The following is a 230,686-nucleotide window of genomic DNA, read 5'->3' as shown; positions in this document are numbered from 1 at the left end:
GCGCAACGGCTCGTGACGTTGCCGGACGCGTTGTTCGGCCAGTTGTCGAACGTCGTGCATGGGGTCGGCATTCTGCTGCTCGTCGAGAAGCTCGACGCGCCGTTGCCCGACCGTATCGCTCAGAACTGCCTCGTGCTCGACGGCGTGCAGGATGCGGGCAATGTCGGTTCGATTCTGCGCAGCGCAGCCGCCGCGGGCATCGAGCAGGTGTTCTGCGCGCCGGGCACCGCATACGCGTGGTCGTCGAAAGTATTGCGCTCGGGCATGGGCGCGCATTTTTTGTTGCAGATCCACGAGGACTGCGATTCGAGCGCGTTGATCGAACGCCTCGCGGTGCCGATCGTCATCACCGATTCGCATGGCGCCGAGGCCATCTACGACTGCGACCTGAGCAGGCCGCTCGCGTGGGTATTCGGCAATGAGGGAGCAGGGGTGTCGCAGCTCTGGCGCGACGCGGTGTCGTTGCGGGTGACGATTCCGCAGCCGGGCGGCATGGAGTCGCTGAACGTGGCGGCCGCCGCGGCTGTCTGCGTGTTCGAGCAGTGCCGGCAGCAGCGCGGCCGAAAGTAACGTAGGCGGGCGGTGGCGCGGGCAATCTTGTCAGTTGCCCCCGCGTCGCGCCACCCACCTCAACCGGCGCTCAATACGATGGCCGGTCCAGCCTGATTTCCTGCAGGATCGTCGTCGCGATCTCTTCGATCGACTTGTGCGTCGACGACAGCCACTTGATCCCCTCGCGTCGCATCATCGCTTCCGCTTCGTTGATCTCATAGCGGCAGTTTTCCGGCGCCGCGTACTTGCTGCCCGGGCGCCGCTCGTTGCGGATCTCCGACAGGCGCTGCGGATCGATCGACAGACCGAACATCTTCTGCCGATGCTCGAGCAGCGGCGTGGGCAGCTTGCCGCGTTCGAAATCTTCGGGAATCAGCGGATAGTTCGCTGCCTTCACGCCGTACTGCATCGCCAGATACAGGCTCGTCGGCGTCTTGCCGCTACGCGATACGCCGACGAGGATCACGTCGGCGTCCGCGAGATTGCGGTTCGACTGACCATCGTCGTGCGCGAGCGAGAAATTGATCGCCTCGATCCGGTTCTTGTATTCCTCGGTATCCGCATTCTGGTGGCCGCGGCCCATCGCATGGCTCGACTTCAGCTCGAGCTCCTGTTCGAGCGGCTCGACGAAGGTTTGGAACATATCAAGCACGAGCGCGTTCGAGCCCTTGACGATCTGATTCGATGCGCTGTCGACGAGCGTCGTGAAGACGATCGGGCGACGGCCATCCTGCACGACCGCCTCATTGATTTTTTCGAGCGTAGCGTAGGCCTTTTCGGTCGAATCGACGAAGGGCACGCGAACCAGACGGAATTTCTGGTCGAACTGGGAGAGGATCGAATGCGCGAAGGTTTCGGCAGTAATCCCGGTACCGTCGGAGACGATGAATACGGTGGGCGGCATTAGCGGGGCAGTGAACTGAGGCTGTGAAAATGGTGCGTTGAAGTGCGGCTACGAAATGGGCGCTGTGACGCGCAATTGTGAGCCTGGCCGACGTGCTATGTAACCAAACAAACGCCCGGCACGGCTCGCATCAGGCAGCGCGGTGATGGCTCGCCGCTCCAGCCGCTGACCGGGAGGGCGGTCACATCGGCGCGGCGCGTCATGGACGTCACGATCGTACCCGTAAAACCGGCCACGCGTCGTAAAAGCCCGCTGGCTGGGTCTGGGCGCGCTTCGGTGTGCAATTCCGACGCGCAATTCTTGTACGACTGCCACATTTCAGGAGTCGGCACGGTAGAATAGCGGCAACCTGTTGGATAAGCAATTGCAGGCGATCGGCGTCTAACTTGCCGCGAATGATCGGTCAACATCGCGTTATCGGTGGCCAAGCTGCGGTGAACGTGTGCAATCGAACGGTAAGTGCGGCCAATCGCGTTCTTCGCCCTCATTCGGTTGTTGTGCCGATGCAGCGCGTCTGCTTTACGGCGATTGCTTATCTAACAGGTTGTGCAAGACACGGGGTCGAGCTTCCAATAGGCCGCCCGTGTTCGAGCCCACTTGCACAGCCGTGAATTTCTTTCACACTTAGGGGCTTGTATGACTAACGCAGTTAACGTCGCAAAGGACACCGCGTATGTAGTTCCGTTCGAGCAGTTGCGGATGACCGACGTAGAAATCGTCGGCGGCAAGAACGCATCGTTGGGCGAGATGATTAGCCAGCTCGCCGAAGCCGGCGTGCGCGTGCCGACCGGGTTCGCCACCACGGCGCTCGCGTTCCGCGACTTCCTGCAGCACAACAATCTGACCGAACGTATCGCCAAACGTCTGGAGGCGCTCGACGTCGACGACGTGAAGGCGCTCGCCGAAGCGGGCAAGGAGATCCGTCAATGGATCGTCGACGCGCCGATGCAGCCGCGGCTCGAGGCTGATATCCGCGCGGGCTTCGAGACGCTGCAAAAGAGCTCGCCCGAAGAGCTGTCGTTTGCCGTGCGTTCGTCCGCGACCGCGGAAGATCTGCCCGACGCATCGTTTGCCGGTCAGCAGGAAAGCTATCTGAACGTGGTCGGCATCGACGACGTGCTCGATCGTATGAAGCACGTGTTCGCGTCGCTATATAACGACCGCGCGATCTCCTATCGCGTCCACAAGGGTTTCACGCACGCTGAAGTCGCGTTGTCGGCGGGTGTGCAGCGCATGGTGCGCTCGGACGTCGGCGCTGCCGGCGTGATGTTCACGCTCGACACCGAGTCGGGCTTCAAGGACGCCGTGTTCATCACGTCGAGCTATGGCTTGGGCGAGACCGTCGTGCAGGGCGCGGTGAATCCGGACGAGTTCTACGTCTTCAAGACCACGCTCGCGCAGGGCAAGTACCCGATCATCCGTCGCTCGATCGGCTCGAAGCTGATCAAGATGGAATTCACGAAGCCGGGCGAACCGGGTCGCGTGAAGACGGTCGACGTCGCGCACGAGCAGCGCAACCGCTTCTCGATCACCGACGAAGACGTGATCGAACTCGCGAAGTACGCGGTCATCATCGAAAAGCACTACCAGCGTCCGATGGACATCGAGTGGGGCAAGGACGGCCGCGACGGCAAGATCTTCATCCTGCAGGCGCGTCCGGAAACTGTGAAGAGCCAGGGCGCCGGCAAGGCCGAGCAGCGCTTCAAGCTGAAGGGGCAGTCGAACGTGCTGGCCACCGGCCGAGCGATCGGCCAGAAGATCGGCGCGGGTCCGGTGCGCGTGATTCACGATCCGTCGGAAATGGACCGTGTGCAGCCGGGCGACGTGCTGGTCGCCGACATGACCGACCCGAACTGGGAACCGGTGATGAAGCGCGCGGCGGCGATCGTCACGAATCGCGGCGGGCGTACCTGCCACGCCGCGATCATCGCGCGTGAGCTGGGCGTGCCGGCGGTGGTCGGCTGCGGTGACGCGACCGACGTGCTGAAGGACGGCGCGCTCGTCACCGTGTCGTGCGCGGAAGGCGACGAAGGCAAGATTTACGACGGTCTGCTCGAAACCGAAATCACCGAAGTGCAGCGCGGCGAACTGCCGCCGATTCCGGTGAAGATCATGATGAACGTCGGCAATCCGCAACTGGCTTTCGACTTCTCGCAACTGCCGAACGCTGGCGTGGGTCTCGCGCGTCTCGAATTCATCATCAACAACAACATCGGCGTTCACCCGAAGGCGATTCTCGAGTATCCGAACATCGACCAGGACCTGAAGAAGGCGGTCGAAAGCGTTGCGCGCGGTCACGCGTCGCCGCGCGCGTTCTACGTCGACAAGCTGACCGAAGGTATCGCGACGATCGCCGCGGCGTTCTATCCGAAGCCCGTCATCGTGCGTATGTCGGACTTCAAGTCGAACGAGTACAAGAAGCTGATCGGCGGTTCGCGCTACGAGCCGGACGAGGAAAACCCGATGCTCGGCTTCCGCGGCGCGTCGCGCTATATCGCGGAAGACTTCGCCGAGGCGTTCCAGATGGAATGCGTCGCGCTGAAGAAGGTGCGTGAAGAGATGGGCCTCGACAACGTCGAGATCATGGTGCCGTTCGTGCGTACGCTGAAGCAGGCGGAGCGCGTGGTCGGGCTTCTCGCGAAGTTCGGCCTGAAGCGCGGCGAGAAGGGCCTGCGCCTGATCATGATGTGCGAAGTGCCGTCGAACGCGATTCTCGCCGAAGAGTTCCTGCAGTACTTCGACGGCTTCTCGATCGGCTCGAACGACCTGACGCAGCTCACGCTCGGCCTCGACCGCGACTCGGGCATGGAACTGCTCGCCGTCGATTTCGACGAGCGCGATCCGGCGGTCAAGTTCATGTTGAAGCGCGCGATCGAAACGTGCCTGCGCCTGAACAAGTACGTCGGTATCTGCGGCCAGGGCCCGTCGGATCATCCGGATTTCGCGCAATGGCTGACCGACGAAGGCATCGCATCGATCTCGCTGAACCCCGACACGATCATCGAGACGTGGCAGCAACTGGCGAAGGCGAAGCAGTAACACACTGTGCCCGCATGCCGCTGTTCAGGCGGCATGCATAAGGTGCGGTCAGCGAGGCTGGAAACGCGTCGATGCTTGCCGTCTCTCGCCATAAATGCACGCTCGCTTCGTGCTATAAACACCCCGGTAGATCCGGGGTGTTTTGCTTTGTGGAGGTCGACGTGGCGCCTGGTGGACTGTTCTGGTGGATCGGGGCGGGTGTGCTTGTCGTGCTGGAGCTGATGAGCGGCACTTTCTATCTGTTGACGATCGCAATCGGCTGCGTGGCCGCCGCGTTTGCGCATATCGCCGGGGCTTCCGCCGACGTGCAGTTCGCGGTCGCCGCCGTGGTCGCGCTGGCCGCGGTCGTCGTGCTGCGGCGCTCGCACTTTGGACGCCGCAAGCGCGAACGCGCATCGCGCAATCCGGACGTCAATATGGATATCGGCCAGACGCTGGATGTGGCGGCGTGGCAGGGCCGCAAAGCGCGCGTCAGCTATCGTGGCGCGGCATGGGATGTCGAGTTGGCCGCGGGCGAGCCGGAAGACGCACTGGTCTACGAGATCCGGGAGTTGCGCGGCAGTTGCCTCGTCGTCGTTGCAAGCCGGCACCCGAAGACCAATGCGAGCGCGGTTTGAGCGGTAACGCGGGATTCGCCACATTGGCTCGTCGATGTCCATTCACAAACCGAAGCTCAGCCGCCTAAGCTGCAAAAAAAGCGCGGGTCAGCAGGCTGATACAACTATTCGAATCACGGACCGGAGGGTCGTCATATGGATTCAACCATCGTCGGGGCAGTGCTGCTGATCGTCGTGATCGTGCTCGCGTCGCAGACCATCAAGATCGTGCCGCAGCAGCATGCGTGGGTGCTCGAGCGTCTCGGCCGCTATCACGCGACGCTGACACCGGGCCTGAGTTTCGTGTTTCCGTTCGTCGACCGGATCGCGTACAAGCACGTGCTGAAGGAGATTCCGCTCGATGTGCCGAGCCAGGTCTGTATCACGCGCGACAACACGCAACTGCAGGTCGACGGCGTGCTGTATTTCCAGGTCACCGATCCGATGAAGGCGTCGTACGGATCGAGCAATTTCGTGTTCGCGATCACGCAACTGTCGCAGACCACGCTGCGCTCGGTGATCGGCAAGCTCGAACTCGACCGGACTTTCGAGGAGCGCGATTTCATCAATCACAGCATCGTGTCCGCGCTCGACGAAGCCGCGTCGAACTGGGGCGTGAAGGTGCTGCGCTACGAGATCAAGGACCTGACGCCGCCGAAGGAAATCCTGCACGCGATGCAGGCGCAGATCACCGCCGAGCGCGAGAAGCGCGCGTTGATCGCGGCGTCGGAAGGGCGCAAGCAGGAGCAGATCAATATCGCGTCGGGCGGCCGCGAGGCGGCGATCCAGAAGTCCGAGGGTGAGCGCCAGGCGGCGATCAATCAGGCGCAGGGTCAGGCCGCCGCGATTCTTGCCGTGGCCGAGGCGAACTCGCAGGCGATCCAGAAGATCGCGGCGGCTATTCAATCGAACGGCGGCATGGAAGCGGTGAATCTGAAGGTGGCCGAGCAGTACGTGAATGCGTTTTCGAATCTCGCGAAGCAGGGCACCACGCTGATCGTGCCGGGCGATATGTCGAATATGAGTTCGATGATCGCGTCGGCTCTGACGATCGTGAACAAGGGCAAGGCGGCAGGCGAGCCGGCTCGAAGCGACGCGCGATAAAGCAGCGTTAGCTGGCATCCACGCTCACGCGTCATACCAATAAAAAGGCCCGCACATCAGGTGCGGGCCTTTGCACTTGAGTCTCGTTAAAAGACGGCGCCGCGAAGCTCAGGTCGGCGAACGCATCAAACGCGCTTTCTCGCGTTCCCAGTCGCGCTTCTTCTCGGTCTCGCGTTTGTCGTGCTGCTTCTTGCCCTTCGCGAGGCCGATCTCGCATTTGACGCGGCCGTTCTTGTAGTGAAAGTTCAGCGGCACGAGCGTATAGCCGCTGCGCTCGACCTTGCCGATCAGCTTGCTGATCTGCTCGCTATGCAGCAGCAGCTTGCGCGTGCGCACCGGATCGGGCTTGATATGCGTCGACGCCTCGGGCAACGGGCTGATGTGCGTGCCGATCAGGAACAGCTCGGCATTGCGGATCACCACGTAGCCTTCCTTGATCTGGCCGCGCCCCGCGCGCAATGCCTTGACCTCCCATCCTTCGAGCACGAGTCCGGCTTCGTAGCGTTCCTCGACCGCGTAGTCGAAGAACGCTTTTCTGTTGTCGATAATGCTCATGAATGGAAAACGCCCAACTCGTTTAAAATCACGATTTTAGCAAAGCGGGACAAGGAAAGCCCGCGGCGCCCGTCCACCCTTGCCACGCGCTGTTCAATTTATGGCAGATGTCCAGAAAACCGTGTTGATCCGTCATTCGGCGGAACAGATGTTCGACCTCGTCACCGACGTCGCCGATTACCCCAATTTTCTGCCCTGGTGCGGCGGCGTCGAAATTCGCCGCCAGGACGAAAACGGCATGGAGGCGAAGATCGATATCAACTTCAAGGGCATCAAGCAGCATTTCGCCACGCGCAATTCGATGCAGCGGCCTACGCGCATCGACATGGAATTCGCCGACGGCCCGTTTCGCAAGTTCACCGGTTTCTGGCGCTTCACGCCGCTGCGCGCCGATGCCTGCAAGATCGAGTTCGCGCTGCACTACGAGTTCACCAATATTCTGCTCGAAAAGATCATCGGGCCGGTGTTCAGTCACATCGCCAATACATTCGTCGAATCTTTTGTGAAGCGCGCCAACCAGCGCTATGGTCAGGCATGAGCGCGCGTTTGTCGGTTGAAGTCTGCTACGCGTTGCCGGATGCGCAAACGCTGATCGAGGTCGAACTGCCCGCCGGCGCGACGCTGCAACAGGCGCTCGACGCGAGCGGCATCCTGACGCGCTTTCCATCGATCGATCTGAAGACGCAGAAGGTCGGCGTGTTCGGCAAACTCAAACCGCTCGATACCGTGCTTGCCGACCATGATCGCGTCGAAATCTACCGGCCGTTGCTGGTCGATCCGAAGGTGTCGCGCCAGCGCCGCGTCGAAAAGACGCGCAAGGCGGGGTCGATCGAAGGGCGTCGCTGGCTGAACAAGGATTCCCGCTAGGCACCGCCACCAGGGCAGGCCGGGCCGGGCCTCCGCGCGCGAGGCCGCCGGGTTCCCGCTCGCAGCCGGTCTCACCTCAAGGCGCCGACGTCTGTGCCTTTTCCTCGATACGCACCGCGCCCGACGAATCGTCGTCCGAATGCTGGCGTACCGACCAGCACACCCCCGCGACCAATAGCAGGATCGCCGCGATTTCGAGCGGGCGGGGCAGGCGCTGGTCGTAAATGAAGCCATAAAGCAGCGCAAACAGCGTTTCGAACACGATCATCTGGCCGGACAGCGTGAGCGGCAGCCGTTTCGACGCGGCATTCCACAGCCCGTTGCCGAGCCACGACGCGCCGACCGCGAGCAGCAGATTGAACATCCAGAACGTATGCCAGCGCGCGCTGGCCAGTTCGCCCTGCGGGCCGCCCGCCGGCAGCACCGCGATCACGAGCCACAGCACCCCGCCGAGAGCGCCCGTCACGACACCCCACAGCACCGACCACTCATTGCCACTGAAATGCGTCTGACGTTGCAGATAGCGGGCATTTTCGACCGCGAACCACGTCCAGCAGCCGAGCGCACCGAGCGCGCAGGCGAGCCCGATCAGCCGCGTCGCGATGCTCACCGGCGTCGCGCCCGTCACGGTGAACACGTCGATATTGATGCAGACGATGCCCGCCATCACGACCGCGAGCGGCCAGGCGAGGCGCGCGAGCGGCACCGCGCCGTGATCGCGCCGGCCGGCCAGCGTGACGGTGACCGGCAGCACGCCGACGATCAGCGATGCCGGTGCGATCCCGATCAGATGCACGGCGGCCGTCAGCAGCAGGTAGTAGATGATGTTGCCGACGAGTGCGAGCTTCACGAGCGCGATCAGATCGTCGCGGGTGAGGCGCCTGAGAAGGGAGCGCGCAATCGGCAGCGCCGCGACCAGCGACACGACGCCATACATCACGTATCGGCCGGCGCTCAGCAGCAGCGGGGAGAAGTCGGACATCACGCGCGGTATCAGAAACACCATGCCCCACAAGGCTCCGGCCATTACCCCATATGCGACACCGCGCTGCATCGACTGCCCCTGCCGGAAAAACTGGAATGGCCCGCAGAATAGCGGTTTTGCGCGTGACACGTCTTGTTTGATCCTGCATTCGGGCGATGGCGGCGGGTTTGTGGTCGGGCCGGACAGCGGTCGATGTAATGCTTACCAAATGCTTTCATTTGGCATTTCTGATGGCTTCTGGCCGCGAACGCGCAAACGAAACCGGATCGAACCTGGCGCGAACCGCCAAGCGAAATCGGCGCTGCATGAAACGCGAAAAAAATCGCCGGAAATTCGCTAAGCTGCTGTTCGCGCAGTGAAAACCGGGGAGGTATCGCGTATAATTCGCTTTTGCGCCTATAGGATTTGCCATGCGTCTGATCCAAACAGCACTCACGTTCGATGACGTGCTCCTCGTCCCCGCCTTCTCCGATGTTCTCCCGCGCGACACCAGCCTCAAGACCAAGCTGACCCGCAACATCTCCCTGAATATGCCGCTAGTGTCCGCCGCGATGGACACAGTTACTGAAGCACGTCTGGCGATCGCCATGGCGCAAATGGGCGGTGTCGGCATCATCCACAAAAACCTCACGCCGGCCGAGCAGGCGCGTGAAGTCGCGAAGGTCAAGCGTTTCGAGTCGGGCGTGGTACGTGATCCGATCACGGTGCCGCCGCAAATGAAGGTTCGCGACGTGATCGCGCTGTCGCGTCAGCATGGCATTTCGGGTTTCCCGGTCGTCGAGGGCGCGCAGCTGGTCGGTATCGTGACGAACCGCGACCTGCGCTTCGAAGAACGTCTGGACGAGCCGGTGCGCAACATCATGACGCCGCGCGAGCGCCTCGTCACCGTCAAGGAAGGCACACCGCTCGCCGAAGCGAAGGCGCTGATGCACAGCCACCGCCTCGAGCGCGTGCTGGTCGTCAACGACGCATTCGAATTGCGCGGCTTGATGACCGTCAAGGACATCACCAAGCAGACCGAGCACCCGGACGCGTGCAAGGACGAGCACGGCAAGCTGCGCGCGGGCGCGGCGGTCGGCGTCGGCGCGGATAACGAAGAACGCGTCGAGTTGCTGGTGCAGGCGGGTGTGGACGTGATCGTCGTCGATACCGCACATGGTCATAGCAAGGGCGTGCTCGAGCGCGTCAAGTGGGTCAAGCAGAACTTCCCGCACGTCGAGGTGATCGGCGGCAATATCGCGACGGCAGCCGCCGCCAAGGCGCTGGTCGAATACGGCGCGGACGGCGTCAAGGTCGGTATCGGCCCGGGCTCGATCTGCACGACGCGGATCGTCGCCGGTGTCGGCGTGCCGCAGGTCACGGCGATCTCGAACGTGTCCGAAGCGCTGAAGGGCTCCGGCGTGCCGGTCGTCGGCGACGGCGGCGTGCGCTTCTCGGGCGACATCAGCAAGGCGCTCGCCGCGGGCGCGAACGCGGTGATGATGGGCAGCATGTTCGCCGGCACCGAAGAGGCACCGGGCGAAGTGTTCCTGTACCAGGGCCGTCAGTACAAGTCGTACCGCGGTATGGGTTCGGTCGGCGCGATGAAGGACGGCGCCGCGGACCGCTACTTCCAGGACAACTCCGCGAACATCGACAAGCTGGTGCCGGAAGGCATCGAAGGCCGCGTCGCCTACAAGGGTTCGGTCAACGCGATCCTGTTCCAGCTGATCGGTGGCGTGCGCGCGAGCATGGGTTACTGCGGCTGCCGCACGATCGCCGAAATGAACGAGAAGGCCGAGTTCGTGCAGATCACCGGCGCGGGCCTGCGCGAGTCGCACGTGCATGACGTGCAGATCACCAAGGAAGCGCCCAACTACCACGTGGACTAAACGCCGATGAAGCCGCTGCTGCGCGTTGTACTGATCCTCGATGCGTTGGTGCTGCTGGCGTTCGGCCTGCTGTTCCTGCTGACGCCGTGGACTTCGTTGTACAACGACCTGCAGCTGGTGCAAACGCAGCCGGCGCTGGTCGGCCAGGCATTCGGCGTCGCGTTGATCGGGCTCGCGTGGCTTGCGGTGCATGCGTCGTTCGATGGCGCGTTGACGTCGAAGGTCGCGAAGGTCGTCGGTCACGTGCACTGGCTGAGCGGCGTGCTGATGCTGGTGTGGCTGCTGGGCTTGCATACGCCGTCGCTGACTGGCTTCGGGCAGATCGTCTCGGTGCTGGCCGGCGTCGTGCTGGTGGTGATCGGGCTGGGTGGCGTCAGGTTGTCGGGCGCGGTGCGGCGGCGCGAGAAGGGGGGCGTGGTCAAGTCTTCTTCGAGCAAGGCCGATCAACGTGTCGACAAGCGTGCTGCCAAACGGGCGGAGAAAGAGGCCGAAAGGGAAGCCGCGCGGCGACGCGAACTGGAACGCGAGCGTGAGCACGATGTGCCGCGCGAGCCGCATGTCACCGCGGGCTTTCCGGTCTATCACGCTGAACCGGTGGCCGAGCCGGTCGTGCCGGTCACGCGGCCGGTCAACGCGGCTGCCGCAGCAACTGCGGCTACGCCGTCCACTGCCAGTTCCGCCGCATCGCTTCATCCCTCCGCAAGCGAGCCCGGTCTGAGCGAGTCCGAACGCGCTGCCCGCGCGGCGGCCGCCGCCGGCGACACCCGCAGCGACGCGCCCGGCACGCCCCGGCCGCCGTTTCATGGCTGACGCGTCGCGCGCCACATCGTTCGCGGCAGCTATCGGGTTTCGTTCGCGCGCGCGACAAACGCGACAAACGGCTCGCACGGGTGTTGGCCGCAGCCGTGCGCTTCATCGACATGTTTCAGGTTCACACGGCGCTGTATGCGGCGCCGCCTGTACCGCTTTGAATTCAACGCCGCGCGTCGTGCGCGGCATTCCGTATACGCTCACTTCTGATTCCGTCCGCTGCCATGCATGACAAGATCCTGATCCTCGACTTCGGTTCGCAAGTCACCCAACTGATTGCACGTCGCGTTCGCGAAGCCAACGTGTATTCGGAAATCCACCCGTACGACGTCGATGCGTCGTTCATCCGCGACTTCGCGCCGAAGGGCGTGATCCTCTCCGGCGGCCCGAGCTCGGTCACCGAGGAAGATACGCCGCGCGTGCCGCAAGCGGTGTTCGAACTCGGCGTGCCGGTGCTCGGCATCTGCTACGGCATGCAGGCGATGGCCCAGCAGCTCGGCGGCAAGGTCGACATCGGCCATCTGCGCGAATTCGGCTACGCCGAAGTGCGTGCGCGCAACCATACGAGCCTGCTCGAAGGCATCAACGATTTCACGACGCCTGAAGGCCACGGCATGCTGAAGGTGTGGATGAGCCACGGCGACAAGGTGCTCGACATGCCGCCGGGCTTCGTGCTGATGGCATCCACCGACTCGTGCCCGATCGCGGCGATGGCCGACGAACAGCGCCGCTTCTACGGCCTGCAATGGCACCCGGAAGTCACGCACACGGTGCAGGGCCGCGCGATGCTCGAGCGCTTCGTGCTGCAGATCTGCGGCGCGAAGGCCGACTGGGAAATGGGCCACTACATCGACGAGGCCGTCGCGAAGATTCGCGAGCAGGTCGGCAGTGAACACGTGATCCTGGGGCTGTCGGGCGGCGTGGATTCGTCGGTGGCGGCGGCGCTGCTGCATCGCGCGATCGGCGACCAACTGACCTGCGTGTTCGTCGACCACGGTCTGCTGCGTCTGAACGAAGCCGAGCAGGTGATGGCACTGTTCGCCGATAACCTCGGCGTGAAGGTGATCCACGTCGACGCGAGCGAGGCGTTCCTCGGCAAGCTGGCCGGCGTGACCGATCCGGAAGCGAAGCGCAAGATCATCGGTGCGGAATTCGTCGAAGTGTTCCAGGCCGAAGCAGCCAAGCTGACCGACGCGAAATGGCTTGCGCAGGGCACGATCTATCCGGACGTGATCGAATCGGCGGGCAAGGGCAAGAAGGCCGCGCAGACGATCAAGAGCCACCACAACGTCGGCGGCCTGCCGGAGACGCTGAACCTGAAGCTGCTCGAACCGCTGCGCGAACTGTTCAAGGACGAAGTGCGCGAACTCGGCGTGAAGCTGGGGCTGCCGCATTCGATGGTGTATCGCCATCCGTTCCCGGGCCCGGGTCTGGGCGTGCGGATTCTCGGCGAAGTGAAGCGCGATTTCGCGGATTTGCTGCGCCGCGCGGATGCGATTTTCATCGAGACACTGCGCAACACGATCGACAAGGAGACCGGCAAGTCCTGGTACGACCTGACGAGCCAGGCGTTCGCGGTGTTCCTGCCGGTGAAGAGCGTCGGTGTGATGGGCGACGGGCGGACTTATGAATACGTCGTTGCGCTGCGCGCGGTGCAAACGCTCGACTTCATGACCGCGCATTGGGCGCATCTGCCGCATGAGTTGCTGGGGCAGGTGTCGAACCGGATCATCAATGAAGTGCGCGGGATTAACCGGGTCGTGTATGACATCTCGGGGAAGCCGCCGGCGACGATTGAGTGGGAGTGATCTAGCATCGCCTCACACCGTTTCGGGCAGTATCAGCATCCTCATGAAGCCCTGGCGGGATAAGGGCTTAGCGACTGACGCAATATCAGCCGCTATCACTTGATCCTGATCAATTTGACGGTAGTTGTGACGGTATCTTGAGAAGCGGTTGAAATGGCCGCTTCTCGTACCGTCAGGCGATCACATAGATCGGATTGAAATCGTGATTGCCGTGAGTACAACGGGCTCGATAGATTTGATCTGTCAGCGCAACCGCCCACCCGCATCAAACATGAAAGCCCCGCAATACCGCATCGAGTTCCCTGAACGTGAACGGCTTGCGCAAAGCCGCCCACCGGAATGGCAACGGCGGCAGGTCGGGCATGTCGTAGCCGGACGAAAACACCACGCACAGAGAAGGCCGCGCCACAACGGCCTCGCGCGCGAGTTCGATGCCGTCCATTTCCGGCATCGTCAGATCAGTAATCAACACATCGAACGGTTGTTGTTTCAACCGTTTGAGCGCTTCTGACGGCGACGTCGTCGACTCGGGCAGATGTTCGAGCAGGGTCAGCTGCTCCTTGACCGCGTCGGACAGATTCGGATCGTCGTCGACGAACAGGATGCGCAGCGTAGGCCCGGCTTGTGCCGCGGTAATGGGCTCATGAGGTTCCGTGGCAAGCATGCTGCGTCCGCCCAGCATCTGTCTGATCCTGTGCGCGAGCTGCTCGCGACTGTACGGTTTGCCGAGCAATTCGACGCCGGGGTCGAGCCGGCCGCCGTGGATGATCGCATCACGCGTATAGCCGGACGTGAATAGCACTTTCAGTTTCGGCAGCAGTTGCGAAGCCTCGACAACCATCTCCGTGCTGCGCAGCGGCCCAGGCATCACGACGTCGGAAAAAAGCAGGTCGACGTGCACACCGCTTTGCAGCACGGCCAGCGCCTGCTGCGCGGTATCCGCTTTCAGCACGCGGTAGCCGAGCCCGGAGAGCGTATCGATGACGGTCGATTGCACCTTCGGATCGTCCTCGACGACCAGAATGGTTTCCGTGCCGCCGGTCACCGTGACGCGCTCGCGCCGCGCCAGCTCGGTCGCCGGCTGCATCGAACGCGGCAGGTAAATCTTGACGGTGGTGCCGTGATCCGGCTCGCTGTGGATTTCGATGTGACCGCCGCTTTGCTTCACGAAGCCATACGCCATGCTCAGCCCGAGCCCGGTGCCTTTGCCTTCCGGTTTGGTCGTGAAAAATGGATCGAAGGCACGTTCGAGGACTTCTTTCGACATGCCCGTGCCCGTGTCGGTGACGGCCAGCAGCACATACTGTCCGGCCGTGACATCCGCGAGCGGCGCGACGTCGTCGTCGTCGAGCACCGCGTTGGATAGCTCGATCGTCAGCTCGCCGCCCTGAGGCATCGCATCGCGCGCATTGATCGCCAGATTGAGGATCACGTTTTCGAGCAGATGAAAGTCGATCAGCGTATTCCACAGATCGGCGGCGAAGACTGTTTTCACACGAATCGTTTCGTCCAGCGCCCGGCGCAGCAGATCGTCCACGCCCTGCAGGGTCGCCGCCAGACTGATGACCACCGGCTGCAACGGCTGCTGGCGGCCAAATGCGAGCAGTTGCGATGCCAGCGTCGAGCCGCGGTCCACCGCGTCGAGCGCCTTGTTGAGCCGCTCGCGTGTCCACGCATCGCGATGGTGGCGGTCGTCGAGCAGTTCGAGATTGCCGCGCAAAATCTGCAGCACGTTGTTGAAATCGTGCGCGACGCCGCCCGTCAGTTTGCCGACTGCTTCCATCTTCTGCGAATGCACGAGGGCTTTGCGGGTTTCCTCCAGCAGCCGGTTCGCTTCCATCCGCTCGGTGATATCGCGGGTGATCTTCGCAAAGCCGGCGAGTTCGCCGTTGTCCGAACGGATCGCATCGATCACGACATGAGCCCAGAACCGCTTGCCGTCCTTGCGCACGCGCCATCCTTCGGCTTCGAAGCGTCCTTCGCGCGCGGCGATCGACAGACCGCGCTGCGGCAGCCCCGCCTGTGCATCTTCGGGGGTGTAGAAGCGCGAGAAATGCGAGCCGATGATTTCGTCGGCGTTGTATCCCTTGATGCGGCGAGCGCCGGCGTTCCAATTCGTGATGATGCCTTCCGGCGACAACATGAAAATCGCGTAGTCGGTCACACCATTGACGAGCATCCGGAAGCGCCGCTCACTTTCGACGACTGCTTCATGCGCGCGCCGCTTATCGGTCATATCGCGCACGATCTTGCCGAAGCCGAGCACCTGATCGTTCTCGTCGCGCAGCACGGTGATCACGACATTGGCCCAGAACAGCGAGCCGTCCTTGCGCAGCCGCCATCCCTCGTTTTCCGCATGACCCATGCGGCGCGCGCGTTCGAGCGCCGCGGCGGCGCTGCCCTGGTCGCGATCTTCAGGCGTATGAAAAATTTCGAAGGAGCGGCCGATCACCTCTTCGCCGCTGAAGCCGTGAATATATTCGCCGCCGGCGTTCCACGTCCGTATCGTGCCATCGGGTGCGAGGCCGATGACCGCATAGTCGCGCACGGTGCTGACCCAACGGCGGCACCAGTCTTCGGAAATCGTCGCGTCGCGTTGGTTCGCCGTCGCCATCGTCCACTCCCCGTTGCCATGTACGCCGTATGGCCTGGCTAACCAGAATGGAAGCGGGGCAGCAATCGCCGTGCCTGGTCGGCACGCGAGTCGTTACGCGGGCAGAACGGGCACGATAGCTATGGCGGCAGAGTCGGCCGATCGTCAAACCTCAACGTCGGTACCGCGCGCGCAGAGCCGCCTCTGTCGACAAGTACTGAAGCAGATTCGCGACGCTATCAACGAGTTGGTTGTACAGGCGCTCGGATTCTTCGGTGTCCAGTCCGCCTCTGCGCAATTGCCCGATCCTTGCGGCCTGAGCATGCATCAGTTCGATGCCGCGACAAATGCGCGCCGCGCAGGCGGTGCCGGCGGGTGGCGCAAGCGACGCGGCGGCCCGCTCCCGGTCCCATCCCGCGTCGTCAGCGGTACCGGGAGTGGGGCGTGGGGCCGGCGATGGCGACGGCGGTGCCTTGCCAGCGGCCGGTCGCGCGACGCGTTCGACCAGCGCGACGAGCCGTTCGACGCTCACCGGTTTGCGCAGCGTGGCCTCCGCAAGACCGGTGGGTGGCAGTTCGGCGCCGGACATGAACACGACCGGCACGTCCCGGAATTGTGGCAATGCCTTCAGAATCCTCACTGCATCGGGGCCCTCCAGATACGGCATGTTCACATCGGACACGATCACTTCCGGCCGCTGGTCGATCGCCGCGCGCAGCGCCGCCAGCCCGTCCTGCGCGCTGGCTACTTCGTGTCCATGCGAGGCGAGGGCGGCTTCCAGCGCCGCTCGCAACCCCGCGTCGTCGTCGATCAGCAAGACCTTGCGCATGTCCGGTTCCACCATATCGCTGTGTGCGCGGCCGGTACGTATCGCTAATACCGACCGCTAGTACCTGCTGGATATGCAGCAGCCCGGATTCCTACTACCTGACAATTTCGCGAGCGCTGTTCATTGCGCTACGCAACGCCGATGCCCGGTGCTCTTATGCCCGTATGCCTGCACGCGAACGCCAGGAATGGCAGGCGCGCGCGTCGACGAATGCGCACACGATGGCGAGCCGCGAGTGGTATTTGCCGGTCTTTCCATATAACGGTGTCGGCCCGGCCGACGCTGCTCCGCGTTTCAAGTTGGTCGTAACCCAACACAAACGGGCTTCTTTTTCATCGAAGGAAATCTCTCGGTAGTAGCGCGTGCTCCGCCCAGTGGGGAAGCCAACATTTTTCTGTTACGTCGGCATAGATGTTGCAGCGTCAAGGTGCGTGACGGGAGAACACCATGACACGCCTCTTTTCCACTGCAGCCTGCGGTAAATCGTTGGGAACATATGCAATCGCCGGGATTGCCGGGCTCGCGCTCGTCGTGCTCTGCGCGACCGGGATTGCCGCATTCGCCGGGTTGCTGCCGGAGTCGGAGCATGTCGCCGCCGCGATGACCGCGGCACCGATCATCGACGTACAGGTCGATGACCGGCATAACGACTCGAATGCGGAGCCGAATGCGCGCGTTGAACCGCGCCTCAATGCGCAGGCCTGGGGGCCTCGCCGGATGAGCCGCGAACGGCTGCGGCGCGCGGTGATCGTCGCGTGATCGGCGCCATCGGCGCGATGCGCCGCGCGTCAGCACGCGTATGCTGTCAGTTGTGTCGAGACCGCACGCTGGCCGTGTCGGGCGGGCGCGGGCGCAAGCGCGACACAAGCCGGCCGCTCAGGTGGAGCGTTTTCCGCCGTAATGGAGGCACAACATGAAATTCGCGATGCAGATGCCGTCCATCCTCGCTGCAACGGTACTCACGCTAGCCGGCTGCGCGGCGGGCGGCATGCAAGGCGGGCAAGCAGGGCAAACGCATTTGAGCGCCGCCCAATGCAGCGATCTGACCGACCTCAGAAACAAGGCGCCCGCCACGCGCGAGCGCAATCGCAGCGAACTGGCGGCACTGGAAGCCGCGGGCTACCGTCCTGATTTGCGCTTTGATCCTTACTATCCAGACGACCTAAGGGCGGCGCAGCGTCAGGTCGATATCTGGTATCAGACTGAATGCCCACAGGCGCACGCGGGCTGAACCGACAGCGGAATCAATGTTCCAGCGAGGCGCCGGCAAGCGCCTCGCGAACCGGTACGACACCGCGTGACGCGAAGCGTGCTTGCGGTTTTGCCTGCGCCGGTTTCCGGCGGTTATTCCGAGCCGATACTGACCGACGCCTCGGCCGTCAATAACAGGAACGTCAGCGACTCCTGCAGATACAGATTGACGACCTCATCGGTATGGCTGGAATAGCCGATCGATACATCCTGACCCACGTGCAGTTCGAAGTCGCCGCCACGCGTCGACAGCACGCTGCCGCCCGCGAGAGCCGGCGCCCAGATGATCTCGCCGCTGATCAGCCGGCGCAGGTGCTCGAGAACCGGATAGCCGCGGTCGCTCGCTTCGGCGACCGCGGTGTATGCATCCGCGCCGAGCAGAATCGAATACGGACCTTCGACACCCGCGAGCCGCAGCTGCGCGAGCGCTTTAGCCACCACGTCCGGATAATCGCGCACCTCGGCCGGCAGCGACAGCGCCTGGTTCGACGAGCCCTCGCGCACGCCGAGGATGCCGGCTGCGGCGTAGCCGTCGAAAATCGCGTTGTCCTCGGCATATGCGAGACGTTGCGCGGCATCCTTGGCGGGCTGCCAGTCCGAATCGTTCGAGCCGCGTTCGACGTCGTCGATGGCCTCGCGCGACAGCGCAAACGGCACGCGCAGTTCGACCAGCGCCTTCACCTCACGCTGACGCGCGCGGATGCCCTGGCCGGGCGCCGTGATCGACACCTGATGCCCGGTGCCCACCGCCGACAGCTCGACGCCGCCCGGGCCCTTCACGTCGACGACGCGACGGCCCGCGAGCGAGCGCTTGAACGTTCTCGCCACCTCTTCCTCGATCTGCGACCACGCGGCCGCCGAGACGGGTGCCAGTTCCCGATGGAGATTATTCATGTGAGGGGGTTCCTTTCAGTGAGCCAATCTGCAGTGAACCGTCGCGCTGCGGCGAGGTTGCGTCGCCGTCCTGATCCGCCGGCGCGCTGGCGGCCGCGGGTGACGCGCGTTCGGCGAGCGCTTCGAGCGCCGCTTGCGACGGTGCGAAAAAAAGTCCGCCGGTAGCGGCGGTGCTGAAATCCAGCAGCCGGTCGTAGTTGCCCGGCGGCTTGCCGACGAACATGTTCTCGAGCATCTTCTCGATCGCGTCGGGCGTGCGGGCGTAGCCGATGAAATACGTGCCGAATTCGCCGAAGCCGGGACGGCCGAACGGCATGTTGTCGCGCAGGATCTTGATCTCCTGGCCGTCTTCGGTGAGCGTGGTGAGCGCGCTGTGCGAGTTCGACGGCTTCACGCCGTCGGCGAGTTCGACGTCGGACAGCTTGGTGCGCCCGATGATGCGCTCCTGCGTCTCGACGGACAGCGCATTCCAGCCGTTCATATCGTGCGTGTACTTTTGCACCAGCACATAGCTGCCGCCCGCGAACGCCGCATCTTCATCGCCGACGACGGTGTACGTGAGCGCGTCGTTACCGACCGGGTTCTCGGTGCCGTCGACGAAGCCGACGATGCTGCGCTGATCGAAATAGCGAAAGCCGTGAATCTCGTCGACGGTGACGACGGCATCGGCGAGCGGCGCCATCAATAGCGTGGCCAGCTCGAAGCACAGGTCCATCTGGTCGGCGCGAATATGCAGCAGGATGTCGCCGGGCGTGGCGATCGCCATGCGCCCGGGTACGCCGAATTCGCGGAACGGATGCAGGCGGGCAGGGCGCGGCGCGCCGAACAGCGTATCCCAGGCATCGGACGCAAACGCCGTCACGCAGGAAAGCCCGGCTTGCGGGGCGCGCTTGCCGACCGCGCGGACGAGGCCGGCGATATCGGCGCACCATTCGCGCACGCTCTGCTGGCTTTGCGGATCGGGGTTGACCGTCGCGACGATGAAGATCGCGCTGCGCATCGCCTGCTGCGCGACTGCTTGCGGCTCGTTGATATCTTCGGTGTAGATCGGATTCGTCATTGTTATTGCGAAGTGGTGGGGGCGCGGCGTGCCGACAATCATACATGCTGGGCGGTTCGCCCGATGTGTCAGTGTCCTGACGACGCGTCGATGTCGTCGCTGCTGTGCAGCCGCCGCGCAGCCACCTTGCCTGACCTGAGCGCCCGGCGCCCGGCGCTCAGGTCCTCAGGCTCTCAACGCCCGGCCGCGAACGACACGTTCGCGCCATTGCCCGCCATTGCCGTCAGATCCGGCGCGAGCGTGCGTTGCGCGCGCCCCTGGCGTTTCGCGATGTACATCGCTTCGTCGGCGGCGCGCAATACGCTGTCGATCTCGCTGCCCTCGGCCGGCACGATCGCGATGCCGACACTGACGCCGACGCGAATCGATGCCGCGGTGCCGAGTTCGAAAGGCTTGCCCAGCTCGTCGATGATGTGCCCGGCGAGTTCGCGCGGTGGCTTCAGCGGCGTGGGCGCGGTCACGATCGCGAACTCGTCGCCGCCCAGCCGCGCGACCAGCGCGGCCGGCCCGGCGACCACGCGCAGGCGTCTTGCCACGCGCACCAGCAACTGGTCGCCGACGTCATGGCCATAGGCATCGTTGACCGGCTTGAAGCCGTCGAGATCGAGAAACAGCAACGCCATGCCGGGCTGCAGACGCGAAAAGTCGCCGTCGCCATGCTTCGCCGCATGAAACAGGCCGTCGCGATTCAGCAATCCGGTCAGCCCGTCATGACGCGCGCGCCGGTCGTTCTCGCGCTCGGCTTTCATCGTCGCGACCATCAGTCCGTTCAGACGCCAGGCCGCGGCGCTCATCGCGAACAGATAGAACGGAATCTGCACGAGCGTGAGCAGCATGACCCGCTCGCCCGCGAATAGCGCGCCGAGGCAGCATGGTCCGAGCGACAGGAAGATCATCACCGCGACGAGCCGTGGCGCGCCGAAATTGCGAAAGCAGATGCCGCCGACCATCGCCGCGGCCGACAGAAACGACAGCGTGGCCGCTACCCAGTCGCCGCTCAGCACGCTGACGAAGGCGCCGTATCCGACCGTCGCGCCCCACACGGGCGCAAGCAGAACGTAGAGGTCGGTCAATGTCGATTGCCCGCGCCGGGCCCGTCGGCGCGCGGTGACGAGTACGAACATCCGCGTGATGCACACGACGAGTTCCACCAGCAGCCAGATCCTGAACAGCATTTCCGGATGCCGGCGTTCGAGCACCCAGGCAACGGCCACCGTATTCAGTACGCCGCCGAGGAAAATCGGCAGGGTACCGAACAGACTGCCGGCCAGCGCGACGCGCACTTCCAGCGGCACGTCCTTGCCCGCATGCAACAACCACGATGCCAGCTTGCCCCGGGGCAACGTGTACACCTCGACGCTTTGGTCCATTTTTAGTATCCGACTCACGCCCCAATGGCAACGGATTGCCCGTTGGCAGGATCGTCACGGGCTCGGGAGAGAGTGTCTGTCGAGCAACGGCATTGATGAGGCACGTAATCTAACATGCCCCCCGTGATTTTTTCCCGCAGGATCAGTCGTCTACCGAAGGCCCGGATTTATCCGCCGCGGTGACGCTCCGAGCATTGACGCAGTCAATATTCGATCGCGCGACGGCGTGTTTTTAGTAAGGGTCCTGACAGCTAGCTAGCGGGGTAATGACCAGGGTAACGACCGGCTTCACGATCGGGTTAACGGCCGGTTCGCAATCTTCTTGAGGGTGGCGGAGGGGGGCTGAGGGTGGCGGCAAAGCCGGGGGGCGCCGTCTTCGTTGTGCCGGGCGGACGATTGCCCGCCCGTCCGGATCAGTGCTTCTCCTTCACCACATAACCCGCCGCATCCGCGCCATATTTGCGCTCGATATCCTCCGGCAGCAGAAATTCCGTTTCGAGCCGATCGATCATCGGATAGCCCATCAGGTCCGTGATGTCCTCGATACCGACCAGCAGGTCCGGCCGGTTATGCACGGTGCCGCTCTGCGCGGCATCGCGGAACAGTTCGAGCGCGCGCTGCATGCCCATGATCGCGGCGGCCGGCAGCATCCGCGCGACGGTCACGCGCCTGACGCCGAGTTCCTGCAGCCGCCGCACCGGAATCAGCGGCGTAGTGGGTCGCGTGCGGATGCCGAAGCCCATGTTAATGCTGACCGGTGCGTTCACTGCATCGACGAAGCGTTTGATCTGTTCCTCCGACGCGATCGCATCCGGATAGACCATGTCCGCGCCGGCCTCGACGTATAGCTTCGCGCGCGCGATCGCGGCATCGATGCCTTCCACCGCGATCGCATCGGTACGCGCGTTGATCACGAAGCCGGGATCGGATTTCGCCTTGACCGCCGCTTCGATTTTCTTCGCCATCTCGCGCGCGTCGATCACTTCCTTGCCGCGCATATGTCCGCAACGTTTCGGGCTGACCTGATCCTCGATATTCACGCCGACCACGCCGGCTTCCTCGAACAACTGCACCGTGTGATACACGGACACCGGATTGCCGTAGCCGGTGTCCGCGTCGGCCATCAGCGGCAGCGACACCGAGCGCGCGAGCCAATGACAGGCGTCGACGTTTTCGGTCAGCGTCATGATGCCGATGTCGGGTTGACTGAGCCGCGAGTTCGCGAGTCCCGCGCCGGTCGTCGACGCTGCCTTGAAGCCCATCTTCTCGATGACTCGCGCGCTGTAGCCGTCGTACACGCCGGGGGAAATGATGATCTCCGGCGCATTCATCAGTGCTCGCATCTGCTGGATTTTCGTGCTGCCCATATGCCACTCTCCATGTGGGAAAAACGCGCGGTGATTCAAGGCCCGATTTGACGTCTACTCGAAGCCATATAACCGCGCGGGATTGCTGCCGAGAATCATGTCGCGGATGCCGGCATCAGGCGCCCACTTGCCGACGAGGCCGAGCAGTACGCCCATGTTCGGCATCACGCCGTGAAACGACGAATGCGGCCAGTCGCTGCCCCAGATCAGGCGGTCGGGCCGCGCGGCGACGAGCGCTCGCGCGAACGGCAGCACGCCGGCATAGGGCGACACTTCATCGCCGAGCCGGAACGGCGCCGATAGCTTGACCCAGCAGCGGCCGCTTTCGAGCAGCGTCAATAGCATTCGGAAACCCGGCTGATCGACGCCTTGCTGAATCACGATACGCGCGAAATGATCGATCACGACCGGCACCGGCAAACGCGCGAGGCGAGCTCCGATATCGGGCAGCGTGTGCGCATCGAGATGCAATTGCACGTGCCAGCCGAATTGCGCGACGCGCCTGGCGATCAGTTCGAGATCGTCGAGGCCGCTGCGCGTATGCATGCGCACGCCGCGGAAACCGGCCGCGTCGAGCAACTGCAATTGCGCGTCGCTCACATCCGTTTTCAGTTGCGCGATGCCACACCACTGGCCGCCCGATGCGGCGAGCGCGTCGAGCGTGATCTGGTTGTCGTCATAGATGGTCGGTTGCACGATCACCGCGCGCGTCAACCCAAGCGCGGCGAGTGCCGCGCGATACTCGGCGAGGCCGACCGGCGCCGGCGTGTAGCGCCGCCCCGCGCGGTACGGATAGCGTTCGGGCGGCCCGTAGATATGCGCGTGGCAATCGCAGGCGCCGGGCGGCAACGCAAAAGGCAGCGCGACCGGCGACGCGTCGGGTGTTTGACACACGGGCGGTTCGCCACCGCTCGCGGCGTGGCGATCTTTTTCGGCGTCGCTCATATCATCTCCGGCACCAGAGACCGCGATCACGGCCGCTTTTCATAACTGGCGCCCTCGTACTTCTGCTGATATTGCTCAGGCGTCAGATAGCGCTGTTCGATGCGTTCGAGTTCCTCGATGCCCACCAGGGCGTTGAGTTCCTCGAACGACACGACCTGGTCCGGACGCTCGATTACGTTGCCGCTCGCGACCGATTCCTGCAATGTCGCGATCGCGTTCTTCATCCCCTGAATCGCGGCCGAGGTCAGCAGGCGCGGATAGACGACGACAGCGACACCCAGCTCCTGCAACTGCCGCGCGGAGATCAACGGCGTGGTGGAGCGCTGGCGAATGCCGAACCCCATGTTCACGCACACCGGTCTCGATACATTCTTGACGACCGTCGTGATGTGATCGGTGGCGAGCAACGCATCGGCGAACAGCAGATCGGCGCCGGCCTCCGCATACATGTTCAGACGCTTGATGACTTCGGCGAGCCCGTGCGTCGCGAGCGAATCGGTTCGCGACATGATCAGCAGTTCCGGATCGAGCCGGGCTTCGGCGGCGGCGCGGATTTTTTCCGCGCCTTCCTCCGCGGAGATCACCTGCTTGCCCTTCATATGACCGCAGCGTTTCGGCCATACCTGGTCTTCGATCATCACGCCGGCGAGCCCGGCATTCTCGAACGCGCGAATCGTGAAATGCACGTTGACCGCGTTACCGTAACCGGTGTCGGCGTCGGCAATCAACGGCACGTCCGCGCATGCCGCGAGCGAGCGCGATACACGCAGGTTCTCTTCGAGTCCCATGATGCCCTGATCGGCCCAGCCGAGACTCGCCTCGCTGATGCCGGCGCCGGTGATGAAGCCCGCCGCGAATCCCGACGCGCGCAGCAGTCTCGTGCTGTATCCGTCGAATACGCCAGGCATCACGAGGATGTCGGGCGCCTTGATCAAATCACGCAACTGCTTTCTCTTGCTCATCGAGTTCTCCAGAAAGTACGAACCGGCAAACGCTGGGGGTGCGCCAAGTTTCGCGCTGATGTTCTCCGCGCGCCGCACGCGTCACTTCGTGATGAACAGCTCCTTGCGCCAGCGGTCTTTGTGAATGGCGATCACGTCCATCTGGTCGACGTAATAGAGAATCTTGCCTTCCAGCGTGGCGGGGAATTTCGGTGCCTGAGGCGAGTGGGTCAGCAGCACGTGCACGACTTCGTCGGGAATGCCGTTGCGCAATGCCAGATGCGCGGCCCAGAACGCGTGCGGATACTGCTTGCCGATATCGGTCGCGACGACTTTGCCTTCGGCATTCGGCGCGAACTCGACGACCTTGCTCGCATCCTGCAGCACGGCCCCCGCGATCAGATAATCGCGATTGACCTTCACACCGTGGTGATGCTCGAACAGATCGGCGATCGCCATCGCCATGTCCAGCACGCACTGGTTATGCGGCAATGTCGGATACGGAATTTCGGTCGACGTCGGCACTTCCGCGATGCGCTTCCATGGGCTCATCTCCCACAGCGTCTGCCACGTGGCGATAACCGCATCACGCAACGTTGCATCGCTGATATCGGTGACCTGCGGGAACATCGCGACGACATCGATGGGTTCTTTCGCCGAGCTTGTGGTGTGTTCCATAGTGTCCTCTTCGGTTTGATTCCCCCGCACCGGCGCACCTGCGCAAGCGGTACGGCAGATCGTTTCAATGCTTGACTTCCAGATCTTCCAGACTGATGTTGGTCGTATCGACGGCGACGATCGCGGCCACCAGCGCGCAGCCGAACCATGCGGCCGCGCCAATCGCGATCAGCCATGTATGGCCCGCGCCGATGCTGAGTAGCAGTGCCGCAACGAGCGGCGCAAAAAAGCCGCCGAGCCGGCTCAGCGCGAAGCTGATGCCGGCGCCGCGCGCACGGATACCGGTCGGATAGATTTCGGCTTCGTACGTATGCAGTAGTGGTCCGTTGATAAAGATCATCGCTTCGGTCAGGAAGCCGAACAGCACGATCAGAAAGGTCGTATTCGCCAGCAGAAAGCCGAGACCGAATAGCGTATTGAGCACGTACGCAAAGGCCATGCCCCATTTGCGCTGGATCTTCTCGGTCACGTAGATCGATACGAGACTGCCGACCGGGTAAGCAATCTGGATTACCGCCGTGTAGGTCAGCGCGTGAACGATCGAATAGCCGCGCGAATAGAGAAAAAACGGCACGAAGGTCGCGAAACCGTATGCGCCGAATCCTTGCAGCAGTTCGATGCCCCACGCGCTCATCGTGCGGCGAAGATACGCGCTCGACAGCAGCAGACTGAGCGGCGACACACCGCTTTCGATCTGGTATTCGGTCCTCGGCGGAGGCGGCAGCATCACCAGGTTCTTTTCTTTCATCACGCGGCGCTCGATGCGGTTCATCACGTCGTCGGCTTCGGCGCTTCGGCCCACGCGTTCGAGCCAGCGCGGCGACTCGGGCAAACCCATACGCAGCAGCAGCGAAGAAAATCCGCCCACCGCGGCGAGCAGCAATGCGATGCGAAATCCCGGCAACGGCAAATCATTTAGCGGCACCAGCAACATCGACGCAAAGCCGCCGACGGTGCCGCCGCAAAAGCCGATCGTCAGTGCGAAGCTCGACAGCCTGCCGCGCACGCGCGCGGGTGCAAGCTCCTGCACATAGGTCGTCGATAGCGGCAATTCGGCGCCAGTGCCGACACCGGCGATAAACAGCGCGACCAGCAGCACCGGCGCATTCGGCGAAAACGCGGCGATCAGCGCGCCGGTCGCGAGAATGCACAGGTCGAGCGTGAATGCGCCGCGCCGGCCGATCCGGTCGGCCACCGTGCTCAAACCGACCGCGCCGACGAACGTGCCGAAGAACAGCGCGAGCGGCAACGCGGTGGCGAAATGCGGTTGGCCGAGATAAGCGAAGTAGTGCGCGGAGATCGGACCCACCGAGAACAGCATGTACGAGTCCCAGAACGTGCCGAGCGAGATCAGCAAAATCGACCACAGCAGATGTTTCGACACCGGCAGACGCTCGATGCGCGCCGCGATCGGAATGTGCAGATTAGTTGTCATAGTGTTGGTCTGTTCGTCGGAGCTTTGATAAACGCGGACCGGATAGACATCGGTTCGCTTCGACGGCAACGAGTCGAAGCGAGGCGTGCGCTGCTGATCTTGCGCGGCGGCTTCGTCATTTACCGAAGCGCCGCGCGGACAGTGGTATTCGAGCCCCGGTAGAGGGCTTGCAAAGCAGGTACTTGAGACGGCCTTCGACATTCGCGGCCGGTGATGCGGTACTGCTCGTACGTTTTTCGACAGGCTGGCATCGCGAAAGCGTAAGGCTCCCCGCGCGCAACTGTCAGCTCAGCGAGACTTTCAACGCGCCTCATCGGATCAGGACGCCGGCGATTTGACGTGCTTGTGATTCGTATCCCGCTCCATGCCGGCGAGAATTTCGCGCTCGACATCTTCGAGCGTTTTACGCCGCGTTTCCGGTCCGACCGCGAGCACCAGCAGACACAAACTCAGCAGCACGCACGCGAGCATCACGAATACCGCGAACGAGCCGAAGCCATTCAGTACGAACAGCACGAAGTACGGCATGATCGCGGCGGACACTCGGCCGACGGCCGTCGATGCGCCGAAGCCGGTGCCGCGAATATCGGTCGGGAAGAGTTCCGGCAGATACACGGCGAGCACCGTATTCGCGGTGATCTGGATAAACATCACTTCGAGAAAACCGGTCGACACGAGCACCCAGGCCGGCGCATCGAGCGCGAGCGCATAGCCGATACCGACCGCGGCGGCGAGAAACGATGCGCTGGCAACCACGGTGCGGCGCCCGAGCCGGTCGACGAAAAAGATCGGCAGCAACATGCCGATCGGCGCGCCCATTGCCATCACCGCGGAGTAGGTCAGCGAATGAACGATCGATTGACCGCGATGCAGCAGCAACGTCGGCACCCACGCAATAAAGCCGTATTGGCTCGCGAGGATCAGCGACACGATCGCAAAACAGAACAACGTACGCGCCAGGCGTTGGCGGCTGAATAGCGCGGTCCACGGCAACTCGTCGGGCAGCGGCGCGGAATTCGTCGGCACGACGCGCGGCGCTTGTGCAGCACCGGTGTTTTCGCGCCATAGCGCGTCGAGTACTTCGTGCATCTCAGCGATACGCCCCTGGCGTTCGAGCCAGCGCGGCGATTCGGGCAACGCGCGGCGCAGGTACCAGACCACCAGCGCCGGTATCGCGCCGACCACGAACATCACGCGCCAGCCGACCACCGGCAGGAACCACGCGCCGACGAAAGCCGACAGCGGTTGCGCGCAGTTCACCAGCAGACCGAGCGTTACGCCCCAGCGTCCGCGGCAATACGCGGGCGTCATTTCCGCCATGATCGCGTAGCCGACCACCAGTTCGCCGCCCAGCCCGATGCCGGCGATAAAGCGCAACAGCACGACCGGCATGAACGATGGCGCCGCGGCGGTCGCCAGCGTCGCGAGACTGAATAGCAGCAGGTTGAACTGGTACAGCGATTTGCGCCCGAAGCGATCGGCGAGCGTGCCGCTCATCACCGAGCCGATTGCGAGCCCGAGAAACGTCGCGAAGATGAACTGCGCGACACCGCGGGTACCGGTGAAGTTCGTATGCACCATCGAAGCGACGACTCCCGCCTGCATGAACAGTTCGAACGCGTCGATCAGCATGCCCGCGCCGAGCAGCCAGAACATCCGCCGATGCGCCGCGCCAACGGGCATCCGCTCGATAGTTGCCTCCGCGATCGACATGGTGTGCTCCTCCAGTGATGCCCGTCGGGTTGCCGTACCTCGTTGTTATCGTGCGATGCGCTGTCGCTTCATTACCGTTCAAACAGGCCGCGTGCCGCGTATCTGCACGCGATGCATCAGACGCCGCTGGCCGGGATAGTCGTCGAGTGCGAGATGCTGGCAGCAGCGGTTGTCCCAGAACGCGACCGAGCCCGGCTCCCAGCGGAAGCGGCAGGTGAATTCGGGGCGCGTCGAATGTTCGAACAGGAAGCGCAACAGCGGCGTGCTTTCGGCTACCGTCATGTTCTCGAATCGTTCGGTATGCAGCGAGTTGACGAAAAGGGCCTTTTTTCCGGTGTCCGGATGGGTTCTGACGACCGGATGCACGGCGGACATCGTCGTGTGGCTGCCGTAGCCCGCGCCTTGCATCAGCACGTCCTCGGCTTCGAGCGACGCGAGAATATGGCCGTTCGCATGCACTGCGCGCAGACCAGTGAGCATCGCCTTCATGCCGTCGGACAACGTGTCGTAAGCCATGTACTGATTCGCGAACAACGTGTCGCCACCGACCGTCGGCAGAACGCGCGCGGCCAGCACTGAACCGAGCGGCGGAATCTCCAGATGCGTGGTGTCCGAATGCCATTCCCAGCCGAACACGAGCGCGTCTTCCGGCTTCTTGTCGATGATCAGCAACTCGGGCAGCGAGCCCGGATGCTGGCGGTGCGGCGGCAATACCGCCAGCTCGCCGAAATAGCGCGCGAAACGCGCGAGGTCATGATCGGACGCATCCTGATCGCGGAAAAAGATCACCTGGTATTCCTGATACGCGCGCCGGATCTGCGACACGGTGTCCGGCTCCAACTCGGCGGACAGATTGACGCCGAACACTTCGGCACCCAGCGAACCGGCGAGTGGCCTGACGATGATGCTCGATGCCATACGAGTGTCCTCCGCGACGGGCGTGACGGCGTTTGCGAGAGCCGCCGTCGCGTGTATTCATAGGGGCTGCGTGGTCCTGTCTGAAAGCCGCTTGCGTTCACATACATGAACGACTATTCTTATTCATGAACTCAGAATAGGTGATGAATACACGCGGTTCAAGCACGCGTGTCGCCCGTATTTGCGGGAATGCGGGTTTTCCTTAGGCTTTTTTCAGGGGCGCTATGGCAGTGGCGAACGATCCGGATGTCAAGAGCGCACGGCGCGTCGTCGAAATCTTCCAGCTGTTCGCGGAGCTTCGGCAGGCGGTGCCGCTTGCGTTGATCAGCAAGCGTCTGGAGTTTCCGAAGTCGAGTTGCCTCGCGCTGCTGAAAACGCTCGAATCGAACGGCTATCTGTATCGCGTGCACGATTCGGCGGATTACTATCCGACGCGCCGGATCTTCGACGAGGCGCGCATCATCGTCGATAACGACCCGCTGTTGTCACACGTGCGGCCGATCTTGCAGGAACTGTGTAACGAAACCGGCGAGACGGTGTTTCTCGCCAAGCGCGTCGGCCATCAGTCGCATTACCTCGAAGTCGTGCAGTCCGGTCAAACGCTGCGCTATGCGGCCACCGTCGGCGAAAAGCGGCCGTTGCATATCGGCGCGGCGGGGCAGGCATTGCTCGGTGCGATGGACGACCCCGCGCGCGACGCACTAATCGAAGAACTGCATTTCGAGCAATACGCACCGAATACGGTGACCAGCAAGACGCGCTACAAACGGATGATCGAGCAGGGCAAGGAGCGCGGCTGGTTCGTATCGATCGGCGGCTATCAATCGGAAGTCGCGTCAGTCGGACACTATGCGTGGATTCACGGCGAAGCGTATGCGATCGTCGTCGGCGCACCGACTCGTCGCGTGAAGGGTAATGAAACGTCGATCGGCCGGGCGGTCGCGAAGTACTGCCAGAAGATTTCGGATCGCGCGTAGCGTGGCATAGCGTGGCGCTTGCGCGCGAACCTCGCGCGCGGCACCGCGCGGTGCCGATGTATCAGCCAGCGCGCAGCACGGCCCACAACTCGGCGGCGCTCATTTCGTCGAGCGACAGCACCGCGTTGCGGATCTGTTCGGCGCGGGCCCGGCTCACGCTCCAGCACGCATTGTCGAAGTACTTCGCGACGATCTCTTCATTGCTCAGCGCCCGTTCGCCGGCACCTTTGTTGATCCGGTAATAGCGCCGGTGCTGCCGCCCATCGTCGGTATCGACGATGATTCCGCCCGAGTAGAAAGCGGGGAACGCGCTGTCCGTGTCCGCTACACACTCGACGCGCGCCGATAACGCGAGGATGCGCGGATCGGCAAGCGCATCGGGTTCCAGTTCGGCGAGTCCGAAGCGCCCGCGCACGAGCGAGGCCGCCGCCACATACTGCGCGCTGAACTTCGCTTCGTAGTTGGTACGCGGGCATCTTTTCGCGTCGAGCGGTTCGGTGACGATCGGCATTACCGGTTGCGGCAGCAGCGCGCGAATCCGGCTGATCCGCTGCGGGTCGATGCTGGCGTCGCGTGCGAGAGCCGCGCCGGCTTCCGCGATCGAATGCAGGAAATGGCACACCGGGTAGGGCTTGATCGCCATCTGCTCGGTTTCCCAGATCTCGCCGAGGCCCGCGCGTGCCATTAAGTAATCGACGTCGCCCGCATGTTGCTGCAGGTGCGAATCGAACAGACCATAGCGGCCTTCGTAAGGGCGCGACGGCGCGACGAAGCCAGCCTGCGCGAGGCGCGCCGCGGTGATGCCACCTACGCCGCCCCAGCCCGGATGCAGCCGCTTGGACCATGTGCCTTCTTCGAGAAACACCTGCACGCCGGATGCGGTGCTCGCGGCGATGCCTTGCGCCGCGGCAAGTTGCGCGGTGTCGAGCCGATACAGGCGGCCCGCGATCAACGCGGCCGAGAAGTGCGACAGCACGCCGGTCGGGTGATAACCGGCGCGATGAAAACCACCCTTGGCCGCCGCGCCGAGCCGCGTGGCGACTTCCATCCCGACCACATACGCGGCCAGCGCCGCGCGTCCGCTCGCGCCGGTTTCGTGCGCAACCGCGAGCGCGGTCGGCGCGCAGAACGCGCTGGCGTGCACGATGCCTTTCATATGCGTGTCGTCGTAATCGAGTCCGTGCATCAGCGCTGCGTTGAGCAGCACGGCATTACGCACCGTATGGGTGTCGCCGCAACCGATCACCGGAGTCGTGCCGCTTTCGCCGAGCGCATTGATGCCGCGCAATATCACGCTCGCGAATTCATTGCGATGCGACGCCAGCGCGATGCCGATCGTGTCGAGAATCAGATGCTTCGCGCGCACGCGAACGCGGTGCGGAATATCGTCGGGTTCGAGCGAGTGCGCGAACGCGGCGAGCGTTTGCGAAAGCGTGCGGCTGCTGGACGCGGTACTGGCCGCGCTGGCTGGCGTGCTCATTGTGCTGATCATCGTGAACTCCATCGTGCGCCGCGCCGTTCACGTTCAGTAAAAACGCGGCGCGCGAAAGCGTGGATCGACAGGATTCACGTTATAGGTCGCGACGCATCACAAGCCAAGCAGGATTTTTCGCGCAATACGTTGCAGGCATCCGCGATAACCCGAGTCTTTGCTGTCGCTTAAATCGACGTTCAGCACATCAGAATTCCGGATGACGCGAATATCGACGATGCTCAACAAAGCGTGTGACGCGATGTTTTCATGCGGCACTCTGATGCGGGACTCTCATGCGGCACTTCACGCGGCGCGAAACATAACATACGAAGATTGGAGACAGACATGCTCGAAGCTCCGCTACGAAACTGGATCGGCGTACTGGCATTGCTGCTCGCGCTGTTGCCGATCGCGTCGCGCGATGCGTGGGCTAGCGACCCCGCATTGGTCGCCGCGGCGAAGAAGGAAGGCGCACTCGTCGTGTACGGATGCGATCCGCCGCAAACCCCGGTGTACCTCGAAGCATTCAAGAAGCTTTACCCGGAAATCAAGGTGAGTTCCTACGTGGCGGGTTGCTGGCAGATCTATAACCGCCACATTGCCGAACGTAAGGCAGGCAAGCAGGCCGCCGATGCATTCTTCTCACTCGAAGACGTGTTCACGCGAATGCAGAACGAGCATCTGCTCGATCCTTATCATTCGCCGGAACTGAAGAACTTTCCCGCCGATGCCGCGCCACCCGGAAAAGATTTCCAGCGCGTAAAGACGCTGATTCTCGGCATCGCCGCAAACAAGGCCTATCTGAATGGGATGAAGCCGCCGCAGGACTGGATGGATTTCGCCGCTCCGGATAAGGCATGGCAAAACCAGATTACGTTTTACGATCCGCGCACATCGTCGGCGGCGTTCTCGCTATTGGCCACGCTGTACCAGAACTTCGGCGAACAACGGACCGTCGCGATCTACCAGGGGCTCATCAAGTCAGGCGCGGAACTGACGCCGACCACACCGGCCGGTCTCGCGAAAATGCTCTCTGGCGAAAAGCCGCTGATGTTCTATGTGGTCAACAACCACTATAGCGGCGCGGTCGCGAAGGGCGCGCCGCTCGAATTCATCGTGCCGAAATCCGGCACCGTGTCGACGCCGTTTTCGGTCGCGGTACTTGCAGGCGCGCCGCATCCGGCCGCGGCGAAACTGTTCGTCGATTTCATGATGAGCGACGCGCAGACGATCATCCAGAAGGCGAATGAATACGCACTGCGCAACGGCTCACCGCCGCCGCGCGGCATGCCCGATCTCGCGACGGTGAAGGTACTGCCGCTCGATATCGACGCGGCGTTGAAGCAGCAGACGCAATTGATCGAGCTGTGGCAGAAGGCCACCGGCATTCAGTGATTAAGTGATTCAGTGGGTAGATGAGTGATTAGAGGCCGACCATGTCGATCGTCGTTCGCCGGTTGCAAAAGTCCTATGGCGCGCAGCCGGTGCTGAAATCGATCAGCGAGAGTTTCGCCGACGGGCAGATCTCGGTGCTGCTCGGCGCGAGCGGTTGCGGCAAGACCACCACGCTGCGCTGTATCGCCGGACTGGAGCGGCCTTCCGGCGGCGAGATCGTGATCGCGGGCAAGACCGTGTACCAGGCGATGCCCGCCGTGTGGGTCGCGCCTGAACGCCGTCACGTGTCGATGGTGTTCCAGTCGTACGCGATCTGGCCGCATATGACGGTGTTCGAAAACGTCGCACTGCCGCTGCGCGCGGCGGGTGTCAAAGGTGAGCGGGCGCGCGACGCGGTGATGGAGACGCTGCGGCTCGTCGGGCTCGATACGTTCGCGTCGCGCGGTGCGACGCAATTATCCGGCGGCCAGCAGCAACGCGTGGCTCTCGCGCGCGCGATCGTCTCCGAGGCGCCGGTGATCCTGATGGATGAACCGCTGAGCAATCTGGACGCGAAACTGCGCGTGGAAATGCGTGTCGAGATTCGCGCACTGCAACGGCGCCTTGGCCGCACGATCCTGTTCGTCACGCACGACCAGGAAGAGGCGATGTCGATCGCCGATACCGTGTACCTGTATCACGCGGGCGCGGTGATTCAGCGGGGCGCGCCGAAGGATCTGTACGATTTTCCCGCCACGCGTCATGCAGCGGAGTTTCTGGGCCGCGCGAACATCATCGCGGATTACCAATGGCAAATGGGTGCGAGCGGCGCGGTGTTCGCGCTGCCCGGCGGCGTGACGTTGCCCGCGTCGCTCGCGCAGCCGCCGCGCGCGGGTGAGCTGCTGTGCATCCGCCCGGAGAAGTGGCGCGTGCGTGAAGCCGGCGCGCCTCGCTCGATTGCCGGATACATCACGGAGGCGAGCTTCGTCGGCAATCGCACCGAGTATCGGATCGATACGCCGTTCGGCCCGATGAGCGCCGTGCAGCTCGACGCGGGTCCGCGCCAGCCGGGCGATCTCGTCGGCATCGAGGTGGCCGCCGACGATATCCGCGTGATAGGAGCGTGACGTTGGCCGACCTGCCTCTTGCCGAGCGTCACGAGATGCAACGCGACCGGTTCATGCGGCGCTTGCCGGCGCTCGTCGCGATCGTACTGATCTGCTGCGGCGTCGTGGTGCTCGTGATCGCGCCGCTGTGCGCGGTGCTGTATCGCGCGGTGTTCGATGCCGACGCGGCGACACCTTCGCTGACGAGCCGTTACCTCGTCGAAGTACTCGGCAAACGGATCTACTGGGACGCACTCGCGAACACGCTGCTGGTGTCCGGCGGGGCGGCACTGCTTGCGACGCTGCTCGGCGTGTCGTTCGCGTGGATCTTCGAGCGCACCGACACATGGATGCGCGGCGTGCTGCAATGGATCAGCCAGTTGCCGATCTTTATTCCGCCATTCGTCGGCGCGGTCGCGTGGGCGTTGCTCGCCGCGCCGCGCAGCGGCGTGATGAATCATCTGCTCGTGGCGCTCGGTTTGCCCGGCGCATTGAATGTCTATAGCCGCTGGGGGATGCTGATCGTGATCGGCCTGTACCTCGCGCCCTACGTGATGATGATCGTCGCGGCCGCGCTGCGCGGCATGGACCCGAGCCTCGAAGAAGCCGCGCAGGTCTGCGGACTCACGCCGTTGCAGACGATGCGCCGCATCACGATTCCGCTGCTTACACCCGCCGTGCTATCGGGCGCCGTGCTGTCGTTCACGATCGCGATCGGCCTGTTCGGCACACCGGTCGTACTCGGCTGGTCGCGGCAGATCCTGATGCTGACGTCGCGCATCTGGATCGGCTCGCAGGAAGTGCCGCCGAACTACGGCGTGATGGCCGTGCTGTCGATCTATCTGCTCGCGTTGTCGAGCTTTACTACGTGGCTGCAACGCGTGCTGATCGGGCGGCGCGTATATACGACCGTCAGCGGCAAGGGCTTTCGTCCGCGCGTCGTCGAATTGCGCGGTTGGCGCTGGGCCACCTGCGCGCTCGCGGCGCTCTATGTGCTGGCAACGATCCTCGCGCCGATCGCGATCCTGATCGCCGCGGCGTTGTCGCGCTATACGTGGTCCGGATCGTATTCGCTCGGCACCGCGCTCGGCTATCTGCAATCGGACGACGTGTGGTTCACGCTGCAAAACAGTGTGTTGATCTCGGTGGTGTCCGCGAGCGTCGCGACGCTGATCGGCATCGTGATCGCGTGGATCGTAGTGCGCACGCGTTTGCGCGGCAGAGGGCTGCTCGAATACGTGGTGCTGCTGCCGATTTCGATGCCGGGCATCGCGTTCGGTGTCGGCATGCTGCTGTTCTGGATCAACATGCCGCTGTCCGTGTACGGCACCACGCTGATCATCGTGTTTGCGTTCGTCGGCCGCTTTACCGCGTATGCGGTGCGTTCGGTATCGGCGAGCCTGATTCAGGTGCATCCCGAACTGGAAGAAAGCGCGCGCGTATGCGGCTATGGACCGCTGCGCACGTTCACACGCATCACGTTGCCGTTGATTCGCGCCAGCGTGGTCGCCGCGTGGCTGCTGCTGTTCAGTTTTTTCATGACCGAGCTGTCGATGGTCGTGATTCTCTACACCGCGCAGGACCGCACGTTCTCGGTACTCGCATTCGAAGCATGGAACGTCGGCGACTTCTCGCGGCTCGCCAGCTATTCGCTGCTGCAGATGGCGGTCGGCATCGTTTTCATGGCGATTCTGAAGACCTGTTTTCGTAGCTGGAGTGCGCCGCGTTCGATGCAGCCGGTTACGCCGAATTGAAGTGCCGAGCACTGAACCGAAGCACTGAACCGAAGCAGACAGCCGTCTGCGCAAACCTGCCCGCCAACGGGCGTCTGGAGGAGCGGATATGAAACCGAAGAACATGCTGATGGACACGATGAAGTCGGGCCGCACCGCGCTCGGCGTGTGGGCGAACGATCCCGAAACCGCCGAGCTGTGCGCGCATCTCGGCTTCGACTGGATCATGATCGACATGATGTTTACCGGTATGGATTTCCATGACGTGCAAAACATGATCCGCACCTGCGAGGCGGCCGGCATCACGCCGGTTGTGCGGATGCAGACCAATCCGTGGCATGGCTACGATGCGCGCATCGGTGTCGATCTGTCGCGTCTGCAAGGCATGGGTGCCGAATACGTGCTGATTTCGCATTCGGGATTGCAGGAGATCGACGAGGCGCTCGAGATCGCGCGCGACTGGCACCGCCGCGCGTTGTGGATTCATCCGTTCAATAGCCGCGAATGGGAGCAGCGCACCGACGAGATGGCGCAGGCCACCTACATCATTCCGCACGTCGAGAGCCAGGGCGGCATCGACGATTTCGACAAGGTACTCGATCACCCCGATCTGAAGATGTTCTTCTTCGCAATGACCGATCTGTCGAAAGTACTCGGCGGCAATGCGAAGAAGCCGGACTTCAATAGTCCGGAGTTATGGAAGCTGGTGGACCGTGGTGTGAAGAAAGCGCACGAGCGCGGCATCATGGTCGGCGCGAATACCAGCTACGCGTACACGCTCGATGAAATGCGCCAGCGGGTCAAACGGCTGCACGATGCGGGCATGAACTTCATCATGATTCAGGGCGCGCAGTTTCTGTTCCAGGTCGCGATGATGGAGTTCCTGCCGAATGTGCGCAAGGATCTCGGCCTCGTCTGAATGCGTCGGCAACGGTGTCGCGATGAACCGGCACGCCGGAAGGCGTAACATAAGTCACGCGCATGTCGTGACGGGTTGCGACATTCCCGCGCCCCGGTTTGCCGCTGAGGAGACATTCGACGCTATGGCGACGCATTTCGATCTGACCGATATGCAGTTGATGGTGAATATCGGCGATTCACTGAGCCTCACGCGGGCCGCCGAAAAATCTCATCTGTCGGCGCCGGCCGCCAGCATGCGGATCAAGAATCTCGAGGACTATTTCCGCACGCCGCTGCTGTATCGCACCAATCAGGGCGTGACGCTCACGCGTTCCGGCGAGGAGTTGATGCGGCACGCGCGCATCCTGATCGCGCAGGTCGAGCAGTTGCATGGCGACATGCAGGAGTTTGCGCGCGGCGTCAAAGGGCGCTTGCGCGTGCTCGGCAATACGACCGCGATGATGGAAGTGATGCCGGACATCCTGTGCCGTTTTCTCGCTTCACATCCGGACGTCGATCTCGAACTGCGCGAAAGCGGCAGCCAGGCGATCGCGAAAGCGGTATCCGATGGCGCCGCCGACGTCGGCATCGTCGCCGGTTGCCCGCCCGCGGAAAACCTTCACTATCTGCCGTGCCGCGACGATCGTCTGGTGCTGATCGTGCCGCAAGGTCATGTGCTGGATGGCCGCGACGCGGTGGCTTTTATCGAAACGCTCGCATTCGATTACGTCGGCCTGTCCGAATGGAGCGCGATTCACGCGTTCCTCGTGCGGGCCGCCGCCGAAGCCGGACGGCCGTTTCGCTTTCGCGCGGAGATGGGCAATTTCGACGCGGTGTGCCGGATGATCGAGGCAACGGTCGGCATCGGCGTGATTCCCGATTCAGTGGCGCGCCGGCTCGTGCCGACCATGCGCATCAGCGCGATTGCGTTGACCGATAGCTGGGCGTTGCGGCGCCTGCATGTCTGCGTGCGCGACTTCGATGCACTGCCTTTGTTCGCGCGCGATCTGGTCGAGATGTTCGCGGCCGAGGCGACGGTGGGGAAGGTGAAGGAATCCGAAGCGCAGTTGTAGCGCGCGCAAGCCGCTACGACGCCGCCTTGAGCCGGGTACGTTTCGTATTCGGCAACGGCTCGTGTTGCATCGGCCCCTTGATCAGTTCGCTCATCGCATCGCGCACCCAGCGGTTGGCCGGCTCGTGATGAAAGCGCGGATGCCAGTGCAGATAGAAGTCGTACTTCGGCGCGGGGAAGGGCAGCGGCAGCAGCTTGACGTTGACGAACTCCGCGAAGCGTCGCCCGACGGCCTGCGGCACCGCCGCGATCATGTCCGAGCCGGCGACGACGAACGGCACGCCGATAAAGCGCGGCACGCTGAACCGCACGTTGACGTGAATCCCGAGCCGTTCATGCGCGCGCACGAGCACGTCCTGCTCGCGGCCTTCCGGATGCACCAGCACATGCGCGGCCGCCCGGTACTGATCGAGCGATAGCGTGTCGCCGATGTGCGGATGATCGTCGCGCGCGATGCACACATACGAATGCCGGTACAGCGCCTTGCGCTTCAGCGATTCGCTGTGCAAACCCGGAAAGTAGCCGATCGCCAGATCGACGTCGCCGCTCGCCAGACCTTCTTCGAGCTCCGGCATGCTGAGCGCGACCGTCTTGATGCTCACATGCGGCGCGGCCTTGTCGAGAAAACTCTGCAACCTCGGCAGAAACACCATCTCCCCGATATCCGACATGCACAGCACGAAGCTGCGCGACGACTCGGCCGGGCGGAACTCGGGCGCCGGCAGGATTTCGGTCTGCACCAGATCCAGTAAGCGCGCGACCGGGTCGCCGAGCGCCTGCGCGCGCGGCGTCGGCTGCATACCGCGCGCGGTGCGCACGAACAGCGGATCCTCGAACAGCTCGCGCAGCTTCGACAGCGCGTAGCTCATCGCCGGCTGGCTGAGCCCAATGCTTACACCGGCCTGCGTCACATGGCGTTTTTTCAGCAACGCATCGAACACTTTCAGCAGATTCAGGTCGACCTGACGAATATCCATGGTTTGGATGATGCCTATCGATGTCACATAATTGACGGATTTTATCGCGGTTCCTAACATCGTTTCCACAACAAAGGAGTGAGACGCCATGTCCGATGGACGCAAGCCGCAACGCCCGTTGCGCAGCAATTTCCCGCGTGGTTCCTACCTTGGCGCGGTGCGCGCCGCTCAATGGCGCAATCTCGGCATCAGCGAGGAAGACCTCGACAAGCCGAAGATCGCGATCGTCAACTCGTCTTCCGAACTCGCTACCTGTTTTAGCCATCTCGACGGCATTGCCGCGCAGTTGAAGGACGCGATCCGCGCGGCCGGCGCGCTGCCGTTCGAGATTCGCACCGCGGCGCCGAGCGACTTCATTACCGGCGCGGGCGCGCGTGGCGCGTACATGCTGGCGGCGCGCGATCTCGTCACCAACGACATCGAAGTCGCTGTCGAAGGCGCGCAGCTCGACGGCATGGTGTGCCTCGCATCGTGCGACAAGACGGTGCCCGGTCAATTGATGGCTGCCGCGCGGCTGAATATCCCGACCATCGTCGTCGCGTGCGGCTATCAGCCGAGCGGGGAATATCGCGGCGAGCACGTCGATATCGAGGACGTGTTCGTCGGCGCGATGCATACGCTGACCGGCAAGCTGCCGGTCGAGGACCTGATCGGCATGAGCCAGAACGCGATTCGGGGCCCGGGCGTGTGCTCGGGTCTCGGCACCGCGAACTCGATGCATATGGTTAGCGAAGCACTCGGCATGTCGTTGCCGGGCAGCACGCCCGTAGCCGCGAACAGCGCGCGGATGTTCTCGTTCGTGCGCGAAGCGGGCGCGCGCATCGTCGAGATGGTGCGCGACGATCTGAAGCCGCGCGACATCCTGACGCCTGGTGCGTTTGCGAATGCGGTGAAGACGGTGCTCGCGGTCGGCGGCTCGATCAACACGGTCAAACATTTGCAGGCGGTCGCGGCAGAAGGGCAGCTCGACGTCGACGTATATGCGCTGTTCGAACAATTCGCCGCGCAGATTCCAGTGCTGACCGGCGTGCGTCCGGTCGGCTCGCACACGATCGAACAACTGGAAGCGGCCGGCGGCGGACGCGGCGTGATGAAGCGGCTCGAAGCATGGCTCGATACCGGCGCATTGACGGTCACGGGTCGCACGGTGAAAGACAACCTGAGCGACGTACAGATCGCCGACGACGACGTGATCCGCGCACCTGAGCGCGCGTTCGCGAATCATCCGGCGATCGTGCTGGTGCGCGGCAACCTCGCGCCGCAGGCCGGCATCGTCAAGTTCGGCATCTCGCCGACCAAGCAGCGCAAGTTCATCGGCGAGGCGATCTGCTTCTCGACCTCCGACGACGCGATCGCGGCAATCAAGGACGGCCGCGTGCAGCCGGGCAAGGTCGTCGTGATGCGCGGCGCCGGTGTGTGCGGCGGCCCAGCGATGGGCGGCGGCGCGTCGCGCGTGGTGTTTGCGATCGATGGCGCCGGCTTGTCCGAGCAGGTCGCGATGCTGACCGACGGCCATCTGTCCGGTCTCGTCTGCAAGGGGCTGGTAGTCGCGGAGGTGGCACCGGAGGCCGCGACCGGCGGCCCGCTCGCATTCGTCGAAGACGGCGACACGATCGACATCGATCTCGATCGGCGCGTGTGCGATCTGAAGGTCGATGCGGCCGTGCTGGAGCAACGCCGTGCCGCGTGGCAGCGCCCCGCGCCGGTCAACGACACCGGCTGGCTGAAGATCTATCGCGCGACGGTCGGCACGATGCCGCAAGGCGCGGTGCTCGGCGCGGACCGCCCGGCGCGGGAGCGTTGACATGAGCGGCGAAACCGTAATCGACATCGGCACGGTGATCGAGCGGCAGCAGACCCGCCGCTTCGGCGTGCTGCTGATCGTCGCGATGGGCGTGATGATGATGACCGAGGGCTACGACCTCGCCGCGATGGCGTTCGCGGCACCGGCGTTGACCCGCGCGTGGCATCTCGAACACGGCGTGCTGGGTCCGGTGTTCGGCGCGTTCGTATTCGGCACGATGGTCGGCGCGTTCGCGCTCGGCTATCTCGGCGACGTGATCGGCCGCAAGCGCACGATCGTGATCGGCAGCGTCGTACTCGCGGCGTTCACGTTTGCCGCGTCGCGCGCGAGCGGGCTCGAACAGTTGCTGGTGCTGCGCTTTCTCGCCGGCATCGGCATCGGCGGCGTGGTGCCGAATGCGATCGCATACACGACCGAGTTCGCGCCGAAGCGCTGGCGCGCGACCTGGGTCACGCTGATGTACACCGGCTACACGATCGGCAGCAGCGTCGGCGGCTTCGTCGCCGCATGGCTCGTGCCGAAGTTCGGCTGGCAGGTGGTGTTCGTGATCGGCGGCATCGCGCCGATCGTCACGAGCGTGATGCTGTGGTTCGCGGTGCCGGAGTCGATCCGCTTCCTGACGCTCAAAGGGCGTCATGCCGAAGTCGCGCGGATCGTCGCGCGCATCGCGCCGGGTTTGGCGATTGCGCCGCATGCGCGCTTCGTGACCGGTGGCGACTCGCATAGCGACACGCACGGCCATAAGCAAGACGGCTCGCTGCGGCTGCTGTTCGCGGGCCGGTTGCGCGCGCTGACGCCGGTGCTGTGGGCCGTCTATATCGCGAACTCGATGGCGCTGTTCTTCCTCAGTAGCTGGCTGCCGGTGCTGATCGAAAGCGTTGGACTCGCAGCGCGCCAGGCGGCGCTGGTGTCGGCGATGTTCCAGCTCGGCGGCACACTCGGCGGCCTCGCGCTGATGCGCTTCGTCGATACGCGCGGCGCGATCATCATCACCGTGCTGCCGCTCGTCGGCACACCGCTCGTCGCGTTGCTCGGCACCGGACTGCCCGGTCCGATGCTGGTCGCCGCGGTGTTCCTCACCGGCTTCACGGTAGTCGGCACGCAATTTGGCCTGAACGCGGTCGCCGCGCTCGTCTATCCGACCGCGTTGCGTGCGAAAGGCACCGGCGCGGCGGTCGGTATCCAGAAGATCGGCGCGATCGCCGGGCCGGTGATCGGCGGCATGTTGATGTCCGCGCATCTGCCGGTCGAGCAACTGTTCTTCCTCGGCGCGGTGCCGGTTGCGTGCGTCGCGCTGCTCGCCTTCGCACTCGGCCGCCTGCATCGTCGTCGCGACGATGCCGCGCCGGATAACTCTCAAACAGGAGCAGCCCATGTCGCTTGAAGTCGTTCCCATCGATGCCGCGCATCCGGATTTCGTTGGCCTCGCCAGCGGCATCGATCTGACCGCGCCGGTCTCCGAAGCACTCGCCTGTGCGATCGACGCGGCGATGAACCAATACGCGGTGCTGGTATTTCGCGGCCAGCCGCTGACGCAGGATCAGCAGCTCGCGTTCGCGCGTTCACTCGGCCCGCTCGATCTCGGCTTCAAACGCGTTGCGCGTCCGCATGCGCGGCTCGCGTATCAGGAGCTGGCGGATATCTCGAACATCGACGAGTCCGGACAGATCGCGGATCGCGCGCATCGGCGCATCGTCGGCAATCTCGCGAACCAGTTGTGGCACAGCGACAGTTCGTTCCAGCAGCCGGCCGCGCGCTATTCGATGTTGCATGCGGTGGTCGTGCCCGAGTCCGGCGGCGAGACCGAATACGCGGACATGCGCGCCGCGTGGGACGCGCTCCCCGAGCACGAGCAACGCGAACTCGAAGGCGTCGAAGCGGAGCACTACGCGCTCTATTCGCGCTTTCTGCTCGGCGACACCGATTACACCGAAGAGCAACGCAATGCGCTGCCGCCGGTGCGCTGGCCTCTGGTGCGCGAGCATGCCGGCTCGGGCCGCAAGCATCTGTTCATCGGCGCGCATACGACGCATGTCACCGATCGCACGATCGCCGAAGGGCGCGTGCTGCTGATGGATCTGCTCGAACACGCGACCGCGCGAGCGTTCGTGTACTCGCATCGCTGGCAGCCCGGCGATCTGGTGATCTGGGACAACCGCTGCACGCTGCATCGCGGACGTCGTCACGATCTGTCGGTACGCCGCGAATTGCGGCGCGCGACCACCGTCGACGTCGACCGTCACGCCATGCCGCAAATGGCGGAACTCGAACCCACTGACGGAGCGCATTAAATGCAGCTGAACGACGACGAACAGGCGATGCTCGGCGGCCGCGACGGTCCGGCCGTGCAGCGCGCGATGGATCTGCTGGTGCGCTACGGCGAAGCGCTCGGCGCATCGCGGCTGGTCGACACCAACAACGTGTGCGGCACGGTCGGCGCAACGATGCCGTTCCTGCGCGATTACGCGGTGAAGCACGGCGGCCTCGACGCGGTGTTTTCCGAATTCAACCTCGATAGCCCCGAAGTGGTCGAGGTGCCGAAGGCGAAGGTATTCAGCAGCCATCTGCAGCAAGGGCTCGATCTGCTACACGCGGAGCGTCAAGGCATCGACGGCGAGATCGTGAAGCTCTACCGGCAGGGCGAAGCGTTCACCGGGCGCCTGGGCATCCAGCCGCTCAATACCTGCGCGCCGTATCTGACCGGCAATGTGCCGGTGCGCGGCGAGCATTGCGCGTGGATGGAATCGTCGGCGGTGATCTATATCAACGCGGTGCTCGGCGCGCGCACGAACGCGGAAGGGCGCGAGAGCACCGGCGCCGCGATGCTGACCGGCAAGATTCCGTACTGGGGCCTGCACCTCGATGAAAACCGTGGCGGCACGCATCTGATCGAACTCGATATCGACGTGAAGACGGTGCAGGACTGGGGTCTGCTCGGCTATTACGTCGGCGAGATCGTGCAGGACCGCATTCCGGTGATCGACGGGCTGCGCGATGTGCCGAACCTGCCGAAGCTCAAGCACTTCGGCGCGGCCGCGGCTTCGTCGGGCGGCGTCGAGATGTATCACATCGTCGGTCAGACGCCGGAGGCACGCACGCGCGACGAAGCGTTTCGCGGCTGCAAGCCGATCGAGACGATCCGCTACGGCGCGGCCGAACGGCGCCTCGCGTACGAACGCGTGAACACCACCGCGAAAGACGCGCAGGTCGACTTCGTGATGCTCGGCTGCCCGCACTATTCGATCGAGCAGATCTGGGAGGTGTGCCAGTTGCTCGAAGGCCGGCGCCTCAGCGCGAATACCGAACTGTGGATCTTCACCGCGCGCGCGACGCGCCAACTCGCGGACCAGGCCGGCTACACGAAACTGATCGAGGACGCCGGTGGCGTGCTGATGACCGACACCTGCTCGGCGATCGGCCGCGTGATGCCGAAGGGCACGCGCGTGGTCGCGCTCGACTCGGCGAAGCAGGCGCACTACCTGCCCGCGATCATGGGTGTGCAGGCGTGGTTCGGCACGACGGCGGACTGTATCGAGGCCGCGGTGAATGGCCGCTGGAGTGGAGGGCTCGCCGCATGAGCACGCAGGACAACACAACTAACACGGTAGTGCGCACGGCAACCAGCGCGACAGCCGATGCGTTCGATGAACCGATCGTACTGCGCGGCCGCAAGGTGGTCGGCGGCTATATCGAGGGCGAGGCGCTGGTCACGCGCGATCGTATCTCAGGCTGGGGCGGCATCGACCCGCGCACCGGCACGATTATCGAGACGCGCCACGAACTGCGCGGCCAGAGCTTCGCGAACAAGGTGCTGGTGTTTCCCGGCGCAAAGGGTTCGTCGGGCTGGTCGAGCCAGTTCCATATCGCGCGGATCGCGGGCACCGCGCCGGCCGCGATGCTGTTCAACGAAATGACCACGAAGATCGCGCTCGGCGCGGTGGTGAGTCACGCGCCGTCGCTGACCGACTTCGATACCGATCCGCTCGACGTGATCGAAACGGGCGACTGGGTGCGTGTCGATGCCGAGCGTGGTGTCGTCGAAGTGCTCAAGCGTCGTCGTGCGTGACCTGGTGACCCACTGACCGGCTGACTCACTACGCAGCCGACTGCTCCCCCGATTCCGCCGCCCGGGCCAGCCCGCGCGCACCCGCCATCTGCTTTTCAAGGAGAAAACGTTTTGAAGACTGGTACTCGCATCGTCCGCCGCAACGGCCAACCGACGGGCTGGAAGCTCGACGCCGACGTGTGCATCGTCGGCGCCGGCATTGCCGGCACGTCGGCCGCGCTCGAAGCCGCCGCGCTCGGCCGCAAGGTCGTGCTGGTGGACAGCCTGCCCGCGCTCGGCGGTCAGGCGGTCAATTCGATCATCGGCACGTTCTGCGGGCTGTTTTCGAACGGACCGAAGCGCTTCCAGGTCACGCACGGCATCGCGGACGGCATCCTGCGCGATCTCGGCGACAAGGGCGCGCTGCACTATAAGGAAGGACCGTTGACGACGGTGGTGCTGTACGACGAAGTCGCGCTCGCGCGCTGGATCGAACAGAAGATTCTCGACGCCGGCATCACGGTGGTGCTCGGCGCGGTGCTGCGCGACGTCGTGCGCGAAGGCCGGCGCGTGCGCGAACTCGAAGTCGCGACGCGTTACGGCGACGTGCGCATCGCCGCGAACGGCTTCGTCGATGCGAGCGGCGACGCGGCGCTTACGTGGCTTGCCGGCTTCGACTGCCAGGAGCCGGAAACGCCGATTCGCGGCACGCAGATGATCGTGCTGGAAAACCTCGACGAAACCGATCTGCCGACACCGCCCGTATTTCGCGAGCGTGTCGAAGAAAAGGCCCACCAATATGGGCTCGAACGCAAGGACGGCCTCGTGTTCTATTTCCGCGGCCGCAATATCGGCATCGCCAACATGACGCACATCGAGACGCCGCTCGAACCGATGGCGGCCTCGCGTACCGCGCTGGTCGGGCGCGACCAGGCGGACCGTGCGTTCGAATTCCTGCGTGGCGAGTATCCGCATATCTATCGCAACGCGCACATCCGCAGCTACGGATTGCCAGGCATCCGGCAAACGCGCTGGATCGTCGGCGCGCAGCAGTTGAGTTCCGAAGACGTGATTGCCGCGCGACAGTTTCCCGATGCGGTCGCACGCACGTCGTGGCCGATCGAACTGCACGATCGCGCCGAAGGCTACGAATGGAAGCCGTTCGGCGACGACCATCTGCATACCGTGCCGTTCGGCAGCCTTGTCGTGAAGGACGCGGACAACCTGATCGCGGCCGGCCGCTGTATCGACGCCGACGCGACCGCGCTGTCGAGCGTGCGCGTGATGGGGCCGTGTATCGCGATGGGCGCGGCGGCCGCGCATGCGTTCGATCTCGCGGACGGCGGCAGTGTTCATAACATCGATCGCGCGCTGCTGCGCGAGCGGCTCGCCGACAACGTCGATCGCATCGATCCGCCGCATCTGAAGGACTGACGCACGACTTGGCACGACAGGCAGCGGGAATCAGATAGAGGTGCGCAATAGCTTCAACACAAGCACCCGTTCCCGCGCCGTCCGATACGAATGATGGAACCGCGCGCCACGCCGGGGTTTTCCTGGCGGCCGACGCGGCACCTCTGGAGGAGACGATGATTCAAACCCTGCCCGATGCGCGCACGGTGGACGTGTCGCGCCTGATCGACGAACAGAGAATCGGCCGCTTCGCGATTCTGCTGATCGCGTCGACGTGGCTCGTGATGCTGACCGACGGCTACGAGCTGAGTGCGCTGGCGTTCGCCGCGCCTTCACTGATTCGCGCGTGGCATATCGAGCGTAGCGTGCTCGGTCCAGTGTTCGGCGCGAATATCTTCGGCATCATGGTCGGCTCGATCCTGTTCGGCTATGTCGGCGACCGGATCGGCCGCAAGCGCGCGATTCTGTTTGGCGCGTGCTGGTACGGCCTCATCACGCTCGCGACCGCGTGGGCGGGAAGCGTCGATCAACTGCTATGGCTGCGCTTTGCCGCGGGCATCGGCATCGGCGGCGCGGTGCCGAACGCGTTCGTGCTGGTGTCGGAGTTCGCGCCGAAACGGTTGCGCGCCACGTGGGTCACGCTGATGTTCACCGGCTATACGCTCGGCGCGGGCTTCGGCGGTGGCGTCGCCGTGTGGCTGGTTCCGCTTTATGGCTGGTCCGCGGTGTTCGTGGTCGGTGGGCTTGCGCCGCTGGTCGTCGCGGCCGGACTGTCGTTCGTGATGCCGGAGTCGCTGCGCTATCAGGTGCTGAAGGGCTGGCCGCGCGACGGCATCGCGGCGACCGCCGCGCGCGTGCGCCCCGAACTCGCGCTGCCGCTCGACGCGAATTTCATCGTCACCGACGAGCGTCGTGTCGGGAAGTTTTCGCCGCGCATGCTGTTCGCCGGCCGTCTGCGCTATGTGACCACCGCGCTGTGGCTCGCGTATATCGCCAATTCGATGGCGCTGTTCTTCCTGCAGAACTGGCTGCCGGTGCTGATCGAGGCGACCGGTGTCGCCGCGCATCGCGCCGCGCTGATGACGACGCTGTTCTCGGTCGGCGGCACGCTCGGCGGTCTGGTGCTGATGCGCTTTATCGATCGGCATGGCGTGCGGCTCGTCACCTGTTTGCCGCTCGTCGGCTTTCCGCTGGTCGCCGTGCTCGGCATGGACCTGAATAGCGCACTGCTGACCGCCGCGGTGTTCGGCGTCGGCTTCTGCGTCGCGGGGACCCAGGCGGGGCTCAACGCGGTCGCGTCGATCGTCTATCCGACCAGCTTCCGCTCGAAAGGCACTGGTACCGCGATCGGCGTCGCGAAGATCGGTTCGATCTCGGGGCCGATGATCGGCGGGATGCTGCTCGCCGGGCATCTGCCGGTGCGCGAGCTGTTCCAGGTGGCAGCGCTGCCAGTGGTCACCGTCGCCGCGTTGATGTTCGTGCTGGGCCGTATGTACCGGCCGGGCGATACGCATGACGACGGCTTCACCGACCACGATTTCGCGGACGACAGCGCAAGCGTGGATGCAACGCTGCGCGCGGCCGAGCGATAGAGCAGGCAGCAGTCAGCAGGTACCAGGTAGCGGGTACCAGGACTAGCGACAGCAACGAAAGGACCGGCGATGCGCGGCTGCGCATCGCGAAGCACGGCGTTGAGCCTGGCACGTTCGCGCGCAGGGCTCGCTTGCGCCGGCTTTGATTCGCAACACCCCATTACATTGAAACCGGAGACAGATAATGAAAACAGCAGTCTGCACTGCTGCGGTGGTTTGCGCCTGCGCGGCGCCGCTTGCGGCCGAGGCACAAAGCTCGGTCACGCTGTACGGCATCATCGATACGGGCATCGCGTGGACGAATACGGTTGCGTCGTCGATCAAGACGCAGGGCGCGTCGCGCTGGTCGATGGCGACCGGCTGGGGCAGCGGCGACCGCTTCGGCTTCCTCGGACGCGAGGAGCTGGGCGGCGGCCTTGCCGCGGTGTTCCAGCTCGAAGCGGGCTTTAGCGGACTGAACGGTACGTCGTCGCAAGGCGGCCGTCTGTTCGGACGGCAGGCGTATGTCGGGTTGTCGAGCGAGCAGTACGGCAAGCTGACACTCGGCCGGCAATACGATTACACGTTCGACTATGTCGCGCCGTTGATGGCGTGGCTGCAGTTCGGCAGCATCTATGGCGCGCACATCGGCGACGTCGACGACAGCTTCCAGACGTTTCGGCTGAATAACAGCGTCAAGTACGAGGTAAGTCCGCTCGCGGGATTGAAGCTCGGCGCGCTGTACGCGTTCAGCAACCAGGCGGGCGGCGACGCGGGCCAGGGCTTCGCCAACAATCGCGCGTATGGCTTCGGGCTCGACTACGTGCGCGGGCCGCTGCATGTGGTGGCGAGCTATCTGCAGCTGAACAATCCGTCGTCAGGGCTCGCCGCGGGCAACAATCCGAACGGCGCGATCGGCGACGAGTACAGCGGCTCGACCAGCATGTTCTATAACGCGGGCTTCGTCGAGCGTCAGCGGATTTCAGCGCTGGGCGCCGGCTACAAGTTCGGCGCGGCGGCGGTGAACTTCATCGCGACCGATACGCGGCTCGACTATCGCGGCGGCCACAGCCTGCGCGTCGACAACTACGAGTTGAATGGACGCTACAACTTCACCCCGGCGCTGATGGCAGGGGGCGGCTACATCTTCACCGATGGTCATGGTTATACCGGCACCGGCGCGACGTCGTTCGCGACCGGCGACCGGCCGCGATGGCATCAGGTGGATGCGGGCATCAGCTATCTGCTGTCGAAGCGCACCGACCTGCATATGTCGATGGTGTATCAGCGCCTCGCGGGTGATGCGAGCGTCGTTGCGATCAACTTCTTTGGTCCGGCGGGAGCGGGGCGTAACAGTCAGATCGCGTTGCTGGCGGGAATTCGGCATCGGTTCTGAGTGGAGCCGCGTTGCGGAGGCTGCTCGTGAGTACGCCCCCGCAACGCTTAAGCAGACAGCGGAGCCGACTGAGCGTGCCGGGGCGCGCTCACCGGCCCGCGCTTTCGCGTTCCGGCTTCCGCGCAGTTCACTCCACGAGGCTGCCGGGCTCAGCGCAATGCCACGAAGCTCCAAGACGATGGCGAATCTCGGCGAGCGTCGTCGTCACCAGCAATTCCCCATTGCGAAACACCGGCTTCAATTCGCCGCCGCCGAACTGATCGAGCGTCTGCTGCTCGTACAACACGTAGTTGTCGCCTTCCTTTTCTACACGCGGCAAGCCGCGGGCTGACTTCTTCGTGCCGTCGTCGGTGGCGGGATCCTTGTAGATATCGACCCGTTCGTCGCCGACTTCGGCGTAGATCGCTTTCATGGCCCAACCGAAGGTGTCGCGCGAGAGCATGTTGTAGGTGTAGGAGCCAACGCCGAACACGACGTTGTTCGACGCGAAGCCTTTTTCTGCCAGACGGGTCAGGATGTCCCAGGCGCGCGGCAGAGAGATCGAGTCGCCGTATATGAGGCCGACCTTATCGTCGATCGTCCTGTAGCCCTTGTCCGTCGACGTGCCTCCGTAGATGTCCCACAGGCACTGGACCGAGCCTTGACGCTCGGCTTCGGTGATATGCAGACCGTTGGCCGCCACGATGTACTTGTCGCCGGACCTGCGCAATGAACCGTCGGCGTCGCGCGAAAGCTCGCTGTCGCGGTAGCCCGCGAGAATGCGCACGGGGTCGCCGGAATCCGGACGGAACACGACGCGGCTCTGCCCGAGCGCGTTCGGCCGGCGAGCCAGAATTTCTCGTTTCAACTCTTTCGCGATGACCGTGATGACGTTCCAGTAGTCAAACGAATCGCTCACCAGCGACACCATGCCGGCCGGGTAGTCCTGTGTAACGAATTCGCGGACGACCTCGAGTTCGGCGAGTCGGCGCAGACCTTGCTCGCCCAGGCCGGAATTCGCCGGATCGCGCTGCAGTCGTTTGAGCGTCGCCAGAATGCGCAATGTCATGACGCTGTGCTCGGACGCTGGAATGGAGCCGCCGACCAGTTCCTTGTCAGCATCGGCGCCATAGTAGTCTTCGGCGTAGTCAATCGCCGGGATCGTATCGGTACCCGTAAAGGAGAGCAGGTGACCGACGCCGCAGCGCATGGCGTCATGTACACCGCTCATGCCGCGCATGGAAAAGTCGTGAGCTTGCCAGTTGACGAAGTCTTCCGGCGCACCCGTCAATCTCGCGAAATAAGTCAGCAGCTTTCGGAACTCGAACGCGATGGTCGCGACCGTCGAGGGCTTCCAGATTTCCGTGCTGAACAACGTCTCGAAGTAAGTCGCCACCCAGGGGAACCCGGGATGCGTGTTGATGAAGATCACGGGCGGCACCTTGATATTGACGCGCACCCCTTCCGGCAACGCGCGAAGTTCGAGTGGAAGGTAGCCGAGGTCGTGGAGTGCCTCGAGACGGTCGACCGGTACCGCGTCCGGACCGAGGGCGGTGTCCATGCGGCGTTTGTACTTGCGGATGGCGGCGGCCTTCGAGGTGTCGAAGAACTCACGCTGAAATACGCCGAGAAAGAACTCCTTGATGAAACCTTGCAGACCGAACCAGACCACCTTGTCGTCGAACAGCTGCTTGAGCACCGGCGCGTACCTGGACGAACGTGGCGTGAAATTGGCGACGAGTCTGGTCGTGGCTGCCGGATACATCGACGGGTGGCCGGTTTTGTAGAAGTCGGCGAGATTGAAGGGAATCAGTCCATTCATGGTCGTGCTCCTATAGATATATATGGTGCGGGCTCAGACGTGAATCGCCCGTGTATCGCTGGTCCAGTTGTTGCGCGTGAAGACTGCCGTGTAGCCGTCGAGCAGCGCATCGAGGCCCTTGCTGAAAATGCCATGCGTAACGTACAGGTAGAGCGGGCGCCGAGCGGACGCGTAGTCCTGTTTTGCATGGAGCACGCGTGCGAGTTCGGTGAAGGTTCGGCCGCCATCGCAGATATCGTCGATGACCAGCAGCGCGCCATCGGGTAACGCGTCGTGAATCTCCGTGCCCTTGATGGCGCCTGTCCGCGTATCACGGACCTTGTCGGCGAATACGGCAGGCAGGTCGAGCTGTGACGCTAACTTCAGCACACGTTTGCGAGCGCCGGCATCTGGCGCGACGAGCGCCACGTCCGGATGTCTGTCGAGAATGTGCTCGACGACGCGCCGCAGCGCCGGCAGAGGATCGTCGATCACGACGCGGTCGAGCAGCGCGGGCGTGACGTCGCTGTGCGGATCCTGAATGACGACCCGACGATAGCCCTGCGCGTTGATGAGTTCGCAGAACACTTTGGCACTCAGTGATTCGCCCGGATTCGCAACGCGGTCCTGGCGTGCGTACGGCACGTAGGGCAGATGCAGGTCGATCGGTGTATCCGGATAGGCCCGGCGCAGTGCATCGGTTGCCATCAGCAGCGTCATCACGGCATCCCCGTTCGGCAGATGTGCACTCAGTTCGAGGTTCTCGGCCGGCACATCGGTTTGAACTGTCACGTGCATTTCGCCGCCGGGAAATTTGAGGACCTTCATGCCAACAGGATTGATTGTGCTGTCTGGCAACTCGAGAGATTTCCGGACTCTGGTTGTTGCGTTGATCTTCAACATGGCTCATCCCTACATAGTTGTAAAAGACGACTAAGTTGGCTCAGTATATCCAGTGTTAGTAGGATTTCGCAACTATCTTTGGTAAAATTTGACATTTGCGAGGGAGGCAGGATGAGCAGGCACTACCGAAAACCGGACGTGAGCGTCGACGTGGTGCTGCTGACGTTATCGCAGGAAGGGCTGATGGTGGCGCTGCACGAGCGCGGTAACGAGCCGTGCCGAGGCTCGCTGGCACTGCCTGGTGGCTACATTCATACCAACGAGGATGAGTCGCTCGAAGACTCGGTGCGCCGTATGCTCCGCGAAAAAACCACGGTGGAACCGCGTTATGTCGAGCAGCTCCAGACCTTCGCGGGCCCGGACCGGGACCCACGCGGGTGGTCGGTCGCGATCAGCTATGTCGCGCTCGTGCCGATGGCGGATCTGATCGAGGCCGAACCGGCGGCGTTCAGTTTCTATCCGGTGGACCGGCTTCCCGAACTGGCCTTTGACCACGCGGATCAGGTCGACGTAGCCGTTCAGCGCGTACGAAACAAGTCGAGCTATTCGACGCTGCCGTGCTGGCTGCTTCCCGAGAAGTTCACGCTCACGCAACTGCAACGTACCTATGAAGCGGTGTTTGGTGAAACGGTGACGCGTGCAACGTTCCGTTCCCGGCTGGGAATCAAGGTCGGGGATGTCCGCGCCGGCGAGGCGGTCGACGAAGCAGGTGTCCTGATCGCGACCGACGACTATCAGCTTGGTAATCAGCGGCCAGCCAGGTTGTTCCGCGTCGACCAGCTTGGGTTATTCCGGCGAGCAAGCTGGTGATGGTATCTGCGTCATAGCGCTTGCCATTCGCATTAATCTGACGAAATCGCCTGATCAGAGCATCGACATAAAAACGCAATGGAATCCGAATAGACGCGTTTACCCCTCCAATCCTGGCATTTTTCCAACGCTGTTGCGCACGAACGTCCTAAAACCCGCAACGCATTGTTTCCCTGCTAACATCGCGCACAAAGTTCAAGACACAACCACGCGGTAATCGGCTACGGGGAGCTGAAGATGGGCGCGAAAGGGCCGTTAGACGTTGTCAACGCGCAGGAATGGATCCGCCGCACGGCGATCACACTCAAGTCGCGCAGCACAAGCACGCGCCGGGTCGATGCCGCTTACGCCGCCTGGTGTACCGCACGTTTCGATCAACTGAAGGCCGCAACGCTGCGCGATGCGCTCGACGACTACGTCGCGGAGAAGGGCGGCAGTTGGGCGCGCGTCAGCCGCAACGTGGAAAGCGGCGGCCTGATGGAATACATCTTCCGCGAGGTCAGCGCCGTTGCTCCGGCACGGCCGTCGGCCGCGGCCGCGCGTCGTCAGATCCAGAACTTCGATATCCCGCACTCGCGCTATGGCGTGCTGTATCTGCTGGGCAATATCGACATCGACATGAACTACTTCACGATCGCGATGGAAGGCATAGCCACCGTCGGCGGCGCGGTCGGTGCTGGGTTCGCGACGGACATGCACCATCTGAATAGCGCGACGCAGGCTGTCCGCCATGTCGATATCGGCGGGCACTCGGTGTCGGAGCAGGCGCTGGTGCGTGGCGCCGGCACGCTCATCAAGCAGGCACCCAAAATCGGCAAGCAGGCCGACTCGCTGTTCGGCATCACCGCACCCGTGAACCGCGAACGGCGCTGGGCCGCGACCGGCACCGTGCGCCCCACGATGGATAACGCCGAAAGCACGGTCGTCAAATCGAAGGTCACGTGGACTTATCCGGTGAGCAAGGCCGGCTTCGAAATGATCAAGGAAGATCCGGCGCTGTTCCTGAACCCGTGGGTGCTGCCGGCTACCGTCGCCGCGACCGCGCTGATCACCGTCACCGAAACGCTGAACAACCTGCGCCGCGAAGTCGAAGCCGCGGTCACGTGGGCGTTCGACAAGATCAAGAATGCATTGCTCGGCATGTCGGCCAGCACCTTCAACGTCGCCGGCGGACTGGTGCGCTCGCTGATCAAGATCGTCGTCACGCAGTGCCTCGCGAGCGCTGCGCCGTTCGTCGGCGCCGCCATCGATCTCGGCTCGGGCATCGTCAAGACCTTGCGTGCCGCGGTCGAAAAAGTCGGTGCATGGCTGCAGCGTCGTCGCATCGAAATCACGCCCGGCCACCCGGAGCTGATCGCTTCCGCGCTCGAAGGCGAAATGGAAACCGGCATTTTCCAGGGACTGTGGACTGCGCTGAAAGGCGCGGTTTCACTGGCGCTGAGTTCGTTTCTGCCGGGCGCGGGCAGCCTCGTGTCGGCGATCGTCACTGGTGTCGAATGGCTGGTGAAGTTCACCTTCCGCCTGTGGGAGCAGAGCAAGATTCACGCATTCCTGAGCAAGGCACGCGAGCATTATCTGGCCGAGCGTGAACTCGCCACGCGCGATCCGGGCGCGAACGGCCTCGAATTCCAGCCGAACATGGACGCGAGCAAAGGCGGGATCATTCACGATCTCGACAGGTTCAAGGCGTTCTTCCAGGAAGGTTGCGACGCGAGTCCGCTGATTCCGATGCTGACGCTCAATACCGGCATCTGCGGCAGCCTGATGACGCTCGTGAATCTGTTCAGGGAACCGAACGAAACGGGCCGTGAAGTGGTGGATCGCGGCACCTATGACAGCGGCGTCGCTTATTTCGCGCGGCTCAAGAACTTCGGCGCGCAGTATATGCAGACGTCGGGCTTCAAGTTCCTGCCGCGGCAGACGGATATGCGCGCGAATATTCAGGGCTTGCTCGATCACGCGGTGAACCATCACGGGCAATCGAGTGGGCTCGACAAGGCCGCTGCGTTTCTTGCCGCGACCTGAGTTCAGTAGTTCTGGTGCGCTGAATGCCCTGAATGTCCCGATTGCCTCGAGTGCGGCGTTGTACGCACGGCGGCGCTCGGGGCTAATGCATTGAACCGGAGCATTGAACCGGCGCATTGCTTTATCGATAAAGCCAATACGCCGCCGCGCTTATTCCCGCGAGATGTTCAATGACCTCGCCAATGACCTCGCCAATGACCTCGCCATTGGCGCAATCATAAAAATCCCACCGATTGAACGAACGTGCGTTTCTTATTGGCGCAAATAGAAATCGAATATGCCGGTTTTTCACGCGCAAACGTTTGGCTAACCTTCATTTAGATCCGCGCGCTTGCGGCATTCCGCTAAAATCGAATCATGGTTCATGCATTGCCGTAATTGGCCGTGTTGCGTCACGCATAGCGTTTGTCGAAAATTTTATTCGCGTCCCTTACATTTTATTCATGCCCCTTACGTACTCCCACCTATTGTAAATAGGCTCGCAAATCGTTTGCATTGGCGGGGGTGCCGTTGCGTTCGCGGCGCAAGCGCGTGTTGACGGTATCGATAAAGACAATAGCAGGCTGCCGTATTCGGCATTGACTGGCAATACCTCGAAATGGGGATGAAAATTCATGCGAAATCGGGGCAAAATTCCGCCCGCTTGGCAGGCGCGCTTTTCCATGCGCGGAGTCATGAAAATTCGTGGAGTCAGTGAGCGTTCGTCATCGTCCGTCAATAAAACGATGGCATGCTGCGCGTGCACAACGCGGGCGCTTTGTCGCGAAGGTGCGGAAACACTTCGTACACCGTGCAAACCCGTCACGCATGCGGTTTGAAAAGGGCACTGAATTTATTTCGTAGCACTCTTGATAGGTACTAACCCGAAACTGGAGGAAAAAGCCTAAAGATTCCACCGTGCATGCCGATACGTGTATGACGGTGTTCGTTCGCGCCTGGGTGAGCCAGGCGCGTCCTACCCGGAATGACCTGATTCGCTGGCCGATAGTCGGCTTGAGCGGGGCGGGACGGTTTTCTAAATGCTTGCGAGCTTTCGCGGGAGACACGTATGTCCAATAGTTTGCAGAAGTGGGTCGGGCGTAATCGCCCGCCGCGCGTCCAGATCACTTATGACGTCGAAATCGGCGATGCGCTCGAAAAGCGCGAGCTGCCGATGGTCGTTGGTCTGCTGGCCGATTTGTCGGGTCATCCGGCTGAGCCGCTGCCGAAGCTGAAAGAGCGCCGGCTCGTCGAGATCGATCGCGACAACTTCGACGAGATCATGAGCAAGATCGCCCCCCGTCTCGATCTGTCGGTGCCCGACACGATGAAAGGCGAAGGCAACCTGAAAGTCGAACTGAAGTTCGACAAGTTCGGCGACTTCCATCCGGAAGCGATCGTGCAACAGGTGCCGCGTCTGGCGAAGCTGCTCGAAGCGCGTCAGCAATTGCGCGATCTGCTGGCCAAGCTCGACGGCAACGACGAACTCGATCACATCCTCGAGCGCATCGTGCAGAACTCGGAAGAACTGAAGAAGGTTCAAAGCCAGGCGAGCGCCGGTGACAAGCCGGCAGCCGCCGCGTCTGAAGCCGCGGCAGAACCCGCAGCCGACGCACCCGCTGCCTGAACGGCATAGCGTGCCTCGATTTACAGGCAAAACGAACATCTATAGGTGATCCAGATGGAAAGCAACAACGCAGCGGGCAGCGCGGCAAGCGATACCCAGACACTCGCAGCAGCGGCGCCGGGCGCCGAACTGAGCCTGCTTGAACAGATCGTTCACGAAGGCAACATGGCAGTCGAAGAATCGCAAAGCGTCTACGCGAAAAAGCTGATCGGTCAGCTCGCGTCGCAGATTCTCGACGAAGGTATGCGCACGAGCCCGGACAAGACCGTGGTCGCGATGATCAACGAGCGCGTCGCCGAAATCGACAAGCTGTTGACCGACCAGTTGAACGCAATCATGCACGACCAGGCATTCCAGGCGCTCGAAGCGTCGTGGACCGGTCTGCACGACATGGTGTACGGCACGGAGACGAGCTCGAAGCTGAAGCTGCGTCTGTTGAACGTGACGAAAAAGGAACTGCTGAAAGACCTCGAAACGGCCGTCGATCACGACATGAGCGTGCTGTTCAAGAAGGTCTATGAAGAAGAATACGGCACGTTCGGCGGCTATCCGTACTCGCTGCTGATCGGCGATTACAGCTTCGGCCGTCATCCGCAGGATCTCGCGCTGCTCGAGCGCATCTCGAAGGTGGCTGCCGCCGCGCACGCACCGTTCATCACATCGGCTGCACCGAGCCTGTTCGACATCAAGTCGTACACCGAACTCGGCGTTGCACGCGATCTGTCGAAGACGTTCGAAAGCGCCGAACTCGCCGCATGGCGCAGCTTCCGCGATTCGGAAGATTCGCGCTACGTGTCGCTGGTGCTGCCGTCGTACGCCGCGCGTCTGCCGTACGGCGCGAAGACCAAGCCGGTCGACACCTTCAACTTTGAAGAAGACGTCGACGGTACCGACCACAGCAAGTACCTGTGGGCGAACTCGGCTTATCAGCTCGGCCTGCGCATCACCGGTGCGTTCGCGAACTACGGCTGGTCGACCGCGATTCGCGGCGTGGAAGGCGGCGGCAAGGTCGAAGGCATGGTCGCTCACACGTTCAAGACCGACGAAGGCGACGTGGCACTGAAGTGCCCGACCGAAGTGACGATCACCGATCGCCGCGAGAAGGAACTGAACGATCTGGGCTTCATCGCGATCGTCAATTCGAAGGGCTCGAACTACGCGACGTTCTTCGGCAGCCAGACGACCAACCGTCCGAAGGTCTACAACAAGGATGCGGCCAACGCGAACGCGCAACTGTCGTCGCGTCTGCCGTACGTGCTCGCGGCGTCGCGCTTCGCGCACTACCTGAAGGTCATCATCCGCGACAAGATCGGCAGCTTCCAGACCCGTGCCGACGTCGAGAGCTATCTGAACAACTGGATCGCGGACTACGTGCTGATCAACCCGTCGGCATCGCAGGAATCGAAGGCACGCTACCCGCTCGGCGAAGCGCGTGTCGACGTGACCGAAGTGCCGGGCAAGCCGGGTGCGTATCGCGCTACCTGCTTCCTGCGCCCGCACTTCCAGATGGAAGAACTGACCGCGTCGATTCGCCTCGTCGCGGAACTGCCGGCCGCGGCAGCCTGATGCATCGCGTGCGGCCCAGCCGCACGCGCATCTGCTCAACTACTTATTTGAAACAGGACTGTCATGGATACGATTCTTCTCCTGATCAAGGACATCAAGGGTAACGCGCTGATCGACGGCTACACCGATCAGATCGTGATCCACTCGTTCTCGCACGCGATCTCGCTGCCGATGGGCATGGACGCAACCAACACCGAGCGTACGCTCGGCCGTCCGAACTTCCAGGAGTTCACGCTCTCGAAGAGCACCGACCAGTCGACGCCGGGTCTGTACGCCGCTTGCGCGGCCGGCACGAAGCTCGGCGACGCGACGCTGTCGATCGGCCGTAACGAAAACGGCAAGTTCATGCTGCACATGAAATACGTGCTGACGAACGCAATGATCTCGTCGATCTCGACGAGCGGCGGCGGCGGAATGGGCGACACGGTGTCGATCAACTTCACGCAGATGACCTCCGAGTACACGCAGCAGAACACCGACTCGACGAAGAAGGGTACCGCTTCGTTCGGCTGGGATCTGACCAAGAACATCGCGGTCTCGCCGGCTGCCTGATCCCGCTCGTTCACGGTGGGCCGCGTCAGCCAGCAACGTTTCACCCTTCGCGCACCAGGAGTATTCGCTTCATGTCGGCATTATCAAGGGGTTCCGCCGTGCCCTTGTTCGACCGTCTCGCCGCTGGCGGCGAGACGCAACTCGTCGGCGCGAGCGCGCTGCGCGAGTCGGTGGCGCGCGATCTGGGCAGGTTGCTGAATACGCGCTCGCGGCTCACCGTCGCGGCTTTTTCCGCAAGTGACGGCACGGTCATCGATTACGGCGTGCCGGATTTCTCCGAACGTTCGCTGCGCTCGGGCGCCGATCGCGATGCGATCGCCGCGGCGGTGCGGCGCGCGATCGAGCTGTTCGAGCCGCGTCTGGCGAACGTCACCGTGACGTTCGCTTTTCCGGCCGATCGCAGCGATCCGCTGCTGTTGATCGACGGGCGGTTGCGCGAAGCAACCGGTGTCGGTCACGTGGCATTCCAGCTGGCCGCCACGGGCGACGGCTATATCGATTCGCGTTGGGTGGAACATGCCTGAACTCGCCCCCGACGATATCCTCCAGTACTACAAGCGCGAGCTGTCGTATCTGCGCACGCAAGGCGCCGATTTCGCGCAGCGCTACCCGAAGGTCGCCGCGCGGCTCGCTCTGCACGGCACCGAATCGCTGGACCCCCACACCGAGCGTCTGATCGAAGCGACGGCCTTTCTTGCCGCGCGCGTGCATCGCGACCTCGATCAGGAATTTCCGCAAGTCGCCTCGGCGCTGCTCGATAACGTGTGCCCGACGCTGGTTCAGCCGACGCCGTCGGTCAGCGTCGCGCAATTCGAACTCGATCCGAGCCAGGGCAAGGTGACCGCGGGCTTCAAGGTGCCGCGTCACACCGGCCTGCAGGTACTGACCGAAGGCGGCGACGCGTGCCGGTTTCGCACCTCGTGGGACACGATGCTGTGGCCGCTGTCGATCACCCAGGCGGGTTTCGGCGACGACTCGACGCTGCGTCTGACGCTCGAATGCGAGCCGGGCGTCGATTTTTCGGAACTCGAACTAAAACAGTTGCGCATCCATCTGCATGGCGACTGGATGGTGACGATGCCGCTCTACGAGCTGCTGGTGTCCGGCGTGACCGATGTGTCGCTACGTCCGGAAGGCGGCCGCGCGGTGATGCTGCCGGCGTCGGCCTGGCGCGAGGTCGGCTACGCACCGGAAGACAACGTGCTGCCGCAGCCTTCGCATGCGCAGCCGGCGTATGGACTGATGCAGGAATATTTCGCGTTCCCGCGCAAGTTTCATTTCTTCGATCTGCATCATCTGGCCGGCCGCATGGGCACCGGCCGCAAATGCGAAATCGTGCTGCATCTCGAACGGATGCCGCGCGGGCTCGGCATGCTCGGCGCACAGCATTTCAAGCTCGGCTGCACGCCGGTCGTGAATCTGTTCTCGCAGACGAGCGAGCCGATCGCGATCGACCATCGCCAATACGAATATCGTCTGGTCGCGGATCAGCGCCGCGATTCGATGACGGAAATCCATTCGATCGTGTCGGTGATCGCATCCGACCCGTCGACCGAACGCTCGGCGAGCGTGCCGGGTTTCTCCGCGATCGATCATGTCGAGGGCAACGGCGCGACGGTGTTCTGGTCCGCGCGCCGCGAGCATAGTCTGCGCGAAAACGTGCAGGGCACCGATGTATTCCTCAGCTTCGTCGACGCGAGCAACGCGCTCAGCCAGCCGAGCGAGCCGGTCGTCTACGCGAACGTGCTGTGCACGAACCGGCATCTGGCCGAACAGGTGCCGGTCGGCGCGCGCATGCTGGTCGAGAAGGTGTCGCAGAACGCGCGCGTGCGCTGCCTTTACGAGCCGACGCTGCAACGCAGTCCGCCGCTCGGCAGCGAAACGCTGTGGCGGCTGATTTCGTTGCTGACGCTGAACTATCAGTCGCTGGTCAGCGGCGCGACCGGGCAGAAGCAGTTGCAGGAGATGCTGCGGCTGTTCGCATCGGAAAGCACGCGCGAGCAGGACCAGATTCGCGGCATCAAGAGCATTCAGGCGCGCAACGTCACGGCGCATGTCGGCGCCGACGCATGGCGCGGCTACTGCCGCGGCACCGAAGTGAGCATCGAGTTCGACGCGCATGCGTTCGTCGGCGGTTCGCCGTTGCTGATGGGCGCGGTGCTCGCGCGCTTCTTCGCGATGTACACGTCGGTCAATTCATTTGTGCGGTTGGTGGTGCGCCGCGGAGACGAGATATGGAAGCAATGGGAACCGATGACCGGTTGCCAGCAGCTGCTCTGATCGCCCGGCTCATCGCGAATCCGCAAGGCTTCGATCTGTTCCAGGCGATCAGTCTGCTCGAACGTGCCGTGCCGCATGCGCGCGCGCTCGGCCGCGGCAATGGCGCGGGCGAAGCGGTGCGTCTGACGGGTTCCGTGTCGCTCGCGTTCGAACCGAGCGACGTGCGCAGCGTGCGGCGTGGCGGATTGCGCGACGAACCGCGCAACCCGGCGCTCGATCTGCTGCTCGATCAGGTACTCGCTCAGGCGCGCATCGAGGTGGGCATCGAAGCGCGCGAAGATTCGCACAAAGACCCGCACGACAGTCGCACCGTGCCGCCGGCCAATGAAGAACACGAGCCGCACGAACTGCGCGAGCGGCATCGTCCGCGCCCGGGCCGGCGTCCCGCGTTCACGTTGTCGACCGCCGCGCTGACGCTCGCCGGCGCGAACGGTCCGCTGCCGATGCCGTTTACCGAGCTGGTGCTCGAAGCCATGACGAAGCGTGACTTCGCGATGGCCGACCTGCTCGACATCTTCAATCATCGCTTCCTGTCGTTCCTGTATCGCAGCCGCAAGAAGCACGCGCCGGGTCTGAACTGGCGCTCGCCGCATTCGTCGGCGATCGCCGCGTGCCTCGACACGTTGAGCAATCTCGGCCTGAACGGCGACCAGCGCGGCCCGCACGACGAACGGCTGTGGCTGCGTCACGCGGGGCTGCTGAGCGCCGCGCCGCGTTCGATGACGGGCCTGCTCGCGCTGCTGTCCGACCGCCTCGGCGTTCCGGTGCGCGGCGCGCAGTTCGTCGGCGGTTGGCGCGATATCGATGCCAGCGATTCGCTGCGGCTCGCGCGCGTCGGTTCGCGCGCGCCGCGGCTCGGCGGCCAGAGCGTGCTGGGCCGTCGCGCATGGGATCAGGCGGCCGGCATTCGCATCGAATTCGCGGATCTGTCGCGCGAACGTTTCACCGCGCTGCTGCCGGGCGGGCGCGATCATGCGCTCGCGCAATGGCTGATCCGCTGCTATCTGCAACAGGATTTCGACGTCGAATTCGTGCTGAAGCTGGCGCCGCAGCGCGTCAGTTGCGCGCTCGGCGGCCCGCGCGCGGCGCGGCTCGGCTGGACCTCGTGGGTGGCCGGCGGCGCGCGCCGTTCGAACGATGCCGGCGATACGAGCAATACCCCTCAAACCATTTCCACGACCCACGCGCGCGGCACGGCTGCCGCCGCGCGGTCGACGGCACTTGAACCAGCACCGGCACCGGCACCGGTTCGGCTCGCGCTGCGCGCGGCCACCGCTGCCGGACGTCATCAAGAAGGATTGCGCGCATGAACATCGATATCCGTACGCTGCTGGCCCAGCTCAATCCCGAGTGCAAACACGCGATGGAGCAGGCCGCGCAATTGTGCGTGCGGCAGACCCACTACAACGTCGACGTCGAACATCTGTTGCTGACGCTGCTGGAGTCCGATGCGCCCGATCTGCAGGCGATCCTCAAGCATTTCCAGATCAAGCCGGACACACTGATCGCGCAGTTGCAGAAAGCGATCGACCAGTTCAAGCGCGGCAATGGCCGCACGCCCGCGCTGTCGCCGAATTTCGCGGCGCTGTTTCAGGAAGCGTGGCTGCTCAGCTCGATGCTGCTCGGCGAGCAGCAGATCCGTTCGGGCACGCTGGTGCTCGCGCTGCTCGAAATCGACAGCCTGCGCGGTCTGCTGCTCGAATCGGCGCCGGCATTGCTGAACATTCCGCGCGCGAGCCTGCGCGATCAACTGGCGACGGTGCTGGCGGGCTCGGCGGAAGATGCGGGCGGCGGAGCGTCGTCCGCCGGCAAAGCGGCTGGCAAGTCGGCTGGTAGCGCCGCCGGCGGCTCGCCCGATGCGGCGGGCAAGAGCACGACGGACGCCGCCGCGCCGCAGCAACCGCAAATGCCGTCGATGTCGCGCGCGGCCGGCGGTGGCGCGCACAGCGCGCTTGATCAATACACGGTCGATATGACCGCGCTCGCCCGCGAAGGCGCGATCGATCCGATTCGCGGCCGCGATGCCGAGATCCGTCAACTGATCGACGTGCTGCTGCGGCGCCGCCAGAACAACCCGATCCTGACCGGCGAGGCCGGCGTCGGCAAGACGGCGGTGGTCGAAGGTTTCGCGCAACGTATCGTGCAGCGCGACGTGCCGCCGGCGTTGCAGAACGTGTCGGTGCGCTCGCTCGATCTCGCGTTGCTGCAAGCCGGCGCGGGCGTGAAGGGCGAATTCGAGAACCGCCTGAAGTCGGTGATCGCCGAGGTGAAGGCGTCACCGGTGCCGGTGATCCTGTTCATCGACGAAGCGCATCAGCTGATCGGCGCGGGCGGCAGCGAAGGTCAGGGCGACGCGGCCAATCTGTTGAAGCCGGCGCTCGCGCGCGGCGAGTTGCGCACGATCGCCGCGACCACGTGGGCCGAGTACAAGAAATACGTCGAACGCGACCCGGCGCTCGCGCGGCGCTTCCAGGTCGTCAAGGTCGAAGAGCCGAGCGAAGCGGTTGCGATCGACATGCTGCGCGGCATGGTCGCGAAGCTCGCCGAACATCATGGCGTCGAAATTCTCGACGACGCGGTGCGCGACGCGGTGCGGCTGTCGCATCGCTATATCACCGGGCGCCAGTTGCCGGACAAGGCGATCAGCGTGCTCGACACCGCTTGCGCGCGCGTCGCGATCGGTCAGAACGGCGTGCCGGAAGAGATCGAAGCGCTCGGCCGCTCGATCGAAAGCAACGAGAACCAGTTGCGCATCCTGCGCCACGAAGCGGCCACCGGCAGCGACCGCGCCGATGCCATTGCAACGATCACGAAGCAGCTCGAAACCGACCGCGCGCAGCATGCGCGTCTGTCGGACAAGCTCGTCACCGAAAAGCATGCGGTCGGCGAGATCATCGCGTGGCGCAAGAAGATCGCCGAGCATCTGGCCGACGAACGCAACACCGCGGACGGCGACGACGCCGACGATGCCGCGTCGCTGACGGCCAACCTCGGCCGCCTCGAAAAAGGCCTCGAAGCGGTGCAGAGCGACGAGCCGATGGTGCCGGTGTGCGTCGATTCGTCGGTGGTCGCGAAAGTGATTTCCGGCTGGACCGGCATTCCAGTCGGCCGCATGCTTGCCGACGAGTTGCACACGGTGCTGTATCTGCAGGACAAACTCGCCGAACGCGTGGTCGGCCAGGATCAGGCACTCGATGCGATCGCGCGCCGTGTGCGCACGTTCCGCGCCGATCTCGACGATCCGGGCAAGCCGGTCGGCGTGTTCCTGCTGGTCGGCCCGAGCGGCGTCGGCAAGACCGAGACCGCGTGCGCGCTGGCCGATACGCTGTACGGCGGCGAGCGCAACATGATCACCGTCAATATGTCGGAGTTCCAGGAAGCGCACAGCGTGTCGGGGCTGAAGGGTGCGCCGCCCGGATATGTCGGCTATGGACGCGGCGGCGTGCTGACCGAAGCGGTGCGGCGCCGTCCCTATAGCGTCGTGCTGCTCGACGAGATGGAAAAGGCCCATCCGGATGTGCTCGAACTGTTTTTCCAGGTGTTCGACAAGGGCGTGATGGAAGACGGCGAAGGCGTGCCGATCGACTTCAAGAACACGCTGATCCTGCTGACCTCGAACGCGGCGCAAGACATCATCACCGATGCATGCGCGGGCGGCCGCCGCCCGGAACCGGAAGCGCTGACCGAACGTCTGCGCCCGGCGCTGTTGCGCCAGTTCAGCCCGGCGTTCCTCGGCCGTCTGGTGCTGGTGCCGTATTACCCGCTCGGCGACGCGCAGATTCACTCGATCGTCAATCTGAAGCTGACGCGGCTCGCGCAGCGTTTCGAGAGCAATCACCATGCGCGCCTGACGTGGGACGAACCGCTGGCCGCGCTGATCACCGAGCGCTGCAAGGAAGTGGATAGTGGCGCGCGCAATGTCGATCACATCCTGACGCAATCGATCCTGCCCGAACTCGCGCGTCAGGTACTCGAACGCATCTCGATTTCGGAACCGTTCGGCGGCGTGCATCTGGTCGTGAGCGAGAACGGCGGCATCGATTTCCGCTTCCTGTCCGTCGAGGAGGCCTAGCAGCATGTCGAGCGTGCCTAGCCAGGACAACTGGTTCATCTCCGTGACGACGCCGTTCGGCACGGACGTGCTGCTGCTCGATGGTTTCGCGGGCCGCGAGGCGATTTCCGCGCCGTTTCACTTCGATCTGCGGATGCGCTCGACCAACAAGGCGCTCGATGCGCAGACGATCATCGGCAAGGTCGTGACGGTCACGGTCAAGGATCAGGTCGGCACCGCGCGTTACTTCAGCGGCATCGTCAAGCGCTTCGCGCATGCGGGCGCGAACTCGCAGTACGCATTCTATTCGGCCGAAGTCGCGCCGCGCCTGTGGCTGCTGACGCTCGGCCGCGACCGGATGATCTACCAGAACCAGAGCGCGCTCGACATCATCCAGGCCGTGCTCGGCAACTTCCAGGTCACGTTCCAGCTCAGCATCAGCGGCACCTATACCGCGCGCGAATACTGCGTGCAGTACGACGAAAGCGCCTTCGATTTCATCTCGCGGCTGATGGAGGAAGAGGGCATCTTCTACTTCTTCACGTTCGCGAACGGCACCCATACGATGGTGCTCGCCGACAGCGCGTCCGCGCATCAGACGGGCGCCGCCGCGACACTGTATTTCGCGCCCGACAGCAGCATCGCGCCGCGCGCCGAGCGGCTCGCCGAATTCACGATGACGCAGGACATCGTGTCCGGCGAGCACGTGCTGGCCGACTACGACTATCTGACGGCGGCCGGTTCGAGCGCGACGTCGAGCGGCAGCGCGTCGGTGCCGACCGGGCGCAGCTATGTGTTTCCCGGCAAGTACGCGACCGCCGCCGAAGGCACGCGCAAGGCCGCGGTGCGGCTCGCCGCGCAAACCGTGCAGCAGCAGACTGGCCACGGCAACGGCTACTGCTATTCGTTGACGGCCGGCACGTCGTTCACGCTGAGCGGCCATGTGAATAGCGCACTGAATGTCGCGTACGTGGTGCGCGCGGTCGTGCATACCGCGTCGAACGACACCTACAGCAACGAGTTCGACGTGTTTCCGGAATCGGTGCCGTTTCGCGCGCCGCTCGTCACACCGCGTCCGCTGGTGGCCGGCACGCACACCGCAAAGGTGGTCGGTTCGTCGGGCGAGGAAATCTGGACCGATGCAAACGGTCGAGTGAAGCTGAAGTTCTACTGGGACGGCAGCGCGGGCGCCGACGAAAACAGCTCGTGCTGGGTGCGCGTCTCGCAGGCATCGGCGGGCCAGGGATGGGGGCATCTGGTGCTGCCGCGCATCGGCCAGGAAGTGGTGGTCAGCTATGTCGACGGCGACCCGGACCGGCCGCTCGTGACGGGCTGCGTGTACAACGGCACCAACACGCCACCGGTTGCGCTGCCGTCGCTGCAGACGCAAAGCGTGATGCTGTCGCGCTCGTCGAAAAGCGGCACCGCCGGCAACGAAATCCGCATGGAAGACAAGATCAATTCCGAAGAGTTGTACTTCCACGCGCAGAAAGACATGAACGTGTCGATCGAAAACGCGCTGACCACGACGGTGATCGCCGGCGCCGAATCGCATGTGATCCAGAAGGGCGACCGCACGGTCGACGTGCAGACCGGCAAGGAGACGCACAACGTCAAGGGCACCCGCACGCTGTCCATCACCGGCGACGAAACGCATACGAACAGCGCGGCGTTTTCGCAGACCGTCAGCGGCAATTACACGCTGAAGGTCAGCGGCAATCTGACGATCGACGTCAGCGGTTCGGTCAGCATCAAGGCCGGTACGTCGCTCGCGAGCGAAGCGGGCACCACGCATTCGAGCAAGGCCGGCACCACGCTGAGCAGCGAAGGGCTGACGGTGTCGCACAAGGCGTCGACCACGCAGACCGTCGACGGTGGCGGCATGCTCGCGCTGAAAGGCGGCATCGTCAAACTGAACTGAGGCCAGCGATCGAAACGTTACTGTCACCGCCGGCCGATTCACCCGCTTCCGCGAAAGCAGCGGAAGCGGATGGCATTGCGCACATCGTCGAAGAGCATGACAAGGCCGGCCATCTGGTCGGCCGCGCGTCGCTCGTGAATGGCGTGCCGCACGGCGAGACCACGCGCTATGCGCCCGACGGCACCGTGCTGCAGCAGGCGCACTTCGCGCACGGCGCGCTGAGCGGTCCGTTGCGCACGTTCGACGCGCAGGGCACGCCGCTCACGCACGCGCACTACCTGAACGGCAAGCTGCACGGCGCGAGCACGTTGTATCTGGACGGCAATCCGGCCGCACGTCAGCACTACGTGCAGGGCGTATTGCACGGCGAGAGCGTGTCCTACGCGCCGTCGGGGCTCGTCACGTCGAAGCTCCATTACGAGGCTGGCAAGCTCGAACGCGAAGCGCTCTATATGAACGACGGCGTGGTCGTGCGGCGCATGAACTATCGCCACGGGATGCTCGAAGGCGAGGCACGCGACTATGCGCGTGACGGCACGCTGGTGCAGTCGTCGCCTTATCGCGCGAATCTGCTCGACGGCACTGTGCGCCGTTTCGCGCCGGACGGCAGCGTGATGGAAGAGCGCGTGTACGTGAAGGGCAAGCCGCAAGGCGAATGGCGCAGCGTCGCGGCGGCATCGGCGCCCGGCACGCCAGGCGGTCCGCGCATCGTCAACAAGTTTGAGAAATGGGTGAGGGGCTAGCCGTGGGCATGCAGATCACTTCCGGCACCACCGTGCAATGCAGCTTCGGCGCCGCGCCCGGCACGCTCAACGTTTTGCCGCTGAACGCGGTGCTCTCGGGCGCGCCGGCCGCGACGATCATGGACCACATTCCGATGGTCAACGTGATGCCGTTCGGCACCTGCAGCTGCATGGGCAATCCGATGGTCGCCGCCGCAACGGCTGCCGCGCTCGGCGCGCTGACGCCGATGCCGTGTCTGCCCGTGACCGCCGCGCCGTGGGTGCCGGGTTCGCCGACCGTGCTGATCGGCGGACAGCCGGCGCTGAACGATTCGTCGAAGCTGATGTGCTCGTGGGGCGGCGTGATCCAGATCACCGCGCCCGCGCAGTTCACCACCATGATTCCGTGAGGACCAGGACCCATGCAGCAATACGTTTTTTCGATGACTTCGCGGATGGTGACGATCGCCGCGACCTGCGCGCTGCTGCTATGCGTGCTGTTGTTCCTGCTCGGGGTCGAGATCGGTTCGCGCTTTGCCGCGCCGGACACGCCCCCGGCTTCGGCCGCGCCCGCGTCGGTCTCGACCGGCAGTGTGGCACCGCAGAATTCGCCGGACGCCGGCAGCGCGTCCGCGGCGGCTCCTGCTTCTTCGACTCTCTAGGACTGGTACTTGTCATGTCGTCTCTGTTTCTGAATGTTGCCCGGACCCTTAGCCGCGTTTTTGGCCGCGCTTTTAGCCGCACACGTGGCACCGCGATGCTCGCGGCGGCGCTCGCGCTGGGTTCGTTGATCGCGCTGCCCGCCGGCGCGGCCGGTAATGCGCCCGCGCATCACGCGCCGGCCACGGCCGCCGCTGTCGACAGTGCCGCTTCGGCACCGGCGCCGTCGCTGACCATGACGTCGACCGGTCTGGTGCAGATGCCGGACGGACGTCTGCTCGCACCCGAGTTTGCGCGCATCGTCGCGCGTGGCGAGCTGATCGTCGCGGTGCTCGGCGTCGACCAGCCGCCGTTCTTCGAAGAGCACGACGGCAAGCTGACGGGCCTCGACATCACGCTCGCAGAAGACATCGCGAAGAAGCTCGGTGTGAAGGTGCGCTTTAACCGCGACGCGAAGAGCTTCGACGACGTGGTGAGCCTGCTCGCCAAAGGCCAGGCCGATATCGCGGTCAGCAAGCTGTCGCGCACGCTCGCGCGCGCGCAGGTGATCAGCTTCAGCACGCCGTATCTGAGCCTGAAGCGCGCGCTGCTGCTCAACCGCGTGAAGTTCGCGCAACTCGCGCATGGCCGGCCGGTGCCGGAAGTGATCCGCACTTATGACGGCTCGATCGGCGTGGTTGCCAATTCGTCGTATGCGACCTATGTCGAGAGCAATTTCCCGAAGGCGCAGGTGCACAGCTACCCGACCTGGGAAGCGGTGCTCGCCGCGCTGAACTCGGGTGAAGTGACGGCCGCGTATCGCGACGAATTCGAAGTGAAGCGCGTGCTGAAAGTCGACCCGACCGCATCGCTTCGGCTGCGTGTCGTCACGCTGCAGGATCTGGAAGACACGCTCGCAATCGGCGTGAACGTGTCGACGCCGACGCTGCTCGCGTTCGTCAACCAGTTCCTCGCGGAGCGCAATACGAAGTACGACGTGAATACGGTTCTGCAGGCGACCAATCATTAACAGGCCATGAATCAGCCACAAAGAACGCGCGTACACGCATACGCGCATCGGTACACGGCACACACGCAAGAGAGCACATCATGAATTCCAGCAGGATCTATGCATTCGTTCTGAACCCGTGGGTGGTGATCGGCAGTCTCGCGATCGGCGGCACGATCGGTTTGTTGTTGCCCGCCGAGGCGCAGAAGCTCGGCTTTATCGGCGACATCTACGTCGATCTGCTGAAGATGACGACGCTGCCGTTCATGATCTCGGCGGTCATTTTCAGCTTGCAGCGGCTGTTTCGCGACGGCGGCACGTCGCGTCTGCTGATGCGCGTGATCACGGTGTTTCTCGGCGCGTCGGCGACCGTTGCGGTGGTCGGCGCGATCGTCGTGATGGCGCTGCATCCCGGCAAGAACCTGTCGACCGCGACGATGCAGACCTTCGGCCTGATGGTCGGCAGCGACTCGTCGTCGAGCGACACGGTGATGAACCTGTACGGCGCCGATCTGCCGCAGCAGTCGCTGAGCCTGTCCGACGTGCTGACGAGCCTCGTGCCGACCAACATCTTCGCCGCGCTGGCGAACGGCGATGCGCTGAAGGCGCTGGTGTTCGCGCTGCTGTTCGGCCTCGCGGTCGGCCGCGTGCCGGAGCGTATTTCGGCGGGCCTGAGCCAGTCGCTGGAAACCATCTATCACGCGTGCCAGAAGCTGATGCACTGGCTCAGCTATCCGCTGCCGCTGATCCTGATCTGCATGAGCGCCGCGCAGCTCGGCAAGTCGGGCGTCGGGCCGCTGCACGCGATGCTGCAATTCGTGATCGCGTTCTTCGTGGTCTCCGTGCTGTTGCTGGCGCTGGCCGCCGCGATCATCTGGAAGCGTTCGAACCACAGTCTCGGCAAGACGCTCGACGCGCTGCGCGCGCCGTTCGCGTTGGCGCTCGCCACGCGTAACAGCGCGGCCTGCATGCCGAGCATGATCGAAAGCCTCGTCGACGGGCTCGGCTTCGCGCGCTCGCGCGTCGAACTGCTGGTGCCGCTGACGATCTCGCTGCTGCGCGTCGGCCCGATGGTCTATTACGTCAGCGCGACGCTCTTTATCGCGCAACTGTACGGACGCTCGCTCGGCGTCGTCGAAATCGTCACGGTGCTGCTCGCGTCGGTGCTCGCGGGTTTCGCTTCGGCCGGCATGACCGGGCTCGTCACGGTGTCGCTTGTCGGCATGACCTGCGCGTATCTGCGCCTGCCGTTCGAAGCGGCATTCATTCTGTTTCTCGCGGTCGACCCGCTGTGCGACATGCTGCGCACGCTGATCCTCGTGATCGGCAATGCCGCGGCAGTCACGCTGATCTGCCCGCGTCCGTTGAAGATCTAGGAGCCCTGCTATGGCACTTATCGGAGTCCTCGGCGGCATGGGGCCGCTTGCGACGGTCGACTTCATGGGCAAGGTCGTGCAGCTGACCGACGCCAGTTGCGACCAGCAGCATCTGCCGATGCTGGTCGCCAATCTGCCGCATATCGCCGACCGCTCGCGCGCGATTCTCGGCGAAGGCGAGGATTGCCTCGACGGTCTGCTCGCCGGTATCGATTTGCTGAACCGCAACGACGTCGGGCTCATCACGGTGCCATGCAATTCCGCGCATCACTGGTATGCGCAGATGCGCGCGCATAGCCGCGCGCCGGTGCTGCATATTGCCGAAGCCTGCGTGGCCGCGATACCCGCCGGCGCGCGCCGCGTCGCGGTGCTCGGCACCGGCGGCACGATGGTGTCGGGCTTCTATCAGGCGGCGCTCACCGAGCGCGATATCGAGCCGCTGGTGCCGGACGCGGACATGCAGCAGCGCATCGCCGCGAGCATCCACGAGGTGAAGGCGGGTGCGCTCGACGCGGCCGGCGCGCATCTGGCCGTGGTGCTCGACGCGCTCGCCGCGCGCGGTGTGACCGCGGCGGTGATGGGCTGCACCGAGATTCCGCTCGCCGCGCAGCAATTGCGCGATCCGCCGCTGAAGCTGATCGACAGTTCGCTGGAACTCGCGCGCGCGACCGTGTCGTTCGCGATCGAACGGGGCTGGAACAGGCCGCAATGAAAGCGCTGCAAACTTTTTCGCAGAGTCCTCTCGGTTTGCTGCTGTGTCTGGCGGTAGGCGGGCTGGCCGGCGTGTTCGCCGCGCCGGCCGGTGCGTTTGCGTATTTCATCGGGCAGCTGTATCTGTCGGTCGTCAACATGGCGGCGGTGCCGCTGCTGGTGGTCGCGACGTTTTTCGGCTTGCGCCAGGTGCTGGCGTTGCCGCGCCCGGGCGTGCGTGTCGCGACGATCGCCGGTCTCGCTGTCGGGCTGGTCGCGCTGTGCGCGCTCGGCGGCACGCTGGCCGGCGTGCTGATGATGCCGGGGCAGAACCTGTCCGCCGCCGCGCATGCGCAACTCGGCGAACTGGTGCTGAAAAGCGCGAGCGATGCCGAGGAAATGCGTATCACGCTGTTCGGTCCGCTGTCGCACGCGGCCGCGAGTGTCAGCCCGTACGGCGTGCAGGATCTGTTTCCGGACAACTTCTACCGGGTGCTCGCGCAAGGCCGCTCGCTCGGCATCCTGACCGGCACGATCCTGTTCGGTCTGGCTTTCGCGACGCTGTCGAGCGAGCGCTCGCAGATGCTCAACAACGTGTTCGAAGGCGTGTACCGCGCGCTCGAAGTCGTGATCGCGCACGCGAACCTGCTGATTCCGGTGCTCGCGTTCGGCATGTCCGCGCATCTGACCGCGCATACCGAACGCGCGACGTTGAGCGCGATGGGCGGCTTTCTGCTGGCTTTCGTCGCGGCCACCGCGCTGGTCGGCGGCGCCGCGCTGATCGCGATCGCCGCGCGCAGCACCGCGCCGTTCGGACGCGTGCTGCAGGGCCTGAAGGCGCCATTGGTGGTTGCACTGAGTTCGGGCAGCGCGACCGCGCCGATCCCGCACACGATCGAATCGATGAGCGCGACGCTCGGCTTCAGCCGCGGTGTCGCCGAACTGGTGGTGCCGTTCGGTTCGGTGTTTTTGCGGGCCGGCTCCGCGCTGTATTTCGCACTCGCGACCGTGTTCGTCGCAAATCTGTACGACCGTCCGTTGGATGCGGGCGACATTGCGTTGATCGGAGCCGCGTCCGCACTGGCCGCATTCGTCTCCGCCGGGCAGAATGGCGTCGCCACGGTTGGCTACATGGGCGTCGTGCTGTCGTTTCTGCATTTGCCGGTCGAAGCGGCGGGCGTGCTGTTCGTGTCGATCGACCTGATCTGCGAAGGGCCGCGCAACGTGCTGAGCCTGTTGACCGTGTGCGCGGTGATCGCGCTGGTGTCGGCGGGGTTGCCGTCGGAGTGGCTGCAGTCGAGCGCCGATCCTCATGGCGAGCAGGGCGGTGCGCAGGTGCTGAGCTTCACGTTCACGCGCGCGCAACTGGTGCTCGCGGCGGGCTGCGTGGTCGTGGCGGCGTCACTGATCGTATTGATGGGCATTGGAGTTGGAGCGAGATGACGAACTGGTTGCCTGGCGGGAGCGCGCGCCGTGGGTTGCGCCGCGGCGCGAACCTCATCGTGATGCTAACGATGACGATGAGCTGCGCGTGCCTGCTCGCGAGCTGCGGCATGCTCGGCCTGAGCGGCGAGAAAGCGAAGTGGTCGCAGGTGACGCTGATGGCGAGCGACGAAGCGAACAACGACAGCCCGGTGGCGGTCGACGTCGTGCTCGTCGGCGACGATGCGATGCTCGCGCGCGTCGCCGAGATGACCTCGGCGAAATGGTTCGCGGGGCGCGCCGATCTGCTCGCGACGTTCCCGAAAAGCATCCGCTTTCGTAGCTGGGAGCTGGTGCCGGGCCAGCGGCTCGATCTGCCGGCTGATACCTTCGCGGGTCCGCGCTTTGCCGGCGCGTTCGTGTTTGCCAATTACCCGGATCCGGGCGCGCATCGCGTGCGGATCCAGCAGTTCAGCGGGCACCTTGTCGTGCAGCTGGACAGCAACGGTTTTACCGTCACGGATACCAAATGACAGCGTGTAAGCGTCGAGTGATAAATGGCCCCGGTTGCGATGTAGGTGTTGCGGGCATGGCAAGGAGCGAGCATGTTTAATCCGGGCAATGCGGCACTGAATGCCGTGACGAATGCGGTCACCGATCGCGTCGAATGGTTCGAGGGCATGCTGCTGTCGCCGCAGCATTTCCAGTTGATGTCCGCGCGCGTCGATTCGCTGGTCGCCTGGCAGACGTTGGCCGCCGCGCCGTTCAGTTGGGGCGTGCGGCGCCTCGTACTCGACAATGGCCTGCTGCCGACCGGGCTCGTGCGCATTCTCGCGCTCGACGCGATCATGCCGGACGGCACCGCGGTGTCTTATGCGGCCGAAGCGGCCGAGCACGGGCGGCTCGAACTGTCGCTGGAGCCGTTTGCCGAGCAGCTCGCTAAAGGGCCACTCGATTTCTATCTGGTGCTGCCGGTCACGGCGACGATGCGCCGCGACGCGCAGGTCAAACGCTTCCGCTCGGCGGCGGGCGCGCCGGTCGAAGACGAAGTGTCCGATGCGCCGGCCGCCGAGATTGCGCGCCTGCTGCCGAATCTGTCGCTGGCCGCGGGCGAATTGCCGTCAGCGATGCACGTGCATCTGCGGCTCGGCTCGGTGTATCGCGACAACGAAGTGGTGCGCCTTGGCGATACGCTGCCGCCGCTGCTCGAAATCGCTCGCGACAATCCGCTATGGAGCGCGGTCGCGTCGCTGCTCGGGCAACTGCGCGGCAAGGCCGCGTTCGTCGCGCGGCAGACCGCCAATCCGTCGTCGAAAGTCGACGACCGGCTCACTCAGCTCGAATTGAAAGACCGCCTGCGCAGCTTGCTGTCCGCGTTGCCGCTCGCTGAAGCGACGCTGCGCACGCCGCATCTGCATCCGCTCGCGCTGTTCTGGTCGCTCGCGTCGCTGAGCGGCGCGCTCGCGACGATCAAGCCGGGCGGCCTGCCGCCGGTGCCGCCCGATTACGACCATGCGGATCCGCTCGCGGTGTTCACACCGATGTTGCGCTCGCTGCGCGAAGCGGTGTCCGAAGTCAGCGAAGACTATCGCGAGCACAAGTTCGAGTTCCGTCACGGCGCGTTCGAAATCACGCTGCTGCCGGACTGGATCGGCGAGCGTCTGATCGTCGGTCTGCGCGGTCAGTCCGAACGCGATCTGCTCGCGTGGATGGACGGCGCGGTGATCGGTTCGCAGTCCGTCTATGCCTCGCTGCGCGCGCGCCGCGTGCTGGGTGCGACGCGCCGCGGTGTCGATTACGCGGAAGAACTCGGGCTTCGTTCGGGCTCCGGCTATCTGCTGTTCGAAATCGCCGCCGAAGCGGCGCTCGTGCATGCAAGCGAACCGCTGGTCATTGGCAACCCGAACGAAGGCGCGAGTGCGCAACGGCCGCAGGAAATGCTGCTGTTCGTGAAGGGCTAAAGAACGAGTTGCAGGGTTGAAAGGCTGAGTTGAAAGGCTGAAAAGCGCCCGCGCAGGCGGGCCCACACGGTGACGCAGTGAAGATGAAAGCAACGACGAAGGTACGCTGAGCATGGCACGCAATCGACCCCCCGAATCCGAGGAAGACGACCTCATCACCGAGCAGTTCCGGATCTTTCTCGATGAGCTCGTGAAGGCGCAGTCGCGCTATGCCGACGAGACCGCCACGGACCCGGACGTCGCCGCGCAGGGCATGAGCCGTCATCTGCTGAACCTGATCGAAGTGCAGACGCTCGAATCGCGCCGCGACAGCACGCGCTTCGAAATGGAAAACGTCGCCGACGCGCGCTACCTGAAAACCGTGCTCGCCGATGAAATCCTGCTGAACACGCCGTGGTGCGGCCGCGAGCGCTGGACCGCGTATCTGCTCGAATCGACGCTGTTTCGCACCAACGTCGCCGGTGACCTCGTCTTTACGCGCATCGAGCAGTTGCTGTCGGATCGCGAACCGTCGCGCCGCAATGTCGCGCGGTTGTATCTGTTCGCGCTGGCGATGGGCTTTCAGGGCCGTTTTCGCGGCGCCGACGCGGAAACGCGGCTGCGCGGCTATCGCGAAGAACTGTACGAGTTCGTCTATCAGCGCCGCCCGGACCTCGGCGGGCGCGACCGCGTGCTGGCCGATGCCGCGTACGCGAACACGCTGTCGCACGTCGCGCCGCGCAAGCTGCCGACCGTCAGCCGCTGGACGATGATTTTCCTGCTCGCGGCGGTCTCGCTGCTGGCGATTTCCGAGGTGCTATGGCTGTGGCAATCGTGGCCGGTGCGCGAGGCGTTGTCCGCCGATCCCGTCACGGGGGTGAGCCGGTGAACGCACGCATCGTGAAGAAGATGAGCGCCGCCTGCGGCGCGCGGTTTGAAGCGCACATGCGAACGCAAGCGAAAATGCAAGCGCAAACGCGGGCAGAGGGAGCGCGGGTATGTTGACGAGCAATCTGTTCCTGCTGTCGATCGCGGTGCTGACGCTGGTCGTTTGCGTCGTGCTCGGCGCCGTGCTGTATTTCGCGCTGCATGGCGCGAACAAGCCGGCCGCCGGCGCCGATCGCAAGATCGTGCGGTTGCGCTCCGATTCGCTGCGCAGCGCGTTTCGCGAGGCGGTCGAGCTGATCGAAGGCAACATCGCGTCGCGCGGCGAGCGCTACAACATTCCGTGGATCATGGTGCTCGGCGAAGGAGAGGACCCGCGTCCGCTGCCGATCGCGCAGGCCGGCGTCGCGAGCGTGCTGAGCGCCGAGGCGGCGAGCCCGGCGGCCACTCAGGGCATCTCGTGGAATTTCTTCGATCGCGGCATCGTCGTCGATATCAAGGCGGCCTATCTGGGTTCGCCGGAAGACGACGGTGACGAGAAGCCATGGGACGAGTTTCTGGGCCTGTGCCGCAACTACCGTCCGCAGCGGCCGTTCGACTCGGTCGTGATCACGGTGCCGGCCGCGATGTTGCTCGCCGACGACACCGATGCGCAACTCGAACTGGTGCGGCACGCGAAGCTCGCGCACCGGCGCCTGTGGCTCGCGCAGAACCGCTTCGCGATGCGCTTCGCCGTGTATGTGGTCGTGACCGGCTGCGAGTCGCTGACGGGCTTCGCGCCGTTCGCGCGCGCATTGCCGGAGACGTTGCGTTCGAGCATGCTCGGCTGGTCGTCGCCGTACGATCTGTCGACCACGTATTCGTCCGATTGGGTCGACACCGCGATGCGCGGCATCATGCGTTCGGTGTCCGATGCGAGCGCCGAGCTGTTCGCACTCGACGCGGGCCAGGTCGACGCGCGCGAGTTGCTGCTGTTGCCGTCGCGCATCGAGGCGATGGGCGCGCAACTGCAACGCTATGTCGACGAACTGCTGCGCGCGAGCGCGTATCACGAGCCGTTTTTCTTCCGCGGCATCTATCTGACCGGCGACAGCAGCGAGTTCGCGCAATGGAGCGCGGCGCAGGGCAATGGGGCGATGCACGACCCGTTCGCCGTGCCGGGCGCTGACGTGGGCGCGGCGGCGGACCCGCTCGCGGCCGATGCCGCGTGGCCGGCGCCCGCTGGCAATGACCCGGACGGCCGGCGCGAGCCGGGCGGCTCGGTCAATGAACTGATGCTGCAGCCGGCCTTCCTGCGCGATCTGTTCGAAAAGAAGATCTTCTCCGAATACGGTCTGACGCGGCCGTCGCGCTCGCAATATCTGGCGCGCCCGATGATGAGCCGCGCGCTGCGCTGGGGCGGCATCGCGCTGCTGGGCGGCTGGGGCATCGGGCTCGTCGTCGCAACGGTGCAGTTGAGTCATCGCAACGGCGAACTGGTCGCAGCGCTCGGCACGCTGCACCGTAACGCGCAGGATCGCGCGATGGCCGCGCAGCAGGGCCAGGATTTGCCGGCGGAATGGTATCGCCGCAATGCGCTGTCGCTGATCGCGATGAATCAGAACCTGAAAACGGGCAGCGGCTGGGCGGTGTTCATGCCGGGTTCGTGGAGCGTGTTCGACGATCTGAACGTGCGCGTGAAGGAGCGCTTCGAGCGCGAATTCGGCGAGATCGCGGTGGCCGCGCTGACGCGCGAGATGTATGCGCGCGTCAGTCAGCTAAGCGGCGAAAGCCGCGACCCGAGCACCGGCCAGCTGATCATCGGCGACGATTGCACCGCGCCGGCGATGGCGCGTGGCGATGCGCCAGGCGCCGCGAGTCTGTCGATCGACGATCTGCCGCAGATGCGCGCGTTGCAGCAATACGTCGGTTCGGTCGATCAGCTCGATGCCGCGCTGCAGGCGCTGCAGCGTCTGCAAACGCCGTCGCGCGACAACGCCGACGCGCTGCGGCTGGTCGTGCGTTACGCGCTCGGTGCCGAATTGCAGGGCAACGTGGCGGGCACCTTGCCGTACTTCTATCGCAATCAGGATGTGCGCGGCATGCTGGCGGCCAACGCCGCCGGCAGCGTCAATTTGCCGGTGATCCAGCAGGCGCTGCGCTGCACGTTCGACAAGGGCGCGCAGCAGGTGAATAGCGCGTTGTTCGTGAACAACCCGCTGCTCGCGGCCGAGCGCTCGATCATCGGGCATCTGAACGATCTGTCGACCGGCAACGGCAGCGCGGCGAATTTCTCGCAACTGAGTGGCAACTCGCGCGCGATCGTCGCGGGTATCGATGCGCAGCGCGATCTGCTCGCGTCGGGCAAGGGCGGCTGGCTGCGTCAGGCGCAGTTCACGCCGGGGCCGGTGTATGAGCGCACGCTGACGCGCGCCGCGCAGAACCGGCTGCTCGGGCCCGATCTCGCGTCGCAGGTGCGCGAGCGCGACGACACCGCATTCCGCGCGTTCCGCACCGAGTTCGCGCTGCATGTCGACGCGCCGGATAGCGGCCTCGTGTGGCTCGACAAGGACGCCCGCTATGCGGTGTCGCCGGGCCGTCAGGCGCTGCGCGACGGACTGTCAAATCTGCTCGGCCAGCCGTTCATGACCGCACCGCGCGACCGCTCGCTGCCGGCGCTGACGCAAGGCTCGACGATCGTCTGGGATCGCGCGCAACTCGATGCGGCGCTCGCGCTCGGCGACGTGCGCAAGCGCTTCATCACCGAAGGGCTGACGAACATGCCGGCAACCGTGCGGCCGTCGATCGAACAGGCGCTCAACGTGCAGTTCGCGCAGCTGATCCTCGATCAGACCGCGGCGGCCGCGGCCGTCACGCCGTCCTCGGGCGATACCGACAGCGCCGCGTTCGACGCATCGCGCGCGCGGCTCGTCAGGATTCAGGCGCTGCTGACGGAAATGAACGCGAGCGCGCAAGTGGAGGAGCTGAACGGCCTGATGTCGCGCGACGCGCTCGCGCATCTGCGCTTCGTCGACGATGCGCTCACGCAGTCCGAGCTGTATGCGACACGCGAAAGCGTGTCGTACGACGGCGCGCGCGGTGCGCGCTCGCCGGTGCTGGCCGCATTCGGCGTCGCCGATGCCGGCGCGCTCGCGGCTTATCTCGACCAGCAGTCGGCACGCGCGCTGTCGCTCGGCAAGGACGCGTCGGTGTTTCTGAGCGCGCTCGACGCGACCGACGCCGCGTCGCCGCTCGCGCAGCGCTGGCAGGCGATCACGCGCGATCTCGAACGCTATCGGCTGAAAAATCCGAACAGCAGCCTGCTGCGGCTCGAACAGTTCGTGATGACGGTGTCGGGCGATCCGGGCGTCGGCAACTGCATGGCGAAGTTTGGCGGCCGGCCCGCATCGAACGGCGCCGACGACTTCTTCGCGGCCTTGCATGCGCGGCTGTACGACCGTCTGCTGTCGCGTTGCAGCCAGAGCTATGTGTCCGACCTGCGCCAGCAGTGGGACGGCTTCGCGGCGGCGTTCAACCAGAACCTCGCGGGACGCAGCCCGTTTAGCGGCGCGAACATGATCCGCGTCGCGACGAATCGTGCCGAACCGGGTTCGGCGGATTTCGGCGAGGTCGGTCAGGTGCTCAAGCGCTATGCGGCGGTGTCCGAGACGTTCCATCTGGCGCACGCGGGCGCGGGCAGCCAGAACCCGCTGACGAGCGCCGCGGTGCGCAAGTTCGTCGACAACTTCGATCAGGTGAAGACGCTGCTGTCGCCGCTCTATCTGGGCGACGATGGCGCGCCGACCGGCTATGACGTGAGCATCGAGTTCCGCGCCAATCGCGATGCCGAAGTGGCCGCGAATCAGGTGATCGACTGGACGCTGTCGATCGGCGCGCAAAGCGTGTCGATGTCCGACGCGCCGCGCGCGCTGCATTGGGATTACGGCACGCCGGTCACGCTGGTGCTGCGCTTCGCGAAGAACTCGCCGCTGACCGCGCTGAACGATCCGCAGCAGCGCGCGCTGTCCACCGACGGCCGCACGCTGACGTGGCAATTCTCTGACCCGTGGGCGCTGCTGTCGTTTATCAGCCGCCAGCGTGTGGCGGATTCGAGCCTGCGCGGCGACAGCGCGTCGCAACTGCTCGCGCTCGAATTCCCGCTCGGCACCGTGAGCCCGGCCGATCTGTCACTGTTGCCGAAGCAGGCGCGCGGCCGCGCGTTCGTGCGCGTCACGCTGATGCCGGCCGGCAAGAAGACCCCGCTGCCGTGGCCTGGCAGCTTCCCGGCGCGCGCGCCGGACTGGACCTCGCTATGAATCCGACGGATACGATCGAAGAACGGGTCGAGCTGGTGACGCCGTTCGGCGTCGATCTCGAAGCGCTGCTCGCGCCGATTGGTGGTGACGGCAACGATGACGCCGACGCTGACGAGCAGGCGGGTGACGCCGGCGTGTCGCTGCGCTACGACGCGCTGTATCAGCAGATTCGCGATGCGCGGCATCACGACGATGCGACGCTGCCGATGGGCGAATGGGAGCGTCCGCTCGTCAAGGCCGACTGGAAAACGGCCGCCGCGCTGTGCAGCGACGCGCTCGCCACTCGCAGCAAGGATTTTCAGCTGGCCGCGTGGCTGTGCGAAGCGTGGACCCATCTGCATCGTGTCGACGGCTTTATCTCCGGCACACGGTTGCTGGCCGCGCTGGTCGAGCGTTACTGGGAGCATGCGTGGCCGCAAATCGAAGACGGCGACGCCGACGCGCGGATCGCGCCATTCGAGTGGATGAATCAGTCGTTTGCATTGATGTTGTCGCTGCACGTGCCGTTGATGATGATCGAGGGACGCGAGCCGGCCGAAGTCAATCTCGACGACTGGCAGCGCGTGATCCAGCTTGGAGACGACGATGCCCCCGGCGGCACGTTGACGCGCGAACTGCTCGCGCAGCATCTGACCAAAGGGCGCAATCTCGCGCATCTGCGCGCGTTGCATCAGCAACTGGATGACGCGCAGGGCGCGTGGCGTTCGCTCGTCGCGCTGATCGACGAGCGTCTGCAAGATGACGGGCCGAATCTGCTGCGCGTCGGCGACGTACTGGCGCGCCTCGCGCGCGCGACGACCAGTCTGCTCGGCGACCATGCGTTGCCGCCGGTCGCGGCTGGAGTCGTGGAAGAGGGTGCCGAGTCGGCCGACGCGTCCTATGCGGACGAGTTTGCGCAACAGGGGGAAGCGGTGGAATCGGACAAATTCGCTGACGATTCGCGGCACGAAGCGGGGGGCCAGGTGGTGGCCGCGGCGTCGCTCGGGCAGATCGAAAGCCGCGCGCATGCGTATCAGCTGATCGAAATCGTCGCGCGTTATCTGGAGGAGCAGGAGCCGCACAGCCCGACGCCGTATCTGCTGAAACGGGCGGTCACGTGGGGGCAAATGCCGCTGGCAGACCTGATGCGCGAGATCGTTCGCACCGAGGGTGATCTGACGCGTTATCTCGCGTTGCTGGGGCTTGAATAGCGTGTTTCGACGCGGGCGATAGTTACGGCAATCCGTAGCGTATTGCGTGAACTATCGCCCGAAGCTCCTTGAGTTAATAACGGCTTTGCGACGCAGATGCAGCGTTATTGCGCCGGCACAGGGCTTTCTCGAGTGAAAACCTGGCTCACGTCAAAGTAATAAGTCTTGAGGTTTCCATTCGCGTCGACCGTATCCATGGCGTCGTATCGCGAATTTCCATCCATTAGCAAATGTTGTTTGGTCACGCGCAAATTCTTCTCGTGCAGCCACGTGTATTCCTCCGAGATAGCCACAACGTGAACAGCGGATTCCTGCGTCAATCCATTGCCGCTGTGCGCGATGTCCTGCGTAATGCCAAACAGGAACAGTCTCATCTTCGACTGTGCGTCGAGATCTCCGGATTTTCCTAGCAGAAAGCTGTAGTTCGAAATCAGATTGAATACGGGTATCTGCTGGATCGGGCGAATTTTTTCGACTTCCCTGATTTTCGCCAGCGCGCCTTGAATATCCCCTTGCTGGGCGAGTTGCATCGCTTCGCGTTGTGACTGATCGGACAGCTGGATGAGTTCAGGATAATTGAAGCTCTTGTCGTTAAGGAACTGGATGCGCGCTTCGCGCGCCTGATTTAGCGCAAGCTGATATTTACCATCGGCCGGCCCCACGGGCAGCGGATCGAATATGTCGATTTTTTTGCTGCTGATCGACGCCTGCAGCCGCGGATCGAACAGAAAGTAGGCGACTTTCGATTGGCCGTCTGTCGTCGGGCTGGAGTAAGTGACGGCCTGGAGATTCGCGTAGGCACGCACGTCGGACATTTTCGCCGACTGCGAACGCGCCCATTCGCCGATTTCGTTAATGGTAATGACCCGCACCGGATCGTCCGGCGTAGCGCCACTTCCGGAGCGCGTCCGCAGGATTTCCGCCAGCGCGGCGGCACGTTCGCGGCATGCCTGCGCATCGCTGTTTCTCTGCAGCCTTGCATACAGGTTGGCGCACTGCATCTGTACGTCGTAGCTGGGGAACTGCGCTAGAGGCGCATATTTTTGCAAGCCGAGAAGCACGTTGATGGCCTGCTGGTCGTTGTGCGTGCGATCGAGTACATCGGCGTCTTTGACCGTTGCCTGAATTTCCCGTGACAGTTGCTGCAGGTCGATTTTGTTGTCCTGGGAAAAGGCCTGCCTTTGCGCCTGCAACTGGTCGATCAGTGTGGCCGCCGTTGCAGCGATTGAGTTTGCTGAAAATACGATAAAAAGCAGGCTGACTAGCCATCTTGTTTTGCGCATGAGGATTCCGTTTTTCTAATATGACGGGTTGCGATTTTTGGCGATGCAGTGCTGACAGGTTATTGAAATAAAACTGGCTTCTGGCGTTTTCTGGTTCGCGATGGGGCGCCAGCAAGATACCGGTCCGAGGTGACAGATATTCGTATCTGGTGTATTCGATCAACAGCACGGAGCGTGAAGCGCAGCGCGGTTAATCGTTGCGACGCTGGGACCGGATTCTTCGCTCCACGCGTCCCCGTACGGCGTATGCTCATTGCTAGATCCACTGGATGACAGCAAACGACGACGCCGTCGCTGCCGGATACCGGGTTCTGGCCGCGCGACGCCGTGTTCGTCAGGAGGCTGTGATGAGCGATTTCGACGAGGCGCGCGAGCGGATGGTCGAGCGGCAGATCGTGCGCCGCGGCGTGCGCGATCCGCAGGTGCTCGCCGCGATGCGGCGCGTGCCGCGCGATGCCTTCGTCGCGCCCGACTGGCGGCCGTTCGCTTACGACGACGCGCCGTTGCCGATCGGCGGCGGCCAGTCGATCTCCCAACCGTTTATCGTCGCGAAGATGCTGGAGGCCGCCGAGCTTCATGCCGGCGATCGCGTGCTGGATATCGGCACGGGCTCCGGCTACGCGGCCGCGATTGCCGCGCAGATTGCGGCGCAGGTCGATTCGATCGAACGCGATGCCGAACTCGTCGAAGCGGCGCGCGAGCGGCTGCAACGGCTCGGCTATGCGAACGTCGCCGTGTATCTCGGCGACGGCACCGCAGGCCTCGAAGAACACGCGCCGTATGACGCGATCGTCGCCGCCGCGGGCGCTCCGCACGTGCCGCGCGCGCTGCGTTCGCAACTCGCGTGCGGCGGGCGTCTCGTGATGCCGGTCGGGCGTGAGCCGGACCGCCAACGGCTCGTGAAGATCGTGCGTGTGACCGAACAGAGCTATGAAGAGCACGCGTTCGCCGATGTGAGGTTCGTGCCGCTCGTTGGCGGGGATGGCTGGCCTGAGCGGGGGACGTCGGGTGGGCGGTGGGCGAGGTGAGCGAGCAGTGAATAAAGGTGCGAACGCGGTGGTGTTGGCGTCGCATTCGCCCGCGAGCGGCGACGGGTCGCGACCTATGCGGCTGTGCGCGATGATCCTGACGAAGCTGGCGCTGACGAAGCAGGCGCTAGCTAGCCGTCACGTTCCCGCCGGCGTATCACTCAATCTGTCGATCACCAACGTCCTGATCCAGCGGTTCGCATCATGCGTGTCGAAGTCCGCATGCCAGTGCACGGTGACCGTCACCTCGGGAATCTGCACCGGTAGGTCGTACACCGCGAACTCATCGGCCGGATTGAGCAACTGAACCGTGCGCCGCGGCAACGTGACGATCCAGTCCGTATGCGCGAGGATCTGCGGCACCACGGTGAAATGCGGCACCTGCAACGCGATTTGCCGTTGGATATCGCGCTTGCGGAAGCTGTCCTCGATCTGGTGATGTCCGCTTTCGAGCGACCCCACGAGCACATGCGGAAACGCAAGGTATTGTTCGATCGTGAGCCTGCGTTTGGGCAGCGCGCGACGGCGGCGCGTCATGCACACGTAGTCTTCGTGAAACAGCGGCTGATGGCGCGTGCGGCCGACCAGCGCGGGCAGATTGCCGATCGCGAGATCGAGGCGGCCGACGCGCAACGCGTCCTCGATCTGATCGAGCGGCACCGACTGGATATCGAGCCGCACCAGCGGCGCGCATTCGGCGAGCGCCGCGCACAGCGGCGGCAAAAACGCGAGTTCGCCGATATCCGACATTGAAATCCGGAACACGCGCGTACTGGTCGCCGCGTTGAACCGTACCATCAACTGCAGCGCATGCTCGGCGGCGGCCATCGCCGCGCGCAACGGTTCGCGCATCTCGAGCGCGGCGGAGGTGGGCTGCATCTCGTTGCCGTTGCGCACGAAGAGCGGATCTTCGAGGATCGCGCGCAAGCGGCCGAGCGCGTAGCTGACCGCCGGCTGCGACAGGCCGAGCCGATGCGCGGCCAGCGTCAGGCTATGTTCTTCGAGAATCGCGTGAAAAACGCGCAGCAGGTTCAGATCGATGCGGGTAGTGTCCACGGCGCGGGGCCCATAAATAAACTTATTCTGCTCCCGGAATTTGATCGATTCGGAGAAGCCGTACTTTATTCCTATACTCGGCTAACCTCAAACGATAAGGCGCGCGCGATGGCCGAGCGATCATTTGTCGAGGAAGTGAAAAAGCTGCGCCTTGGAGACGGCGAGCTTTTCAGCGGCGAGGGCATTCTGGCGGTCACGAAGGCGCTGCTGGAGTCGGGCGTCGCGTATGTGGCCGGTTATCAGGGCGCGCCGATTTCGCACCTGATGGACGTGCTCGCCGATGCGCAGGACATCCTCGCCGAGCACGGCATCCGCTTCGAGAACAGCGCGAGCGAGGCGACCGCGGCGGCCACGCTCGCGGCGTCGGTCAACTATCCGTTGCGCGGCGCGGTCACGTTCAAGGCGACGGTCGGCACCAATGTCGCGTCCGACGCGCTCGCGAATCTCGCCTCGGGCGGCGTGCTGGGCGGCGCGTTGATTATCGTCGGCGAGGATTACGGCGAGGGTTCGTCGATCATGCAGGAGCGCAGCCACGCATTTGCGATGAAGTCGCAGATCTGGCTGCTCGATCCGCGTCCGAACCTGCCGTCGATCGTGCAGTCCGTCAAGGACGGCTTCGACTTGTCGGAAGCGAGCAGCACACCGGTCATGTTGCAGATGCGCATTCGCGCGTGTCACGTGCACGGCCAGTTCATTACGTCGGCCAATCGCCGGCCCGCATTCACGATTCGCGATGCGCTGGAAAATCCGGTGCGCGACGTGAACCGCATCGTGTTGCCGCCCGCGAGTTTTCTGCACGAAAAGGAGAAAGTGCATGAGCGCTGGCCGGCCGCGATCCGCTTTATCGAGGCACGCAAGCTCAACGAGTTCTTTGCCGAAGACGCGGCCGACGTCGGTATCGCGGTGCAGGGCGGCGCGTACAACACGCTGATTCGCGCGTTGGGCAAGCTCGGACTCGCCAATGTGTACGGCGACTCGAAGATTCCGCTGTACGTGATGAACGTCGCTTACCCGCTCGTCGATGCGGAGTTCGAGCGCTTCTGCCGTGGCAAGCGCGCGATTCTGGTGGTCGAGGAAGGGCAGCCGGATTTTGTCGAGCAGAATGTTGCGAGCATCCTGCGCAAGCTCGGCATCGACACCGCGCTGCACGGCAAGGACGTATTGCCGATGGCGGGCGAGTACACGACCGCGACCGTGCTTGCCGGCGTGCGGGCGTTTCTCGAACGCTATGGACACGTCGATGCGCAGCCGGCACGCGTGGTGCAGCGCAAGGTGATTCCGGTGATTGCTGCGCCTGCTGATACGCCTTCGGCTGACAGGCCTTCTGCCGCGGGGCAACCCACTGAAGCACACGCTGTTGCGACGCCGGCCACGCCATCGCTCGATCAAACGGTTCACGCGCGGCCGCCCGGTTTTTGCACCGGCTGCCCGGAGCGCCCGATCTTTACCGCGATGAAGCTGGTCGAGCGCGAGCTGGGCGTGCATCACGTGAGCGCGGATATCGGCTGCCATCTGTTTTCGATTCTGCCGCCGTTCAATCTCGGCAACACGACGATGGGCTACGGCCTCGGCGCGGCGGGCGCGGCCGCGCTCAATGCGCAGGCCGGCAAACGCGCGATCTCGGTGATGGGCGATGGCGGCTTCTGGCACAACGGGCTGACGAGCGGCATCGCCAACGCGGTGTTCAACCGCAGCGACAACCTGACGATCATCGTCGATAACAACTACACGTCCGCGACGGGCGGCCAGGACATTCCGTCGTCGAACGCACGCAATGCGAGCCGCAGCACCGGGCACGAAATCGAAAGTGCGGTCAGAGGCGTCGGCGTCGAATGCGTGCGCACGATCAGGCGCACCTACGATCTGAAAACGATGACCGCGACGCTGCGCGAAGCGTTGACCACGACCGCGAAGGGGCCGAAGGTGCTGATCGCGCAAAGCGAATGCATGCTGAACCGGCAACGGCGCGAAAAGCCCAAGGTCCGCCACGCGATCGCCGCGGGCGAGCGGGTGGTGCGCGAGCGTTTCGGCGTCGACTCCGACACCTGCACCGGCGATCACTCGTGCATCCGGCTATCCGGCTGTCCGTCGCTATCGATCAAGCCGAATCCCGACCCGCTGCGCCGCGATCCGGTCGCGACCGTCGTCGATAGTTGCGTCGGCTGCGGTTTGTGCGGCGAGGTCGCGCATGCGGCGGTGCTGTGCCCGTCGTTCTATCGCGCGCAACTGATCAGCAATCCGAGCCGCTGGGACCGTGTGTTGCAGCGCGTGCGCGATCGGGTGATCGGCTGGCTGCAACGGCGCGATGCCGCGCGTCGCGCGAAATACGCATTGTGATTCCGAACCGCCCGATCAAGTACAACGTACCGAGGTAAATGCGCCATGTCCGCCATTCCCAATCAAAGCGCGTCGCTGCGCCTGCCCGCCCGTGTGACCGGCCGCGTGCTGCTGGTGTGCTGGCTCGCGATTCTGTTCGAAGGCTAAGACGTCGGCGTGATGGGCGCGGTGCTGCCCGCGCTCGCCGACGACAAAGCCTGGAACCTGAGCCCGATCCAGTTGGGCGCGTTAGGCAGCTACGCGCTGCTCGGCATGTTCTTCGGCGCATTTCTGATCGGCACGCTGAGCGATCTGCTCGGCCGACGCCGTATGTTGCTGCTGTGCGCGGGACTCTTTTCGCTGACGATGGCGGGCGCCGCATGGGCGCCGACGCCGGGTTGGTTCGCGCTGTTCCGCTTTATCGGCGGGCTGGGGCTCGGCGGCGTGATTCCGGTCGCGGCCGCGTTGACGATCGAATACTCGGCGCCGCAGCGCCGCAATTTCAACTACGGGGTGATGTACTCGGGTTACTCGTTCGGGATCCTGTGCGCGGCCGCCGTGGCGATCCAGTTGCTGCCCGGCCTCGGCTGGCGCGGCGTGATCGCGTGCGGTGCGGTGCCGCTCGTGCTGCTGTGGCCGATGGCCCGCGCGTTGCCGGAATCGCTCGAATATCTGGTCGGTCAAGGGCGTCAGGCCGAGGCGGTCGAACTGGCCGCGCGCCTTGGCGTCGACGTGCCCAGCTCGCCGGTGCGCGTGGCCGCGAGCGGGCACGGCTGGCGCTGGGTGCTGCGCGAAGTGTTCGCGCGGCGCCATCTGCGCGCGACGCTGTGTTTCTGGATCGCGCTGTTCTGTGGGCTGCTGCTGATCTACGGCCTGAACACATGGCTGCCGACCATCATGCGCAAAAGCGGCTACGACCTCGGCTCCAGCCTGACCTTTCTGATCGTGTTCAGTCTCGCGTCGGCGCTGGGCGGTCTCGTGCTCGGCAAGATTGCGGACCGCGCCGGCGTGCGCGTGACGGTCGGCGTGTTCTATCTGCTCGGCGCGCTGGGCGTGCTCGCGCTGATGTTCAGGCACGGGATGGCGCTCAACTATCTGTTCGTCGCGCTGGCTGGGGTCGGCAGCATCTCGGCGGCACTGATCCTGACCGGGCATCTGGCCAACTACTATCCGGGGCCGGTGCGCGCCGCGGCCACCGGCTGGGCGCTCAGCTTCGCGCGGATCGGCGCGATGAGCGGGCCGTTGCTCGGCGGTTATGTGGCCGCGAGCGGTCTTGGCGTCGGGGTGAATTTCGTTGTGTTCGCGGCGATTGGCCTGGTCGGCGCGATCGCGGTGTGGTTGCTGCCGGCCGCGCGGTCGGCGTAGCGGTTCTTTTCAATCTGTCACCGGGATACTTTGATGGCTGCTCAGACGGCTGCCGAGCCGATCAAGATCGCGATCCTCGCGATGGGCGGGGAAGGGGGCGGCGTGCTCGCCGACTGGATCGTCAGTCTCGCCGAAACCGGCGGTTACTTCGCGCAGACGACCTCGGTGCCCGGCGTCGCGCAGCGTACCGGCGCGACGATCTACTACATCGAACTGTTTCCCGGCGCGACGCAGCCCGGTGCGCGCGCGCCGGTCTTTGCGCTGACGCCGTTGCCGGGCGATGTCGACATCGTGCTCGCATCGGAATTGATGGAAGCGGGGCGCGCGGTGCAGCGCGGCTTCGTGACGCGCGAGCGCACCACGTTGATTGCATCGAGCCATCGCGTGTATTCGATCGCGGAAAAGTCGGCGCTGGGCGATGGCCGCGTGGATGCCGACGCGCTCGCGCAGCAGGCTCGCGACGCGGCGAAGCGCTTCATCGGGTTCGATATGGCGCAGCTCGCGCAAAGCACCGGCAGCGTGATCAGTGCGGTGCTGTTCGGCGCGCTGAGCGCCGCGCAGGTGCTGCCGTTCGATCGAGAACGCTTCGAGGCGACGATCGGGCGTGGTGGGGTGGGGGTGGCGGCGAGTCTTGCGGCTTTTGCTGCGGGCTATCGCGCGGCGGGCGGAGAGTTGTCCGGCTCCGGGGCGGCCTCTGAGACGACCTTCGGGACTACCTCTGAGACGGCTTCCGGGACCGGCACGGCCGAGCCGCCGCGCCACCCGGCGGTCGCGGCGCTGGTCGAGCGCACGCGCGCGTTGCCGGCTGGCGTGCGGGACGTGGCGATCGAGGGCGTGCGGCGTCTGATCGACTATCAGGACGTCGCGTATGCAGGGCTGTATCTGGACCGGCTCGATGCGCTGCGCGCGGCGCCCGGCGGTGCGCACGCCGGCTTGCTCGGCGAAACCGCGCGGCATCTCGCGCTATGGATGTCGTATGAAGACACGATCCGCGTCGCCGATCTGAAGACGCGCGCGAGCCGCTTCGAGTGGGTGCGCGACGAGGTGCGCGTGGACCCGGCGCAACTGCTGCGGATCAACGAGTTCATGCATCCGCGTATCGAAGAGATCTGCGAGACGTTGCCGGCGGGGCTCGGCCGTTGGCTCGCGCGTCCGCATTGGGTGCATCGAGCGATCGCGCGGTTGACAGCGAGAGGGCGCGTGATACCGACGAGTTCGCTCGGCGGTTTTCTGCTGCTGTACCTGCTCGCGCGCTGGCGGCGCGGGCGGCGCACGACGCTGCGCTATGCGCTGGAAACTGTGCGTATCGATGCATGGCTTGCGCGGGTGCGTTCGGTTGCTGCGATCGATCCGGCGCTCGCGCTGGAGATCGCGCAGTGTCAGCGGCTCGTGAAGGGCTACGGTGATACGCATGCGCGCGGACTGAAGAACTACGAGACGCTGATGGCAGTTGTCGATCGCTACGTTCAGACGCTTGAGCCGGGGACGTTGCGCGAACTCAGGGACAAGGCGTTGGTTGACGAGCAGGGGATTCAGTTGCGGGAATATTTGCAGCGGTGTGGGTTTTCGGTTGAAGGGCAGGCGGTGTGAATCTGCGCTGGCGTTTCGGCGCTCATCGCATTCATTCAGACCGGTTGCGTTCGCTGGGTCACAGTCGGCGCGGCCATTCATGTGTCACGATCACGCACTGCGCCGGGCCGCGAACATCCTCGACGCCGGCCGCATCATGTCTCCATCACGGGAGAGCCCCATGCCGACGCTCTATTCCTACCCGGACCTGTTCGGCGTCGCCGACAACAATCCGTTTGGCCTGAAGGTCTATGCATTCATGCGCTTGTGCGGCGTCGATTTCGAGCACAAGCACATTCTCGATACGAAAGAGGCGCCGCGAGGACAACTGCCGTATCTGGTCGACGGCGAGGAATCCATCGGCGATAGCGATGCGATCATCCGCTACCTGACGCGCAAGTACGATCTGCGCATCGACAGCGCGCTTTCCACGGGGCAAGCCAATCTCGACTTCCTGGTGCGGCGCACGCTCGACGACCTGTACTGGCCGATGAGCTTTTCGCGCTGGCGCGACGAGCGCTTTCGCCCGGCGTTTTGCAACGCTTTCATGGCGGCGCACCCGGAAGTCACCGCGAGTGCGCTTGAAGCCGCGAGCGAATACAACAGGCTGCGATATCACTATCAGGGCATCGGCCGCTACGAGCCGGATCAGGTGTATGAGCGCGGTATCGGCGATTTGCGTGTCGTGGCCGATCTGCTCGGCGACAGCGGCTTTGTCTTCGGGCCCAAGCCGGCTACCGTCGATGCCGCGATCTACGGCTGCGTCGCGAACATCTACTACTACGACATCGATACGCCGTTAAAGCGCTACGTGCTGTCGCGGCCGAATCTCGTTCGGCATTGCAAGGCGATACACGAGCGGGTCGCTATCTCAAGTAAGCCACAGGGTAGCGATACTTAGGGGTCTGGATCGTCCGTCTTTACCTCTGCTGTTAGAGGACACGACCGGATCCGCCTGCCGGGCGAGGTGGTTTCTCCGACAACGGGAGGGTCTATGTTCGACAAGACGCTGCGTTTCGAGGGCGGACCGAACTGGCATCACTTCAACATCTATACGGATAGCTGGCTCGTTGCGGTGCTGCTCGTCGCCGCGCTGTTTGTCGCAATCGTTCTGGCGAGCGCAATCTGCTACTACGTGACGCGTGCGCTGATGCTGATGATCGTCGGCCGCTTCGCACGCCGCGAGCAGTACAAGTGGTTGCGCGCCGCCGAGCGCCACAAGGTGTTCCACCGGCTCGCGCCGCTGGTGCCTGCCGCAATCGTCTACGCGGCCGCGCCGCTGCTCACCGGGCTCACGTTTCCGCTGATCGCGGTGCTCGGTCGCCCGCTAGCGATTCTCGCAGCCTGCTACATGGTGTACACGCTGCTGCGCACCGCGCTGGCGTTCCTCAATAGCGTCGGTGAGCGCTACAGCCACTATCCGTCCGCGAGCCAGCGGCCAATCAAGAGCTTCCTGCAGATCACGACCATCGTGCTCTACGTAATCGCGCTGATCGCCGTGATCTCGGTGCTGCTGCAACGTTCACCCGCGTACTTCCTGACGGGCGTCAGCGCGATGACCGCGCTTCTGATCATCATCTTCCGCGACACGTTGTTCGGCTTCGTCGCCAGCATCCAGCTCGCCGCCTACGACATGTTGCGAGTGGGCGACTGGATCGAAGTGCCCGGTTTCGTCGCCGACGGCACAGTGATCGACATCGCGCTCAACACGATCAAGGTGCAGAACTTCGACAACTCGATCGTCATGCTGCCGAGCTACGTGCTGCTGACGAACAGCGTGAAGAACTGGCGAGGCATGACCGAGTCGGGCGGCCGCCGCGTCAGGCATGCGATCCATTTCGATGCCGGCACTATCTGTTTTCCTGATGAGGCGCTGCTCAACCGGCTGCATGGCGATGTCGATATGTCGCTTACGTCCCGCGTGCCTGGTGACACGCAGCGTCGCACGAACCTTGGCCTGTACCGTCTCTATCTGACCAACTGGTTGCGCGATCATCCGGCGGTGCGCCGGGACATGCCGCTCGTGATCCGGCAACTTCAGTCCAGCCAGCCCGTTGTCGCGCTGGAGATCTATCTCTATGTGAACGAGACGAATTGGGAGCTGTATGAAACGCTGCAGTCGGACATGCTCGATCATGCGTATGGCGTTGTACCGCTGTTCGGGTTGCGTTGCTGGCAGCCGGAATAGCTGTCGTTTTCGCTGCGGATGCGGCGGGCGTGGATCGGCAAGGAGGGATCACCGGGCGGCAAATAGGGCCGATCTGCAGTCTCGTCAATTCAGTTTCCTTGCACAACCTAGCGGCGCACCTTCGCTCACACTCTGGAATACTGTATGAACATACAGTATTATCCGGACACGGACCGCCTGCGCGGGCGGTGCGCGAACCGGATCAGAAAACCAAGCGAAGGAACGAGGCACGATGCCTGAACAACTGTGGCTGCCGGGGCTGGAGGCGCCGCCCACGCCGACCGACGGGCTTTTTTTCGCCGTCTTCCCCGACACGAATACGGCGGCCGGTATCGCGAAGTTCGCGCAACAGCTTTGCACGGAAGCCCGCGTGCGCAGCAAGCCGCTCGCGGCGAACCGTTTGCATGTGACGTTGCGCCATCTCGGCAACTTTGCGGGCGGCTTGCCCGATCAACTCGTCGACGCGGTAAAGCAGGCGGCGGCATCGCTCGCTCTCGCGCCGTTCACGGTCGAATTCGACGCGGTCGTCAGCTTCTCGAAACGACCCAGACCCGGGCCGGCGGTGCTGGTAGGAGAAGATGGCGTGCGCGGTCTGCATGTGCTTCACGACACGCTCGAGGTCGCGTTGAAAAACGCCGGTTTCGAGCCCGGCCCGGAGTTTACGCCGCACGTCACGCTCGCCTATGGGATGCCCTGGGCCGAGCGCCGTCCGGCCGAGCCGGCCTGCTGGAATGTGCGGGAATTTGCGCTGGTACACAGTCTGTTGGGACGCACGAAGCATGTCGTGCTCGCGCGTTGGCCGTTGGCTGGCGGAGTTTGACGCGAGTGGAGCGGTGCGATTGCCTAGCGGTAGGCAAACGTCTAAAGAAAGCCCCATACCGTGCCGATAGTCAGACATCTCCCTTTCTCCATGGTCAACCCACAATGAGCGTGCAAGGCATTTCCGGCATAACGCCGAACAGCGTGTCGACCAGCGCGAGCTCGACCGCGACTCAGGGCACTTCGGCAAATCAGGCTTCCGCGGGCAGCGCGAACAACGCGTCCGGTTCGCAAACAGCGGCTGCGGGTACGTCGCCGATGTCGCCTGCGTCGTCTGCGGCCAAGGCGGCTGCGGGCGTAGCAGGAGCGGGCGGCGTCAGCGGATCGAGCAGCGGCGATTCGAGTTCGATGAGTGCCGGCGCGAAGGCGCTCCAGGCGCTGATCAAAAGTTTGCAGGCGCAACTGCGTGCGATCGAATCGCAGATTGCCGCGTTGTCGCGGAGCAAGGGGCCTGACGGCACCCCGAACCCAGCGGTCGCGACCTTGCAGACCGCGGCAAGGACGATCGAAGGCGCGATGGCAACCGCGGCATCGGAACTCGCGGCGCTGATGATGAAACAGGGGCAGACGTCAGGCACTCTGATCAACGAAAAGGCGTAGACCCGTTCGCGCCTACCTTCGGGATCAATGACGTCAGCACCGTCGGCGCATCAAACAGCGAAAATCGCCTACCCGGGCGGGGTTTGCGGGGCGGCGAGGCTGACTGAACGCCCGTGCGCTCCCTGATAGAATGCACGAGCCGCAACGTGTTGGATCGCAGATGAAATTGCTTGATGCGCTTGTCGAACAGCGTATTGCCGCCGCCGCCGCGCGCGGAGAGTTCGACGACTTGCCGGGTGCCGGTGCGCCCCTTCTTCTCGATGACGATGCTCTAGTGCCGGAAGAGGTGCGCGTCGCCAATCGGATCCTGAAAAACGCGGGCTTCGTGCCGCCCGCCGTCGAGCAGCTTCGCGCGTTGCGCGATCTGCAAACGGAGCTCGATGCCGTGAGCGATCCGGCCACCCGCTGCCAGCTGCAGGCGCGCATGCTCGCGCTCGATATGGCGCTCGAATCGCTGCGCGGCGGCCCGCTAGTGCTGCCGCGCGAATATTGCCGCCGGATCGCCGAACGTCTGTCGGAGCGTGCCGGCAATACCGATGCAGCCGACGCGGGTTCGCAGTGAGCCAGCCGGTCATCCATGGCGCCACGGCGGACGCTTCGCAGCAGTGCGAAGCCGCCTCTGCTGATCCCACGCTCGCCGCCACACCAGTCATCCCCACTGAGCCACCCGCAGTCTCAGAACGCGATCGGCGTTTCATGGCGCTCGCCCAGGCCGCCGCCGACGAGGCGCGCGCGGCCGGTGAGGTGCCGGTCGGCGCGGTGCTCGTGCGCGGCGATGAAGTGATCGCCACCGGTTTCAACCATCCGATCGGCGCGCATGACCCGTCCGCGCATGCGGAAATGGTCGCGCTGCGCGCCGCCGCGCAGGCGCTCGAAAATTACCGTTTGCCCGGCTGCGAACTCTATGTGACGCTCGAGCCGTGCCTGATGTGCGCGGGCGCGATCATGCACGCGCGCATCGCGCGCGTCGTGTTCGGTGCGCGAGATCCGAAGACCGGCGCGTGCGGCAGCGTCGTCGATGCATTCGCGAATCCGCAGCTGAACCATCACACGACGGTCAGCGGCGGCGTGCTCGAAGCGGAATGCGGCGCGGCGCTGAAGTCGTTTTTCGCGGAACGGCGGCGCGCGAGCCGCGAAGCGCGCGAAGCGGCACGCGGCGAGGGCGGTCTCGCTTCCGCCGCAACAACCGAAGCCACCAGAGCCATCGATCCCGTCATTCAGCCCGATAACGAACCGCCTCCCACTGCGCCGCTCTAAAACAGCACCATCCAACGGGCCTCGCCATGACCGCTCATCGCACCATCGAACTGATCGCGCCGTCCGGCTATCCGCATGATCCGCAGGTGCTGCATCGCGCGCTGCATCGTCTGCGCGCGCAGGGGCATCACGTCGACGGCGAGGATGCGGCGCGGCGCCGCTATCAGCGCTTTGCCGGCACCGACGGCGAGCGCGCGGCCGATCTGAACCGTCTCGCCGATCCATCGCGCGATCTGCCCGATATCGTGCTGGCCGTGCGTGGCGGCTACGGCGCGGTGCGCATCCTGCACGGCCTCGATTACGAAGGGCTGCAACGCCGTCTCGCCGACCAGCCGATCGCGCTCGTCGGTCACAGCGACTTCACCGCGATCCAGCTCGCGCTGCTCGCTCGCGCCGGTGTGAAGACCTTCGGTGGCCCGATGCTGATGAGCGATTTCGGCGCCGAGGAACTGAGCGAATTCACGATGCAGCACTTCTGGTCGGCGCTCACGCAGCCGACGCTGACGGTGACCGGCAACGCGCCGCAAGCACAGCCCGTCGACGTGTCCGGCATGCTGTGGGGCGGCAATCTGGCGGTGATCGCATCGCTGGTCGGCACGCCGTACATGCCGCCGGTGCAGGGCGGCATCCTGTTTCTCGAAGACGTGAACGAGCAGCCGTTTCGCATCGAGCGGATGATCTATCAGCTGCATCTGGCCGGCATCCTCGCGCAGCAGCAGGCCCTGGTGCTCGGCGATTTTTCCGGCGGCAAGCCGTATGAGTACGACAACGGTTACGACCTGTACGCGATGATCGAGCAGGTGCGCGCGGTGATCGGCATTCCGATCGTCAGCGGGCTGCAGTTCGGCCATATCCACAACATGCTGACGCTGCCGGTCGGCGCGGACGCGCGTCTCGTCGCCGACGCGCAGGGATTCCGGCTGACGTTGTCGGGCTATCCCTGTCTTGCGTGAGCAAGGCGAGAGAGTGGGGCAGTATGCAAGCGGGCTGAGCCCGCTTTTTTCGGTGCCTAGAACGCAACTAATCGTCTGCGTTTCAATGCCCTCTGCCTTCCACACCCGCGCCAATGTTTTCAGTTTTTGTTGACAAAAAAGCGGCCCACAACAAAAGGATTCGCGAGTCAGATCGCGCTAAGATCCTTGACGGACGGCCTTCCAGCTTATGCTTCCGAGGCGGTTGACAACAACATCAAAGAAAATTGTCGAAACTCGACACAAAAATTGTTGACAATATTTGTGTCCATCCTATGATGACCAACATACCGAGACGCACATCATGTCCGACACCGATTCCACCGCGAATAGTTCGAAACCCGAAGCGATTGCCGAGCGCATCCGCGCCGCGATCCTCGAGCATCGGCTGGCGCCGGGCGCGAAGCTGACCGAAGCCCAGTTATGCGAAGTATTCGGCGTCAAGCGCGGTCCGATCCGCCAGGCGCTGACGCAACTGGCCGGCGAGCGGCTCGTCGACCTCGAGCCGAATCGTGGCGCGTTCGTCGCGAGTCCGTCGCTGCAGGAGGTGCATGAGGTGTTCGAAATGCGCCGCATCATCGAGCTGGCTGTGGTCGAGAAGATCTGTAACGGCCACGGCGTGCGGCGGTTGAAGAACATCAGCGGGATGATCGGGCGCGAACGCAAGGCGTTCGAAACTCGCGATTTTCCGGCGTGGATTCGCCTGTCGGGCGAGTTTCATACCGAGCTCGCGAACCTCACCGGCAATACGGTGCTGTGCGATTGCCTGAATGGGCTGGTCGCTCGTTCCACGCTGATTTCCGCGCTGTACGAATCACTCGGACGCAGCCCGTGCTCGTTCGAGGACCATGAAGCGATCATCGCCGCGCTCGACGCCGGCGATGCGAAGGAGGCCGCGGCATTGATGTCGCGCCATCTGCAAAGCGTCGAATTGAAGATGCTGGAGCGCCCCGCGCGCGGCGCGGCGGATTTGCACGAAGTATTCGGCGCCTTGGCGCCGCGAGACATATCCACGGAGACAGCCAAAGCCGATTCCACCGAAGGCTGAGGCGATTGCAAGACCGCCGTATATCGCTCACAGATGAGCGTTAAACGAGCGGCAATCAAGCTGCATAAAGCATGCAGACAAGCAACAGATAAGCGGCACACGCGCCCGTTCGTGGTGCGCACCGCACTGAATTGAACTGAACTCAATGACGCATGGCAAGGCAGCGCTTTCGTGAGCGCCGCCGGCCTGAACACGCACGTCCGTCGCGAGGCGCCGGACTTCGGGCAGTAACGCATCGCCGGGAATCCGCGGCGGCCGGCGATGCGATAACCACAAGTACTCAGTACGGAGACACGCGCGGCACGGTAATGACCTCGGCGCCGACTTTATCGACCCGTGCAGGGCGAGAGGCGAGCGACTGGCATGGCCGATGCAACGTCCGTCGATTCGATATCGACGGCCCTTATCCCAAGGAGGAATCATGGCTCAGTTCAGTGCAGCGCCAGACAGTCACGCAATGCCCACCTACCAGGACGGCGCCCCACAGGCCGATTCATCGATGCCGGCCGGCTACAGCGAGCGGCTCTATAACGAAGACCTCGCGCCGCTGCGCGCGCAGAGCTGGACCGCGTACAACATCTTTGCGTTCTGGATGTCCGACGTGCACAGCGTCGGCGGTTATGTGTTCGCGGGCAGCCTGTTCGCGCTCGGTCTGACGAGCTGGCAGGTGCTGATCGCGCTGCTCGTCGGTATCACCATCGTCAATCTGCTGTGCAACCTGATCGCGAAGCCGAGCCAGGCGAACGGCGTGCCGTATCCGGTCGCATGCCGCGCGACCTTCGGCGTGCTCGGCGCGAATGTGCCGGCGGTGATTCGCGGCCTGATCGCGGTCGCGTGGTATGGGATTCAGACCTATCTGGCGTCGAGCGCGCTGGTGATCGTCGTGCTGAAGTTCGTGCCGCAATTGCTGCCCTATGCGGACGTGCATCGGCATGGCCTCTTTGGTCTGTCGACGCTCGGCTGGGCCGGCTTCATGCTGCTGTGGGTGCTGCAGGCGCTGGTGTTCTGGCACGGCATGGAGACGATCAAGAAGTTCATCGACTTCGCGGGCCCGGCCGTCTATGTCGTGATGTTCATTCTCGCCGGCTACATGGTGTATCGCGCGGGTTGGCGCAACATCGGCATCAACCTGGGCGGCGTCAAATATCACGGCATGGAGGTGGTGCCGGTGATGATCACCGCGATCTCGCTGGTGGTGTCGTACTTCTCCGGGCCGATGCTCAACTTCGGCGACTTCTCGCGCTACGGCAAGAGCTTTCGCAGCGTGAAGCGCGGCAACTTCTGGGGCCTGCCCATCAACTTCCTCGCGTTCTCGCTCGTCACGGTGATCACGACCGCGGCCACGCTGCCGGTGTTCGGTGAACTGATCACCGATCCGGTCGAAACGGTGGGTCGCATCGACTATCCGCTCGCGGTCATTCTCGGCGCGCTGACCTTCACGATCGCCACGATCGGCATCAACATCGTCGCGAACTTCGTGTCGCCGGCCTTTGACTTCTCGAACGTCGCACCGCGTCTGATCAGCTGGCGCGCCGGCGGCATGTTGGCGGCGGTTGCGTCGGTGTTCATCACGCCGTGGAACCTGTTCAACAATCCGGCCGTGATTCACTACACGCTCGACGTGCTCGGCAGCTTCATCGGACCGTTGTATGGCGTGCTGGTGGTCGACTACTACCTGGTCAAGCGTCAGAAGATCGTGCTCGACGATCTGTACACGGTCGAGCCGAACGGCAGCTACTGGTATCGCAATGGCGTCAACTATCGCGCGGTGGCGGCGCTGCTGCCGGCTGCGTTGATCGCGGTGATCTGCGTGATGGTGCCGGGGCTCGACGGCTGCGCGAATTTCTCGTGGTTTATCGGCGCGGGGCTCGCCGCAGTGTTCTATCGTCTGATCGCACGCTGAGCGGCGCCGGGTTTTCAGCGGGTTTCGCCGGAACGGCATTTCGCCGCTGCGGCACGCGCATCGCATCACATTGCAGCACATCGAACTGGAGTCATCATGCGTATCAAACTGATCAATCCCAACACGACCCGACGCATGACCGAGGCGATGGGACGCTGCGCGCGCGAAGTCGCCGCGCCCGGCACCGAGGTGATCGCGGTCAGTCCGACGATGGGGCCGCCGTCGATCGAAGGCTATTACGACGAGGCGTTCGCGACGCCGGGTCTGCTCGCCGAAGTCGCGGCGGGCGAGCGCGAGGGTTGCGACGGCTACGTGATCGCCTGCTTCGGCGATCCCGGCCTCTACGCGGCGCGCGAGGTGGCGAGGGGACCGGTGATTGGCATCGCCGAGGCGGCGATGCATGCGGCGAGCGTGCTCGCACCGGGCTTCACGGTCGTGACCACGCTGGCGCGCACCTGCGGGATGGCCTGGCATCTGGCCGAGCGCTACGGCATGAAGCGCTTCTGTCGCAACGTGCGCGCGACCGACGTCGCGGTGCTCGATCTCGACAAGCCGGGCTCGGCTGCGCGCCGCATCATTCTCGACGAATGCCGGCGCGCGCTCGACGAGGATGGCTCCGACGCGATCGTGCTCGGCTGCGCAGGCATGGCCGAACTATGCGCTGAAATCGAGGACGCGCTCGGCGCGCCGGTGATCGAAGGCGTGACGGCGGCGGTGAAATGGACCGAGGCACTGGTCGCGCTGCGGCTGTCGACGGCCAAGCGCGGCGACTACGCACGGCCGCTCGCGAAGCGCTACGACGGCGCGTTGGCATCGTTCAGCCCGGATGGCGACGAGCCCGCTGGCGGGCGAAACGCTGCGTCGGCCACGCGCGATGCGACGGACCTGTGCACGACTCTCGCGCAGGACGACGCCGGTGCGACGCGGGTAAACGCGTAAATCCACGGCCTCGCACATACATTCTGCGAAACACGCACTATCTGTCCCGCTGTATGGGCGCACGGGGGCCTTTTCGCTACACTGGCTCAACTCGGCGGCGGCTTTGGCGGGTATCGAAAAGCCGCCAACGTAGCCGCTGAAAGCCGGTGTTCGAGCGGTGGAGGGTGCGATTGCCCGCCGCCGCTAACGAAGCGTGCCGAGCGACGGGTGTGCCGATCCATTTGCCCATCCGCACGCTGATCCATGCATCCATCGGCGTACGCATCCACACCACCGCGCGCCCGAGTTTCACGCGTTTTTTGGTCCTGTCACTAGCCTTCGTCAAACCATGCCACTCGACCCGAACTACCCCCGCGATCTGATCGGCTACGGCCGCCACCCGGTGCATGCGAACTGGCCGGGCCGGGCGCGTATCGCGGTGCAATTCGTCCTGAACTACGAGGAGGGCGGCGAGAACTGCGTGCTGCACGGCGACCCCGCGTCCGAGCAGTTCCTGTCGGAGATCGTCGGCGCGGCCGCGTACCCGGCGCGCCATATGAGCATGGAATCGATCTACGAATACGGCTCGCGCGCGGGCGTGTGGCGCATCCTGCGCGAATTCGAAAAGCGCGGTCTGCCGCTGACGGTGTTCGGTGTCGGCATGGCCATCGAACGGCACCCGGAACTCGCGCGCGCATTCGTCGAACTCGGTCATGAGATTGCGTGTCACGGCTATCGCTGGATTCACTATCAGGACATGTCGCCGGAGCAGGAAGCGGAGCATATGCGTCTCGGCATGCAGGCGATCGAGCGCGTGACGGGCGTGCGTCCGCTCGGCTGGTACACCGGCCGTGACAGCCCGAACACGCATCGCCTCGTCGCCGAATACGGCGGCTTCCTGTACGACTCGGATTACTACGGCGACGATCTGCCGTTCTGGATGGACGTCGACGTGACGGGCGGCAAAAAGGTGCCGCAACTGATCGTGCCGTACACGCTCGATACCAACGACATGCGCTTCGCGACGCCGCAGGGCTTCAATACCGCGGATCACTTCTTCACCTATCTGCGCGACGCGTTCGACGTGCTGTACGAAGAGGGCGCCGAAACGCCGAAGATGCTGTCGATCGGCATGCACTGCCGGTTGCTTGGGCGGCCTGGGCGCTTTCGCGCGCTGCAGCGTTTTCTCGATCACATCGAACAGCACGACCGCGTGTGGGTCACGCGGCGCGTCGACATCGCGCGGCACTGGCACGACACTCATCCTTATCAACCCGATTACCAATCCGATAACCGCGAGGCGGCGGCATGAAGGCGATGCAATACACCTTGGACCAACTCAACTGCATCTCGACCGATGCCTTCGTCGCGGCGTTGTCGGGGATCTTCGAGCATTCGCCGTGGGTCGCGGAGCTCGCCGCGCGCGAGCGGCCGTTTGCAAGCGTCGACGAACTGCATCGCAAGATGTCGGCGATCGTCGAAACGGCCGGCGATGACAAACAACTCACGCTGATCAACGCGCACCCGGAGCTGGCCGGCAAGGCAGCGGTGCGCGGCGAGTTGACCGCGGAATCGACGCGCGAACAAAGCGGCGCCGGCCTCGCGCAATGCACGCAGCAAGAGTTCGACAAGCTGCTTGCGCTGAACCACGCGTATCGCGAGAAGTTCGGCTTCCCGTTCATTCTCGCGGTGCGTGGCTACGACCGTCACGGCATCATCGCGAACTTCGAAGCGCGCGTGAACAATAGCCGCGCGGACGAATTGCGCGCGAGCCTCGATCAGATCTATCGCATTGCGCGGTTCCGGCTCGACGACTTGATCGCCGCGTAATGCGTTCGGTGTCACCAGTCGAACGGTGACGCGAACCGTAGCGCGGATCACAACATTTTCCCGGCGTTTTCCCAGCCTCAACCGATATCAAGGATGACCAAGATGGCACTTCCGACTCTCGACCCCAACGCACCGGAATTCACGCGCCGCTACGTGAACCTGGCGGATCCGCGTCTGGGCGCGCAGGCGCTCGAGGCCAGCGACGATTTCTTCGCGCCGAAGGACCGCATGCTGAATCCGGAGCCCGCCGTCTTCATTCCCGGCAAGTACGACGACAACGGCAAATGGATGGACGGCTGGGAAACCCGCCGCAAGCGCACGAGCGGCTACGACTGGTGCGTCGTCAAGCTTGCGCGCCCGGGCGTGATCAAGGGGCTCGACCTCGATACGAGCCACTTCACCGGCAACTTCCCGCCGGCGGCATCGGTGGAAGCGGCACGCGTCGTCGATGGCGCGCCGAATCAGTCGACGCAATGGACCGAGATCGTGCCGTCCACCACGCTGCAGGGCAACAGCCACCTCTACGTCGAAGTGAGCGATGCGAACGCATACACGCATCTGCGCGTGAACATCTATCCGGACGGCGGCATCGCGCGTCTGCGCGTGTATGGGCAGCCGCAAGTCGACTGGGCCGGCGCGAGCCGCACCGAGCAGTTCGATCTCGCCGCGATGGAAAACGGCGCGTACCTGGTCGGCGCGAACAACCAGCACTTCGGCGCCGCGTCCACGTTGCTGATGCCGGGCCGTGGCGTGAACATGGGTGACGGCTGGGAAACGCGCCGCCGTCGCGAGCCGGGCAACGACTGGGCGATCGTCGCGCTCGCGCAGCCGGGCGTGATCCGCAAGATCGAAGTCGATACCGCGCACTTCAAGGGCAACTATCCGGATCGCTGCTCGATCCAGGCCGCGTACGTGAAGGGCGGCACCGACAGCTCGCTCGTCACGCAGGCGATGTTCTGGCCGGTGCTGCTCGGCGAACAGAAGCTGCAGATGGACAAGCAGCATTTCTTCGAAAGCGAGATCGCCGCGCTCGGGCCCGTCACGCACGTGCGTTTCAACATCTATCCGGACGGTGGCGTGTCGCGTCTGCGTCTGTGGGGGACGCTCGAATGAAAACGCTCGCCATCGAACCGCTGACCAAAGCCGCGTTCGCCGCCTTCGGCGATGTGATCGAACTCGAAGGCGCGAAGCAGATTCCGATCAACCTCGGCACGACGATGCGCTTTCACGATCTCGCGAAAGTGGATGTCACCGACGAGAACGGCCGCACGCTGGTGAACCTGTTTCGCGGCCAGCCGCGCACGTTGCCGTTCGAGGTGAAGATGCTCGAGCGGCATCCGCTCGGCAGCCAGGCATTCGTGCCGCTGAACGACAAGCCGTATCTGGTCGTCGTCGCGCCGGCGGGCGAACTCGATGTCTCGAAGATTCGCGCGTTCGTGACGAGTGGCTGGCAGGGCGTCAACTATGCGAAGGGCGTGTGGCACCATCCGCTGATTGCGTTGGGCGAGGTCAGCGACTTTATCGTCGTCGACCGTGGCGGGGACGGGCTCAATCTGAATGAGCAGGATCTGGCCGAGTCACTGTGGCTGACTGAGGATGCGTTGAGTGCGGTGGCGGTTTGAGGGTGGCGCGCGGCGTGATCCGCGGTGTGTGCGGTTGATTGGTTAATGAAAATGAAAAGCCCACGGTTTATGCCGTGGGCTTTTTTTGCTTTCGAGCGCACCGGTATCGTCAGGCTGACGAAATCGGTTGCGCTCGCATCACGGTTGTATTTGAGGACATAGTCTTCGCGCTCGCGAAATAACGTGGCGACGCTTTTGCCGAGTACCTGGACGGTCGAGCTTCATCATGTCGGGTCCGGGTTGCGCTGTTCAGCAAGAATGTCTTCGAGCGTGCGCCCGTGCCCGTGCGCGACGAACTTCAGATCGTAGCCGGCTGCTTCCAGCAGGCGCACCAGCACGGATACGCTCATATCGTTTCTGGCGAGTGTTTCCATCCGCGCGACCGTGGTGCGGGCGACGCCCGCGCGGCGCGCCAGTTCGTCCTGCGATAGCTTGCTGTCGTGGCGGACCGTTTTGAGCATGTCCGCGACATCCGCGAGAGTGGTCATTCGTAGCCCCAAGGCATCATTTTCGACGTTTCGATCGTGCATTGTAGCCTCGGGGCGACAAAGCGCTAACCCGATCGGCGAACTTCGTTGCATCGCCTCGTCGAAAAAAAGCGGGCCTGCCGCTTTCGCGACAGGCCCGCTTTCCATCACTGCCAGAATTACCTCACTTCGCCGCGCCGCCCTCAAACCACGCGGCAATCTTCATCCGCTCCTCATCGGTCATATGCGTGACGTTGCCGAGCGGCATCGCCTTCAGCGTGACCGCCTGCTGATAGATCCGCTGCGCGTTCTGCGAGATTTCGTCGGGCGTATCCATCAGCACGCCGGCCGGCGCGCTGCCCATCATCGTCGGATGCGCGGAGTGGCAGGCGACGCAGCGCTGTTGCAGCACCGGCGCGATATCGGCGACCTTCAGCGTCGGTGCATTGGCGGCCTGCGCCTGCGGCACCACCGGTCGCGGCATGGTCCACACGAGCGCGGTGCACATCAGCGCGACGCCGACGAGCGGCAGATACCACAGCACCTGGCCGCGATGGCGCATCACGAAGAACTGACGAATCAGCGCGCCGGCCAGCATGATCACCACCAGCACCGCCCAGTTGTACGGATGCGTATAGGTCATCGCGTAGTGGTTCGACAGCATCGCGAACACGACGGGCAGCGTGAAATAGGTGTTGTGCACCGAGCGTTGCTTGCCGCGCTTGCCGTAGATCGGATTCGGCGTGTCGCCCTTGAGCATCGCGTCGACCATCTTGCGCTGACCCGGAATGATCACGAAGAACACGTTGGCCGACATGATCGTCGCGAGCATCGCGCCCATGATCAGATACGCGGCGCGGCCGGCGAAGATATGGCACGCGAGCCATGCGGCGATCAGCACGTAGGCGCCGACGCAGATGCCGAGCACCTTGTCGCGGTTGCCGAGAATCCGGCACAGCGAGTCGTAGACGATCCAGCCGGCGGCGAGAAAGCCGATCGCCGAGGCGACCGCGACCACCGGTCCCATGTCGAGCACGTTTTTGTCGATCAGGTAAGTGCTCGGCGAGAACAGATACAGCACGGTGAAGAGACCGAAGCCAGACAGCCACGTCGTGTACGACGGCCACTTCGACCAGTGCAGGTCTTCCGGCATTTCGGGCGGCGCGACCGTGTACTTCTGCATGTTGTAGAAGCCGCCGCCATGCACGTGCCACAGCTCGCCGAACACGCCGCGGCGGCGCTGGTTCGGATCGGTCGGCGGTTTCAGGCTGTTGTCGAGCGCGACGAAATAGAACGATTCGCCGATCCATGCAATCGCGGCGATGACGTGGAACCAGCGGATCGCCAGGTTCAGCCAGTCGGTAATAAAGCCTTCCATGAAACTCCTCCACTTCTGATTCGTTATGCGCGCGCCGACGTCCGGTATGCACGCCAGCCGGGTAAGCACTCGCTGGCGGGATATCGCGTCGTTCGTCGCGCCGTTTCCGGGTCACAGACGCCGTGCGCCCGGTTTGCCGTATATGGTTTTTATCGATTAGCGGATGGGGTTCGCGCGCTTCTCACGCGGATGCTGAATAACAGATACCGCCGCGCCCGATGCCCCTTGCCTGACGGGGCGCCTAACTGCCCTTAGCTGCCCCGATAAGTGCTGTACGACCACGGCGACACCAGTAGCGGCACGTGATAGTGCGCGCCGGCATCGGCCACGCCGAAGCGCAGCACCACGCGATCGACGAAACGCGGCTCGGGCACCCTGGTGCCGAGCGACGCGAAGTAGTCGCCCGCGCCGAACACGAGTTCGTATTCGCCGGCGACCAGCGCGTCGCCTTCGAGCAGCGCTTCGTCGCAACGGCCATCGTTATTGGTGAAGGTGGTTTTGAGCGCGCGGCGCGTGTCGCCCGCGAGCGCGAAGAGTTCGACCTTGATGCCGGCGCCGGGACGGCCGTTCGCGGTGTCGAGCACGTGGGTAGTGAGCTTGCCCATTCGCAATTGTCCTTGTGTGAATGCGAGGTGTCGGCGGCGTCCCGATCCATGATGTTTGCGGCGGATCGAGGCTCCACGTCAGTGGCTACATACCCGTCGGCGAACTGAAGCGAGCGCCGTGGTAGTCATTGTAGAAAGGATGACCCATCCGGCGCGCGAGCGATAGGAAAGATAAGCATTGGCGCATGATGGAACACTGCCGGAGCGCCGCAGCGCATCGCGCCGCGCGCCCGGGGCTGTGCTCGGGCTCGCCGGCTCATCGTACCGGCGTCAAAAAAGCACCACTATATCGACGGCCTGAACCCGGGTATCGCAATGGCGTGAGTTGTCAGCCGGATTTTGGCCATGGAAGGTGACGGCTGTGCGGCGCGGCTCGCGAATCTGGCGTGATATCAGCGATTCGGGCACGGCGCACACCCCGAAGACGGCGCAACCACGCTGGGTAACCGGGCCCATCGCGTTCGACGGAACGCGACGGCACGGGTGGCGTGCCGCCGCATCGCGTTCGAACGGCTTTGCATGCAGGCAACTCTGGCGGAGAAGACGAATGACGATGAACGAAGCAGCGAAGACGGCAAACCAGCCCGGCAGGACGATGCTGGTCAGGCACGCGGACGTGCTGGTCACGATGGACGGCGAGCGGCGCGAGATACGCGACGGCGCCTTATATATCGAGGACAACCGCATCGTCGCGGTTGGCACGACCGCACAGTTGCCAGCCAGCGCCGATGAAGTGCTCGACCTGCGCGGCCATCTGGTGATACCGGGCCTCGTCAACACGCATCACCATATGTATCAGAGCCTCACGCGCGCGATTCCCGCCGCGCAGAACGCCGAGCTGTTCGGCTGGCTCACGAGTCTTTACAAGGTGTGGGCGAACCTCACGCCGGACATGATCGAAGTATCGACGCTGACGGCAATGGCCGAGCTGCTGCTGTCCGGTTGCACGACGTCGAGCGATCATCTGTATATCTATCCGAACGGCAGCCGGCTCGACGACAGCATCGCGGCGGCGCGCCGTATCGGCATGCGCTTTCACGCGGCGCGTGGCAGCATGAGCGTCGGCCGCAAGGATGGCGGCCTGCCGCCCGATTCGGTGGTCGAGCGCGAGGCGGACATCCTGACGGACACGCAGCGTTTGATCGAGACGTATCACGACGACGGACGTTACGCGATGCTGCGCGTGGTCGTCGCACCGTGTTCGCCGTTTTCGGTGAGCCGCGATCTGATGCGCGAATCGGCGCTGATGGCGCGCGAATTCGGCGTATCGATGCATACGCATCTGGCGGAGAACCTGAACGACGTCGCCTACAGCCGCGAGAAATTCGGCATGACGCCCGCGCAGTATGCGCAGGATCTCGGCTGGGTCGGCCGCGACGTCTGGCATGCGCACTGCGTGCAACTCGATGACGCCGGCATCGAACTGTTCGCGCGCACCGGCACGGGTGTCGCGCATTGTCCGTGCTCGAACATGCGGCTCGCGTCGGGCATCGCGCGGGTCAAACGGATGCGGCTCGCGGGTGTGCCGGTGGGCCTCGGCGTCGATGGTTCGGCGTCGAACGACGGCGCGCAGATGATCGCCGAGGTGCGCCAGGCGCTGCTATTGCAGCGCGTCGGTTTCGGTCCCGATGCGATGAGCGCGCGCGACGCGCTCGAAATCGCGACGTTGGGCGGCGCGCGCGTGCTCAACCGCGACGACATCGGCGCGCTCGCGCCCGGCATGGCCGCGGACTTCGTCGCGTTCGATCTGAATCAGCCGATGTTTGCGGGCGCGCTGCACGATCCGGTGGCGGCGCTGGTGTTCTGCGCGCCGTCGCAGGTGAGCCATAGCGTGATCGACGGCAAGGTGGTCGTGCGGGATGGGCAGTTGACGACGCTCGAACTCGGGCCGGTGATCGAGCGGCATAACCGGCTCGCGCGGGTGCTGTACGAGGCGGCGGTGTAGGAGGGAAAGCGGCGGAAAAAACGTCAGAAAAATCCACGCGGCGCGGTAGGCATTCACACGACAGACAACACAACATCGCGCGAACGCCGCCCGCGCCGCAAGCGGCATCAAGGTTTATCGATCAACGTTTTAGTCGCCTCGGCGACCAGTCCGCGCAGCCAGCGCACTTCGTCGGAGTAATGCACGCGCTCGTGCCATAGCTGGTAGTACTGCATCGGCGGAAAATCGAGCGGCGCGGGCACCACGGTGAGCGGCAGGAACTTCGCGTAGTAATCGGCAAAGAGGCGCGTCGTCGTGAAGATCAGGTCGGACTTGATCAGCACGTACGGCGCCAGATTGAAGTACGGCAACGTGACGACCACATGGCGCTTCAACCGCTCGCGCGCGAGATGAACATCGATCGCACCACGCTGGCCGACCGAGTACGGCGTCGGCGCGAGATGCGGCGCGTTCAGGTACTGGTCGAGCGTCAGCCCGCCGCGTTTGGCGAACGGATGCGTGTTGCTCATCAGGCAGACGATCTGGTCGACGAACAGATTCGACAGATGCAGCTGCTCGGGCGGCTCCGGCCAGTTGCCGACGACGATGTCGAGCTTGCCGTCCTCGAGCGCGAGTTCGTAGTCGAACGCCGGGCCAAGCGAATGAAATTCGAGCGTCGCGTTCGGCGCGGCCTGACGAAAGCGTTCGACCACCGTCGGCACGAACAGTACGTTCAGATAGTCGGGACAGCCGATCCGGTAACAGCGGATCGACGTGGCCGGATCGAAGTTGTGCTGCTGGAACCTGATGCGCTCGATTTCGCGCAGTGCGTTCTGCACCGGTTCGAGCAGGCGCATGCCGTACTCGGTCGGCACCATGCCGGACTTGCCGCGCACCAGCAGCGGGTCGCCGGTGATGTCGCGCAGACGGCGCAGGGCCGCGCTGATCGCGGGTTGGGACTGGTTCAGTTTGACGGCGGCGCGGGTGACGCTGCGCTCCATCAACAGGGTATGCAACACGCGCAGCAGGTACGTGTCGATCGCCTCGCGTTGCTGGCTCATGGACTCTCCGAAATATATGTGCTGGCTGATCGAGTGGGCGTGGGGGTATATGCGTTTTAATATGGCCGAAAAACGGCGTCAAGGGTGGCATACCCGCAACGCTTGATGCGGCGCGGGTTTGCGGGAATTTTGTCGGCTCGACTGGGTGGGGCGAATTGGGTATTGTCATCCGGTTGTGGTGACGGATCGTTCGCCGACATGGTGGATGAACATGCGGCAACCAGGCGGCAACTGGCGTCACGAATGCACTACGGAATGACATGAGCGACTCTGCACATAACGATGGCGCGCCAACTACCGGTGGCGTAGTACCCCGGCTTGCGCTCGCGGGTATCAGCAAACAATACCCGGCCGTGCGCGCGAACGATGACGTCACGCTGATCGTCGCGCCCGGCGAAATTCACGCGGTACTCGGCGAGAACGGCGCGGGCAAGAGCACGTTGATGAAGGTCATCTACGGCGCGGTGCGACCTGATGCCGGCGAGATCCGTTGGGAGGGCGAGGCGGTCGAGATCGCCAGTCCGGCGGCCGCGCGCAAGCTCGGCATCGGTATGGTGTTCCAGCACTTCTCGCTGTTCGAGACGTTGACGGTTGGCGAAAACATCGCGCTCGCGCTCGACGAACCGTTCGATCTGAAGGCGCTGGCCAAACGTATCCGCGAAGTATCGGCCGACTACGGCCTCGACATCGATCCGCAGCGCCACGTGCATAGCCTGACCGTCGGCGAGCGGCAGCGCGTCGAAATCGTGCGCTGCCTGCTGCAGAATCCGCGTCTGTTGATCATGGACGAACCGACCTCGGTGCTGACCCCGCAGGCGGTTCGAAAGCTCTTCACGACACTGCGCCGGCTCGCGGCCGAAGGCTGCAGCATTCTGTACATCAGCCACAAGCTCGACGAAATTCAGGAGTTGTGCGACACCGCGACCGTGATGCGCGGCGGCCGCGTAACCGGGCACGTGAAACCGAAGAGCGAGACGCATGCGTCGCTCGCGCAGTTGATGGTCGGTCATTCGCTGCCCGACTACATGCGCCGCGAGCATAAGCCGGGTGCGGTGCTGCTCGACGTGAAGCAGTTGTCGGTGACGAGCGACGATCCGTTCGGTACGTCGTTGCGCGACGTGTCGTTCAGCGTGCATGCGGGCGAGATCTTCGGCATCGCCGGCGTGTCGGGCAATGGCCAGGCGGAGTTGCTGGCCGCGCTGTCGGGTGAAAAACGAGGTGAAAAGCGCGGCGAAAAACGCCATCTGCGCGCCGACGCGATCACGATTTGCGGTAAGCCGGCCGCGCGGCTCAGTGCCGGCGGCCGACGCGCGCTCGGCTTCGGCTTCGTGCCGGAGGAACGTCTTGGCCGCGGCGCGGTGCCGGCGATGAGCCTCGCGGACAACGCGCTGCTGACCGCGCACCGGCACGGCATGGTCAGCTCGGGTTGGATCAAGGCGGGCGCGATGCGCGCGTTCGCAAAGCGCTGTATCGATGCGTTCGACGTGCGCTGCGGCGGCCCCGAAGCGCTCGCGCAAAGTCTGTCGGGCGGCAATCTACAGAAGTACATCATGGGCCGCGAGATTCTGCAGACACCGAAGGTACTGGTCGTCGCGCAGCCGACGTGGGGCGTCGACGTCGGCGCGGCGGCGTTCATCCGTCAGCAGCTACTCGATCTGTCCGCGCGCGGCGTCGCGATTCTGGTGATCTCCGAGGAGCTCGAAGAACTGTTCGATATCTGCGATCGCCTCGCGGTGCTCGCGGGCGGGCGGCTGTCGCCAGTGCGGGCGACCGGCGCGACCAATGCGGAGGAAATCGGCCGCTGGATGGCCGGCCTCTTCGGCGACCGCGAGGGCGCGGCGCCCGCGGCGGATCAGCCGGCGCATGCGTGATGCGCATCGCGATGCCCGCTATAAGCCGGCTCGCCATGCGCGTGCATGCTCCGGAACCCTGAACAACACGATACGAACCATCCGAAGCCACTGATGATGCCTGCCTATCGACTCGAAGCTCGCACCGCGCCATCGCGCGCGATGCAACTCGCGGTGCCGTTGATCGCCGCGCTGCTCACACTCGCGATCGGCTTTCTGATCTTCGGCCTCGTCGGCCGCGATCCGTTGCAGGCGATGCATGCGTTCTTTATCGAGCCGCTGTCGAGCATCAACGGCTGGTCGGAGCTGCTGCTGAAAGCGTCGCCGCTGTGCCTGATCGGCCTCGGTCTCGCGATCGGTTATCGCGCGAACGTATGGAACATCGGCGCGGAAGGGCAGATGCTGCTCGGCGGCATCGCGGCAAGCGGCGTCGCGATCTACTTCGATCAGGCGAGCGGCTGGTGGATCCTGCCGACGATGATGGCGGCCGGCATCGCGGGCGGCATGGCGTGGGCCGCGATTCCCGCATTGCTGAAGAGCCGTTTCAACACCAACGAAATTCTCGTGAGCCTGATGCTGACCTACGTCGCGACGCAGTTGCTGATCTATCTGGTGAGCGGCCCGTGGCGCGATCCGCAGGGGATGAATTTCCCGCTATCGGAGATGTTCAGCGGCGATGCGCTTTATCCGACGCTATACGGCGACTGGCACTGGAAGTGGCTGCGCGGCACGCGCCTGAACGCATCGATCTTCGTCACGCTGATCGCGATTCCGCTCGTGTGGCTGTTCATGCGCAAGAGTTTCGCGGGCTTCCGCATGAATGTGGGCGGACTCGCGCCGCTCGCCGCGCGCTACGCGGGCTTTTCGGACAAGAAAACGATCTGGACTTCGCTCTTGATCAGCGGCGGCCTCGCGGGCCTCGCCGGCATGGGCGAGATCGCCGGTCCGATCGGCCAGTTGCAGGCGACGTGGTCGCCGGGTTATGGCTTCACCGCGATCATCGTTGTGTTCGTCGGCCGGTTGCATCCGCTGGGCATCGTGCTCGCGAGTCTGTTGATGGCCTTGCTGTATCTCGGCGGCGAAGCGGTGCAAACGTCGATGCAATTACCGCAGGCGCTCTCTGGCGTGTTTCAGGGGCTGCTGCTGTTCTGCCTGCTCGGCGCCGACCTGTTCGTCAACTATCGCGTGCGGCGCCGCTCGACGGCCGCCACGGTTCATTAAGCCCGCTCATCCGCTCAACGGCTACCCATGGATATCCAGCAAGCCAGCGCGCTCACGTCGAGCGCCATCACCGCGTCGATCCCGCTGATGTTCGCGGGCGCGGGCGAACTCGTCGCCGAAAAGTCGGGCGTGCTCAATCTCGGCGTCGAAGGGATGATGCTGATGGGCGCCGTGAGCGGCTACGCGGTCACCGCGATCACCGGCAGCCCGTGGCTCGGCGTGCTTGCCGCGATCGGCGCCGGGCTCGCGATGTCGCTGCTGTTCGCGTTCCTCACGCTGACGATGCTCGCCAACCAGGTTGCGACCGGGCTGTCGTTGACGATCTTCGGCATCGGGCTGTCGGCGTATGTCGGCAAGCCGTACACGTCGGCCGCGGTGGGCGCGACGATCGACACGTGGACCATTCCGGGGTTGTCGAAGATTCCGGTGCTTGGCCCCGCGCTGTTTACGCTGACGCCGCTCGACTACCTGGCGTTCCTGATGTTCGCCGCGATCGGCTGGTTCCTGTATCGCACGCGCGCGGGGCTGGTGCTGCGTTCGGTCGGCGAATCGCCGCAGGTCGCGCATTCGGTCGGCTTTCCGGTGATCGGCGTGCGCTATGGCGCGGTCGCGTTCGGTGGCGGCATGGCGGGGCTCGCGGGTGGCTACTATTCGATCGTCAATCTGCACCTGTGGCAGGAGAACCTGACTTCGGGCCGCGGCTGGATCGCGCTCGCGCTCGTCGTGTTCGCGACGTGGCGCCCCGGGCGTCTGCTGATCGGCTCGCTGCTGTTCGGCGCCGTGACCGGGCTGCAGTTTTACGCGCAGGCGATCGGCGTGCCGGTGCCGACGCAGTTCCTCGCGATGCTGCCGTATGTCGCGACGATCGTCGTGCTCGCGCTGATCTCGCGCAATCCGAACACGATCCGGTTGAATGCGCCCGCATCGCTCGGCAAGCCGTTTTTCTCCGCGGGCTGATAAAGCAGCCCGATTGCGGCGCGTTATTTATTCGCTTATCACGATTCGCTCAACACGACAGGGGAACCCCATGAAGAGAAGAAATCTGCTGACCGCTTTTGCGTGGAGCGCGGCCTCGCTCGCGTTGAGCGCCGCGCCGTTCGCGCAAACCGCTCGCGCCGCCGATGTGCCGGGCGTCGCGTTCGTCTATCTCGGCAATCCGGGCGATGCCGGCTGGACCTTCGCGCACGACCAGGGTTCGAAGGAAGCCGAAGCGAAGTTCGGCAACAAGATCAAGATCACGCGGGTCGAGAACGTGCCGGAATCGGCGGACTCGGAACGCGTGTTCCGCGATCTCGCGAACAAGGGCAACAAGATCATCTTCGGCACGAGCTTCGGCTTCCAGGATTTCCAGTTGAAGGTTGCGAAGGATTTCCCCGATACCGTGTTCCTGCATGCGACCGGCTACAAGAAGGCGCCGAATTTCGGCACCTACGACGTGCGCATGTATCAGGGCGCGTATCTGGCCGGCGTCGCGGCCGGCTACGTGACGAAGAGCAATACGCTCGGCTTCGTCGCGTCGGTGCCGATTCCGGAAGTGGTGCGCAACATCAATGCATTCACGCTCGGCGCGCGTTCGGTGAATCCGAAGGTGCATACGAAGGTGATCTGGATCAATAGCTGGTTCGATCCGGGCAAGGAAAAGCAGGCGGCCGAAACCCTGATCGGCCAGGGCGCCGACGTGCTGCTGCAGAACACCGATTCGAGCGCGACGCTTGCGACCGCGTCGGAGAAACACGTGCACGCGTTCGGCTGGGATTCGGATATGAAGAAGTTCGGTCCCGACGCGCATCTCGGTTCGGTAGTCGGGCACTGGGGCGTGTACTACAGCGCGGTGATCCAGCAGGTGCTCGACGGCAAGTGGAAGAACGATCCGGTGTGGTGGGGCTTGCCGCAGAAGGCAGTCAACCTCGAGGATCTGAATACGTCGGTGATTCCGGCCGATGGACAGAAACAGGTCGCGGCACAGCGCGATTTGATCGCGAGCGGCAAGCGCGATGTGTTTACCGGGCCGATCAAGGACCAGTCGGGCACGGTCAAGGTGCCGGAAGGCAAGACGCTGAGCGATCCGGAGTTGCAGCGTCTGAACTGGTATGTCGAAGGGGTGGACGGCTCGTTGCCGAAGTAAGGCGCGAAGCAGGGGGCGGATGCCGGTGTTCGCTCGCGGTTGAAAGAAGCTGCGTTCAGCGTGAACTGAACGCAGCTTTTTTTCGTTCGCGTGCGTGCGCGTGCATTCGTGTGCGTTTGTGCGCGCTCGCGATGTTGCGGTACGGCGGATCGCCGCAATGTCACGACGCTGCAACGCCGCTGGTCAATCCTCTGCTTAATTCATGGCGTAACCTGTCGCCTAATCCTCGATTCGCAGACCGACCTTGAGCGTGACCTGCCAGTACGCGACCTTGCCGTCCTCGATCTGGCCGCGCGTTTCCGTGACTTCGAACCAGTGCAGATTGCGCAGCGTCGCCGACGCTTTGGCAATCGCGGTGCTGATCGCATCGTCGATCGATTTCGTCGACGAGCCGGTCAGTTCGATCTTCTTGTAAACGTGGTCTGACATGGATGTTCTCCTTGATCTGCGCCGTGGGTCGAAAAACGCCGTTCGGAAAAGCGCGAGTGTTAAGCACGGATGACAGGCGCGCTTTCAAAAAAAGTATAGGCAACGGTTCGTGTCTGTCGGCGATCGAATGCACGGCACGTCACATACGCTCGCCGGAATCGGAATGCCGCACGCCGCATGCCCGGCGTTTTGATGCGGTGCGCGGCCGTTATCATGTCCGCTCGATGGATTATTCAATGCGTTAGCGACGAGGTTTCAACGTGGAAATTGGTTTTTGCGGTCCCGGTCTGATGGGCTCGCCGATGATCCGGCATCTGCTGCGCGCGGGGCACACCGTGCATGTGTGGAACCGCACGCGGGCGAAGGCCGACGCGTTGCGGGCCGACGGCGCGCAGGTCGTCGATACGCCGCGCGAGCTGACCGCGCGCTGCGAAGTCGTGCTGCTGTGCGTCGCGGACGCGGCGGCGGTCGAGCAGACCGTATTCGGCGCGGCGGGGCTGCTCGACGGCGATCCGGCGCTGCCGCGCCGGGTGCGCTGGATCGTCGATCATTCGAGCATTCCGCCGGCGGCGACGCGCGAGCTGGCGCGGCGGGTGGCGGCGTATGGGCAGCCGGGCAATGAAGGGGTGCCGCTTGAGACGGCGGCGGTTGGCGGCGGGATCGATACGGCCGCGAGATCCGGCACGGACAGCGGGGCCGTAGGGGGCGTGGGAGGCGAAGCCGGCGCACAAACCCGAGCGGAAGCAAGCGCGGGAAGCGGTGTATCGGCTGAACCCACCGCAGGCGCGGAACTGGGAACGGGCACGGGAACGGCGGCAGGCACCGAACCCGGCGACGGCGCCGCCGCCGCCGCGGCCAATCCCGCGCCAATCGGCTGGATCGACGCGCCCGTGTCGGGCGGCGTGGCCGGTGCGCAGGCCGGCACGCTGGCGATCATGGCCGGCGGCCCGGCCGCCGGTGTCGCCGCGGTACGCCCCTTGCTCGATGCCTATTCGGCGCGCGTCACGCATATGGGCGAGGTCGGCGCCGGGCAGACCGCGAAACTCTGCAATCAGGCGATCGTCACCGCGACCGTCGCGGCGATCGCCGAGGCGGTGAGCCTCGCGCGGCGCAGCGGTATCGACGCCGCGAAGCTTACCGACGCGCTCGCCGGCGGCTGGGCCGACTCCGTGCTGCTGCAAACCTTCGTGCCGCGTATGACGCAAGACGGCCTCGCGCCGATCGGCGCGCTGCGCACGTTCCAGAAGGATGTCGACACGGTCGCGGCGACCGCGTATGAAACCGGCACGCCGATGCCGGTCGCGTCGACGGTTCAGCAGTTGCTGCGTCTTGGCGCCGCGATGGGCCTGGCCGATGCCGATCTGTCGGCTTTCATCGACGTTCTGCAGACGCCGCGCGGCGCGCCGCGCCAGTAACACAGACCGCGCGGGCAGGTGTCGCGCGGGTTAGTTTCTCGCGGGTTAGTTTCTCGATAACCTGCTAAAATATTGGGTTTTTCGCCGATATCACATTCAAAGGGACGCGCCGTGCTGTCTACTGCCAATATCACCATGCAATTCGGGCCGAAGCCCCTCTTCGAGAACATTTCGGTCAAATTCGGGGAAGGGAACCGCTATGGCCTGATCGGTGCGAACGGCTGCGGTAAATCCACCTTCATGAAGATCCTCGGTTCGGATCTCGAACCCAGCTCGGGCAACGTGATGCTCGAACCGAATGTTCGTCTCGGTAAGCTGCGTCAGGATCAGTTCGCATACGAAGACGTGCGCGTGCTCGACGTCGTGATGATGGGCCACACCGAAATGTGGGCCGCGATGACCGAGCGCGACGCGATCTACGCGAACCCCGACGCCACCGACGACGACTACATGCACGCCGCCGAACTCGAAGCGAAGTTCGCCGAGTACGACGGCTATACGGCCGAAGCGCGCGCGGGCGAACTGCTGCTCGGCATCGGCATCGCGATCGAAGACCACAACGGCCCGATGAGCAACGTCGCGCCGGGCTGGAAACTGCGCGTGCTGCTCGCGCAGGCGCTGTTCTCGAAGCCGGACGTGCTGCTGCTCGACGAACCGACCAACAACCTGGACATCAACTCGATCCGTTGGCTGGAAGACGTGCTCAACCAGTACAACTCGACGATGATCATCATCTCGCACGATCGGCACTTCCTGAACCAGGTCTGCACGCACATGGCCGACATGGATTACGGCACGCTGAAGGTCTATCCGGGCAACTACGACGACTACATGCTCGCGAGCACGCAGGCGCGCGAGCGTCAGCAGGCCGCCAACGCGAAGGCGAAGGAACGCGTGGCCGATCTGCAGGACTTCGTGCGGCGCTTCTCGGCGAACAAGTCGAAGGCACGCCAGGCCACCAGCCGTCTGAAGATGATCGACAAGATCAAGATCGAGGAATTCAAGCCGTCGTCGCGGCAGAACCCGTTCATCCGCTTCGAGTTCGAAAAGAAACTGCACAACATCGCGGTGGTTGCCGACACCATCTCGAAGAAATACGAGCGTTCGATCTTCAACAACTTCAGCATCAGCGTGCAGCCGGGCGAGCGTATCGCGATCATCGGCGAGAACGGCGCGGGCAAGACCACGCTGCTGCGCTCGCTGCTCGGCAAGCTCGAACTCGATCACGGCAACGTGAAGTGGGCGGAAAACGCGAATGTCGGCTACATGCCGCAGGACACGTACGAAGAGTTTCCGGCCGACGTCACGCTGATGGAGTGGATCGACGGCTACCGCCAGGAGGGCGACGACGAGCAGATGGTGCGCGGCACGCTCGGCCGGCTGCTGTTCAACGCGGACGATATCCGCAAGTCGGTCAAGGTGCTGTCGGGCGGCGAGAAGGGCCGCATGATCTGGGGCAAGCTGATGCTCGGCCGCCACAACGTGCTGATGATGGACGAGCCGACCAACCACATGGACATGGAGTCGATCGAATCGCTGCAGATCGCGCTCGACAAGTTCGAAGGCACGCTGATTTTCGTGTCGCACGATCGTGAGTTCGTCAGTGGTCTCGCGAACCGGATCATCGAAGTGAAGACCGATGGCACGCTGAACGACTTCGGTGGCAATTACGAAGACTTCCTGACGAGCCAAGGCGTGGAGTAAAAGGTGGAGTAAAAGCCCGGCTAGCTGTTCCTTCTCCGGCTTCCCTCAAAGGCCCACACCGGCAATCCGCTGGTGTGGGCCTTTTCATTCTGGTCATCTGCTGCGCGACTCACTGTCGCATCCAGCGCAACCGTTCCCGCCACGTTGACCCGCATCAACGCACCGCTCGCCACGCTCCCCGACAATCTCGATACAACATCCATCGATCAAACGGGGAAGCCAATGAAGCACTCGCTCGCGAAGCGAATCAAAACTGCTGTCTTCATCAGCGGTCTGCTATGTACAGGCGCGCTCGCGCCTACGGCTCAGGCGGCCGGCATGGATACCGGCAGCGACGCGATGAGCGGCATCCATGCCGGTGACGTGCTCGTGCGTCTGCGCGCGATCAGCATCATGCCCGACGTGCGCACGAACCAGACGCTGTCGGCGCTCGACGTCGGCGTCAACAATGCGATCGTGCCGGAACTCGATCTGACTTACATGATTCGCGACAACCTCGGCGTCGAGCTGATTCTCGCCACGTCGCGCCATCAGCTGACGTCGAGCCTCGGCAATCTGGGCGGCGTGAACGTGCTGCCGCCGACGCTGCTGCTCCAATACCACTTCAACCACGCAGGGCGTATCCGCCCGTACGTCGGTGCGGGGATGAACTACACGCTGTTCTACAACAACGGTCTGAGCGCGGGCGGCCAGTCGGTTTCGGTCACGAATCACAGTTTCGGTCCGGCGTTGCAGGCCGGTGTCGACGTGCAGGTCAGCCGCACGCTCTTCGTCAACGCGGACATCAAGAAGATCTGGATGCATACCGACGCGTCGCTAGGCGCTCAGCCGCTCGGCCGGTTGAATATCGATCCACTGATCGTGGGCGTCGGTGTCGGCATGCGGTTCTGACCCGCACGGAAGAAACGGCGAGCTAGCGAAATGCCGGGATATTCCGGCATTTTTCCTGATCGCAGGCAACGCGCCGAGGGGAAAGACAGCCTATACCTTGTCGTTCCGAAACCGCATGGCCGTGCTTCGCGTTCGGTCCGTTCGCCGCCCACGCATCACACACCGAAAGCCCGCTTCTTCGAAGTGGGCTTTTTTGCTTATTTGCAGCCGCATCCGTTGCCACGCGCACATTGTTCAGCCGCGCTGGCAAGTCTTTTCGGAACACGACGCTTTTTCCGGGGCGAGACTCACTCTAAAGTGTCAGCCTTCAATCTGCCATTCGTCCCATCATGCAAATCGATACCGTTACGACGCCAGTCTCCGTCGACGGCAGTTCAACGTCGGCGGCTCAATGGTTTTCCGTCATTGCCGTCGCGGTAAGCGCGTTCGCGTTCGTGACCGCCGAGTTTCTGCCGGTCGGATTGCTGCCGCAAATTGCCCACGACCTGGGCGTATCCACCGGTGTGGCCGGTTTGATGGTCACCACGCCCGGCGTGCTGGCCGCGATCTCGGCGCCGATGCTGATCGTCGGCGCGGGCCGCATGGATCGCCGCTATGTGTTTCTGCTGCTCACCGCGATGCTGCTGATCGCGAACATCGTGTGCGCCGTCGCGCCGAGCCTCGTGGTGATGCTGATCGGGCGCGCTTTGCTCGGTGCCGCGCTGGGTGGCTTCTGGACGCTCGCGACCGCGGCGGCGCCACGACTCGTGCAGGGCAAGGACGCGGCCAGAGCGACCGCGACCATTCTGACCGGTGTGACGTTGGCCACCGTGGTCGGCGTGCCGCTCGGCACGTTTATCGCGTCGTTTGCATCGTGGCGGATGGCGTTCGCGGCCACCGCGGTGCTGGTCGCGCTCGCGTTGCTCGCGCAAGCGCTGCTGGTGCCGTCGTTGCCGTCGGCATCGGCATTGCGTATCGCCGATTTCAAAACCTTGCTTGGCCGGCCGCATACGCGGCTGAGCATGGTGATGGTCGCGCTCGTGTTCGGCGCGCATTTCTCGACTTATACGTATATCGCGCCGCTGCTCGAACACGATTTCTCGCTGAGTGCGATCACGCTATTGCTGTTCGGCTTCGGCCTGATCGGCTTTTTCTCGAATGCGCTGACGTCGATGGCGGTGTCGGAGCATCTGAAAAAAGCCGTTGCGGCGATGATCTTGCTGCTATTGGGCGCGATGTCGTCGATGTTGCTGCTCGAGCATTCGCCGATCGGCGAGACGGCGGGGATGTTGCTGTGGGGTATCGCGTTCGGCGCGTTGCCGCTTTGCTTTAGCGTGTGGATTCAGCGCGGCACCACGGATTTGCCGGAAGCGGGCTCAGCAATGTTCGTCAGCGTGATTCAGGTGGCGATTGCCGTGGGTTCGGCCGTCGGCGGCACGATCGTCGATCGCGCCGGCATTCACGCGGACTTTACGCTGGGACTGGGACTTGCGTTGCTGGGTTTGGCGACGCTGCAGCGGCTCGCCGCAAGTGAGCGGACGGTCAATGCGGCTTCGGTTGCGTGCGCGTGCGACGCGTCGCCTGATTGACGTGAGCGGGCGGTATACGCCGCGCCCCGCGCGAATAGCGGACGTTACAGGTTGTCGTTCTTAAACCGCATCGCGGTGCCTTCCTGTTCGATCCGCGTCCAGACCGCGCGCTTTTCCTCGTCGCTCAGGAACACCCAGTTGTACACCTCGGTGGCGGTGCGCCCGCAGCCTTTGCACACTTCGTCGAAGAGCGTGGAGCACACGCCAATGCACGGGCTGTCGGGGAGGTCGTGAAGATTCGAAGTCATCGGGAACGTTGAGGCTGGGGGCAAGGTTTCGCTATGTTAACCGATGCGCGTGACGCATCTTGCCGTGGCGCGATCACGCACCGGCTGCCAACTGCCACAACAACGCGCCATTCAACGCAATGATGAACGCCGCCGACAGCCACGCAAGCACGAGCGGCACGCCATGCACGCGCCAGGCGCGCATCAGCTTCGCATCGGATGCATAGCGGATCAATGGCACGACCGCGAGCGGCAATTGCAGGCTCAGCACGACCTGGCTCGCGACCAGCAACTGATTCGAGCCATGCTGGCCGAACATCGCGACCGCGAACAGCGCCGGGCCGATCGCCAGCGCGCGCGTCAGCAGCGCGCGCTTCCAGCGCGGTAGCCGTAACTGCAGAAAACCCTCCATGACAGCCTGACCAGCCAGCGTACCGGTGACGGTCGCGCTCAGTCCACACGCGAGCAGTGCCGCCGCGAACAGGATGCCGGCCCAGCGGCTGCCGACCAGTGGCGCGATCAGCCGATGGGCGTCGGCGAGATCGGTGACGTCGCGATGGCCGCTCGCATAGAACACGGCGGCCGCGACGATCAGCAGCGCGGCGTTGATCACGAACGCGAACGCGAGCGAGCCGAAGGTATCGAGATTGATCACGTGCAGCGCGACCTTGATCTGCGCGTCGCTGCGCTCCGGCGCGTGGTGCTTGACGAGCGCCGAATGCAGATAAAGGTTGTGCGGCATCACCGTCGCGCCGACGATGCCGGCCGCGAGCCACAGCATGCCGGCGTTCCGCAACAGCTCGATGCTCGGCGCCGAGCCGGCCAGCGCCGCGCGCCAGTCGGGCCGCGCCAGCGCCAACTGGACCACGAAGCAGAGCCCGACGAAGCCGATCAGCGCGGCGATCACCGCTTCGAGCTTGCGGCCGCCTTTCTGCTGCAGCGCGAGCAGCGCGAACGTGCAGACCGCCGACATCAGCACGCCGACCGTCAGCGACACGCCGAGCAGCAATTGCAGCGCGACCGCGCTGCCGACCACTTCGGCGACGTCGCAGGCGATGATCGCGATCTCGCTGGTGAGCCACAGAAACAGCGTGCCGCGCCGCCCGGTGCGCTCGCGGCATAGCTGCGCGAGATCGCGCCCGGTCACGACGCCGAGCCGCGACGACAGCCATTGCAGCAGCATCGCCATCAGGCTCGCCAGCAGCACGATGCCGAGCAGACGGTAGCCGTAGCCCGCACCGGCGCCGAGCGCGGTCGCCCAGTTGCCGGGGTCGATATAGCCAACCGCGATCAACGCGCCGGCGCCGAGAAACGAGAACCAGTGCGCCGGACGCGCCGGCTCGCCCGGCAGACGCCGGCGGCGGTGGCGCATCGCGAAGGGGTTGGTGTTCATCGGTGCCTGAGGTGCGAAATCGTGTCCTCTTGCAAGCCACATGCCCCGTCCAATGGCGAATCGCGTGCATGTCACGTGTACAACGCGTGAGCAGGGGCGGGCGCGGGTGGCGGCCCGAGATCCTCGCTCGTCGCGCGATGGCTTCGGGCTAGCCGCGCAGACGGGGCGCCGGGCTGTAAGCAGCTATTGTGCACCGCCGGCGGCGATACGGCTTGCGCTTGCGGGAGCCTTGCAACCTGCCAACGCGGCAGTGTCCGCTGCGGCTCAAAAGATCATCGCGGGAACGTAGGAATTGCCGTGGCCGCCGATTGCCGCCGGAAGCTTGTGCGCCACGCAAGCCGCAATCGGTACCGGCAAGCGCGAACGGTTGCCGACCTGACAACAACATAACAACGCGATAGCACCGCCGTCCAGCAACATACCGTAAGCGAACCGGCAACACGTTCCGCTCCCACCCGCAACCGCCCGTAACCCCGGCGCAGCAAGGATGCGGCGGCGCCCGCCGGTACATATTTTTAGGTAGACAGGCGCCGATAACCCGTTAAAATTGCGGCCATTTTGCAGAGGTGCGGCCTCGGCCTGTACCGTTTGCGCGACAGCTCCGGGTTTCTTTTTGGAGCGGGCAATAATTGATGGTAGTTTTCGGGGTTTTCAGGGGGCTGCGGCGCGACTTCGCAGCTTGAGTGACGACAGTTTCGGAGATCGGGATGAATAAACGGGTAGTGGGGCGGGTGGCGGCGCTGATCTTGTGCGCGGCGCCGTGGCTGACGGCCGCTGCGAAGGATACGCAGCTCAACGTATATAACTGGTCCGACTACATCGCGAAGGACACGATCCCGAACTTCACGAAACAGACCGGCGTTCAGGTCAAATACGACAACTACGACAGCGACGACACGCTGCAGGCCAAGCTCCTCACCGGCAACTCCGGCTACGACATCGTCGTGCCGACCAGCAACTACGCGGGCAAGCAGATCGCCGCGGGCATTTTCGAGCCGCTCGACAAATCGAAGCTGCCGAACCTCAAATACCTCGACCCGTCGCTGATGGCGCTCGTCGCCGGCGCCGATCCGGGCAACAAGTATGTAGTGCCCTGGGCCTACGGCACGACCGGGCTCGCTTACAACGTCACGAAGGCGCAGCAGATCCTCGGCGCGAACACCCCGCTCGATAGCTGGGACATCCTGTTCAAGCCGGAAAACATCTCGAAGCTGAAGGCCTGCGGCGTATCGGTGCTCGACGCGCCGGACCAGATGTTCGCGGCCGCGCTGCACTACATGGGTAAGGATCCGATGAGCACCAACCCGGCCGACTATCGCGCCGCGCTGGAGATGCTGAAGAAAATCCGCCCGTACATCACGCAGTTCAACTCGTCGGGCTACATCAACGACCTCGTCGGCGGCGACGTCTGCTTCGCGTACGGCTGGTCGGGCGACGTCGTGATCGCCAAGCATCGCGCGGTCGAAGCGAAGAAGCCGTACAAGATCGAGTACTACATTCCGAAGGGCGGCGCGCCGGTGTGGTTCGACGTGATGGCGATTCCGAAGGATGCGAAGCACAAGGAAGCCGCGCTCGAGTGGATCAACTACATCGAGACGCCGCAGGTGCACGCCGCGATCACCAACGCCGTGTACTACCCGAGCGTCAATATGGAAGCGCGCAAGTACGTGGACAAGGACGTCGCCAACGATCCGGCCGTGTATCCGTCGCCGGAAACCATCAAGACGCTGTTCCTGCTCAAGCCGTTGCCGCAGGAAATCCAGCGACTGCAAACGCGGCTGTGGACCGAATTCAAGTCCGGCCGCTGATGGCGGCATGAATCAGCGATAAGCATCATCAAGAAGCCCTCGGTGTTCACCGGGGGCTTTGTTCGTCAAACGCCAAAGTGAAGCAGCATTATGACCAGTAGTGACCAGTCGGGCGCGCTAGCGGGGGCCGGCGAGCCGTTCCTGGGTCCGAACGCCGTTATGGGCGACCCGGCGGACCAGTTCATCCAGATCATCGACGTCGTCAAGAAGTTCGGCGAGACCGTTGCGGTCAAGGGAGTCAACCTGTCGGTGAAGAAGGGCGAGCTGTTCGCGCTGCTCGGCAGTTCGGGCTGCGGCAAGTCGACGTTGCTGCGCATGATGGCCGGGCTCGAAACGGTGACCTCGGGTCGCATCCTGATCGACGGCGAAGACCTCGCGCAACTGCCGCCGTACCGCCGGCCGGTCAACATGATGTTCCAGTCGTATGCGCTCTTTCCGCACATGACGGTCGAATCGAATGTCGCATTTGGCTTGAAGCAGGAAGGCGTGCGGAAAGCGGAGCTGAAGGACCGCGTGCACAGCGCGCTCGAACTCGTGCAGATGGGCCGCTTCGCGAAGCGCAAGCCGCATCAGTTATCCGGTGGCCAGCAGCAGCGTGTCGCGCTCGCGCGCTCACTGGTCAAGCGGCCGAAGCTACTGCTGCTCGACGAACCGATGTCGGCGCTCGACAAGCAGATCCGCCAGCGTACCCAGATCGAACTCGTCAACATTCTCGACTCGGTCGGTGTGACCTGCATGATGGTCACGCACGATCAGGAAGAGGCAATGACGATGGCCAACCGGCTCGCGGTGATGAGCGAGGGCCAGATCGTCCAGCTCGGCACGCCGCACGAAGTCTACGAGTATCCGAACAGCCGCTTCTCGGCGGAGTTCATCGGCTCGACCAATCTGTTCGAAGGCCGCACCGTCGAAGACGAACCCGATTACGTGTTCATCGAAACGCCGGATCTGACCTGCCGCCTGCACGTCAATCACGGCATCACCGGTCCGCTCGGCATGCCGGTGACGATCTCGGTGCGCCCGGAGCGCATCGCGCTGACGCGCAAGCCGCCCGAGGGCGCCTACAACTGGGGCAAGGGTGTCGTCACGAATATCGCGTACATGGGCGGCTATTCGCTGTATCACGTGAAGCTCGACGGCGGCAAGACGGTGATCGCGAACGTGACGAGCCTCGCGCTGACCGAGATCGAACCGCCGACCTGGGGCGACGAAGTGTACGTGCGCTGGAGCGCATCGGCCGGCGTGGTGCTGACGTCATGAAGGCCGCGCTTGCTTCCTTCTTCACATGGCCGGCACGGCGGCTGAAGCTGACCGGCCGCACCGCGGTGGTGGCGGGGCCGTTCATCTGGCTGCTGCTGTTTTTCCTCGTGCCGTTTCTGCTGGTCGTGAAGATCAGCTTCGCCGATTCGCAGCTCGGCATTCCGCCGTACACGCAACTCGTCAACTTCGCGGACGGCGCGCTGCACATCACGCTCGATCTGTCGCATTACGCGTTTTTGCTGACCGACAGCCTTTATTTCGCGACCTATGTGAATTCGGTCGTGGTCGCGGCGATCTCGACGGTGCTGTGTCTGCTGATCGGTTATCCGATGGCGTATTACATCGCGCGCTCGAATCCGGCCACCCGCAATCTGCTGATGATGGCCGTGATGCTGCCGTTCTGGACGTCGTTCCTGATTCGCGTGTACGCATGGATCGGCATTCTGAAAAACAACGGGCTGTTGAATAACTTCCTGATGTCGATCGGGCTGATCCATTCGCCGATCGAGCTGTATCACACCAACACGGCGGTCTATATCGGCATGGTCTATTCGTACCTGCCGTTTCTGGTGATGCCGCTTTACGCGCACCTTGTGAAGATGGACCTGACCTTGCTCGAAGCCGCGTACGACCTCGGCGCGAAACCGTGGAAAGCGTTCTGGCAGATCACGCTGCCGCTATCGAAGAACGGCATCGTCGCGGGCTGCTTGCTGGTGTTCATTCCGGCGGTCGGCGAGTACGTGATTCCGGAACTGCTCGGCGGTGCGAACACGCTGATGATCGGTCGCGTAATGTGGAATGAGTTCTTCGACAACGCCGACTGGCCGATGGCCTCGGCGGTCACCTGCGCGATGGTGTTGCTGCTGCTGGTGCCGATGGCGCTGTTCCAGCACGCGCAGGCGAAGGCGCTGGAGGAGGGCCGTCGATGAAGCCGAATCGCATGTTGCAGCTGATCGCGCTGGGCATCGGCTTTCTGTTTCTGTATATCCCGATCGTCAGCCTCGTCGTGTACTCGTTCAACGAGTCGCAACTGGTGACCGTGTGGACGCGCTTTTCGACGCGCTGGTATGCGGCGTTGCTGCAGGACGACGAACTGATCGCGTCCGCGTGGCTGTCGTTGCGGATTGGCTTGATGACCGCGTTCGCGTCGGTCGTGATCGGCACGTGGGCCGGCTTCGTGCTCGCGCGCATGGGCCGCTTTCGCGGCTTCACGCTGTACACCGGCATGATCAACGCGCCGCTCGTGATTCCCGAAGTGATTCAGGGCATTTCGCTGCTGCTGCTGTTTATCGAAATGGGCCGTCTGATCGGCTGGCCGGCCGAGCGCGGCATCTTCACGATCTGGATCGGCCACGTGATGCTGTGTATTTCGTATGTCGCGATCATCGTGCAGTCGCGTGTGCGAGAGCTGCATCCTTCGCTCGAAGAGGCCGCGCTCGATCTCGGCGCGACGCCGCTCAGGGTGTTCTTCTTCGTCACGCTACCGCTGATTTCGCAGGCGCTGGTGTCGGGCTGGCTGCTGTCGTTCACGTTGTCGATCGACGACCTCGTGTTGTCCGCGTTCCTGTCCGGCCCCGGCTCGACGACGTTGCCGCTCGTCGTGTTCTCGCGCGTGCGGCTCGGTTTGAATCCGGAGATGAATGCGCTGGCGACGCTGTTTATCGCGGTCGTCAGCGTCGGCGTGGTGGCCGCCAACTTCTTCATGCAGCGCGCCGAGCGCAAGCGCGCGGTGATGGCGGTTTGATGTGGTGGTGATCGCGAGCGCCGCGCAAGGTCCGCGCGGCGCCTTCGTGACGCTTTTCTCTTCGATGCCGCCGCGTCGCGTCAGACCTTGTAGGCGAGTCTCATACCACCCCAATGCCGGCCGCCGACGAATATCGGCGCCGACGCATCCTTCATCATCGCAAACTGGCCGCCGCCCATGTCGCGGCGATAGGTTTGCAGCAGAAACGGCTTCGTATGCGACGCGGCCGCGAGCCCGGTGCGATCGTTGAACATGCGCCGGTTGCGGCAGTTCGCGGCGTTCCACACCGGGTCATCGCTTTGCGGCAACGAGAACTTCTGGTTGTGCGTCGGCATATAACCGCGCAGATCGACCGCCGTACAGAACACGACGCGCGGATCGAGTTCGAGCATCGGCTCCTGGATCGGCGGCAGCACGCGGTCGGTGAACGCGGTGAAACGCGTCATGAATTGCTGCGGATTGCTGCCCGGTATCGGCACGTACTGCGAGTCGAACAGCTCGTCGAGCGAGATATCGCCGCGCGCGATGGCCGCGTCGAACAGTTTGCCGACCTTCGCCGCGACCTGCTGTACCGCATCGATGAAACGCGTATCCGCGGTTTCGACGCCGGTCGCCGCGGTCAGCTCGATCAGCGTCTCGGATACGCCGAGCAGATTGCCGAGCCGGTTTCTCGCCTGCGTGAAGTTCTCGCTCGAATCCTCGACGCCGCTCGCCATCTCCAGCACCTGGGCTTCGAGCCCGTCGCATTGCGTTTCGATCTCGCCGGTCAGCGTCGCGATCTGGCCGGCCTCGTTGTTCAGTTGCGCGATCGCGTCGCCGGTCGCATGCACGACATCGCCGATCTTGCGCGTGCCTTCACGCACCCGATGCGCGCGCGCCGTATTCACCGCGCCTTCGCTGATCAGTTGCTCGGTCTGCTGCGTGAGCTGCGCCAGCGTGGTTTCGATCTGCCCGGTGGCCTGCGCGGTTTTCGCGGACAGGTTCTTGACCTCGGCGGCCACCACCGCGAAGCTGCGCCCCGATTCGCCGGCGCGCGCCGCTTCGATCGCGGCGTTCAGCGCGAGCAGATGGGTTTGCCGCGCGATCAGCGAAATCTCTTCCGAGACGCGGCTCACGTGGGCAAGCGCGCTGCGCAGCGCGCCGATCTGGCTTTCGATCACGGTCACGCCTTCGACGAGACCGTGGATATCGGCAAGCGATGCTTCGAGGGTTGTCTGCGATTCCTGCACGCCGGTGGCAGCGCCAGCCGATACACTGCGCATTTCGCGCGCGGCCGCGGCGATGCGATGATTGCCCGCGAGCGTCTGCGCGGCCGATTCGCGCAGCGCGCGGCATACTTGCGACTGGTTCTGGATGCGCGCGGCGACTTCGTCGACGTGCCCCGACACGTCGCAGATTTCCATGCCCAGTTTGCCCGCCTGCGCGGCAATATCGCCGACGACGCTTTGCGAACGGTGGGCACGGCGAAAACTGAAGCGCGTCATAGCTGTCTCCTCGGTAGCGCGCCAGGCGCGCCGGTGACACCAATGCGAACGCGCCGTCATCCGTGGTGGATGCGGCGTCTATAAGGTCTCTCCCATGTGTTTACGACGAACTTTCAGTCGACTTGATCGGGGATATCCCGCACTCGCCGGCGTGGGCCGACACGTCGCGGCAAGCCGTGGTGACTTTTTGCGGCGATGACGATGATCGAGTCTCTTCTGTCTGTGCTGGACTGGCAGCCGCTTTTTCGTCTGTGGGAATTGATCGTGATGATCTGCAAGTTTCTATGGGACTTGTTGCGCTTGTTGAGCGGTGGGTGAGGACGAATGCTGGCACGATGTGCTATATGCGGTACGCCCTCGATCCCTCAACCCGCCAAACCCGCAACGCGCGCCGCATCAAGGCGCGAAACGATAGTCCCGCGGCCGCACGCGCCGCGTCAGTTTGCGAAAACTGAACGTGAAGCCGGGCCATAGCGCGGTGACCTTGCCGCTCTTGGTCTGATACCAGCTCTGGCAGCCGGTCGCCCATACCGAATGCCGCATGTCTTTCTGCAGACGCGCATTGAAATCGCGCTGCACGTCGGCGCGCAACGTCATCGTGCGAGCGTTGCGGCGGCGCAATACACGCAGGCAATCGACGATGTATTGCAGCTGCGACTCGATCATATAGATCATCGAGTTGTGGCCGAGTGCGGTATTCGGACCGGCAAGCATGAAGAAGTTCGGAAAGTTCGCGATGCTGACGCCGAGATACGCTTGCGGGCCGTCGCGCAGCCACAGCGTGCTCAGGTCCGTGCCGTCGAGTCCGGTGACTTCGAATGGCGCGCGCACGTCGTTGACCTGGAAGCCGGTGCCGCAGATGATCGCGTCCGCGTGATGATGCACGCCGTCTTCGGTGACGATGCCATCGGCGACGATCTCGCGAATGCCGCTCGTCACCACGTCGACGTTCGGCTGGCAGACGGCCGGGTAGTACTCGCTCGATAGCAGCACGCGCTTGCAGCCGATCCGGTAGTTCGGCGTGAGCTTCGCGCGCAGCACCGGGTCCTTGACGCGCCGCTCCAGATAGCTGCGGCCGAACTTCATCGCTGCGTTCATCAGCTTCGGATTGACGACGAACGCGAGCGCGCGCGATTCGTGCTGCCAGTAGAGCGCGCTGCGCACGACGCGTTGCGTGAACGGCAGCGTTCGAAACAGCCAGTGCGCGCGCGGACCGACCGGTTTGTCGGGCTTCGGCATGACCCACGGCGCGGTGCGCTGGAACAGGTCCAGGTGCGCGACGCGCGGCTGGATGCACGGCACGAACTGGATCGCGCTCGCGCCGGTGCCGATCACCGCGACGCGTTTGCCGTCGAGCGGATACGCATGGTCCCAGCGCGCCGAATGAAACAGCTTGCCTTCGAAGCGATCGATCCCGTCGATGCGCGGCAACGCCGGACGCGACAGCAGACCGTTCGCGGCGATCAGCACGTCGGCCTCGATAGTTTCGCGCGCGCCGTTCGTGTCGATATCGACGAGCCACAGTTGACGCGTTTCGTCGAAGCGCGCGGCGCTGACCTTCGTATTGCATCGCACGTAGCGCTCGACGTCATACTTGCGCGCGCAATGTTGCAGATAGTCGAGAATTTCCGCCTGAGCGCTGAACGCGCGCGACCACGACGGATTCGCCTCGAACGAAAACGAATAGAGATGCGACGGGATATCGCAGGCCGCGCCGGGATAGGCGTTATCGCGCCAGGTGCCGCCGATACCGCTCGCGGCCTCGTAGATCGTGAACGACGTGATGCCCATCTGTTGCAGACGGATCGCCATGCCGATGCCGGAAAAGCCGCTGCCGACGATCGCGATACGCGGCGTGGCTACGGAAGCGGAAGGGGCGGGCGTCATGATGATCTCCGGCGGCGGGTGAAAGCAGTGGGTGGAGCGAAGGGCGGCGCGGCAGTGCATCGCATCGTCTGTGCTTCGGCGTGAGACTTCGGGTGCGGATGCGTGTACACCCATCGGCATACAACGCAAAGCGCAGCGCAGAGAAAAACAGGCTCCGTGCGAAGGAGCCTGTTTTTGTTCGACGCGGTGCAGGCGCTATAAAAGCGCGACTCGATCAGGTATCGGTCCAGCCGCCCGAATCATCGTTGCTGCCCATGTCGATGCCACCGCCGCTGTTGTCATTCCAGTCGTTCGAGCCCTGACCGAAATCGAGGCCGCCGCCATTGCCGCCGTCGTTGCCGCGGCGGCGCAGTTCGTCGTCGTCGACGATCACGTCGCGCTCGACGACGCGATCACGCCCGTGGCTCAGCGCTTCGCCGAGCAGCACGCCGGTCAGCAGACCGCCCATGCCGCCGCCCATTCCACCGCCTTGCTGCACGATGACCTGCGGCTGCTGCTGATAGGGCTGGGTTTGCGGATAGGGCGGCTGCGGGCTGCCGAAGCGTTCGGCTTCCTGTGCATACGCCGATTGCTGCCCGGTACCCACGGATGCGGCGGTCGGGTCGGGCCGGCCGTCGGCGCGAGCGCGCAGGCTCGCGACGCGCTGCTCGAGTTCGTCGAGCTGATACGGCGGCAGCGGATTCTTGCCGTTCGACAGCGCCTCGACGGTTCCGCGCAGTTGCTCCTCGGTCGCCTCGACGTCTTTCTCCAGCGCCTCATGCCCCGGCGCGGTGGAGAGCTTCACGTCGAGCTTCAGCGAACGCACCGCGTTGAGCAGATCCGTCGCGCGCTTCAGCTGCGTGCGGCGATCGTCGTCGGCACGCGTATCTTCCTGTGTGCGGGCGCGGCGCAAAGTCCAGCGCAGCACCAATGCGATCACAGCGATCAGAACGATGATACCGATCCACATACCAGCCCCCGGACCATGCCGTTGTTGCGCTTGCGACACCATCGCCGACTGTTGCTGCACAGCAGGCGCATTCTGCTGCGCGAACGGATTCGCGGCGTGACGGGTAACGTTGCCGCCCGCGCGTTGCGCATCGCTGCGCAGGCGTGCTTCGGTTTGCGCGAAGCGGGCCGGATCGGTGAAGCGGATCTGCGGATCGAGCGTCTTGGCCTGTTGTATCTGCGCGAGCGCTTCGCTGTAACGGCCTTCGCGATCGAGCACCTGGGCATACAGATAGTGCGCGCGGGCGTTGTTCGGATGGGCTTGCAGCACTTCGTTCAGACCGGAGTCGGCCTGCTGCCAGTTGCCTTGCGCCATCGCCGATTCGATTTGCTGAACTGTCGGCACCGCGAACGCCGCCGCCGACACGACGAGCAGCGAAGCGAAAGCGGCTACGAGAAATTTTTTCATGTGCGGACCGGGCGCGACGCGCCCGTCTCCATCAGTCGATTGCGGTGGCCGCGTACGGCGGCCGGTATGCTGGGGCTGGCTCGATTGGCTTGCCCCGGCATGTACTGCTGTTGCCGTGTATCGCTTGAATGCGCGTTTGAACGCGTGTTTGATGCACGGCAATCGATACACACCGCGCGCTTATTGCGCCGGCGTGTTCAGCTGCTTCTTCAATGCTTCGAGACGGTCGTCGACGGATGGACCGCGATTCAGATCCGCGAGCTTGTCGTCGAGCGCCTTGCCGCTTTTCACGTCGGCGGAATTCAGACGTGCATCGGAGCGCGCGTTCGACAGCGCGACCTTGTCTTCGAGCTTCTGGAAATCTTCGGACAGGTTCTTGCCGCCGATACCGCCCAACGCAGTAGCCGCGACGTCCTTCGCTTCGGCGATCTGCTGCTTCGCCTGCAGGATGTTCGAGCGGGCGTTCAGATCGTTGCGGCGACTGCGCATGTCGTCGATCTGGCTCTTCAGTTGCGCGACCGACGGCTCCAGCGTGGCCAGCTCCTTCGTCAGCGCATCGCGTTCGGCTTCGGCGGTGGCCTGCGCGCCGAGTGCTTCGCGCGCGAGCGCTTCGTCGCCGGACTGCAGCGCGCGCTTCGCGCCGTCTTCGTACTTCTTCGCCTTGTCCGCGGCAACATCGCGCTTGCTCTGCTGGGTCGCGACCTGTGCCTGGATCTCGATCAGCGAGTTCTCCGCCTTGCCGATGCTGTCATCGAGTTCGCGCACGATCTGGCGCGAGTCGCGCGACGGATCCTGCACCGAGTCGGCCGCGTCGTTCAGAAGACCCTTGAGCGTGCGCGAAATGCTGTCAAAAAGCGACATGAAAACCTCCAGAGAATGTAAGCGGCGCCGACGATGTCCGCGCGCCGTGACTGCCTTGAACTGCTACTTTACGCCGCTGCGCGCGAAGCTGCGCAACGTTCGGACCGGAGTTCGGGGCAGGCTCGCCGATTGCAATAGCGGGGCCCCGAATTGTCCGGATGCGATACCGGATTCGACGCTGTCAGGTGAATGCAAATTCGCGATGGAGATGAACTTGACGGCGGATATTACACCATCGGCTTTCTGTCGAAGCGCCTTGTACGAGGCGGCTGAGCGAGGAATTGGGTAGGGCTGCAAGAAGCCGGTTTCGAGCGGGTGTGTCGCGGTATAAAAAGGGCAGTCGAACGTGACACGCCGATGTAACGGTGTGAAACAGACGGGGTTCATTCGCGCGCTTTAGCGTAGTGACGCGAGTTCACGCTATGCGATACGACGCGAGCTTTTCTATGACGTGTGCTTTTCATAACGCAATTTCGTGACGCAATTCTGTCACGCGAAGCGTCCGCCTTCGGTGCTCGGGTCGCTGCTCGATTCGTCGTCGTCGGAAGTCTCGTCGATGCGCCGGCGTTTCAGCGAATTGCGCAGACGCGCGGGCGTGCCTTCTTGCCGTGGTGGCGATTGCCGCATTGAATCATCGGCTTCGGCGGCTCTCGCGGCGGTGAGACGCGCGACCGCTTCGGCCGTTGCCGCCGCTTCCGCGTCCTGTTCGGCGGCGAGCGCGGCCGCGACGCCGGCGGGCAGCAGCGGGGCGGGCTGGGTTGTGGCGGCGGACGGAGGGTTCACCGTTGTGGCTTTCATGTCGGTTTCGGGAGTGGCTTTGGGGCCACGTTCAGTGCCGTCTTCGGCCGCCGTGGTGCCCGCCATTTGCGCGACAACCGCGGCTTCGGTGGTCCCGCTGGTCTCCGTATCGCCGTCGTCCGCCTCACGCGCCTGCAACGCGGCCGGCAACGCCGCGCGTGCATGGCGCGTGCCACGTGCGACGCGCTGCAGCGCGACGTTCAGCGCATCGGGCGCGCGCGGCGCACGCAGCCGGTCGACGATGCTCGCGGCCTTCACCTGTTCGCTCGTCGCGCCGAAGCTCAGCACCGCGCGCCGCATCAGTTCGCTGACGCTGATGCCCAGATCCTCGGCGGTCGCGGTGATCGCGCGTTTCTGCGCGGTCGTGACGAATACGACGATGCGCTCGCTAGGCTTGGTCATGATCGGCTCGCAGGCTGGGTGATATCGGCGGGACGGCGCGGCGATCCGCGCCGCGTCCGGACCTCCGGACAAGGTACTGGGATCGGTGTTCCGGAACCCTGTGCGCGCATCGGTGCGGTGTCGCGCGCCGGGTTCATCATATGACGAGTTGCCGCGCAGCGAAACGGGCGCGGCGCGAAAATCCCGTGACATCAATGAGTTGTAGTGTTTGCGGGCGCTTTGTCCACAGGCCTTTCAACATTTTCTGTGTATAACCCCGCACAAGCCGCGCATCGCAAGGGGCCACAGCGGGCGCTGCGCGAAATTACAGAGCCTTACCGCGCAGCCGCATCGCGCGAAGGGAATTCTTACAAAAAAACTGCGTTGGACCTCGTGCGATTTCTTTAAAATGCGCTGTTACGTTTGCGCCGGGGCGGGGTTCCAACGGGGTCCGAGGCGTGCCGTGCGGCCGGCCGGGGGCAGGGCTCGCGCGGCGGCGTACGTTCCGGCCAGGATGCTCGATCACGACCATGCCCGCGCGTAAATCGCGGGCAGAAAGGCGTGCAGTTGCACGCCCACTATTCCAGTCATGCCAATCATCAAACGACCGCATTCCTCCCATTCTCCGGCCGGCGAAGACCGGGATTCCGACCAACGCACTTCAGGACGCAATGGCGCTTCGCGCGAACCCGCACGCCGCCGCCGCTCCATCGGCACGTCGCTCGTGCTGTGGTTCTTCGGCCTGATTGCGACGGCCGTCGTGGTGGGCGCGCTGATCGTTGGCTACGCGCTCGTCGTGATGGGGCCGCAATTGCCGTCGCTCGACGCACTCACCGACTATCGGCCGAAAGTGCCGCTGCGCGTCTACACCGCGGATCACGTGCTGATCGGCGAATTCGGCGAGGAGCGGCGCAGCCTCGTGCGCTTCCAGGACATCCCGGACCAGATGAAAAAAGCGGTGCTCGCGATCGAGGACTACCGCTTTTACGAGCACGGCGGCGTCGACTTCATCGGCATTCTGCGCGCCGGTTTCGCCGACCTCGCGCACGGCGGTGCGTCGCAGGGCGCGAGCACGATCACGATGCAGGTCGCGCGCAACTTCTTTCTGTCCAGCGAAAAAACCTATACGCGTAAGGTCTACGAGATGCTGCTCGCGTACAAGATCGAGCGCGCGCTGACCAAGGACCAGATCCTCGAACTGTACATGAACCAGATCTATCTGGGCGAGCGCGCGTACGGCTTTGCCGCGGCCGCGCGCGTGTATTTCGGCAAGGATCTGAAGGACATCACGCTGGCCGAGGCCGCGATGCTCGCGGGCTTGCCGAAGGCGCCGTCCGCGTATAACCCGGTCGTCAATCCGAAGCGCGCGAAGATCCGCCAGGAGTACATCCTGCAGCGCATGCTCGAACTCGGGTACATCACGAAGGACCAGTACGATCAGGCGGTCAAGGAAGAGATCCACACGAAGAATCCGGGCAACGAGTACAGCGTGCACGCCGAGTACGTCGCCGAAATGGTGCGGCAGATGATGTACGCGCAGTACAAGGACGAAACCTATACGCGCGGCCTGAACGTGACCACGACGATCGATTCGGCCGATCAGGATGCCGCCTATAGCGCGGTGCGCAAGGGCGTGATGGATTACGAGCGGCGCCACGGCTATCGCGGGCCGGAAGGCTTCGTGCAACTGCCGGCGCCGGGCGACGATCGCGACCAGACGATCGACGACGCGTTGACCGATCATCCGGACAACGGCGAGATCATCGCCGGCGTCGTGACCGACGCGAATCCGAAGCAGGTGATCGCGCAACTGGTCGACGGCACGCAGGTGACGGTGACGGGCGACGGCCTGCGCTTCGTCGCCGCCGCGCTGAGCCCGCGCGCGAGCGCGGCGCTGCATATCCGGCCGGGCTCGATCGTGCGTCTGATGGCCGACGACAAGGACAACTGGCAGATCACGCAGCTGCCGCAGGTCGAAGGCGCGCTCGTGTCGCTGACGCCGCAGGACGGCGCGATTCGCGCGCTGATCGGCGGCTTCGACTTCAACAAGAATAAATTCAATCACGTCACGCAGGCATGGCGGCAGCCGGGTTCGAGCTTCAAGCCGTTCATCTATTCGGCCGCACTCGACAAGGGGCTCGCGCCGGCGACGATTATCAACGACGCGCCGCTGTATTTCCCGCCGAGCACGCCGGGCGGCGATGCGTGGGAGCCGAAGGACGACGATCAGCCTGATGGCCCGATGTCGATGCGTCTCGCGCTGCAGAAGTCGAAGAACCTCGTGTCGATTCGCATCCTGTCGTTCATCGGCACCAAGTATGCGCAGGACTTCGTCACGCAGCGCTTCGGCTTCGATGCCGACAAGACCCCGCCGTATCTGCCGATGGCGCTCGGTGCGGGGCTCGTCACGCCGCTGCAGTCGGCGGGCGCGTATGCGGTGTTCGCGAATGGCGGTTACCGGATCAATCCGTATCTGATCAGCGAAGTGACCGATGCGCGCGGCGTGCCGATCTCGCGCGCGCAGCCGCTCGTGGCGGGCCGCGACGCGCCGCGTACGCTCGAGCCGCGTAACGCGTACATCATGAACAGCCTGCTGCATTCGGTCGCGACCGCGGGCACCGGCGCGGGTACCAACGTGCTGAAGCGCTCGGACCTGCAAGGCAAGACCGGTACGACCAACGATGCGAAGGACGGCTGGTTCGCCGGTTATCAGCAGACGCTGGTGGCGGTTGCGTGGATGGGCTACGACCAGCCGAAGAGCCTCGGCAGCCGCGAATTCGGCGCGCAGCTAGCGCTGCCGATCTGGGTGGAATTCATGCAGCGCGCGCTACGCGGCGTGCCGCAGTCCGAGCCGGCGCAGCCGGACGGCGTGACGGTGATGAACGGCGAGCTGTACTTCTCCGACATGCTGCCGGGAAGCGGCTTCGTCGCGAGCATCGGCCTTGATTCGGGCAACCCGCTGGCGGGCGCGAGCGATGCGGTGGGTGGCGTCGGGCCGGCCGGCATGACGCCGCCGGTGGTGCCGCCGCCGAGCGTGTCGTCGAGCGAGAAGAAGCAGATCATGGATCTGTTCGAATCGAACAAGCCGTAATCAGGGTGTAGTTCGAAAGCGTTGTCCGATGGGACTCATCGGGGTGTGCCGCGAGAGGTTATTCGTGGTGTGCTTCGGATGAGTCCTTTTTTTTGTATCTTCAATGGCTGCAAGCGAATTCGCTCGCGCATTCAAAAGCGCGGACAGAACTATTCTGAAAAACAAAACTAGTTATTGAGATAAGACGTTTGTCTGTTTTTTGATATAGATTGCGCTGATATAGTGGCCTCCTTTGATATGAATTTGACCATTCGGTACTTCTACCGAATCGCCTATCTGGAGGGCTACATGCTTGAATGTTCATTCAAATTAAACGATAAACCGATGAGCGAATTTAGAATTGGCGTTTTATCGTTTCCTGCTTATTCTGGGCAGGAGCGCTATATCAATAAAGTGTCTCTAACGTGCACGCCGGTATTGGGTGCCATTCCGGTCGGTCGATACTATATTTTTGATCGGAGATCGGGTGGACGGCTCGGTCCATGGAAAGACGCGCTCAACCTGAACGGCAATAACAAGAGCGAATGGTTCGCGCTTCATGCAATCGACGGGAATATCGACGATGACTCGGTTCTTTACAATGACATTCTTCGCGGCCAGTTTCGTTTGCATCCAAAGGGGAGGCCGGGCAGGAGCGAGGGGTGCATAACGATCGACCAGCAAAACGATTGGCAACATATCCGCTCGATACTTACCGATATGCCGAAGGAGGCAGTGCCCGGATCTGAACTAAAAGCGTATGGCGTGGTGACGGTGGCATGAAAACAATCCTGCTCTGGCTGGCTATGGGCGTAGCTTTCGTGCTAGCAATCTCCGCCAATGCAGTCTGGTGGATCTGGCATCCGGATACACCGTTGAACTTTTCAAATCCGCTATGGAAATGGGCGAAACGTATGTATGGCGTCACGACCGCATATCAGGAATCCGATCTGGCCTTCCTGATGTCATCGGCGGCAATCGCGCTTGGGTTCATCGCGATCATGCTGGCCTATCGGCATTGGCGTAAGAGGCGCGGTACGCGAAGACTCCATAGCTAGAGATTTCACAGTCCGCATCACATTTCCGCTCGATCAGCGCGCGAATGGATCGATGCACGAATCTGCCGCGTGCTCAGGTACTTAGTTGCGATCTCCAGGCCTTATCAACAGGTCTTTCAACACATTCTGTGGATAACGGCACGCGCTGTTAGTTTTCTTCCGTCGCGGTCGGCACGATCCGATGTCGCTTCACGCCGCTGCATTCGCACGTACCTCACGACACAAAGCGATTCGCTTCAAGCACTTAAGCGCTTAGCCCCCGCGTTATTCACAGCCCTGTCAACACAAACTGGGGATAACGTCGAGGGCAGCGGGGCGCTTGTCGCCGTGTCCAGTCAACCACGCGACGAGTGCTGTCTCATTTCGTGCCTCGTCGGCAAATCCCCCTACGTTCAATGCGTTAGCCCGCTTTTCAGACAGTTTTCAACAGGCTCATCAACACGAACTGGGGATAAATGCACGGCGCTCCGTAAGCAGTCGCTGGCCTAGTTGGAGGCGGTAGCGTTCGTGGTTCCAGCAGACGCAGAAGCGGCAGTAGATGCACCAGCAGAAGCGCCAGCCGCCGCCTGCGCGACCGGCGGATTCCCCATCGCCTGAAACAGCGCCGCGGTATCGGTCAGGCGCGCGCTCGTATAGCGGATCTCGTCGAGCTGCGCGTTGCGCCATTGCTGCTCGCTCGAACGCGTCGATGCAATCGGCACCGCGCCGAGGCGGTAGCGCGCCGATGTATCGTCGAATACGCCTTGCGCCGCGCGCGCGGCGACGTTCGCGGCATCGAGCGACTGCGCATCGTGTTCGAGCGACGCGAGCGTATCGGCGACGTTCTGGAATGCGGCCAGCACGGTCTGCTTGTACTGCGAGACGGTGGCCTCATACGAGTCCTGCGCCGCACGTCGCTGCGCGACCAGCGCGCCGCCATGAAAGAGCGGCTGCGACAGCGATGCGCCGATGCTCCAGATCGCACCCGCGCCCGACAGCGCGACCGGCCAGCTGAAGCCGCCTTGTCCCATCGACGCGGACAACGACAGGCTCGGGAACATCTGCGCGGTCGCGTACCCGACGTTGGCCGCGGCGGCCTTCAGCGCGGCGTCCGCGGCCTGAATGTCGGGGCGCGAGCGCAGCAATTCCGACGGCACCGCGACCGGCACCTGTTCGGGCAGATGCAACAGCGCGAGATCGATGTCATCGGGCGCGGCATCCGGTGTGCGGCCGAGCAGCACGGCCAACGCGTGACGTGTCGTGAGCCACTGCTGCTTCAGCGCGGGCAGGCTTGCCGACACACTCGCCGCACTCTGCTGCGCGCTCAATAGATCGGCATGCGATACCGCGCCGAGTTCGTAGCGCCGGGCCGTATCGCGTGCCTGGTCGTTGGCGAGTGTGACGAGCCGTTCGGTCGTGTCGATCTGCGCATGCAGCGCGGCACTCGTGATCGTCGCGGTGACGATGTTCGCGGCAAGCGCGCGCCGCGCCGCATCGAACTGGTAGACCTGCACGTTCACGTGCGCGGCGAGCCCTGCGTTCGCGAGACGCTCGGCGCCGAACAGATCGAACGTGTAATGCGCCTGCAACTGGCCGACGAACACGTCGTACAGAAACGTGTTCGGACCGATCTCGGGAATCGCCAGCGCGCGATTGCGGGTGGCTTGACCGCCCGCGTCGATCGTCGGCAGCATCGAGCTGCCGATCTGCGCGCGCAACTGTTCGCGCGCGGCGGCGAGATTCTGATCGGTCGCGGCGAGCGTTGGGCTGTTGCGCAGGCCTTCATCGACAAGCGCATTCAGCGCGTCCGAACGATACAGCTTCCACCATTCGGGCACCGTTGGCGCGCCGGCCACGAACTGCTGCGTGACGCCTTGCGCGGCCACGGTTTGCGTGGGCAGTGGTTCGGCACCGTAGTGCGCGGGTTGCGGCATCGCGGGCGCGTCGCCGTTCGGCCCGAACGAGCAGGCGGCGAGCGCGCACGCGAGACTCACTGCGAACGTGGCGCGGCGCAGCCTCGACAGGCCGCGCGGGCCGGCTGGGGGCGAGGCATTGGCCGGCCCGAATGCACCGGACAGCGCCGACGGATCACCTGCATCAGATGGACCGAAAGAAACGCACGAAGCGCTCAAATCGACCCGTGCGGAAGTACCCATACTTTTGCTCATGCCCAGTTGCCCCTCAATTGCCCGTATGCGCGACGCCGGAGCCGGCGGGCGGTGGCGGCTCTCGCTCATCGGTCCGCACGCGGAACGACGTTGCGTACAGCGCGGGCAGATAGAACAGCGTGAGGATCGTCGCGCTCGTGATGCCGCCCATCAGCGCGGTGGCCATCGGGCCGAAGAAATTCGAGCGCAGCAGCGGGATCAACGCGAGCACGGCGGCCGCCGCGGTCAGCGTGATCGGCCGGAAGCGCCGCACCGTCGCGCCGACGATTGCATCGAAACGTTTATGGCCGGCCGCGATGTCCTGCTCGATCTGATCGACCAGAATCACCGAGTTGCGCATGATGATGCCGAACATCGCGATCACGCCGAGCATCGCGACAAAGCCGAACGGCTGGCCGAACAGCAGCAGCGTGAGCACGACGCCGATCAGGCCGAGCGGCGCGGTCAGCACGACCATCAGCACGCGCGCGAAGCTTTGCAGCTGGATCATCAGCAAGGTCAGCACGGCGACCACCATGATCGGAATCTGCGCGTTGATCGATGCCTGGCCCTTGCCGCTTTCCTCGACGGAGCCGCCGATTTCGATCCGATAGCCGACCGGCAGCGTCGCGCGGATCGGGCCGAGCGTGCGGTCCACTGCGTGCGTGACGTCGATACCCTGCGCGCCCGGCGCGACGTCGGATTGCACGGTGATGGTCGGCTGACGGTCGCGCTCCCAGATCACGCCGTATTCGAGCGTGTTGCGTAGAGTTCCAAGCGTGCCGAGCGGCACCGGTCCATTCGGCGTCGGCATCGCGAGCGCGGTGAGTTGCGACGGGTCGACGCGTTCCGCGCGCGGCGCGCGCAGATCGACGCTGATCAGCTTGTCACGCTCGCGATACTGCGTGACCGTGTAGCCGGACAGCGTCATCGCGAGGAAGCTCGAAATGTCTTCCGAGGTCACGCCGAGTTCGCGCGCACGTTTCTGATCGATCTCGAAGTGCACCGAGCGCTCGGCCGGTTCGTCCCAGTCGAACTGTACGTTGCGGGTGCCGTGATTCGCGCGCATCGTCGTGGCAACGCGTTCGGCGATTGAGCGCACGGTCGCGATGTCGTCGCCGCTCACGCGAAACTGCACCGGATAGCCGACCGGCGGCCCGTTTTCGAGGCGCGACAGGCGCGTGCGGATTGCCGGAAAGTTATTCAGCAATTCCGGTTCGAGCCATTGCGCGAGTTTTTCGCGCTCCTTCACCGATTTCGCGGTGATCACGAACTGCGCGAAGTTAGGCTGCTGCAATTGCTGATCGAGCGGCAGATAGAAACGCGGCGCGCCGGTGCCGACGAAGCTCACCGTATGGTCGATTTCAGGGCGGCCCTTCAGCACCTGTTCGAGACGTTTCGCCTGGCGCAGCGTCGCATCGAACGATGCGCCCTCGGGCAACCGCACGTCGACGAGCAGCTCGGGCCGGTCCGAACTCGGGAAAAACTGCTGCGGCACCTGCGAGAAGCCGGCCATCGCGAGTACGAACAGCAGCACCGTGATCGCCAGCACGATGAAGCGCCGCTCGATGCACCAGCCGATCCAGCCGCGCAAACGCGTATAGAAACGCGTGTCGTAGATATCGTGCTCGTGGTCCTCGGGTTCGTGCGCGTGGCGCTTACGCTCCGGCAGCATGTGATAGCCGAGCAGCGGAATCAGCACGACGGCCGCGAGCCACGACGCGATCAGCGCGATCGCCGACACCTCGAAGATCGAGCGCGTGTATTCGCCGGTACTCGATTTCGCGAGCGCGATCGGCAGAAAGCCGGACACGGTGACGAGCGTGCCGGTCAGCATCGGAAACGCGGTGCTGGTGTACGCGAAGGCCGCCGCGCGCGTGCGATTCCAGCCCTGTTCGAGCTTCACCGACATCATTTCGACCGCGATGATCGCATCGTCGACGAGTAGGCCGAGCGCGAGTACCAGCGTGCCGAGCGACACCTTGTGCAAGCCGATGTCGAACAGATACATGCACAGCGCGGTCACCGCGAGCACGACCGGAATCGAAATCACGACGACCATGCCGGTGCGCACGCCGAGTGACACGAGGCTCACGATCAGCACGATCGCCACCGCTTCGGCGACCGCTTCGAGGAAGTCGTCGACCGAACGCGCGACCGCGTGCGGCATGCTCGACACTTCGACGAGCTTTAGACCTACCGGCAGCGCCGCGCGCAATTGCGTCATCTGCTGATCAAGCGCCTTGCCGAGGCGGATCACGTCGCCGCCGGGCTGCATCGTCACGCCGATGCCGAGCACCGGCTTGCCTTCGAAGCGCATCTGCGTGACGACCGGGTCGTCGTAGCCGCGCTTGATCGTTGCGATGTCGCCGAGACGGAATGTGCGGTTGTTGATGCGGATCAGCATGTCAGCGAGCGCGTTGACGTCGTTGAACTGACCGCTCGGGCGCACGAACACGCGGTCGTCGGTGGTGGTCAGCGTGCCCGCGGCGGCGATTGCGTTCTGCCCGTTGATCGCCTGACCGAGCTGTTGCGGCGAGATGCCGAGCCGCGTCAACTGCGTGTTGGCGATCTCGATATAGATGTGCTGATCGGGGTCGCCGAAGTAATCGACCTTGGCGACGCCCGGAACCCGCAGCAGCACCGTGCGCAACTGGTCCGCGTAGTCGTGCAGTTGCGCGGCGGAAAAGCCATCGCCTTCGAGCGTGTAGATATTGGTGTAGACGTCGCCGAATTCGTCGTTGAAGAACGGGCCCTGAATGCCCGACGGCAATGTCGTCGCGATATCGCCGACTTTTTTGCGCACCTGATACCAGGTTTCGGGCACCTCGCTGACCGGCGCCGAATCTTTCATCGTAAAAAAGATCAGCGATTCGCCGGGGCGCGAGTAGCTGCGCACGAAATCGATATACGGCGTTTCCTGCAGCTTGCGGCCGATGCGGTCGGTCACCTGCTCCTGCACCTGGCGCGCGGTGGCGCCGGGCCAGAAGGTGCGGATCACCATTACGCGAAACGTGAAGGGCGGGTCTTCGGACTGCGCGAGCCGCGTGTAGGCGAGGATGCCGAACGCCGTGGCGAGCGCGATCAGGAACACGACCAGCGCCTGATGACGCAGCGCCCACGCAGACAGATTGAAACGTGATTCTTCGGAGGGCGTGCTCATGAAGCGAAGTCCTCGGGATGCAGCGGCGCGATCGCGCGGACTTTCTCGCCGGCGCTCACCGTATGCACGCCTTGCAGCACGACGCTGTCGCCATCTTTCAAACCGTCGCTCACGACGATCGTGCGCTCGTCATAACGCGTGACCGTCACGCGGCGCAGTTCGAGCGTGCTGTCCGCCGCGCGCACGACCCATACGGCGGGCTCGCGGCCTTCGTGGAACAGCGCGGTGACGGGTAGCGTGAACACGCCATGCTGTGCCGATGCAGCGAGCGACACGGCCGGCGTGACATCGGCTGTCATGCCGAGGCGCACGTCGGAGCCGGGGTTCTCGAGCGTCAGGCGCGCGCGCCAGGTGCGGCTTTGCGGATCGGCGGCCGGCGACAGCTCGCGCACCCGCGCGTTGAACTTGCGGTTCGGCAGCGCGGCGAGCGTCACGTTCGCGTTCTGGCCGACCGCGAATGCAGCAAGCGCGCTTTCGGGCACGTCGCACAGCACGTCGACGTCGCCGCTCCACGCGAGGTTGTAGACGGCCTGGCCGGCGGACACGTTCTGCCCGGTGTCGGCCTGCTCCGCGGTGATGACGCCCGCATGACCGGCGACGAGTGTCGTGTACTGGAGCTGGTTCCTCGCGAGCGCCAACTGTTGCTGGGCCTGATCGCGTTGCGCGAGCGCGGATGCATACGCATTGGTGGTCTGTTCGAGCTGAGCCGGCGCAATCAGGTTTTCTTTCGCCTGGGCCTTGTCGCGGTCGAGCTGCTGCTGCGCGTAGACGAGGCTGTGCTGCGCGGCGTCGAGCTGCGCCTGCGCGCTCGCGGCGTTCTTCTGCGCATCGGCCGGATCGAGCAGCGCGACGACTTCGCCGCTCTTCACCGTATCGCCGAGCCGCACGCGCCGCTCGATGATCTTGCCGCCGACGCGGAACGACAGCGGCGTCGCATAGCGCGACTGCACTTCGCCGGGCAGCGATGCCGCCTGCAGCGCCTGACCGTCCGCGTGCACCGCGACGGCGACCACCGGCCGCGGCGCGGGCGCCACGGCCTCCTTCTTCGAGCAGGCCACGAGCGACAGCGCGCCAGCCAGCGCGAGCGCGCCGAGGAGGCCAGACAGACCGCGTTGCAGATGAGGGGGAGACTGCTGATGCATCGCTGACGATGCGGGAGAACCGGAACGCTTCACAAATACCCCAACTGGAGACAGCGAACGAACACGGCAAGCCGCGGCGGCCCGCCCATGAGGAGCTGTATGTCAGCTCATGCAATTGGCATACAGGTATGGCTTGGAATGATGCAGTGCATTCTAATACACGGCTGTATTTGAATGTATGCGTGAATTCGGATTCTTTTCGATGCTAGACTGGCGCCCATGAAACGGCAAAGATTGACCAGAGAGCAAAGTAAGGATCAGACGCGCGAGCGTCTGCTCGATGCTGCACAGACGACTTTCATCAAGAAAGGTTTCGTCGCGACGAGCGTCGAGGATATCGCCGAGGCCGCCGGCTATACGCGCGGCGCGTTCTATTCGAACTTCCGTAGCAAGAGCGAACTGTTTCTGGAGCTGCTGCGTCGCGATCACGAAACGATGCAGGCGGGCCTGCACGCTATCTTCGAGAGCGCGGCGTCACGTGAGGAGATGGAAGCGCGCGTGCTCCACTACTACAGCACGATTCATCGCGAGAACAGGTGCTTCCTGCTGTGGATCGAGGCGAGGCTGCTCGCGGTGCGCGACGGTCGCTTCCGGCTGCGTTTCAACGCCTTCATGCACGAGAAGGTCGAGCAGCTGAGCGCGTATGTACGGGAATTTTCGGAGCGGGTCGGCACGCCGATGCCGATGCCGGCCGAGCAACTGGCGATCGGTCTGATGGGGTTGTGCGACGGCGTGCAGTTTTTCTACACGGTCGATCCGCAGAATGTGCCGACTGAAATGGCGGAGACGGTGCTGGCGGGATTTTTCGCGCGCGTGGTGTTTGGGCGCAATGCGTGAGCGTCAGGCGCCGCGCGTGCGCGAATGCGCAAACGCGCGATCCTTCGGGACCGCGCGAGGTGAATCATAGACGACGAGAAATATAAGAATCAGTCGGTCGGCAATTGCGCGCAAACATCGACAGCGGGTGCCGTGCAGGCGAATGCGTATTGGCCGCCATCGCTCAGGATTTTCTCTCCGGCGTGCAGCGCGACCTTGATGTCGGGGCAGCGTTCGTAACCGATGTAAGCCGAACTGGCCGCGGCGGACCAGCAAACCAGCGAGAAGGCGACTTTTTCCAGAATTTGAAAACGATGTGTCATAGCGGTGATTTCCTTTGGCCGCTATGTTACCAGTTTCCTAGGGTTTATACCTAGCTAATACCCACAATAGACGTCGAAATAGTGGTGCGTCAGACACACCGCGTCAAACCTGACCGGAATGTCATTTGCAGGTCAGTATTGGGACATGTCGCGTCGATACAATCGGCTTCGTTGGGCAAACCCGCGCGCGTCGTTGCAGCACGGGTCGACAGGCGGCAAGGTTGCGCCGGCCCGGCTTTACCGACGCAGGAGTCGTCCCATGAATCAACTGCAGTCGATGCGCGTGTTCGTCAAGGTGGCGGACCTCGGCAGTTTCGTCGGTGCCGCGGGTGCGCTGGATCTGTCCACCGCGGTGGTCACGCGCCATGTGGCGGATCTGGAAGCGCGCCTCGGCACGCGGCTGCTCAATCGCACCACGCGCCGTCTTTCGCTGACCGAATCCGGCTCGACCTATTTAGAGCGTGTGCGCCATATCCTCGCCGATCTCGAAGGCGTCGAGCAGATGGTGGTCGCGCGCAATCACGAGCCGGTCGGCACGCTGCGTATCGTCGCGCCGGTCGTGTTCGGGCTGCATAGCCTCGCGCCCGTGGTGCAGTCGTATGCGGCGCGTTACCCGGAGGTCTTGCCGGATGTCACGCTGGCCGATCGCCAGGTCGATCTGGTCGAGGAGGGCTTCGACGTCGGCATCCTCGTCGCACGGCATATGCGCAGCGCGAGCATCGTCACGCGGCGGCTGACGACCGGCTACATGATGGTCTGCGCGACACCCGCTTATCTGGCGCAGCACGGCACGCCGACGCGCCCCGAAGATCTTCTCAAGCATCCGAGCCTGAGTCGGCCGTCCGAACAGGGTGGCGAGGAGCGCGTGTTCGTTGGGCCGGATGGCGAGGTGCGGGTACGGCCGGTCAATGCGATTGCGGCGAACAATACCGAGATGCTGCGGCAGTTTGCATTGCTGGGCATGGGCGTCGCGATTCTGCCGAGCTATCTGGTCGACCGCGATCTGGCTTCGGGACGGCTCGTGCGTCTGCTCGACGACTACCGTCTGCCGCCGATCGAAATCACCATTGCGTATCCGAGCCGGCTGCATCTGCCGGCGAAGGTGCGCACTTTCATTGACCACCTGGTCGAACATTTCCAGCCAGGCAGCGAGCCGGCGCGCGATTCACGCCGTATCGCGTCGACGCATGCGGTCGCGCGCACGGCCGAGCCGGATCCGGTCGCTGCAACTGCAATGGCTGATGAGGATGTGCTTGAAGCGCGCAGGACGACGCGCCGTATGCAGCGCGAACCGCGTACGCGGGTTGCTGCGCCGTCGCAATTCTGACGCAATTCAGAGGCGGTTCCGAGGGTGGGTAGACGCTCGGGCCTAGATCCCGAGCCCGGGACCATAATTGCCGCTGATCAGCCGGGTGACCGACGCGATATCGACGTAGTCCTGTTCCGGCATCCCGTCGAGCATCCCCAGCACCTCATTGCTCGCGCCGGCTTCGCGCGCGGCGTCGACGAGGCCGTCCTTGTTGGTTGGAAACCGGACTTCGCGGAGAACATCGGCGATCTGCAGATCAATCGGTTCACCGGGGATGGCCGAGGCTGTCATGCGCATGCTCCTGTGGCTTGCTGTTGTTATTGCCGCTGCGGGAACGAAAAGAGCCAGAAGGAACGAAAAGGGTACCGCCTCGCGTGCGATCACCCGGAAGCCGGCCAGCCTGAAACCGGCCGCGAATCGCAGCCCTACATCGCGGCCTTACTCCGTCACATTCCAGCACCCATCGCGGCACCCATCGTCAGCACGGCATCAAGTCGTCAGATGCTCGTGCTGGCCAGTCAGGCTGCGCTCCAGATGACGCGACTTCGGCAGCGCAATGTGCTCCCATTGCTGCGGACGGGTGTCGTCGGTGGCTGATACGCCCGGGGCCGGCGGCGCGACCGGCGCGGCATTCGCGCGTTGGGCTAGCGTGCTGGAATCCGTGCTGTCCGGCGCGGTGCGAATCGGCGCGGCAAAGCACGAAGCGGACAGCGTCACCATGATTAACAGTGTCGAGGTTTTCATCGCCCGACCTCCTAAGCTCATGCGGCGCTGACAGTTGAGCAAGCCCTGTGCCGTCCCCGCGTCGAAAGGAAAGCGCAAGCCACAGGCGGTGCGGCGCTGCGCGGCCCAGGCTCATCTACCATGTTAGATGGCAAATGCTGCAAGGCCCGCGCGTTTGCGACAAAACCGTATTGTAGATTTCAGATAATGGCACGAATGCGGCACGCCGGGGTAGCGCCGCTATCTGAGCGCGTCGAAGCGCGTCCATGGCCACGATGGCCGGTCGCGCATATAGCCGTTCAGCCAGTTCCACTGCGGATGCCGCTTCATGAACGCCTGCGCGTCGAACGGCCGCCCGCACGGATGACCCCAGCGCGCGGTGAACGCCATCGCGCGCGCCATTTCGCTGTCGGCCACCTTGCCGTCGTTCGCGCCCCACGGGTTGAACGGCCCGTGATCGGTGCCGCCGAAACGTGCGTCGTCGAGTTCGAGATGCCCGCAGATCGTGCGTGAACACGGATTGTCGTTGCGATCGAGATAGACGTCGTGGTGATCGGCGATCATCGCCTTCGCGAGTTCCGCATCGATGCTGCCGCGATGCATTTCCTCGAGCTGCATGAAACGCAGGCGTCGCGCGCCGTTCTTGCGCACGTCCGTGTAGTCCTCGCCTTCGCCGATGCATTCCTGGTTGCGAATCTTCAGATCTGTTGCGGTGTTATAGCCGCTGTAAAAGCCGTTCTTCGTGGTCTCGAAGCCGGAGTAGTGCAGCCCCAGTTCATAGCGCGCGATCTCGCCGGTCTTGGTGTCGCCGAGCAGCCAGCTGTTGGCATAACCGCCGTTGTTCGCGAGCGAAAACATCTCGCACCATTCGCCAATGCTGTTCGCGTACTGCGATGCGCGCCGCGAGCGATAGAACTCGGGCGCGCCCGCCGCGTTGTAGCCGGCAAAATTCGAGATCGTCGTTTCGGTGACCATCAGGCCGGCCGCCGTGATCCAGAAATCGGTGAGGCTCGAAATGCAGCCCGGCAGGCCTTGCATCAGGATGCGGTTGCCGCGGTCCGGCACGATGTCGAACACGACGTTGAACGCGTCGCCCGCCGCATAGCGGTCCCACGAGTTGTGCGCCATCACGATGCGGCCGTCGCGCGTCGCGTTGCCGGTCGCGATGAACGCGCTGCAATGATGGCCGCGCCGCCCGCGCCACGGTCTCGCGCCGAGTTGCGGTTGCTGCTGCGCGGCATGCGCCGGCCACCAGCTTTGCAGCAGATCCATATAGCCATTCCACGCGAGCACTTCGGCGAACGGCAACTGCGCGCCATCGGCGATGCCCTGGATTTCATCGGCGAATTCGCTGTCGAGCTTGCTCGCGAACTGATTCGTCGCGGCTTCGACGAAGGTGTCGAAGTCCTCGCCGGTATCCCATTTCGCGAGGTAGCGGGCGGTGCGGATCGCGTTTCTGATTTCGGCGGCGAGCAACTGGCCGTGCTGCTCACCGCGATCGTAGGGCTCGCCTTCGATATGCACGAAGATCCAGCCTGCCTCGTCACGGCGCACGGCCTCGGGGGACGGTTCGCTCATGTTCGCTCCGATCGCACGGGGCGCTTTCGCTACGCCCGCGCTTGCGTCACGCGCGCGCCGACGATGTCGGCGGCGGTCTGACCATTGTAGAAAATCCGTAGCGTTTTGCATCGCGCAGCGGCGTGCCGCACTGAGCACGAGCCGCGGCGTGCGCCGGACCTCAGCGCGACGGATTCATGCGGAAGTACGCATCGAGCAGCGAGGTCTTGTAGACCACGCCGGCGAGCTTCGGATGCGCGGTGCTTTCGATCACCGGCAGACGTTCGCCCTGAAACGCCATGAAGTGCTGCAGCGCGGCGCCGAGCGACATGTCCGGCGTCAGCACGTCGAAATGCGGCTGCAGATAGTCGGCGGCGGTTTTCGCCGCCGTGTCGCGATTGTCGAGCAGATCGGAGGTGATGTCCTTCAGCGCGACCACGCCGAGAAACGCGCCGGAATCGTTCGCCACGTATAGATACTTGACCGGATATTCGAGGAACACCCGCGTCATATCCTGCACGGTCGCGTTCGGCGGCACGACCGTTTGCGCGGGGCGGATCAGCTCGCGCATCTGCGTCGCGCGCAGCCGCGAGCGCTCCTGTTCCTCGCGGTTGCGGCGCAGCGTGATCTCATACATCGAGGTCTTGCCGATCGCGCGTGCGATGAAATACGCGACCACGCACGACACCATCAGCGGCAGCACGACCTGATAGCTCAAGGTCATCTCGAAGATCATCAGGATCGCCATCAGCGGTGCCTGAGTCGCGCCCGCGAGGAACGCGCCCATGCCGACCATCGCATACGCGTACGACGCGGACGTCGCATGCGGCCACAGTTCGTTCATCCCCTGGCCAAACAGCGCGCCGACCGCCGCGCCGACGAACAGCGTCGGCGTGAAGACCCCGCCGACCGCGCCGGAGCCGGCCGTCGCGGCGGTCGCCGCGAGCTTGCACACCAGCACCAGCACGAGCGCGGACCACGTCCACGGCGAATGCAGGATCGAGTTCACGACGCTGTAGCCGTTGCCCCACACCTCGGGTTCGCCGACCGAGATGATGCCGACGATCAGGCCGCCGAGCGCGAGCCGCAACGGCAGAGGGATCGGCAGCTTGCGAAAGCTCGCCTTCGACGCATCGAGCAGCCGCAGGAACTGCGGCGCGGCCGCGCCGCACAGCGCGCCGAGCGCGACGAACAGCAACACTTCGACGCCGGTCACGGTCGGGAACACTGGCATCTCGTATGGCGGCTTGTAGCCGGCGAATTCGCGCATTGTGATGTTGGCGACGACCGCCGAGACCAGCACCGGCCCGAAGCTTTCCATCGCGATTGAGCCCAGCACGATCTCGGTGACGAAGAACGCGCCCGCGATCGGCGCGCTATACGCGGAGGTGATACCGGCCGCCGCGCCGCATGCCACCAGCAGGCGCAGCCGCGGCGGATCGAAGTGAACCCAGCGGCCGATCAGCGACGACGCGAGTGCCGCGAGCTGCACCATCGGACCTTCACGGCCGATCGAGCCGCCGCTCGCGATCGTGAACAGCGACGACACGCTGCGCCACAGGCTCAGCCGCACCGGCACGACGCCGTCGCCGATCGCGACCGCTTCCATGTAGTCGGTGTGCGCGTGTTTGTCGGCGTGACGCCGCGCGATCAGCAGAAACAGCCCGGCGACCAGACCGCCGGCGGCCGGCAGCCAGATACGCGTGGTCCACGGCAGGCTGCGCGCGATTTCGACGAAGCTGCCGCCGCGGCCGGTCATCACGAATTGCAGCACTTCGATGCCGCGGCGAAACACGATGGTCGCGAACGCGCCGGCGATGCCGACGACGACCGACCAGATCAGCATCGTATGAGCTTCGGACAGCCGGAAAATGCGTTGGGCGCGGGTGCGCAGCTTCAGCAGGAATGAAAGCACGTCGACGGTACGGGGCTTGAAAGAAAGTTGAAAAACGCGCGCCGCAACGACAGCGCGCCCGCCTCGAATGGCGGGCGCGCTGCGATGCGCGAGCGTGGCTTGGCGGCGTGGGTCAAGTCGCCGCCTTGTCGAGTTCCGGATAGTGCCGGAAGATGCAGGCCTCGTTATGAGCGATGCGCCGGTTCGAATCCAGATACGCGGCGATGTTCGGTCTTGCGATCACCATGTCGTGCAGCGCGGCGAGCCGCGGATAGTGCTCGCCGAAGCGCTTCAACGCGCGTGGAAACGCATACAGCAGCCCGTCGATCAGCTGGAACATCGACAGGTCGACGTAAGTCAGCGTGTCGCCGACGAGAAAGCTGTCGCCGGCCGGATTCTGTTTCAGCACGCGCTCGAAGTACGACATGAACTTCGGGATCCGCTGATCGATGAAATCGTGCGCGCGCACTTTCGCGGCGTCTTTCTGATCCTCGTAGTAAAGGCCGCTCGAGAGCGGATGGTGAGTGTCGTGCGCTTCGGTGACGACATCGGCGATCGTCAATTGCAGGCCGTTCGCGACATAGCGCAGGCTCTCGACCGCGGGCGCGAGATTCAGCCGCGGGCCGAGATAGAACAGGATGTTGGCGGTCTGCGAGATCACCAGATCGCCGTCTTTCAGAAACGGCGGCGCGAACGGCGGGTAGGGTTCGTCGGCGCTGTCCATCACGGTCATCATCGCGCCGCTGCCGAGACCCTTCGACGGCTTGCCGCGCGCGACCTCCACATAGTCGACGCGGGCTTCCTCTAGAGCAAGCCGCACGAATTCGCCGCGGCCTTGCAGGCCGTCCCAGTAATACAGTTCCAAGCTCATCGATCGATCCTCATTCCGGTCGCCCAGGCGCGCCGCGTGAGAGCAGCCATCAGCGTGATCATTCGCGCGACGCGTGGGCGGGTTGCGGGAGCAAAGTTCGCAGCAACGAGTATGCCGTGTGATCGGCCCGGATGGGGTGCCAGAATGCGCAAAACCCCGCGCGCGGCGGGGTGTCGGTGAAGAAGGGGTAAGCCCGAGCGGCCTACCGGAACAGGTACTGGACGGCCCATGTGATGCCGAGTCCACCGGCAATCAGCCACACGTACAGGATCAGACCGGTTGTCAGTGCTCGCGGGCCGGCTTCGCGAATCTGCGAGATCCGGGTTTCAATGCCGAGCGCGGTCATCGCCATCGTCAGCGCGAACGTGTCGAGCAGGTTCAGCGTCGACGTCGCGCTCTGCGGCAGTACGTGCAGCGAGTTGATCACGACGCAGGCGAGAAAGCCGAGCGCGAACCAGGGAATCGCGAGCTTGCGGGGAGCGTTGCCGGCGGCGCTATCGCTGCCGTCCGCGCTGCCTTCCTTCGCACCGCGTGCCGCGCGGTTCACCCACAGGCCGACCACCAGCAGCACCGGCACCAGCAACATCACGCGGGTCATCTTGACGATCGTCGCTATATGCGTCGCTTCCGGGCTCACGTTGCTCGCCGCGCCGACCACCTGCGCGACCTCGTGGATCGTGCCGCCGAAGAACAGGCCCGCGCCGACCGTATCGAGATGCAGCCAGCCCGCCTTGAACAGAACCGGATAGAGGAACATCGACAGCGTACCGAACAGCACGACGCTGCCGACCGCCATCGCGCTCTTGTGCGGCTTCGATTGCAGCGTCGATTCGAATGCGAGCACGGCCGCGGCGCCGCAGATCGCGCTGCCGGCCGCCGTCAGCAACGCGGTGTCGCGATCGAGCTTCATGATTTTCATGCCGGCCCATGTGCCGATCACGAGCGTGCTGACGACGATCAGCACCGATTGCGTGAGGCCGGGCAGGCCGACCTGGGCGATTTCCTGCAGGCTCACGCGCAGGCCGAAGAAGGCGACCGCGATGCGCAGCAGCTTGCGCGCCGAGAAGTTGACGCCGGCCGCCCAGCTGGCCGGCATGCCGTCGCGCAGCGCGTTGCCGTAGATCGCCCCGGCGACGATGCCGACGATCAGCGGGCTCAGGCCGAGCCCCGCGATCGCGGGAATCGCGGCGATCCGCGTGACGGCGGCGGCGAACAGCGCGACGAACAGCACGCCGTTGAGCTGGCCGCGAGTGGAAAGCGCCGGCGACGCGGCGACGGGTGTGGCGCTGAGCGGAGCGGTGGGTGTCGACATGATCGTTGCCTATCGGTTTGACTGGCGTGATTGATTTCAATAGGGCTAATCCTAAATTAGATATATCGATATGAAAAATCGTGATTTAGAATGTGAAATATCGGACCAGTGGATATTTCTTCGAGATGACCCCGGATCAACTTATAACGTTCGCCGCCGTCGCCGAGCATCGCAACATCAGCCGGGCGGCGGTCGCGCTGCATCTGTCGCAGCCGGCGGTGTCCGGCCAGTTGCGGCAATTGCAGGATGAATTCGGCGAGCCGCTGTATCAGCGCGACGGCCGTGGCGTGCGTCTGACGCCCGCCGGTGAGCAACTGGCGAGCTATGCGTCGCGGTTGCGCGATACCTGGCGGCAGGCGCATGCGTATCGCGATGCGTTGCGCGGGCTCGAGCAGGGCACGCTGCGAATCGGCGCGAGCACGACGCCGGCGAGCTATCTGCTGCCTTATCTGATCGCCGAATTCCACCGCCGCTATCCGGACGTGACCGTGCAGGCCGCCGACGGCAACACGACCGAGATCGTCAGCGCGCTCGGTTCGGTCGATATCGCGATGGTCGAGGGCCCGCCCGGCGACGATCTGCTGCCCGACACCGCGGTGCATGCGTGGCGCGAGGACGAAATCGTCGCGATCATGCCGAGCGCGCATCCGCTCGCGCAGCAGGCAACCGACGGGCGGATCGGCCTCACGGCGTTCGGCGCCTGGCCGCTGGTGCTGCGCGAGGCGGGCTCGGGCGTGCGGCAGACCGTCGAGCGCGCGTTCGCGCGCGCCGGCGTGCCGATGCGCGTGGCGTTGGAGATTGCCGGTGTCGAAGGGGTCAAGGAGGCGGTGCGCGCCGGCATGGGTGTCGGCTTCGTATCGGCGATGTCGATGCGCCACGAGAACGGCGCGCTCTGCCTGCTGTCGTTGAGCCCGGAGCCGCTGACGCGCCGGCTGTCGATCCTCGTGCCGCATGCGAGCGCGCCGTCGCGGGTGGTTGAGCGGTTTGTCGCGCTGTGCCTCGCGCAGCAGGAAACGAACGCGGGCGGATGAGCCATGCGTGGGCTCGCGGCGTGGCTTTGCCGCGTGCCCACCGCGCCTGGGGATTTCCTCTATGGCGGGCGAGCGCGCTCCCGCGCACTATTCGCGCATCGGAAGCGCCTCGGCGCTTTTTTTCGAAATACGTTTGGAACCGGTTCCAAACGTTGTTTTCGTAGCAAGAATGACTGGATTTGACATGGTTGATGCAGTGGAGATCGTGATCGTCGCGAGCGCGTTCGGCATGGACGCGGTACGCACGGACGGTCATCTGAAGTGGGCGCAGGTGGCGAAACGGGCCGGCGCGGCGGGTTTCGAAGTGCGCCGCGAACTGTTCGCGAGCGACACGGACGCCGGTTTGTCGCAACTGCGTTCGCTTGGCGCGGCGCTGGCCGACCTCGGCCTGTGGTCGGTGTTCTCGACGCCCGCCACGTTGTACACCGCGCAAGGCCGGCTCGATCGCGACGCACTGCGACTCGCGCTCGACGAAGCAAACGCGCTCGGCGCGCGCTTCGTCAAGCTGCAACTGGGTGCTTTCAAGGGCGCGGCCGAAGGTGCGGAGATTGCTGCGCAAGTCGCCAAAGGGCTGGACGGCACGCGTCCGCGTTTGCTGGTCGAAAACGGCCAACTGGCCGAGGGCGGCTCGCCTGTGCAATTCGTCGGGTTGTTCGAAGCGCTCGCGCGCGAGGGCCATGCCGATGTACTTGGGATGACCTTCGACACCGGCAATTGGGCATGGCTCGACGTCGCGCCGCTCGAGGTGGCCGCGCAGCTTGCGCCGCACGTCGAGTACATCCATTGCAAGACGGTCGCGGGCGAGGGCGCGCGGCGCTTTGCCGTCGCGCCGGCCGGTGATGACGCGCAGTTTCGCGCGCTGTTGGAGCGTCTGCCACGCAAGGTGCCGCGCGGTATCGAGTTTCCGTTCGACACCAGCCGGATCGATGCGGATGCCGCGCATTACGTCGATTGGCTTGCGCGGATTTAGGCGATGGTGAGCCGCGCGTCGCGCGCCTGTTTGACGCGCCGGCGACAGCCGCGAACCCGATGCCAATCGTGATGCAACACCGGCCGCGCGAATCATGAAACCCGTAGCACCCGAAAGTCCGCGCACTACAAGTACGACCCCAGGCACCACGCAAAGCACTACACCAAGCACCACCCAGGAGCCCCGCATGACCCACCCGCACGCAGCCCTCGATGTCATCACCTACGGCGAAGCGATGGCGATGTTCGTCGCCGCCGAAACCGGTCCGCTCGCGGGCGTCGGGCACTTCACGAAGCGCATCGCCGGGGCCGATCTGAACGTCGCGATTGGTTTGTCCCGGCTCGGCTTCAGGGTGGGCTGGATGAGCCGCGTCGGCGACGATTCGTTCGGTCAGTACGTGCGCGACACGCTGACGAAAGAGGGCATCGACCAGAGTTGCGTCAGCACCGACGTGCGCTATCCGACCGGCTTCCAGCTGAAATCGAAAAACGACGACGGCAGCGATCCGGCGGTCGAATATTTCCGCAAGGGCTCGGCGGCGAGCCATCTGTCGCTCGACGATTACGTCGCCGATTACGTGTTGTCCGCGCGTCATCTGCACCTGACTGGCGTCGCGCCAGCGATCTCGGCGAGTTCACGCGAACTGGCGTTCCATCTGGCGCGCGAAATGCGTGCCGCCGGCAAGACGATTTCGTTCGATCCGAATCTGCGTCCGACGCTGTGGCCGTCGCGTGAGGCGATGGTCGAAGGGCTGAACACGCTTGCCGCGCTCGCTGACTGGGTGCTGCCCGGCATCGGCGAAGGCGAGATCCTGACCGGCTACACGCAGCCGGAGGACATCGCGAAGTTTTACCTGGAGCGCGGCGCGCGCGGCGTGATCGTCAAGCTCGGCGCGCAGGGCGCGTACTACCGCACCGCGACCGATGCCGCCGTGATCGCCGGGCAGCCGGTCGACAACGTCGTCGATACGGTCGGTGCGGGCGATGGCTTCGCGGTCGGCGTGATCAGCGCGCTGCTCGAAGGCCGCACGCTCGCGCAGGCGGTCGCGCGCGGCAACCGGATCGGCGCGCTCGCGATCCAGGTAATCGGCGATTCGGAAGGACTACCGCGGCGCGCCGAACTCGATGCGCTTGAACGGGCCGCTGTGTCGGGTCTCGCGAGTGCGGCATGAGCGCGATGCGAGAGGAGCTGGAGTGGAAGCCGAAGCTGGATGGCGTGCGGCAGGGGCGCGGCGATGAACGTGGTGACGAGCGTAGTGATGAATATGGCAACGAACGCATCGCAAGCATGACAGCACCACCACAACAGCACGACAGCAGCGCATCACAATCCGCATCGACAACAACATCGACAACAACACGAGCGCGCCCCACGCGCCCACCCTTTTTCATCATTGTTTCGGGACGCCGTTAAAGGAGACACCCATGACTTCATCGCTTGCGATTGGCCGCTGGTGGACGATCATGCCGATCGTGTTCATCACCTACAGCCTCGCGTATCTGGACCGCGCGAACTTCGGCTTCGCGTCGGCGGCCGGCATCAACGAGGACCTCGGCATCAGCAAAGGGCTCGCGTCGCTGATCGGTGCGCTGTTCTTCCTCGGCTATTTCTTCTTCCAGATTCCCGGCGCGATCTATGCCGAGCGCCGCAGCGTCAAGAAGCTGGTGTTCTGGAGTCTGATCCTGTGGGGCGGCTGCGCGGCGCTTACCGGCATGGTCAGCAATATTCCGTCGCTGATGGCGATCCGCTTCGCGCTCGGCGTCGTCGAAGCCGCGGTGATGCCGGCGATGCTGATCTTCATCAGCAACTGGTTCACGAAGAGCGAGCGTTCGCGCGCCAACACGTTCCTGATTCTCGGCAATCCGGTCACCGTGCTGTGGATGTCGGTCGTGTCCGGCTATCTGGTGCATTCGTTCGGCTGGCGCGAGATGTTCATCGCCGAGGGCGCGCCCGCGATCATCTGGGCGATCTGCTGGTGGTTCCTCGTCAAGGACAAGCCCGAGCAGGTGTCGTGGCTCACGCAACAGGAAAAGGACGCGCTCGCGCAGACGCTGCGCGCCGAGCAGGCCGCGATCAAACCGGTGCGCAATTACGGCGAGGCGTTCCGCACGCCGGCCGTGATCAAGCTGAGCGCGCAGTATTTCTGCTGGAGCATCGGCGTGTACGGTTTCGTGCTGTGGCTGCCGTCGATCCTGAAGAATGGTTCGTCGCTCGGCATGGTCGAGACCGGCTGGCTGTCGGCGCTGCCTTATCTGGCCGCGACGATCGCGATGCTTGCAGCTTCGTGGGCATCGGATAAACTCAACCGCCGCAAGGTGTTCGTGTGGCCGTTCCTGCTGATCGGCGCGATCGCATTCGCCGCGTCGTATGCCATCGGCTCGTCGCACTTCTGGTCCTCGTATGCGCTGCTCGTAATCGCGGGCGCCGCGATGTACGCGCCGTACGGCCCGTTCTTCGCGATCGTGCCGGAGCTGCTGCCGAAGAACGTCGCGGGCGGTGCGATGGCATTGATCAACAGCATGGGCGCGCTCGGTTCGTTCGTCGGCTCCTATGTGGTCGGCTATCTGAACGGCGCGACCGGCTCGCCTGCGGCATCGTATGCATTCATGAGCGTGGCGCTGGTCGCCGCGGTGATCCTGACGCTGGCCGTCAAGCCGGCCACCGCCGACACCCGGTCGAAAGGCTCGGCCACGCTCGCCACCCCGTCGCAAGGAAAATAAGCTGATGAAGAAGATCGTCGCCTGGAAGGCGCTGCCCGAGGATGTGCTCTCGTATCTGCAACAGCATGCCGAGGTCGTGCAGGTCGATGCCGCGCGGCACGACGCGCTGGTCGCCGCGCTGCGCGACGCCGACGGCGGTATCGGCGCGAGCGTGACGATCACGCCGGCGATGCTCGAAGGCGCGAGCCGGCTGAAGGCGTTGTCGACGATCTCGGTCGGCTACGACCAGTTCGACGTCGACGACCTCACGCGCCGCGGCATCGTGCTCGCGCACACGCCGGACGTGCTGACCGAATCGACCGCCGACACCGTGTTCTCGCTGATCCTCGCGTCCGCGCGCCGCGTCGTCGAACTGGCCGAATGGGTCAAGGCGGGGCAGTGGCGCGCGAGCATCGGGCCCGCGCAGTTCGGGCTCGACGTGCAGGGCAAGACGCTCGGCATCGTCGGCCTCGGGCGGATCGGCGGCGCGGTTGCGCGGCGCGCGGCGCTCGGTTTCAACATGAAGGTGCTGTACACGAACCGTCATCCGAATCCGCACGCCGAACAGGCCTATGGCGCGCGGCGCGTCGAGTTGGCCGAGCTGCTCGCGAGCGCGGATTTCGTCTGTCTGCAGGTGCCGCTGACGCCGCAGACCCGCCATATGATCGGCGCGGCCGAGCTGCGCGCGATGAAGAAAAGCGCGATCCTGATCAACGCATCGCGCGGCGCGACCGTCGACGAAGCGGCGCTGATCGACGCACTGCAAAGCGGCACGATTCACGGCGCGGGCCTCGATGTGTTCGACACCGAACCGCTGCCGGCCGACTCGCCGCTGCTGAAGCTGCCGAACGTGGTCGCGCTGCCGCATATCGGCTCGGGCACGCACGAGACGCGTCATGCGATGGCGCGCAACGCGGCGGAGAATCTGGTCGCCGCGCTCGACGGCACGTTGACGACGAACATCGTCAATCGTGACGTGCTGAAAAAGTGATGCCGAACGTGGCATCGCGGCGGGCACTGCCGGAGGCGCGGACATGAACGACGAGCCGATCGGCACGACGTCGTCTCGCCCAGCCGGCACGCCGCGCCGCGCGACGATCACCGATGTCGCGCGCGAAGCCGGCACCGGCAAGACCAGCATCTCGCGCTATCTGAACGGCGAGATCAGCGTGCTGTCGCCCGAACTGCGTGCGCGCATCGAAGCCGCGATCGCGCGGCTCGACTATCAGCCCAACCAGATGGCGCGTGGCCTGAAGCGCGGCCGCAACCGCCTGATCGGCATGCTGGTCGCCGACCTCACCAATCCGTATTCGGTCGAAGTGCTGCAAGGCGTCGAGGCCGCATGCCATGCGCTCGGCCTGATGCCGCTGATCTGCCACGCGGCGAACGAAGTCGAAATGGAGCGACGCTTTCTGCAACTGCTGACCACGTATCGTGTGGAAGGCGTGATCGTCAACGCGCTCGGCGTGCGCGAGGAAACGCTGCGGCCGGTCGGCGGAGGCGGGATTCCAGCCGTGCTCGTCGACCGGCAGGTGGAAGGGCTCGTCGCCGATATGGTCGGTCTCGACAACGGCGCGGCCGCTGAACTCGGTACACATCATCTGATCGAGCAGGGCTTCGAACATATCTGGTTCGTCGTGCAGCCGTTCGAACAGGTCAGCTCGCGGCAACTGCGCGTGCAGGCCTTCGATCGTGCGATGCATGCGCATGACGGTAGCGGAGGCCACACGCGCGGCCATACGCTGGTGCTGAATCTCGCGGATGCGGCCGACGTCGAGCGCAGCCTCGCGGAGCTGGATCGCGCGCTCGATGCAGTGAGCGGCGGCGCGCGCGACGAGCTTGACGGCAGCGGCAACGCGGTCGCGCTTGGCACCGGCGCCGGCACTACGGCCCGTGTTGCGCTATTCGCGGCCAACGCGCCGGTCGCGCTCTGCCTCGCGCTACATCTGAAAGCGCGTTACGGCGCGCACTGGCAAACGCGCGTCGCGCTGCTTTCCATCGACGACCCCGACTGGGCCGAACTCGCCGGCATCACGACGATCCGCCAGCCGACTTACGAGATCGGCTATCGCGCGGTCGAATTCCTGCACGAGCGCATTGAAGGCGCAAAGACGAACGCGCGCGATTGCCTGCTGACGGGCGAACTGATCGTGCGCGCATCGACTTCGCGCTGATCGCCGGTCAATCTGCGATCATTCGGGGCTGCGGCGCGCAGCGGTTGCGCGCCGGTGATCGCCGGAAAGCCGGCAAGGAAACTCATGCTCGTCGCACCGCTTACGCTTGCGAGCCTTGTGCTCGCCACGCTCGTCATCGCCGCTTTGCCGTTCCTGATCTATCGCCAGCTACGGCAGCCGCTCGCGCTCAGGCCGCGCGACGCGGTCGCCGGCGTCGCGGTGTTCGCGCTGTTTGCGATGGTGATCGAGCGCGCGCTGCATGACTATCTGTTGCGCGGCAACGCGACGACGGCGGCGTTCCTGTCGAATCCGATCGCGTTCGTCGTCTATGGCGCGCTGGCCGCGGGCGTCTGCGAGGAAGTGGGGCGGTTTGTCGGAATGCGGCTGCTCATAAAGCGGGCGATGGCGCGACCGGCGGCAAATCGGCGTGCGGGGACTACGAGCGTCGATTCGAACGCCGATGCCGGGGGGAACCCGAGCGTGAATCTCGACGCGGGCGCGGCGCCATCGCCGTCTTCCTCGTCGTCGCGCACGGCCGCGTTACGCGCGGACGATGGCGCCGCACTTAGCTACGGACTCGGCCATGGCGGCGCGGAAGCGTGGATGGTCGGCGTGCTCGTGCAGGCGCAGTGGATCGTGTTCGCGATCCTCGAAAACCGCGGTCGCCTCAACGATTACCTCGGCAATCTGCCGGGCGAAGCGGTGATGCGCGTGCATCTGATTCTCGCGAGTCTGACGCCGCAGCTTGCCGGCATCTTCGCGCTCGAACGGGTGATTGCGCTGGTCTTCCAGATCGGTCTGTCGGTGCTGATGTGGCGTGGCGTGCGGGCCGGCTCGCGCGCGATCCTGCCGCTCGCGATCGTCGTGCATGCACTGATCGACGTGCCGGCCGCGATGTCGCAGGCGCGTCTCGTGCCGCTTGCGATCGTCGATACGGTGTATGCGGTGGCGGCGGTGTTCGTCGCCGGATGGCTGATACGGACTTACCGGCGGCCGGCGGTGGCGTGAGGCGTGGGGCGGGTTGACCTCAGGGGCTTGGGTCAGTTTGCTGCCGGGCCGTGGACAGCCCGCGTCGGGCTCGCATGCCTCGCTATCCCCCAAGCCTTTCTCTAAAATGCGCCTACGTTTCGGGATCCCCGTTTCAGGATCCTCATTTTCCGGCGGCCTTGATGGAAGCTTACCAATACGACTGCGCGCATCCCGAGTTCGAAGAACTCGCGCGCGTCATCAGCGATCTGTTTCCCGAGCAGACGCAATTCACCGAGCGCGCGGCCGAAGACGGCACGCCCCAACTGACGATTCACTGGGTCGCGATGCGCTTCGGCTCGACCGCGCGTCGCATCGAGATGACGGTCGCGATCGCACCGGCCGCGCTCGCGCGGTATCGCGCATTGCCCGCGCGTTTGCGCGGACGCAGCTTCGCGGTGCTGCGCGCGTATGTCGAAGCGAGCCTCGGCTCGCTCGAGGAGATGTATGCGAACGGCGAGGCGGTGCCGCGCGAGGTCACGGTCGATCTCGGCGACGAGTTTGCATAATCGGCGGTGTGGCTCAGGTGGCCTGAGCCGTTTCGGAGCGGAACTAAGGCATGCTGGCGCGGCTTTAAGGCGGGCTTTGAAGCGGGCTCGAACGAGCTTTGAGCGGATATAGACCGCGCATGAATTGCACTTGAAGCCTTGAAGCGGTCCGGCAGTGCCCTTTAAAGCGCGTCAGTCCGCGAGCCGGTAGACCTTTGCGAAACGCGCGGCCTGCACGACGCCGTAATCGCCCGGTGCGTATTGCATCACCCAGTCTCCGGCCGTGCCGCGCAGCACGTCGCCGCCTTGGGCGGAACGGGCGAGCGAGAACGCTTCACTCATCTGGCGCGCCAGCACGACGGCCGGGCGGTTGCGGTAGGCGCCCGGTTGACCGTGGGCGATCGCAGCCTCGGCCGGCACGTATTTGGCGTCGAAGCGCTCGCGCGATACGACCCAGCGCTCGCCGGTCGAGCCGGTGATCAGCGCGTCGCCGCGCGCATAGCGGTTCGGGCCTTCGAGGCTCATCAACTGGCCTTCGGCGGCAGCGAATTCGACGCTTACCGTTTCGTCCTTGACGACGCGTTGTGCGTGCGGATCGTCACGCAGATCGAGATTCCTGAGTTCGGTCATGAAGCGGGAGGGTGGTTGGAGGAGCACGCATCACATATCGCGACGGCGAAGATCGTGCGGCGAGCCTCGAGTTCAGACCAGCCGCTTCGCTGTCACAGCGCACCCGAATCATGCCAGATGGGTTGGTGTCGCGGGGCGTTTTTGAGATACGGGTCGCCGCGACCGGTAGCGTGAAAACACAGAGAGAGATACCAACCTGCTACCTACCCGCGCCCCATCGATGACCCGCCCGCGACGTGGCAATCCACCTCGCGGGCACATGCCTGCGTTACTGTTTTGCGGCTGCGTCGCTAGCTGCCTCGGCCGCCGGCTTGCTCATCTTGCTCTTGCCGTGATGGCCGCGGTGGTGAGGCGCGCCTTCAGGGCCACCCCGATGGAACGTCGTATCGGCGAGCTTCTTCTGCTCCGGCGACAGACTGTTATATAGCGGATCGAACGCATCGACGAGCTTCTTCATGCCGTCCGCATGCGCCTGCGCGATCGTCGCGTACTGCTTCATGTCGTCGAGCGCGCTCACGGTGGTGGCCGCCTTGCGCTGCTGGAACAGCTGGCTCATCGTTTCGCCGTTGCTGCGCATCACGTCGGCGAAGGCCTTCCACTGCGTTTCCTGCGCGGAGGTGATCTTCAGTTGCGAATGCAGATAGGCGATGCGGTCTTCGACGTTGCGTTCGTAGCCGGCCTTCGCGGCGGGAGCCGAAGCGGCGTTCTCCGGCGTTGCCGCGGGCGCGGCAGTCTGAGCGAACGCGCTACCCATCGAAACGGCGGTAGCCAGCATAACCAGTGCTTTTTTCATCGAAACTCCTGATGTCTGTTCATGTTTGGGACCGGACGCGCGCGGATGATCCGTCACGCGCCGATAGGCAATCGCGGCATACGGCGAACCGTTGCCGCGGACGCCCGTCGCCGCTATTAGTAACACGATATTCCTACAATACGGTTCCAGTGCGACAAACGCTTACAACCGAAACGAAAGGGAAACGGGCGGTGGTGTCACCGTGGTCCAAGGCGTGGGGAGCTTTGCCGACGCTTGCTGCCGCTTGTTGCTGCCTGCTTTGTTTGATCTCGTCCTTTGATCGCTTCGCGTGATCGACCCGCGATCGTGTGTCGCGCAACTGTCACCAACTGTCGCAACATAGCGCCGCAGCTTGCCAAGTCGCGCGATAATCCGCGACACCTCCCGCCAACTTCCTTCCCCTTTCGATGAGACCTCCGCGCCTCGATCAGCTCGACGACCTCGACCGCAACCTCGTTGCGCTGCTGCAAGCCAATGCCCGCGAAAGCGTCGCCAATCTCGCACGCCAGCTAGGTGTTGCGCGCACCACGGTGATCGCGCGCATCGCGCGGCTCGAACGCAGCAATGTGATCGCCGGCTACAGCGTGCGGCTCGGCCAGGACGTGCTCGATTCGAGCATCGTCGCGTATGTCGGCATCATCATCGCGCCGAAGTACGGGCCGGCCGTGCAGAAACGCCTCGCGAAAATGCCCGAGGTGCAACTGCTGTGCGCGGTGAGCGGCGAGTTCGACTATGTGGCGTGGCTGCGCGCCGATTCGCCGGACCGGCTCAACGATCTGCTCGATCAGATTGGCGGTCTCGAAGGCGTCGAGCGGACGACGACGTCGATCATCCTCGCGCGCAAGATCGATCGCGGCACCGTGTGAGCCAGCACGCCTGACCCAACCGACAGGCCGCTTCGTTTACAGCATTTTTATGATTTTTCGACGAATCGACTGATGCGATCATCAAAACGTCGAAGTTGATGGTCATACCGCAGCATTTTGCGCGTATGAACTGTTTTTGCTTCTCCCTAAACTGTTGCTCAAGGGTTCGGCCCGCGGGCGCCATGCGTGAAGTACATCACGCGCGGCGCGCTTCACAGGCTCGACACAGGCACACAGATAACAAGGAGATGCACATGAAAGTAGCGATCGTTGGCGCAGGTTTGATCGGTCACACCATTGCCCATATGCTGCGCGAGACGGGCGACTACGAAGTCGTCGCGTTCGACCGCGAACAGCACGCGCTCGACAAGCTCGCCGCCCAGGGCATTCCGACGCGCCGCGTCGATTCCGCCGATGCCGCTTTGCTGCGCGCGGCAATCCAGGGCTTCGACGTGCTGATCAACGCGCTGCCGTACTACCTCGCCGTGAACGTCGCGTCGGCCGCGAAGGGCGCGGGCGTGCATTACTTCGATCTGACCGAGGACGTGCGCGCGACCCATGCAATCCGCGCGATCGCCGACGATGCGGACCACGCGTTCATGCCGCAATGCGGCCTCGCACCGGGCTTTATCGGCATCGCCGCGCACGAGCTCGCGAACCGCTTCAGCGAAATCCGCGACGTGAAGATGCGCGTCGGCGCGCTGCCCGAATTCCCGACCAATGCACTGAAGTACAACCTGACGTGGAGTGTCGACGGGCTGATCAATGAATATTGCCAGCCGTGCGAGGCGATTCGCGACAGCCGCACGCAGTGGGTGCAGCCGCTCGAAGGTCTCGAACATTTCTCGCTCGACGGCATCGAATACGAAGCGTTCAATACGTCCGGCGGTCTGGGCACTCTGTGCGAAACGTTGTCGGGCCGTGTCGAATCGCTCGACTACAAGTCGGTGCGCTATCCGGGCCATCGCAACCTGATGCAGTTCCTGCTCGAAGACCTGCGTCTGTCGAGCGACCGCGATACGCTGAAGACGATCATGCGCCGTTCGGTGCCGTCGACCGCGCAGGATGTCGTGCTGGTGTTTATCACGGTGAGCGGCATGCGCGATGGTCAACTGGTGCAGGAAGTGTTCACCCGCAAGATCTTCGCGAAAACGGTCTGCGGCGTGCCGATGAGTGCGATCCAGATCACCACCGCCGGCGCGATGTGCGCGGTGCTCGATCTGTTCCGCGAGCGCAAGCTGCCGCAGAAGGGCTTCGTGCGTCAGGAGCAGGTGTCGCTCGGCGATTTCCTCGCGAACCGCTTCGGCAAGCTGTATGAAGGGCAGTCGCTGGAGGCGATGGCGACGGTTTGAAGTGAATGAGGAAGCGGGCGGCGGCTAGGGCTTGCGTGGTGGGGCGGCGGTAGAGTCGGCCACCTATGAATCCCGTCTCCGGCAGAATCGCAGCCGCGCCGCAGCACCCAACGGCCCGCTGACTTACCGATAAAAAAGCCTCGCACTGCGGGGCTTTTTTCTTCTTGCGCAAGACATGATCCGCAGCGCGCTTCAGCTCGCTAGCCCACGATCCTCGCCACCAGCGCGTCATAATCCGCAGCGCTCGGCGCGGTGTTGTCGAACATCAGCAGATCGTCGCGAGCCGCGCTGCTCGGCACGAAGCGGCGCTGCCGGTATTCGTCCCAGTGCGCGAGCTTGTATGCGTCGTTAGGATTTGCCCGAGCGACGATCCGCTCGCGCGCGGTCTCGTCCGATGTATGAACCCACACGACGCGCAGCGTTACGTCGGGTGCCACGCCGAGCCACTGATGATCGAAGAGCTTCCTGTCACGCACTTCGCGCGACAGCGGTCCGACCACCAGCGCGCTCACGCCGAGTTCGAGATTGTCGCGCGCGGTGTCGATCAGCCCGCGATATTCGGGCTCGCGCAGATGTTCGAGGAACAGCGGACTGTCGCGGTCGTTGGCGTCACCGGTGAGCATCGCCATCGCCGCGGCGCTGTAGCCGCCGTACAGCGTGTCCTTGTCGAGCAGACAGAACGGCGTGCCGCCTGCTTTCATCAATGGACCGATCAGCTGTTTCGCGAGGGTTGTTTTGCCGGTCCCCGCATGACCGCAAAAGAAAACCAGCAGGGTCACGAACGCTTGTCCTCGGCGAGCGGAGTGGATGGCGTAGAACCAGCAGCGGAGCCGGAGCTAGCGGAGAGATTGGGCTGTTGCGGATCGCGTGCGAACTTGCCGTTGGTCTCCAGCCACATCACGTTGATGATGCCAAAGCCCAAGGCCACGCCCACGCCGAGAATCCAGGTGAAATACCACATCGCAATCTCCTTGAGCACGCATCCGGTAGTCGACGGGACAGGGCAGGGGCACCATGCCGGCAAACGAGGGCGGCGAGCCACCCGCATGCCTGCATTTCCAGCGATCATGAAGAAGAACGCGGCGCCATGCAAGAGGCGTGGCGTCGGCAGAGGGATCGGATGGATGAGCGGCCGGATGATCGAGCAAATAAGCAGCGCGGCGCCTCGCTGAACCACCTGGCTGGCGCAACGCGCGCGCGTTGCTATCATCACAACAGTCATACGAACGAGCGCGCCACGGCCGCCGCGCAACCGGGTGCGTACTCCCCGCGCGGCGCCTCGACACGAGGCACGAGCCGGGCCACCATCACGACACGGGAGAACCAGCATGCCGATGCGCCTGTCCTGCCATGGCCGAGCCACGCGGGTTTTCACGTTCGCTACATCGGCGATGAGGCTGGCCGTCACCTCGGTCGCCATCTTCGTTGCCAGGCTGCCCGCCACCGCGATGTCCAGGCTGGTCTCCATCTTCACCGCCGCATTCGCCGCCTTCGCGCTGCTCACGCTCGCCGGCTGCGCATCCGCGCCGGCCGAGCCGGTCCCGTTCAAGCCGGTGCCGCTCGAGCGCATCGTCAGATCGGGCTATACGCAAGCGGGTCCGGGACTCGTCGCGGTCGACGTGCGGCGCGAGCGCTCTCGCGACGTGGTCGTGCGTTTTCGCGATGCGCTTGTCTATATCGATGGCGAGCGCGTGACCGACCTGATGAATGGCGAGCATGTGGTCTTCTATCTGCCGCCGGGCATGCATCGCATCGGCGTGTCGACGCAGTTCGATCCGGTCGTCGAGCTGAGCTTCCTGGTGACAGCCGATCCGCGCTACACGAACCGCGCGTCGGTGACGTTCAACGACGATCACCGCATCGGTCTGAAGCGGGTCGCGCAATAGCATGCGCGATTCGCGTGCCGTTCATGCGCGTCACGCTCGCGTCGTGCTCGCGCGTTTTACTCACATGCGTCGCTCCAACGCGTCACTCACAATTAACAATTCGATACGCGCAGCCGGCGCGCGGCGCCTTAACATGGCGGCTGATACCACCCATGCGTCCGCGCGCTTATCCGTTAATGCAGACGGATGCCTCGCTTGTACGGCACTTACGAAATTCTTTCGAAATGCTTGTGTGTAAGCGCGGGCCAGTCTGTTTTGCTTGCAAGGTAATTCGAACATGATGATCAATTGCGCCGCCTATCAGGACGGCCAGAAGCTCGCAGACATCGATATCGACAGCATCAGCGACTACGTCTGTCGCCCCGAGTGTTTCGTATGGGTCGCGCTGAAGGACCCCACTCCCGAAGAACTCGCTGTGATGAAAGACGAGTTCAACCTGCACGAACTCGCAATCGAGGATGCGCAATACGGTCATCAGCGGCCGAAGATCGAGGAGTACGGCGATTCGCTGTTCGTGGTGATGCATACGGTCGAAATGGACGACAACGGCGAACTGCTGATCGGCGAGGTCGACGTGTTCGTCGGCAGCAACTATGTGCTGTCGGTGCGCCGCGGCACGCGCGCCGGCTTCCAGAACGTGCGCGCGCGCTGCGAGCGCGAGCCGCATCTGTTGAAGGAAGGCTCGGCGTTCGTGCTGTATGCGCTGGCCGACGACGTGGTCGACCGTTATTTCCCGATCATCGAGGCAATGAGCACCGAACTCGAAGCACTCGAAGATCGGATTTTCGAACGCAACGATTCGGCTGCGTCGCGCGCGATCGTGCAGGACCTGTACATGATGAAGCGCCGGCTCGTGATTCTGCAGCACCATATCGGGCCCTTGCAGGAAGCGGTCAGCAAGCTGACGGGCGGGCGCATTCCGAGCATCTGCGCGGGGATGCAGACGTATTTCCGCGACGTCTACGATCACCTCGAACGGATCGTCCGAACCATCGAGGGCCGCCGCGAAATCGTCGTGACCGCGGTGCAGGTGAACCTCGGCATGATCTCGCTGGCCGAGAGCGAAATCACCAAGCGGCTCGGCTCGTTCGCCGCGCTGTTCGCGGTGCCGACGATGATCGCGGGCATCTACGGGATGAACTTCGAGCGGATCCCCGAACTGCATTTCAAGTACGGATATCCGGTCGTTCTGCTGGTGATGGTCGCGATCGACTTCGTGCTGTACCGGCGCTTTCGCAAGGCGGGATGGCTGTAGTCCGCGCGCCGGCGGCTGTGCCGCTATAGCCCGTGCACGCGGCCGCGCATCGGATTCTCCATCTGAAGCCGCGGCGGCTGCGTTGCGGTTGCTCGCCATTTCCACTTGCACCGCGCGCAATAAAGGGCCAGCATAAGCAGCCCGCTCGTTGCGCCGCCGGTCGATTGTTTGCAGCGTGCGGCAACATTGCCACGCACGAACCAGGCGAGGACTTCCTTGCGATACGCTGGCCGCCGGCGCGTGAATCCCGCATGCCGGCGCGAATCGATCGCGCGCAACGCATCGCCGCATTCATCACGCGGCCGACGCGTTGCAACACCGCGAATCGTTGACATGCCAGAAGTTTTGCCGCAAAAATAGCCGTCGCAAACGTTTGCGCACCAGAAAAATACGGCTTGCTTCGCGAGCCTGACAACCTTGGAGATACGCATGAGCCATCGGATCCGTCGCCGCATTCTTGCCGCCGCAGTTCTCGTCACCGCTTCCGCCGTATTGCCGTTTTCCGCCGCGCATGCGCAGAACGCGCCGGCTCATAAACCCAAGGTTGCGCTCGTGATGAAGTCGCTCGCCAACGAGTTCTTCCTGACCATGGAGAACGGCGCGAAAGATTATCAGAAGCACAACCCCGGCCAGTTCGACCTGATCACGAACGGCATCAAGGACGAAACCGACACCGCGAACCAGATCCGTATCGTCGAGCAGATGATCGTGTCGAAAGTCGATGCGATCGTGCTCGCGCCGGCCGATTCGAAGGCGCTGGTGCCGGTCGTCAAGAAGGCGGTCGACGCCGGCATCATCGTCGTCAATATCGACAACCGGCTCGACGAGGACGTGCTGAAGTCGAAGGACCTGAACGTACCGTTCGTCGGCCCGGACAATGCGAAGGGCGCGCAGAAGGTCGGCGACTACCTGGCCAAGCGCCTGAAGTCTGGCGACGAGGTCGGCATCATCGAAGGCGTGTCGACCACCACCAACGCGCAGCAGCGCACCGCGGGCTTCAAGGCCGCGATGCAGGCGGTCGGCGCGAAAGTCGTCTTGGTGCAATCAGGCGAATGGGAAATCGACAAGGGCAACGCGGTCGCATCGGCCATGCTCAACGAGTATCCGAATCTGAAGGCGCTGCTCGCCGGCAACGACAACATGGCGATCGGCTCGGTGTCGGCCGTGCGCGCGGCCGGCAAGCAGGGCAAGGTGCTGGTGGTCGGCTACGACAATATCAACGCGATCCATCCGATGCTGAAGGACGGCCGCGTGCTCGCGACCGCCGACCAGTACGCGGCCAAGCAGGCCGTGTTCGGCATCGATACAGCGCTGAAGGCGTTGAGCGAGCACAAGAATCAGTCGCAGCTGTCGGGCGTGGTCGAAACACCGGTCGATCTCGTGACCAAAGACACGCTGAAGTAAGCGGCCGTAAGGCAAGTGGTCAAACGCGCGCCGCGCCCGGTGCGACAGATGAGCCGGGCGTCGGCGCGCCGCGCGAACTTGCTCTATGCGGCGACCGGCATCGCGGCCGCGCTTGCGGTATCACCGGCGGAGTTCGGCACGAAATGCCACAAAAGGGCCAAAACCTCGTAGTGGCCACGGTATCGCAAAGCGCTGAGCCGCATTTATTCAATGAACGCTCAAGAAACGTGCCGCGCCGCCGTTAATGTCAGAGATAAACGTCATGACGACCGCCGCGTGGTGAGAGGAAGCGCGGCGCTACCGATGCCAGCACTGTGTGCATCGGACCGGCATGACACGTGGCGCGAGCCGCGGATTCGTCCAGGCCATGACGAACCGTGCAAGCGCGACGGAACCAGGATCAAGATGGATTCAACCGACCACGACGCGTTGCCTGTCGTACTGTCCGTCAGCGGCATTGGCAAGACCTATGCCGAGCCGGTGCTCGCCGACGTCTCGCTGTCGTTGCGCGCCGGCGAGGTATTGGCGCTGACCGGCGAGAACGGCGCGGGCAAGAGCACACTGTCGAAGATCATCGGCGGGCTGGTCGAGCCGAGCGCGGGCACGATGCGTCTGGCCGGCGCGCCGTATCAGCCGGCGAGCCGCACCCAGGCCGAAGCGCTCGGCGTGCGCATGGTGATGCAGGAACTCAATTTGCTGCCGACGCTGTCGGTGGCCGAAAACCTGTTCCTGAACCGACTGCCGCGCGCGGGCGCGCTCAGCTTTGGCTGGATCGACCGGCGCCGGCTGCGCGAGAACGCGCGCGAGGCGATGGCGCAGGTCGGGCTCGATGCGATCGACCCGGACACGCTGGTCGGCGAACTCGGCATCGGCCATCAGCAGATGGTCGAAATCGCCCGCAATCTGATCGACGACTGCCGCGTACTGATCCTCGACGAACCGACCGCGATGCTGACCGCGCGCGAAGTCGATCTGCTGTTCGAGCAGATCGGGCGTCTGAAGGCCCGCGGCGTCGCGCTCGTCTATATCTCGCACCGGCTCGAGGAGCTGGCGCGGGTGGCCGAGCGGGTCGCGGTGCTGCGCGACGGACGCCTCGTGCACGTCGACGCAATGGCGAACCTGACCAGCGAGCAGATCGTCACGTGGATGGTCGGGCGCGAGCTTGGCGAGCATATCGATCTCGGCGAGCGCAATATCGGCGCACCGCTCTTGAAGGTCGAGCGGCTCGCGCGCGGCAAGGTCGTGCGCGACGTGTCGTTCGAGGTGCGCGCCGGCGAGATTTTTGGCATCAGCGGCCTGATCGGCGCGGGCCGTACCGAACTGATGCGGCTGATTTACGGCGCCGACCAGAAGGACGGCGGCACCGTGTCGCTCGCCGCGACGCCGGGCGCGCCGCCCACTCCGGTGCGCATCGACTCGCCGGCCGACGCGGTGCGCGCGGGCATCGCACTGATTACCGAGGACCGCAAGGGCGAAGGCCTGTTGCTGCCGCAGCCGATCGCGGCCAACGTGTCGCTCGGCAATCTCGGCAGCGTCGCGCGGCATGGCCTCGTCGACGCCCAGCGCGAGAACGCGCTCGCGCAGAAACAGATCGACGCGATGCGGATTCGCAGCTCGGGGCCGGCGCAGATCGTCGGCGATCTGTCGGGCGGCAATCAGCAGAAGGTCGTGATCGGCCGCTGGCTCGCGCGCGACTGCCGCGTGCTGCTGTTCGATGAACCGACGCGCGGCATCGACGTCGGCGCGAAATTCGATATCTACGGCCTGATGGGCGCGCTCGCCCGTGCGGGCCGCGCGCTCGTCGTGGTGTCGAGCGATCTGCGCGAGCTGATGCTGATCTGCGACCGGATCGGCGTGATGTCCGCCGGCAGCATGACGGGCGTGTTCGAGCGCGCGAATTGGAGTCAGGACGCGCTGCTCGCGGCCGCGTTCGCCGGCTACCGCAACCGCGACGCGCTGCTGCATCGGCTGGACACCACTGAAGCAGGGAGTCTGTCATGACCGATCGATCCTGGCGCGAAGCGGCGGATGCGAAGCAGGGTGACGTGCAAGGCGGAGCGCAGGGTGGACTGCCGGGTGGACTGCAAGCCGCGCCCGCGGCCGACCCGTCGGCGCCGCTCGCGAGCGGCAAACCGGCCGGCACGCGGCTCGGCTTTTCGAACTACCTGGGTCTGGCAGGCGCTTTGCTTGCGATGATCGTGCTGTTTTCGCTGCTGAGCTCGCACTTTCTGACTTACGACACGTTCAGCACGATCGCGAATCAGATTCCGGATCTGGTCGTGATGTCGGTCGGGATGACCTTCGTGCTGATCATCGCGGGAATCGATCTGTCGGTCGGTTCGGTGCTGGCGCTGGGGGCGTCGGTGGTCAGCGTGGCCGCGCTGAAATGGGGCTGGGGGCCGCTGCCGTCGGCGCTGCTCGGCGTCGCGGTCGCGGCGCTGACCGGTACGGTGACCGGCGCGGTGACGGTGGGCTGGCGGATTCCGTCGTTCATCGTGTCGCTGGGCGTGCTCGAAGCGGCGCGCGGCCTCGCGTACCAGATGACCAATTCGCGCACCGCCTATATCGGCGATGCGTTCGATTTTCTGTCGAACCCGATCGCGCTGGGGATTTCGCCCGCCTTCCTGATCGCCGTCGCGGTGATGGTGATCGCGCAACTGGTGCTTACGCGCACGGTGTTCGGCCGCTACCTCGTCGGCATCGGCACGAACGAGGAAGCGGTGCGGCTCGCGGGCGTCAATCCGCGGCCGTACAAGGTGATCGTGTTCGCGCTGATGGGCGCGCTGGCCGGGCTCGCGGCGCTGTTCCAGATCTCGCGGCTGGAGGCGGCTGATCCGAACGCCGGCGTCGGCATGGAGCTGCAGGTGATCGCGGCCGTCGTGATCGGCGGCACGAGTCTGATGGGTGGGCGCGGCTCGGTCATCAGCACGTTTTTTGGTGTGTTGATCATCTCGGTGCTGGCCGCGGGGCTCGCGCAGATCGGCGCGAACGAGCCGACCAAGCGGATGATCACCGGCGCGGTGATCGTGGTGGCGGTGGTGCTGGATACGTACCGCAGCCGCCGCAAGCGTGGGTGAAGGACGTGGCCAGGCTGCCGGGCAGCCGTGCCGCGGGTTGCGATGATGAATGAGTCGGTTTGTCTTCGATGAAGATGGGACCGGGGTAAGAGCTTTGCATGGGACGGGAGTCAGCGTTAAAGCGCTAACTCACGTCGACAGCGATGATGCTGCATGGGATCGGAGTAAGCGCTAAAGCGCTAACTCCGATCGACAGGAGAGCAACAGGTATGGCGACGATCAAGGATGTGGCAGCCGTGGCGGGCGTGTCGTTCACGACGGTATCGCATGTGGTGAACAACTCGCGGCCAGTGTCGGCCGATGTGCGCGCGAAAGTGGAGCACGCGATCCGTCAACTGCACTATGTGCCGTCGGCGGTCGCGCGCTCGCTGAAGGCGCGCGCGACGGCGACCATCGGACTCGTGGTGCCGAACAGCACGAACCCGTATTTCGCCGAACTCGCGCGCGGCATCGAGGATGGCTGCGCGCGCAACGGCTATTGCGTGTTCTTCTGCAATTCCGACGACGACCCCGCCAAGCAGCGCAACTACCTGCGCGTGCTGCAGGAAAAGCGCATCGACGGTCTGATCGTCGCATCGGCGGGCGACGACGCGGTGCTCGCGCAGACGCTCGCCGACTCTCACGAGCCGCTGGTCGTCGTCGATCGCAACATCGAAGGGCTCAACGCGGACCTCGTGCAGATCGATCACGAGAAGGGTGCCTATCTGGCGACCCGCCATCTGCTCGAACTCGGCCACGTGCGCATCGGCTGCATCACCGGGCCGGTGCAGACGGCCGTCAGCGCGATGCGCGTGCACGGCTTTATCCGCGCGATGGCCGAGCGCGGCATCGAGATTCCGCCCGAGGCGATCGTCGAAAGCGATTTTTCGGGGATGGGCGGGCATCGCGCGGCCGGGCAGCTGTTCGACACCGTCAAGCCGTCGGCGATCTTCGCGGGCAACGACATGATGGGCATCGGCGCACTGCGCGCGGCGGCCGAGCGCAATATCAGCGTTCCGCGCGACTGCTCGATTATCGGCTTCGACGATATCGAGCTTGGCCGTTTCACGTTCCCGTCACTGTCGACGGTCGGGCAGTCGGTGCGCGCGCTCGGCGACATGGCCGCGCAGACGCTGATCGAACGCATTGCCGCGGCGCCGGGCGCTCACAGCGTGCGGCCGCCCGCGCGCCGGCGTGTCGTGTCGCCACGGCTGATCGTGCGGGAATCGACCGCCGCATGGGTGGGCGAGGGACAGCGGGACCTCGCGGCTTGACTTGAGGGTAAGCGGCACGAGACTGGACCGAGGACATCTCGGCGCCGCGCCAGCGACGAGCGTCTTGGCAGCGGCGCGCACCGCGGCCACGAGCCGGCAGGCGCGCGCCGGCGACGGCAACCGGTGACAAGCCCGAGCCGCCGCGCGCAACGGAGGACAAGCAAGTGGCAAGCAACGAAATGCGCTCGCGCGTAACGGTGGTCGGCAGTCTGAACATGGACCTCGTGGTGCGCTCGCCGCGTTTGCCGCAGCCGGGCGAGACGCTGGCCGGCCGCACGTTCGCGCAGGTCGCGGGCGGTAAGGGCGGCAATCAGGCGGTCGCGGCCGCGCGGCTCGGCGCGCAGGTATCGATGCTGGGCTGCGTCGGCGCCGATGCGAATGGCGCGCAGTTGCGCGCCGGCCTCGAAGCGGAGGGCATCGACTGCGCGGCGCTGGAAACCGGCACGCAGCCAAGCGGCGTCGCGCTGATCGTCGTCGATGACGCGAGCCAGAACACGATCGTGATCGTCGCCGGCAGCAACGGCGAGGTGACACCCGAGACGATTGCCCGTCACGAAGCGGCGCTCGCCGCCGCCGACGTGGTGATCTGCCAGCTGGAAACGCCGCTAGCGTCGGTACATGCTGCGCTCGCCGCGGCGCGGCGGCTCGGCAAGACCGTGATCCTCAATCCCGCGCCCGCCACCGGACCGTTGCCGGCCGACTGGCTGCCGCTGATCGATTACCTGATTCCAAACGAACTCGAAGCCGCCGCGCTGACCGGCCTGCCGGTCGATTCGCCCGACGATGCGGCGAGCGCCGCCGCCGCGTTGCGCGCGGCCGGCGCGCGCAACGTGCTGGTCACGCTCGGCGCGCGCGGCGTGCTGGTGGCGCTCGCCGGCGCGGTCGCGACGCTGTACGACGCGCCGCGCGTCGAAGCCGTCGATACGACCGCGGCCGGCGATACCTTTATCGGCGGTTTCGCGGCGCAACTCGCGCAGCGCGCGAGCGTCGATACGGCGATCCGATTTGCGCAGCGCGCGGCGGCGCTGTCCGTGACGCGCGCGGGCGCGCAGCCTTCGATTCCGACCCGCGCCGAAGTCGACGCGTTGATCTGAACCGGCACGATCCTGCGTGGATCGACGTGGCGGATCGCCGCTTGTCGCAGTCGCACTATGCGGCGCTCAACTCACATCCCAGCGAATCCCCTCTATCGCGCAGTCGCGTCGTTGCTCCTCGCTGAGTGAACGGCTGCGCGGCTTCGGCTCGGGCATCGCGTATCCATCGCGCCGATTTGCTGCCGCTCCTCCGGCCTATGAACCCGTGTTTCGGCGAGCAGAAACGGGTCATTCGACGCTTCGTCGCCTGATCGCCTTCAGCATTCAATTTTCTTTCAAATGCGGCTAACGTCTTTCTTCATACCATATAAATGCTTCAAGTTGGTGACGGGGGTGCCGTAAACGCTGGCTAGAGCACCCGCTCGAAATAACGCGCGAACCGGGGCTTCGGACGGTTCACGCGACGCCATCTTTTTTGCAAAGCACAGGACACAGCATGTTGAATAAAGGCATCACGATCAAGGCGCGCATCGGTCTCACGATGGCGTTCCTCGCTGCGTTGCTGGTGGCAATCGGCGTCTTTGGTCTGTTCGGCATGGGCCGTTCGAACGACGCTTATAAGGACACGTTTACTAACGCGATGCCGAGTGCCGTCGATATCGGCAACGCGGAAATGTATGCGGCGCGCGAGCGTCTCGCGCTCGATCGCGCCGCGTTCATGGTCGGCACGCCGGAGGCGGCCGCGACGATCGATCGTGGGCGCATGCTGGGCGGTGTTTCCGACACGTGGTGGAAAAAATATCTGGACCTGCCGCGCGGCGCCGACGAAGACCGGCTCGCGCGGGTCGTGGCCGCGAAACGCACGACGCTGCGCGAGCGGCTGGACGTGTTCGCGGCCACGATAAACGCGAAGGATCAGAGCAAGGTGGCCGACGATGCGAAGAATCTGCAGGTGGCGTTCAACGACCTGGTCGACGCCGATGACGTGCTGCGCAAATACCAGTTCGATTCCGCCAAAGAGGGCTTCGACTCCGCGCAGAGCAGCTATGAGACGTTCCGCATGGTCAGCATCGCCGCGCTGGTGATCGGTGTGATCGCGGCCACGCTGTCCTATCTGACGTTGAGCCGCGCGATCGGCCGTCCGCTGGACGAAGCGCTGGGCCACTTCGACGCGATCGCGGCGGGCGATCTGCGCCGTCCGGTGGTGGTGACGTCACGCGACGAAATGGGGCAACTGCTCGACGGTATCGCACGGATGCAGCGCAGTCTCACCGAAACGGTGCGCAGCGTGCGCGGCGGCAGCGAGTCGATCGCGACCGCGACGCGGCAGATCGCCGCGGGCAACATCGATCTGTCCTCGCGGACCGAAGAGCAGGCGTCGGCGTTGCAGCAGACCGCGTCGAGCATGGACCAGCTGACCGGCACGGTCAAACAGAACGCGGACAACGCGCGCCAGGCGAGTTCGCTGGCGGCCAACGCATCGGAGATCGCCAACAAGGGCAGCGCGGTGGTGGGTCAGGTGGTCGGCACGATGGGCGATATCAACCAGAGTTCGGCGAAGATCGCGGACATCATCTCGATCATCGAAGGCATTGCGTTCCAGACCAACATCCTGGCGCTGAACGCAGCCGTGGAAGCGGCGCGCGCGGGTGAGGAAGGGCGCGGCTTCGCGGTGGTGGCGGGCGAGGTGCGCAGCCTTGCGCAGCGGTCGTCGGCGGCGGCGAAGGAAATCAAGGAGCTGATCGATACGTCGGTCGAGCGGGTGCAGTCGGGCTCGGCGCTGGTGGACGAAGCGGGCCGCACGATGACGGAGATCATCAGCGCGGTGCAGCGTGTGACCGACATCATGGGCGAGATTGCGGCGGCGTCGGAGGAACAGAGCAGCGGCATCGACCAGGTCGCACGCGCGGTTACGCAGATGGACGAGGTTACGCAGCAGAACGCGGCGCTGGTGGAAGAGGCGGCGGCTGCGGCGTCGTCGCTGGAGGAGCAGGCGGCTCGTCTGCGCAGCGCGGTCGCGGTGTTCCAGGTCGACGACAACGGCGCTGCGGCGCCGGCTGCTGTAGCGCCGCGGCGCGCTGCCGCTGCGGTCGCCACGCGTGCGCGCAAGCCAGTGCGGGCGGCCGCGTCGGCGGTGCCGGTGGCGAACGCGGTCAAGGCGTCGGCGGCCACGGGCGCGGCCGGTGGGACCAGCGCCGCTCCGGTGCGTGCGCCTGCGCAGGCCGCGACGACTGCATCGGCGGCCGGCGGCGATCAGGATTGGGAAACGTTCTAAGGATCCGGTCCGCTTTATATCGGCGGGGCCGCGTGCGGGCACGCTGGCGTGACATTGTGGTCGTTGCCGCAACCAGTTATGCGCTGCCGCGACCCGCGGCAAAAAAATAACGAGTCACAACGAGACCGCGTATGCGCCCGCATCCGCGGTCTTTTTACGGGCATCACAAAAATGGGACGTGCCGCGACCCGAACTCCTCGGGTTTCTACCGCTTGATCCCCAGCACTTTCCATTTGTCAAGCGTCGTTGATGACTCCGCGCGTTGCAATTCATCAATTGCACCCGAGACGGATTTCAATTGATTACAAAGTCTTTTCTGCGCCCGATATCCACTTCAAGTATGTGAACGCTGCGCCGTAAACGGTATTTAGAGCGTGAGTTCCACAAGCGCCCGGCATTTGTGTCATGCCGCTCAAAAACTCCACACGCAGCCTCTCTTCTTGCAAAGCACAGGATCAAGCATGTTGAAAAAGGGCATTACGATCAAGGCGCGCATCGGCTTCACGATGGCTTTTCTCGCCGCGCTGCTGATCGCCATCGGTGTTTTCGGTGTGATCGGCATGAGCCGTACGAACACCGCGTATCAGGGTACGTTCACTAACGACATGCCAAGCGCAGTCGCTATCGGCAATGCGGAAATCTTCGCCGCGCGTGAACGCATGACGCTCGACCGGGCCGTGTTGCTGGCCGGTACGCCGGAGGCGGCCACGGCGATCGAGCGCGGGCATGCGTCGCGCGGCACCTCCGACATGTGGTGGAAAAAGTATCTGGACCTGCCGCGCGGTGCCGAAGAAGACCGTCTCGCGCAGGATACGTCGGCCAAACGCGATGCGCTGCATCGGGAACTGGACACGTTTGCCGCGGATATCGCGGCAAACAAACCGGCCAGCTTCATCGATGACGCCAAGCGCCTGCAGGCGGCATACAACGATCTCGGCACCGCCGACGACGCGCTGAGCCAGCTCCAGTTCAATTCGGCCAAGCACGGTTACGACGCCGCGCAAGCCAGTTTCGAGGTGTTTCGCCTGATCAGCACGGGGGCCGTGATACTCGGCGCGCTCGCCGCGGTGTTTTCCTATCTGACGTTGAGCCGCGCGATCGGCCGCCCGCTCGACGAAGCGCTGGGCCACTTCGACGCAATCGCGGCGGGCGATCTGCGCCGTCCGGTGGTGGTGACGTCACGCGACGAAATGGGGCAACTGCTCGACGGTATCGCACGGATGCAGCGCAGTCTCACCGAAACGGTGCGCAGCGTGCGCGGCGGCAGCGAGTCGATCGCGACCGCGACGCGGCAGATCGCCGCGGGCAACATCGATCTGTCCTCGCGTACCGAAGAGCAGGCGTCGGCGTTGCAGCAGACCGCGTCGAGCATGGACCAGCTGACCGGCACGGTTAAACAGAACGCGGACAACGCGCGCCAGGCGAGTTCGCTGGCGGCCAACGCATCGGAGATCGCCAACAAGGGCAGCGCGGTGGTGGGTCAGGTGGTCGGCACGATGGGCGATATCAACCAGAGTTCGGCGAAGATCGCGGACATCATCTCGATCATCGAAGGCATTGCGTTCCAGACCAATATCCTGGCGCTGAACGCAGCCGTGGAAGCGGCGCGCGCGGGTGAGGAAGGGCGTGGCTTCGCGGTGGTCGCAGGCGAGGTGCGCAGCCTTGCGCAGCGTTCGTCGGCGGCGGCGAAGGAAATCAAGGAACTGATCGATACGTCGGTGGAGCGGGTGCAGTCGGGCTCGGCGCTGGTGGACGAAGCGGGTCGCACGATGACGGAGATCATCAGCGCGGTGCAGCGCGTGACCGACATCATGGGCGAGATTGCGGCGGCATCGGAAGAACAGAGCAGCGGCATCGACCAGGTCGCGCGCGCGGTCACGCAGATGGACGAGGTCACGCAGCAGAACGCGGCGCTGGTGGAAGAGGCGGCGGCCGCGGCGTCGTCGCTGGAAGAGCAGGCAGCCCGGCTGCGCAGCGCGGTCTCGGTGTTCCAGGTCAATGACGGCGGCGCGAACGCGGATCGCGAGCCGGCTCTGGCGACGCCGAAGCGCATTGCGTCGACTGGCGCGACAGCGGCACGGCCGCGCAAGCAGACGTCCACGAGCACGCGTGCGGCTTCGCCGGCCAAGGCGGCTTCGGCCGCTTCGGTCAGCGCTGAGACGCCGGCCAGCGCAAGCGCCGCGCCGGCGCCCGCCGCACCCGCGCGAGCGCCTGCCCGCGCCGCGACGACGGCATCGACCGCAGGCGGCGATCAGGATTGGGAAACCTTCTAACGTTTCGCTTTTACATGGGTTCGCTGCTGCGCTTATGCACCGGGCGAACCCATGCAACATCCGTTCCCAGACGCGCGCGTTCCTTCAGCATCCCGACGCGCGCCGGCAACACCTTGATCCGAGTTCCGAAGACCGCGCATGCATTCGCATGCGCGGTCTTTTTTCATGCCGCACGGGTGAATTAACGTTTGCGGGGCGTGCGCGCTTCCCTGGCGCGTGCCGCGATCCGGTACATTGACGGGCACGGCCACGCCCGAGGTCCGCGGCAGTCGGCACCCGCGACACGTACTTCCCACATAGTGTTACGCCCTTATGAACCCTCCATGCGCCAGCCAGAAAGGACCGACATGACGCCACACGACCTTGTGCAACGCCTCGTCGACGCACGCCGGCAGCATCGCCCGATCGATGCCCCCGCACCCGACAGCCTGCCGCCCGATGCGGCGACCGCCTATGCGATCCAGCAGGCGGTCATCGCGGGGCTCGGCGAGTCGACCGGGGCGTGGAAAATCGGCGCGAAGGCGCCGGGCGGCGCCGCGTCGGGCGCGCCGATCCCCGCGTCGCTGGTCGTGCCGTCGCCGGCACGGCTCGCGCAGGCCGGCTTCTTTCGGGTGCTGATCGAACTGGAAATCGCGTTTCGCTTCGACGAGACGATCGAGCCGCGCGGCCAGGCGTATGCGCGCGACGAAGTGCTATCGAAGGTCGGTGTCGTGCTGCCGGCCATCGAGATCGTCGATAGCCGTTTCAGCGAGTGGCCGAACGTCGCGCCGCTCGCGCAACTGGCCGATGCGCAGAACAACGGCGCGCTGGTGGTCGGGCATCCCGCCGCTTACGCGGGACTCGCGCGCGGCTTCGATTTCGTGTCGCCGGAGCTGGAGCTGAGCTTCAATGGCCGCTCGGTGCTGCCGGAGGCGACCGGCAACCCGGCCGGCGATCCGCGCGAATTGCTGGTGTGGTTCGTCAACCATTGCGCGGCGATGGGTATCACGATCGAGCGCGACTGGACGCTGACCACCGGCTCGTATGTCGGCGCGCACAAGGTGACCGAACCCGGCATCGTGCGCGGGCATATCGACGGACTTGGTGAAGTGGAGATCGAACTGACCTGAACGAGCGGAACCAGGCGGCGTTGCGTCGCTTGTAACCGTTGATTACCACGCATCATGCAAACGGCTGCTCCAAGGAAGGGGCGGCCGTTTTTATTTCCGGCGGCGCGAAAGGATTGCGGGCTGCAAATCGTTAACTGAAAGACCCGGAAAGACGCGGAAGGATCGCGGACGAACGGGATGGCGAGCGGCAAAAGAACAGGCGGCACGGATGTAAAGCGAGGATGAACTCGACGCCTGCGTTGCAACTTTGTACGCGCCTATCCGTATACACCTATGAAGGCATCGCGATACATGGCCGTGATCCAGTCATGTAATGGCTTGCTTCGCTGGCGCGGCGCGGAACCAAACTCATCGCGTGATGACGAATCGGCTGAAGCCGTGGCTCAACCGTGGTTCAACGTGTCACCGCAGCGTGCACAAGGTGCACAAGGTGCGCAAGCGAACATCGGATATGTAACAGCTTCGAATGCATGTCGACCGGATAGCCGTGGCGCGCGTTGTGGATGATAAGCGCGGGATCGAATGAGTGACATCGACGCTTTCGCGGACGAAGTGTGCGTGCGCAGACAGCGATCATTCGAGCGCGGAGCGAGGGTGCGGGAACGGGATGTGCAATAGCAGGGCGGCGCAATGCAATTGCTGCATGTGACGCAGCATTGCAAAAAGCTCGGGCAGGATCACTGAACAGAGATGCGCGATTGAACAGAACGGCAGTGCGACGGCAGTTCGACGCACAGCGCGGCTTGAACGGAGCGTGAACGAATCATGCGCGAATCATGCGCGGATCGTGTCGAGGTGAAGCGCGCGGAACGCGCGATTTGCCGCAGCGTGAGTGCAAAATTGTAGGTGGTCGAATCGGTGTTTCCAAGTGAGGAATGTAGGGAGGCGGGTACGGCGCGATTTTCGCAACGTAGTCCGTGAAAAAAAATTTAAAAGGGTTTAGGATGAATTCGAGCGATGTCGTTTCCGAATAGCGCGCCGCGCACGACATCGCTCCAGACTTCGGCGAGGAGGTAGCATGGATATCTACAGCAGTTTCGCGACCCGCTTCGAAAAAACGAGGGAGGATGAACTCTCGCTCGAGGAGTATCTCGCGCTCTGCAAAGACAATCCCGCCGCGTACGCCACTGCTGGCGAACGCATGCTCACGGCAATAGGAGAACCAGAACAGATCGACACTCGCAACGATCCGCGTTTATCGCGAATCTTCGCAAACAAGGTCATCAAGGTATACCCCGCGTTCCGTGAGTTCTACGGAATGGAAGAGGTGATCGAGCAGGTGGTCGCCTACTTCCGGCACTCGGCCCAGGGGCTCGAAGAGAAGAAGCAGATCCTGTATCTGCTGGGGCCGGTCGGCGGCGGCAAGTCGTCGATTGCCGAACGGTTGAAGCAACTGATGGAACGCGTGCCGTTCTACGCGATCAAGGGCTCGCCCGTCAACGAATCGCCGCTCGGGCTGTTCGATTACGAGGAAGACGGCCCGATTCTCGAAGAACAATATGGCATTCCACGCCGCTACCTGAAAAGTATCCTGAGTCCGTGGGCGGTCAAACGCCTGCATGAGTACAACGGCGACATCCGCAAGTTCAAGGTGGTGCGCCGCTATCCGTCGATCCTTCGCCAGATCGGTATCGCGAAGACCGAACCGGGTGACGAGAACAATCAGGACATCTCGTCGCTGGTCGGTAAGGTCGATATCCGCAAGCTCGAACAGTACGCGCAGGACGATGCGGACGCGTACAGCTATTCGGGTGGCCTGTGCCTCGCCAATCAGGGTCTGCTCGAATTCGTCGAAATGTTCAAGGCGCCGATCAAGGTGCTGCACCCGCTGCTCACCGCGACCCAGGAAGGCAACTTCAAGGGCACGGAAGGGTTCGGCGCGATTCCGTTCGACGGCGTGATCCTCGCGCACTCGAACGAGTCGGAATGGAAGGCGTTCCGCAACAACCGCAACAACGAGGCGTTGCTCGACCGGATCTTCGTCGTCAAGGTGCCGTACTGCCTGCGCTATAGCGAAGAGGTCAAGATCTACGAGAAACTGTTGCGCAATTCGTCGCTCGCCAGCGCAGTGTGCGCGCCCGGCACGCTGAAGATGATGGCGCAGATGTCCGTGCTCACGCGTTTGCAGGAGCCGGAGAATTCGAGCCTGTTCTCGAAGATGCAGGTCTATGACGGCGAGAATCTGAAAGACACCGATCCGAAGGCGAAGTCGTACCAGGAGTACCGCGACTTCGCGGGCGTCGACGAAGGCATGACCGGTGTGTCGACGCGTTTCGCGTTCAAGATTCTGTCGCGCGTGTTCAACTTCGATTCGACCGAGGTCGCGGCCAATCCGGTGCATCTGATGTACGTGCTCGAACAGCAGATCGAGCGCGAGCAGTTCCCGCCGGAAACCGAGCAGAAGTACCTGTCCTTTATCAAGGACGTGCTCGCGTCGCGCTACGCGGAATTCATCGGCAAGGAAATTCAGACCGCGTATCTGGAGTCATATTCGGAATATGGTCAGAACATCTTCGACCGCTATGTCACGTATGCGGACTTCTGGATTCAGGATCAGGAGTTCCGCGATCACGACACCGGCGAGAGCTTCGACCGTGCCGCGCTGAACGCCGAGCTGGAGAAGATCGAAAAGCCCGCGGGCATCAGCAACCCGAAGGACTTCCGCAACGAGATCGTGAACTTCGTGCTGCGCGCGCGTGCTGCCAATGCGGGCAAAAACCCCGCATGGATCAGCTACGAGAAGCTGCGCGTCGTGATCGAAAAGAAGATGTTCTCGAATACGGAGGAACTGCTGCCCGTCATCTCGTTCAATGCAAAGGGTTCGGCGGAAGAGCAGCGCAAGCACGAAGACTTCGTCAATCGCATGGTGGCGAAGGGCTATACGCCGAAGCAGGTACGCTTGCTGTGTGACTGGTATCTGCGTGTGCGCAAGTCATCATGATGCGCTGATGATGCCTGGCGTGTGCCGCCCGTACGGTCTGACCGTACGGGCAACCGGCGAGGCGCGGGCCGCTTGGACGTAGCGTGGCTGCCCAGACGGCGCGCGTCTCGCGCACCGGAAATTAGAGCGGAGACCTGGCGTGCTTCATCAAATCATCGACCGCAGGTTGGCTGGCAAGAACAAGAGCATTGCGAATCGCGAGCGTTTTTTGCGTCGCGTCAAGAACTACATTCGTCGCGCCGTTTCGGAAGCGGTGCGCGACCGCAGCATCAAGGATATTCAAAACACCCAGAGCATCACCATTCCGCGTAAGGACATCGCGGAGCCGTCGTTCCGGCACGGGCCGGGCGGCAAGCGCGAAATGGTGCATCCCGGCAATTCCGACTACATCCGCGGCGACAAGATCCAGCGCCCGCAAGGCGGCGGCGGTGGTGGCGGTGGCAGTCAGGCCAGCAACGAGGGCGAGGGTCAGGACGACTTCGTGTTCGAGCTGAGCCGCGAAGAGTTCATGCAGTACTTCTTCGACGATCTGGAGTTGCCGCGTCTCGTCAAAACCCATCTGATGGCCGTGCCTACGTGGAAAAGCATCCGCGCGGGCTGGGCTGCCGAGGGCACGCCGAACAATATCGACGTGGTCCGCTCGCTGCGCAGCGCGCTCGGCCGGCGCATCGCGCTCGGCGCGCCGCTCGTCAACCAGCTGCATGAGATGGAGCGGCAGCTCGACGAGATGAAGGCCGACCCCGCCGATCGCCGCGAAGAAATCCGCGTGCTCGAAGAGGAAATCCATCATCTGCGCGGGCGTATCTGGCGGATTCCGTTTATCGATCCGTTCGATCTGCGCTACGTGAATCGCGTGAAGCAGCCCACGCCGTCGAGTCAGGCGGTGATGTTCTGCGTGATGGACGTATCGGGCTCGATGGACGAACAGCGCAAGGATCTCGCGAAGCGCTTCTTTATCCTGCTGTACCTGTTCCTGAAGCGCAATTACGAGCGCATCGAGGTCGTGTTCATTCGCCATCACACGCGCGCCGAGGAAGTCGACGAAGACACGTTCTTCCATTCGACCGAAAGCGGCGGCACCGTGGTGTCGAGTGCGCTCGAACTGATGCGCAAGGTGATGGACGAGCGTTATTCGCCGACTGAATGGAACATTTATGGGGCGCAGGCTTCGGACGGCGACAACTGGACCGACGATTCGCCGAAGTGCCGCAAGATACTCGCGGATGACATCCTGGAGAAGGTGCGGTATTTTGCGTATATTCAGGTGACGCCCGAAGAGCAGAACCTGTGGCTCGAATATGCGCAACTGGCGTTGAGCCAGCCGCATATGGCGATGAAAAAGGTCGAAACCGCAGCCGATATTTATCCGGTGTTTCGTGAGCTGTTCGAAAAGCAGGCGGCAACATCGTAACGGCAGGTTCGTTGCGAACGCATCGCTGAGCGACACGGCGCGCGGCCAATCGTATGACAGAACTTTATCGGTCGTATGAAACGGCGCCGCGACGCAACCAAGGCGTGCCGCAGCGATAGTCGAGGCAGGCCGAGGCATGGGCGGAAACGGTAGCCGCTCGTGCCGGAGCAGTCCGCAGCGCTGCAGCACGGGACACACCGGAAAGCCCAATCAAGGGCAAAGGGAAGTCCGTATGAACGTAGCCGATAGAAGGCCTCTGCCGTGCCCGTCCGACTGGACCTTCGAATTGATCGAAGAGTACGACTCGCACATTGCCCGTGTTGCGGAGCAATATGAACTCGACGTCTATCCGATCCAGCTCGAACTGATCAGCGCCGAACAGATGATGGATGCGTATGCGTCCGTCGGGATGCCCGTGAACTACCGTCACTGGTCGTTCGGCAAACACTTCCTTTCCACTGAAAAAAGCTATCGTCGCGGCCAGATGGGCCTCGCGTACGAAATCGTCATCAATTCGAACCCTTGCATCGCGTATCTGATGGAAGAGAACACGATGGCGATGCAGGCGCTCGTCATCGCGCATGCGGCCTACGGCCACAACTCGTTTTTCAAGGGCAACTACCTGTTCAAGCTGTGGACGGACGCGCACGCGATCATCGATTACCTCGTCTATGCGAAGAACTACATCGCGGAGTGCGAGGAGCGCTTTGGGCTCGATCGTGTCGAGGAACTGCTCGATTCGTGCCATGCGTTGATGAACTACGGCGTGGACCGTTACAAGCGGCCGCAAAAGCTGTCGCTTCAAAAAGAGTTTGCCGCGCGGCGCGAACGCGAGGCGTATCTGCAATCGCAGGTCAACGAACTGTGGCGCACGCTGCCCGCGCGCCATACGCCGTTACCGGAAGAAGTCGAAGAGCGTTATCCGCCGGAGCCGCAGGAAAACCTGCTGTATTTCGCGGAGAAAAACGCGCCGCTGCTCGAGCCGTGGGAGCGCGAGGTGATCCGCATCGTGCGCAAGATCGGCCAGTACTTCTATCCGCAGCGCCAGACCCAGGTGATGAACGAAGGCTGGGCGACGTTCTGGCACTACACGCTGCTCAACACGATGTACAACCAGGGCAAGCTCGAAGACGGCTTCATGATGGAGTTTCTCCATTCGCACAGCAACGTCGTCTATCAGCCGCCGGTCACGAAGCCGTATTACAGCGGCATCAACCCGTACGCGCTCGGGTTTTCGATGATGAGCGACATTCGCCGCATCTGCGAGGCGCCCACAGACGAAGACCGCAAGTGGTTTCCGGAGCTGGCCGGCAGTCCGTGGCTGCCCGCGATGCACTACGCGATGCGCAACTTCAAGGACGAGAGCTTCGTCGCGCAGTATCTGTCGCCGCATCTGATTCGCGAGATGCGCCTGTTCTCGGTACTCGACGACGACATGCGCGACGCGCTCGAAGTGTCGGCGATTCACGACGACAGCGGCTACCAGTACGTGCGCCAGGCGCTGTCGCGGCAGTACGACATGCATCATCGCGAGCCGAACATCCAGGTGTGGTCGGTCAATACGCGCGGTGACCGCAGCCTCACGCTGCGGCACTTCATGAGCGACAACCGGCATCTGTCGTCGGATAGCGACGAAGTGCTCAAGCACATGGCGCGGCTGTGGCAGTTCGACGTGTATCTGGAAAGCGTCGATGAAAACGGCACCGTCAGAAAGCGCTACGAGTGCCGCTATGTGCCGCCTGCCGTGAGGATGTGACGTTTCGGCACAAAGCCAGGCTAGCGTAGTTTTTGTAAGCCTGTTTGTTCGAGTCGTACCATCTGCTTTCATTCGAAGCCCCCGCCAGTCGCAAGACTGGTGGGGGCTTTGTCGTTGTTGCAGCGCACATTGCCGCGCGGGGCAACCCGATCCCTACCCAGGGATTTCATGCACTTAGCTAACAAAAGCCAATCGTTTGCTTTCGTCTATGTAAAAATCCCGCACACGTGGCGAGGACGGTTCGCGCGGCAACTCCGCGCATCCGTCCGACGTGCGCGTGATCAAAGGCGGCGCTTCGACCGCCATCTTCGTTTCAGACAAAGGACAGACACCAGCATGAATGACTTCACCGGCCAATCCGTCGTGGCCACCGACCACGACACACGACGCCGCATTTTCGCGATCGTCGGCGCGTCATCGGGCAATCTCGTCGAGTGGTTCGACTTCTATGTGTATTCGTTCACGGCGCTCTATTTCGCGCCGTCGTTTTTTCCGAGCGGCAATACGACGACCCAGTTGCTGAACACCGCCGGTGTGTTCGCCGCGGGCTTCCTGATGCGGCCGATCGGCGGCTGGTTCTTCGGCCGGCTCGCCGACAAGCGCGGCCGCCGCACCGCGATGATGGTGTCGGTGTTCATGATGTGCGGCGGCTCGCTGGTGATCGCGCTGCTTCCCACCTACGCGCAGATCGGCGCGCTCGCGCCGGCGTTGCTGTTGCTCGCGCGGCTGCTGCAGGGGCTGTCGGTGGGCGGCGAATACGGCACCAGCGCGACGTACATGAGCGAGGTCGCATTGAAGGGCAGGCGTGGCTTCTTCGCGTCGTTCCAATACGTGACGTTGATCGGCGGCCAGTTGTTTGCGCTGCTGGTGCTCGTGATCCTGCAGCAGGCGCTGTCGACCGAACAGTTGAAAGCGTGGGGTTGGCGCGTGCCGTTCGTGATCGGCGCGATTGCCGCACTGGTCGCGCTGTATCTGCGCAGATCGCTCGACGAAACCACGACGGCCGCAACCCGTGAGCGCAAGGATTCGGGCACGTTGCGCGGGCTGTGGGAGCACAAGGCCGCGTTCATGACGGTGCTGGGTTTCACGGCCGGCGGCTCGCTGATTTTCTATACGTTTACGACCTATATGCAGAAGTATCTCGTCAACACGGCGGGCATGCACGCGAAGACCGCGAGCTCGGTGATGACCGCCGCGTTGTTCGTCTACATGCTGATGCAGCCGGCGTTCGGCGCGCTGTCGGATCGTATCGGCCGGCGCCGCTCGATGCTGTGCTTCGGCCTGTTCGCGACGATCGGCACGGTGCCGCTGCTGCATGCGCTGAAGGACGTCAGCGATCCGTACGCGGCCTTCGGGCTGGTTGTGCTTGCGCTCGCGATCGTCAGCTTCTATACGTCGATCAGCGGCCTGATCAAGGCGGAGATGTTCCCGCCGCAAGTGCGCGCGCTGGGCGTCGGGCTCTCGTATGCGGTTGCGAATGCGATCTTCGGCGGTTCGGCGGAATACGTCGCGCTGTGGCTGAAGCAGGCCGATGTCGAGACGATGTTCTTCTGGTACGTGACGGCGATGTGCGCGATCGCGGGCCTTGTGTCGCTGCGCATGCGCGATCCGTCGACCGAAGGGTATCTGCGGCACGAGCCGTGATTGATGGGCATGCTGTTGCGACGTGCCGCAATGCGCCGCAAACCGCGCGGCGCTCGCGGCACACGTGGCGCTTAGCTGACGACGATGCGCGTGCCCCACGCATGCAACAGATCACGCAGCGTCTCGGCCTGTTCCATCTTCGCGCCGCTGCGTAAATGAATCTGCAATGCGCGGCCGGCGATACCGTCGACCGGCTGCGCGAGCCACAATTCCACTGCGAGTCCGAGCCCTTCGGGCTGACTATCGACGACCGGCTCGATCACACGCGGTCTGAAACACGTATTGTCTGGCATGGCTAACGACCTTCGATGCGATGATGGGCGACTTCATCGTAATCAGTGGCGCGCGCACGACCAAGTAATGAATCCGCGTTTGCAAAGCAGGGAATGCTTAGCAGAAAGGCGCATTAACCCGGCGCCTTAACCCTGCGCCACTCCACGCATTAACGAGGCGCCTGAGTTTCACCATTTGCCCGCCGCCGCATCCATGTGCCCGCCGCCGCTCACACCGGTTCGGACCGGTCACTCACCAGTTCATCGACGAACTCCTTGACCGCGCTCGCCTGATCCGCCGCAACCGACGGCGCGGCCGACACCGCCGCGACCGCCGCCGCGGCGCCAGTCGCCACACTGCTTGCCACCGTAGTTGCGGCCGTCGCGACCGGCCCCTCGCCACGCAGTGCCGCACGCGCCAGCATCAGCAAATGGTAGTAAAGCCGCGCGCTGAAGCCATGTTTGTACGCGAACAGATGCGCGAGAGCGACCCGCAATCCCGCGCGCGGCTGACGGTTTTTCGCGTGAATCGACACGACGATCGGCACGAGCCGCCGCAATGCCAGCCGCCGCGCCGGTTCCAGCCGCGCCGGCAGATCCAGCGATTTGACGAACCCGTATGCATTGAGCGGCGCGGCCGAGGTCGTGCCGCGCGTGCTGTGCGAAATCGACATCGCGGTCTTGCGATACACCGACACGTAGTCGTGCAGGTAGTACACCTGACGCGCGGCGAGGCATAGCTCGGTGCCGAACACGAAATCGCAGCACATGCCGTACTGTTCGCTGTAGCCGATGCGCTTGACGAGCCGCGCATCGGCCATCCAGCCATTGTTTGGAAACATCTGGATCAGGCCGGTGCGGCCCGCGAGCGGCTGGATGCCTTCGACGTCCGCCGTGCGCCGGAAATCCGCATTGAGCCGCACGCTGGCATCGAAGTCGATCACGCCGTTGTGATCCGCTTCGTACTGGTCGCCGAATACGGCATCCAGTTGCGGATGCCGTTGCCACAGCGACACGAGCTTTTCGACTGCATCGGTGGTGAGCAGATCGTCGTCGTGGATCAGCAGAATCTTGTCGCCGCTCGCGCGCGCGAACAGGCTCGCGACGTTGCGCGCCTGACCGAGCGGCGGCTCGTTTTTCGTATAGCGCACGCGCGGCTCGTCGCCGTAGCGTTGCGCGACCCGTTGCTGTGTGTGCGCATCGGTCGAGTCGTCGCCGATCAGAATCTCCAGATTGCCGTAACGTTGCGCGAGACAGGAGTCGATGCACTCGATGAGCAGATCGGCACGATTGCAGGTCGGCAGACAGATCGACACGCGCGCAGCCGGAGCGGAGGGGCGTACAGAAGAGGGCTCGGAAGCAGGTCCAGAAGCGAGCCCGGCAATGGGCAGCCGACCGGACTCGGGAGCGTGCTCGAACGCAGTGGGGGAGCTTGACGGATTGGACATGGGCGTCGCCTTTTAGCAATCGGAGAGCGGCAACCGGTTCGCTGGGCACACGTCGCCGCACGCAGCAAATTAGTCCAATACGTCGAAAAAATAATCGGCAAAAATGGAGAAGAAATGTTTGCTTACAGAAAGGCGGCGGAAGGAAAAAATTGATGCGGCCTGGCTGTGCAGTGCAGCAAAGCCGCGCGTGAGCTGGGAATTATTTTTTTCAACTGACTGACGGCTCGCCCTCGCCGGGTTGCTTGCCCGGATGGTCCGCGGGTGATTGCTTACGGCCTTCGTCGTGGCGCTCGGGCATTTTGCTGTGCGCATTGTCGTTATGCACCGCCTGGTGCGGATGCGCGAGGTCCCCGGTCCGCTGCTCCGTTTTGCCTTTGGATTCGTCTTTGACCGCGCTTTTTGCTTCGCTTTTGGTTTTTTCGCTGGCTTTGCTCATGGCTGCTCTCCTTGAAGGATGACAGCCTTGCGGCAGCAAGGTACGGACCTGAGCGGGAGAAATCCGGCAGCGGGCAGAGGCTCGGCCACAGGCGACGCCAGCGCTGACGCTACTCGACCGCTTCGCGCGGCGCGCTGGCCGTCAGCGACATGATGAAATCGAGAAATGCGCGCACCTTTGCCGGCGGATGACGCCGCGACGGATACAGCGCATACAACGGATAAACCTCGTCGCCCCAATCCGGAAACAGCTCGACCAGCTTGCCGCTCGCGAGCAGCGCGGGCGCGCCGAGCGCCAGAACCTGCGCGATGCCCTGACCGGCGATGCACACGCTATGCAGCGTGCCGACGTCGTTGACGGTCAGACGTCCTTGCGGCGTGATCGCGAGCTTCTTGCGGCCGCGATGAAATTCCCAGCCAAACGGATAACCGGTGAGCGGATCACGAAACTTGATGCACACATGCCGGCCGTTTTCGAGTTCGCCCGGATGCGACGGCTGCCCATGCTTCTTCAGATACGACGGCGCGGCGACGGTCAGGACGCGCGTATCGAGCAGCTTGCGCGCCACCAGTGACGACACCGGCGGCTCGCCGAAGCGGATCGCGACATCGAAGCCGTCCGCGACCAGGTCGCCCAGTTGATCGCGCGTGACCAGTTCGAGTTGCAGATCGGGATGTTTGTCGATGAAGGCGCTCAGACGCGGGCCCAGCACGAGCCGCGAAAAGGACGGGTCCATATTGACGCGCAGACGTCCGCGCACCGCGCTTGCACCCTGAGCCGCGGATGCCGCCGCTTCCTCCAGCGCGCCGAGCAGCGGCACGATCTGCTCATGGAAGCGCCGCCCTTCGTCGGTCAGCGTGACCGAGCGCGTGGTGCGGTCGAACAGGCGAATGCCCAGGCGCGCTTCGAGCCGCGCGACCGATCGGCTCACGCCCGATTGCGACATGTCGAGCGCCACGCCCGCCGCCGCGAAGCTGCCGCAATCGACGATCGCCGTCAGCACGCCCACGCCGTTCAGCATGCGCTCGTCAAATGGCATCGGGGTTCCTTGACTGGTAGCCGTAGATGCCCGACATGCTAACGCAGAAAGTCTGCTTCGCTTCACACACGTATCCATGCACGTATGCACGCACGTACGCTCGCGCGCGAGGTCTCGAAGCGTCGGGTCGCCGGAGTAGAAGCGTCACACCGTGACGCAATCCGTCTCAACCCGCGCGCTGCCGCTCAACGTCCCGCGCTTTGCGCTGCCTGGCCACGAATCACGCGCGTGCCAGAGGGGTCGTCGAGATGGCGGAAGATCCATGCGGACACCAGCGTGATCGTGCCGACGCATATGAACGCGAGGCGAAAGCCGAGCGCCGCCGAATCCCACTGCGCGGAGAACAGATTCACGAGCCCGCCGCCGATCGATACGCCCAGACCGATCGCGAGCATCTGCACCATCGAGAACAGGCTGTTGCCGCTGCCCGCGTCTTCGCGTGTCAGGTCCTTCAGCGTGACGCTGTTCATCGCCGCGAACTGCATCGAGTTGGCCGCGCCGAATACCGCGAGGATCGCGATCTCGACGATGAGCGGCGTGCCGTGCGAGATCACTGAGAACGCAACGATCGACGAGCCGACGATGATCGTATTGACCAGCAGGAACGTCTCATAGCCGTAGCGGCGCACGAGCGGCGCGATCCAGCGCTTCGCGAGCGTGCCGGCGATCGCCGCGGGCAACATCATCAGGCCGGAATGCAGCGGCGTATAACCGAGCTGCAATTGCAAGAGCAACGGCACAAGGAACGGCACCGCACTGGAGCCGATCCGGCACACGAGGTTGCCGATCAGGCCCACGCTGAAATTCGGCTCGCCGAATAGCGACAGCCTGAAGAGCGGATTGCGCCGGCTTTTCGCGTACGGAATATAGGCAAGCGCACTTGCGACGGCCAGTGCGAACAGCCCCGCCGACCAGGCCGTGCGGTGCGATGCAACCGGCGTCTCGAACGCCAGCGAAAACGCGATCATGCACAGCGACAGCAGAGCGCAGCCGAGCACATCGAACGGTGGCGCCTCGGCTTCTTCGTGCGACGGCAGGAAGCGGTGCACCGCATACAGTCCCACCGCGCCGATCGGCACGTTGATCAGAAAGATCCAGTGCCAGCTGATCGCCTGCACGAACCAGCCGCCGAGCGTCGGGCCGGCAATCGGCCCCAACTGCCCGGCAATCGACGTGAACGCAAGCGCCGAAACGTACTGTTCGGCCGACACGCTGCGCAGGATCGCGAGCCGTCCGATCGGCAGCAGCATCGAGCCGCCGAGACCTTGCAGCACACGCGCGAGCACCAGCTCGCCGAGCGTATGCGCGGTCGCGCAGCAGACCGAGCCGAGCACGAAGACGAGGATCGCGGCGAAGTACACGCGGCGGGTGCCGAAGCGGTCGGCGAGCCAGCCGGAGGCGGGGGTCAGCATCGCCATCGTCAGCGTGTAGGCGACAACGACCGGCTGCATCGCGAGCGGCGCGACGTTCAGGCTGTGGGCGATCGACGGGAGGGCGGTGTTGACGATCGTCGTGTCGAGCGACTGCATGAAGAAGCCGGCGGCGACGATCCACAGTAACGCGGAGTGGGTGGAATCCTTGGTCATTTTTTCAACGGCGCGCGCGGTGGCCGCGGCGGCAGCGGTCGCGGCGTCAGCGCCGCCCGCAAACAGAATCGGGAATTGCGTCATCTTATTGACATCCGCGTCAATCGGGAACCCCACTAGGGTCGCTGACTGTTATCGACATTACCGATAAGCAGCGCGACAATGACGCATGCTCAATCCGATCTGGCTGAAGACCTTTTCGACCGTCGCCGCGTGCCACAGCTTCACCGAGGCCGGGCGGCGGCTCGATCTGACGCAGTCGAGCGTCAGCGAACATATCCGGCGGCTCGAACAGAGCGTGGGCCGGCGGCTGTTCGTGCGCGACACCCATTCGCTCGCGATGACGCCCGATGGCGAAGCGATGCTCGCGCACGCCAGCGTGATCCTGCAGGCGCTGTCGCGCGCGGAATCGCAGTTTCGCGCGCCACGTCTGAAAGGGCGAGTGCGGCTCGGCTCATCGGACGATATCGCGCTCGGTCCGCTGCCCACTGTGCTCGCGGCGTTTCGCAACGCGCATCCGGACGTCGAACTCGAAATCACGATCGGCATGACGGGCCGGCTCTATGAACTGCTCGACGCCGGCTCGATCGATCTGCTGGTCGGCAAGCGCCGGCTCGGCGACCGGCGCGGCGTGCCGCTTTTCACGGGCCGGCTCGAATGGCTCGCGCGGGCCGGCACGCTCGTCGATCTGAGTCAGCCGCTACCGCTGATCCTCGTCGCCGAGCCGAGCGTCACGCGCGCGGTCGTGCTCGACGCGCTGGCCGAGGTGGGCGCGAGCTGGCAGATCGTTTGCACCAGCAGCAGCCACTCGGGCTGCATTGCCGCGGCGCGCGGCGGGCTCGGCATCACCGTGCGTCCGCAGTATCTGGCCGCGCGCGGCCTCACGGCGCCGCTGAATGCAGCCGCGCTACCGGCGCTGCCGGCGGTGGAATTCATCGCGCTCGCCGCGAAGCGCCTGAGCCGTCCGGCCGGCACGCTGCTGCAATTGCTGCACGACAGCGATCTGCGCGGCTCGTGGATCGGCGAGTGAGGTCGAAGAGTGACCCCGCAGCGCGGGATGCGCGTTAAGCGGGCAGCTTGCGGAACGAAATCGCGAAGCGGTTCCATGCGTTGATCGCCGAGATCACGAGCGTCAGGTCGACCAGTTCCTCGTCGCTGAAATGTGGGCGCACCGCGTCCCAGGCCGCATCCGGCACATGGTCTTGCGCGACTAGCGTGAGCGCTTCGGTCCACGCGAGCGCCGCGCGTTCCCGGTCAGTGAAGAACGGCGTTTCGCGCCAGACGACGAGGGTCGCGAGGCGCCGATCGGTTTCGCCGCCCTTGCGTGCATCGGCCGTGTGCATATCGACGCAGAACGCGCAGCCGTTGATCTGCGACGCGCGCAGCCGCACGAGATCGGTCAGCGATTTTTCGAGTCCCGATTTGTTGATGCGGTCTTCGAGACCGAGCATCGCCTTGATTACGGCGGGGTTGGCTTTGTAGAAGTCGAGACGGGGTTCCATGATGGGCTCCTTGGTGACGTTTGATTGAGATGGAAGACGGGCAGTGCGCGCTTGATAGCGGCGGCACCGTGTCAGCTCAGACGTCAGCTTAGTCCCGGAAATGGATTCGAAAAATGACCGGTTTTGACTATTTTCAGGTAACCACTTGAGGCCGGCCGGCAGCGCGCCGAGCATCCTTACCGCCGGCAATGGCATCGTTGCCGCGTGCCGGTCGATTCGGTAAGGTGGGTCATCGATCCCCGCTGATCCCGCGTTCAGCGCCGCTACCGGAGAACCCGTTCCATGACCACTCCCGCCGATCCCGCCGTCGAGCCCGCTCCTGCTGCTTCATCCTCAGTGCCGATCCGCACCGACGTGCTGATCGTCGGCGCCGGTCCCGTCGGTCTGTTCGCGGCCTTCGAGGCCGGCGTGCTTGGCCTCTCGTGTCAGATCGTCGACGTGCTGGGCGAGGTGGGCGGGCAGTGCATCGAGCTGTATCCGGACAAGCCGATCTACGACATCCCCGCGATTCCGTCATGTACCGCGCGCGAACTGGTCGAGCGGCTGCTCGTGCAGATCAAGCCGTTCGACGTGCCGATCCATCTCGAACAGCGTGTCGAAACGGTCGAGCAGCGCGATGACGGCCGTTGGACCGTGCGCACGCAGCGCGGTCTCGTGTTCGATGTCGCGGCGATTCTGCTGGCGGCCGGCAACGGCGCGTTCGTGCCGCAAAAGCTCGTGCTTGCCGAGGCGGTGCCGCTGGAGCGGCGTCACGTGCACTACAGCGTGCCGCGGCTCGCCGATTTCGCCGATAAGGTCGTGGTCGTCGCGGGCGGCGGCGACTCGGCGCTCGACTGGGCGCTCGCGTTGCGCAACGTCGCGCGGCGCGTGACGCTCGTGCATCGGCGCGCGGGCTTCAGCGCGGCCGATTCGAGCGTCGAGCTGATGCGGCGCGCGGTCGAAGCCGGCGAGATGGATTTCATCGTCGGCGCAATCGCGGGGCTCAATGTCGAAGACGGTGAGCTGAAATCGCTGACGCTGCGGGGTATCGACGGCGAAACCCAGCTCGAAGCCGAGCATCTGGTCGCGCTGTACGGACTCGTCGCCGATCTCGGCCCGATCGCGCAGTGGGGGCTTGCGATTCACGGCGGACGCATCGATGTCGATACCTCCAACTATGAGAGCTCGCGCCCGGGCATTTTCGCGGTCGGCGACATCGCGAACTATCCGAACAAGCAGAAGCTGATTCTGTCCGGTTTTCACGAGGCCTCGCTCGCATTGCGCAAGGCGTACGCGTACGCGTATCCGGAGAAAAAGCGCGTGCACGTGCATTCGAGCTACGACGCGAAGCTGGCGGAAAAGATCGGCGCGGCGGGCTGAGCGCGCACTGAGTGCACATTGGGCGCGAATCGGCCGCGGGCTGGGCTTTTCAGCACAAACCTGCCGCCGGCCGAGCTTTGCGCGACTTCGTTTTGCGACCTGTTATTTGCCGGCCGGTTCGCTCGCCGCCGCCGCGGCGCTCGCGGCCTTGTCCTTTTTCTTCGCTTCATGATGGCCGATCGCGCAGCCGGCCGCCGCGCCCGCGACCCCATGATGCCCAGCGACGTGACCCGTCACGCCGCCCACCGCCGCGCCCTTGGTGCAGCCTTCGGCGTGAGCGAAGCAAGGCGCGAGGCTCAGCGCCGCCACCACTGCGAACGGTTTGACGAAGCTTCGGATCGAGCTGGTGAAGAAGTATTGTGATTGAGCGTTTTGCAATTGAGGCTCCTTCTGGTTTGATATTGCAACGTGCGGCCCGAGGCCGCGGAGCGGCGATGCTGCCGTAATTACGGTCTAGCAAATGCGGGGCCCGGCGTTTAAGCTCTGCGTCTCATGAGCCCGGCGATGAGCCCGGCGGCACGATGCCGGCAGTACGAAACGTGCGTGCTCACGTGTCCGTTGCGTGCGCATGCATGCGCACGGCCTCGTGCATCGCCACTGGATCACGCAAGCCGATGCAAGCCGGAGCAAGCCGGCGCGCCGTGCCGGGTCCGGCGTTTGCTTGTCAAGAAAAACCCTATACGTGCATGCCATGACCCAGCTCGACGTCTCTTCTTCCCGCGAAAATGGCGCGCCTGCCCGGATGCAGGCGCAAGCCCCGGCGACTCCGCCAGTCCGAGCCGACTACTCGTCGCTCGTGCAGGCGATCGAGGATTACGCGATCTTCCTGCTCGACGCGAGTGGGCACATCGTCAGCTGGAATGCCGGTGCGCAGAAGCTGAAGGGCTATGCGGAGAGCGAGATCGTCGGTCAGCATTTCTCCCGCTTCTATACCGAGGAGGCGGTCGCGCGCGGCTGGCCCACCTACGAACTCGAACAGGCCACGCTGACGGGCCGCTTCGAAGACGAAGGCTGGCGCGTGCGCAAGGACGGCACGACCTTCTGGGCCAACGTGATCATCACGTCGGTCTACGACGAAGCGGGCAATGTGACGGGCTTCGCAAAGATCACCCGCGATCTGACCGCGCAGCGCGAATACGTCGAGGCATTGCGGCAAAGCGAGGAGCACTTCCGTTTGCTGGTCGACAGCGTCAAGGATTACGCGATCTTCATGCTGGATCCGCAAGGCTTCGTGATCAGCTGGAATTCGGGCGCCGCGCGTATCAAGGGCTATACGCACGATGAAGTCGTCGGCCGGCACTTCTCGCTGTTTTATCTGCCGGAAGAGGCCGCGGCCGGCAAGCCGGCGCGCGAGCTCGCGATCGCGCGGCAGATCGGCACCGTCGAGGACGAGGGCTGGCGCGTGCGCAAGGACGGCACGACCTTCTGGGCCAATGTGATCATCACCGCCGTGTATGACGAAGCGCGGCGGCTGCGCGGCTTCGCGAAAGTCACGCGCGATCTGACCGAGCGGCGCCGGCGCGAAGAGCTCGAACGTTCCGGCGTGCGCATGCGCGAATTTCTCGCGACGCTCGCGCACGAGCTGCGCAATCCGCTCGCACCGGTGCGCAACGCGGTCGGCGTAATGCAGATGGAGGCTGGTCTCACACCGGTGCTAGCCCGCGCGCGCGATCTGATCGATCGCCAGGTCACGCATCTGACGCGGCTCGTCGACGATCTGCTCGACGTCGGCCGCATCATGTCCGACAAGGTGGAATTGCGCATTGCGCGAGTCGATCTCGCCGAGCTGATCGCGCGCGCGATCGAAGCGGCGCGGCCGTTTACCGATGCGCGCGACCAGCACGTCGTCGCGCATGTGTGCGCCGAAGCGGTGGTGATTCGCGGTGACATGACACGGCTCGTGCAGGTGTTGCAGAACCTGCTGCACAACGCGTCGAAATTCTCGCCGCACGGCAGCACGATCGACGTGCTCGGCCGAATCGATTTCAGCATGGCGGTGCTCGAAGTACGCGATGCGGGCTGCGGCATTCCGGTGCGCTCGCTCGACAAGATCTTCGAGCTGTTCGCGCAGGAGAAGGACAGCCAGGGCCTTTCCGAAGGTGGGCTCGGCATCGGTCTCACGCTCTGCAAGTCGCTCGTCGAGATGCATGGCGGCAGCATCGTCGCGAGCAGCGAAGGGCTGGGGCTCGGGGCGACCTTCACGTTGAGTCTGCCGCTCGCGTCCGCGCAGGCCGACGCGGCGCACGACGATACGAGCCCGGCCGCGCCCGAGATCCAGCCGCTGCGGGTGCTGGTGGTCGACGACAATCGCGACTCGGCCGACAGTCTCGCGATGCTGCTCGAACTGAAGGGCCATGAGGTGCGCATCGCCTATGGGGGCGAGCAGGCGCTGCAGATCGCGCCGCGCTTCGCGCCGCATCTCGCGCTGATCGATATCGCGATGCCGAAGATGGACGGCTATGCGACGCTCGCGGGCATGCGCGCAATGCCCGAGCTGGCCCGCACGATGTACGCGGCGATGACCGGCTTCGGCCATGCCAGCGATCTCGAACGCACGCGCGAGGCGGGCTTTCACGCGCATCTGGTGAAGCCGGTGGAGATGGCGGTGCTCGATGTGGTGCTGGCGCAGGCGGATGAGCGCTTGAGCGGCAACGGGCCGGATTAGCCGGCGCGTGCGTCTCGCGCGCTCGAAGGATGTTCGGGCGCTTGCCGGCCGCGTTCAATCTCCCACTCTGCGGCACGGTGCTTGCTGTTGCTCTGCATACGTTCATGCCCGCCGTTCACTGGCGGCCCGAGGGTCGAACCGTTGCAGGGGAGGCACGATGCTCGACACGCGCGACCATGCGGCCAGCGTCAACATACGGCAGTCACGACACCATCACGACAGCGATGATCGCGCGCGACAGTCGCCGACGACTGCCGTGCCGCTCGATGCGTTTCTGCGCGATGCACGTTTCGATCCCAACGATCCCGCCGCGCTTGGCGGCATGCTCGGGGCGCTGATCGAGCGCGGCTACGATCGCCCGCCCTGGTTGCCGTTGCCCGCGCACGGCGACACGCTCGCGCGCTGGCGCTCGCTCGCAGCCGTTGCCGCATGTGATCTCGGTCTCGTCAAACTGTTCGAAGGCCACACCGATGCGCTCGCGATCCTCGCCGAACTGCACGGCCCGGTACCGCCTGACGCGAGCCGCTGGGGCGTATGGGCCGCCGAGGCGCCGAACGCGCGTGTGCAGGCGACGGCAGCGAAGGCTACGGCAGCTGAAGGGGCCGCGCGCCTCGGTGAAGCCACCGCGCAACTCCGCCTTCGCGGCACAAAAGCATGGTGCTCCGGTGCCCACGCCGTGACCCATGCGCTCGTCACCGCGTGGCTCGACGACGAGCCGGTGCTTGCCGCCGTCGCGATGGATCACACGTCGATCTCGATCGACACATCGAAATGGCAGGCCGTCGGCATGCAGGCGACCGCGAGTGCGGACGTCACGTTCGACGCGACACCGGCGACACTCGTCGGCGCGTCGCATGCGTATGTGCGCCGTGCCGGCTTCTGGCACGGCGGCGCCGGCATCGCCGCGTGCTGGTACGGGGCCGCCGCGCAAATCGGCCGGACGCTGTGCGACGCATGCGCGCAGCGCGCCGACCCGCATCGGCTTGCGCATCTCGGCGCAACCGACGTTGCTCTTGCGGCCGCGGCGGCACTGCTGCGCGATAGCGCGGCGTGGATCGATGCGCATCCGCAAGCCGATGCGCGCGGCGTGGCGATGCGCGCACGTCTTGCGGTCGAAGCGGCCGCGAGCGCGGTGATCGAGCATGCGACGCGCGCACTCGGCGCGGCGCCGCTATGCCGCGACGCGCGCTTTGGGCGTGCACTCGCGGACCTGCCGGTGTTTCTGCGGCAAAGCCATGCGGAACGCGATCTCGCCGGGCTCGGTGAACTGCTGGCCGCGCCAGTGAGCGACGACAGCGGCGAGAACGACGAGGGCGCAGCCGCCAGTCCATCCGCCGCGACGCGATGGTCACTGTGACACCCGCTTGCTGAACGCGCGAAAGGATCGCTGATATGAACTCGACGACGCTGTACTTCGACGAACTCTACCGGCGTAGCGACGATCCGTGGCGGCTGCGCGAAGGCTGGTACGAACGCCGCAAGCGCTCGCTGACGCTCGCGTTGCTGCCGCGTCCGCGTTATCGCAACGCGTTCGAACCGGGCTGCGCGAACGGCGAGCTGACGGTCGAACTCGCGAAGCGCTGCGATACGCTGCTGGCCGTCGATCTGCACGAACGCGCTGTGACGCTTGCGCGCGAGCGGATGGCCGGCGCCGCGCACGATAAGGAGCCGTCGCACGTACGCATCGAACGACTGACGGTGCCGCGCGAATGGCCGACCGAGGCCGGACCGTTCGATCTGATCGTCATCAGCGAATTCGCGTATTACCTCGACGCGGCCGAACTCGACACGCTGGCCGCGCGCATCGCAGCTTCATTGACGACCGACGGCACGCTGCTCGCGTGCCACTGGCGCCGGCCGTTCGCCGAGGCGCTCGAATCCGCCGATCGCGCGCACGCGCTATTCGATGCGCGCTGCGGGCTCGCGCGTCTTGCGCATCACGACGAAGCGGATCTGTTGATCGACGTGTGGTCGCGCGACGCACGCTCGGTCGCGCAACGCGAGGGGCTTCTATGATCGGCGTGATCGTTCCCGCGCATAACGAGGAAGCGTTGATCGCGCAATGTCTCGCGGCCTTGCTCGAAGCGGCGCGGCATCACGAACTCGCTGGAGAAGTCGTGCGCATCGTCGTCGTGCTCGATGCGTGCAACGATTTCACCGGCGCGATCGCGCGCGCTTATGGCACGCAGACGCTGACGCTGAAAGCGCGCAACGTCGGCATCGCACGCGCGGCCGGCGCGGCGCTGCTGCTCGCGCAAGGCGCACGCTGGCTCGCGTTTACCGACGCCGACAGCCGCGTGGCGCCAGGCTGGCTCGCCGCGCAGCTCGCGCTCGGCGCGGACGCTGTGTGCGGCTCGATCGCCGTCGATGACTGGAGCGCGCATCCGCTTAGTGTGCGCGAATATTTCCGCAAGACCTATGTGGATGCCGATGGTCATCGTCATGTGCATGGCGCGAATCTCGGCGTGTCGGCGGACGCGTACCGGCGCGCCGGCGGCTTTCCGCCGCTGAAGTGCAGCGAGGATGTCGCGCTCGTCGACCGGCTGATCGCGAGCGGTGCGCGCATCGCATGGAGTGCCGCGCCGCGCGTGACCACGAGTGCGCGCACGGCCGTGCGTGCGCACGGCGGGTTTGGGGATACGCTTGCCGAGTGGGCTGCTGCGTGATGGGCGCGGTGGTGGTGGGGCGCCACGCGTTGCGTGTCGCGTATCGCGAGGCATCGCCGCAGCCGCCGAGCTGTCACTCTCATGAGCCACCGGCGTCACCGCCAGATCGATGCACGGCACCGGCACGGCACCGCCACCGCAATCAGCCGCGAGGAGGGCACACATGATGGACGCGATCTTCGTTCTGTTCGGCGAAGGCCGGAATCTCGACCCATTGCAGATGGGGCTGCGCGCAATCGTCGTATTCGTGATCGCGCTCGCGCTGATTCGCGTGTCGGGGCGGCGCTCGTTCGGACAACGCTCGCCGTTCGATCTGGTCGTCGTGATCCTGCTCGGCGCAACGCTGAGCCGGGCGATCGTCGGGGCGTCGCCGTTCATCGCGACCGTGGTCGCGTCGTTCCTGATCGTCGCGTGTCACCGGATGCTCGCATGGGCCTGCATGCGTTCGCGCCGTTTCGAGCGGCTGGTGGGCGGCGTCGAGCGCGAGGTGTTCAGCAACGGCGTGTTCAACGCGCGCGAAATGCATGCGGCGCTGATGACGCGTACCGACATCGAGGAAACAGTGCGGCAGAAGACCGGCTCACGCTCGATGGACAACGTGGCGGCGGCGATTCTCGAACGCAATGGCGAGGTGAGCGTGATCCGCAAGCGCGCGTAGGCGCGCGGTGCTACAGGATTAGCCCCGCACGCCCCGCGAGATTTCCTCGCCCGCGCTACGCGGCAAACGCAGCGTGACCGGAATCGATGCGAACGAGCACAGTCCGACTACGAGGAACGCGGGCCAGAAATCCGACCACATCATGGTCGGATGGCCGTTGAGCAGGCGCGCGATCTGCAGCACAATCCCGCCGATCGTCACGCCGAGACCGAGCGACATCTGCTGCACGACGCTGCCGAGACTCGTCGCGCGGCCGACGTCGCGGCTCTCGATCTCCGCGTAGGTCAGCGAATTGAGGCTCGTGAACTGCAGCGCCGGGAAAAAGCCGCCGAGCAGCACCACGAGCCAGATGAGCCACGTCGGCGTATGCGGGAAGAACAGCCCGCAGGCGGCAATCGCGATGCCCGACAGCGCCGCGTTGATCACCAGCACCGAACGGAAGCCGAAGCGGCGCAGCACGCTCGAGGCGATCGTGCGCATGAACATGCCGCCGAACGCCGATGCGCAGGTAATCAGACCCGACTGGAACGCGCTCATGCCGTGACCTTCCTGCAGCATCAGCGGCAGCAGGAAAGGCATCGCGCCGAGACCGATACGAAACAGCGAGCCGCCGAGCACGCTTGCCTGGAACGTCGGCACCTTGAAAAAGCGCAGATCGAGCAGCGGCAGCGCGACGCGCTGCGCGTAGATGACGTAGACCACGAGCAGCACCGCGCCGATTGCGCACATGCCGAACGCGTCGATATTCGGAATCAGCTCGCCGCCGACCAGCGACAGGCCGAGCAGAAACAGCACCGCACCCGCCGCCGACAGCACGAAGCCGATCCAGTCGAGCGGACCGGGGTCGGGCTCGCGCGTGTTGGCGATATAGCGATTGGTCAGGTAGATGCCGAGAATGCCGATCGGCACGTTGATGAAGAAAATCAGCCGCCAGTGCAGATAGGTGGTGATGAAGCCGCCGAGCAGCGGGCCGGCTGCCGGGCCGAGCATCGCCGGCACGCTCAGATAGTTCATCGCGCGGATGAAGTCGGCCTTCTCGACGACCCGGAAAATAATGATCCGCCCGACCGGCACCATCATCGCGCCGCCGACGCCTTGCACGAAGCGCGCGAGCGTGAAGGTGCCGAGCGAGTTCGACGCGGCGCACAACAGCGAGCCGGTCACGAAGATGCCGATCGCCATGCGAAACACGGTACGCGCTCCGAACTTGTCGGCGAGCCAGCCGCACACGGGGATAAACACGCCAAGCCCGAGCACATAGCTCGTCACCGCGATTTTCAGCGTGACCGGATCGCGCCCGAAATCGCGCGCCATCGCCGGCAGCGCGGTAACGATCACGTTCGCGTCGACGCTTTCCATGAACATCGCGCACGCGACGATAAGGGGCGCAAGCAGGGCTTTCTGGGCGGCGGTCATGACGGCGAGGCTGCGGCGATGCGCCGCAGGCAAAGGCGTAATTATTGCACCTGAACGGTGCGGATTGGTGCGGATTGTTAATACCGGGCTTGCCGATATCGCCCTTTTACCATTTCTGAGTTTGACGCGATGGTGTGGCGTGCAACACCACACGCTTTTTATTTTTTGTTGCGCCGCGCCATAAGAAGACTATAATCGGGTTATTGCTTAGGTGAAAACCCTAATAACCAAACGAGGAACTAGTCATGAACACCGCATCCAACGCTGTCCGTTCCACTCCCGCCACCACCACGCTGTTCGGCAAGCTGCGCGCGCTGGCGCTGTACGCGCTGAACCTGCATCTGCAGAACTGTGCGGTGCTTGCTGAAGCGTATCGCCGTCCGCTGTAATAGATACCGGCGCGGGCCGCCAAGGCCCTATGCATCACAACGATGCCCGCTCGAACAGCGGGCATTTTGCTTTCTGATCGCCTTCATCACTTGTCGTTTTCCCTTACTCCTGCGCAAACCCCGATGTCGTGAGCGCGGCCTGGAGCATCACAATCCCGTCCTGCGGCCGGTTCGCCGCGCAACTGACCCCGTCAGCAAAATCGCGCGCGCTGTCAACCTTTTGCCCGCTTTGCCGTTATCACTTTGTAATCGTCGAAACAGGCGATACCGCGCGCGACGACCCGTCGCCGCTGCTCCTCTCGCAAGGCCCGCATTGACCATGTTTCATCGACTTCAACACAGCTTCGAGCGCCCGGGCGTGATGCTCCGCCAGGCCTCGAAAGCGCTGTGCAGCCGGGGACTTCTGTCACCCGTGCTCGCGCTCGTCATTTGCGGGCTGCTGCTGGTCGTGCTGCAGCATCTGTCGGAAGCGGTCGACTATCGCTCGGTGATACGCGAATTGCGCGATCTGTCGGCGGGTGAGTGGGCCGGTGCGCTTGGTGCGACCGCGCTCAGCTATCTGGCACTGGTCGGGCGCGATGCGGTCGGGCTGCGCTATCTCGGCACGAGCGTGCCACGCGCCGCGCTGTGGGTCGGCGCGACCGCGGGCTCCGCGCTCGGCAACGTGACCGGTTTCGGCGCGCTGACGGGCGGGGCGGTGCGCGCGCGCGTCTATGGCGTCGCGAACGTGACGCCGGTGCAGATCGGCCGCATGACGGTGTTCACCAGCGTGTCGCTCGCGCTCGCGCTGGTGCTGATGACCGCGCTCGGCATGCTGGGCATGGCCGGTCAGCTGGCGCCGATGCTGCACCTGAGTCCACCCGCGCTGCGCTGCGGCGGGGCCGCGCTGCTGCTCGCGCTGGTGCTCGCGGCTGCCGCGTGCCGCCGCGACACGCGGCCGGTACGCACGCGCTGGCAATGGCTGTCGTTCGATATTCCGGCGCGCCGCGATCTGCTCGCGCAGGTCGCGCTCGCGGTGCTCGATGTGGTCGCCGCCGGCCTTGCGCTGTGGGCGGTGCTGCCGCACACGAACGTGAGCTTCGTCGGCTTTATCACTGTTTATGCGGCCGCGATGCTGCTCGGCCTGATCGGTCATACGCCCGGCGGGGTCGGCGTGTTCGAGGCGGCGATGGTATTCACGCTGAGCGGCAGCGTGCCGATGCAGCAGATGGTTGCCGCGCTGCTTGCCTATCGCGCGATCTATTTCGGCGTGCCGCTGATCGTGTCGGCGGCGCTGCTGGCGGGCTTCGAAGGCCGCGCGCTGAAGAGCCGCCTGTCGCTGCTGCAGGCAGAGCGTGTGTCGGAACTCGCGCCGCTGTTTCTGAGCCTCGTCACGTTCGTGGTCGGCGGCATGCTGGTGATTTCGAGCGCGACGCCGGCGTTCTGGCAACGCATTCATGTCCTGCGCGGCATCGTGCCGCTGTGGGTGCTCGAAAGCTCGCAGATGCTGTGCAGCGTGCTCGGCGTGCTGCTGCTGTTCGTCGCGCGCGGCCTGCTGCGGCGGCTCGACGCCGCCTGGTGGATGACGCTCGCGCTCGCGGTGGCGAGCCTCGCGCTGTCGCTGACCAAGGGTCTCGCATTCGTCGAGGCGGGCGTGCTCGGCATGCTGATCGTGCTGCTGCTCGCGACGCGCAAGCGCTTCAACCGCCATTCGTCGCTGTTTGCCGAGCGCTTCACCGCGGGTTGGCTCGTGTCGGTCGCGATGGTGCTGATGCTCGCGACGTGGGTGATGCTGTTCGCGTTCCGTGACGTGCCGTACACGCGCGATCTGTGGTGGCAATTCGCGTTCGACGAGCGCGCGCCGCGCGCGCTGCGCGCGACGCTGGCGGCGAGCCTGTTCGCCGCGACGTTCTCGTTCTGGCAGTTGCTGCGTCCGGCGCCGGGCCGCTTCGTCAAGCCGGCGCCCGAGGATCTGCACGACGCCGCGCTCATCGTGCGCGCGCAGGAACGCAGCGATGCCGGCCTCGCGCTGATGGGCGACAAGAGCTTCCTGTTTTCGGAGTCGCGCAAGGCGTTCCTGATGTACGCGAAGTACGGCCGCACATGGGCCGCGCTGCACGATCCGGTCGGGCCGCGCGACGAGTGGGCCGGCCTGATCAGCAAGTTCGTCGCGCTCGCGCATCAGCATGGCGGGCGCGCGGCGTTCTACCAGGTGCGCGCGAACGCGTTGCCGCTGTATCTCGACGCGGGCCTGACGCTGATGAAGCTCGGCGAGGAAGCGCATGTCGTACTCGACGATTTCGATCTGAAGGGCTCGCATCGCGCGCATCTGCGCTATGCGTTAAAGCGCGGCGAGCGCGATGGCTTCACGGTCGAGGTGATCGATCAGGCGCACGTGCCGGCTTCGCTCGAAACGTTGCGCGGGATTTCCGACGGCTGGCTCGGCAGCCGCGATGCGCGCGAGAAGAGCTTCTCGGTCGCGGCGTTCAATGACGAATACCTGGCCGCGCAATCGGTGATGCTGGTGCGTCAGAATGGCGAGCCGGTCGCGTTCGTGACCTTCATGACGACCGATCTGAACACCGAGGCGACTGTCGGCGTGATGCGCCATGTCGAAAGCGCGTCGCCGTACGCGATGGAATATCTGTTCACGCAGCTTGCGCTGCATCTGAAGCAGGCGGGCTTCCGTTCGCTGAGTCTCGGCATCGCGCCGCTGTCCGGCATGCGGCCGACGCCGCTCGCATCGCGTTGGCATCGCGTCGCCGGCATCGTGTGGCGCTTCGGCGGCCGTTTCTATAACTTCCGCGGTCTGCGTGCTTTCAAGAGCAAGTTCCAGCCGCACTGGGAGCCGCGCTATCTCGCGGCATCGGGTTCGGTCGGCGTGTTCTTCACGCTCGCGGACCTGTCGTTGCTGGCAGGAGGCCGGCGTTCATGACATTGCATCCGTTGTTCCGGCTCGCGATCGCGGCCGGCGTTCTGAGCTGCGGCGCGCTCGCGCAGGCGGCAACCACCACCGTGCCCGGCGGCCGCTATGGCGACGTGCAGGTGACGCAGCCCGATGGGCCGTTGCGCGGCTTCGTCGTGCTGTATTCGCAGGCGAGCGGCTGGAGCGCGGCCGATCAGCAAAGCGCAGATGCGCTCGCGAAGGCCGGCGCGATGACCGTCGGTGTGGATACCGCGCGTTACGCGCAACACCTGAAAGCGAGCAAGGAAACCTGCCATCAACTGGTGGGCGACGCCGAAGCGTTGAGTCATCAGCTCGAACGGCAGTCGCAGTCGAGCCGCTATTTCGCGCCGATCGTCGCAGGCACAGGGCAGGGCGCGACGCTCGCGATGCACGTGCTCGAACAGGCTCCGTCGAATACGATTGCCGGCGCGGTATCCATTGCTGCCGACCCGACGCTCGACGCACGCTTCCAGCCATGCCCGCCGGATCCGACCGTGATCCGCGACAAGGTACCAGGCTTCGTCGAAAAGGCGAATACCGGCGATGCCGATCGCGCGCGCCTCGTTGCGCTGGTCACGCCGCATCTGCAATCGCTATCGACGAACGCTGACGACGTGTCCGATCTGCCGCTGATCGAACTGCCTGCCGCGCACCCGAACGGCCTGATGGCGATCGTGATTTCCGGCGACGGCGGCTGGCGCGATCTCGACAAGACGATTGCGCAGGCGCTGCAGAAAGATGGCGTGTCGGTGATCGGCTGGGACAGCCTGCGTTATTTCTGGAGCGAGAAGCCGCCCGCGCAGACGAGCCGCGACCTCGCGCGCGTGATGCAAACCTATGGCGCGCGCTGGCACGCGCAACACATCGCGCTCGTCGGCTATTCGTTCGGCGCCGACGTGATGCCGTTTGCGTACAACCGTCTGCCGGAAGAGTTGCGCGCGAAGGTATCGCTGATCTCGCTGCTCGGCTTCGCACCCGACGCCGATTTCCAGATTCGCGTCGGCGGTTGGCTCGGCATGCCCGCCAGCGATAAGGCGCTGAACGTGAAGCCGGAGCTGGCGCATCTGCCGCCGTCGATCGTGCAGTGCTTCTATGGCGAGAACGAAGCCGACACGCTGTGTCCGACGCTGGGCAAGACCGGTATCGCGGTGATTCGCACGTCGGGCGATCATCACTTTGGCGGCGATTACGACGCGCTCGAGCAGCGCATTCTCACCGCGTTCAGGAAGCAGAGCGGCGTGCAGAATTGAGCACCGTGCGGTGCATTGAGCGAGGCGCGCAACCGAACGCGTGCCATCGCGCAGGCACAGCAATGCTGAGTCCGAGGGATTGACAAAGCCAGGCAACTCGACGAAGATCGCCGCCATGAACTGCCTCGACATCCGTATTGCGCTGATTATTAGCATCATTCATCGAATGGTGGGTTAGCGCGCGTCGAATCGCAGTGACACATAAACCCGCCAGCAGAGGCGGGTTTTTTTATGTCCGCTTTCCTGCCTGCCTCCTGGCGACTCCGCAGTCGATCGATCCCGATCGCAGCCACTTCGTTATTGCGTCGCCGCTGCATCGTATGTTGCCAACCAGGAGCTTGCCTTGCTGTTAACCGAACTCGACCAGGCCGCCGCGGCCGCTGAGCGCGTTGCGTCTTGCGACGACTACCTGAAAAAGACCCTGACCGCGCGCGTCTACGACGTGGCGCGCGAGACCGAACTCGAACGCGCACCGAACCTGTCGGCGCGCTTACGCAACCCGGTCTATCTGAAGCGCGAGGATAACCAGCCGGTGTTCTCGTTCAAGCTGCGCGGCGCGTACAACAAGATGGCGCACATTCCGGCCGATGCATTGGGGCGTGGCGTGATCACCGCATCAGCGGGCAATCATGCACAGGGTGTCGCATTGTCGGCGGCACGTCTGGGCGTGAAAGCGATCATCGTCGTGCCGGTGACCACGCCGCAGGTAAAGGTCGACGCGATCCGCACGCATGGCGGGCCAACTGTCGAGGTCGTGCAGTCCGGTGAATCGTATAGCGATGCGTACACGCACGCGGTCAAGTTGCAGCAGGAGCGCGATCTGACCTTCGTGCATCCGTTCGACGATCCGTATGTGATCGCGGGCCAGGGCACCGTCGCGATGGAAATCCTCAGCCAGCATCAGGGCCCGATTCACGCGATCTTCGTGCCGATCGGCGGCGGCGGTCTCGCGGCGGGTGTCGCCGCGTACGTGAAAGCGGTGCGCCCGGAGATCAAGGTGATCGGCGTGCAGACCGACGATTCGTGCGCGATGGCCGCGTCGCTGAAAGCAGGTGAACGGGTGACCTTGAACGAAGTCGGCCTGTTCTCCGACGGCACCGCGGTAAAGCTGGTCGGCGAGGAAACCTTCCGCCTGTGCAGCGAATATCTCGATGAAGTCCTGCTTGTGAATACCGATGCGCTGTGCGCGGCGATCAAGGACGTGTTCCAGGACACGCGTAGCGTGCTCGAACCCGCGGGCTCGCTCGCGGTGGCCGGTGCGAAGCAGTACGCCGAAAGAGAAGGCATCGAGAACCAGACGCTGATCGCGATCACGTCGGGCGCGAACATGAACTTCGACCGCATGCGCTTCGTCGCCGAACGCGCGGAAGTGGGCGAAGCGCGCGAAGCGGTTTTCGCGGTGACGATCCCCGAAGAGCGCGGCAGCTTCAAACGCTTCTGCGAACTGGTCGGCACACGCAGCGTCACCGAATTCAACTACCGGATCGCGGATGCGAACTCGGCGCATATCTTCGTCGGCGTGCAGATCAAAAATCGCAGCGAGTCCGCGCAGATCGCCAGCGCATTCGAAGCGCACGGTTTCGCGACCGTCGATCTGACCTTCGATGAACTGTCGAAGCAGCACATCCGCTATATGGTCGGCGGCCGTTCGCCGCTCGCGCATGACGAGCGGCTGTTCCGCTTCGAGTTTCCGGAGCGGCCGGGCGCACTGATGAAATTCCTGTCGTCGATGGCGCCGGACTGGAACATCAGCCTGTTCCACTATCGCAACCAGGGCGCGGACTACAGTTCGATCCTCGTCGGTATTCAGGTGCCCACGAACGACAACGAAGCATTCGACCGCTTCATCGAGACGCTGGGTTATCCGTGCTGGGAAGAGACGAAAAACCCGGTGTACCGGCTTTTTCTCGTCTAGCTGAGCCGGGCTGGGCGGATCGGGGTTTACGCGGGGAGTGTGCCGTCCCGACATATCGGCGCATACCTCGGTCGAACCGCGGGGAAATCCCGCCCAGCCTGCCTTTGCGTCCGATCATCAGCCGTTTCGCGCACCCGCGCACCGTAACGTTTATCTCATAAAGCGATACGGCCTATCCGTTTTATCGCGTTGCGCGATACACGCCCCGATCGTCACACTGAGCGCAAATTTCATCGCTGCATTCAGGAGACATCCATGCGCACTCAAGTCGGCATCATCGGTGCCGGGCCGGCCGGCCTGCTGCTTTCCCACCTGCTTCATCTGCGCGGTATCGAATCGGTCGTGCTTGAAACGCGCAGCCGCGATCAGATCGAATCCACCATCCGCGCCGGCGTGCTCGAACAGGGCACGATGGACCTGCTGACCGAGACGGGTCTCGGTGAGCGCATGAAAGCCGAAGGCGCGCTGCATCATGGCTTCGAGCTGGCGTTCGATGGCAAGCGTCACCGCATCGATCTGACCGATCTCACAGGTCATGCGATCACGGTTTATGCACAGCACGAAGTGATCAAGGATCTCGTCGCGGCGCGCATGGCCGCGGGCGCCGAGCTGCGTTTCGGTGTATCGGATACGTCGATTCACGGCATCGATACCGATACGCCGGCGATCCGCTACCACCACGAAGGCGAGAAGCACGAACTGCAATGCGACTTCGTGATCGGCTGTGACGGCTCGCAAGGCGTGTCGCGCGCGGCAATTCCACAGACGCTGCGTCGCGACTTCGAACGCGTCTATCCGTTCGGCTGGTTCGGGATTCTGTGCGAAGGGCCGCCGTCGTCGGACGAACTGATCTACGCGCGTCACGAGCGCGGCTTCGCGCTGATCAGCACGCGCTCGCACAACGTGCAGCGCATGTACTTCCAGTGCGATCCGAAGGACTCGGTCGATCACTGGTCCGACGATCGCATCTGGGCGGAACTGCATGCGCGGGCCGACTCGCACGACGGCCAGAAGATCATCGACGGCAAGATATTTCAGAAGAACATCGTCGGCATGCGTAGTTTCGTTTCGGCGACGATGCAGCACGGGCGCCTGTTCCTCGCCGGCGACGCCGCGCATATCGTGCCGCCGACAGGCGCGAAGGGCATGAACCTCGCGGTTGCCGACGTGAATGTGCTGAGCCAGGCGCTCGACGCGTTCTATAAGGAGAGCCGCACGGATCTGCTCGATCGCTACAGCGAAACCGCGCTCAAGCGCATCTGGCGCGCCGAGCATTTCTCGTACTGGATGACCAGCATGCTGCATCGTATCGAAGGCGCTTCGCCGTTCGAGCAGCAGTTGCAGATTGCCGAACTCGAATATGTGACGAGCTCGCGCACGGCAGCAACGGTGCTGGCGGAGAACTATGTGGGTATCGCCGGCGCGCACATGCAATCACGGCGGTAATGGCTGAGTAACGCGCGGGGCCTTCGATCGATCGGCAGGCTCCGCCGCAGCGCCGTTTCGCGCTGTGTTGAAGCAGCGCGCAAGATCACGAGCGCAACAACGCCATTTCGTTGTGCAACAGCGCCAGCAGGTCCTCATCGGTCGGCCGCGTGCCCCAATGCCGCGCGCCAGCCACCGACGCGATCGCCATCCACGAATGCGGCGGAAACCATTCGCGCAGCAACGTGCCGTCCTGACGCAAACAGAGTTGACCAGTTAGCTCGCTGTATTCGGCGCAGATGACGGCACCGTCGACCTGCGCCATCACTCGTCTTGGATCGTTATTCAGCACGTCGTCGCTCCTGTCGATGAGTTGGCGCGAATGCCAGTGATGCGGGCGTGCAACGGCGGCGTGGGCCACGCCGCCGTTGCGTCATCAATGGCCGTGGTCGTGATCGTGCCCATGCCCGTGCCAGCCGTTGTCGTGCCAGTCGCCATGCGGGCCGCGCGCGTCGTGCCATTCGCCGTGATGGCGTTCCCATTCGCGACGTTCCCAGTAGCGGTGACCATCGTAGTAACGATCGCCATACCAGCCCGGTGCGATCACGACCGCGGCCGGCGGCGGGGGCGCATACACCGGCTCGGGCTGCACATAGACGGGCGGCGGCGCTTCGACCACCGCGGGTGCGACCGCGATGCCCGGCACACCGATATTCACGCCGACGTCGACGTGCGCGAAAGCGGCCGACGATGCGCCGATCGCGAGGCCGGCGACGAGCGTCAACGATATCCAGCGGTTGCGTGAGTGACTCATGTTCTATTCTCTTTGTCGATGTTGTCGGTGGAGTAAAAGACCCGCACGCCGTGCTCATGAGATACGCAAGGTGCGCTCATCAGCATGGGCTGTGCGTGCTCTGTCGAGTGATCAATAGCGGCCGTGGTCGTCATAGTGGTGGTCGTGATCGTAGTGAGCGTGATGCTCGTCCGGGACCACGATGCAGCCGCTCAACGTGCCGCCGAGCGTGGCGGCCAGAATGACCAGAGCGAAAATTTTCTTCATGACGTTACTCCCTGTTTGCGTGTGTGGGTTTATGTGAATTCGAGTGAACCGCTTGCGTTTGAACGAACTCTACTGAGCAGCGCGGTTACCGGTGTGTTTGTGTGTAACAGGACGTGTCGATACGCATGCACGGCAATGTCGCGATGCGAATGGAATGAATGGCGTAGATCAAACGTGGACAGGCCGCGTTCAAATGACAGGCGATTGTTAAGCCGCTGTGCAAACCCTTGAACGGGTTATGAAAAGAGCTGCATTCAGCAACGCACGACGCGCTCGCTGATGTCGAATGACTGTTGGATCAGTGGTTGAAGAAAGCAGGGCGTGCGTTTTTGTGGTGGATCTATCGCGCGGATACATTCAGTTGCAGACTAGGGCGATGACGCTCGTCGGGGCAACCTGAACGATATGAACAACAACGCGCGTGTCGCGCCATCAGCTTCTCTTAAGCTTCAGTGAGGTAGGCGCGAGCAGGTAAGGAGGCGAAGGGGACGAGGGCGACGAACGGAACCAGAGAGAGACTGCATCGAATGCGAGTCTCGCGCGCGTTTTACCGCGTAGCCGCAGGCTCCGTAGCGGTCGCATCGCGATAGCCGAGCCGTGTCGAAATCGCGAGTCCTGCCTGCTTCAGCAGCGCGACATAGTGCTGCTTCGTGTCGGCACCGCAGCGCATCGTCGGAAACGAAATCGACAGACCCGCGATCACGTGGCCGAAGCGGTCGAACACCGGCACCGCGATGCATCGCAGACCTTCTTCCTGTTCCTCGTTGTCTTCGCCATAACCCTGTTCGCGCACGTGCGGCAGAATGCTCAGCACCGCTTCGGCACAGGTCAGCGTCTTCTGGGTCGACTTGCGGAATTCGATGTGGGCGAGCACGTCGCGCGCGTCGGCCGGCTCCATCCACGCGAGCAATACCTTGCCGATCGCCGTGCTATGCAGCGGATTGCGCCGGCCGATCCGCGACTGCATGCGCAGCCCGTAGTCGGCGTCGATCTTGTGGATATAGATAATCGCGTCTTCGTCGAATGCGCCGAGGTGAATCGCTTCACGCGTCATCTGGCCGATGCGGCGCATTTCGGTATCGGCCTCGCGCACGAGATCCACGCTTTCGAGTGCCTTCGCGCCGAGTTCGAACAGACGGATCGTGAGCCGGTAGCGTTCGGTTTCGGCTTCCTGGGTCACGTAGCCGAGCGCCTTCAACGTCTGGATCACGCGATGCACGGTGGTCTTCGACATGCCGAGCCGTTGTGACAGCTCGCTGATGCCGATCTGCCCGGTGTCTCCAATCGCGCCGAGAATCGCGAACACGCGACCGACCGACGACGCCGACTCGCCGCGTTCCCCGTTGTCTACATCGAGTGTCGATGCGTCGGCGGCATCCTTGCGCGCGTGGCCGCGTGCTTTCTGTCGTGGCTTGTCCTCGGTGCGAGGCCGCGTGCTGTCGAGTGACGCATTGTCGTGCGATCTAGCCAGATGCGTTTGCGTTGCCGCCATGTCTGTCATTCCCTGTCTGTGCCAACCGGCGGCGATTCCAGCCGCCGGCGCAAGAGCATAGCGCTTCGCGCGCTAGCGCGCGAGCCATCCGCCATCGACTGCCAGTGTATGCCCGTGCACGTAGTCCGACGCGGACGAGGCGAGAAAAACCACCGGTCCCGCGAGATCGGCCGGCTCGCCCCAGCGGCCGGCCGGAATGCGGCCGAGAATCTCGCCGTTGCGCTGCGCGTCCTCGCGCAACGCGGCGGTGTTGGCGGTCGCCATATAGCCCGGCGCGATCGCGTTCACGTTGATGCGTTGCGCCGCCCATTCGTTCGCGAGCAGCCGCGTCAGACCCAGCACGCCGCTTTTCGACGCGGTGTACGACGCGACCCGGATGCCGCCCTGGAACGACAGCATCGACGCGACGTTAATGATCTTGCCGCCGCTGCCCTGACGCACGAACTGGCGCGCGGCCGCCTGTGACAGAAAAAACAGACTCTTCAGGTTCACGTCCATCACCGCGTCCCAGTCGTCCTCGCCGAATTCGAGCGCATCGTCGCGGCGGATGATGCCCGCGTTATTAACGAGCACATCGATGCGGCCGAATGCTTCGAGCGCGGCGCGCACGATGTCGTCGACCGGCGCGATCGACGACAGATCGGCACGGACGTCCGCGAAACGGCGCCCGGCGGCTTTGACGCGCGCGGCCGTTTCGCCCGCATCGGCGCGGCTCACGCCGACGATGTCGCAGCCGGCTTCGGCGAGTGCGATGGCCATGCCGGCGCCGAGCCCGGTGTTGCTGCCGGTGACGATGGCGACCTTGCCGGTCAGATCGAAAGTGTTCACTGTGTTCAAACTCATTGGGTGCGAGGTGAATCGTCGAAACGGGGAGGCTGCGTAGAACAGGCCGGGCACCGCGGAGCCCTCAGCGCAGATCGCGGATCTTCAGATGATCCATGTCGCTGAACACCTGGTTCTCGCCGACCATGCCCCAGATGAACGTGTACGCGCGCGTGCCGACCCCCGAATGGATCGACCAGCTCGGCGAGATCACCGCCTGCTCGTTGCGCACGACGATATGCCGCGTCTCGTGCGGCTCGCCCATCATGTGAAAGACCGCCGCGTCGTCGGCGACATTGAAATAGAAATACACCTCCATGCGGCGCTCGTGCGTATGGCACGGCATTGTGTTCCACAGGCTGCCCGGTTCGAGCTTGGTCATGCCCATCGACAACTGGCAGGTCGGCAGCACCTCGGGCACGATGAATTTATGGATCGTGCGGCGGTTGCTGGTGGCAGGGTCGCCGAGCGTTTCGGGCGATGCCTCGGCCAGCGAGATCGTGCGGGTCGGATAGGTGGTGTGCGCGGGCGCGCAGTTCAGATAGAACTTCGCCGGATTCGCGGCATCGGCGCTGCCGAACGCGACCGCTTGCGCGCCCTTGCCGATATAGATCGCTTCTTCGCCGCGCACGGTGTGGCGCGTGCCGTCGACGTCGACCCAGCCGTCGCCGCCGATATTGATCGCGCCAAGCTCGCGCCGCTCCAGTAGATAGTTCACACCGATCGACTTGCCGAGCGAGGCGGGCACTTCGACCGCGCGCTCGACCGGCCACACGCCGCCGACGATGATCCGGTCGATATGGCTATAGGTGAGCTTCAGTGCATCGCGCTCGAAAATCTGCTCGACCAGGAACTCGTTGCGCAGTCCGGTGGTGTCGAGTGTTTTCGCGTATTCGCTGTTGATGGCCTGTCTCACTTCCATTGATCTTCTCCAGTCGATTGTCGGCGCCCGCGCGGCGAGGCTGTATGCCGAGACTGTAACGCAGGAATTCGCATTTCGGAACGTTGGTCCGAAAATATTGATGTGCGTCCTCAAGCCCTGTACGGCCTGTAGATAGGTAGCGGGTAAACGATAGGACGATATGCGAAAAGAAATCGGAACAGTGTTCCTTTCAAGGTGCTATATTGCGCCGGACAGGGAGAGCCCGGCACAGAACGGGACATAACCCCGGGTAATCCACCCGTCAACGGGACATGAAAGTCCACGGAGGAGGCATGAAAATCAAGAAGGCCATCGACCGCATTCCTGGCGGCCTGATGCTGGTGCCGCTGTTGCTCGGCGCCTGTGTGCACACGTTCGCGCCCGGCGCGGGCAAATACTTCGGCTCGTTTACCAACGGCCTCATTACCGGCACGGTGCCGATCCTCGCGGTGTGGTTCTTCTGCATGGGCGCGACGATCGATCTGCGCGCGACCGGTGTCGTGCTGCGCAAATCGGGCACGCTGCTCGTCACCAAGATGCTGGTCGCGTGGATCGTCACGCTGATCGCATCGCGCTTCATTCCCGTCGACGGAATCAAGACCGGGCTGTTCGCCGGGCTGTCGATGCTCGCGATCACCACGTCGATGGACATGACCAACGGCGGTCTGTACGCAGCCGTGATGCAGCAGTACGGCACGAAGGAAGAGGCGGGCGCGTTCGTGCTGATGTCGGTCGAATCGGGGCCGCTGATCAGCATGATCATTCTCGGCGCGACGGGTGTTGCGTTCTTCGAGCCGCGGCTGTTCGTTGGCGCGGTGCTGCCGTTTCTGATCGGCTTCGCGCTCGGCAACTTCGATAGCGAGCTGCGCGAACTGTTCGGCCGCTGCGTGCATCCGCTGATTCCGTTCTTCGGTTTCGCGCTCGGCAACGGCATCGATCTGAACGTGATCGTGACGAGCGGCGTGCCCGGCATCCTGCTCGGCCTCGGCGTGATTGTCGTGACCGGCATTCCGCTGATTTTCGCCGACCGCTGGATCGCCGGCGGTAATGGCGCGGCGGGCCTGGCTGCATCGTCGACGGCGGGGGCTGCGGTCGCGAATCCGTCGATCATCGCCGACATGATTCCGAGCTTCAAACCGCTGGTGCCGGCCGCGACCGCGATGGTCGCGACCGCCTGCCTCGTGACCGCGATTCTCGTGCCGATCCTGACCGCGTTGTGGGTGCGCCGGCATCACGCGGGTAAAGCGTCGAGCGATGAATTTGCGGCGCCGCAAGCCGCGCCGCTCAACGAGCGCGACGCGCACGTCTGACGTCAATCGGGGCGGCTCGCGACAAGCGCGCCGCCCGTCCGCCATAGCGCGCGCTTCAGCGCGCCGCCAGCTTCGCTTCCAGCATCGCCTTCACGGCCGGCCATTCGTCATCGATGATGCTAAAGCGCACCGAGTTGCGCTTGCGTCCATCCGGCATGATGCGCTCGTGCCGCACCACGCCTTCCTGCTTCGCGCCGATACGCAGAATCGCCGCGCGCGACTTGTCGTTGAGTTCGTCGGTCGTGAACTGCACGCGCACGCACTGCATCACGTCGAACGCATGGCGCAGCAGCAGATACTTCGCCTCGGTATTCACCGTCGAGCGCTGCGCGGATTCCGCGAGCCACGTATGGCCGATTTCGAGCTTGCGGTTCGCTCGGTCGATCTTCCAGAAGCGCGTGCTGCCGACGATCCGGCCGCTCTGTGCGGACTCATCGCGCCGCACGATCACGAACGGCATCACGGTGCCCGCCGCGCGGCCAGCCAGCGCGCGGGCGATATAAGCGTCGATGCTCGCCGGGCCGGGCACGACGGTCAGCTTCAGGTTCCACAATTGCCCGTCGGCGGCGGCACCGACGAGCGCCTGCGCATGATCCTCGCGTAACGGCTGGAGTTCGACGCTCGAGCCCGTCAGCGTGGGCTGCATCGATTCGGCAGAGATTTCGTTCATGGCAATAAAAAGGTCCGCGAGTGAAAGACTCGCGGACCTGATGATGGATGGGTCGAACCGCGTGGCTGGATCGCGCGACCGAACTGTTTGATCGAACTGCGTTATCGATCTGCACGATCCACCGTGCAATTGCACCGCGGCAGGAGACGGCGCGCGGCCAACCCGCGCCGCCGCGCCGTCCCTAATCCGCGGTGTTAAGCGGACATCACCGTCACCGCCTTGGTGACGAGATACGCTTCCATCGCCTCCGGACCGCCTTCCGAACCGTAGCCCGAATCCTTCACGCCGCCAAACGGCATTTCCGGCGTCGGCGTGGCCGGCTGGTTGATCCACAGCATGCCGACTTCCATCTGCTGCGACAGCATATGCACGTTGCTGAACGACTTCGTGTACGCGTAGCCGGCGAGGCCGAACGGCAGACGGTTCGCTTCGGCGATCGCTTCTTCCAGCTTGTCGAAGCCGCGGATCGCGGCGACCGGGCCGAACGGCTCGTTGTTGAACACGTCGGCATTCAGCGGCACGTCGGTCAGCACGGTCGGCGCGAAGAAGTTGCCTTCCGAACCGATGCGCTCGCCGCCCGTTGCGACTTTCGCGCCGGTCTTGCGTGCATCGGCGACGACGTTGGCCATCGCGCTCAGACGACGCGCATTGGCGAGCGGCCCGAGCGTCGTGCCGTCGGCCAGACCGTCGCCGAGCTTCAGGCTTTCAGCATGCTTGACGAGCGCCGCGGCGAATTCTTCGCGGATGCTGTTGTGCACGAGGAAGCGCGTCGGCGAGATGCAGACCTGGCCCGCGTTGCGGAACTTCGCAGCGCCGGCTGCCTTGACGGCGAGCGAGACGTCGGCGTCTTCAGCGACGATCACCGGCGCGTGGCCGCCGAGTTCCATCGTGGCGCGCTTCATATGCAGACCGGCGAGCGACGCCAGTTGCTTGCCGACCGGCGTCGAGCCGGTGAACGTGACCTTGCGGATCACCGGATGCGGGATCAGGTAGCTCGAGATTTCAGCCGGATCGCCGAACACGAGGCCGACCGTGCCGGCCGGCACGCCGGCTTCGACGAACGCCTGCAGCAGCGCAGCCGGCGACGCCGGGGTTTCTTCCGGGGCCTTCACGAGAAACGAGCAGCCGCAGGCGAGCGACGCCGACAGCTTGCGAACGACCTGGTTGACCGGGAAGTTCCACGGCGTGAACGCGGCGACCGGGCCGATCGGCTCGCGCAGCACCTGTTGCTGGGCGGCGAGGTTGCGCGACGGCACGATACGGCCATACACACGGCGGCCTTCGTCCGCGAACCATTCGATGATGTCGGCCGCGGCCAGCACTTCGATGCGCGCTTCGGCAAACGGCTTGCCCTGTTCCTGGGTCATCAGGCGGCCGATGTCGGAGGCGCGCTCGCGCACCAGCGCGGCAGCCTTGCGCATGATCGTCGCGCGCTCGTTGGCCGGCACCTTGCGCCATGCTTCGAAACCGCGTTGCGCCGCTTCGAGCGCGCGGTCCAGATCGGCGATGCCGGCGTGCGCCACCTTACCGATGGGCTGGCCGGTCGCGGGGTTGATCACGTCGAGAGTCTTGCCGCTGGCAGCGTCGCACCATTCGCCGTTGATCAGAAGTCGGGTATCGGTATAGCTCGAGATGGCCATGCTGGGTTCCTGTGAGTGGGACAACAACGGGCCGCGTGCGGTCGCGAAGCGGGTAGCGACACGACCGGCGCGGCCATCGGTAAATTTGCCAAACAACCATCTTAGCTGATTGCGCGAAATCGCACCGGGCGTGGCTCCGGCGCGGCAGGCGTGGCACGCGGCTTGCTGCGGCCTTGGCGCCGCCGTGGCCTCCGGGCCGGGACGGAATGCGCCGCCGCTACCGTTCACCATGCGCGGAAGCGCGCCTGGCCTGCCGGGTCGAGAGAATCGGCAGGCCGGAACCGGTGGTATTCGAAACAGGGCCGCCGGCGCGAGCCGGTTTTTTTCTTCTATGCTTTTATATTCAGCCGTTCAATTCAGCGCTACACGAGGACATCGCCATGCCAACCGGAAAAGTGAAATGGTTCAACGACGCAAAGGGCTTCGGCTTCATCACCCCCGATGACGGGGGCGAAGACCTGTTTGCCCATTTTTCGGAGATCCGCAGCGAAGGTTTTAAATCGCTGCAGGAAAACCAGAAGGTCAGCTTCGAAATCAAGCAGGGCCCCAAGGGCAAACAGGCAGCCGATATCAAGCCGGTCTGACGCCGGCCTGGCGTCGGTCCTGTCGAGCGAGGCCTCGCCCGGCGCTCGCCGCGCGGTGTGCCCGCGCTCGACCGATATGCGAGGTGGTAGGCGAGGTTGATATGGACAGGCAGACCGCTTACGCCGACATCGAACGCAACGGCGGTGCCGCGTATGCGAAAAACTTCGCCGCGCGTTATCCCGAGCATGCGTTGACGCCGTTCTGTCATCGCTATCTGTTCGAGCAGATGCAGCGCGACGAAGCGGGCGCCGGCGCCGCGTCGGCGACACCCGATGCTGCCGCGCCCACCGCAACGCCCGACGGCGAGCGCGGCTTTGCATTGAAGTCGCTCGCGCGGATGGAGGCGTCGTCGCATATCGCGCAGGCAGCGGCGAGCGCGTCGCGCGACGCCGCCACCGCTGCGCATAGATCGGCGCGCGCGGCGCGCCGCTCGTCGTTCTGGACGATGATCGCCGCGCTCGCGTCTGCGCTCGGCGTAGTGGTAAACGCGGCCCTCAACCTCGGCTGGCTCGAATGGGCGAGACATATCGTTCGGTGAAGATCCCGATGAATAGGATCTGAGGAGGGTGCCGGATGCGCTGCTCGCTGCGCTGCGCAAAGCCAGCCCCACGCGGAGCCACACTCACTCCCCATCATCTACCACAAGAAAAAGACAGTCATACGCGACTCGAAACTAAAAGTCGGAACGATGCCGTTCGGGGCGGGAACGCAGTATGATTCCTCAGGTTTCCTTCAGCTTTGATCCGTACCATCTATGCGCTCCATCTGTCCGCGTCCGGGCAGTCATGGTTCCGATAGCTTCCCGACAGAAAATTGAAAACGCCGCTCAGGCTTGCTGGAGTCTCCATGAAAACTCTGTTCTTGCAGGCCCCGTCATTCGATGGTTTCGATGGCGGTGCAGGTTCGCGCTACCAGGCCAAACGTGAAGTCAAATCGTTCTGGTATCCCACATGGCTCGCGCAGCCGGCCGCTCTGATTCCCGATAGCCGCGTCTTCGACGCGACCGCGAATGGTGCATCGGTCGATGAAACACTCGATCTCGCGCAGCAATACGATCTCGTCGTCATTCACACCAGCACGCCTTCTTTCCCGACCGACGCGCTGTTCGCGCAGCATCTGAAAGAACGCAAGCCGTCGATCCTGATCGGCATGGTCGGCGCGAAGGTGGCGGTCGATCCCCACAACTCGCTGACGGCGACCGACGCGATCGATTTCGTCGGCCGCGAAGAATTCGATTACACCTGCAAGGAAATCGCCGAAGGCGTGCCGTTCGCGCAGATCAAGGGCTTGAGCTATCGCGCGCCCGACGGTTCGATCGAGCACAACGAAGCGCGCCCGATCCTCGAGAACATGGACGAACTGCCGTTCGTCGCGCCAATTTACAAGCGCGATCTGACGATCGCCAACTACTTCAACGGCTATCTGAAGCACCCGTACGTGTCGCTTTACACGGGCCGAGGCTGCCGCTCGAAGTGCACGTTCTGCCTGTGGCCGCAAACGGTCGGCGGCCATCGCTACCGCGTGCGCTCGGTCGAAAACGTGCTGGAAGAAGTGAAGTGGATTCGCGACAACATGCCCGAAGTCAAGGAGATCATGTTCGACGATGACACCTTCACCGACTTCAAGCCGCGCGCCGAGGAAATCGCGCGTGGCATGGGCAAGCTCGGCGTCACGTGGTCCTGCAACGCGAAGGCGAACGTGCCGTATTCGACGCTGAAGATCATGAAGGACAACGGCCTGCGTCTGCTGCTGGTCGGTTATGAATCCGGCGACGACCAGATCCTGCTGAACGTGAAGAAGGGTCTGCGCACCGACATCGCGCGCAAGTTCGCGAAAGACTGCCGCACGCTCGGCATCAAGGTTCATGGCACCTTCATTCTGGGCCTGCCTGGCGAGACGCCGGAGACGATCCAGAAGACCATCGAGTACGCGAAAGAGATCAACCCGCTGACGATTCAGGTGTCGCTCGCGGCGCCGTATCCGGGCACGACGCTCTATAACCAGGCGGTCGAAAACGGCTGGCTCGAAGAGAACAAGGTCATCAATCTCGTCAGCAAGTCCGGCGTGCAACTCGCGGCGATCGGCTATCCGCATCTGTCGCGCGACGAGATGTATCACCAGCTCGAAAACTTCTATAAGCGCTTCTATTTCCGTCCGTCGAAGATCTGGGAAATCCTGCGCGAAATGCTGACGAGTTGGGACATGATGAAACGGCGCCTGCGCGAAGGCGTCGAGTTCTTCCGCTTCCTGCGCGCGCACCAGGCGTGAGTACCGCGCATCTGCTCGCCGTCACGCTGGCCTACGCGTGCGCGGCGGCGGCTGCGATCGGCATCGGCTATACCGTCTTCGCGAGTACGCTGATCGGGCGTTTCTTCGCGCGGCCGGTGGCCGAGCCCACGAGCTTTCCGCCCGTCACGATCGTCAAACCGCTGCATGGCACCGAGTGGGCGCTGCTCGCGAATCTGTCGAGTTTCTGCGAGCAGGACTATCCGGGGCCGGTGCAATATCTGTTCGGCGTGCACGATTCGGCGGACCCCGCGCTGCAAACCGTCGACGAACTGCGCCGTCTGCATCCCGATGCCGATATGACGGTGGTCGCGGATGCGCGTCTGTATGGCCCGAACCGCAAGATCAGCAACATCCTCAATATGCTGCCGCAGGCGCGTCATGACGTGCTGGTGTTCGCCGACAGCGACGTCAGCGTCGGCCCCGGTTATCTGCGTCACGTGATCGGCGAATTGCAGCAGCCTGGCGTCGGGCTCGTTACCTGCGCATATCGCGGCCAACCCGATCCGGGTTTCTGGCCGAAGCTCTCCGCGATTGCGACCAACTACCAGTTCCTGCCCGGCGTTGTCACCGGGCTCGCGCTTGGCCTTGCGCGCCCGTGCTTTGGCCAGACCATCGCGATGCGGCGCGATACCTATGAGCGCATCGGCGGCTTCAAGCCGTTCGTCCGCTATCTGGCCGAGGATCACGCGATCGGCGAGGCGGTGCGCGCGACGGGTGAAACCGTGGCGATTCCGCCGTTCGCGATCGCGCATGCCTGCGTCGAATCGAGCGCGAAAAAGCTGATCACGCACGAACTGCGCTGGAGCCGCACGATTCGCCGCATCGATCCGGCCGGGCACTTCGGCTCGGCACTCGTCCATCCGTTGCCGTTTGCACTGCTCGCGCTGGCGTTCTCGGGTGGCGCACTGTGGGCGTGGCCGCTCGCGCTCGCCGCGATGGTCGCGCGGCTCACGTTGAAACTGCTGTTCGATCGTGCTTTGCGCAAGCCGTGCCGCGATCTGTGGCTGCTGCCGTTATGGGATATCGTGTCATTTGCGATTTTCGTCATGAGCTTCCGCTCGTCGCGGGTGATCTGGCGGGGCTTCAGTTTCAAGGTCGACGGCGACGGGGTGCTGTCGGCGGCACAGGACGAATGACGAACGAACGGCGGATTAGCACGCAATGATCGATCAGGTTGGTAACCGGCGCCATGCAAGCGGCCCGGCGGCACAGGCGTGGACAAGCACACTGATGGCAGGGCGGGTGGCGAGGCGAGCAGCACCGCGGCAACCCGCGTACACCGTGGCACGAATCATGATGCAGCGGTTACGTGTCTCCTTTGCCCGTGAGGTAAGCGCGTGATGAAGCATCTCGGCCGCGCGGCCGCGCTCCTCGGTCTGGTGCTTTCCTTATGGCTCGTCTGGCGCGATGACCCGCGCGCGGTACTCGGCGCATTGCGCGCGGCCGGCGGCGGCCTCGTGCTTGCCGCGCTTGCGCACGTGCTGCCGATGATCGCCAACGCCTGCGACTGGCGCTCGCTGATTCGGGGCGCGAACCGCCCGAGCCTCGGCAAGATGCTGCACCTCGTGTGGGTGCGCGAATCGGTCAACTGCATGCTGCCGGTCGCGCGGATCGGCGGCGAACTCGTGTCGTTCCGGATGCTCAAGCGCTGGGGCGTGCGGCCGTCGACGGCGGTGGGCAGCATCATCGTCGATATGCAGCTCACCGTGATCAGCCAGTTGATGTTCACGATGGTCGGCATCGGCTTTCTGTTCGCGCATGCGCAATCCGGCGCGTTGCGGCTCGCTTCCCAACTCGCGTGGGGCATCGTCGTACTGACGCCGTTGCTGCTGCTGTTCGCGCTCGTTCAGCACGCGAATCCGTTCGAGCGCATCACGCGCGGGCTCAACCGGATGACGAGCGGCAAGCTCGCCGCGCTGGTCGGCCAGTCCGCGCAGATCGATCAGTCGATCAAACTGATCTGGCGACGCCGCGCGGTCGTGTTGCGCTATCTGTTCTTCTGGCAGCCGTTGCAATGCATCCTGACGGCGCTCGAAATCTGGATTGCGCTGTACTTTCTCGGCGCGCGCGTGACGTTCGTCGAGGCGATCGTGATCGAATCGCTGATTCAGGCGATCAGCAGCGCGGCATTCTTCGTGCCGGGCGGCCTGGGGGTGCAGGAGGGCGCGTTTATCGTGATCGGTGGCGCGTTAGGGATCGATCCGGCCACCTGTCTGGCGCTCGCTGCCGCGCGGCGGATTCGCGATCTGCTGATGTTCGTGCCGGGGCTCATCGCGTGGCAGTTTTCGGAGTCACCTGGGAGCGGGGCGGTGGCCGCCGTCCAGGGCGGTGCGCGCGCTGAACTGGCCGAGCAGCGTTCGGCCGTCGGCGATTCGAACCGGCACAGGACCGGGCATTGAATCCGCCGTCGAATTAGTTCGTCGCTAAGGAAGCGACCGCGCGCCTCTAGCGCGCCTCTCCATAAGCCGGAAACGACACCCGCACCGCGAGCCCTCGTTCGCCGATCCCCGCACCTAGCTGCAAGCTCGCGCCGAAATGTTCGGCGATCCGCGCAACGATCGACAGGCCCAGCCCGCTGCCCGTCGCCTGATTTCCGGTCGCGCGAAAAAAGCGATGCGTCAGCCGCTCCAGATCGGCCGCCTCAACACCGGGACCATCGTCGCGCACGCTCACCTGCACGCGGCCATCGGCATGCTGCACCGCGACTTCGACGACCCCGCCCGCGCGCCCGTACTTGATCGCGTTATCGAGCAGGTTGTCGATCAGGATGCCGATCAGCACCGGCTCCGCGTTGATCTCGGCGAGCATGTCGCCGATCAGCATCACGCTGATGTGTTTCTGCCGCGCGCTGCACTCGCTGGCGAGCAGCGTGTGCTTCGCGATCGCCGCCGGCTTTAGCGGTTCGGTCGGCGCTTTCTCGTGCTGATCGAGCCGCGCGAGCAGCAATAGCTGTTCCGCGAGCCGCGCGCTGCGATCGACGCCCTGCACGACGCGCTCCATCGCGAGCCGCTGCAATGCGATGTCGGGCTCGGCGAGCGCGACTTGCGCCTGCACCTTGATCGCGGCAAGCGGCGATTTCAGTTCATGCGCGGCATCGGCGGTAAACGCCCGTTCGCGTTCCAGCGAATCGCGCAGCCGCACCAGCATCTGGTTGATCGCATCGACGAGCGCACGCACCTCGACCGGTGTGCGGCCGATGCCGACCGGCTCCATCCGGTTGATGTCGCGCGCGCGGATCGCGGCCGACAGCACCTGCAACGGCGCGAGACTCCAGCCGATGCTGAACCACACCAGCAGCGCCAGCACCGGCAATGCGATCAGCGTTGGCCGCGCGATGCGGCGCGCGACACCGCTGACCAGATCGCTGCGCGTATTGGCCGGTTCGAACACACGCACGCTGTGACCGCGCGTGCCATCGCGCAGCGTGAACGAGTGATAGGTCTGGCCGCCGAGCGTAACGTCCTGCGCGCCGCTCGCCGACGGCAGCGGCATATTCCAGGCGCCGAGCGCGCGCAATTGCGGGCTGCCCGCCAGCACCTCGCCGTTCGCCGTGCGCACCTGGAACAGCGCGTCGCGCGGCAGCGTATCGTCGTCGTCGAGATTGCTCGCGCCGGGCTCGCCGCCTTTTTCTTCTTCACGCACGTCGATGCGTGCGTTGGCGAGCGTGTTCAGATTCGTCTCGTCGAGCAGCGCGAGAATCTGCGCAAGTTCAGCGAGCCGCGCTTCTTCCCATTCGCCGACTTCGCGTGTCGCCTGGCGGTAGCTGGTGACGAGTGCAACGCCCCACACGATCGCGATGCTCGCAAGCACGAGCAACACGAGACGCCGGCGAATCGACGGGCTCATCATGGTTTCTCCATCACGTAGCCGATATTGCGCACAGTCTTGATCAGGCTCGCGCCGAGCTTTTTACGCAGATTGGATACATGCACTTCGATTGCATTGCTTTCGATTTCCTCCTGCCAGCCATACAGACTTTCCTCTAGCCGCGAGCGTGATTGCGGAATGCCGGGGTTCGTCAGCAATTGCAGCAGGATCGCCCATTCGCGCGACGTGAGCGGCACGTGCGTTGCGTCCACCTCGACCGTGTGCGCGGCGGGGTTCACTGTCAGATTGCGGTAACGAATCAGATCGATACTGCGACCTTGGGCACGGCGTAATAGCGCGCGGCAACGCGCGATCAGTTCGGTCAGATCGAAGGGCTTGCCGAGATAGTCGTCGGCGCCCGCTTCGAGACCGCCGACCCGGTCGACCACCGTGCCTTTCGCGGTCAGCACGAGCACCGGCACGTCGTTGCCGGCGTCGCGCAAACGCTTGAGCAGTTCCATGCCGCTGACGCGCGGCAGTCCGAGATCGAGGATCAACAACGCATATTGCGTGGTGTCGAGCGCAAGGCCGGCTTTATAGCCGTCATGAGCCCAGTCGACCGTGAAACCGGCCTGACGCAGGCCCGCTTCGACACCGCTGCCGATGAGCTCGTCGTCTTCTACGAGGAGTACACGCATGACGCAAAGATTCCGTTTCGTGTGGTTTTATTGCATAACGCCTACGATGGATGTGCAAGCGCGCTCGTGCATCCGCTGATGCGGCGCGACAGCCGCGCGCGCAGCGCCGATGCAATTCGTTAGCAGCTTCATACCACGCGAATGCTTAAGGTTTCCTTCAGTTCCAATCGATAGTATCGACCCGCTATCACCGGTCGTCGCAGCGCGTGCAAATCACGCGTCACCAACGGTTGTCAGCGCATCGAAAACCGATCGTAAGGATGGCGACGAATCGATGCGGAATGCTTTTCATGCGAATCGATAGTATGACCGGACGGCACCGATGAATCCCGTGGAATGCCGCCGTGCATCGATCGGATCGCGAGACCATGCACGAGGCACGTTATGAAGCCAGCCACCATCGATATGCTGCGCGCCCATCTGCTGGTCGCATCGCTGACGGCTATGGGCATCGAAGTACTGTTGTGCATCGCGTTGCCACTACTGCCCATTTCCCCGAGCTTTTTCACATCTACCCCGTTCCGGCTGTTTGCGCTTGCGGCGATCGTCGGCGGCGTGGTGGTCGCGCGCGAATTCGCGCACGCCGAGTTCGCGCGCGCGGTAAGACGCCATCACGCGATTCCCGCGCACACCGGCACATGGCAGGTTGCGGCGGCAACGGAGTGCCCGCGGCACTGGCTCGTCGTATTGCACCTGCGGCTGACGGGGCAGCCGTTCGTGCTGGCCGCGCATTGACGGACCGTGACGATGGCGGCGCACGTCGTGACCGCATGCCAATGGATCCTGCTGGCCGGCTGTATCGGCGCGTCGATCTATGCGCTCGCCGCCGCGCTCGCGATGCCTTTTTTCAGCGCGCGCCATAAGTCCAGCTATCACGGCCGGGTCTCTCGTGTGTCCCGCGAGTCTCGCGCATCCTCAATCGAATGCTGGTCCGATGCTGCACGTGGCGCGCATTCCGCCGCGCTCGCTGCAGCGCCGCCGTATGCGCGGGCAGTTCCGTTCGCGCAGGCCGGCGTCAGCGTGCTCAAACCGCTGTGTGGTGCCGAGCCGCGTCTGTACGAAAATCTGCGTACTTTCTGTGAGCAGCGTCACGGGCATTTTCAACTGGTGCTGGGCGTGTCGTCGCCGCGCGATCCGGCGATCGCGGTGGTGCGCCGTTTGCAGGCCGCCTATCCGGCGTGCGACATCGAACTCGCGATCGATGCGCGCGTGCACGGCAGCAATCTGAAAGTCAGCAACCTGATCAACATGGCGTCGCGCGCGCGTCACGACGTGATCGTGATCGCCGATAGCGACATCGCCGTCGATGCCGATTATCTCGACAGCGTCGCCGCGCCGCTGGCGGACCCGGGCGTCGGTGTCGTCACGTGTCTGTATGTCGCGCGCGGGGTCGGCGGTTTCTGGCCGCGCGTGGGCGCGCTCTTTATCAACGAATGGTTCGCGCCGTCGGTGCGCGTCGCGCATGCGATCGGCTCGCGCCGCTTCGGCTTCGGCGCGACGCTCGCACTGCGGCGCGCGACGCTCGAACGCATCGGCGGATTCAGCGCGCTGAAGAACTGTCTCGCCGACGATTACTGGCTCGCCGAACACGTGCGCGCGCTCGGTTTGCGAACCGTGCTGTCGCGCGTGATGGTGGCCACCGACGTCATCGAGCCGACCTTCGGCGCGCTGTGGCAGCGCGAAACGCGCTGGCTGCGCACGATCCGCTCGGTCAATCCTGCCGGCTTCGCGTCGCTGCTGATCACGTTCCCGACGCCGTGGCTGGTGACGAGTGCCGCGCTGACCGTGTCGCTGGCGACGCGCGCCTGCGCGCATACGCCGTTCGCCGCGGTCATCGCGTGCGGCTCGGCGACGGCTATCTGTTTCGGCGCGCGTTTGCTGTTGCACCTGCGCGCCGCGCGCCGCGAGCGAACGTTCTGGCGCGATTTGCCGCTGGTGCCGTTGCGCGATACGCTGATCGCGCTACAGTGGCTGTTCAGCGCGTTCGGCTCACATGTGGTGTGGCGTGGCGCGCGCATGCAGGTCGGCACGCCGGCCGCCGAACGTGGCGGTCAGCTCGACAGCTTTACGTGAAGGGAGATTCGGCAATGCCGGCCGCCTCAGGCCGACCGACGCGCGCACTGATTACCACCGCCGATGATTTCGGTCTGCATCCGCGCGTGAATGCCGCGGTCGAGCGCGCGCATTGCGATGGCGTGCTGAGCGCCGCGAGTCTGATGGTCGGCGCGCCGGCCGCGAGCGATGCGGTCGCGCGCGCCCGCGCGCTGCCGCAACTGCGCGTGGGCCTGCATCTGGTGTTGGCCGACGGTGCCGCGCTCGCGCCGCGCGCGCAGATTGCCGCGCTGGTCGACGCGAACGGCCGCTTCGGCAGCAACATGGTGCGCGACGGCGTGCGCTTTTTCTTCTTGCCGCATGTGCGCAAACAACTGGCGCGCGAGATTCGCGCGCAGTTCGACGCGTTTGCGGCGACCGGGCTCACGCTCGATCACGTGAATACGCACAAGCATTTTCATCTGCATCCGAGCGTGCTCGGTCTGATTCTCGAGATCGGCCGCGACTACGGGATGAAGGCGATGCGCCTGCCGTTCGAAGCGAATGCGCCGCTGTGGCTGCGGCCTTGGATCGCGCAGGTGAAGGCGCGGCTCGATCGTGCGGGCGTCGCCCATAACGACTATGTGGTCGGCATCGCGGCGAGCGGGCGGATGGACGAGGCGGCATGGCTCGCCGCGCTCGGCGATCTGCCGGCCGGTGTCGGCGAGATCTATTGCCATCCGGCGCTCGCCGGCGACGCATTGAGCGATGGCATGCGCGACTATCGCCATGCGGACGAATTGCATGCGTTGCTGTCGCCGCGGGTGGCTGCCGCGATTCAGGCGATCGGCGCGCGGGTCGGTGGGTTCGCGGACGTGCTGGCGTAAGAGCGTAGTCACGTAGCGGCCGTAGCGACTATTTCGAGCCGCATGCACAGCATTGGCGGGGCGCATGAAGGCCATGCCACGCCACGCCTCCCACGCCTCCCACGTCCCCACGCGCTACACAGCCCGCTTCCTCATCAACAGCTTCAGCAACACCGGCAGCAACAGCAGCACCAGCGGCAACTGCACGATCAGCCCTGAAATGATCGCGATCGCGAGCGGCTGCTGCATCGCCGAGCCTTGCCCCAATGCGAACGCGAGTGGCAGCAGCGCGAGGATCGCGGCAATCGTCGTCATCGCGATCGGCCGCAGGCGGTTGCGGCCAGCCAACTGCAACGCGTCGTCAAACGGCATCTCGTCGTCGCGCACCAGCGCCTGCAATTCGGACACGTAGAAGATCGCGACCTCGGTCACGATGCCGATGATCATCGTCATGCCCATCATCGCGGAGATGTTCAGCTCGATGCCGGTGATCCACAGGCCGATAAACACGGCGCCTGCCGCGAGCAACGGCATCGCCAGCACCGCGAGCGCGACGCGCAGGCGTTCGTATAGAAACAGCAGCAGGCCGAACACCAGTGCGATCGCTGCGCCGAACACGGTCAGCAGGCCCTTGAACGCGATCTGCTGTTGCTGATAGAGCCCGCCGAGTTCGTAGTAGACGCCGTTCGGCAGCAGGTTCGCGTCGCCGAGCGCCTTCTGCACGTCGGCGATCGTCGAGCCGAGATCGCGGCCATCGATGCGCGCGGTCACCGCCACCATCCGCTTCAGATTCGAACGGCTGATTTCGGGTTGGCCAGTGACCACCACGCGTTCGGCAACGCGCTTCAACGCAAACAGATGCCCGTCCGGTGCGCGAATCTGTAATTGTCCCAGTTGCGTATCGGTGAGTTCGCGCGCGCCGCTGACGCGTACGCGCACGCCGACCGTTTTCGGGCCGCTCTGGAACTGCGTCGCGACGTTACCTTCGAGCATATCGGTCACCGCCTGCGCGATCGCTTGCGGGTCCATCCCTTCGGCCGCCGCGGCCGCGGGCAGGATATGCAGTTCGATCGCATCGCCCGCCGGGTTGATGCCGTCGTTCACATCGACGATGCCCTGAATCTTGCCGATACGCGCGGCGACTTTGCGCGCGGTCGTATCGAGCGTATGCGCGTCGTCGGAGAAGATCTTGATCTGCACCGGCTGCGGCACCGCGGTCAGATCGCCGATCAGGTCCTCCATCAGTTGCGCGAGTTCGATGCTGACACCCGGCACCTGGCTTTCGATCTGCGCGCGGATTTCCTCCATCACGGTGTCGATCGGTTCGCGCTTGCCGGACTTCAGACGCACGAAGAAATCGCCCTTGTTCGGCTCGTTCAGATCGCCGCCGAGACCCGCGCCGGTGCGGCGCGAATAGGTCGCGACATTCGGATTCGCGCGGATGATGCGCTCGATCTGCTTCATCAGCCGGTCCGTTTCGGTGATCGACGTGCCCGGCTGCGTGTGATAGTCGAGCACGAAGCCGCCTTCGTCCATGCTCGGCATGAAGCCGCTGCCGACGCGCGTAAACGCGAACGCGGCGACGATCACGAGCGGCAGCACGCCGATCAGCACGAGCGGCGGCCGTGCACTGACGCGTGCGATCAGCTCCGCATAGCCGCGCTTGAGCCACGCGGCGAAGCGGGTGTCCTTGTGCTCTTCGGCATCCGCGGGCGTCAACCAGTGGTCGCACAGGATCGGCACCGCCAGCCATGTAACGAGAAACGAAATGAACAGCGCGCTCGCCATCGTCACCGACAGCGCCTTGAAAAACGTGCCCGTCACACCCGATAGAAACGCGAGCGGCACGAAGATGATCAGCGTCGCCGCGGAAGAGCCCGCCAGCGGCCGCGTGAATTCGAGCGCCGCCGCCATCACGCGGCCGTGAAACGCGTGCGCGCCGGCCTCGCGCATGCGCCGCGCGATGTGCTCGATCATCACGATCGCGTCGTCGATCACGAGGCCGACCGCCGCGGCCATGCCGCCCAGCGTCATGATGTTGAAGCCCATGCCGAACACGTCGAGCAGCAGGATCGTCGCGGCCATCACGACCGGCACCAGCGCGACCGCGATCGCGGTGATCTTCCAGTTGCGCAGAAACACGAACAGCGTCAGCGCGGCAAGCACCACGCCGATCATGATTGCGTCGCGCACGCTCGTGGCCGACGCGATCACCAGTTCGCTCTGGTCGTACCAGTTCGACAGATGCACGCCGGCGGGCATCTGCGGCTGGAACGCGGCGAGCTTCGCGCGGATCGCCCGCGCCATCGCGACACTGTTCGCGCCCGGCTGCTGATAGATATTCAGCAGCACGGCGTCCTCGCCATCGGCTGTGACGCGCATCCATTGCGGCACGACGCCCTGACTGACCGTGGCGATGTCGCCGAGACGGATCTGCGCTGCGTTGGCATTGCCGGCGGTGGACACGACGACGTTGCGCAGTTCGTCGAGTTGCGTGATCGTCGTGTTGGTGACGACGAGGTACAGCTTGTCGTGATCCTCGATGCGGCCGTTCGCCATCAGTACGTTGCTCGCGCCGATCGCTTTCGACAC

General features: G+C 64.1%; 196 protein-coding genes (2 of these 196 cut by a window edge). 130 read left to right on the top strand and 66 right to left on the bottom strand.

What is annotated here, in order from left to right; translation table 11 throughout:
- On the top strand, window positions 1-570 hold the 3' portion of the coding sequence (locus L0U82_RS10500) for a TrmH family RNA methyltransferase (RefSeq protein WP_233830604.1). The gene continues 216 nt to the left of window position 1, outside the view; the window shows 570 of its 786 coding nt (coding positions 217-786); the start codon falls outside the window, past its left edge; it ends in the stop codon at window positions 568-570.
- A gap of 70 nt (window positions 571-640) precedes the next feature.
- On the opposite strand, the gene ppsR is transcribed toward L0U82_RS10500, so the two are convergent.
- Window positions 641-1,456 (bottom strand): posphoenolpyruvate synthetase regulatory kinase/phosphorylase PpsR, encoded by an 816-nt coding sequence (gene ppsR, locus L0U82_RS10495; RefSeq protein ID WP_233830602.1) that lies wholly within the window; start codon window positions 1,454-1,456, stop codon window positions 641-643.
- 636 nt (window positions 1,457-2,092) lie between these two features.
- On the opposite strand from ppsR, the gene ppsA reads away from it, so the two are divergent.
- The 3 genes from ppsA (at window position 2,093) to L0U82_RS10480 (ending at window position 6,195) form a co-directional block, all read left to right on the top strand.
- Window positions 2,093-4,495, top strand: coding sequence for a phosphoenolpyruvate synthase (ppsA, locus tag L0U82_RS10490; protein ID WP_233830601.1), 2,403 nt, complete (start codon window positions 2,093-2,095; stop codon window positions 4,493-4,495).
- Window positions 4,496-4,656: 161 nt separating this feature from the next.
- Window positions 4,657-5,112 (top strand): NfeD family protein, encoded by a 456-nt coding sequence (locus tag L0U82_RS10485; protein WP_233830599.1) that lies wholly within the window; start codon window positions 4,657-4,659, stop codon window positions 5,110-5,112.
- Window positions 5,113-5,247: 135 nt separating this feature from the next.
- Entirely contained in the window at window positions 5,248-6,195 is a 948-nt protein-coding gene (locus L0U82_RS10480) for an SPFH domain-containing protein (RefSeq protein WP_233830596.1), read from the top strand.
- A gap of 108 nt (window positions 6,196-6,303) precedes the next feature.
- Here L0U82_RS10480 and smpB read toward each other — a convergent pair whose 3' ends face one another.
- Window positions 6,304-6,750 (bottom strand): SsrA-binding protein SmpB, encoded by a 447-nt coding sequence (smpB, locus tag L0U82_RS10475; protein WP_233830593.1) that lies wholly within the window; start codon window positions 6,748-6,750, stop codon window positions 6,304-6,306.
- A 100-nt stretch (window positions 6,751-6,850) separates the two neighbouring features.
- Between smpB and L0U82_RS10470 the strand changes: the two genes are divergently transcribed.
- Both L0U82_RS10470 and L0U82_RS10465 read left to right on the top strand, forming a co-directional pair.
- Window positions 6,851-7,288, top strand: coding sequence for a type II toxin-antitoxin system RatA family toxin (locus tag L0U82_RS10470; protein ID WP_233830590.1), 438 nt, complete (start codon window positions 6,851-6,853; stop codon window positions 7,286-7,288).
- Complete coding sequence (locus L0U82_RS10465; RefSeq protein ID WP_233830586.1) at window positions 7,285-7,617, top strand: RnfH family protein; 333 nt, start codon at window positions 7,285-7,287, stop codon at window positions 7,615-7,617. Before L0U82_RS10470 ends, L0U82_RS10465 begins: the two co-directional genes overlap by 4 nt.
- 76 nt (window positions 7,618-7,693) lie before the next feature.
- On the opposite strand, the gene L0U82_RS10460 is transcribed toward L0U82_RS10465, so the two are convergent.
- Window positions 7,694-8,671 (bottom strand): DMT family transporter, encoded by a 978-nt coding sequence (locus L0U82_RS10460; RefSeq protein ID WP_233833227.1) that lies wholly within the window; start codon window positions 8,669-8,671, stop codon window positions 7,694-7,696.
- Between L0U82_RS10460 and L0U82_RS10455 the strand changes: the two genes are divergently transcribed.
- The 4 genes from L0U82_RS10455 (at window position 8,622) to guaA (ending at window position 13,091) form a co-directional block, all read left to right on the top strand.
- Entirely contained in the window at window positions 8,622-8,942 is a 321-nt protein-coding gene (locus L0U82_RS10455; protein WP_233833360.1) for a hypothetical protein, read from the top strand. The genes L0U82_RS10460 and L0U82_RS10455 overlap by 50 nt on opposite strands.
- A gap of 70 nt (window positions 8,943-9,012) precedes the next feature.
- Entirely contained in the window at window positions 9,013-10,473 is a 1,461-nt protein-coding gene (guaB, locus tag L0U82_RS10450) for an IMP dehydrogenase (protein ID WP_233830583.1), read from the top strand.
- Between the two features lie 6 nt (window positions 10,474-10,479).
- Window positions 10,480-11,283 (top strand): hypothetical protein, encoded by an 804-nt coding sequence (locus L0U82_RS10445; RefSeq protein WP_233830581.1) that lies wholly within the window; start codon window positions 10,480-10,482, stop codon window positions 11,281-11,283.
- A 224-nt stretch (window positions 11,284-11,507) separates the two neighbouring features.
- The gene (gene guaA, locus L0U82_RS10440) at window positions 11,508-13,091 is read left to right on the top strand and encodes a glutamine-hydrolyzing GMP synthase (RefSeq protein ID WP_233830579.1); all 1,584 of its coding nucleotides are present in this window, start codon (window positions 11,508-11,510) and stop codon (window positions 13,089-13,091) included.
- A 265-nt stretch (window positions 13,092-13,356) separates the two neighbouring features.
- Here guaA and L0U82_RS10435 read toward each other — a convergent pair whose 3' ends face one another.
- Entirely contained in the window at window positions 13,357-15,705 is a 2,349-nt protein-coding gene (locus L0U82_RS10435; protein WP_233830577.1) for a hybrid sensor histidine kinase/response regulator, read from the bottom strand.
- Window positions 15,706-15,856: 151 nt separating this feature from the next.
- On the bottom strand, window positions 15,857-16,501 hold the full coding sequence (locus tag L0U82_RS10430) for a response regulator (RefSeq protein ID WP_233830575.1): 645 nt from the start codon (window positions 16,499-16,501) through the stop codon (window positions 15,857-15,859).
- 459 nt (window positions 16,502-16,960) lie between these two features.
- Between L0U82_RS10430 and L0U82_RS10425 the strand changes: the two genes are divergently transcribed.
- Together L0U82_RS10425 and L0U82_RS10420 are read left to right on the top strand one after the other, a co-directional pair.
- Window positions 16,961-17,272 (top strand): hypothetical protein, encoded by a 312-nt coding sequence (locus L0U82_RS10425; RefSeq protein WP_233830573.1) that lies wholly within the window; start codon window positions 16,961-16,963, stop codon window positions 17,270-17,272.
- A gap of 154 nt (window positions 17,273-17,426) precedes the next feature.
- Window positions 17,427-17,744 carry a DUF4148 domain-containing protein gene (locus L0U82_RS10420; RefSeq protein ID WP_233830571.1) on the top strand — a complete coding sequence of 106 codons (318 nt, stop codon included), beginning with the start codon at window positions 17,427-17,429 and terminating at the stop codon, window positions 17,742-17,744.
- A 113-nt stretch (window positions 17,745-17,857) separates the two neighbouring features.
- Here L0U82_RS10420 and L0U82_RS10415 read toward each other — a convergent pair whose 3' ends face one another.
- The 10 genes from L0U82_RS10415 to L0U82_RS10370 form a co-directional block, all read right to left on the bottom strand.
- Entirely contained in the window at window positions 17,858-18,658 is an 801-nt protein-coding gene (locus tag L0U82_RS10415; RefSeq protein ID WP_233830569.1) for a family 1 encapsulin nanocompartment shell protein, read from the bottom strand.
- The gene (locus tag L0U82_RS10410; RefSeq protein ID WP_267929332.1) at window positions 18,651-19,718 is read right to left on the bottom strand and encodes a Dyp-type peroxidase; all 1,068 of its coding nucleotides are present in this window, start codon (window positions 19,716-19,718) and stop codon (window positions 18,651-18,653) included. The genes L0U82_RS10415 and L0U82_RS10410 overlap by 8 nt, the downstream gene beginning before the upstream one ends.
- A gap of 173 nt (window positions 19,719-19,891) precedes the next feature.
- Window positions 19,892-21,088, bottom strand: coding sequence for a GGDEF domain-containing protein (locus L0U82_RS10405; protein ID WP_233830566.1), 1,197 nt, complete (start codon window positions 21,086-21,088; stop codon window positions 19,892-19,894).
- 413 nt (window positions 21,089-21,501) lie between these two features.
- Window positions 21,502-22,455: an isocitrate lyase/PEP mutase family protein gene (locus tag L0U82_RS10400; protein ID WP_233830563.1), complete on the bottom strand. Its 954-nt coding sequence runs from the start codon at window positions 22,453-22,455 to the stop codon at window positions 21,502-21,504.
- Between the two features lie 54 nt (window positions 22,456-22,509).
- Window positions 22,510-23,400, bottom strand: a complete 891-nt coding sequence (locus L0U82_RS10395; RefSeq protein ID WP_233830560.1) for an amidohydrolase family protein — start codon at window positions 23,398-23,400, stop codon at window positions 22,510-22,512.
- A gap of 26 nt (window positions 23,401-23,426) precedes the next feature.
- Window positions 23,427-24,362: an isocitrate lyase/PEP mutase family protein gene (locus L0U82_RS10390; protein WP_233830559.1), complete on the bottom strand. Its 936-nt coding sequence runs from the start codon at window positions 24,360-24,362 to the stop codon at window positions 23,427-23,429.
- Between the two features lie 81 nt (window positions 24,363-24,443).
- Window positions 24,444-25,019 carry a hypothetical protein gene (locus tag L0U82_RS10385; protein ID WP_233830557.1) on the bottom strand — a complete coding sequence of 192 codons (576 nt, stop codon included), beginning with the start codon at window positions 25,017-25,019 and terminating at the stop codon, window positions 24,444-24,446.
- 64 nt (window positions 25,020-25,083) lie between these two features.
- Window positions 25,084-26,454 carry an MFS transporter gene (locus L0U82_RS10380; RefSeq protein ID WP_233830556.1) on the bottom strand — a complete coding sequence of 457 codons (1,371 nt, stop codon included), beginning with the start codon at window positions 26,452-26,454 and terminating at the stop codon, window positions 25,084-25,086.
- A 318-nt stretch (window positions 26,455-26,772) separates the two neighbouring features.
- Window positions 26,773-28,167, bottom strand: a complete 1,395-nt coding sequence (locus L0U82_RS10375; RefSeq protein WP_233830554.1) for an MFS transporter — start codon at window positions 28,165-28,167, stop codon at window positions 26,773-26,775.
- A 78-nt stretch (window positions 28,168-28,245) separates the two neighbouring features.
- Window positions 28,246-29,085: a TauD/TfdA dioxygenase family protein gene (locus tag L0U82_RS10370; RefSeq protein ID WP_233830552.1), complete on the bottom strand. Its 840-nt coding sequence runs from the start codon at window positions 29,083-29,085 to the stop codon at window positions 28,246-28,248.
- Between the two features lie 224 nt (window positions 29,086-29,309).
- Here L0U82_RS10370 and L0U82_RS10365 point away from each other — a divergent pair, with 224 nt between their 5' ends.
- On the top strand, window positions 29,310-30,062 hold the full coding sequence (locus L0U82_RS10365; protein WP_233830550.1) for an IclR family transcriptional regulator: 753 nt from the start codon (window positions 29,310-29,312) through the stop codon (window positions 30,060-30,062).
- A 61-nt stretch (window positions 30,063-30,123) separates the two neighbouring features.
- Here the strand turns inward: L0U82_RS10365 and L0U82_RS10360 are convergent, their stop codons facing one another.
- Window positions 30,124-31,554: an MmgE/PrpD family protein gene (locus L0U82_RS10360; protein WP_233830549.1), complete on the bottom strand. Its 1,431-nt coding sequence runs from the start codon at window positions 31,552-31,554 to the stop codon at window positions 30,124-30,126.
- A 327-nt stretch (window positions 31,555-31,881) separates the two neighbouring features.
- On the opposite strand from L0U82_RS10360, the gene L0U82_RS10355 reads away from it, so the two are divergent.
- The 5 genes from L0U82_RS10355 (at window position 31,882) to L0U82_RS10335 (ending at window position 37,722) form a co-directional block, all read left to right on the top strand.
- Window positions 31,882-32,931 carry an ABC transporter substrate-binding protein gene (locus L0U82_RS10355; protein ID WP_233830548.1) on the top strand — a complete coding sequence of 350 codons (1,050 nt, stop codon included), beginning with the start codon at window positions 31,882-31,884 and terminating at the stop codon, window positions 32,929-32,931.
- Between the two features lie 41 nt (window positions 32,932-32,972).
- Complete coding sequence (locus L0U82_RS10350; RefSeq protein ID WP_233830546.1) at window positions 32,973-34,037, top strand: ABC transporter ATP-binding protein; 1,065 nt, start codon at window positions 32,973-32,975, stop codon at window positions 34,035-34,037.
- A 2-nt stretch (window positions 34,038-34,039) separates the two neighbouring features.
- Window positions 34,040-35,770 carry an ABC transporter permease gene (locus tag L0U82_RS10345; RefSeq protein WP_233830545.1) on the top strand — a complete coding sequence of 577 codons (1,731 nt, stop codon included), beginning with the start codon at window positions 34,040-34,042 and terminating at the stop codon, window positions 35,768-35,770.
- Between the two features lie 88 nt (window positions 35,771-35,858).
- Window positions 35,859-36,668, top strand: a complete 810-nt coding sequence (locus L0U82_RS10340) for an aldolase/citrate lyase family protein (protein WP_233830544.1) — start codon at window positions 35,859-35,861, stop codon at window positions 36,666-36,668.
- A gap of 124 nt (window positions 36,669-36,792) precedes the next feature.
- Complete coding sequence (locus tag L0U82_RS10335) at window positions 36,793-37,722, top strand: LysR substrate-binding domain-containing protein (protein ID WP_233830543.1); 930 nt, start codon at window positions 36,793-36,795, stop codon at window positions 37,720-37,722.
- Window positions 37,723-37,735: 13 nt separating this feature from the next.
- On the opposite strand, the gene L0U82_RS10330 is transcribed toward L0U82_RS10335, so the two are convergent.
- Complete coding sequence (locus tag L0U82_RS10330; protein ID WP_233830542.1) at window positions 37,736-38,698, bottom strand: LysR family transcriptional regulator; 963 nt, start codon at window positions 38,696-38,698, stop codon at window positions 37,736-37,738.
- 88 nt (window positions 38,699-38,786) lie between these two features.
- On the opposite strand from L0U82_RS10330, the gene ilvD reads away from it, so the two are divergent.
- The 8 genes from ilvD to L0U82_RS10290 all read left to right on the top strand — a co-directional run bounded on the left by ilvD (window position 38,787) and on the right by L0U82_RS10290 (window position 48,927).
- The gene (gene ilvD / locus L0U82_RS10325) at window positions 38,787-40,502 is read left to right on the top strand and encodes a dihydroxy-acid dehydratase (protein WP_233830541.1); all 1,716 of its coding nucleotides are present in this window, start codon (window positions 38,787-38,789) and stop codon (window positions 40,500-40,502) included.
- Between the two features lies 1 nt (window position 40,503).
- A complete protein-coding gene (locus L0U82_RS10320; RefSeq protein ID WP_233830540.1) occupies window positions 40,504-41,886 on the top strand; it encodes an MFS transporter in 1,383 nt (460 codons plus the stop codon).
- Window positions 41,876-42,793: a TauD/TfdA dioxygenase family protein gene (locus tag L0U82_RS10315; protein ID WP_233830539.1), complete on the top strand. Its 918-nt coding sequence runs from the start codon at window positions 41,876-41,878 to the stop codon at window positions 42,791-42,793. Before L0U82_RS10320 ends, L0U82_RS10315 begins: the two co-directional genes overlap by 11 nt.
- On the top strand, window positions 42,794-44,080 hold the full coding sequence (locus tag L0U82_RS10310; protein ID WP_233830538.1) for an aconitase X: 1,287 nt from the start codon (window positions 42,794-42,796) through the stop codon (window positions 44,078-44,080).
- A complete protein-coding gene (locus L0U82_RS10305) occupies window positions 44,077-44,568 on the top strand; it encodes an aconitase X swivel domain-containing protein (protein ID WP_233830536.1) in 492 nt (163 codons plus the stop codon). Before L0U82_RS10310 ends, L0U82_RS10305 begins: the two co-directional genes overlap by 4 nt.
- A 111-nt stretch (window positions 44,569-44,679) precedes the next feature.
- On the top strand, window positions 44,680-45,981 hold the full coding sequence (locus L0U82_RS10300; protein WP_233830534.1) for an FAD-dependent oxidoreductase: 1,302 nt from the start codon (window positions 44,680-44,682) through the stop codon (window positions 45,979-45,981).
- A gap of 155 nt (window positions 45,982-46,136) precedes the next feature.
- Window positions 46,137-47,552: an MFS transporter gene (locus tag L0U82_RS10295; RefSeq protein WP_233830532.1), complete on the top strand. Its 1,416-nt coding sequence runs from the start codon at window positions 46,137-46,139 to the stop codon at window positions 47,550-47,552.
- A gap of 184 nt (window positions 47,553-47,736) precedes the next feature.
- Window positions 47,737-48,927 (top strand): porin, encoded by a 1,191-nt coding sequence (locus tag L0U82_RS10290; RefSeq protein ID WP_233830530.1) that lies wholly within the window; start codon window positions 47,737-47,739, stop codon window positions 48,925-48,927.
- Between the two features lie 127 nt (window positions 48,928-49,054).
- On the opposite strand, the gene L0U82_RS10285 is transcribed toward L0U82_RS10290, so the two are convergent.
- The gene (locus tag L0U82_RS10285) at window positions 49,055-50,728 is read right to left on the bottom strand and encodes a nicotinate phosphoribosyltransferase (RefSeq protein ID WP_233830527.1); all 1,674 of its coding nucleotides are present in this window, start codon (window positions 50,726-50,728) and stop codon (window positions 49,055-49,057) included.
- Window positions 50,729-50,761: 33 nt separating this feature from the next.
- Window positions 50,762-51,610, bottom strand: a complete 849-nt coding sequence (gene prs / locus L0U82_RS10280) for a ribose-phosphate diphosphokinase (protein ID WP_442793610.1) — start codon at window positions 51,608-51,610, stop codon at window positions 50,762-50,764.
- A 111-nt stretch (window positions 51,611-51,721) separates the two neighbouring features.
- Between prs and L0U82_RS10275 the strand changes: the two genes are divergently transcribed.
- The 22 genes from L0U82_RS10275 to tssA all read left to right on the top strand — a co-directional run bounded on the left by L0U82_RS10275 (window position 51,722) and on the right by tssA (window position 80,589).
- Entirely contained in the window at window positions 51,722-52,420 is a 699-nt protein-coding gene (locus L0U82_RS10275; protein ID WP_233830520.1) for an NUDIX hydrolase, read from the top strand.
- A 237-nt stretch (window positions 52,421-52,657) separates the two neighbouring features.
- Window positions 52,658-54,445 (top strand): hypothetical protein, encoded by a 1,788-nt coding sequence (locus L0U82_RS10270; protein ID WP_233830519.1) that lies wholly within the window; start codon window positions 52,658-52,660, stop codon window positions 54,443-54,445.
- A gap of 1,048 nt (window positions 54,446-55,493) precedes the next feature.
- Complete coding sequence (gene tssB, locus L0U82_RS10265) at window positions 55,494-56,051, top strand: type VI secretion system contractile sheath small subunit (RefSeq protein ID WP_233830518.1); 558 nt, start codon at window positions 55,494-55,496, stop codon at window positions 56,049-56,051.
- 54 nt (window positions 56,052-56,105) lie between these two features.
- Entirely contained in the window at window positions 56,106-57,617 is a 1,512-nt protein-coding gene (tssC, locus tag L0U82_RS10260) for a type VI secretion system contractile sheath large subunit (protein WP_233830517.1), read from the top strand.
- A 63-nt stretch (window positions 57,618-57,680) separates the two neighbouring features.
- The gene (locus L0U82_RS10255; RefSeq protein ID WP_233830516.1) at window positions 57,681-58,169 is read left to right on the top strand and encodes an Hcp family type VI secretion system effector; all 489 of its coding nucleotides are present in this window, start codon (window positions 57,681-57,683) and stop codon (window positions 58,167-58,169) included.
- A 98-nt stretch (window positions 58,170-58,267) separates the two neighbouring features.
- A complete protein-coding gene (gene tssE, locus L0U82_RS10250) occupies window positions 58,268-58,693 on the top strand; it encodes a type VI secretion system baseplate subunit TssE (RefSeq protein ID WP_233830515.1) in 426 nt (141 codons plus the stop codon).
- On the top strand, window positions 58,686-60,449 hold the full coding sequence (gene tssF, locus L0U82_RS10245) for a type VI secretion system baseplate subunit TssF (protein WP_233830513.1): 1,764 nt from the start codon (window positions 58,686-58,688) through the stop codon (window positions 60,447-60,449). Before tssE ends, tssF begins: the two co-directional genes overlap by 8 nt.
- Window positions 60,404-61,759 (top strand): type VI secretion system baseplate subunit TssG, encoded by a 1,356-nt coding sequence (gene tssG, locus L0U82_RS10240; RefSeq protein ID WP_233830512.1) that lies wholly within the window; start codon window positions 60,404-60,406, stop codon window positions 61,757-61,759. Before tssF ends, tssG begins: the two co-directional genes overlap by 46 nt.
- On the top strand, window positions 61,756-64,521 hold the full coding sequence (tssH, locus tag L0U82_RS10235) for a type VI secretion system ATPase TssH (RefSeq protein ID WP_233830510.1): 2,766 nt from the start codon (window positions 61,756-61,758) through the stop codon (window positions 64,519-64,521). The genes tssG and tssH overlap by 4 nt, the downstream gene beginning before the upstream one ends.
- Window positions 64,522-64,525: 4 nt before the next feature.
- Window positions 64,526-66,421: a type VI secretion system tip protein TssI/VgrG gene (tssI, locus tag L0U82_RS10230; RefSeq protein WP_233830508.1), complete on the top strand. Its 1,896-nt coding sequence runs from the start codon at window positions 64,526-64,528 to the stop codon at window positions 66,419-66,421.
- Window positions 66,422-66,555: 134 nt separating this feature from the next.
- Window positions 66,556-67,164, top strand: coding sequence for a toxin-antitoxin system YwqK family antitoxin (locus L0U82_RS10225; protein WP_233830506.1), 609 nt, complete (start codon window positions 66,556-66,558; stop codon window positions 67,162-67,164).
- Between the two features lie 2 nt (window positions 67,165-67,166).
- The gene (locus L0U82_RS10220; protein WP_233830504.1) at window positions 67,167-67,553 is read left to right on the top strand and encodes a DUF4280 domain-containing protein; all 387 of its coding nucleotides are present in this window, start codon (window positions 67,167-67,169) and stop codon (window positions 67,551-67,553) included.
- A 12-nt stretch (window positions 67,554-67,565) separates the two neighbouring features.
- Entirely contained in the window at window positions 67,566-67,805 is a 240-nt protein-coding gene (locus tag L0U82_RS10215) for a hypothetical protein (protein ID WP_233830501.1), read from the top strand.
- 95 nt (window positions 67,806-67,900) lie between these two features.
- The gene (locus tag L0U82_RS10210) at window positions 67,901-68,812 is read left to right on the top strand and encodes a substrate-binding periplasmic protein (RefSeq protein ID WP_233833223.1); all 912 of its coding nucleotides are present in this window, start codon (window positions 67,901-67,903) and stop codon (window positions 68,810-68,812) included.
- Window positions 68,813-68,892: 80 nt separating this feature from the next.
- Entirely contained in the window at window positions 68,893-70,167 is a 1,275-nt protein-coding gene (locus L0U82_RS10205; protein ID WP_233830499.1) for a dicarboxylate/amino acid:cation symporter, read from the top strand.
- A 10-nt stretch (window positions 70,168-70,177) separates the two neighbouring features.
- Window positions 70,178-70,879 carry an aspartate/glutamate racemase family protein gene (locus tag L0U82_RS10200; protein WP_233830497.1) on the top strand — a complete coding sequence of 234 codons (702 nt, stop codon included), beginning with the start codon at window positions 70,178-70,180 and terminating at the stop codon, window positions 70,877-70,879.
- The gene (locus L0U82_RS10195; RefSeq protein WP_233830495.1) at window positions 70,876-72,300 is read left to right on the top strand and encodes a dicarboxylate/amino acid:cation symporter; all 1,425 of its coding nucleotides are present in this window, start codon (window positions 70,876-70,878) and stop codon (window positions 72,298-72,300) included. The genes L0U82_RS10200 and L0U82_RS10195 overlap by 4 nt, the downstream gene beginning before the upstream one ends.
- Complete coding sequence (locus L0U82_RS10190; RefSeq protein WP_442793609.1) at window positions 72,297-72,812, top strand: hypothetical protein; 516 nt, start codon at window positions 72,297-72,299, stop codon at window positions 72,810-72,812. Before L0U82_RS10195 ends, L0U82_RS10190 begins: the two co-directional genes overlap by 4 nt.
- Window positions 72,813-72,884: 72 nt before the next feature.
- Window positions 72,885-74,240: a type VI secretion system baseplate subunit TssK gene (gene tssK / locus L0U82_RS10185; RefSeq protein ID WP_233830493.1), complete on the top strand. Its 1,356-nt coding sequence runs from the start codon at window positions 72,885-72,887 to the stop codon at window positions 74,238-74,240.
- A gap of 112 nt (window positions 74,241-74,352) precedes the next feature.
- On the top strand, window positions 74,353-75,108 hold the full coding sequence (locus L0U82_RS10180) for a DotU family type IV/VI secretion system protein (RefSeq protein ID WP_233830491.1): 756 nt from the start codon (window positions 74,353-74,355) through the stop codon (window positions 75,106-75,108).
- Window positions 75,109-75,217: 109 nt separating this feature from the next.
- Window positions 75,218-79,399: a type VI secretion system protein gene (locus tag L0U82_RS10175; protein WP_233830489.1), complete on the top strand. Its 4,182-nt coding sequence runs from the start codon at window positions 75,218-75,220 to the stop codon at window positions 79,397-79,399.
- Window positions 79,396-80,589: a type VI secretion system protein TssA gene (gene tssA, locus L0U82_RS10170; protein ID WP_233830487.1), complete on the top strand. Its 1,194-nt coding sequence runs from the start codon at window positions 79,396-79,398 to the stop codon at window positions 80,587-80,589. Before L0U82_RS10175 ends, tssA begins: the two co-directional genes overlap by 4 nt.
- 104 nt (window positions 80,590-80,693) lie before the next feature.
- Here tssA and L0U82_RS10165 read toward each other — a convergent pair whose 3' ends face one another.
- Complete coding sequence (locus L0U82_RS10165) at window positions 80,694-81,872, bottom strand: DUF4919 domain-containing protein (RefSeq protein WP_233830485.1); 1,179 nt, start codon at window positions 81,870-81,872, stop codon at window positions 80,694-80,696.
- Between the two features lie 347 nt (window positions 81,873-82,219).
- Between L0U82_RS10165 and L0U82_RS10160 the strand changes: the two genes are divergently transcribed.
- Complete coding sequence (locus L0U82_RS10160) at window positions 82,220-82,900, top strand: protein-L-isoaspartate(D-aspartate) O-methyltransferase (protein WP_233830483.1); 681 nt, start codon at window positions 82,220-82,222, stop codon at window positions 82,898-82,900.
- Window positions 82,901-83,038: 138 nt separating this feature from the next.
- Here L0U82_RS10160 and L0U82_RS10155 read toward each other — a convergent pair whose 3' ends face one another.
- Window positions 83,039-83,956, bottom strand: a complete 918-nt coding sequence (locus tag L0U82_RS10155; RefSeq protein WP_233830481.1) for a LysR family transcriptional regulator — start codon at window positions 83,954-83,956, stop codon at window positions 83,039-83,041.
- A gap of 108 nt (window positions 83,957-84,064) precedes the next feature.
- On the opposite strand from L0U82_RS10155, the gene L0U82_RS10150 reads away from it, so the two are divergent.
- The 17 genes from L0U82_RS10150 (at window position 84,065) to L0U82_RS10070 (ending at window position 102,362) form a co-directional block, all read left to right on the top strand.
- Window positions 84,065-86,293 (top strand): thiamine pyrophosphate-dependent enzyme, encoded by a 2,229-nt coding sequence (locus tag L0U82_RS10150; protein ID WP_233830479.1) that lies wholly within the window; start codon window positions 84,065-84,067, stop codon window positions 86,291-86,293.
- 159 nt (window positions 86,294-86,452) lie between these two features.
- Window positions 86,453-87,637, top strand: a complete 1,185-nt coding sequence (locus tag L0U82_RS10145) for an MFS transporter (RefSeq protein WP_326489720.1) — start codon at window positions 86,453-86,455, stop codon at window positions 87,635-87,637.
- A 33-nt stretch (window positions 87,638-87,670) separates the two neighbouring features.
- The gene (locus L0U82_RS10140; RefSeq protein ID WP_233830477.1) at window positions 87,671-89,227 is read left to right on the top strand and encodes an indolepyruvate oxidoreductase subunit beta family protein; all 1,557 of its coding nucleotides are present in this window, start codon (window positions 87,671-87,673) and stop codon (window positions 89,225-89,227) included.
- A gap of 160 nt (window positions 89,228-89,387) precedes the next feature.
- Window positions 89,388-90,107 carry a glutathione S-transferase C-terminal domain-containing protein gene (locus L0U82_RS10135; protein ID WP_233830475.1) on the top strand — a complete coding sequence of 240 codons (720 nt, stop codon included), beginning with the start codon at window positions 89,388-89,390 and terminating at the stop codon, window positions 90,105-90,107.
- Between the two features lie 93 nt (window positions 90,108-90,200).
- A complete protein-coding gene (locus L0U82_RS10130; RefSeq protein WP_233830473.1) occupies window positions 90,201-91,394 on the top strand; it encodes a mechanosensitive ion channel family protein in 1,194 nt (397 codons plus the stop codon).
- Between the two features lie 232 nt (window positions 91,395-91,626).
- Window positions 91,627-92,214, top strand: coding sequence for a 2'-5' RNA ligase family protein (locus L0U82_RS10125; RefSeq protein ID WP_233830472.1), 588 nt, complete (start codon window positions 91,627-91,629; stop codon window positions 92,212-92,214).
- Window positions 92,215-92,318: 104 nt separating this feature from the next.
- On the top strand, window positions 92,319-92,813 hold the full coding sequence (locus L0U82_RS10120; RefSeq protein WP_233830471.1) for a hypothetical protein: 495 nt from the start codon (window positions 92,319-92,321) through the stop codon (window positions 92,811-92,813).
- 160 nt (window positions 92,814-92,973) lie between these two features.
- Window positions 92,974-93,375, top strand: coding sequence for a DnaJ family domain-containing protein (locus L0U82_RS10115; protein WP_233830470.1), 402 nt, complete (start codon window positions 92,974-92,976; stop codon window positions 93,373-93,375).
- 89 nt (window positions 93,376-93,464) lie between these two features.
- Window positions 93,465-94,070 carry a tRNA adenosine(34) deaminase TadA gene (gene tadA / locus L0U82_RS10110; RefSeq protein ID WP_233833219.1) on the top strand — a complete coding sequence of 202 codons (606 nt, stop codon included), beginning with the start codon at window positions 93,465-93,467 and terminating at the stop codon, window positions 94,068-94,070.
- Window positions 94,071-94,096: 26 nt separating this feature from the next.
- Window positions 94,097-95,023, top strand: a complete 927-nt coding sequence (ldcA, locus tag L0U82_RS10105) for a muramoyltetrapeptide carboxypeptidase (RefSeq protein ID WP_233830469.1) — start codon at window positions 94,097-94,099, stop codon at window positions 95,021-95,023.
- A 322-nt stretch (window positions 95,024-95,345) separates the two neighbouring features.
- Window positions 95,346-96,089, top strand: a complete 744-nt coding sequence (locus L0U82_RS10100) for a GntR family transcriptional regulator (RefSeq protein WP_233830468.1) — start codon at window positions 95,346-95,348, stop codon at window positions 96,087-96,089.
- 421 nt (window positions 96,090-96,510) lie between these two features.
- Window positions 96,511-97,992 carry an NCS1 family nucleobase:cation symporter-1 gene (locus L0U82_RS10095; protein WP_233830467.1) on the top strand — a complete coding sequence of 494 codons (1,482 nt, stop codon included), beginning with the start codon at window positions 96,511-96,513 and terminating at the stop codon, window positions 97,990-97,992.
- Between the two features lie 96 nt (window positions 97,993-98,088).
- Complete coding sequence (locus L0U82_RS10090; protein WP_233830466.1) at window positions 98,089-98,931, top strand: aspartate/glutamate racemase family protein; 843 nt, start codon at window positions 98,089-98,091, stop codon at window positions 98,929-98,931.
- 328 nt (window positions 98,932-99,259) lie between these two features.
- Window positions 99,260-100,222: an allantoinase PuuE gene (gene puuE / locus L0U82_RS10085; protein WP_233830463.1), complete on the top strand. Its 963-nt coding sequence runs from the start codon at window positions 99,260-99,262 to the stop codon at window positions 100,220-100,222.
- Entirely contained in the window at window positions 100,219-100,740 is a 522-nt protein-coding gene (uraD, locus tag L0U82_RS10080; RefSeq protein ID WP_233830461.1) for a 2-oxo-4-hydroxy-4-carboxy-5-ureidoimidazoline decarboxylase, read from the top strand. Before puuE ends, uraD begins: the two co-directional genes overlap by 4 nt.
- Window positions 100,741-100,842: 102 nt before the next feature.
- Entirely contained in the window at window positions 100,843-101,853 is a 1,011-nt protein-coding gene (alc, locus tag L0U82_RS10075) for an allantoicase (protein ID WP_233830460.1), read from the top strand.
- Window positions 101,850-102,362, top strand: coding sequence for an ureidoglycolate lyase (locus L0U82_RS10070; RefSeq protein ID WP_233830459.1), 513 nt, complete (start codon window positions 101,850-101,852; stop codon window positions 102,360-102,362). The genes alc and L0U82_RS10070 overlap by 4 nt, the downstream gene beginning before the upstream one ends.
- Window positions 102,363-102,586: 224 nt before the next feature.
- Here the strand turns inward: L0U82_RS10070 and L0U82_RS10065 are convergent, their stop codons facing one another.
- The 3 genes from L0U82_RS10065 to uraH all read right to left on the bottom strand — a co-directional run bounded on the left by L0U82_RS10065 (window position 102,587) and on the right by uraH (window position 104,812).
- Window positions 102,587-102,850 (bottom strand): helix-turn-helix domain-containing protein, encoded by a 264-nt coding sequence (locus L0U82_RS10065; RefSeq protein ID WP_233830458.1) that lies wholly within the window; start codon window positions 102,848-102,850, stop codon window positions 102,587-102,589.
- 163 nt (window positions 102,851-103,013) lie between these two features.
- On the bottom strand, window positions 103,014-104,207 hold the full coding sequence (locus tag L0U82_RS10060) for a urate hydroxylase PuuD (protein ID WP_233830457.1): 1,194 nt from the start codon (window positions 104,205-104,207) through the stop codon (window positions 103,014-103,016).
- A gap of 251 nt (window positions 104,208-104,458) precedes the next feature.
- Window positions 104,459-104,812, bottom strand: a complete 354-nt coding sequence (uraH, locus tag L0U82_RS10055) for a hydroxyisourate hydrolase (RefSeq protein WP_233830456.1) — start codon at window positions 104,810-104,812, stop codon at window positions 104,459-104,461.
- A 547-nt stretch (window positions 104,813-105,359) separates the two neighbouring features.
- Here uraH and L0U82_RS10050 point away from each other — a divergent pair.
- Window positions 105,360-106,757, top strand: a complete 1,398-nt coding sequence (locus L0U82_RS10050) for an 8-oxoguanine deaminase (RefSeq protein ID WP_233830455.1) — start codon at window positions 105,360-105,362, stop codon at window positions 106,755-106,757.
- A gap of 107 nt (window positions 106,758-106,864) precedes the next feature.
- On the opposite strand, the gene L0U82_RS10045 is transcribed toward L0U82_RS10050, so the two are convergent.
- On the bottom strand, window positions 106,865-107,797 hold the full coding sequence (locus L0U82_RS10045; protein ID WP_233830454.1) for a LysR substrate-binding domain-containing protein: 933 nt from the start codon (window positions 107,795-107,797) through the stop codon (window positions 106,865-106,867).
- Between the two features lie 260 nt (window positions 107,798-108,057).
- Between L0U82_RS10045 and L0U82_RS10040 the strand changes: the two genes are divergently transcribed.
- The 4 genes from L0U82_RS10040 (at window position 108,058) to L0U82_RS10025 (ending at window position 112,993) form a co-directional block, all read left to right on the top strand.
- Window positions 108,058-109,668, top strand: coding sequence for an ABC transporter ATP-binding protein (locus tag L0U82_RS10040; protein ID WP_233830452.1), 1,611 nt, complete (start codon window positions 108,058-108,060; stop codon window positions 109,666-109,668).
- 93 nt (window positions 109,669-109,761) lie between these two features.
- Window positions 109,762-110,868, top strand: a complete 1,107-nt coding sequence (locus L0U82_RS10035; RefSeq protein ID WP_233833217.1) for an ABC transporter permease — start codon at window positions 109,762-109,764, stop codon at window positions 110,866-110,868.
- 27 nt (window positions 110,869-110,895) lie between these two features.
- Window positions 110,896-111,825, top strand: a complete 930-nt coding sequence (locus tag L0U82_RS10030; protein ID WP_233830450.1) for an ABC transporter permease — start codon at window positions 110,896-110,898, stop codon at window positions 111,823-111,825.
- A 70-nt stretch (window positions 111,826-111,895) separates the two neighbouring features.
- Complete coding sequence (locus tag L0U82_RS10025) at window positions 111,896-112,993, top strand: BMP family ABC transporter substrate-binding protein (protein ID WP_233830448.1); 1,098 nt, start codon at window positions 111,896-111,898, stop codon at window positions 112,991-112,993.
- A 219-nt stretch (window positions 112,994-113,212) separates the two neighbouring features.
- Here the strand turns inward: L0U82_RS10025 and L0U82_RS10020 are convergent, their stop codons facing one another.
- Window positions 113,213-113,422: a dodecin gene (locus L0U82_RS10020; protein ID WP_233830446.1), complete on the bottom strand. Its 210-nt coding sequence runs from the start codon at window positions 113,420-113,422 to the stop codon at window positions 113,213-113,215.
- Window positions 113,423-113,682: 260 nt separating this feature from the next.
- Between L0U82_RS10020 and L0U82_RS10015 the strand changes: the two genes are divergently transcribed.
- The 4 genes from L0U82_RS10015 (at window position 113,683) to L0U82_RS10000 (ending at window position 119,000) form a co-directional block, all read left to right on the top strand.
- Window positions 113,683-114,837 carry an NAD(P)-dependent oxidoreductase gene (locus L0U82_RS10015; RefSeq protein ID WP_233830444.1) on the top strand — a complete coding sequence of 385 codons (1,155 nt, stop codon included), beginning with the start codon at window positions 113,683-113,685 and terminating at the stop codon, window positions 114,835-114,837.
- Window positions 114,838-114,948: 111 nt separating this feature from the next.
- Complete coding sequence (locus L0U82_RS10010; protein WP_326489719.1) at window positions 114,949-116,541, top strand: ABC-F family ATPase; 1,593 nt, start codon at window positions 114,949-114,951, stop codon at window positions 116,539-116,541.
- 222 nt (window positions 116,542-116,763) lie between these two features.
- The gene (locus tag L0U82_RS10005) at window positions 116,764-117,432 is read left to right on the top strand and encodes an OmpW/AlkL family protein (RefSeq protein WP_442793608.1); all 669 of its coding nucleotides are present in this window, start codon (window positions 116,764-116,766) and stop codon (window positions 117,430-117,432) included.
- Between the two features lie 329 nt (window positions 117,433-117,761).
- Window positions 117,762-119,000 (top strand): MFS transporter, encoded by a 1,239-nt coding sequence (locus L0U82_RS10000; RefSeq protein WP_233830441.1) that lies wholly within the window; start codon window positions 117,762-117,764, stop codon window positions 118,998-119,000.
- Window positions 119,001-119,044: 44 nt separating this feature from the next.
- Here the strand turns inward: L0U82_RS10000 and L0U82_RS09995 are convergent, their stop codons facing one another.
- On the bottom strand, window positions 119,045-119,248 hold the full coding sequence (locus L0U82_RS09995; RefSeq protein WP_233830440.1) for a DUF1289 domain-containing protein: 204 nt from the start codon (window positions 119,246-119,248) through the stop codon (window positions 119,045-119,047).
- A 73-nt stretch (window positions 119,249-119,321) separates the two neighbouring features.
- Window positions 119,322-120,620 (bottom strand): Nramp family divalent metal transporter, encoded by a 1,299-nt coding sequence (locus L0U82_RS09990; protein ID WP_233830439.1) that lies wholly within the window; start codon window positions 120,618-120,620, stop codon window positions 119,322-119,324.
- Window positions 120,621-121,327: 707 nt separating this feature from the next.
- Here L0U82_RS09990 and L0U82_RS09985 point away from each other — a divergent pair.
- The 4 genes from L0U82_RS09985 to L0U82_RS09970 all read left to right on the top strand — a co-directional run bounded on the left by L0U82_RS09985 (window position 121,328) and on the right by L0U82_RS09970 (window position 125,432).
- A complete protein-coding gene (locus L0U82_RS09985; RefSeq protein WP_233830438.1) occupies window positions 121,328-122,428 on the top strand; it encodes a polyamine ABC transporter substrate-binding protein in 1,101 nt (366 codons plus the stop codon).
- A 90-nt stretch (window positions 122,429-122,518) separates the two neighbouring features.
- Window positions 122,519-123,688, top strand: coding sequence for an ABC transporter ATP-binding protein (locus L0U82_RS09980; RefSeq protein WP_442793607.1), 1,170 nt, complete (start codon window positions 122,519-122,521; stop codon window positions 123,686-123,688).
- Window positions 123,685-124,617 (top strand): ABC transporter permease subunit, encoded by a 933-nt coding sequence (locus tag L0U82_RS09975; RefSeq protein WP_233830437.1) that lies wholly within the window; start codon window positions 123,685-123,687, stop codon window positions 124,615-124,617. Before L0U82_RS09980 ends, L0U82_RS09975 begins: the two co-directional genes overlap by 4 nt.
- On the top strand, window positions 124,614-125,432 hold the full coding sequence (locus tag L0U82_RS09970) for an ABC transporter permease subunit (RefSeq protein WP_233830436.1): 819 nt from the start codon (window positions 124,614-124,616) through the stop codon (window positions 125,430-125,432). The genes L0U82_RS09975 and L0U82_RS09970 overlap by 4 nt, the downstream gene beginning before the upstream one ends.
- Before the next feature lie 80 nt (window positions 125,433-125,512).
- On the opposite strand, the gene L0U82_RS09965 is transcribed toward L0U82_RS09970, so the two are convergent.
- The 5 genes from L0U82_RS09965 to L0U82_RS09945 all read right to left on the bottom strand — a co-directional run bounded on the left by L0U82_RS09965 (window position 125,513) and on the right by L0U82_RS09945 (window position 132,260).
- Window positions 125,513-126,916 (bottom strand): methyl-accepting chemotaxis protein, encoded by a 1,404-nt coding sequence (locus L0U82_RS09965; protein ID WP_233830434.1) that lies wholly within the window; start codon window positions 126,914-126,916, stop codon window positions 125,513-125,515.
- A gap of 396 nt (window positions 126,917-127,312) precedes the next feature.
- The gene (locus tag L0U82_RS09960; RefSeq protein ID WP_233830432.1) at window positions 127,313-128,803 is read right to left on the bottom strand and encodes a flavin-containing monooxygenase; all 1,491 of its coding nucleotides are present in this window, start codon (window positions 128,801-128,803) and stop codon (window positions 127,313-127,315) included.
- Window positions 128,804-129,017: 214 nt separating this feature from the next.
- Complete coding sequence (locus L0U82_RS09955) at window positions 129,018-130,199, bottom strand: tetratricopeptide repeat protein (RefSeq protein WP_233830430.1); 1,182 nt, start codon at window positions 130,197-130,199, stop codon at window positions 129,018-129,020.
- A 180-nt stretch (window positions 130,200-130,379) separates the two neighbouring features.
- Complete coding sequence (locus L0U82_RS09950) at window positions 130,380-131,060, bottom strand: PspA/IM30 family protein (RefSeq protein WP_233830429.1); 681 nt, start codon at window positions 131,058-131,060, stop codon at window positions 130,380-130,382.
- 489 nt (window positions 131,061-131,549) lie between these two features.
- Window positions 131,550-132,260: a hypothetical protein gene (locus L0U82_RS09945; protein ID WP_233830428.1), complete on the bottom strand. Its 711-nt coding sequence runs from the start codon at window positions 132,258-132,260 to the stop codon at window positions 131,550-131,552.
- A 568-nt stretch (window positions 132,261-132,828) separates the two neighbouring features.
- Between L0U82_RS09945 and L0U82_RS09940 the strand changes: the two genes are divergently transcribed.
- The 3 genes from L0U82_RS09940 (at window position 132,829) to L0U82_RS09930 (ending at window position 136,367) form a co-directional block, all read left to right on the top strand.
- Window positions 132,829-135,330: a penicillin-binding protein 1A gene (locus L0U82_RS09940; protein ID WP_233830427.1), complete on the top strand. Its 2,502-nt coding sequence runs from the start codon at window positions 132,829-132,831 to the stop codon at window positions 135,328-135,330.
- 237 nt (window positions 135,331-135,567) lie between these two features.
- The gene (locus tag L0U82_RS09935; RefSeq protein WP_326489718.1) at window positions 135,568-136,092 is read left to right on the top strand and encodes a DUF2778 domain-containing protein; all 525 of its coding nucleotides are present in this window, start codon (window positions 135,568-135,570) and stop codon (window positions 136,090-136,092) included.
- Window positions 136,089-136,367, top strand: coding sequence for a hypothetical protein (locus tag L0U82_RS09930; protein WP_233830426.1), 279 nt, complete (start codon window positions 136,089-136,091; stop codon window positions 136,365-136,367). Before L0U82_RS09935 ends, L0U82_RS09930 begins: the two co-directional genes overlap by 4 nt.
- Before the next feature lie 485 nt (window positions 136,368-136,852).
- On the opposite strand, the gene L0U82_RS09925 is transcribed toward L0U82_RS09930, so the two are convergent.
- Genes L0U82_RS09925 through L0U82_RS09915 form a run of 3 tightly spaced genes read right to left on the bottom strand, consistent with a single transcriptional unit; the run spans window position 136,853 to window position 142,798 of the window.
- The gene (locus L0U82_RS09925) at window positions 136,853-138,502 is read right to left on the bottom strand and encodes an efflux transporter outer membrane subunit (RefSeq protein WP_233830425.1); all 1,650 of its coding nucleotides are present in this window, start codon (window positions 138,500-138,502) and stop codon (window positions 136,853-136,855) included.
- A 25-nt stretch (window positions 138,503-138,527) separates the two neighbouring features.
- Window positions 138,528-141,656, bottom strand: coding sequence for an efflux RND transporter permease subunit (locus tag L0U82_RS09920; RefSeq protein WP_233830424.1), 3,129 nt, complete (start codon window positions 141,654-141,656; stop codon window positions 138,528-138,530).
- Window positions 141,653-142,798, bottom strand: coding sequence for an efflux RND transporter periplasmic adaptor subunit (locus tag L0U82_RS09915; RefSeq protein WP_233830423.1), 1,146 nt, complete (start codon window positions 142,796-142,798; stop codon window positions 141,653-141,655). The genes L0U82_RS09920 and L0U82_RS09915 overlap by 4 nt, the downstream gene beginning before the upstream one ends.
- Window positions 142,799-143,017: 219 nt before the next feature.
- On the opposite strand from L0U82_RS09915, the gene L0U82_RS09910 reads away from it, so the two are divergent.
- Window positions 143,018-143,635, top strand: a complete 618-nt coding sequence (locus tag L0U82_RS09910; RefSeq protein WP_233830422.1) for a TetR/AcrR family transcriptional regulator — start codon at window positions 143,018-143,020, stop codon at window positions 143,633-143,635.
- A gap of 89 nt (window positions 143,636-143,724) precedes the next feature.
- On the opposite strand, the gene L0U82_RS09905 is transcribed toward L0U82_RS09910, so the two are convergent.
- A complete protein-coding gene (locus L0U82_RS09905) occupies window positions 143,725-143,937 on the bottom strand; it encodes a hypothetical protein (protein WP_233830420.1) in 213 nt (70 codons plus the stop codon).
- A 259-nt stretch (window positions 143,938-144,196) separates the two neighbouring features.
- On the opposite strand from L0U82_RS09905, the gene L0U82_RS09900 reads away from it, so the two are divergent.
- The gene (locus L0U82_RS09900) at window positions 144,197-145,264 is read left to right on the top strand and encodes a LysR family transcriptional regulator (protein WP_233830419.1); all 1,068 of its coding nucleotides are present in this window, start codon (window positions 144,197-144,199) and stop codon (window positions 145,262-145,264) included.
- Window positions 145,265-145,306: 42 nt separating this feature from the next.
- Here the strand turns inward: L0U82_RS09900 and L0U82_RS09895 are convergent, their stop codons facing one another.
- The 6 genes from L0U82_RS09895 to L0U82_RS09870 form a co-directional block, all read right to left on the bottom strand.
- Window positions 145,307-145,537, bottom strand: a complete 231-nt coding sequence (locus L0U82_RS09895; protein ID WP_233830418.1) for a DUF2795 domain-containing protein — start codon at window positions 145,535-145,537, stop codon at window positions 145,307-145,309.
- Between the two features lie 198 nt (window positions 145,538-145,735).
- Complete coding sequence (locus tag L0U82_RS09890; protein ID WP_233830417.1) at window positions 145,736-145,990, bottom strand: hypothetical protein; 255 nt, start codon at window positions 145,988-145,990, stop codon at window positions 145,736-145,738.
- A gap of 219 nt (window positions 145,991-146,209) precedes the next feature.
- Window positions 146,210-147,547: a C45 family autoproteolytic acyltransferase/hydolase gene (locus L0U82_RS09885; RefSeq protein ID WP_233830416.1), complete on the bottom strand. Its 1,338-nt coding sequence runs from the start codon at window positions 147,545-147,547 to the stop codon at window positions 146,210-146,212.
- Window positions 147,548-147,707: 160 nt separating this feature from the next.
- Window positions 147,708-149,441, bottom strand: coding sequence for a ClcB-like voltage-gated chloride channel protein (locus tag L0U82_RS09880; RefSeq protein WP_233830415.1), 1,734 nt, complete (start codon window positions 149,439-149,441; stop codon window positions 147,708-147,710).
- A gap of 112 nt (window positions 149,442-149,553) precedes the next feature.
- Window positions 149,554-150,291, bottom strand: coding sequence for a glutathione S-transferase (locus tag L0U82_RS09875; RefSeq protein ID WP_233830414.1), 738 nt, complete (start codon window positions 150,289-150,291; stop codon window positions 149,554-149,556).
- Window positions 150,292-150,493: 202 nt separating this feature from the next.
- Window positions 150,494-151,603, bottom strand: coding sequence for a YeiH family protein (locus L0U82_RS09870; RefSeq protein WP_233830413.1), 1,110 nt, complete (start codon window positions 151,601-151,603; stop codon window positions 150,494-150,496).
- 125 nt (window positions 151,604-151,728) lie between these two features.
- Here L0U82_RS09870 and L0U82_RS09865 point away from each other — a divergent pair, with 125 nt between their 5' ends.
- From L0U82_RS09865 to L0U82_RS09825, 9 genes are all read left to right on the top strand, one after another.
- Entirely contained in the window at window positions 151,729-152,634 is a 906-nt protein-coding gene (locus tag L0U82_RS09865; protein WP_233830411.1) for a LysR family transcriptional regulator, read from the top strand.
- Window positions 152,635-152,818: 184 nt separating this feature from the next.
- Window positions 152,819-153,604 (top strand): sugar phosphate isomerase/epimerase family protein, encoded by a 786-nt coding sequence (locus tag L0U82_RS09860; protein WP_233830409.1) that lies wholly within the window; start codon window positions 152,819-152,821, stop codon window positions 153,602-153,604.
- Window positions 153,605-153,791: 187 nt separating this feature from the next.
- Window positions 153,792-154,775 carry a sugar kinase gene (locus tag L0U82_RS09855; protein ID WP_233830408.1) on the top strand — a complete coding sequence of 328 codons (984 nt, stop codon included), beginning with the start codon at window positions 153,792-153,794 and terminating at the stop codon, window positions 154,773-154,775.
- Complete coding sequence (locus L0U82_RS09850) at window positions 154,772-155,017, top strand: hypothetical protein (RefSeq protein WP_233830407.1); 246 nt, start codon at window positions 154,772-154,774, stop codon at window positions 155,015-155,017. Before L0U82_RS09855 ends, L0U82_RS09850 begins: the two co-directional genes overlap by 4 nt.
- A gap of 11 nt (window positions 155,018-155,028) precedes the next feature.
- Window positions 155,029-156,324 (top strand): MFS transporter, encoded by a 1,296-nt coding sequence (locus L0U82_RS09845; RefSeq protein WP_233830406.1) that lies wholly within the window; start codon window positions 155,029-155,031, stop codon window positions 156,322-156,324.
- Between the two features lie 4 nt (window positions 156,325-156,328).
- Complete coding sequence (locus tag L0U82_RS09840; protein ID WP_233830405.1) at window positions 156,329-157,294, top strand: 2-hydroxyacid dehydrogenase; 966 nt, start codon at window positions 156,329-156,331, stop codon at window positions 157,292-157,294.
- 43 nt (window positions 157,295-157,337) lie between these two features.
- Window positions 157,338-158,477 carry a LacI family DNA-binding transcriptional regulator gene (locus tag L0U82_RS09835; protein ID WP_233830404.1) on the top strand — a complete coding sequence of 380 codons (1,140 nt, stop codon included), beginning with the start codon at window positions 157,338-157,340 and terminating at the stop codon, window positions 158,475-158,477.
- Window positions 158,478-158,561: 84 nt separating this feature from the next.
- Window positions 158,562-159,485, top strand: coding sequence for a YhfC family intramembrane metalloprotease (locus L0U82_RS09830; RefSeq protein ID WP_233830403.1), 924 nt, complete (start codon window positions 158,562-158,564; stop codon window positions 159,483-159,485).
- Window positions 159,486-159,646: 161 nt separating this feature from the next.
- Window positions 159,647-160,012, top strand: coding sequence for a DUF3022 domain-containing protein (locus L0U82_RS09825; RefSeq protein ID WP_233830401.1), 366 nt, complete (start codon window positions 159,647-159,649; stop codon window positions 160,010-160,012).
- A gap of 171 nt (window positions 160,013-160,183) precedes the next feature.
- Here L0U82_RS09825 and L0U82_RS09820 read toward each other — a convergent pair whose 3' ends face one another.
- Window positions 160,184-160,621, bottom strand: coding sequence for a PGDYG domain-containing protein (locus L0U82_RS09820; protein ID WP_233830399.1), 438 nt, complete (start codon window positions 160,619-160,621; stop codon window positions 160,184-160,186).
- A gap of 268 nt (window positions 160,622-160,889) precedes the next feature.
- Window positions 160,890-161,414 (bottom strand): Spy/CpxP family protein refolding chaperone, encoded by a 525-nt coding sequence (locus L0U82_RS09815; protein ID WP_233830397.1) that lies wholly within the window; start codon window positions 161,412-161,414, stop codon window positions 160,890-160,892.
- A 407-nt stretch (window positions 161,415-161,821) separates the two neighbouring features.
- Between L0U82_RS09815 and L0U82_RS09810 the strand changes: the two genes are divergently transcribed.
- A complete protein-coding gene (locus tag L0U82_RS09810; RefSeq protein WP_233830395.1) occupies window positions 161,822-162,280 on the top strand; it encodes an Lrp/AsnC family transcriptional regulator in 459 nt (152 codons plus the stop codon).
- 254 nt (window positions 162,281-162,534) lie between these two features.
- Window positions 162,535-163,632 carry a saccharopine dehydrogenase C-terminal domain-containing protein gene (locus tag L0U82_RS09805; RefSeq protein WP_233830393.1) on the top strand — a complete coding sequence of 366 codons (1,098 nt, stop codon included), beginning with the start codon at window positions 162,535-162,537 and terminating at the stop codon, window positions 163,630-163,632.
- A gap of 200 nt (window positions 163,633-163,832) precedes the next feature.
- Here the strand turns inward: L0U82_RS09805 and L0U82_RS09800 are convergent, their stop codons facing one another.
- Both L0U82_RS09800 and cydX read right to left on the bottom strand, forming a co-directional pair.
- Window positions 163,833-164,411, bottom strand: a complete 579-nt coding sequence (locus L0U82_RS09800; protein ID WP_233830391.1) for an AAA family ATPase — start codon at window positions 164,409-164,411, stop codon at window positions 163,833-163,835.
- Window positions 164,408-164,593, bottom strand: coding sequence for a cytochrome bd-I oxidase subunit CydX (gene cydX, locus L0U82_RS09795; RefSeq protein WP_233833209.1), 186 nt, complete (start codon window positions 164,591-164,593; stop codon window positions 164,408-164,410). Before cydX ends, L0U82_RS09800 begins: the two co-directional genes overlap by 4 nt.
- 487 nt (window positions 164,594-165,080) lie before the next feature.
- Here cydX and L0U82_RS09790 point away from each other — a divergent pair, with 487 nt between their 5' ends.
- The 14 genes from L0U82_RS09790 (at window position 165,081) to L0U82_RS09725 (ending at window position 186,950) form a co-directional block, all read left to right on the top strand.
- Window positions 165,081-165,518, top strand: a complete 438-nt coding sequence (locus tag L0U82_RS09790) for a hypothetical protein (protein WP_233830389.1) — start codon at window positions 165,081-165,083, stop codon at window positions 165,516-165,518.
- A gap of 277 nt (window positions 165,519-165,795) precedes the next feature.
- Window positions 165,796-166,773 (top strand): magnesium/cobalt transporter CorA, encoded by a 978-nt coding sequence (corA, locus tag L0U82_RS09785; RefSeq protein WP_233830388.1) that lies wholly within the window; start codon window positions 165,796-165,798, stop codon window positions 166,771-166,773.
- A gap of 429 nt (window positions 166,774-167,202) precedes the next feature.
- Window positions 167,203-168,177 carry a sugar ABC transporter substrate-binding protein gene (locus L0U82_RS09780; protein WP_233830387.1) on the top strand — a complete coding sequence of 325 codons (975 nt, stop codon included), beginning with the start codon at window positions 167,203-167,205 and terminating at the stop codon, window positions 168,175-168,177.
- Window positions 168,178-168,582: 405 nt separating this feature from the next.
- Complete coding sequence (locus tag L0U82_RS09775; protein ID WP_233830386.1) at window positions 168,583-170,178, top strand: sugar ABC transporter ATP-binding protein; 1,596 nt, start codon at window positions 168,583-168,585, stop codon at window positions 170,176-170,178.
- Window positions 170,175-171,254: an ABC transporter permease gene (locus L0U82_RS09770; RefSeq protein ID WP_233830385.1), complete on the top strand. Its 1,080-nt coding sequence runs from the start codon at window positions 170,175-170,177 to the stop codon at window positions 171,252-171,254. The genes L0U82_RS09775 and L0U82_RS09770 overlap by 4 nt, the downstream gene beginning before the upstream one ends.
- Before the next feature lie 209 nt (window positions 171,255-171,463).
- The gene (locus L0U82_RS09765; protein ID WP_233830384.1) at window positions 171,464-172,507 is read left to right on the top strand and encodes a LacI family DNA-binding transcriptional regulator; all 1,044 of its coding nucleotides are present in this window, start codon (window positions 171,464-171,466) and stop codon (window positions 172,505-172,507) included.
- Between the two features lie 164 nt (window positions 172,508-172,671).
- On the top strand, window positions 172,672-173,601 hold the full coding sequence (rbsK, locus tag L0U82_RS09760; RefSeq protein WP_233830383.1) for a ribokinase: 930 nt from the start codon (window positions 172,672-172,674) through the stop codon (window positions 173,599-173,601).
- Between the two features lie 436 nt (window positions 173,602-174,037).
- A complete protein-coding gene (locus L0U82_RS09755) occupies window positions 174,038-175,816 on the top strand; it encodes a methyl-accepting chemotaxis protein (RefSeq protein WP_233830382.1) in 1,779 nt (592 codons plus the stop codon).
- Window positions 175,817-176,277: 461 nt separating this feature from the next.
- Entirely contained in the window at window positions 176,278-178,089 is a 1,812-nt protein-coding gene (locus L0U82_RS09750) for a methyl-accepting chemotaxis protein (RefSeq protein ID WP_233830380.1), read from the top strand.
- Window positions 178,090-178,436: 347 nt separating this feature from the next.
- Complete coding sequence (locus L0U82_RS09745) at window positions 178,437-179,198, top strand: 2-keto-4-pentenoate hydratase (protein WP_233830378.1); 762 nt, start codon at window positions 178,437-178,439, stop codon at window positions 179,196-179,198.
- Between the two features lie 1,018 nt (window positions 179,199-180,216).
- Window positions 180,217-182,139 (top strand): PrkA family serine protein kinase, encoded by a 1,923-nt coding sequence (locus L0U82_RS09740; RefSeq protein WP_233830376.1) that lies wholly within the window; start codon window positions 180,217-180,219, stop codon window positions 182,137-182,139.
- 139 nt (window positions 182,140-182,278) lie between these two features.
- Window positions 182,279-183,550, top strand: a complete 1,272-nt coding sequence (locus L0U82_RS09735) for a YeaH/YhbH family protein (protein ID WP_233830374.1) — start codon at window positions 182,279-182,281, stop codon at window positions 183,548-183,550.
- A gap of 232 nt (window positions 183,551-183,782) precedes the next feature.
- Complete coding sequence (locus L0U82_RS09730; protein ID WP_326489717.1) at window positions 183,783-185,306, top strand: SpoVR family protein; 1,524 nt, start codon at window positions 183,783-183,785, stop codon at window positions 185,304-185,306.
- Window positions 185,307-185,642: 336 nt separating this feature from the next.
- Window positions 185,643-186,950 (top strand): MFS family transporter, encoded by a 1,308-nt coding sequence (locus L0U82_RS09725; protein ID WP_233830372.1) that lies wholly within the window; start codon window positions 185,643-185,645, stop codon window positions 186,948-186,950.
- A 71-nt stretch (window positions 186,951-187,021) separates the two neighbouring features.
- Here L0U82_RS09725 and L0U82_RS09720 read toward each other — a convergent pair whose 3' ends face one another.
- The 5 genes from L0U82_RS09720 to L0U82_RS09700 form a co-directional block, all read right to left on the bottom strand.
- Complete coding sequence (locus L0U82_RS09720; RefSeq protein WP_233830371.1) at window positions 187,022-187,243, bottom strand: hypothetical protein; 222 nt, start codon at window positions 187,241-187,243, stop codon at window positions 187,022-187,024.
- Window positions 187,244-187,452: 209 nt separating this feature from the next.
- Window positions 187,453-188,670, bottom strand: coding sequence for a glycosyltransferase family 2 protein (locus L0U82_RS09715; protein ID WP_233830370.1), 1,218 nt, complete (start codon window positions 188,668-188,670; stop codon window positions 187,453-187,455).
- A 208-nt stretch (window positions 188,671-188,878) separates the two neighbouring features.
- Window positions 188,879-189,106, bottom strand: coding sequence for a hypothetical protein (locus tag L0U82_RS09710; RefSeq protein WP_233830369.1), 228 nt, complete (start codon window positions 189,104-189,106; stop codon window positions 188,879-188,881).
- A gap of 109 nt (window positions 189,107-189,215) precedes the next feature.
- Complete coding sequence (locus tag L0U82_RS09705) at window positions 189,216-190,145, bottom strand: LysR family transcriptional regulator (RefSeq protein ID WP_233830368.1); 930 nt, start codon at window positions 190,143-190,145, stop codon at window positions 189,216-189,218.
- 185 nt (window positions 190,146-190,330) lie between these two features.
- Window positions 190,331-191,731, bottom strand: coding sequence for a DHA2 family efflux MFS transporter permease subunit (locus tag L0U82_RS09700; protein ID WP_233833207.1), 1,401 nt, complete (start codon window positions 191,729-191,731; stop codon window positions 190,331-190,333).
- A 169-nt stretch (window positions 191,732-191,900) separates the two neighbouring features.
- Here L0U82_RS09700 and L0U82_RS09695 point away from each other — a divergent pair, with 169 nt between their 5' ends.
- A complete protein-coding gene (locus L0U82_RS09695; RefSeq protein ID WP_233830367.1) occupies window positions 191,901-192,761 on the top strand; it encodes a LysR family transcriptional regulator in 861 nt (286 codons plus the stop codon).
- Between the two features lie 34 nt (window positions 192,762-192,795).
- On the opposite strand, the gene L0U82_RS09690 is transcribed toward L0U82_RS09695, so the two are convergent.
- Complete coding sequence (locus L0U82_RS09690; RefSeq protein WP_233830366.1) at window positions 192,796-193,233, bottom strand: carboxymuconolactone decarboxylase family protein; 438 nt, start codon at window positions 193,231-193,233, stop codon at window positions 192,796-192,798.
- Between the two features lie 282 nt (window positions 193,234-193,515).
- Here L0U82_RS09690 and L0U82_RS09685 point away from each other — a divergent pair, with 282 nt between their 5' ends.
- Complete coding sequence (locus L0U82_RS09685; protein WP_233830365.1) at window positions 193,516-194,592, top strand: NAD(P)/FAD-dependent oxidoreductase; 1,077 nt, start codon at window positions 193,516-193,518, stop codon at window positions 194,590-194,592.
- Window positions 194,593-194,694: 102 nt separating this feature from the next.
- On the opposite strand, the gene L0U82_RS09680 is transcribed toward L0U82_RS09685, so the two are convergent.
- Complete coding sequence (locus L0U82_RS09680) at window positions 194,695-194,904, bottom strand: hypothetical protein (protein WP_233833205.1); 210 nt, start codon at window positions 194,902-194,904, stop codon at window positions 194,695-194,697.
- Window positions 194,905-195,283: 379 nt separating this feature from the next.
- Between L0U82_RS09680 and L0U82_RS09675 the strand changes: the two genes are divergently transcribed.
- The 5 genes from L0U82_RS09675 to L0U82_RS09655 all read left to right on the top strand — a co-directional run bounded on the left by L0U82_RS09675 (window position 195,284) and on the right by L0U82_RS09655 (window position 200,581).
- Window positions 195,284-197,257 carry a PAS domain-containing hybrid sensor histidine kinase/response regulator gene (locus tag L0U82_RS09675; RefSeq protein WP_233830363.1) on the top strand — a complete coding sequence of 658 codons (1,974 nt, stop codon included), beginning with the start codon at window positions 195,284-195,286 and terminating at the stop codon, window positions 197,255-197,257.
- 157 nt (window positions 197,258-197,414) lie between these two features.
- A complete protein-coding gene (locus tag L0U82_RS09670; protein WP_233830361.1) occupies window positions 197,415-198,614 on the top strand; it encodes an acyl-CoA dehydrogenase in 1,200 nt (399 codons plus the stop codon).
- A gap of 35 nt (window positions 198,615-198,649) precedes the next feature.
- The gene (locus L0U82_RS09665; protein ID WP_233830359.1) at window positions 198,650-199,273 is read left to right on the top strand and encodes a class I SAM-dependent methyltransferase; all 624 of its coding nucleotides are present in this window, start codon (window positions 198,650-198,652) and stop codon (window positions 199,271-199,273) included.
- On the top strand, window positions 199,270-199,923 hold the full coding sequence (locus L0U82_RS09660) for a glycosyltransferase (RefSeq protein WP_233830357.1): 654 nt from the start codon (window positions 199,270-199,272) through the stop codon (window positions 199,921-199,923). Before L0U82_RS09665 ends, L0U82_RS09660 begins: the two co-directional genes overlap by 4 nt.
- Window positions 199,924-200,086: 163 nt before the next feature.
- Entirely contained in the window at window positions 200,087-200,581 is a 495-nt protein-coding gene (locus L0U82_RS09655; protein ID WP_233830354.1) for a DUF421 domain-containing protein, read from the top strand.
- An 18-nt stretch (window positions 200,582-200,599) separates the two neighbouring features.
- Here L0U82_RS09655 and L0U82_RS09650 read toward each other — a convergent pair whose 3' ends face one another.
- Window positions 200,600-201,997, bottom strand: coding sequence for an MFS transporter (locus tag L0U82_RS09650; protein WP_233830352.1), 1,398 nt, complete (start codon window positions 201,995-201,997; stop codon window positions 200,600-200,602).
- Window positions 201,998-202,242: 245 nt separating this feature from the next.
- Between L0U82_RS09650 and L0U82_RS09645 the strand changes: the two genes are divergently transcribed.
- The 5 genes from L0U82_RS09645 (at window position 202,243) to L0U82_RS09625 (ending at window position 209,923) form a co-directional block, all read left to right on the top strand.
- Entirely contained in the window at window positions 202,243-202,386 is a 144-nt protein-coding gene (locus L0U82_RS09645) for a hypothetical protein (protein ID WP_233830350.1), read from the top strand.
- A 361-nt stretch (window positions 202,387-202,747) separates the two neighbouring features.
- Window positions 202,748-205,300, top strand: a complete 2,553-nt coding sequence (gene mprF, locus L0U82_RS09640) for a bifunctional lysylphosphatidylglycerol flippase/synthetase MprF (protein ID WP_442793634.1) — start codon at window positions 202,748-202,750, stop codon at window positions 205,298-205,300.
- A complete protein-coding gene (locus L0U82_RS09635; RefSeq protein ID WP_233830346.1) occupies window positions 205,297-206,562 on the top strand; it encodes a virulence factor family protein in 1,266 nt (421 codons plus the stop codon). Before mprF ends, L0U82_RS09635 begins: the two co-directional genes overlap by 4 nt.
- Before the next feature lie 343 nt (window positions 206,563-206,905).
- On the top strand, window positions 206,906-208,477 hold the full coding sequence (gene ilvA, locus L0U82_RS09630) for a threonine ammonia-lyase, biosynthetic (RefSeq protein WP_233830343.1): 1,572 nt from the start codon (window positions 206,906-206,908) through the stop codon (window positions 208,475-208,477).
- A gap of 255 nt (window positions 208,478-208,732) precedes the next feature.
- Window positions 208,733-209,923: a 4-hydroxybenzoate 3-monooxygenase gene (locus tag L0U82_RS09625; RefSeq protein WP_233830341.1), complete on the top strand. Its 1,191-nt coding sequence runs from the start codon at window positions 208,733-208,735 to the stop codon at window positions 209,921-209,923.
- Window positions 209,924-210,008: 85 nt separating this feature from the next.
- On the opposite strand, the gene L0U82_RS09620 is transcribed toward L0U82_RS09625, so the two are convergent.
- From L0U82_RS09620 to kduI, 6 genes are all read right to left on the bottom strand, one after another.
- Complete coding sequence (locus L0U82_RS09620) at window positions 210,009-210,254, bottom strand: hypothetical protein (RefSeq protein ID WP_233830339.1); 246 nt, start codon at window positions 210,252-210,254, stop codon at window positions 210,009-210,011.
- 84 nt (window positions 210,255-210,338) lie between these two features.
- Window positions 210,339-210,716 (bottom strand): hypothetical protein, encoded by a 378-nt coding sequence (locus L0U82_RS09615; protein ID WP_233830337.1) that lies wholly within the window; start codon window positions 210,714-210,716, stop codon window positions 210,339-210,341.
- Between the two features lie 111 nt (window positions 210,717-210,827).
- Window positions 210,828-210,962 carry a hypothetical protein gene (locus tag L0U82_RS39705; protein ID WP_267929329.1) on the bottom strand — a complete coding sequence of 45 codons (135 nt, stop codon included), beginning with the start codon at window positions 210,960-210,962 and terminating at the stop codon, window positions 210,828-210,830.
- Window positions 210,963-211,509: 547 nt separating this feature from the next.
- Window positions 211,510-212,454 carry a DNA-binding transcriptional regulator KdgR gene (kdgR, locus tag L0U82_RS09610; protein ID WP_233830335.1) on the bottom strand — a complete coding sequence of 315 codons (945 nt, stop codon included), beginning with the start codon at window positions 212,452-212,454 and terminating at the stop codon, window positions 211,510-211,512.
- 72 nt (window positions 212,455-212,526) lie between these two features.
- Window positions 212,527-213,297: a 2-dehydro-3-deoxy-D-gluconate 5-dehydrogenase KduD gene (gene kduD / locus L0U82_RS09605; RefSeq protein ID WP_233830333.1), complete on the bottom strand. Its 771-nt coding sequence runs from the start codon at window positions 213,295-213,297 to the stop codon at window positions 212,527-212,529.
- Between the two features lie 64 nt (window positions 213,298-213,361).
- Window positions 213,362-214,198: a 5-dehydro-4-deoxy-D-glucuronate isomerase gene (kduI, locus tag L0U82_RS09600; RefSeq protein ID WP_233830331.1), complete on the bottom strand. Its 837-nt coding sequence runs from the start codon at window positions 214,196-214,198 to the stop codon at window positions 213,362-213,364.
- A 293-nt stretch (window positions 214,199-214,491) separates the two neighbouring features.
- Between kduI and kdgT the strand changes: the two genes are divergently transcribed.
- Complete coding sequence (gene kdgT, locus L0U82_RS09595; protein WP_233830329.1) at window positions 214,492-215,508, top strand: 2-keto-3-deoxygluconate transporter; 1,017 nt, start codon at window positions 214,492-214,494, stop codon at window positions 215,506-215,508.
- 55 nt (window positions 215,509-215,563) lie between these two features.
- On the opposite strand, the gene L0U82_RS09590 is transcribed toward kdgT, so the two are convergent.
- Both L0U82_RS09590 and L0U82_RS09585 read right to left on the bottom strand, forming a co-directional pair.
- Window positions 215,564-216,178 carry a GNAT family N-acetyltransferase gene (locus L0U82_RS09590; protein WP_233830327.1) on the bottom strand — a complete coding sequence of 205 codons (615 nt, stop codon included), beginning with the start codon at window positions 216,176-216,178 and terminating at the stop codon, window positions 215,564-215,566.
- Window positions 216,179-216,372: 194 nt separating this feature from the next.
- Window positions 216,373-217,818 (bottom strand): NAD-dependent succinate-semialdehyde dehydrogenase, encoded by a 1,446-nt coding sequence (locus L0U82_RS09585; RefSeq protein ID WP_233830325.1) that lies wholly within the window; start codon window positions 217,816-217,818, stop codon window positions 216,373-216,375.
- A 380-nt stretch (window positions 217,819-218,198) separates the two neighbouring features.
- Here L0U82_RS09585 and L0U82_RS09580 point away from each other — a divergent pair, with 380 nt between their 5' ends.
- The 5 genes from L0U82_RS09580 to L0U82_RS09560 all read left to right on the top strand — a co-directional run bounded on the left by L0U82_RS09580 (window position 218,199) and on the right by L0U82_RS09560 (window position 223,091).
- Entirely contained in the window at window positions 218,199-218,402 is a 204-nt protein-coding gene (locus L0U82_RS09580; RefSeq protein WP_075300708.1) for a cold-shock protein, read from the top strand.
- Window positions 218,403-218,503: 101 nt separating this feature from the next.
- Window positions 218,504-218,941, top strand: a complete 438-nt coding sequence (locus tag L0U82_RS09575; protein ID WP_233830323.1) for a hypothetical protein — start codon at window positions 218,504-218,506, stop codon at window positions 218,939-218,941.
- A gap of 308 nt (window positions 218,942-219,249) precedes the next feature.
- On the top strand, window positions 219,250-220,671 hold the full coding sequence (gene hpnJ, locus L0U82_RS09570) for a hopanoid biosynthesis associated radical SAM protein HpnJ (protein ID WP_233830321.1): 1,422 nt from the start codon (window positions 219,250-219,252) through the stop codon (window positions 220,669-220,671).
- Complete coding sequence (gene hpnI, locus L0U82_RS09565) at window positions 220,668-221,828, top strand: bacteriohopanetetrol glucosamine biosynthesis glycosyltransferase HpnI (protein WP_233830319.1); 1,161 nt, start codon at window positions 220,668-220,670, stop codon at window positions 221,826-221,828. The genes hpnJ and hpnI (L0U82_RS09565) overlap by 4 nt, the downstream gene beginning before the upstream one ends.
- 204 nt (window positions 221,829-222,032) lie before the next feature.
- On the top strand, window positions 222,033-223,091 hold the full coding sequence (locus L0U82_RS09560) for a lysylphosphatidylglycerol synthase domain-containing protein (RefSeq protein ID WP_233833203.1): 1,059 nt from the start codon (window positions 222,033-222,035) through the stop codon (window positions 223,089-223,091).
- A 46-nt stretch (window positions 223,092-223,137) separates the two neighbouring features.
- Here the strand turns inward: L0U82_RS09560 and L0U82_RS09555 are convergent, their stop codons facing one another.
- Both L0U82_RS09555 and L0U82_RS09550 read right to left on the bottom strand, forming a co-directional pair.
- Window positions 223,138-224,541, bottom strand: coding sequence for an ATP-binding protein (locus tag L0U82_RS09555; RefSeq protein WP_233830317.1), 1,404 nt, complete (start codon window positions 224,539-224,541; stop codon window positions 223,138-223,140).
- On the bottom strand, window positions 224,538-225,197 hold the full coding sequence (locus L0U82_RS09550) for a response regulator (protein WP_233830315.1): 660 nt from the start codon (window positions 225,195-225,197) through the stop codon (window positions 224,538-224,540). The genes L0U82_RS09555 and L0U82_RS09550 overlap by 4 nt, the downstream gene beginning before the upstream one ends.
- Window positions 225,198-225,581: 384 nt before the next feature.
- Here L0U82_RS09550 and L0U82_RS09545 point away from each other — a divergent pair, with 384 nt between their 5' ends.
- From L0U82_RS09545 to hpnK, 3 genes are read left to right on the top strand one after another with little or no spacing between them, the layout of a single operon-like run.
- On the top strand, window positions 225,582-225,932 hold the full coding sequence (locus L0U82_RS09545) for a hypothetical protein (protein WP_233830313.1): 351 nt from the start codon (window positions 225,582-225,584) through the stop codon (window positions 225,930-225,932).
- Between the two features lie 12 nt (window positions 225,933-225,944).
- Window positions 225,945-227,270, top strand: coding sequence for a bacteriohopanetetrol glucosamine biosynthesis glycosyltransferase HpnI (hpnI, locus tag L0U82_RS09540; protein WP_233830311.1), 1,326 nt, complete (start codon window positions 225,945-225,947; stop codon window positions 227,268-227,270).
- A 14-nt stretch (window positions 227,271-227,284) separates the two neighbouring features.
- Window positions 227,285-228,115: a hopanoid biosynthesis-associated protein HpnK gene (hpnK, locus tag L0U82_RS09535; protein WP_233830309.1), complete on the top strand. Its 831-nt coding sequence runs from the start codon at window positions 227,285-227,287 to the stop codon at window positions 228,113-228,115.
- A gap of 114 nt (window positions 228,116-228,229) precedes the next feature.
- On the opposite strand, the gene L0U82_RS09530 is transcribed toward hpnK, so the two are convergent.
- Window positions 228,230-230,686: the 3' portion of an efflux RND transporter permease subunit gene (locus L0U82_RS09530; protein WP_233830306.1), read on the bottom strand. The gene runs 603 nt beyond the window's last position; 2,457 of the gene's 3,060 nt are visible here — the last part of the coding sequence; its start codon lies beyond the right edge, outside the window; it ends in the stop codon at window positions 228,230-228,232.

Source organism: Paraburkholderia sp. ZP32-5 (assembly GCF_021390495.1).
Classification (GTDB): Bacteria; Pseudomonadota; Gammaproteobacteria; order Burkholderiales; family Burkholderiaceae; genus Paraburkholderia.
This window is presented reverse-complemented; position numbering and strand designations above follow the sequence as displayed.

Coding starts and splice junctions, on each gene's coding strand:
- L0U82_RS09885 (WP_233830416.1), bottom strand. CDS start 147,547: ATGAGCGAACCGTCCCCCGAGGCCGTGCGCCGTGACGAGGCAGGCTGG.
- corA (WP_233830388.1), top strand. CDS start 165,796: ATGATGATCAATTGCGCCGCCTATCAGGACGGCCAGAAGCTCGCAGAC.
- hpnJ (WP_233830321.1), top strand. CDS start 219,250: ATGAAAACTCTGTTCTTGCAGGCCCCGTCATTCGATGGTTTCGATGGC.
- tssH (WP_233830510.1), top strand. CDS start 61,756: ATGAACATCGATATCCGTACGCTGCTGGCCCAGCTCAATCCCGAGTGC.
- L0U82_RS10330 (WP_233830542.1), bottom strand. CDS start 38,698: ATGGATATTCGTCAGGTCGACCTGAATCTGCTGAAAGTGTTCGATGCG.
- L0U82_RS10115 (WP_233830470.1), top strand. CDS start 92,974: ATGAAATTGCTTGATGCGCTTGTCGAACAGCGTATTGCCGCCGCCGCC.
- L0U82_RS09915 (WP_233830423.1), bottom strand. CDS start 142,798: ATGCATCAGCAGTCTCCCCCTCATCTGCAACGCGGTCTGTCTGGCCTC.
- hpnK (WP_233830309.1), top strand. CDS start 227,285: ATGCCGGCCGCCTCAGGCCGACCGACGCGCGCACTGATTACCACCGCC.
- L0U82_RS09665 (WP_233830359.1), top strand. CDS start 198,650: ATGAACTCGACGACGCTGTACTTCGACGAACTCTACCGGCGTAGCGAC.
- L0U82_RS09740 (WP_233830376.1), top strand. CDS start 180,217: ATGGATATCTACAGCAGTTTCGCGACCCGCTTCGAAAAAACGAGGGAG.
- L0U82_RS10205 (WP_233830499.1), top strand. CDS start 68,893: ATGAATTCCAGCAGGATCTATGCATTCGTTCTGAACCCGTGGGTGGTG.
- L0U82_RS09765 (WP_233830384.1), top strand. CDS start 171,464: ATGGCGACGATCAAGGATGTGGCAGCCGTGGCGGGCGTGTCGTTCACG.
- L0U82_RS09810 (WP_233830395.1), top strand. CDS start 161,822: ATGAGACCTCCGCGCCTCGATCAGCTCGACGACCTCGACCGCAACCTC.
- L0U82_RS09590 (WP_233830327.1), bottom strand. CDS start 216,178: ATGAACGAAATCTCTGCCGAATCGATGCAGCCCACGCTGACGGGCTCG.
- L0U82_RS09980 (WP_442793607.1), top strand. CDS start 122,519: ATGACCAGTAGTGACCAGTCGGGCGCGCTAGCGGGGGCCGGCGAGCCG.
- L0U82_RS10415 (WP_233830569.1), bottom strand. CDS start 18,658: ATGAATAATCTCCATCGGGAACTGGCACCCGTCTCGGCGGCCGCGTGG.
- hpnI (WP_233830311.1), top strand. CDS start 225,945: ATGGCGGCGCACGTCGTGACCGCATGCCAATGGATCCTGCTGGCCGGC.
- L0U82_RS09985 (WP_233830438.1), top strand. CDS start 121,328: ATGAATAAACGGGTAGTGGGGCGGGTGGCGGCGCTGATCTTGTGCGCG.
- L0U82_RS10340 (WP_233830544.1), top strand. CDS start 35,859: ATGAAACCGAAGAACATGCTGATGGACACGATGAAGTCGGGCCGCACC.
- L0U82_RS10400 (WP_233830563.1), bottom strand. CDS start 22,455: ATGGGCAGCACGAAAATCCAGCAGATGCGAGCACTGATGAATGCGCCG.
- puuE (WP_233830463.1), top strand. CDS start 99,260: ATGCCACTCGACCCGAACTACCCCCGCGATCTGATCGGCTACGGCCGC.
- L0U82_RS09875 (WP_233830414.1), bottom strand. CDS start 150,291: ATGAGCTTGGAACTGTATTACTGGGACGGCCTGCAAGGCCGCGGCGAA.
- L0U82_RS09955 (WP_233830430.1), bottom strand. CDS start 130,199: ATGAAAAAATTTCTCGTAGCCGCTTTCGCTTCGCTGCTCGTCGTGTCG.
- tssB (WP_233830518.1), top strand. CDS start 55,494: ATGTCCAATAGTTTGCAGAAGTGGGTCGGGCGTAATCGCCCGCCGCGC.
- L0U82_RS09910 (WP_233830422.1), top strand. CDS start 143,018: ATGAAACGGCAAAGATTGACCAGAGAGCAAAGTAAGGATCAGACGCGC.
- L0U82_RS10140 (WP_233830477.1), top strand. CDS start 87,671: ATGGCTGCTCAGACGGCTGCCGAGCCGATCAAGATCGCGATCCTCGCG.
- L0U82_RS10040 (WP_233830452.1), top strand. CDS start 108,058: ATGAGCGACTCTGCACATAACGATGGCGCGCCAACTACCGGTGGCGTA.
- L0U82_RS09650 (WP_233830352.1), bottom strand. CDS start 201,997: ATGACCGCCGCCCAGAAAGCCCTGCTTGCGCCCCTTATCGTCGCGTGC.
- L0U82_RS10370 (WP_233830552.1), bottom strand. CDS start 29,085: ATGGCATCGAGCATCATCGTCAGGCCACTCGCCGGTTCGCTGGGTGCC.
- L0U82_RS09820 (WP_233830399.1), bottom strand. CDS start 160,621: ATGACCGAACTCAGGAATCTCGATCTGCGTGACGATCCGCACGCACAA.
- ppsR (WP_233830602.1), bottom strand. CDS start 1,456: ATGCCGCCCACCGTATTCATCGTCTCCGACGGTACCGGGATTACTGCC.
- L0U82_RS09755 (WP_233830382.1), top strand. CDS start 174,038: ATGTTGAATAAAGGCATCACGATCAAGGCGCGCATCGGTCTCACGATG.
- L0U82_RS09560 (WP_233833203.1), top strand. CDS start 222,033: ATGAAGCATCTCGGCCGCGCGGCCGCGCTCCTCGGTCTGGTGCTTTCC.
- L0U82_RS09895 (WP_233830418.1), bottom strand. CDS start 145,537: ATGACAGCCTCGGCCATCCCCGGTGAACCGATTGATCTGCAGATCGCC.
- L0U82_RS10445 (WP_233830581.1), top strand. CDS start 10,480: ATGAAGCCGCTGCTGCGCGTTGTACTGATCCTCGATGCGTTGGTGCTG.
- L0U82_RS10175 (WP_233830489.1), top strand. CDS start 75,218: ATGTTGACGAGCAATCTGTTCCTGCTGTCGATCGCGGTGCTGACGCTG.
- ilvD (WP_233830541.1), top strand. CDS start 38,787: ATGTCCGATGGACGCAAGCCGCAACGCCCGTTGCGCAGCAATTTCCCG.
- L0U82_RS09780 (WP_233830387.1), top strand. CDS start 167,203: ATGAGCCATCGGATCCGTCGCCGCATTCTTGCCGCCGCAGTTCTCGTC.
- L0U82_RS09655 (WP_233830354.1), top strand. CDS start 200,087: ATGATGGACGCGATCTTCGTTCTGTTCGGCGAAGGCCGGAATCTCGAC.
- L0U82_RS10090 (WP_233830466.1), top strand. CDS start 98,089: ATGCGTATCAAACTGATCAATCCCAACACGACCCGACGCATGACCGAG.
- L0U82_RS09770 (WP_233830385.1), top strand. CDS start 170,175: ATGACCGATCGATCCTGGCGCGAAGCGGCGGATGCGAAGCAGGGTGAC.
- L0U82_RS09790 (WP_233830389.1), top strand. CDS start 165,081: ATGTCCAGGCTGGTCTCCATCTTCACCGCCGCATTCGCCGCCTTCGCG.
- guaA (WP_233830579.1), top strand. CDS start 11,508: ATGCATGACAAGATCCTGATCCTCGACTTCGGTTCGCAAGTCACCCAA.
- L0U82_RS09930 (WP_233830426.1), top strand. CDS start 136,089: ATGAAAACAATCCTGCTCTGGCTGGCTATGGGCGTAGCTTTCGTGCTA.
- L0U82_RS10350 (WP_233830546.1), top strand. CDS start 32,973: ATGTCGATCGTCGTTCGCCGGTTGCAAAAGTCCTATGGCGCGCAGCCG.
- L0U82_RS09730 (WP_326489717.1), top strand. CDS start 183,783: ATGAACGTAGCCGATAGAAGGCCTCTGCCGTGCCCGTCCGACTGGACC.
- L0U82_RS09695 (WP_233830367.1), top strand. CDS start 191,901: ATGCTCAATCCGATCTGGCTGAAGACCTTTTCGACCGTCGCCGCGTGC.
- L0U82_RS39705 (WP_267929329.1), bottom strand. CDS start 210,962: ATGAAGAAAATTTTCGCTCTGGTCATTCTGGCCGCCACGCTCGGCGGC.
- L0U82_RS09580 (WP_075300708.1), top strand. CDS start 218,199: ATGCCAACCGGAAAAGTGAAATGGTTCAACGACGCAAAGGGCTTCGGC.
- uraD (WP_233830461.1), top strand. CDS start 100,219: ATGAAGGCGATGCAATACACCTTGGACCAACTCAACTGCATCTCGACC.
- L0U82_RS09830 (WP_233830403.1), top strand. CDS start 158,562: ATGCTCGTCGCACCGCTTACGCTTGCGAGCCTTGTGCTCGCCACGCTC.
- L0U82_RS09815 (WP_233830397.1), bottom strand. CDS start 161,414: ATGAAAAAAGCACTGGTTATGCTGGCTACCGCCGTTTCGATGGGTAGC.
- L0U82_RS10000 (WP_233830441.1), top strand. CDS start 117,762: ATGCAAATCGATACCGTTACGACGCCAGTCTCCGTCGACGGCAGTTCA.
- L0U82_RS09645 (WP_233830350.1), top strand. CDS start 202,243: ATGAACACCGCATCCAACGCTGTCCGTTCCACTCCCGCCACCACCACG.
- prs (WP_442793610.1), bottom strand. CDS start 51,610: ATGTTGAAGATCAACGCAACAACCAGAGTCCGGAAATCTCTCGAGTTG.
- L0U82_RS09660 (WP_233830357.1), top strand. CDS start 199,270: ATGATCGGCGTGATCGTTCCCGCGCATAACGAGGAAGCGTTGATCGCG.
- L0U82_RS09715 (WP_233830370.1), bottom strand. CDS start 188,670: ATGTCCAATCCGTCAAGCTCCCCCACTGCGTTCGAGCACGCTCCCGAG.
- ldcA (WP_233830469.1), top strand. CDS start 94,097: ATGACCGCTCATCGCACCATCGAACTGATCGCGCCGTCCGGCTATCCG.
- L0U82_RS10195 (WP_233830495.1), top strand. CDS start 70,876: ATGAAAGCGCTGCAAACTTTTTCGCAGAGTCCTCTCGGTTTGCTGCTG.
- L0U82_RS10030 (WP_233830450.1), top strand. CDS start 110,896: ATGGATATCCAGCAAGCCAGCGCGCTCACGTCGAGCGCCATCACCGCG.
- L0U82_RS10290 (WP_233830530.1), top strand. CDS start 47,737: ATGAAAACAGCAGTCTGCACTGCTGCGGTGGTTTGCGCCTGCGCGGCG.
- L0U82_RS10390 (WP_233830559.1), bottom strand. CDS start 24,362: ATGAGCAAGAGAAAGCAGTTGCGTGATTTGATCAAGGCGCCCGACATC.
- L0U82_RS09720 (WP_233830371.1), bottom strand. CDS start 187,243: ATGCCAGACAATACGTGTTTCAGACCGCGTGTGATCGAGCCGGTCGTC.
- L0U82_RS09805 (WP_233830393.1), top strand. CDS start 162,535: ATGAAAGTAGCGATCGTTGGCGCAGGTTTGATCGGTCACACCATTGCC.
- L0U82_RS09710 (WP_233830369.1), bottom strand. CDS start 189,106: ATGAGCAAAGCCAGCGAAAAAACCAAAAGCGAAGCAAAAAGCGCGGTC.
- L0U82_RS09935 (WP_326489718.1), top strand. CDS start 135,568: ATGAATTTGACCATTCGGTACTTCTACCGAATCGCCTATCTGGAGGGC.
- L0U82_RS10060 (WP_233830457.1), bottom strand. CDS start 104,207: ATGGAAGGCTTTATTACCGACTGGCTGAACCTGGCGATCCGCTGGTTC.
- L0U82_RS09705 (WP_233830368.1), bottom strand. CDS start 190,145: ATGCCATTTGACGAGCGCATGCTGAACGGCGTGGGCGTGCTGACGGCG.
- L0U82_RS09990 (WP_233830439.1), bottom strand. CDS start 120,620: ATGAACACCAACCCCTTCGCGATGCGCCACCGCCGCCGGCGTCTGCCG.
- L0U82_RS10295 (WP_233830532.1), top strand. CDS start 46,137: ATGATTCAAACCCTGCCCGATGCGCGCACGGTGGACGTGTCGCGCCTG.
- L0U82_RS09960 (WP_233830432.1), bottom strand. CDS start 128,803: ATGACGCCCGCCCCTTCCGCTTCCGTAGCCACGCCGCGTATCGCGATC.
- L0U82_RS09775 (WP_233830386.1), top strand. CDS start 168,583: ATGGATTCAACCGACCACGACGCGTTGCCTGTCGTACTGTCCGTCAGC.
- L0U82_RS09860 (WP_233830409.1), top strand. CDS start 152,819: ATGGTTGATGCAGTGGAGATCGTGATCGTCGCGAGCGCGTTCGGCATG.
- L0U82_RS10120 (WP_233830471.1), top strand. CDS start 92,319: ATGAGCGTGCAAGGCATTTCCGGCATAACGCCGAACAGCGTGTCGACC.
- L0U82_RS10095 (WP_233830467.1), top strand. CDS start 96,511: ATGGCTCAGTTCAGTGCAGCGCCAGACAGTCACGCAATGCCCACCTAC.
- kduI (WP_233830331.1), bottom strand. CDS start 214,198: ATGGAAGTGAGACAGGCCATCAACAGCGAATACGCGAAAACACTCGAC.
- L0U82_RS09940 (WP_233830427.1), top strand. CDS start 132,829: ATGCCAATCATCAAACGACCGCATTCCTCCCATTCTCCGGCCGGCGAA.
- L0U82_RS09690 (WP_233830366.1), bottom strand. CDS start 193,233: ATGGAACCCCGTCTCGACTTCTACAAAGCCAACCCCGCCGTAATCAAG.
- kdgR (WP_233830335.1), bottom strand. CDS start 212,454: ATGGCGGCAACGCAAACGCATCTGGCTAGATCGCACGACAATGCGTCA.
- L0U82_RS10160 (WP_233830483.1), top strand. CDS start 82,220: ATGAGCGATTTCGACGAGGCGCGCGAGCGGATGGTCGAGCGGCAGATC.
- L0U82_RS09865 (WP_233830411.1), top strand. CDS start 151,729: ATGACCCCGGATCAACTTATAACGTTCGCCGCCGTCGCCGAGCATCGC.
- uraH (WP_233830456.1), bottom strand. CDS start 104,812: ATGGGCAAGCTCACTACCCACGTGCTCGACACCGCGAACGGCCGTCCC.
- L0U82_RS10405 (WP_233830566.1), bottom strand. CDS start 21,088: ATGGACCAAAGCGTCGAGGTGTACACGTTGCCCCGGGGCAAGCTGGCA.
- L0U82_RS10275 (WP_233830520.1), top strand. CDS start 51,722: ATGAGCAGGCACTACCGAAAACCGGACGTGAGCGTCGACGTGGTGCTG.
- L0U82_RS10355 (WP_233830548.1), top strand. CDS start 31,882: ATGCTCGAAGCTCCGCTACGAAACTGGATCGGCGTACTGGCATTGCTG.
- L0U82_RS10135 (WP_233830475.1), top strand. CDS start 89,388: ATGCCGACGCTCTATTCCTACCCGGACCTGTTCGGCGTCGCCGACAAC.
- L0U82_RS09995 (WP_233830440.1), bottom strand. CDS start 119,248: ATGACTTCGAATCTTCACGACCTCCCCGACAGCCCGTGCATTGGCGTG.
- L0U82_RS10285 (WP_233830527.1), bottom strand. CDS start 50,728: ATGAATGGACTGATTCCCTTCAATCTCGCCGACTTCTACAAAACCGGC.
- tssA (WP_233830487.1), top strand. CDS start 79,396: ATGAATCCGACGGATACGATCGAAGAACGGGTCGAGCTGGTGACGCCG.
- L0U82_RS10380 (WP_233830556.1), bottom strand. CDS start 26,454: ATGACAACTAATCTGCACATTCCGATCGCGGCGCGCATCGAGCGTCTG.
- L0U82_RS10255 (WP_233830516.1), top strand. CDS start 57,681: ATGGATACGATTCTTCTCCTGATCAAGGACATCAAGGGTAACGCGCTG.
- L0U82_RS10005 (WP_442793608.1), top strand. CDS start 116,764: ATGAAGCACTCGCTCGCGAAGCGAATCAAAACTGCTGTCTTCATCAGC.
- tssC (WP_233830517.1), top strand. CDS start 56,106: ATGGAAAGCAACAACGCAGCGGGCAGCGCGGCAAGCGATACCCAGACA.
- L0U82_RS10410 (WP_267929332.1), bottom strand. CDS start 19,718: ATGACGAATCCGATCTACACCGAAGATATCAACGAGCCGCAAGCAGTC.
- L0U82_RS09855 (WP_233830408.1), top strand. CDS start 153,792: ATGACCCACCCGCACGCAGCCCTCGATGTCATCACCTACGGCGAAGCG.
- alc (WP_233830460.1), top strand. CDS start 100,843: ATGGCACTTCCGACTCTCGACCCCAACGCACCGGAATTCACGCGCCGC.
- L0U82_RS09675 (WP_233830363.1), top strand. CDS start 195,284: ATGACCCAGCTCGACGTCTCTTCTTCCCGCGAAAATGGCGCGCCTGCC.
- L0U82_RS10465 (WP_233830586.1), top strand. CDS start 7,285: ATGAGCGCGCGTTTGTCGGTTGAAGTCTGCTACGCGTTGCCGGATGCG.
- L0U82_RS09545 (WP_233830313.1), top strand. CDS start 225,582: ATGAAGCCAGCCACCATCGATATGCTGCGCGCCCATCTGCTGGTCGCA.
- L0U82_RS09900 (WP_233830419.1), top strand. CDS start 144,197: ATGAATCAACTGCAGTCGATGCGCGTGTTCGTCAAGGTGGCGGACCTC.
- L0U82_RS09585 (WP_233830325.1), bottom strand. CDS start 217,818: ATGGCCATCTCGAGCTATACCGATACCCGACTTCTGATCAACGGCGAA.
- L0U82_RS10020 (WP_233830446.1), bottom strand. CDS start 113,422: ATGTCAGACCACGTTTACAAGAAGATCGAACTGACCGGCTCGTCGACG.
- L0U82_RS09635 (WP_233830346.1), top strand. CDS start 205,297: ATGACATTGCATCCGTTGTTCCGGCTCGCGATCGCGGCCGGCGTTCTG.
- L0U82_RS09575 (WP_233830323.1), top strand. CDS start 218,504: ATGGACAGGCAGACCGCTTACGCCGACATCGAACGCAACGGCGGTGCC.
- L0U82_RS10190 (WP_442793609.1), top strand. CDS start 72,297: ATGACGAACTGGTTGCCTGGCGGGAGCGCGCGCCGTGGGTTGCGCCGC.
- L0U82_RS10455 (WP_233833360.1), top strand. CDS start 8,622: ATGCCCCACAAGGCTCCGGCCATTACCCCATATGCGACACCGCGCTGC.
- L0U82_RS10435 (WP_233830577.1), bottom strand. CDS start 15,705: ATGGCGACGGCGAACCAACGCGACGCGACGATTTCCGAAGACTGGTGC.
- cydX (WP_233833209.1), bottom strand. CDS start 164,593: ATGTGGTATTTCACCTGGATTCTCGGCGTGGGCGTGGCCTTGGGCTTT.
- L0U82_RS10310 (WP_233830538.1), top strand. CDS start 42,794: ATGCAGCTGAACGACGACGAACAGGCGATGCTCGGCGGCCGCGACGGT.
- kdgT (WP_233830329.1), top strand. CDS start 214,492: ATGAAAATCAAGAAGGCCATCGACCGCATTCCTGGCGGCCTGATGCTG.
- L0U82_RS09745 (WP_233830378.1), top strand. CDS start 178,437: ATGACGCCACACGACCTTGTGCAACGCCTCGTCGACGCACGCCGGCAG.
- mprF (WP_442793634.1), top strand. CDS start 202,748: ATGCTCCGCCAGGCCTCGAAAGCGCTGTGCAGCCGGGGACTTCTGTCA.
- L0U82_RS09700 (WP_233833207.1), bottom strand. CDS start 191,731: ATGACCAAGGATTCCACCCACTCCGCGTTACTGTGGATCGTCGCCGCC.
- L0U82_RS09970 (WP_233830436.1), top strand. CDS start 124,614: ATGAAGCCGAATCGCATGTTGCAGCTGATCGCGCTGGGCATCGGCTTT.
- L0U82_RS09890 (WP_233830417.1), bottom strand. CDS start 145,990: ATGAAAACCTCGACACTGTTAATCATGGTGACGCTGTCCGCTTCGTGC.
- L0U82_RS10480 (WP_233830596.1), top strand. CDS start 5,248: ATGGATTCAACCATCGTCGGGGCAGTGCTGCTGATCGTCGTGATCGTG.
- L0U82_RS10100 (WP_233830468.1), top strand. CDS start 95,346: ATGTCCGACACCGATTCCACCGCGAATAGTTCGAAACCCGAAGCGATT.
- L0U82_RS10125 (WP_233830472.1), top strand. CDS start 91,627: ATGCCTGAACAACTGTGGCTGCCGGGGCTGGAGGCGCCGCCCACGCCG.
- L0U82_RS09825 (WP_233830401.1), top strand. CDS start 159,647: ATGGAAGCTTACCAATACGACTGCGCGCATCCCGAGTTCGAAGAACTC.
- L0U82_RS09615 (WP_233830337.1), bottom strand. CDS start 210,716: ATGAGTCACTCACGCAACCGCTGGATATCGTTGACGCTCGTCGCCGGC.
- kduD (WP_233830333.1), bottom strand. CDS start 213,297: ATGAGTTTGAACACAGTGAACACTTTCGATCTGACCGGCAAGGTCGCC.
- L0U82_RS10050 (WP_233830455.1), top strand. CDS start 105,360: ATGACGATGAACGAAGCAGCGAAGACGGCAAACCAGCCCGGCAGGACG.
- L0U82_RS10425 (WP_233830573.1), top strand. CDS start 16,961: ATGACACGCCTCTTTTCCACTGCAGCCTGCGGTAAATCGTTGGGAACA.
- tssI (WP_233830508.1), top strand. CDS start 64,526: ATGTCGAGCGTGCCTAGCCAGGACAACTGGTTCATCTCCGTGACGACG.
- L0U82_RS09925 (WP_233830425.1), bottom strand. CDS start 138,502: ATGGGTACTTCCGCACGGGTCGATTTGAGCGCTTCGTGCGTTTCTTTC.
- L0U82_RS10035 (WP_233833217.1), top strand. CDS start 109,762: ATGATGCCTGCCTATCGACTCGAAGCTCGCACCGCGCCATCGCGCGCG.
- L0U82_RS10145 (WP_326489720.1), top strand. CDS start 86,453: ATGGGCGCGGTGCTGCCCGCGCTCGCCGACGACAAAGCCTGGAACCTG.
- L0U82_RS09670 (WP_233830361.1), top strand. CDS start 197,415: ATGCTCGACACGCGCGACCATGCGGCCAGCGTCAACATACGGCAGTCA.
- L0U82_RS09840 (WP_233830405.1), top strand. CDS start 156,329: ATGAAGAAGATCGTCGCCTGGAAGGCGCTGCCCGAGGATGTGCTCTCG.
- L0U82_RS10210 (WP_233833223.1), top strand. CDS start 67,901: ATGCTCGCGGCGGCGCTCGCGCTGGGTTCGTTGATCGCGCTGCCCGCC.
- L0U82_RS09870 (WP_233830413.1), bottom strand. CDS start 151,603: ATGTCGACACCCACCGCTCCGCTCAGCGCCACACCCGTCGCCGCGTCG.
- L0U82_RS09835 (WP_233830404.1), top strand. CDS start 157,338: ATGAACGACGAGCCGATCGGCACGACGTCGTCTCGCCCAGCCGGCACG.
- L0U82_RS09920 (WP_233830424.1), bottom strand. CDS start 141,656: ATGAGCACGCCCTCCGAAGAATCACGTTTCAATCTGTCTGCGTGGGCG.
- L0U82_RS10395 (WP_233830560.1), bottom strand. CDS start 23,400: ATGAGCGACGCCGAAAAAGATCGCCACGCCGCGAGCGGTGGCGAACCG.
- L0U82_RS10385 (WP_233830557.1), bottom strand. CDS start 25,019: ATGGAACACACCACAAGCTCGGCGAAAGAACCCATCGATGTCGTCGCG.
- L0U82_RS10320 (WP_233830540.1), top strand. CDS start 40,504: ATGAGCGGCGAAACCGTAATCGACATCGGCACGGTGATCGAGCGGCAG.
- L0U82_RS10025 (WP_233830448.1), top strand. CDS start 111,896: ATGAAGAGAAGAAATCTGCTGACCGCTTTTGCGTGGAGCGCGGCCTCG.
- L0U82_RS09965 (WP_233830434.1), bottom strand. CDS start 126,916: ATGACGCGCTTCAGTTTTCGCCGTGCCCACCGTTCGCAAAGCGTCGTC.
- L0U82_RS10360 (WP_233830549.1), bottom strand. CDS start 31,554: ATGATCAGCACAATGAGCACGCCAGCCAGCGCGGCCAGTACCGCGTCC.
- L0U82_RS09975 (WP_233830437.1), top strand. CDS start 123,685: ATGAAGGCCGCGCTTGCTTCCTTCTTCACATGGCCGGCACGGCGGCTG.
- tssF (WP_233830513.1), top strand. CDS start 58,686: ATGCCTGAACTCGCCCCCGACGATATCCTCCAGTACTACAAGCGCGAG.
- tssK (WP_233830493.1), top strand. CDS start 72,885: ATGTTTAATCCGGGCAATGCGGCACTGAATGCCGTGACGAATGCGGTC.
- L0U82_RS10365 (WP_233830550.1), top strand. CDS start 29,310: ATGGCAGTGGCGAACGATCCGGATGTCAAGAGCGCACGGCGCGTCGTC.
- L0U82_RS09945 (WP_233830428.1), bottom strand. CDS start 132,260: ATGACCAAGCCTAGCGAGCGCATCGTCGTATTCGTCACGACCGCGCAG.
- L0U82_RS10070 (WP_233830459.1), top strand. CDS start 101,850: ATGAAAACGCTCGCCATCGAACCGCTGACCAAAGCCGCGTTCGCCGCC.
- L0U82_RS09950 (WP_233830429.1), bottom strand. CDS start 131,060: ATGTCGCTTTTTGACAGCATTTCGCGCACGCTCAAGGGTCTTCTGAAC.
- L0U82_RS10165 (WP_233830485.1), bottom strand. CDS start 81,872: ATGCGCAAAACAAGATGGCTAGTCAGCCTGCTTTTTATCGTATTTTCA.
- L0U82_RS09750 (WP_233830380.1), top strand. CDS start 176,278: ATGTTGAAAAAGGGCATTACGATCAAGGCGCGCATCGGCTTCACGATG.
- tssG (WP_233830512.1), top strand. CDS start 60,404: ATGGAAGCAATGGGAACCGATGACCGGTTGCCAGCAGCTGCTCTGATC.
- L0U82_RS09850 (WP_233830407.1), top strand. CDS start 154,772: ATGAGCGCGATGCGAGAGGAGCTGGAGTGGAAGCCGAAGCTGGATGGC.
- L0U82_RS10335 (WP_233830543.1), top strand. CDS start 36,793: ATGGCGACGCATTTCGATCTGACCGATATGCAGTTGATGGTGAATATC.
- L0U82_RS09845 (WP_233830406.1), top strand. CDS start 155,029: ATGACTTCATCGCTTGCGATTGGCCGCTGGTGGACGATCATGCCGATC.
- L0U82_RS09905 (WP_233830420.1), bottom strand. CDS start 143,937: ATGACACATCGTTTTCAAATTCTGGAAAAAGTCGCCTTCTCGCTGGTT.
- L0U82_RS10305 (WP_233830536.1), top strand. CDS start 44,077: ATGAGCACGCAGGACAACACAACTAACACGGTAGTGCGCACGGCAACC.
- L0U82_RS09555 (WP_233830317.1), bottom strand. CDS start 224,541: ATGATGAGCCCGTCGATTCGCCGGCGTCTCGTGTTGCTCGTGCTTGCG.
- L0U82_RS10150 (WP_233830479.1), top strand. CDS start 84,065: ATGGCCGAGCGATCATTTGTCGAGGAAGTGAAAAAGCTGCGCCTTGGA.
- L0U82_RS10460 (WP_233833227.1), bottom strand. CDS start 8,671: ATGCAGCGCGGTGTCGCATATGGGGTAATGGCCGGAGCCTTGTGGGGC.
- L0U82_RS10180 (WP_233830491.1), top strand. CDS start 74,353: ATGGCACGCAATCGACCCCCCGAATCCGAGGAAGACGACCTCATCACC.
- L0U82_RS10045 (WP_233830454.1), bottom strand. CDS start 107,797: ATGAGCCAGCAACGCGAGGCGATCGACACGTACCTGCTGCGCGTGTTG.
- L0U82_RS09550 (WP_233830315.1), bottom strand. CDS start 225,197: ATGCGTGTACTCCTCGTAGAAGACGACGAGCTCATCGGCAGCGGTGTC.
- L0U82_RS10375 (WP_233830554.1), bottom strand. CDS start 28,167: ATGTCGATCGCGGAGGCAACTATCGAGCGGATGCCCGTTGGCGCGGCG.
- L0U82_RS10420 (WP_233830571.1), top strand. CDS start 17,427: ATGAAATTCGCGATGCAGATGCCGTCCATCCTCGCTGCAACGGTACTC.
- smpB (WP_233830593.1), bottom strand. CDS start 6,750: ATGAGCATTATCGACAACAGAAAAGCGTTCTTCGACTACGCGGTCGAG.
- L0U82_RS10200 (WP_233830497.1), top strand. CDS start 70,178: ATGGCACTTATCGGAGTCCTCGGCGGCATGGGGCCGCTTGCGACGGTC.
- L0U82_RS10470 (WP_233830590.1), top strand. CDS start 6,851: ATGGCAGATGTCCAGAAAACCGTGTTGATCCGTCATTCGGCGGAACAG.
- L0U82_RS09685 (WP_233830365.1), top strand. CDS start 193,516: ATGACCACTCCCGCCGATCCCGCCGTCGAGCCCGCTCCTGCTGCTTCA.
- L0U82_RS10270 (WP_233830519.1), top strand. CDS start 52,658: ATGGGCGCGAAAGGGCCGTTAGACGTTGTCAACGCGCAGGAATGGATC.
- L0U82_RS10130 (WP_233830473.1), top strand. CDS start 90,201: ATGTTCGACAAGACGCTGCGTTTCGAGGGCGGACCGAACTGGCATCAC.
- L0U82_RS10065 (WP_233830458.1), bottom strand. CDS start 102,850: ATGACCACTCTCGCGGATGTCGCGGACATGCTCAAAACGGTCCGCCAC.
- L0U82_RS10215 (WP_233830501.1), top strand. CDS start 67,566: ATGCAGCAATACGTTTTTTCGATGACTTCGCGGATGGTGACGATCGCC.
- L0U82_RS09625 (WP_233830341.1), top strand. CDS start 208,733: ATGCGCACTCAAGTCGGCATCATCGGTGCCGGGCCGGCCGGCCTGCTG.
- ppsA (WP_233830601.1), top strand. CDS start 2,093: ATGACTAACGCAGTTAACGTCGCAAAGGACACCGCGTATGTAGTTCCG.
- guaB (WP_233830583.1), top strand. CDS start 9,013: ATGCGTCTGATCCAAACAGCACTCACGTTCGATGACGTGCTCCTCGTC.
- L0U82_RS10315 (WP_233830539.1), top strand. CDS start 41,876: ATGTCGCTTGAAGTCGTTCCCATCGATGCCGCGCATCCGGATTTCGTT.
- L0U82_RS09725 (WP_233830372.1), top strand. CDS start 185,643: ATGAATGACTTCACCGGCCAATCCGTCGTGGCCACCGACCACGACACA.